Origin of the sequence: Staphylococcus sp. acrmy, assembly GCF_022690565.1 — a bacterium.
GTDB classification, from domain to species: domain Bacteria; phylum Bacillota; class Bacilli; order Staphylococcales; family Staphylococcaceae; genus Staphylococcus; species Staphylococcus caledonicus.
Map to the genome: position 1 here is coordinate 173,014 of NZ_JALCVE010000002.1, position 188,010 is coordinate 361,023.

General features: G+C 33.3%; 172 protein-coding genes, 2 tRNA genes, 2 pseudogenes and 2 riboswitches (1 of these 178 only partly in view). Of the genes and pseudogenes, 57 read left to right on the top strand and 119 right to left on the bottom strand.

Translation table 11 applies throughout. The annotated features are described in order from the left end of the window. The 4 genes from FH144_RS02595 to zapA form a co-directional block, all read right to left on the bottom strand. Positions 1–869, bottom strand: the 5' end (the start) of a protein-coding gene (locus FH144_RS02595; RefSeq protein WP_242313539.1) for an endonuclease MutS2. It extends 1,483 nt beyond the left edge of the window; 869 of the gene's 2,352 nt are visible here — the first part of the coding sequence; its start codon is at positions 867–869; the stop codon falls past the left edge of the window. Between the two features lie 9 nt (positions 870–878). Continuing rightward, a complete protein-coding gene (gene polX / locus FH144_RS02600; protein ID WP_242313540.1) occupies positions 879–2,591 on the bottom strand; it encodes a DNA polymerase/3'-5' exonuclease PolX in 1,713 nt (570 codons plus the stop codon). 75 nt (positions 2,592–2,666) lie between these two features. Then, positions 2,667–3,188 carry a CvpA family protein gene (locus FH144_RS02605; RefSeq protein WP_107506795.1) on the bottom strand — a complete coding sequence of 174 codons (522 nt, stop codon included), beginning with the start codon at positions 3,186–3,188 and terminating at the stop codon, positions 2,667–2,669. Then, the gene (zapA, locus tag FH144_RS02610; RefSeq protein ID WP_107506796.1) at positions 3,189–3,455 is read right to left on the bottom strand and encodes a cell division protein ZapA; all 267 of its coding nucleotides are present in this window, start codon (positions 3,453–3,455) and stop codon (positions 3,189–3,191) included. A gap of 351 nt (positions 3,456–3,806) precedes the next feature. Between zapA and rnhC the strand changes: the two genes are divergently transcribed. Continuing rightward, a complete protein-coding gene (gene rnhC, locus FH144_RS02615) occupies positions 3,807–4,742 on the top strand; it encodes a ribonuclease HIII (protein WP_242313541.1) in 936 nt (311 codons plus the stop codon). 104 nt (positions 4,743–4,846) lie between these two features. Here the strand turns inward: rnhC and pheT are convergent, their stop codons facing one another. The 5 genes from pheT to FH144_RS02640 all read right to left on the bottom strand — a co-directional run bounded on the left by pheT (position 4,847) and on the right by FH144_RS02640 (position 10,542). Continuing rightward, positions 4,847–7,249, bottom strand: a complete 2,403-nt coding sequence (gene pheT, locus FH144_RS02620; RefSeq protein ID WP_242313542.1) for a phenylalanine--tRNA ligase subunit beta — start codon at positions 7,247–7,249, stop codon at positions 4,847–4,849. Further along, positions 7,249–8,307 carry a phenylalanine--tRNA ligase subunit alpha gene (gene pheS, locus FH144_RS02625; RefSeq protein ID WP_103166873.1) on the bottom strand — a complete coding sequence of 353 codons (1,059 nt, stop codon included), beginning with the start codon at positions 8,305–8,307 and terminating at the stop codon, positions 7,249–7,251. The genes pheT and pheS overlap by 1 nt, the downstream gene beginning before the upstream one ends. 504 nt (positions 8,308–8,811) lie before the next feature. Continuing rightward, positions 8,812–9,552: a TrmH family RNA methyltransferase gene (locus tag FH144_RS02630; protein ID WP_242313543.1), complete on the bottom strand. Its 741-nt coding sequence runs from the start codon at positions 9,550–9,552 to the stop codon at positions 8,812–8,814. Between the two features lie 177 nt (positions 9,553–9,729). Beyond that, a complete protein-coding gene (gene rpmF, locus FH144_RS02635) occupies positions 9,730–9,903 on the bottom strand; it encodes a 50S ribosomal protein L32 (RefSeq protein WP_002435373.1) in 174 nt (57 codons plus the stop codon). 81 nt (positions 9,904–9,984) lie between these two features. After that, complete coding sequence (locus tag FH144_RS02640) at positions 9,985–10,542, bottom strand: YceD family protein (RefSeq protein WP_107506800.1); 558 nt, start codon at positions 10,540–10,542, stop codon at positions 9,985–9,987. A gap of 126 nt (positions 10,543–10,668) precedes the next feature. On the opposite strand from FH144_RS02640, the gene FH144_RS02645 reads away from it, so the two are divergent. Continuing rightward, complete coding sequence (locus FH144_RS02645) at positions 10,669–11,808, top strand: nucleotidyltransferase (RefSeq protein WP_242313544.1); 1,140 nt, start codon at positions 10,669–10,671, stop codon at positions 11,806–11,808. A gap of 171 nt (positions 11,809–11,979) precedes the next feature. Here the strand turns inward: FH144_RS02645 and coaD are convergent, their stop codons facing one another. Both coaD and rsmD read right to left on the bottom strand, forming a co-directional pair. Next, positions 11,980–12,468, bottom strand: a complete 489-nt coding sequence (gene coaD, locus FH144_RS02650; protein ID WP_242313545.1) for a pantetheine-phosphate adenylyltransferase — start codon at positions 12,466–12,468, stop codon at positions 11,980–11,982. Further along, positions 12,461–13,012 (bottom strand): 16S rRNA (guanine(966)-N(2))-methyltransferase RsmD, encoded by a 552-nt coding sequence (gene rsmD, locus FH144_RS02655; RefSeq protein WP_242313546.1) that lies wholly within the window; start codon positions 13,010–13,012, stop codon positions 12,461–12,463. The genes coaD and rsmD overlap by 8 nt, the downstream gene beginning before the upstream one ends. A gap of 70 nt (positions 13,013–13,082) precedes the next feature. On the opposite strand from rsmD, the gene FH144_RS02660 reads away from it, so the two are divergent. Further along, positions 13,083–13,472: a DUF7147 family protein gene (locus FH144_RS02660; protein WP_242313547.1), complete on the top strand. Its 390-nt coding sequence runs from the start codon at positions 13,083–13,085 to the stop codon at positions 13,470–13,472. 29 nt (positions 13,473–13,501) lie between these two features. Here FH144_RS02660 and FH144_RS02665 read toward each other — a convergent pair whose 3' ends face one another. After that, positions 13,502–13,753 (bottom strand): DUF2129 domain-containing protein, encoded by a 252-nt coding sequence (locus FH144_RS02665; RefSeq protein WP_242313548.1) that lies wholly within the window; start codon positions 13,751–13,753, stop codon positions 13,502–13,504. Positions 13,754–13,976: 223 nt separating this feature from the next. Between FH144_RS02665 and FH144_RS02670 the strand changes: the two genes are divergently transcribed. Further along, positions 13,977–14,915 carry a glycerophosphodiester phosphodiesterase family protein gene (locus tag FH144_RS02670; protein ID WP_242313549.1) on the top strand — a complete coding sequence of 313 codons (939 nt, stop codon included), beginning with the start codon at positions 13,977–13,979 and terminating at the stop codon, positions 14,913–14,915. Positions 14,916–15,029: 114 nt separating this feature from the next. Here the strand turns inward: FH144_RS02670 and FH144_RS02675 are convergent, their stop codons facing one another. The 4 genes from FH144_RS02675 to cyoE form a co-directional block, all read right to left on the bottom strand. After that, positions 15,030–15,464 (bottom strand): YlbF/YmcA family competence regulator, encoded by a 435-nt coding sequence (locus FH144_RS02675; protein ID WP_242313550.1) that lies wholly within the window; start codon positions 15,462–15,464, stop codon positions 15,030–15,032. Between the two features lie 81 nt (positions 15,465–15,545). Continuing rightward, entirely contained in the window at positions 15,546–16,607 is a 1,062-nt protein-coding gene (locus FH144_RS02680; RefSeq protein ID WP_242313551.1) for a CAP-associated domain-containing protein, read from the bottom strand. A gap of 230 nt (positions 16,608–16,837) precedes the next feature. After that, entirely contained in the window at positions 16,838–17,299 is a 462-nt protein-coding gene (locus FH144_RS02685; protein WP_107506807.1) for a DUF420 domain-containing protein, read from the bottom strand. Positions 17,300–17,329: 30 nt separating this feature from the next. Then, the gene (cyoE, locus tag FH144_RS02690; protein ID WP_242313552.1) at positions 17,330–18,241 is read right to left on the bottom strand and encodes a heme o synthase; all 912 of its coding nucleotides are present in this window, start codon (positions 18,239–18,241) and stop codon (positions 17,330–17,332) included. Positions 18,242–18,523: 282 nt separating this feature from the next. On the opposite strand from cyoE, the gene FH144_RS02695 reads away from it, so the two are divergent. Next, positions 18,524–19,435 carry a COX15/CtaA family protein gene (locus tag FH144_RS02695; protein ID WP_107506809.1) on the top strand — a complete coding sequence of 304 codons (912 nt, stop codon included), beginning with the start codon at positions 18,524–18,526 and terminating at the stop codon, positions 19,433–19,435. A 219-nt stretch (positions 19,436–19,654) separates the two neighbouring features. Here FH144_RS02695 and FH144_RS02700 read toward each other — a convergent pair whose 3' ends face one another. The 3 genes from FH144_RS02700 to FH144_RS02710 form a co-directional block, all read right to left on the bottom strand. Beyond that, a complete protein-coding gene (locus FH144_RS02700; RefSeq protein WP_242313553.1) occupies positions 19,655–23,104 on the bottom strand; it encodes a pyruvate carboxylase in 3,450 nt (1,149 codons plus the stop codon). Positions 23,105–23,430: 326 nt separating this feature from the next. Then, the gene (gene ftsW, locus FH144_RS02705; RefSeq protein WP_242313554.1) at positions 23,431–24,666 is read right to left on the bottom strand and encodes a cell division peptidoglycan polymerase FtsW; all 1,236 of its coding nucleotides are present in this window, start codon (positions 24,664–24,666) and stop codon (positions 23,431–23,433) included. Positions 24,667–25,103: 437 nt separating this feature from the next. Beyond that, complete coding sequence (locus FH144_RS02710; protein WP_107506812.1) at positions 25,104–25,379, bottom strand: Fpa/YlaN family protein; 276 nt, start codon at positions 25,377–25,379, stop codon at positions 25,104–25,106. Between the two features lie 139 nt (positions 25,380–25,518). Here FH144_RS02710 and FH144_RS02715 point away from each other — a divergent pair, with 139 nt between their 5' ends. Both FH144_RS02715 and FH144_RS02720 read left to right on the top strand, forming a co-directional pair. Next, positions 25,519–26,004 (top strand): hypothetical protein, encoded by a 486-nt coding sequence (locus tag FH144_RS02715; RefSeq protein ID WP_242313555.1) that lies wholly within the window; start codon positions 25,519–25,521, stop codon positions 26,002–26,004. A 1-nt stretch (position 26,005) separates the two neighbouring features. After that, positions 26,006–26,194: a DUF2197 domain-containing protein gene (locus FH144_RS02720; protein ID WP_242313556.1), complete on the top strand. Its 189-nt coding sequence runs from the start codon at positions 26,006–26,008 to the stop codon at positions 26,192–26,194. Between the two features lie 98 nt (positions 26,195–26,292). Here the strand turns inward: FH144_RS02720 and typA are convergent, their stop codons facing one another. Next, positions 26,293–28,137 carry a translational GTPase TypA gene (gene typA, locus FH144_RS02725; RefSeq protein WP_242313557.1) on the bottom strand — a complete coding sequence of 615 codons (1,845 nt, stop codon included), beginning with the start codon at positions 28,135–28,137 and terminating at the stop codon, positions 26,293–26,295. Positions 28,138–28,236: 99 nt separating this feature from the next. Here typA and FH144_RS02730 point away from each other — a divergent pair, with 99 nt between their 5' ends. Beyond that, positions 28,237–28,428: a DUF5325 family protein gene (locus FH144_RS02730; protein WP_242313558.1), complete on the top strand. Its 192-nt coding sequence runs from the start codon at positions 28,237–28,239 to the stop codon at positions 28,426–28,428. Between the two features lie 83 nt (positions 28,429–28,511). Here the strand turns inward: FH144_RS02730 and FH144_RS02735 are convergent, their stop codons facing one another. After that, on the bottom strand, positions 28,512–29,327 hold the full coding sequence (locus tag FH144_RS02735; RefSeq protein WP_242313559.1) for an inositol monophosphatase family protein: 816 nt from the start codon (positions 29,325–29,327) through the stop codon (positions 28,512–28,514). A gap of 178 nt (positions 29,328–29,505) precedes the next feature. On the opposite strand from FH144_RS02735, the gene FH144_RS02740 reads away from it, so the two are divergent. Next, positions 29,506–30,114: a YktB family protein gene (locus FH144_RS02740; protein WP_107506817.1), complete on the top strand. Its 609-nt coding sequence runs from the start codon at positions 29,506–29,508 to the stop codon at positions 30,112–30,114. A 216-nt stretch (positions 30,115–30,330) separates the two neighbouring features. Next, positions 30,331–31,677, top strand: a complete 1,347-nt coding sequence (locus FH144_RS02745) for an Nramp family divalent metal transporter (RefSeq protein WP_242313560.1) — start codon at positions 30,331–30,333, stop codon at positions 31,675–31,677. A gap of 96 nt (positions 31,678–31,773) precedes the next feature. Here FH144_RS02745 and FH144_RS02750 read toward each other — a convergent pair whose 3' ends face one another. From FH144_RS02750 to FH144_RS02810, 13 genes are all read right to left on the bottom strand, one after another. Continuing rightward, positions 31,774–32,256 carry a DUF4064 domain-containing protein gene (locus FH144_RS02750; RefSeq protein ID WP_242313561.1) on the bottom strand — a complete coding sequence of 161 codons (483 nt, stop codon included), beginning with the start codon at positions 32,254–32,256 and terminating at the stop codon, positions 31,774–31,776. A gap of 165 nt (positions 32,257–32,421) precedes the next feature. Next, positions 32,422–33,597 carry a lipoteichoic acid stability factor AuxB gene (auxB, locus tag FH144_RS02755; RefSeq protein WP_242313562.1) on the bottom strand — a complete coding sequence of 392 codons (1,176 nt, stop codon included), beginning with the start codon at positions 33,595–33,597 and terminating at the stop codon, positions 32,422–32,424. Between the two features lie 71 nt (positions 33,598–33,668). Next, positions 33,669–34,742: an ABC transporter substrate-binding protein gene (locus FH144_RS02760; protein WP_242313563.1), complete on the bottom strand. Its 1,074-nt coding sequence runs from the start codon at positions 34,740–34,742 to the stop codon at positions 33,669–33,671. Then, positions 34,739–35,551, bottom strand: a complete 813-nt coding sequence (locus FH144_RS02765; protein ID WP_242313564.1) for an ABC transporter permease — start codon at positions 35,549–35,551, stop codon at positions 34,739–34,741. The genes FH144_RS02760 and FH144_RS02765 overlap by 4 nt, the downstream gene beginning before the upstream one ends. 5 nt (positions 35,552–35,556) lie before the next feature. Next, positions 35,557–36,360 (bottom strand): ABC transporter permease, encoded by an 804-nt coding sequence (locus tag FH144_RS02770; RefSeq protein WP_242313565.1) that lies wholly within the window; start codon positions 36,358–36,360, stop codon positions 35,557–35,559. Continuing rightward, positions 36,353–37,447 carry an ABC transporter ATP-binding protein gene (locus FH144_RS02775; protein ID WP_242313566.1) on the bottom strand — a complete coding sequence of 365 codons (1,095 nt, stop codon included), beginning with the start codon at positions 37,445–37,447 and terminating at the stop codon, positions 36,353–36,355. The genes FH144_RS02770 and FH144_RS02775 overlap by 8 nt, the downstream gene beginning before the upstream one ends. 13 nt (positions 37,448–37,460) lie before the next feature. Beyond that, a complete protein-coding gene (locus tag FH144_RS02780) occupies positions 37,461–38,000 on the bottom strand; it encodes a helix-turn-helix domain-containing protein (RefSeq protein ID WP_198611180.1) in 540 nt (179 codons plus the stop codon). Between the two features lie 147 nt (positions 38,001–38,147). Continuing rightward, positions 38,148–38,420, bottom strand: a complete 273-nt coding sequence (locus FH144_RS02785; protein ID WP_242313567.1) for a UPF0223 family protein — start codon at positions 38,418–38,420, stop codon at positions 38,148–38,150. A gap of 187 nt (positions 38,421–38,607) precedes the next feature. Continuing rightward, complete coding sequence (gene lpdA, locus FH144_RS02790; RefSeq protein WP_107506827.1) at positions 38,608–40,014, bottom strand: dihydrolipoyl dehydrogenase; 1,407 nt, start codon at positions 40,012–40,014, stop codon at positions 38,608–38,610. A gap of 3 nt (positions 40,015–40,017) precedes the next feature. Continuing rightward, positions 40,018–41,316: a dihydrolipoamide acetyltransferase family protein gene (locus tag FH144_RS02795; protein ID WP_242313568.1), complete on the bottom strand. Its 1,299-nt coding sequence runs from the start codon at positions 41,314–41,316 to the stop codon at positions 40,018–40,020. 230 nt (positions 41,317–41,546) lie between these two features. After that, entirely contained in the window at positions 41,547–42,524 is a 978-nt protein-coding gene (locus FH144_RS02800; RefSeq protein ID WP_242313569.1) for an alpha-ketoacid dehydrogenase subunit beta, read from the bottom strand. A gap of 3 nt (positions 42,525–42,527) precedes the next feature. Then, on the bottom strand, positions 42,528–43,640 hold the full coding sequence (pdhA, locus tag FH144_RS02805) for a pyruvate dehydrogenase (acetyl-transferring) E1 component subunit alpha (RefSeq protein WP_103166734.1): 1,113 nt from the start codon (positions 43,638–43,640) through the stop codon (positions 42,528–42,530). 169 nt (positions 43,641–43,809) lie between these two features. Continuing rightward, positions 43,810–44,436: a YkyA family protein gene (locus tag FH144_RS02810; RefSeq protein ID WP_242313570.1), complete on the bottom strand. Its 627-nt coding sequence runs from the start codon at positions 44,434–44,436 to the stop codon at positions 43,810–43,812. Positions 44,437–44,566: 130 nt separating this feature from the next. On the opposite strand from FH144_RS02810, the gene def reads away from it, so the two are divergent. From def to rnjA, 3 genes are all read left to right on the top strand, one after another. Continuing rightward, a complete protein-coding gene (def, locus tag FH144_RS02815; RefSeq protein ID WP_242313571.1) occupies positions 44,567–45,118 on the top strand; it encodes a peptide deformylase in 552 nt (183 codons plus the stop codon). 474 nt (positions 45,119–45,592) lie between these two features. Next, entirely contained in the window at positions 45,593–45,811 is a 219-nt protein-coding gene (locus FH144_RS02820; RefSeq protein ID WP_107506833.1) for a DNA-dependent RNA polymerase subunit epsilon, read from the top strand. Further along, the gene (gene rnjA / locus FH144_RS02825; protein ID WP_103166738.1) at positions 45,811–47,493 is read left to right on the top strand and encodes a ribonuclease J1; all 1,683 of its coding nucleotides are present in this window, start codon (positions 45,811–45,813) and stop codon (positions 47,491–47,493) included. The genes FH144_RS02820 and rnjA overlap by 1 nt, the downstream gene beginning before the upstream one ends. A 75-nt stretch (positions 47,494–47,568) precedes the next feature. Here rnjA and FH144_RS02830 read toward each other — a convergent pair whose 3' ends face one another. The 3 genes from FH144_RS02830 to FH144_RS02840 form a co-directional block, all read right to left on the bottom strand. Next, a complete protein-coding gene (locus FH144_RS02830) occupies positions 47,569–48,228 on the bottom strand; it encodes a potassium channel family protein (protein ID WP_107505600.1) in 660 nt (219 codons plus the stop codon). Between the two features lie 126 nt (positions 48,229–48,354). Next, a complete protein-coding gene (locus FH144_RS02835; protein WP_242313572.1) occupies positions 48,355–49,371 on the bottom strand; it encodes a cytochrome d ubiquinol oxidase subunit II in 1,017 nt (338 codons plus the stop codon). Next, positions 49,371–50,723 carry a cytochrome ubiquinol oxidase subunit I gene (locus tag FH144_RS02840; RefSeq protein WP_242313573.1) on the bottom strand — a complete coding sequence of 451 codons (1,353 nt, stop codon included), beginning with the start codon at positions 50,721–50,723 and terminating at the stop codon, positions 49,371–49,373. The genes FH144_RS02835 and FH144_RS02840 overlap by 1 nt, the downstream gene beginning before the upstream one ends. A gap of 199 nt (positions 50,724–50,922) precedes the next feature. Here FH144_RS02840 and FH144_RS02845 point away from each other — a divergent pair, with 199 nt between their 5' ends. Further along, positions 50,923–51,153, top strand: a complete 231-nt coding sequence (locus FH144_RS02845; protein WP_198611173.1) for a glutaredoxin family protein — start codon at positions 50,923–50,925, stop codon at positions 51,151–51,153. Positions 51,154–51,246: 93 nt separating this feature from the next. Here the strand turns inward: FH144_RS02845 and ptsP are convergent, their stop codons facing one another. The 5 genes from ptsP to auxA form a co-directional block, all read right to left on the bottom strand. Continuing rightward, positions 51,247–52,962, bottom strand: a complete 1,716-nt coding sequence (ptsP, locus tag FH144_RS02850) for a phosphoenolpyruvate--protein phosphotransferase (RefSeq protein ID WP_198611172.1) — start codon at positions 52,960–52,962, stop codon at positions 51,247–51,249. 2 nt (positions 52,963–52,964) lie between these two features. Then, a complete protein-coding gene (locus FH144_RS02855; RefSeq protein ID WP_011276148.1) occupies positions 52,965–53,231 on the bottom strand; it encodes a phosphocarrier protein HPr in 267 nt (88 codons plus the stop codon). Positions 53,232–53,555: 324 nt separating this feature from the next. After that, positions 53,556–54,098 carry a DUF697 domain-containing protein gene (locus tag FH144_RS02860; protein WP_242313574.1) on the bottom strand — a complete coding sequence of 181 codons (543 nt, stop codon included), beginning with the start codon at positions 54,096–54,098 and terminating at the stop codon, positions 53,556–53,558. A gap of 59 nt (positions 54,099–54,157) precedes the next feature. Continuing rightward, positions 54,158–55,330 carry a class I SAM-dependent rRNA methyltransferase gene (locus FH144_RS02865; RefSeq protein ID WP_242313575.1) on the bottom strand — a complete coding sequence of 391 codons (1,173 nt, stop codon included), beginning with the start codon at positions 55,328–55,330 and terminating at the stop codon, positions 54,158–54,160. 186 nt (positions 55,331–55,516) lie between these two features. Further along, the gene (gene auxA / locus FH144_RS02870) at positions 55,517–56,812 is read right to left on the bottom strand and encodes a lipoteichoic acid stability factor AuxA (RefSeq protein WP_242313576.1); all 1,296 of its coding nucleotides are present in this window, start codon (positions 56,810–56,812) and stop codon (positions 55,517–55,519) included. A gap of 150 nt (positions 56,813–56,962) precedes the next feature. Here auxA and graF point away from each other — a divergent pair, with 150 nt between their 5' ends. From graF to FH144_RS02890, 4 genes are all read left to right on the top strand, one after another. Further along, positions 56,963–57,097 (top strand): glycopeptide resistance-associated protein GraF, encoded by a 135-nt coding sequence (graF, locus tag FH144_RS02875; RefSeq protein ID WP_107506841.1) that lies wholly within the window; start codon positions 56,963–56,965, stop codon positions 57,095–57,097. A 172-nt stretch (positions 57,098–57,269) separates the two neighbouring features. Beyond that, a riboswitch (TPP riboswitch) is annotated at positions 57,270–57,369 on the top strand. Positions 57,370–57,453: 84 nt separating this feature from the next. After that, on the top strand, positions 57,454–58,029 hold the full coding sequence (locus FH144_RS02880) for an ECF transporter S component (protein WP_242313577.1): 576 nt from the start codon (positions 57,454–57,456) through the stop codon (positions 58,027–58,029). Between the two features lie 12 nt (positions 58,030–58,041). Continuing rightward, positions 58,042–59,445 (top strand): ABC transporter ATP-binding protein, encoded by a 1,404-nt coding sequence (locus FH144_RS02885; RefSeq protein WP_242313578.1) that lies wholly within the window; start codon positions 58,042–58,044, stop codon positions 59,443–59,445. After that, a complete protein-coding gene (locus FH144_RS02890; protein ID WP_242313579.1) occupies positions 59,438–60,247 on the top strand; it encodes an energy-coupling factor transporter transmembrane component T family protein in 810 nt (269 codons plus the stop codon). Before FH144_RS02885 ends, FH144_RS02890 begins: the two co-directional genes overlap by 8 nt. A 110-nt stretch (positions 60,248–60,357) precedes the next feature. On the opposite strand, the gene purD is transcribed toward FH144_RS02890, so the two are convergent. Genes purD through purE form a run of 11 tightly spaced genes read right to left on the bottom strand, consistent with a single transcriptional unit; the run spans position 60,358 to position 71,599 of the window. Continuing rightward, positions 60,358–61,599 carry a phosphoribosylamine--glycine ligase gene (purD, locus tag FH144_RS02895; protein WP_242313580.1) on the bottom strand — a complete coding sequence of 414 codons (1,242 nt, stop codon included), beginning with the start codon at positions 61,597–61,599 and terminating at the stop codon, positions 60,358–60,360. A gap of 36 nt (positions 61,600–61,635) precedes the next feature. Further along, positions 61,636–63,114 carry a bifunctional phosphoribosylaminoimidazolecarboxamide formyltransferase/IMP cyclohydrolase gene (gene purH / locus FH144_RS02900; RefSeq protein ID WP_242313581.1) on the bottom strand — a complete coding sequence of 493 codons (1,479 nt, stop codon included), beginning with the start codon at positions 63,112–63,114 and terminating at the stop codon, positions 61,636–61,638. Positions 63,115–63,129: 15 nt separating this feature from the next. After that, on the bottom strand, positions 63,130–63,696 hold the full coding sequence (gene purN, locus FH144_RS02905) for a phosphoribosylglycinamide formyltransferase (protein ID WP_242313582.1): 567 nt from the start codon (positions 63,694–63,696) through the stop codon (positions 63,130–63,132). Continuing rightward, positions 63,696–64,727 (bottom strand): phosphoribosylformylglycinamidine cyclo-ligase, encoded by a 1,032-nt coding sequence (gene purM / locus FH144_RS02910; RefSeq protein WP_242313583.1) that lies wholly within the window; start codon positions 64,725–64,727, stop codon positions 63,696–63,698. The genes purN and purM overlap by 1 nt, the downstream gene beginning before the upstream one ends. Then, on the bottom strand, positions 64,720–66,204 hold the full coding sequence (purF, locus tag FH144_RS02915; RefSeq protein ID WP_242313584.1) for an amidophosphoribosyltransferase: 1,485 nt from the start codon (positions 66,202–66,204) through the stop codon (positions 64,720–64,722). Before purF ends, purM begins: the two co-directional genes overlap by 8 nt. After that, complete coding sequence (gene purL / locus FH144_RS02920) at positions 66,183–68,372, bottom strand: phosphoribosylformylglycinamidine synthase subunit PurL (protein ID WP_242313585.1); 2,190 nt, start codon at positions 68,370–68,372, stop codon at positions 66,183–66,185. The genes purF and purL overlap by 22 nt, the downstream gene beginning before the upstream one ends. After that, positions 68,365–69,036, bottom strand: coding sequence for a phosphoribosylformylglycinamidine synthase subunit PurQ (gene purQ / locus FH144_RS02925; protein ID WP_242313586.1), 672 nt, complete (start codon positions 69,034–69,036; stop codon positions 68,365–68,367). The genes purL and purQ overlap by 8 nt, the downstream gene beginning before the upstream one ends. 1 nt (position 69,037) lies before the next feature. Continuing rightward, on the bottom strand, positions 69,038–69,298 hold the full coding sequence (gene purS / locus FH144_RS02930) for a phosphoribosylformylglycinamidine synthase subunit PurS (RefSeq protein WP_103166758.1): 261 nt from the start codon (positions 69,296–69,298) through the stop codon (positions 69,038–69,040). Further along, a complete protein-coding gene (gene purC, locus FH144_RS02935) occupies positions 69,298–70,002 on the bottom strand; it encodes a phosphoribosylaminoimidazolesuccinocarboxamide synthase (RefSeq protein ID WP_242313587.1) in 705 nt (234 codons plus the stop codon). Before purC ends, purS begins: the two co-directional genes overlap by 1 nt. A 3-nt stretch (positions 70,003–70,005) precedes the next feature. Next, positions 70,006–71,130 carry a 5-(carboxyamino)imidazole ribonucleotide synthase gene (purK, locus tag FH144_RS02940; RefSeq protein ID WP_242313588.1) on the bottom strand — a complete coding sequence of 375 codons (1,125 nt, stop codon included), beginning with the start codon at positions 71,128–71,130 and terminating at the stop codon, positions 70,006–70,008. Then, on the bottom strand, positions 71,117–71,599 hold the full coding sequence (purE, locus tag FH144_RS02945; protein ID WP_242313589.1) for a 5-(carboxyamino)imidazole ribonucleotide mutase: 483 nt from the start codon (positions 71,597–71,599) through the stop codon (positions 71,117–71,119). The genes purK and purE overlap by 14 nt, the downstream gene beginning before the upstream one ends. A gap of 211 nt (positions 71,600–71,810) precedes the next feature. On the opposite strand from purE, the gene folD reads away from it, so the two are divergent. After that, a complete protein-coding gene (gene folD / locus FH144_RS02950; RefSeq protein WP_242313590.1) occupies positions 71,811–72,668 on the top strand; it encodes a bifunctional methylenetetrahydrofolate dehydrogenase/methenyltetrahydrofolate cyclohydrolase FolD in 858 nt (285 codons plus the stop codon). A 541-nt stretch (positions 72,669–73,209) separates the two neighbouring features. Here the strand turns inward: folD and FH144_RS02955 are convergent. Beyond that, entirely contained in the window at positions 73,210–74,355 is a 1,146-nt protein-coding gene (locus tag FH144_RS02955; protein WP_242313591.1) for a globin domain-containing protein, read from the bottom strand. A 258-nt stretch (positions 74,356–74,613) separates the two neighbouring features. Here FH144_RS02955 and FH144_RS02960 point away from each other — a divergent pair, with 258 nt between their 5' ends. The 6 genes from FH144_RS02960 to rihC all read left to right on the top strand — a co-directional run bounded on the left by FH144_RS02960 (position 74,614) and on the right by rihC (position 80,537). Then, positions 74,614–74,931: a DUF5011 domain-containing protein gene (locus FH144_RS02960; protein WP_107506857.1), complete on the top strand. Its 318-nt coding sequence runs from the start codon at positions 74,614–74,616 to the stop codon at positions 74,929–74,931. A 574-nt stretch (positions 74,932–75,505) separates the two neighbouring features. After that, positions 75,506–76,630, top strand: a complete 1,125-nt coding sequence (gene qoxA, locus FH144_RS02965; RefSeq protein ID WP_242313592.1) for a cytochrome aa3 quinol oxidase subunit II — start codon at positions 75,506–75,508, stop codon at positions 76,628–76,630. Then, positions 76,630–78,618, top strand: coding sequence for a cytochrome aa3 quinol oxidase subunit I (qoxB, locus tag FH144_RS02970; RefSeq protein WP_242313593.1), 1,989 nt, complete (start codon positions 76,630–76,632; stop codon positions 78,616–78,618). The genes qoxA and qoxB overlap by 1 nt, the downstream gene beginning before the upstream one ends. Continuing rightward, positions 78,608–79,213 carry a cytochrome aa3 quinol oxidase subunit III gene (gene qoxC / locus FH144_RS02975; protein WP_107506860.1) on the top strand — a complete coding sequence of 202 codons (606 nt, stop codon included), beginning with the start codon at positions 78,608–78,610 and terminating at the stop codon, positions 79,211–79,213. The genes qoxB and qoxC overlap by 11 nt, the downstream gene beginning before the upstream one ends. Next, a complete protein-coding gene (gene qoxD / locus FH144_RS02980; RefSeq protein ID WP_103166768.1) occupies positions 79,210–79,500 on the top strand; it encodes a cytochrome aa3 quinol oxidase subunit IV in 291 nt (96 codons plus the stop codon). Before qoxC ends, qoxD begins: the two co-directional genes overlap by 4 nt. Positions 79,501–79,631: 131 nt before the next feature. After that, positions 79,632–80,537: a ribonucleoside hydrolase RihC gene (rihC, locus tag FH144_RS02985; RefSeq protein ID WP_242313594.1), complete on the top strand. Its 906-nt coding sequence runs from the start codon at positions 79,632–79,634 to the stop codon at positions 80,535–80,537. A gap of 79 nt (positions 80,538–80,616) precedes the next feature. Here the strand turns inward: rihC and FH144_RS02990 are convergent, their stop codons facing one another. Further along, positions 80,617–81,792: a serine hydrolase domain-containing protein gene (locus FH144_RS02990; protein WP_242313595.1), complete on the bottom strand. Its 1,176-nt coding sequence runs from the start codon at positions 81,790–81,792 to the stop codon at positions 80,617–80,619. Positions 81,793–82,281: 489 nt separating this feature from the next. On the opposite strand from FH144_RS02990, the gene FH144_RS02995 reads away from it, so the two are divergent. The 4 genes from FH144_RS02995 to FH144_RS03010 all read left to right on the top strand — a co-directional run bounded on the left by FH144_RS02995 (position 82,282) and on the right by FH144_RS03010 (position 89,530). Further along, complete coding sequence (locus tag FH144_RS02995) at positions 82,282–83,556, top strand: LCP family protein (protein ID WP_242313596.1); 1,275 nt, start codon at positions 82,282–82,284, stop codon at positions 83,554–83,556. 18 nt (positions 83,557–83,574) lie between these two features. Next, entirely contained in the window at positions 83,575–84,045 is a 471-nt protein-coding gene (locus FH144_RS03000; RefSeq protein ID WP_107506864.1) for a DUF2538 family protein, read from the top strand. A gap of 445 nt (positions 84,046–84,490) precedes the next feature. Next, complete coding sequence (locus FH144_RS03005) at positions 84,491–84,913, top strand: GNAT family N-acetyltransferase (protein ID WP_242313597.1); 423 nt, start codon at positions 84,491–84,493, stop codon at positions 84,911–84,913. A 261-nt stretch (positions 84,914–85,174) separates the two neighbouring features. After that, complete coding sequence (locus tag FH144_RS03010; protein WP_242313598.1) at positions 85,175–89,530, top strand: glucosaminidase domain-containing protein; 4,356 nt, start codon at positions 85,175–85,177, stop codon at positions 89,528–89,530. 209 nt (positions 89,531–89,739) lie between these two features. Here the strand turns inward: FH144_RS03010 and FH144_RS03015 are convergent, their stop codons facing one another. Beyond that, entirely contained in the window at positions 89,740–90,159 is a 420-nt protein-coding gene (locus FH144_RS03015; protein WP_107506867.1) for a MarR family transcriptional regulator, read from the bottom strand. A 157-nt stretch (positions 90,160–90,316) separates the two neighbouring features. Then, positions 90,317–90,805: a TspO/MBR family protein gene (locus FH144_RS03020; protein WP_242313599.1), complete on the bottom strand. Its 489-nt coding sequence runs from the start codon at positions 90,803–90,805 to the stop codon at positions 90,317–90,319. Positions 90,806–91,018: 213 nt separating this feature from the next. Between FH144_RS03020 and FH144_RS03025 the strand changes: the two genes are divergently transcribed. Beyond that, positions 91,019–91,978, top strand: coding sequence for an acyltransferase family protein (locus FH144_RS03025; protein ID WP_242313681.1), 960 nt, complete (start codon positions 91,019–91,021; stop codon positions 91,976–91,978). Between the two features lie 183 nt (positions 91,979–92,161). Beyond that, positions 92,162–93,325 carry an aminotransferase class I/II-fold pyridoxal phosphate-dependent enzyme gene (locus tag FH144_RS03030; RefSeq protein ID WP_242313600.1) on the top strand — a complete coding sequence of 388 codons (1,164 nt, stop codon included), beginning with the start codon at positions 92,162–92,164 and terminating at the stop codon, positions 93,323–93,325. A 97-nt stretch (positions 93,326–93,422) separates the two neighbouring features. Here FH144_RS03030 and menB read toward each other — a convergent pair whose 3' ends face one another. From menB to FH144_RS03050, 4 genes are read right to left on the bottom strand one after another with little or no spacing between them, the layout of a single operon-like run. After that, positions 93,423–94,241 (bottom strand): 1,4-dihydroxy-2-naphthoyl-CoA synthase, encoded by an 819-nt coding sequence (gene menB / locus FH144_RS03035; protein ID WP_198611129.1) that lies wholly within the window; start codon positions 94,239–94,241, stop codon positions 93,423–93,425. Next, positions 94,234–95,037 carry a 2-succinyl-6-hydroxy-2,4-cyclohexadiene-1-carboxylate synthase gene (gene menH / locus FH144_RS03040; protein WP_242313601.1) on the bottom strand — a complete coding sequence of 268 codons (804 nt, stop codon included), beginning with the start codon at positions 95,035–95,037 and terminating at the stop codon, positions 94,234–94,236. The genes menB and menH overlap by 8 nt, the downstream gene beginning before the upstream one ends. Beyond that, positions 95,024–96,694, bottom strand: coding sequence for a 2-succinyl-5-enolpyruvyl-6-hydroxy-3-cyclohexene-1-carboxylic-acid synthase (gene menD / locus FH144_RS03045; RefSeq protein WP_242313602.1), 1,671 nt, complete (start codon positions 96,692–96,694; stop codon positions 95,024–95,026). The genes menH and menD overlap by 14 nt, the downstream gene beginning before the upstream one ends. Beyond that, positions 96,684–98,051, bottom strand: coding sequence for an isochorismate synthase (locus FH144_RS03050; RefSeq protein WP_242313603.1), 1,368 nt, complete (start codon positions 98,049–98,051; stop codon positions 96,684–96,686). The genes menD and FH144_RS03050 overlap by 11 nt, the downstream gene beginning before the upstream one ends. 178 nt (positions 98,052–98,229) lie before the next feature. Between FH144_RS03050 and FH144_RS03055 the strand changes: the two genes are divergently transcribed. Next, positions 98,230–99,168: a 1,4-dihydroxy-2-naphthoate polyprenyltransferase gene (locus tag FH144_RS03055; protein WP_242313604.1), complete on the top strand. Its 939-nt coding sequence runs from the start codon at positions 98,230–98,232 to the stop codon at positions 99,166–99,168. A 76-nt stretch (positions 99,169–99,244) separates the two neighbouring features. Here FH144_RS03055 and FH144_RS03060 read toward each other — a convergent pair whose 3' ends face one another. Beyond that, positions 99,245–99,802, bottom strand: a complete 558-nt coding sequence (locus FH144_RS03060; RefSeq protein ID WP_242313605.1) for a GNAT family N-acetyltransferase — start codon at positions 99,800–99,802, stop codon at positions 99,245–99,247. Positions 99,803–99,941: 139 nt separating this feature from the next. On the opposite strand from FH144_RS03060, the gene FH144_RS03065 reads away from it, so the two are divergent. Then, entirely contained in the window at positions 99,942–100,163 is a 222-nt protein-coding gene (locus FH144_RS03065) for a TM2 domain-containing protein (protein WP_107506877.1), read from the top strand. A 113-nt stretch (positions 100,164–100,276) separates the two neighbouring features. After that, complete coding sequence (locus tag FH144_RS12035) at positions 100,277–100,378, top strand: SAR1012 family small protein (protein ID WP_252866595.1); 102 nt, start codon at positions 100,277–100,279, stop codon at positions 100,376–100,378. Positions 100,379–100,451: 73 nt separating this feature from the next. On the opposite strand, the gene FH144_RS03070 is transcribed toward FH144_RS12035, so the two are convergent. Continuing rightward, positions 100,452–100,670: an IDEAL domain-containing protein gene (locus FH144_RS03070; protein WP_242313606.1), complete on the bottom strand. Its 219-nt coding sequence runs from the start codon at positions 100,668–100,670 to the stop codon at positions 100,452–100,454. A gap of 233 nt (positions 100,671–100,903) precedes the next feature. Between FH144_RS03070 and FH144_RS03075 the strand changes: the two genes are divergently transcribed. The 3 genes from FH144_RS03075 (at position 100,904) to FH144_RS03085 (ending at position 101,807) form a co-directional block, all read left to right on the top strand. After that, positions 100,904–101,488 carry a competence protein ComK gene (locus tag FH144_RS03075; protein ID WP_242313607.1) on the top strand — a complete coding sequence of 195 codons (585 nt, stop codon included), beginning with the start codon at positions 100,904–100,906 and terminating at the stop codon, positions 101,486–101,488. A gap of 152 nt (positions 101,489–101,640) precedes the next feature. Next, positions 101,641–101,715: transfer RNA gene (locus FH144_RS03080), tRNA-Asn, on the top strand. 3 nt (positions 101,716–101,718) lie between these two features. Next, positions 101,719–101,807, top strand: a tRNA-Ser gene (locus FH144_RS03085). A 134-nt stretch (positions 101,808–101,941) separates the two neighbouring features. Here the strand turns inward: FH144_RS03085 and lplA are convergent. Continuing rightward, the gene (lplA, locus tag FH144_RS03090; protein WP_242313608.1) at positions 101,942–102,931 is read right to left on the bottom strand and encodes a lipoate--protein ligase; all 990 of its coding nucleotides are present in this window, start codon (positions 102,929–102,931) and stop codon (positions 101,942–101,944) included. A 201-nt stretch (positions 102,932–103,132) separates the two neighbouring features. On the opposite strand from lplA, the gene FH144_RS03095 reads away from it, so the two are divergent. Together FH144_RS03095 and FH144_RS03100 are read left to right on the top strand one after the other, a co-directional pair. Next, complete coding sequence (locus FH144_RS03095) at positions 103,133–103,309, top strand: YkvS family protein (protein ID WP_103166787.1); 177 nt, start codon at positions 103,133–103,135, stop codon at positions 103,307–103,309. A gap of 15 nt (positions 103,310–103,324) precedes the next feature. Continuing rightward, positions 103,325–103,927, top strand: coding sequence for a CPBP family glutamic-type intramembrane protease (locus tag FH144_RS03100; RefSeq protein WP_198611072.1), 603 nt, complete (start codon positions 103,325–103,327; stop codon positions 103,925–103,927). A 90-nt stretch (positions 103,928–104,017) separates the two neighbouring features. Here the strand turns inward: FH144_RS03100 and FH144_RS03105 are convergent, their stop codons facing one another. From FH144_RS03105 to FH144_RS03135, 7 genes are all read right to left on the bottom strand, one after another. Then, positions 104,018–105,529 (bottom strand): bifunctional metallophosphatase/5'-nucleotidase, encoded by a 1,512-nt coding sequence (locus tag FH144_RS03105; protein ID WP_242313609.1) that lies wholly within the window; start codon positions 105,527–105,529, stop codon positions 104,018–104,020. Between the two features lie 129 nt (positions 105,530–105,658). Continuing rightward, a complete protein-coding gene (locus FH144_RS03110; RefSeq protein WP_242313610.1) occupies positions 105,659–107,017 on the bottom strand; it encodes a TrkH family potassium uptake protein in 1,359 nt (452 codons plus the stop codon). Positions 107,018–107,035: 18 nt separating this feature from the next. Next, the gene (locus tag FH144_RS03115) at positions 107,036–108,952 is read right to left on the bottom strand and encodes a trypsin-like peptidase domain-containing protein (RefSeq protein WP_242313611.1); all 1,917 of its coding nucleotides are present in this window, start codon (positions 108,950–108,952) and stop codon (positions 107,036–107,038) included. Positions 108,953–109,310: 358 nt separating this feature from the next. Then, positions 109,311–110,105 carry a TerC family protein gene (locus tag FH144_RS03120; RefSeq protein ID WP_242313612.1) on the bottom strand — a complete coding sequence of 265 codons (795 nt, stop codon included), beginning with the start codon at positions 110,103–110,105 and terminating at the stop codon, positions 109,311–109,313. 70 nt (positions 110,106–110,175) lie between these two features. Beyond that, positions 110,176–110,280: riboswitch (yybP-ykoY riboswitch) on the bottom strand. 128 nt (positions 110,281–110,408) lie between these two features. After that, positions 110,409–111,971, bottom strand: coding sequence for a peptide chain release factor 3 (locus tag FH144_RS03125; RefSeq protein WP_107506944.1), 1,563 nt, complete (start codon positions 111,969–111,971; stop codon positions 110,409–110,411). Continuing rightward, the gene (locus tag FH144_RS03130) at positions 111,968–112,222 is read right to left on the bottom strand and encodes a YueH family protein (protein ID WP_242313684.1); all 255 of its coding nucleotides are present in this window, start codon (positions 112,220–112,222) and stop codon (positions 111,968–111,970) included. The genes FH144_RS03125 and FH144_RS03130 overlap by 4 nt, the downstream gene beginning before the upstream one ends. Then, positions 112,215–113,699 carry a UDP-N-acetylmuramoyl-L-alanyl-D-glutamate--L-lysine ligase gene (locus FH144_RS03135; protein ID WP_242313613.1) on the bottom strand — a complete coding sequence of 495 codons (1,485 nt, stop codon included), beginning with the start codon at positions 113,697–113,699 and terminating at the stop codon, positions 112,215–112,217. The genes FH144_RS03130 and FH144_RS03135 overlap by 8 nt, the downstream gene beginning before the upstream one ends. A 392-nt stretch (positions 113,700–114,091) precedes the next feature. Here FH144_RS03135 and FH144_RS03140 point away from each other — a divergent pair, with 392 nt between their 5' ends. Then, positions 114,092–115,267 (top strand): diglucosyl diacylglycerol synthase, encoded by a 1,176-nt coding sequence (locus tag FH144_RS03140; protein ID WP_242313614.1) that lies wholly within the window; start codon positions 114,092–114,094, stop codon positions 115,265–115,267. Then, positions 115,245–116,444 carry a lipoteichoic acid biosynthesis MFS flippase LtaA gene (gene ltaA / locus FH144_RS03145; protein ID WP_242313615.1) on the top strand — a complete coding sequence of 400 codons (1,200 nt, stop codon included), beginning with the start codon at positions 115,245–115,247 and terminating at the stop codon, positions 116,442–116,444. The genes FH144_RS03140 and ltaA overlap by 23 nt, the downstream gene beginning before the upstream one ends. Before the next feature lie 347 nt (positions 116,445–116,791). Here the strand turns inward: ltaA and FH144_RS03150 are convergent, their stop codons facing one another. Beyond that, positions 116,792–117,301 (bottom strand): YjcG family protein, encoded by a 510-nt coding sequence (locus FH144_RS03150; RefSeq protein ID WP_107506949.1) that lies wholly within the window; start codon positions 117,299–117,301, stop codon positions 116,792–116,794. Between the two features lie 188 nt (positions 117,302–117,489). Beyond that, positions 117,490–118,251 (bottom strand): esterase family protein, encoded by a 762-nt coding sequence (locus tag FH144_RS03155; protein ID WP_242313616.1) that lies wholly within the window; start codon positions 118,249–118,251, stop codon positions 117,490–117,492. 177 nt (positions 118,252–118,428) lie between these two features. Between FH144_RS03155 and cozEa the strand changes: the two genes are divergently transcribed. Continuing rightward, positions 118,429–119,514, top strand: a complete 1,086-nt coding sequence (cozEa, locus tag FH144_RS03160) for a lipoteichoic acid biosynthesis protein CozEa (protein WP_107506951.1) — start codon at positions 118,429–118,431, stop codon at positions 119,512–119,514. A 172-nt stretch (positions 119,515–119,686) separates the two neighbouring features. Here the strand turns inward: cozEa and fabI are convergent, their stop codons facing one another. From fabI to FH144_RS03195, 7 genes are all read right to left on the bottom strand, one after another. Beyond that, a complete protein-coding gene (gene fabI, locus FH144_RS03165) occupies positions 119,687–120,457 on the bottom strand; it encodes an enoyl-ACP reductase FabI (RefSeq protein ID WP_242313617.1) in 771 nt (256 codons plus the stop codon). Positions 120,458–120,633: 176 nt separating this feature from the next. Then, positions 120,634–122,478, bottom strand: a complete 1,845-nt coding sequence (locus FH144_RS03170) for a monovalent cation:proton antiporter family protein (RefSeq protein ID WP_242313618.1) — start codon at positions 122,476–122,478, stop codon at positions 120,634–120,636. A 9-nt stretch (positions 122,479–122,487) separates the two neighbouring features. After that, complete coding sequence (mgtE, locus tag FH144_RS03175; protein ID WP_242313619.1) at positions 122,488–123,876, bottom strand: magnesium transporter; 1,389 nt, start codon at positions 123,874–123,876, stop codon at positions 122,488–122,490. 24 nt (positions 123,877–123,900) lie between these two features. Next, positions 123,901–124,764, bottom strand: a complete 864-nt coding sequence (locus FH144_RS03180; RefSeq protein ID WP_242313620.1) for an RluA family pseudouridine synthase — start codon at positions 124,762–124,764, stop codon at positions 123,901–123,903. Continuing rightward, positions 124,761–125,570 (bottom strand): NAD kinase, encoded by an 810-nt coding sequence (locus FH144_RS03185; RefSeq protein WP_103166815.1) that lies wholly within the window; start codon positions 125,568–125,570, stop codon positions 124,761–124,763. Before FH144_RS03185 ends, FH144_RS03180 begins: the two co-directional genes overlap by 4 nt. A 13-nt stretch (positions 125,571–125,583) precedes the next feature. Beyond that, on the bottom strand, positions 125,584–126,213 hold the full coding sequence (gene yjbM / locus FH144_RS03190) for a GTP diphosphokinase (protein WP_103166814.1): 630 nt from the start codon (positions 126,211–126,213) through the stop codon (positions 125,584–125,586). Positions 126,214–126,229: 16 nt separating this feature from the next. Further along, the gene (locus FH144_RS03195) at positions 126,230–126,577 is read right to left on the bottom strand and encodes a UPF0738 family protein (RefSeq protein WP_107506956.1); all 348 of its coding nucleotides are present in this window, start codon (positions 126,575–126,577) and stop codon (positions 126,230–126,232) included. A gap of 253 nt (positions 126,578–126,830) precedes the next feature. Between FH144_RS03195 and FH144_RS03200 the strand changes: the two genes are divergently transcribed. The 3 genes from FH144_RS03200 to yjbH all read left to right on the top strand — a co-directional run bounded on the left by FH144_RS03200 (position 126,831) and on the right by yjbH (position 128,687). After that, on the top strand, positions 126,831–127,412 hold the full coding sequence (locus tag FH144_RS03200; protein WP_242313621.1) for a CYTH domain-containing protein: 582 nt from the start codon (positions 126,831–126,833) through the stop codon (positions 127,410–127,412). A gap of 88 nt (positions 127,413–127,500) precedes the next feature. Beyond that, a complete protein-coding gene (locus FH144_RS03205) occupies positions 127,501–127,866 on the top strand; it encodes a truncated hemoglobin YjbI (RefSeq protein WP_119526475.1) in 366 nt (121 codons plus the stop codon). A gap of 23 nt (positions 127,867–127,889) precedes the next feature. Beyond that, complete coding sequence (gene yjbH / locus FH144_RS03210; protein ID WP_107506959.1) at positions 127,890–128,687, top strand: protease adaptor protein YjbH; 798 nt, start codon at positions 127,890–127,892, stop codon at positions 128,685–128,687. Between the two features lie 126 nt (positions 128,688–128,813). Here yjbH and FH144_RS03215 read toward each other — a convergent pair whose 3' ends face one another. From FH144_RS03215 to spxA, 6 genes are all read right to left on the bottom strand, one after another. Next, positions 128,814–129,479: a hypothetical protein gene (locus FH144_RS03215; RefSeq protein ID WP_242313622.1), complete on the bottom strand. Its 666-nt coding sequence runs from the start codon at positions 129,477–129,479 to the stop codon at positions 128,814–128,816. Between the two features lie 15 nt (positions 129,480–129,494). Beyond that, complete coding sequence (locus FH144_RS03220; protein WP_242313623.1) at positions 129,495–129,875, bottom strand: hypothetical protein; 381 nt, start codon at positions 129,873–129,875, stop codon at positions 129,495–129,497. A 399-nt stretch (positions 129,876–130,274) separates the two neighbouring features. Continuing rightward, complete coding sequence (gene pepF, locus FH144_RS03225) at positions 130,275–132,083, bottom strand: oligoendopeptidase F (RefSeq protein WP_242313624.1); 1,809 nt, start codon at positions 132,081–132,083, stop codon at positions 130,275–130,277. Positions 132,084–132,146: 63 nt separating this feature from the next. After that, on the bottom strand, positions 132,147–133,106 hold the full coding sequence (locus FH144_RS03230) for a competence protein CoiA (protein ID WP_242313625.1): 960 nt from the start codon (positions 133,104–133,106) through the stop codon (positions 132,147–132,149). 99 nt (positions 133,107–133,205) lie between these two features. Next, on the bottom strand, positions 133,206–133,925 hold the full coding sequence (mecA, locus tag FH144_RS03235; RefSeq protein ID WP_107508622.1) for an adaptor protein MecA: 720 nt from the start codon (positions 133,923–133,925) through the stop codon (positions 133,206–133,208). A gap of 196 nt (positions 133,926–134,121) precedes the next feature. After that, positions 134,122–134,517: a transcriptional regulator SpxA gene (spxA, locus tag FH144_RS03240; protein ID WP_103166349.1), complete on the bottom strand. Its 396-nt coding sequence runs from the start codon at positions 134,515–134,517 to the stop codon at positions 134,122–134,124. 290 nt (positions 134,518–134,807) lie between these two features. Here spxA and trpS point away from each other — a divergent pair, with 290 nt between their 5' ends. Further along, positions 134,808–135,797, top strand: a complete 990-nt coding sequence (gene trpS / locus FH144_RS03245) for a tryptophan--tRNA ligase (protein ID WP_107508623.1) — start codon at positions 134,808–134,810, stop codon at positions 135,795–135,797. Between the two features lie 163 nt (positions 135,798–135,960). Here the strand turns inward: trpS and opp4C are convergent, their stop codons facing one another. The 10 genes and pseudogenes from opp4C to opp3b all read right to left on the bottom strand — a co-directional run bounded on the left by opp4C (position 135,961) and on the right by opp3b (position 147,455). Beyond that, complete coding sequence (gene opp4C / locus FH144_RS03250; protein ID WP_242313626.1) at positions 135,961–136,860, bottom strand: oligopeptide ABC transporter permease; 900 nt, start codon at positions 136,858–136,860, stop codon at positions 135,961–135,963. A 23-nt stretch (positions 136,861–136,883) separates the two neighbouring features. Beyond that, positions 136,884–137,846, bottom strand: coding sequence for an oligopeptide ABC transporter permease (gene opp4B / locus FH144_RS03255; RefSeq protein ID WP_242313627.1), 963 nt, complete (start codon positions 137,844–137,846; stop codon positions 136,884–136,886). A gap of 8 nt (positions 137,847–137,854) precedes the next feature. Beyond that, positions 137,855–138,820 (bottom strand): ABC transporter ATP-binding protein, encoded by a 966-nt coding sequence (locus FH144_RS03260; RefSeq protein WP_198611051.1) that lies wholly within the window; start codon positions 138,818–138,820, stop codon positions 137,855–137,857. A gap of 16 nt (positions 138,821–138,836) precedes the next feature. Further along, positions 138,837–139,795, bottom strand: a pseudogene (locus FH144_RS12040) (ABC transporter ATP-binding protein). A gap of 45 nt (positions 139,796–139,840) precedes the next feature. After that, positions 139,841–141,553 carry an oligopeptide ABC transporter substrate-binding protein gene (gene opp4A, locus FH144_RS03275; protein WP_242313628.1) on the bottom strand — a complete coding sequence of 571 codons (1,713 nt, stop codon included), beginning with the start codon at positions 141,551–141,553 and terminating at the stop codon, positions 139,841–139,843. Between the two features lie 192 nt (positions 141,554–141,745). Beyond that, complete coding sequence (locus tag FH144_RS03280) at positions 141,746–143,404, bottom strand: peptide ABC transporter substrate-binding protein (protein ID WP_242313629.1); 1,659 nt, start codon at positions 143,402–143,404, stop codon at positions 141,746–141,748. A 26-nt stretch (positions 143,405–143,430) separates the two neighbouring features. After that, positions 143,431–144,372, bottom strand: a complete 942-nt coding sequence (locus tag FH144_RS03285; RefSeq protein ID WP_242313630.1) for an ABC transporter ATP-binding protein — start codon at positions 144,370–144,372, stop codon at positions 143,431–143,433. Further along, on the bottom strand, positions 144,362–145,444 hold the full coding sequence (locus FH144_RS03290) for an ABC transporter ATP-binding protein (RefSeq protein WP_242313631.1): 1,083 nt from the start codon (positions 145,442–145,444) through the stop codon (positions 144,362–144,364). Before FH144_RS03290 ends, FH144_RS03285 begins: the two co-directional genes overlap by 11 nt. A gap of 17 nt (positions 145,445–145,461) precedes the next feature. After that, on the bottom strand, positions 145,462–146,529 hold the full coding sequence (gene opp3C, locus FH144_RS03295; protein WP_107508632.1) for an oligopeptide ABC transporter permease: 1,068 nt from the start codon (positions 146,527–146,529) through the stop codon (positions 145,462–145,464). Next, the gene (gene opp3b, locus FH144_RS03300; protein WP_242313632.1) at positions 146,529–147,455 is read right to left on the bottom strand and encodes an oligopeptide ABC transporter permease; all 927 of its coding nucleotides are present in this window, start codon (positions 147,453–147,455) and stop codon (positions 146,529–146,531) included. Before opp3b ends, opp3C begins: the two co-directional genes overlap by 1 nt. A gap of 250 nt (positions 147,456–147,705) precedes the next feature. Here opp3b and FH144_RS03305 point away from each other — a divergent pair, with 250 nt between their 5' ends. After that, positions 147,706–148,083, top strand: coding sequence for a DUF3899 domain-containing protein (locus tag FH144_RS03305; RefSeq protein ID WP_242313633.1), 378 nt, complete (start codon positions 147,706–147,708; stop codon positions 148,081–148,083). Between the two features lie 282 nt (positions 148,084–148,365). Here the strand turns inward: FH144_RS03305 and FH144_RS03310 are convergent, their stop codons facing one another. From FH144_RS03310 to FH144_RS03320, 3 genes are all read right to left on the bottom strand, one after another. Beyond that, entirely contained in the window at positions 148,366–149,085 is a 720-nt protein-coding gene (locus FH144_RS03310; RefSeq protein ID WP_242313634.1) for a class I SAM-dependent methyltransferase, read from the bottom strand. Beyond that, complete coding sequence (locus FH144_RS03315; protein WP_242313635.1) at positions 149,063–149,767, bottom strand: methyltransferase domain-containing protein; 705 nt, start codon at positions 149,765–149,767, stop codon at positions 149,063–149,065. Before FH144_RS03315 ends, FH144_RS03310 begins: the two co-directional genes overlap by 23 nt. Positions 149,768–149,981: 214 nt before the next feature. Next, complete coding sequence (locus tag FH144_RS03320) at positions 149,982–150,905, bottom strand: DMT family transporter (RefSeq protein ID WP_242313636.1); 924 nt, start codon at positions 150,903–150,905, stop codon at positions 149,982–149,984. A 127-nt stretch (positions 150,906–151,032) separates the two neighbouring features. On the opposite strand from FH144_RS03320, the gene FH144_RS03325 reads away from it, so the two are divergent. Then, positions 151,033–151,506 (top strand): RrF2 family transcriptional regulator, encoded by a 474-nt coding sequence (locus tag FH144_RS03325; protein ID WP_242313637.1) that lies wholly within the window; start codon positions 151,033–151,035, stop codon positions 151,504–151,506. Positions 151,507–151,895: 389 nt separating this feature from the next. On the opposite strand, the gene fabF is transcribed toward FH144_RS03325, so the two are convergent. After that, a complete protein-coding gene (fabF, locus tag FH144_RS03330; protein WP_103166361.1) occupies positions 151,896–153,140 on the bottom strand; it encodes a beta-ketoacyl-ACP synthase II in 1,245 nt (414 codons plus the stop codon). Between the two features lie 13 nt (positions 153,141–153,153). Then, positions 153,154–154,095 carry a beta-ketoacyl-ACP synthase III gene (locus FH144_RS03335; protein WP_107507459.1) on the bottom strand — a complete coding sequence of 314 codons (942 nt, stop codon included), beginning with the start codon at positions 154,093–154,095 and terminating at the stop codon, positions 153,154–153,156. Between the two features lie 230 nt (positions 154,096–154,325). Between FH144_RS03335 and FH144_RS03340 the strand changes: the two genes are divergently transcribed. Then, a complete protein-coding gene (locus FH144_RS03340; RefSeq protein ID WP_107507458.1) occupies positions 154,326–154,520 on the top strand; it encodes a YjzD family protein in 195 nt (64 codons plus the stop codon). Between the two features lie 164 nt (positions 154,521–154,684). Here the strand turns inward: FH144_RS03340 and clpB are convergent, their stop codons facing one another. From clpB to FH144_RS03355, 3 genes are all read right to left on the bottom strand, one after another. Beyond that, the gene (clpB, locus tag FH144_RS03345; RefSeq protein ID WP_242313638.1) at positions 154,685–157,294 is read right to left on the bottom strand and encodes an ATP-dependent chaperone ClpB; all 2,610 of its coding nucleotides are present in this window, start codon (positions 157,292–157,294) and stop codon (positions 154,685–154,687) included. 383 nt (positions 157,295–157,677) lie between these two features. Continuing rightward, complete coding sequence (locus FH144_RS03350) at positions 157,678–159,504, bottom strand: acyltransferase family protein (protein WP_242313639.1); 1,827 nt, start codon at positions 159,502–159,504, stop codon at positions 157,678–157,680. Between the two features lie 327 nt (positions 159,505–159,831). Next, positions 159,832–160,140 (bottom strand): metal-sulfur cluster assembly factor, encoded by a 309-nt coding sequence (locus FH144_RS03355; RefSeq protein ID WP_103166366.1) that lies wholly within the window; start codon positions 160,138–160,140, stop codon positions 159,832–159,834. A gap of 128 nt (positions 160,141–160,268) precedes the next feature. Between FH144_RS03355 and FH144_RS03360 the strand changes: the two genes are divergently transcribed. Next, positions 160,269–161,093 carry a Cof-type HAD-IIB family hydrolase gene (locus FH144_RS03360; RefSeq protein ID WP_107507456.1) on the top strand — a complete coding sequence of 275 codons (825 nt, stop codon included), beginning with the start codon at positions 160,269–160,271 and terminating at the stop codon, positions 161,091–161,093. 87 nt (positions 161,094–161,180) lie between these two features. Beyond that, positions 161,181–162,503, top strand: a complete 1,323-nt coding sequence (locus FH144_RS03365) for a CoA-disulfide reductase (RefSeq protein WP_242313640.1) — start codon at positions 161,181–161,183, stop codon at positions 162,501–162,503. Between the two features lie 146 nt (positions 162,504–162,649). Here FH144_RS03365 and FH144_RS03370 read toward each other — a convergent pair whose 3' ends face one another. From FH144_RS03370 to FH144_RS03405, 8 genes are all read right to left on the bottom strand, one after another. Then, the gene (locus FH144_RS03370) at positions 162,650–163,051 is read right to left on the bottom strand and encodes a YisL family protein (RefSeq protein ID WP_242313641.1); all 402 of its coding nucleotides are present in this window, start codon (positions 163,049–163,051) and stop codon (positions 162,650–162,652) included. A gap of 272 nt (positions 163,052–163,323) precedes the next feature. Next, positions 163,324–164,235 (bottom strand): fumarylacetoacetate hydrolase family protein, encoded by a 912-nt coding sequence (locus FH144_RS03375; protein ID WP_107507454.1) that lies wholly within the window; start codon positions 164,233–164,235, stop codon positions 163,324–163,326. Between the two features lie 130 nt (positions 164,236–164,365). Continuing rightward, positions 164,366–168,031 carry a helicase-exonuclease AddAB subunit AddA gene (gene addA / locus FH144_RS03380; protein WP_242313642.1) on the bottom strand — a complete coding sequence of 1,222 codons (3,666 nt, stop codon included), beginning with the start codon at positions 168,029–168,031 and terminating at the stop codon, positions 164,366–164,368. After that, positions 168,024–171,512, bottom strand: a complete 3,489-nt coding sequence (gene addB / locus FH144_RS03385) for a helicase-exonuclease AddAB subunit AddB (RefSeq protein WP_242313643.1) — start codon at positions 171,510–171,512, stop codon at positions 168,024–168,026. Before addB ends, addA begins: the two co-directional genes overlap by 8 nt. A gap of 174 nt (positions 171,513–171,686) precedes the next feature. Beyond that, on the bottom strand, positions 171,687–172,259 hold the full coding sequence (gene lepB / locus FH144_RS03390; protein WP_107507451.1) for a signal peptidase I: 573 nt from the start codon (positions 172,257–172,259) through the stop codon (positions 171,687–171,689). 14 nt (positions 172,260–172,273) lie between these two features. Beyond that, on the bottom strand, positions 172,274–172,798 hold the full coding sequence (gene lepB / locus FH144_RS03395) for a signal peptidase I (RefSeq protein WP_242313644.1): 525 nt from the start codon (positions 172,796–172,798) through the stop codon (positions 172,274–172,276). Between the two features lie 4 nt (positions 172,799–172,802). Beyond that, positions 172,803–173,375, bottom strand: coding sequence for a TVP38/TMEM64 family protein (locus FH144_RS03400; protein WP_242313646.1), 573 nt, complete (start codon positions 173,373–173,375; stop codon positions 172,803–172,805). A gap of 221 nt (positions 173,376–173,596) precedes the next feature. Next, the gene (locus FH144_RS03405; protein ID WP_242313648.1) at positions 173,597–174,928 is read right to left on the bottom strand and encodes a glucose-6-phosphate isomerase; all 1,332 of its coding nucleotides are present in this window, start codon (positions 174,926–174,928) and stop codon (positions 173,597–173,599) included. Between the two features lie 326 nt (positions 174,929–175,254). On the opposite strand from FH144_RS03405, the gene FH144_RS03410 reads away from it, so the two are divergent. From FH144_RS03410 to FH144_RS03425, 4 genes are all read left to right on the top strand, one after another. Beyond that, the gene (locus tag FH144_RS03410; protein ID WP_107507447.1) at positions 175,255–176,457 is read left to right on the top strand and encodes an argininosuccinate synthase; all 1,203 of its coding nucleotides are present in this window, start codon (positions 175,255–175,257) and stop codon (positions 176,455–176,457) included. After that, positions 176,450–177,832 carry an argininosuccinate lyase gene (gene argH / locus FH144_RS03415; protein WP_242313650.1) on the top strand — a complete coding sequence of 461 codons (1,383 nt, stop codon included), beginning with the start codon at positions 176,450–176,452 and terminating at the stop codon, positions 177,830–177,832. The genes FH144_RS03410 and argH overlap by 8 nt, the downstream gene beginning before the upstream one ends. Before the next feature lie 95 nt (positions 177,833–177,927). Then, entirely contained in the window at positions 177,928–178,212 is a 285-nt protein-coding gene (locus tag FH144_RS03420) for an MFS transporter (RefSeq protein ID WP_242313652.1), read from the top strand. Positions 178,213–178,230: 18 nt separating this feature from the next. Further along, the gene (locus tag FH144_RS03425; protein WP_277953117.1) at positions 178,231–179,169 is read left to right on the top strand and encodes an MFS transporter; all 939 of its coding nucleotides are present in this window, start codon (positions 178,231–178,233) and stop codon (positions 179,167–179,169) included. Between the two features lie 90 nt (positions 179,170–179,259). Here the strand turns inward: FH144_RS03425 and FH144_RS03430 are convergent, their stop codons facing one another. The 6 genes and pseudogenes from FH144_RS03430 to FH144_RS03455 form a co-directional block, all read right to left on the bottom strand. After that, positions 179,260–180,474: an ATP-grasp domain-containing protein gene (locus tag FH144_RS03430; protein WP_242313656.1), complete on the bottom strand. Its 1,215-nt coding sequence runs from the start codon at positions 180,472–180,474 to the stop codon at positions 179,260–179,262. Beyond that, positions 180,471–180,656, bottom strand: a complete 186-nt coding sequence (locus FH144_RS03435; RefSeq protein WP_242313658.1) for a hypothetical protein — start codon at positions 180,654–180,656, stop codon at positions 180,471–180,473. Before FH144_RS03435 ends, FH144_RS03430 begins: the two co-directional genes overlap by 4 nt. A 5-nt stretch (positions 180,657–180,661) precedes the next feature. Then, positions 180,662–181,717: an ATP-grasp domain-containing protein gene (locus tag FH144_RS03440; RefSeq protein WP_242313660.1), complete on the bottom strand. Its 1,056-nt coding sequence runs from the start codon at positions 181,715–181,717 to the stop codon at positions 180,662–180,664. Between the two features lie 235 nt (positions 181,718–181,952). Next, entirely contained in the window at positions 181,953–183,197 is a 1,245-nt protein-coding gene (locus tag FH144_RS03445) for a Glu/Leu/Phe/Val family dehydrogenase (protein ID WP_107507462.1), read from the bottom strand. 108 nt (positions 183,198–183,305) lie between these two features. After that, positions 183,306–184,495: pseudogene (locus tag FH144_RS03450) on the bottom strand (ornithine--oxo-acid transaminase). 221 nt (positions 184,496–184,716) lie between these two features. Then, a complete protein-coding gene (locus FH144_RS03455) occupies positions 184,717–185,289 on the bottom strand; it encodes a TetR/AcrR family transcriptional regulator (RefSeq protein WP_107507441.1) in 573 nt (190 codons plus the stop codon). Positions 185,290–185,429: 140 nt separating this feature from the next. On the opposite strand from FH144_RS03455, the gene FH144_RS03460 reads away from it, so the two are divergent. Both FH144_RS03460 and FH144_RS03465 read left to right on the top strand, forming a co-directional pair. Beyond that, positions 185,430–186,155, top strand: a complete 726-nt coding sequence (locus FH144_RS03460) for an ABC transporter ATP-binding protein (protein ID WP_198611034.1) — start codon at positions 185,430–185,432, stop codon at positions 186,153–186,155. Further along, positions 186,155–187,240 (top strand): ABC transporter permease, encoded by a 1,086-nt coding sequence (locus tag FH144_RS03465; RefSeq protein WP_242313663.1) that lies wholly within the window; start codon positions 186,155–186,157, stop codon positions 187,238–187,240. Before FH144_RS03460 ends, FH144_RS03465 begins: the two co-directional genes overlap by 1 nt. A 334-nt stretch (positions 187,241–187,574) precedes the next feature. Here FH144_RS03465 and FH144_RS03470 read toward each other — a convergent pair. Continuing rightward, the coding region (locus FH144_RS03470) for a transposase (protein ID WP_242313665.1) at positions 187,575–188,010 on the bottom strand (436 nt) is incomplete at its 5' end.

Consider the following 188,010-nt stretch of genomic DNA (forward strand, 5'->3'; position numbering starts at 1 on the left):
GAACGTGCATAGCGTGCTTTCGCAGTTAGGAAATCAATTTGACCCATCACGGATTCTGCTATTAAATAACCGTCTGATTCTGCAGCTACCATTCCAGTTAATTCAGTTAGGATACGTTCACGTTCTACTGCTTCGTCATTGCGTAAACGACTAATTTGGTTATTCATTTCTACGATTGATGAAGGTTCAATATATAATGTCTGACCTGAAGCTGATTGATCGTGCACAATCCCTTTAAAGTCTTGTCGGTATTCAGCTTTAACTGGAATAACATTACGGTCATTACGCAGTGTTATAATCGCATCTGAAAGTTTCTTTTGATTAGCTTGACTTTTAACAATGCGGTCTAAATTTTGTCTGATACGTTGGTTGGTGCTCGAAATCTTACTTCGTATACCTTGTAGCTCATAACTTGCGCTATCATATAAATCATATGCGTCGCATTTTTCATTTATTTCTTGAAAAAGGTCTGTTAATACCGGCAATTGGTTCATCTTATCATTCAAGATAGGATACTTAACCACGCCCTCATCTTCTTCGACTAATTGATTATAAAACGTTTTGAATTGGTTCTGAACTTGAATTAATCGTTTGATTAGATTCAATTCGGACACATTCAATACGCCACCGATCGTTGCTCGATGAATCAATGGCGACACTTTAGCCAAACCACTTAAGCTTGGTAAACGATGCTTATTATAAATTTGTGAGATTTCATCAGTCTCATTGATTTGAAATTCTACAGTTTCAAAATCTATTGCTGGAGACATCTTAGACACTTTTTCACGTCCTAAATCACTTACAGCCTCAGAAGCTACAAATGATTTGATTTTATCAAATTCTAAGACGTCTAATGTTTTTTGTCTCATACAATCCCTCTATTTCTTCAATTTAATATTATTTTCTACTAAGTCTTTAAACGCTTGTCGAGACATCGTATTAATCACTCTATCTTTAGCTACAAATCCTTTTTGAGCTGTCGCAATTCCATATTTCATAAAGTCTAGATGATCAATATGATGCGCGTCTGTATTAATTGTTAGTTTAACGTTTGGATACTTTCTTACTGTTTCAGCATTTAAATCTAAACGTTTTGGATTAGCATTAATTTCCATTATGGTATTTGTTTCTTCTGCTAAGGCCATTAATTGTTCAATATTGGGTTTATACCCATCACGTCGTCCTATAATTCGCCCTGTTGGATGAGCGATATGTCTTACATATGGGTTACGGCATGCATTTTCTAAACGTTTCATAATTTCTTCTTCACTTTGATTAAAACTTTGGTGAATTGCAGCTATAACATAATCAAGTTGCGCTAACACGTCATCATCATAATCTAAAGAGCCATCAGGAAGAATGTCCATTTCTGTTCCTGAATAGATATCAATTTCATCATACTCTTCGTTGAGTTGTTTTATTTCTTCATTCTGTCTTAATAAACGTTCAACTTGTAATCCATTTGCTACTTTTAAGCTTTGAGAATGATCAGTAATGACCATAAATTGGTAGCCTTTTTTAATATTTGCCTCTATCATATCTCTAATTGAAAAAGCACCATCACTATATGTGGTATGCATATGAATATCACCATCGATATCATCTAACGTTACGATATTACTTAAGTCACGATCAAACTCACTACCATCTTCTCGCATGGTTGGAGCCATCCATTTCTTTCCAAAATGTTGATAAATTTCTTCTTCACTTTGAAATTGTAGAAGTGTTCCGTCTTGTTGTTCAATACCGTATTCACTTACTTTTTCTTGTTGTTCTTTTGCAAGTTGTCGTATACGAATATTGTGATCTTTAGAACCAGTAAAATGTTGAAGCGTATGATAAAAAGCTGCCGGTTCAATAAGTCTGAAATCGACACCAATTGTTTCGTCATCATAAGTTAATTCGAGAGATACTTTTGTTTGGCCTACTGCCACTTCTTTTACTTTATTTGGGATGTTGAGAAGTTGTTGTTGAACTTTTTCAGGGTTATTTGTACTAATAATGTAATCTAGGTCTTTACTCATTTCTTTGTAACGACGGAAACTGCCTGCTTCCGAATATTTTTCAACTTCTTCAAGTGTTTCTAGATACTGTATAATCGTTTTATTTAGATTACGCATTAAATCAATTGGATAGCGTTCCTTTTTAGCGCCTAACGCTTTTACTGCTTCTAAAATATTTTGTTCCGTTTTTTTAGCAAATCCACTAAGCTCACTCACTTTTCCCGCTTCACAGGCTGCTTGCAGACTTTCTTTATCTGTAACATTGAGTTCTTTATAAAGTTTAGCTATTTTTTTACTCCCTAATCCTTGAATTTTCATGAGAGTAATTAAACCAGCAGGCACTAATTGTTGTAATTCATTTAACACCGCTGATTCACCAGTAGTTCGATATTCATTAATAACATCGCCTACACCTTTACCAATACCTTTTAATTCAGTTACATCTTCAATGTCATCTAAAGGGCGTTCGTCAATTTCTAGACTTTGTGCTGCTTTTCTATAAGCAGAAACTTTAAATGTGTTTTCTCCATTTAATTCCATATATATAGCTATCTTTTCTAATAGTTGAATTATATCTTTTTTAGTCAATATGCTCACTCCATAAAAAGAAGACCAGGACATTTAATAACGTAGCCTTGTCCTGACCTCATATCAGTTTTAGTATTATAAATTTAGAACGTAAGACGAGAAAAACGGTGTATTAAATAAAATAAAGCTTCCAAGGTATGAATGTTTCAAACTTTGTTGCACCCACTCAATAGGATACAGTGCAACAACATACATCATTAATTGAATCATAAGCATTGCCATAATAACGCTAATCACACTTCCGCATACTCTACTTATTAGACTCAGATTCTGATACGTCATTATATTATCAAAACTTACAATAATAAGATATAAAAGCAACTTGCACACTACAGTAATTAAAAGAAAAGCAATAATTGAATCAAAACGTTGTTGCAATTCATTAAAATGATAAGCATAGGTAGTATCAAATGCAATTGTCTTAGGAAATGGTATAAAAACAATCAATTGTTTAGCGATAGCACGATAAAATTGATGTGCAATGACTAATGCGGCCACAGAAGATAACAAATGTAAACTGTTTAGCCATGCGCCTCTTCTAAATCCAATGATTAAATAATACGCGATGATAAGTAGTACAATTAAATCGATAATCATTTATTCATCTCGTTGTTTTAATTGCTTGATTTCTTGTAATAATTTGCGATTTTCCTCTTCTAACTTCACTTTTTCATGCATAATGTTAACCGCTGTTAAAATAGACTTTCTAGTAGTATCTAATCCAGTTGATTTACGTCCTAATTCTTTTAACTTTTCATCAACTAAATGTGCTACATAACGAATATGCTCCGGGTTTTCTTCACCGATTATTGTATAATTTTGATCATTAATAGTTACATTAATACGATTTTTAAACTCTCCCATAGCACTAACTCCTGACATTTTTTTATTATTCTTGACGGGGGCAACATGAGAATTTTATCATGAAATACGCTATGATATGCAAACTGAACATAGACTCAAATGATAATAAAATTCAAGTTTCAATCTCGCTCGTCGTTCGTTTTTGCTTAAATTCTAACCACTGTTCAACCTCTTTATATAGTAGAATATCACAATTTATTATACATTAGGATACTAATATTTGTAAGTAGCTATTCCTTATACTTTCTACAATCAAAGCACACCTTTATACTTTATCTATCGTTAAATAATATTTATGTTATGCTTATCATTGTTTTAATAGTATTTTGAAAAGTGAGGTCAAGTAAGTTAATGGCTAATGTCGTTCATAAATTATCAGAACAAGAAATTCAACAACTCATGCAACAACTCAAATTTGAAACATCGCAATTGCCCGCTGGTATGAAAGCGCGTGTTAAACATAACCAAGCAGTCATCAATATTTATAATTCTGGAAAAGTGATGTTTCAAGGAAAAAACGCCGAAACTGTAGCACAACAATTATTACCCAATCATAGTACTTCATCTTCAACACGTTCTACTGCTCCATCTAAGGAAAGTAAAAGTACTATATCATATAATCAGTATAATTGTATCGGTAGCGACGAAGCCGGTAGTGGCGATTACTTTGGGCCATTAACCGTTTGTGCAGCCTACGTTTCAAAAGAACATGTAGAGATTCTTAAAACATTAGGCGTCGATGATTCTAAAAAATTAGCAGATACTAAAATTGTAGAACTAGCAGAACAATTAGTTACTTTTATCCCCCACTCACTTCTAACATTAGATAATGTGAAATATAACGATAGACAGTCAATCGGTTGGTCTCAAGTAAAAATGAAAGCTGTTTTACATAACGAAGCTATCAAAAATGTTACTCAGAAGATTGATACAAACGAACTTGATTATATCGTTATTGATCAATTTGCCGTACGTGGCGTATATCAACGCTATGCCTTAAGTGCACTGCCTTTTTCCGAAAAAACAAAGTTTGAGACTAAAGGCGAATCAAAATCATTAGCCATCGCAGCTGCTAGTATTATTTCTAGATATGCCTTTGTAAAACATATGGACCATATAGCACAACAAATGCGCTGTGACATTCCTAAAGGTGCGAGTAATAAAGTAGATTTAGCCGCAGCCCGAATTATTGAACAACACGGCATCGCTAAACTAGATAGTATTTCAAAAAAGCATTTTAAAAACCGCGAAAAAGCTCAACATCTAGTCCAACAAAAATATAAATAACTTTGCAGTAAGTAGCATTGCTAAAAAAAGAAGCGTAGAGGTGATTCAACTATAGAATCATCTCTACGCTTATATTTTAAGGATTATTCCCTTATATCTTTATATTATCTAATGACAGCACCTTTAGCTTGTAAAGCTTCTAATACTTTATCATGCACTTTAGACACGCGTTCATCTGTTAATGTGTCTTCAGTATCTAAGTAATTTAGACGAATAGCTACTGATTTTTTACCTTCTTCTAAATGTTCACCTTCATAAACATCGAATACTAAAGTATGTTGAAGAATATCTTCGCCATTATCATGAATAGTTTGAAGTAACTCTGATGATGGTACGTCATGATTTACTTCTAATGCGATATCTCGTGTTACACCTGGGAATTTAGGAATTGGTGCATAGTTAATATATCCTACTGCCACTTCCATCATTGCGTCATAATTTAATTCAAATACATATGTGCGTTTTAAATCATTATCAGCTGCAACTTGTGGATGTAATTCCCCTATAAATCCAATCTCAGTACCGTTCAATGAAACGATAGCAGTTCGTCCAGGGTGAAGACCGCTAATTTCTCCAGCTTTGTAACTAAACTCAAGATTTAATTTTTCAGCAACACGATCAACTACACCTTTAGCAATAAAGAAATCTATTTCTTCTTTTTTACCTTGCCAAGCATTCACCATATATTCACCAGTTAAAATACCACTTAAGTATTCTACTTCGTCAGGTAATTCGCCTTCACCATTACCAAAGAACACACGACCTACTTCATATAGACGTACGTCTTTATTTTTACGTGCGACATTATAAGCAGTAGCCTCAATTAAATGAGGTAATAAGCTTTGACGTAATGTAGAATGCGCCTCACTCATAGGCATCAATAAGCTGATAGTTGGACGTTCTTGTAACGCAAAGTCTTTCGCATGGTCTTTAGATACTAATGAATACGTAATGGCTTGGTTTAATCCAGCGCCTTCAAGTGTTTCTTTAACTGTACGAGTTTTATATTGACGATCAGTTAACTCACCACTTGTCACTTCTCCGAAAATCGGTAACGAAGATGGAATATCATCATAGCCATAAATTCGTGCGACTTCTTCAATTAAATCTTCTTTGATTGTAATATCTTTACGACGTGATGGCACCTCTACTGTTAAAGTTTCGCCATCTTGTGTTGTTTTAAATCCTAATTGTTCAAAGATAGCTTTAATCTCACCACTTGATAGTTCAAAGCCGATGGTTTGGTTTACTTTATCTACTGTAATATCAATTGGAGTTACAAAGTCGCCTAAATCGCCAGCTGAAACTCTGTCTTGCAATACTTCACCAGATGCATACGTTTGTAATAAATAGCATGCTCTGTCTACCGCTTCATCGACAAATTCTGTGGCAATACCCTTTTCAAAACGACTAGAAGCTTCACTACGTAAATTTAAACGGCGTGAAGTATGACGAATTGATACTGGGTCGAATATTGCACCTTCTACTACGACGTTTGTAGTTTGTTCTGTGACTTCTGAAAAGTCTCCGCCCATAACACCAGCTAGTGCGATAGGTTCTTTACCATTTGAAATAACAATATCAGTATCGACTAATGTACATTCTGTATTATCTAATGTCGTCATTGTTTCATCTGTTTGTGCTTGACGAACCACAATTTCTTGTGAACCAATTTGGTCTTGATCAAACATGTGTAATGGTTGACCATATTCTAATAATACGTAATTTGAAATATCTACTACATTATTAATTGGTCGAATACTTGCTTTGATTAAACGTGCTTGCATCCAAATTGGAGATGACGCAATCGTTACGTTCTTCACAATACGTGCGCTATAATATGGAACTTTTTCAGGATTATTAACTGAAACAGATAATGCATTCGTCGCAGATTCTGAGCTTTCGTTGCTTTGAGTTTCAGGTTTAGTCATTTCTGTTTGATATAACGCAGCTACTTCATAAGCTGTACCTACCATACTTAATGCATCAGCACGGTTAGGTGTTAAATCAAATTCCATCACTTGATCATTTAAATAAAGTGCAGTTAAAGCGTCTGTGCCTGGTTCAACTTCAGTTGGGAAAACGAAGATACCATTTTCATATGCTTTAGGAACGACATTACCAGAAATACCAATTTCTTGTAATGAACAAATCATGCCTTCAGAACGTTCGCCACGTAATTTTGCTCGTTTAATCTTAATGCCACCAGGTAAACGTCCTCCTACTTTAGCAACAATGACATGTTGCCCTGCATCTACGTTTGGTGCACCACATACGATTTGAACAGGTTCTTCCTCCCCAATATCGACTTGGCAAATATTTAATTTATCTGCATCGGGATGTTTTTCTTTAGATTGTACATAACCAACAACTAAATTTTTAATATCTTTTGTATAGTCAATGATGTCATCTACTTCAATACCTGTACGTGTAATACGTTCGGCTAAGTCTTGTACTGTTACACCTGCATCAACGTAATCTTTTAACCATTCATTTGAAATCAACATTATAATTCACCTCTATCTTCAACTGCTTTAAATTGGTCAAGGAATCGAACATCATTTGTATAGAAATGACGAATATCTTCAATACCATATTTCAACATCGCGATACGGTCTGGTCCCATACCAAATGCGAAACCAGAATATTCATTAGAATCAAAGCCAGCCATTTCAAGTACGTTTGGATGCACCATGCCCGCACCTAGGATTTCAATCCATCCTGTATGTTTACATACATTACATCCTTGGCCTTTACATTTGAAACAAGATACGTCTACTTCAACTGATGGTTCAGTAAATGGGAAATAGCTTGGACGTAAACGAATTTCACGATCAGCACCAAATAATTTCTTAGCTACTAATTCTAATGTACCTTTTAGGTCACTCATTTTAATATTTTTATCGACAACTAAACCTTCAATTTGCGTAAATTGATGACTGTGTGTCGCATCATCTGAATCACGACGATACACTTTACCAGGACAAATAATCTTAACAGGTCCTTGCCCATTACGTTTCTCCATTGTACGTGCTTGTACTGGAGAAGTATGGGTACGCATTAAAATTTCATCGGTAATGTAGAAACTATCTTGCATATCACGTGCAGGATGTGATTTAGGTAAATTTAATGCTTCAAAATTATAATAGTCTTGTTCAACTTCATAACCATCGACTATTTCATAACCAAGTCCTAAGAATAAGTCTTCAATTTCTTCAACGGTTCTAGTTAACGGATGTTTTGAACCGATGCTAATTTGACGACTAGGTAACGTAACGTCAATTGTTTCTTCAGCTAATTGTTGATTTAATTTTTCTGTTTTTAACAAAGTTTGTTTTTCGTCTAATTCATTTTGAATCGTTTGTCTTAATTCATTTACCTTTTGGCCGTAAGCAGGCTTTTCCTCATTAGGTAAATCTTTCATATTTTTCATTAAGCCACTTACTGAACCTTTTTTACCTAAATATTTCACTTTTACATCTTGTAATTCTCGTTCATTTTGCGCTTCATTAATATCAACAAGTGCTTGTTGTTTTAATTCAGCCATTGAATCATTCTGAGTCATTGACTTACACCTCTCAATTGTATTCATAATTAATTAATTTTATTTTTTACGAAAAAAAGACTCTCCTCCCTAAAACTGGGACGAAAGCCTTCCGTGGTACCACCCAAATTTATGTTAGCGCAAAGGACTTCAGACAAAATCTTGCCATAGATACACCGTTAGATAGTGTTCCAAAGCGTGCGATTAAAGCCTTAGTTCCTTTACTTTACATACACTTGTATACGTTGTTAACGAAGTCGTACTCCGGAGAACAGGACATTAAGCTTTTAAATCATATACATGTAATTAATTAAATTACATTTTAAGCGTTTTATCCGGTCTCAACCAAAAAGATGAAAGAAACTAATTAGAATTGGAGTAAGTTTCAGTCACGCTTACTCTCCCTGCACAACCCTTTTTATTAGTTAAGGTCTTTTTATAGGTTAATCATTCAATTTTTATATTGTGTTTTATTTTTTATAGAAAATGTGTACATCTAAGTATAGCCGATTTTAAATAAAGGGGTCAACCTTTCAAATGGTAAAGTAAGATACTTCCTGCAATTGCCACATTTAAACTTTCCGCCTTACCATATATCGGAATTGTAAGGTTTTGAGAAGTATGTGCTAATAATTCTTTATTAACGCCTTCACCTTCGTTACCTAAAAGTAAGGCAAATGATTCTTGCGTAGTCACTTCTTTATATGACACTGCATTTTCAAGTGCTGTACCATACACTGGCCCTTCGAATTGTGAAATAAATTCATTTAAATCAGTTGTTATAACAGGAATGTGAAATACGCTACCTTGACTAGCTCTTAATACTTTATCTTGGTATGCATCAGCTGTTCCTTTTTCCATAACAATTAAATCGAGACCAGCAGCATCTGCAGTACGGATTAACGTTCCTAAATTACCAGGGTCTTGGATACGATCGATGAGCAACACTTGTTTAGCCTGCTTAATATCGTAAGTTGGTTTCTCAATAACAGCAAAGAATCCTTGAGGCGTAATAGTTCCTGATAAAGATTCAGCTACTTTCATATTGATTTCAAATGTTTCTTCGGCATAATTCAAGAGTGCGTCTTCTGTTCTGTCTGGTTCTATAACAAATAGTTGTTTAATTGCGATACCACTTTGATAAGCCTCTTCAATTAAATGAATACCTTCTATAAGTGCTTGGCCGGTTTTATCACGGTCACGTTTCTTTTTTAATTTATTCGCATTTTTAATTTTATTATTTTGAGCTGACGTAATTTGTTCCATATATTGTCTCCATTATTGATATATTATTTAAAATAGCACCATGCTTTAGTTTCTCAATTCATCTTGATTACTATAAAGTATAACATCTTAACTGAATAAGGTAGAGACAAACGAAAAAGGGCTAAGCCATTTTATAAATGACTTAGCCTCTTAGTTATTACCTATTCGATTAGTCGATTATTTAGAAACGACTTCTTCACCATTGTAAGAACCACAGTTTTTACATACACGGTGAGATAATTTGTATTCGCCACAACTTGGGCATTCAGTCATACCAGGTACTGAAATTTTGAAGTGCGTACGACGTTTGTTTTTTCTAGTTTTAGACGTTCTTCTTTTTGGTACTGCCATGATATATCCTCCTTAATATTTAAACACGTAATCTTAAGTGTTAGGTCATTAAATCATTATACTACAATTTAAAACAACCTGCTATTGCTCTTTATCGTATAATTGTTGTAATTTTTGAAGCCTAGGATCAACTTGTTGAGTTTGGGAATCGTCATTGTCTTTTTCTTTTTCAAGTTCGATCATCTGATCTTCGTCAATAACTTCCCAACCATGACCTTCTGTAAGCATTTGATCGCTATTCTCAGAAAAAGCTCGCATTGGCTTCTCAATGATAACCAATTCTTTAGCAATGTCTCGGATATTAATCATACCGTCAGTCGCAAGATGATAATGTTCATCATCATCTATTTCCTCATCGGCATAACTATCATAACCTTCTAAATCAAATACTTCAGACGTACGAACATCTAAAGGAACATCTACAGGTACTAATGTACGTGCGCAAGGCATTGTATACGTTCCAGTTAAATGAATATCTGCAATGACTTCATTTGATTTTACAGTTAATTCACCTTCGACATTAATCTCTGATAAATCAATCAAACCTAATGGTTCTATTAAATCTTCAAAATTAGCCGTCTGATTGAACTCAAATGGCTTACCTTGATATTTTCTTAATTGCGTTATTGACCATTTCATATGGCTTCACCTCTAACAAACACAAAATTTATTTTAACTTTACAAGTATAAGTTGTCAAGATTTTTTCTTAACATACTCCGTTCTGTTACAATACTAATAATGAATACTGAAAGGACGAAATGCAAATGAAAAGTGTTGGACTCATTACAGAGTATAATCCATTCCACAATGGACATTTGTATCATGCACAGCAAGCGAAATTAAAGTCTAATGCTCACGTTTCTATCGCATTAATGAGTGGCAACTTTGTTATGCGCGGAGAGCCCGCTATATATAATAAATTTCTACGCACTAGAATGGCATTGTCAGGCGTTGATTTAGTTGTCGAACTTCCACTAATGGCTAGCCTTTCGTCTAGTGATTATTTCGCTGAATTAGCGGTTAAAGTGGCTCAATATCTTGATATAGATGTGATTGCTTTTGGCAGTGAAATTGCTAATATTTCTCGCCTTGAAAATGTAGCAAATAACATCATCAATTTAGAACATTCACCTCATTTTCAAAAATTAATAAAAGAAGGCAAAAGTTACGCCACAATCTTGCACGAATTGATTGAAGATAAAGAGATATTACAATCACCAAATAACATTCTTAGCGTGGCCTATTTAAAAGCAATGGCGTTATACGCCCCTAATATTCAAGGTTTAACAATTGAACGTTTAGCTACACAACACCAAGATGAATCTATCAACCATCACTCATTGGCAAGTGGTTCAGCAATAAGAAAAGCACTGACAAATAATGAAAATCAGTGGAAAGCTGTTGTGCCACAAAATATTCAAAACTTGTATGAATCTCCGCATCTATTAAAGGACCAGATATTTAACTTTATTAAATTTGAAATTTTAAATCATTCTGAAGATGAATTATCAAATATTTATACTATGACTGAAGGTTTGGAAAATCGGTTGAAAGCATCTATTCAGAATGCTCATAGTTTTGAAGAATATATGTCTTTAATTAAAACGAAGCGTTTTACATATACACATTTACAACGTGTACTGATGCAAACTTTGCTACATATATCTAAAGACGACTTATCTACCGACATCGAAGGCGTGCGCATTCTAGGGATGAACAATACTGGACAACAATATTTAAAATATTTAAAAACTCAATTTCCCGAACGTCAAATTATCACTAATGTTAATAAAAAGAACGCTGAGTTATTTAAAAATGAAATTAAAGCGACAAATATTTATAATCTGTTATCGAACCAAACGGCTAATGACTTCAATACACCTGTCATCCGGTCTTCAAATTAGCGCTTTATAAATTCACATAAAAAAAGCGTTTATGATAAAAATTCTTAGCAAATAGTCTAATTTATAAGAGGTTGAAACATGAATCTTTTGCGGTCAGTGAACCACGATGAATCTGTTTCCACCTCTTTATTATTCGCTTTCTATAGACAAGAATGATTATCTAAACACGTTTTATTTTTTATTGAATTTTTCTTTTAATGCTTCTTGTACATTTAAAGGTACAAAATCTGAAATATCAGCTTTATATTGCGCAACTTCTTTCACAACGCTTGAACTGATAAAAGAATAATTGGTACTTGTCATCATATACATTGTTTCAACGTTGCTATTTAACTTTTTATTCATTGATGTTAAACGCAATTCATATTCAAAGTCACTTACGGCTCTCAACCCACGAATAATCGTTTGGGCGCCAATTTTATCACAAAAATCGACTAGCAGACCGTTGTAATTATGCACTTCTACGTTAGGGAGATGCTTCACAGATTCACGAATTAAATCAATGCGCTCTTCAATGCTAAACGTCCCTGCTTTACTACTATTTTTTAATACACATACATGAAGTTCATCAAAACGTCCAGCACTTCGTTCAATGATATCAATGTGACCATATGTAATCGGGTCGAAACTGCCTGGAATGACCGCTTTAGTTTTAACCATCTTGTTCTCCTTTTTCTAGTAACAAAATATCGGTTAATCCATAATGATACTGTTTAATCACTTGGAAACCTTTGGTGTCAATTTGTTCTTGGTTACTAAACTCACACACGATGATACCATTTTCTTTTAATAAATTAAACTCAGCGATTTGCTCTAGAGCTTTATCAATCAACCCTTTATTATAGGGAGGATCTAAGAAGATAAAGTCAAATTGAATTTCACGTTTATTTAATGCTTTTAATGCACGATCAGCATTATTCTTATAAACTTCAGCATGATCGCGTAGATCTAATTGTTTTAAATTTGCTTGAATCACTTTAACAGCTTTAAAGTTTTGGTCTACAAAGATGACCTTCTCCATGCCACGCGAAAGGGCCTCTATACCTAATGAGCCACTCCCAGCAAACAAATCTAATCCTAGGCCATGCACCTCTTGTAAACTATTAAAGATGCCTTCTTTTACTTTATCCATAGTAGGACGCGTATTTCGCCCTTCTAGACTCTCTAAAGGTTTACTTTTATGCTTTCCTGCAATAACTCTCATATTGACTTACACTTCCATTTCATCAGGTTATTTAATATAATTTGTTGTGAAAAAGGAGAATGATTATTATATGAAACAATCGTTTATCGTCTTAGGCGAAGGACTTACTGATTTATTCGAATTTACTACACTTATCGAATACAATTATCCTCGCATAGATAAGATAGTGTACTTACATTCACCACAATCTACACAACTGCTTTCTTCGGTAGTTATGATTATGCATCCTACATCCGGCAAACATTTTCAGGCAATGTATATGATGCTTAATGCGTTGAAATATCCTTATCCCGATGGAAATAAAAAATTCGAACTCATTAATCACCAGGCCGAAAAATATAACGTTCCAGTCTTTGGTCTTGATGTACAACCTTCCGAAACGTTCCATACACGCGAACAATATTTTAACTATTTAACTGGAGTATTACGACTACAGAAATGGATACCGCCAATGCAATAAACTCGGCTCGTATCTCGTCTTTTCTACAACTATAGCATTTCGTTTTTTTCTTTCTCATATGTTTTTTTGAGATATTTATATGGCGAACCATCAATATCAAGCACATATTTAAGCTTCATTAATTTTTGGATAATTGTATCTGCATCTTGTTCATTAATATATAATACAACGTATTTTCGCTGTTTATTTGTATATACAATATGACCATACTTACGAATTTGACGTTCGTGTTTTATATGTTTTAAATAAACAATCAAACTAACTCTAGGTACTAATTCCATAATATACTCACTCCATTTATTATGCATAATAACTATACCATGACTACAAATTTTATAAAATATTTAAAACTGAAGTTTAGAGCGCCAACATTTTGGCGTCAACTTTGTTATATGTATTATTTCTTTTTGAAAAACTTAAATGATTTAGGCTCTAAATACTACTTTACTTTTGAAAAGAGATAAATTTTGGTACGCTTACAATAATATTGAGGAGGTATGACCAATGATAAATAAAAAGAGATGGGCTTTTAATATAAGTATAGCAAGTGCTAGTTTACTAGGTAGCCTATTTTTCATAAATAAAAATAAAGAAACAATGAATGCTAAAACTATTCCTAAATTCTTCGATAGTCCAGCGCCTTATATTTTCGCACATAGAGGTGGAATGGTGGTACGACCAGAACAAACACAATTAGCATTTGATAACGCTGTGGCCCATGGTTTAGACGGCTTTGAAACAGACGTGCGTGTAACAAAAGACGAACAATTAGTCGTCTTTCATGATGCTACTGTTGATCGTACTACGAACGGTTCTGGAAAAGTAAGCGAGCATACTGTGTCAGAATTAAAACGTCTTGATGCAGGATACCATTTCACTGATATTAATGGCGACCACCCGTATAGAAACCATGAAAAAGCTAAAATCCTAACATTTGAAGAACTTCTTAAACTGTACCCTAACATGTACATTAATGTAGATTTAAAAGACGAACCTAATAGTTATGAAGGTACAGTGGCACCACAAAAAATGAATGAAGTGATTATGAATAATAACGCTACACACCGTGTCCTTGTAACAAGCTTTCATAAACAACAAAATGATCGCTTTAGAGAGCTTAGTAATGGCGATATCGCTATAGGTGCTAGTCAACAAGAAGTTGCAGAAGGATTTATTAAATTTAATACCGGCTTAGGAAACACGTACCACCCAGTAGCGGATACCTTCCAAATGCCAACTTCATTCAAAGGTATTCCTTTAACATCTAAACGGTTTATTCAATGGCTTAACCTGTTAAACGTTGTGCCAGGCTTCTATGGCATTAATAGTATAGATATGATGACGGATTTATATGCCAAAGGTGTTCACACATTAGTGACAGACCGCCCAGATTTAGGAAAACAATTTAAAGCAACGTTAACTGCAAACACTAACATAGATTAAGGAACTTAATATGCACCTCTAAAGTTGATTTTTAGCTCAACTTTAGAGGTGCATTTTGATTAAACTATTTAACATTTACGCTTTAAAGAAATCAAATGATATTACCTTTCAAAATTAAAGGCTACAATTACAAGAGCCTCCTGTGGCACATCCATCATGACTTGTTTTAAAAAAAGGATTTCCCGCTTCAATTTTAACATTTTCAGAAACAGAAAAAGCAATCTTAGTGACTACTTCGTCAATTAAATTCTGTAATGCTACTTCTTTAGATTTATAGTCCATCACTACTGGCAACATTTCGTAAGCGCGTTTACGACGTCGTGTTTCCATCATTACGTTTTGATAATCGGGATGATATTTACCAAAACGCATCACTTCATCATAACGTGTCTTAGACTTCATAAATGCTTGATACATAAGATGAGCTTCATCATCATTATCTAACTTTTCTTGTGCTTGTCGATAATCATAATAAAGTTCAGATTGAACTATCATATCGGATAATCCCTCGATACCATCTAAAATTGCTACTGTGTCCTCAGTATACATTTAATCTACTCCTTTCTTATTTATCAAATTAAATATGCTTAATTTACTATTTAAAGCATTTCTCATTACTTAACAACCATGCTATTTTTCTACAAAAATAAGTGAGTAATAATTTCTCATTACTTCTCCACCCATTTCATTATATTTATTATTAAGCATTCTTGAACGGTGCATGTCTGAATTCATCCAACTATGGATAAGTGTTGGCACATCGTCGAAATCATACCCCACATTTTGGCTTGTTGAAGTAAATGAAATCGATTCATTTCCTAATTGGCTTTTTAAAGCATCCTCAGTAAATTCTACATCTTCAGTACCTGTAGCTTCATATAAATTCACAGAAGCAATGTGTGATAAATCCGAATTAACAGTAAGAGGCTTAACATTTTTCAACTTACGCATTTCGTTCGTAATTTCATATAATGTCATTAGTTGATTAGGATTTTGTTCATAAGGTAATATGTCTTTTTTATCCTTAGTGAACACATCTTCATTGTTGTTGTCGCTATTTTCTTCATTGGCGAGTTGATATGGTTTTAAGAAGACTAACGCTTCTTTATCTAAATAACGTATACCCGTAATTTGATTAGATTGTTGATCTACATATACTTGAGCATAGACGTCACCATATTTAATCAATGTTTGTGTTTTAATATCTTCATCAGACAATTCAAAATTGTAACGTTTTCCATCTACTTTAATCGATGGGTCAGGATTAATGCTTGTATTTTCGAAAATATGTGACGCACTTTCATTAATCTCTAACGGTTCTATTTGGGCTTTTCGACCAGTTGCATAAACAGATTTTATCTTATCATTTCGAGTGGAAATGATATAATATTGGTCGTCTTTCTTAAATATGTAATTCATATAATGTCCTTTAAAAGGATACGTACGTGTAGCTTGTCCATATTTACTTGTTAAATAGCTTATATCTTTACCTATCCAAGTTCCTACGCCCTTTTTAGGTGCTGGATTCTCAGTATTAGTTTGTGAATGAGGTGTCTGTTCCGTTCGATTTGTCGTAGTTGATTTATTAGGATTTTCTAATACATCAAATTTCAATCTTGGTGAGTAAAATAGATATATTAGAAACATGATTAAAAATATTACACCTAATACTTTAACAATTAATTTTGCCATCTTTCACCCACCTATTAATAATTATATCTATTGTACAAAATAACTAATTTAATAATCAAGATATCCATGTTTCACTTAAATCATTTTATAGTCAAATTAACTAATACCTATTTAAGAAAAAATTAAACATACTCTAAAAAATAAAAAATGAAGGCTAAGACAATCAAATTAATGTCTTAGCCTTCAATATTACATGATTTTAATATTTATTTGTAGTTTTAAAGAACACATTATAAACCTAGCGTAGCTTTAATTACTGATGTTGTTTCCCCGCCTGGATAGAATACGTATAAAAGTAAGTAAACCGCTACACCAGTAATGGCTGTAAAGAACCAAATAATTGATGCGACTGGGCCTGCTTTTCTATGCCAGTTAAATTTATCTTTAAATGCAGTAATAATTTGAACTAATCCTAATATTCCCCCGATTGTAGCAAGATTAATGTGGAAAATTAAAAATATTTTATAATATGTTCTAATTGAATCTGGTCCCCCAAAGTCTGTATTACCTATGAAGACTGTTCTTGATGCATAGATAATAAAGAACGTTAATGCGAACACCGCTGCCCATAACATTGTTTTTTTGTGTTTATCAATATGGCGATGCCAAATTTGCCACCAGCCAATTGCCACAAATATAGCACTGATTACAATACAACTTGTACTAATAGTTGGTAGAATTGGTAAATTCATATGTTTCATCCTTATTTAATTTAAGTATTTTTAAATCATCTTAATTAACGAAACGACAACAACTAAAACGAAAAATACTACTAAGTAATTTAATGAGTAGATAAACATTTTTGTTGCCCATTTAGTTTGATCTGTATGTTTTTTAAATGACGTTAAACCAACATAAATCCAACCTAAATTTAATAATGTCGCTAATACTACGAATGTTGTGCCTAGGCTTGATAGTAAGAACGGTAATGGTAGTAAGAATACTAACCAAATAAACATGCTTACGCGAGTACGTTTAAATCCTTTTACTGAAGGCAACATAGGGATATTAGCTAATGAATATTCATCACTACGTTTAATCGCTAACGCGTAGAAATGAATGGGTTGCCAACAAAAGATAACTAAAAATAGTGCAATAGCCGCAAGACTAATGTTACCATCGATGGCTACCCAACCGATTAATGGTGGTACTGCTCCTGGAAAACTACCTACTACAGTATTCCAAGTTGTATGTCTTTTAGACCAAATAGAGTAATAAGACACGTAACCTACGATGCCGATAAGTCCTAATACTCCTGATGGTACATTTAATAAGAATAAGCAAGCCTCTCCTACTAACATCATACCAAAACTTAAAATTAATAAATTTTTATCTGAAATTCTATCATTAACTGTCGGTCTATTTTGTTTACTTGGCATAATACTATCGATGTCTTGATCGTAATAATTATTTAATGCACAAGCTCCACCCATAATTAATGTTGATCCAATCAACATTAATAGAATTTGAGGTATTGACGATAGGAAGGAATGATTTGTCATCACAACTGCTAACCAAGCCCCAGCGAACGCAGGGATTAAGTTACCTTGCACCAAGCCCATTTTTATAATTTGTTGCAACTCTTTAAAAGAAACACGGCCTGATGCTTGTGATAAAGTTTGTTCTTTGCTCATGGTCCCCCTCCTTAATTTATCCATATAATAATATGATATAGCAATTATCAATAATTGACTAGTTTTATAACAAATTAAATTGTGACACTTTAACGACATTCTGTATCACTATTTGTTGTTCATCACTTATGATGTATAATTGTTGTAATAATAAAATTTATAAAAATATAGACATTGATTAGGAGCAAAAAACGAGAATGAAACATTAATAGTTTACGCTTGGAAATCGATTAGCGATCTCCAATCTCTATGAACTCTTAGTTAATGATGGGGTGTTTAACATTGTTTAATAAACGAAACCTTAAATGGTTATCAGTATTAGCGACAATCATAATGGCATTTGTACAACTTGGTGGAGCGCTAGTAACTAAGACAGGTTCGGAAGACGGGTGTGGAGCTTCTTGGCCGCTCTGTAACGGCGCTCTATTACCTCAGAATCTACCAATTGCTACAATTATCGAACTAAGCCACCGAGCTGTTTCAGGGCTATCCTTAATTGTCGTATTGTGGTTAGCTATTACTGCTTGGAAAAATATCGGGTATATCAAAGAAGTTAAACCACTTTCAATTATCAGTGTTGCATTTCTATTAGTACAAGCATTAATAGGTGCGGCAGCTGTTATATGGCAACAAAATTCTTATGTTTTAGCACTTCATTTCGGCATCTCACTTATAAGTTTTTCTTCTGTATTTGTGTTAATGCTCATTATTTTTGAAGTAGATAAAAAATATGAAGCGGATGAATTATTTATTAAAAAGCCATTAAGAACACTTACGTGGATTATGACTGGTATTGTATATTTAACAATTTATACCGGTGCATTGGTACGACATGCGAAAGCGAGTTTAGCTTATGGTGGTTGGCCACTACCATTTGATGATATTATCCCACATACTGAACAAGATTGGGTACAGTTCGCACACCGTGGTATGGCTTGTATTGCGTTCTTTTGGATAATGATAACGTTTATTCATGCCGTTAAGAATTACTCTGAAAACCGTACAATTCGATACGGTTACACTACAGCATTTATTTTAATTATCATTCAAGTTATTACAGGCGCTTTATCAGTAATCACGCATGTTAATTTATTTATTGCTTTAATACATGCGCTATGTATTACCATTTTATTTGGTATGATTGCTTATTTTATCATGCTAATGCTTCGTTCAATTAGAAGTAAACGCGATTAATTCTAGAACACACTGATTGACCTTTCAAAGTCACTTCAGTGTGTTTTTCTATTATTTCATCATATCTTCATTCAAGTTCACGGTTTGTTTATAAACGAAGAAAGTGAATAGTACGTTAATGCAAATTAAAAGATGTTATTTCATTATCTTGATGAAAACAAAAGCGACCGAAACGTTTTATTTAAACGTGCCGATCGCTTTTATTTATAATCTATTTAATTATTCAGCTTTTTCGATTTCAATTAATAAATCCCCTGTAGCAATAGCCTCACCATTTGTTACAGTTACCTTTTTAATCGTACCATTAAATGGTGCTTGAATAGTTGTTTCCATTTTCATAGCTTCAGTAATAAGCAACGGTTGATTTACTTTAACTTCGTCTCCTACAGCTACTTTCACCTCAGTGACAGAACCAGGCATTTGCGCCCCAATATGACTTGGGTTTGTTTTATCAGCTTTTGGTTTAATATTGGCATTTGTTTTTACATTTTCATCTTTAATAGTAATACGGCGAGCCTGACCATTCATTACATAATAGATAGTTCGATTGCCGTTCTCATCAGCTTCACTAATTGTTTCTAGTTTAATAATCAAACGTTTACCAGTATCAATTTCTATTTCTACTGTTTCTCCATTACGCATACCGAAGAAGAATGTTGGAGTATCTAATAATGATAAATCACCATATTGTTGCTTAGTTTGAATATATTGATCAAACACTTTTGGATATAGTACATAACTAATGATATCTTGTTCAGTTACTTCTCCATAGTCTTTTTCAACCAACTCTTGGCGAATGGCATCAAAATCTACTGGCTCTAGATATTCACCTGGGCGTTCTGTTAAAGGACGTTGCCCTTTTAAAATAACGTCTTGCAATTGTTTATTAAATCCATTAACAGGTTGGCCTATATCTCCTTTAAAGTAAGAGACTACAGATTCCGGGAAATCGAGTTTATGACCTTGTTCGATAACCGCTTTTTCATCTAAATCATTTTGGACCATATAAAGTGCCATATCGCCTACAACTTTAGACGAAGGCGTTACTTTTACAATATCTCCAAATAAGAAGTTTACACGACGGTACATATCTTTGACTTCGTTAAAACGTGTGCCTAAGCCTAAACTTTTAGCCTGTTGTCCTAAATTAGAATATTGTCCACCAGGCATTTCGTGTTGATAAATCTCAGTATTAGGAGATTTAATATCACTTTCAAAGTCATTGTAATATGGACGTACATTACCCCAATAGTGACTAAGTTCTTCAAGGCCTTCTATATCCGTACGCATATTACGTTCAAAACCATTGAGAGCATAATATAGAGAATTCGCACTTGGTTGACTTGTTAAACCACTCATTGACGCTACTGCTGTATCAATAATATCTACGCCAGCATCAATTGCCTCTTTATAAATTAACAATCCATTTCCACTTGTATCGTGAGTATGAAGATGAATTGGTAAATCTACTGCCGCTTTCAATTCACCTACTAATTCATATGCCGCTTTCGGTTTTAAGAGTCCAGCCATATCTTTAATTGCTAAAATGTGGAATCCTTCTCTTTCAAGTTCTTTGGCTAGCTTCACATAATAATCTAATGTAAAGACGTTTGAACGTTCAGGATTTAAGATATCTCCTGTATAACAAATCGCCCCTTCAGAAATTTTTCCAGCATTTTGAACCGCTTCATTGGCTACTTTCATTTGATCTACCCAGTTTAATGAGTCGAAAATACGAAAAACATCTACTCCTGCGTCGGCGCTTTCTTTAACAAACTTCTCAATAACGTTATCTGCATAATTTTTATAACCAACTGCATTTGAAGCACGCAATAACATTTGGAATAATACATTTGGAATGGCTTTACGTAACTTTTCTAATCTTTCCCATGGATTTTCTTTCAAGAAGTTATAAGCTACATCAAACGTTGCGCCGCCCCACATTTCGAGTGAAAAGCTATCTTTAAACACTTCGGCAGTTTTTGAAGCAATATTCATCATATCTTTTGTACGTACACGTGTCGCCAATAATGATTGATGCGCATCTCGGAACGTTGTATCAGTGACTAAAACGTCTTGTTGTTCTCGAACCCATTTGGCAACTGCTTGTGGCCCTTGATTATCTAATAATTGCTTAGTACCACTTAAAGATTGAATTTTACTGCTAGATACTTGAGGGATAGAGATCGCTTCATAATCCGGTTTTTCACGTTTTTCAACATTAGGGAAACCGTTAATTGTCACGTTTCCAATATATTCAAGTGTTTTAGTACCACGGTCAAGTGTTGGAGCGATATCAAATAGTTCAGGTGTTTCTTCTATGAATTTCGTTGTATAATCGCCACTACGGAACTTATCATTACGCATAACATTAACTAAAAATGGAATATTTGTTTTTACACCACGAATTCGCATTTCACGTAGTGAGCGTTCCATTTTTTCTTCTGCTTGTTTAAACGTAACCGCATGCGTAGATAATTTTACTAAAAGAGAATCGTAATAAGGTGAGATTTCCGCACCTTGGAATCCATCACCAGCATCTAAACGCACTCCAAAGCCACCACTTGAACGGTATGCAATGATAGTACCTGAATCAGGCATAAAATCATTGGTTGGATCTTCAGTTGTAATACGACATTGAATTGCATATCCTAATGATTGAATATCTTCTTGTTTTGGCATCGCAATACGTTCATCAAATAAATTAGCTCCATCTGCCACTAAAATTTGAGTTTTGACGATATCAATTCCAGTAATCATTTCAGTAATTGTATGTTCTACTTGAACACGTGGATTTACTTCAATAAAGAAAAACTCATCCCCGGATACTAAGAATTCTACAGTACCCGCGTTGACATATTTAATGTCATGCATCAATTGTAATGCGGCATCACAAATACGTTCTCTTAAATCACTAGATAATCCAACTGAAGGTGCAACTTCTACTACTTTTTGATGACGTCGTTGTACAGAACAGTCACGTTCATATAAATGTACGATATTACCATATTCATCACCGATAATTTGAACTTCAATGTGCTTTGGATTATCAATATATCTTTCAATATAAACTTCACTATTACCAAATGATTTTTCAGCTTCTGATTTAGCTCTGTAGAAGGCATCTTCTAATTCGCTTTCTCGGCGCACAATACGCATACCTTTACCGCCGCCACCACTTGTCGCTTTAATCATTAGTGGGAATCCAGCCTCATGAGCAAATGTTTTAGCAGCTTCATAACTTTCGATAGGACCATCTGTACCAGGAATTACTGGTAAATTGGCTTTGATAGCAGTTGTTCTAGCTTTTACCTTATCTCCAAACATATCTAAATGTTCTAAGTGAGGTCCAATGAATTTGATGCCTTCTTCTTCGCATCGTTGCGCAAATTGTTCATTCTCACTTAAGAAACCATAGCCTGGATGTATCGCATCAACACCAGCACGCTTAGCTACCTCAATAATACGTTCAATATTCAAGTAACTTTCCGCAGGTCCTAAATCTTTTCCTACTAAGTACGATTCATCTGCTTTATATCGATGTAATGAATTTTTATCCTCATTAGAATAAATCGCTACTGTTTGTATATTTAATTCCGTTGCCGCTCTGAAAATTCTAATCGCAATTTCACCGCGATTGGCTACTAATAACTTTTTGATGTGTTTCAAAGAAGGACCCCCTTTTAAAGTTTGAAAATTCTAACTAATTAGATAAAAAAATTTTATCTTAAATAAATTTAGAAAGCTATAATTTTTTTATATCAATTAACTATATAATAATCATAAGTCATGAATTTTAAGTGCTTTCTTGATTAAACTACTACACTATAATCATTATTAAATGTTATTGATAACAATAACTTTATATTATCACTTATAGTAATATCACGCTACTTAAATAAAAGATTCTCTACAAATTTCACAAAAATGATAAAAAAACCTTTACAAGAATTAGGATGTGCTAACTAACTCTTATAAAGGTTTTCGTTCTATACTTAATTAAATTGTCTAGGAATATCAACTTTTTGCTTTTTAGCTTTTTTCATTTTTCGTTCGTCCATTTTAATTTGTTTACCAACTAACAGTAATAATCCCATAGCGATGCTCAAACTTAACATTGAAGAACCACCGAAACTAATAAACGGTAACGGCACCCCAGTTAGCGGAATCGTCGCAGAGATACCACCTAAATTAACAAACGTTTGGCTACCGATATAACTCGCTACGCCAATACATATTAATTTGTAAAAATATGAAGGTGTTTTAGTCGCTAGCACAAATGCGCGATAGACGATGAAAAATAATAAACAAATAACGAACAAGCCACCAATAAGACCTAGTTCTTCACATATTACTGCGAAAATAAAGTCTGTATGGGCTTCTGGTAAATAACCAAGTTTCATGATTCCATTACCTAAACCACGTCCAAACAATCCACCATTACCAATTGCAATAAGGGAGTTAGATAAATGGTAACCTGTCCCCGCTTCTGAACTAAATGGATTCATAAGCGTACTAAAACGTGCTTTTAAATAATGTGGCATCATACCACTTATAATGAAGAATCCTACAACCAGTAATAAACCTAATATTACGAAAAGGACAGGCCCTTTTACTAATTTCTGGACACCGATTCCTGCATAGATAAACATTGATACTATTATTATAGTAATAAGCAACGTCTGACCAATATCACCTTGTAAGAGTACTAAACTTAAGCAAACAGCCACTAAGATTAATGGCATAGCAATTAGTTTTAAATCTGTTCTCACTTGAGGTAATTTTTTACTTAATACATAAGATATGTATAGTATAAATGCAATCTTCAATAATTCTGAAGCCTGTAAATTCATGAAACCTAAGCTAATCCAACTCTTTGATCCGTTAATATTTTTACCAACTACCAACGTCAAACATAGAACTATAAACGTAATACCCATAATCCACATTTGTACTTTTACTTGTTTGAGTATCTTTATATTCATCATAAAAGCGATAAAGAATACTACAATAAAACTCATAATCACGTACATAAGTTGTCTATTGTAGAAATGGGTACCTGCCACTTCTAATCCACCTGTTAAAGTCCCTTTCGTGGCTGCAACCATACTCGCACTATATACCATGACTAAACCAATTAGACATAAAATCACATATGTAATTAATAATGGATAATCGATAAACTTAGACGCTCTACCTATGTATCGAAATATATTTTTTAAGTTATTCATAAAAATGATCATCCAATTCTAAAATTTTAAGAAAACTATGTTTATTGAAATTACTTTTTATATTAAAATTCTGTCTAAACTATTATATACTTTGCACTTATTGTTTCACAAATATAAATGTAACTTTATTGATTTGCAATCACTTTTTTAAGGTTAATACTTTTTTAGATCATGAAATACACCAATCACACAATCAATTCTATAAACGATTGTCATACTAGTTCATTAATGTTCAATGCGATTAGATAATGTTGGAAAATGACGCATTCCCTAACCTATATGACAAACAATCACTGCCAAATTTAAAACAGTCCAGAACATTGATCCCATGTTCCAGACTGACTTTAGCTTGTTATATTGTATGTAAATACACACAAGTTTTAATAATATATAAACGTAAATAGCAAATTGTTGCTAATATATTTAATTAAAATAAATTACACATTTGTAAATGCTTCATGCAATTTAGAAAGTTCTTTTTCTAAACGAAGCATTAAATTTTTGCCATCTTCTTTATCTACTAAACCAAGTTTCACCGCAAAATCTACTTCTTTTTGTAAACCAAACATTTGTGTGTCGAGAACTTCTTCATATAATGGGCAAGATGGTAACGTTAAATTATCCATTTGAACTTTAATTAAATGTAAGATTCTATCAGCATCTTGGTTTAATTGTTCATAAGCCACATTATTAATATTCGATTGCTTCGGCATCACATACTCCCCCTATCATTAAATATCTGCATATCAAAAGTTTATCTTACTACCTTTTAAAAAGCAAGTTTATTCAGTGAATAGCATATTTTAAATATGATAAAATAATGAATAGAACGAAATTAGGGAGTGGGACACAATGATTCAAATCAAAGGAGCCGTTAAGTTTCCTATCACTTTAGATAGTACGACTTGGATTTTCGATGACAGAAAAGTAAAAATTGAAGACATTGAGAACGGTGTCTTCGACGGCACAAAACCAGTAAATTTTGAAGATAACCGTGAGTGGAATAGAGCAATTTTAGAAGGACAAACTAGCCCGCCTACATTAAATTCAGAAATTAAATATCGTAAACGTTCAGTGTTAGAAGATTCATTTGCGATTAATATGACACCTTTCTTTAAAAATGCTGAACCTTATGAGACTGCAACTACAATTAGATTATTTAATGATAATGACTCAATTGAAATTCCAATTGAATTATTACCATACTTATTCTTCCAATTCGCCAAAGATGGTAAACGATTATATGATGATAACTCAGTAGATAGTTTTATTTATAATCCTGAGTCTCAAAGTTATAGTCACGAGTTTAAGTACGTAACCCATATAGAGGTGATTTAGTTTGCGTGAAGTGCAATGTATTATTTGCGATACAAAGGTGTTAATTGATGAAAATACTGTTGAAGCTAAACGTATTCGCAATAATCCTATTAAGACCTTTATGTGTGACGATTGTAAAAGTCGTTTAGATACTCCAAAACAACGCAACTATCAAGAGCTATCTTCTGAGAACTCATACGATAAGAATTAATAGTTATTATAAAATATGATTATATAGCCAAAGGGCCTTAAATGATTTATTAATGAAATCATTTAAGGCCCTTTGATTTTAATTTACGCTAAACGATATTATTCGTCTTGCATCATTTGTTTAACACGTTTTGCTTCTTTTTCACGTGCAGATTTGTTTAAGATTTTCTTTCTTAAACGAATACTTTGAGGTGTTACCTCTACTAATTCATCATCATTTACATACTCTAGCGCTTCTTCTAAAGTAAGAATTCTAGGACGGTTCATAGTTTGTGTTTGGTCTTTAGTTGCTGAACGCACGTTTGTTTGATGTTTCGCTTTTGTGATGTTGACTGTTAAATCATTTTCACGATTATGCTCACCAACAATCATACCTTCATAAACTTCAGTACCTGGTTCCATGAAGTTAACGCCACGGTCTTCTAAGTTAATGATAGCGTATGCTGTTGCTTGGCCTTGGTCCATAGAAATTAAGGCACCGTTACGACGACCACCAATTTGTGCTTTTACGCGAGGTCTGAACTCTTCAAATGTATGGTTAATAATACCATAACCACGTGTCATAGACATGAATTCAGTAGTATAACCGATCATACCACGTGCTGGAACCATAAAGATTAAACGAGTTAAACCATTATCAGTTGTAATCATGTCTAACATTTCACCTTTACGTGCACCTAATGATTCAATGACTGCACCAGCATTTTCAGATGGTACTTCACATTGTACACGTTCAAATGGTTCACTTAAGACGCCATCAATTTCACGTAAAATAACTTGAGGTTTAGATACTTGAAGTTCGAAACCTTCACGTCTCATATTCTCGATTAAAATAGATAAATGTAATTCACCACGGCCTGCTACGATCCATGTATCTGGAGAATCAGTTGGTGTAACTTTTAATGATACATCAGTTTCAAGTTGTTGATCTAAACGTTCTTGAATTTGACGTGCAGTTACATAGTCACCTTCACGACCAGCAAATGGTGAGTTATTTACTTTAAATGTCATTTCAAGTGTTGGTTCGTCAATACGTAACACAGGTAATGCTTCTTGATTATCTGTAGGTGTAACTGTTTCACCAACGTTGATATCTTCCATTCCTGATACTGCGATTAAGTCGCCGGCTTGTGCTTCTTCAATTTCTTCTCGTTTTAAACCAAAGTAACCGAAGATTTTAGTTACACGGAAGTTTTTAACTGTGCCGTCTAATTTAATAAGTGACACATTATCTCCTACACGCATTTTACCTCTGAATACACGGCCGATACCAATACGTCCAACATAGTCGTTATAGTCTAATAACGCTACTTGGAATTGTAATGGTTCATCATGGTTATCAATTGGTGCTGGTACGTAATCAATAATTGTTTCATATAATGATTGCATGTTCTCATCTTGTTTATCAGCATCAAGACTTGCTGTACCGTTAACGGCTGATGCATAAACTACTGGGAAGTCTAATTGTTCATCATTGGCTTCTAATTCGATGAATAAATCTAATACTTCATCTACTACATCTTCTGGTCTAGCAGCTGGTTTATCAATTTTATTTACAACTACAACAGGTTTTAAATTTTGTTCAAGTGCTTTTTTAAGAACAAAACGTGTTTGTGGCATCGTGCCTTCGTAAGCATCTACTACAAGAACAACGCCGTCTACCATTTTCATGATACGTTCTACTTCGCCACCGAAGTCAGCATGTCCTGGTGTATCCAAGATGTTAATTCTTGTACCTTTATAGTTAACCGCAGTATTTTTTGCAAGAATTGTAATACCACGTTCTCTTTCTAAATCATTAGAGTCCATTGCTCTCTCATCAACATGTTCATTTTCTCTGAAAATACCAGATTGTTTAAGCAATTCGTCAACTAGCGTAGTTTTACCATGGTCGACGTGAGCAATAATTGCAATATTACGTACATCTTCTCTTATATTAGTCATTTTATAAATATCCTTTCTCGAATAAACTCCCACTTTTAATTACAACTTTTTTATTATATCATATTATTAAGCAAAGATAATAAAAAGGTGGGGTTTGGGATGGAAAAACAAAAGGCTAAAGGCATATTTTGGGTGCTATCTATTATAGCAGTTATACTCTTAGTTTTATTTAGTTTCAGCGTTGGAGCTGGTAGTATTCCAATGATGATTTTAACATTTATACTTTTCATTGCAACATTTGGCGCTGGATTCACGCTTAAAAAGAAATATCGTGAAAACAACTGGCTTTAATAAATATAATTAATAAGAGTCTCAGTAGTCCTTTTCTTGGAAATATATCTTTCCGAAGAATTGTCGACTTACTGAGACTTTTTTTATTTTCTAAAACGTTGATGTAGCTCGGTTAATACATCGCTGTGAGGCTTAAGATAGTTTTGAAGTATTTCTTGATGGACTTGTTTATTACCGATAATGACTGAGTTGGCACTCGCAATTGTTAACTTTTCACCTAACAAATTACTACTTACGCCCCCTACTTCATCTAAAATAATTAGGCCACCAGCAAAATCCCACGGTTGTAAACGTGGCGTCATGTATGTGGCTAACTGCCCTTTGGCGACGCTAATAATTTCTAATGCAGCACTACCGTACGCTCTACAACTTCTAGATTGATTAACTATTTCTGAAAAAATGGGGCTAATTTTAGGTTTAGTTACCCAGTTAGGATTAATACCTATAAGACTTTGTTTTAATACTGTATCTTCAATAGGTTGTAGTGAATGCTTGTTTTCAAAGGCGCCTTCTCCTACCTTAGCGTGATACAGTACATCTTTCATAACATCATAAACGAGTCCTGCATAAGGTTGACCATCTCGATATATTCCAATTGAGATAGCAAAGTTTTCTTTTTGATGAACAAAGTTCAAAGTCCCATCGATAGGATCAACTACCCATACCACGCCGTCAATATTCTCGATGTGATGTCCATGGCCTTCTTCGCCAATCACTTGATGGTCCGGATAATTTCGTAATATTGCATCATAAATATAGTTCTCAGTAGCTTTATCTACATTAGTCACTAAATCATTAGGGCTAGATTTAGTTTCAATATTTAATTCATCTTTCATCATCGTTCTAACATTATTTCCCGCTTCTAATACTAAGCCTTTAGCAAAATCATATAATGACATATCATCATCTCCTGTTGCTTCCTATTATACAGAAATTTATTTATTACTATCCATACATTTTTGTATACCTTAATACGTTTTATTTAAACTCTTGTTGTATTAAATTCAGTTCTTCGCTTGAGCAATTTAATTTATGCTAAAATATACTTAACTTATTGTTCAGAAAGGAGTGCCATAGATGACGCAATATACATTTAGTCCTAAGGATTTTGAAGCATTTGACGTTGAAGGATTAGACGCTCGAATGGAAGCTTTAAATAAATATGTACGACCTCAATTAAACCAATTAGGTGACTATTTTAGTGAATATTTCACTTCTCAAACTGGCGAAACATTTTATGCTCATGTTGCGAAACATGCGCGTAGAAGCGTTAATCCACCTATTGACACTTGGGTAGCATTTGCGCCAAACAAACGTGGTTACAAGATGTTGCCTCATTTTCAAATTGGATTATTTAGAAATCAATTATTCTTAATGTACGGTGTCATGCACGAAGGTAAAGATAAAGCTGAGCGCGTTAAAACGTTTGATAAACATTTCGATGTACTTAGAAATTTACCTGAGGATTATCGCGTGAATTTAGACCATATGAAAGCTGAAAAACCATTTATTAAAGATTTCAGTGATGAAGAGTTACATCAAGCAATTGATCGTGTGAAAAATGTTAAAAAAGGAGAATTCTTTGTCGCTCGCGCCATTGAACCGACTGATGAGCGTCTTAAAACCGACAAAGCTTTTCTTGCTTTTGTTAAAGAAACATTTGATGAATTCTTGAAATTCTATTAAATTCAATAAATTCACTTCTATCTCGAGGTTAGAATAATAACGAGAAGCTAAGACATGAATAGTTTACGCTTTGGGAAACCCGTAAATCCTAGTGCGCTCGATCTAGTGTCTTGCTTCTTCTCTATCCTCGAGGTTTTTTTGCCTTCTAAAAAGTTTAGGTTGACCTAAATATTATATTTGGTTAATATAAAAATATCAGAATTTAGGAGGTCCTTCATGAATTTAAAAGAGAATCAAACACACCTTAGTTTAGATGAAATTAACAACACTATTGATTTCAGCGGGGACAACAGTGCAAGTCAAAAATTTTTATCTTTTTTGGGCCCAGGGTTACTCGTTGCAGTAGGCTATATGGATCCAGGTAACTGGATTACCTCTATGCAAGGTGGGGCTCAATTTGGCTATACATTATTATTTGTAATTTTAGTTTCAAGTTTAGCAGCTATGTTACTTCAAAGTATGACCGTTCGATTAGGTATTGCTTCAGGTAATGACTTAGTTCAAATGACACGACACTATTTAAATAAACCTGTTGCCATTGCATTTTGGATTATCGCCGAATTAGCAATTATTGCCACTGATATTGCAGAAGTTATTGGTAGTTCCATTGCATTAGACTTATTATTTAATATTCCACTTATTGTTGGAGCGTTAATTACAGTATTTGACGTTTTCTTATTACTGTTTATTATGAAATTTGGTTTTCGTAAGATTGAAGCCATCGTAGGTACATTAATCTTCACTGTACTGATTATTTTTATTTTCGAAGTTTTCATAGCTTCACCACACGTTGTTGAAGTTTTAAACGGCTTTGTACCACATAAAGAAATTGTGACAAATCAAAGTATATTATATATTGCGTTAGGGATTATTGGCGCGACTATCATGCCTCATAATTTATACTTACATTCTTCGATTGTACAATCACGTAAATATAATCGTCAGAGTAATAAAGATAAAGCACAAGCAATTAAATATGCAACTATCGATTCAAATATTCAATTGAGTGTTGCTTTTGTTGTCAATTGCTTATTATTAGTACTTGGAGCAGCATTATTCTATGGAGCAAATGCAGATACTCTAGGCGAATTCTATGATTTATACCATGCGTTGAAAACTCAGCCTATACTAGGTGTCGTATTGGGTAGTATTATGAGTACCTTATTTGCAGTAGCCTTATTAGCCTCAGGACAAAACTCAACTATTACCGGCACTTTAGCTGGTCAAATTGTGATGGAAGGCTTTTTAAAACTATCTATTCCTAATTGGATGCGTCGTCTTATTACACGTGGGTTGGCAGTGATTGCAGTATTAGTAAGTCTTGTAATTTTCCATGGTAATGAAGCTAAAATCGAACAATTACTCGTTTTTTCTCAAGTATTTTTAAGCATTGCATTACCATTTTCTTTAATTCCATTACAATTGGCTACAAGTAATAAACATATTATGGGTCCTTTTTATAATAAAACTTGGATTAATATTTGTTCTTGGAGTTTAATTGTAATACTAAGCTTATTAAATATTTATTTAATCATTGAGACTTTGGAAGAATTCTTCGCATAAATTTTTTACTAAAAAAGTACATCCAAATGTTAGATAACTATAAGCCTCTAACTTTTGGATGTACTTTAATTATTTCAAAATTCCCCTTATCTCTAACTAATAAATGTAAGGGTCATCTTTCTTACGATCATTATATTCTTTCTCAGGGCGCCATTCAGTCTGGTTACCATCTCTTTTAGAAGTTGGTTGCTTTCTACCAGGTCCTTTTTTCACAAAAAGCATGATAGCTGCAACAAACCATAGTACGCCAGCTATTAAACTCATATTAAATATGCCTACTAATGCAGCTACAATTAATAAGCAACCTGCTAAAATAGGTCTACCTTTTATAACTAATGTCCCCATAATGCCTAAAATAGTTGAAAATACTAATGTCCCAATTGAAAACATCATTGCGAAATTAATCATTTCAGGCGTTACGTTGACATCCTGATTGCCAAATTGTTTCATCAATTGGTTATACTGTTCCGTATTATTTCCATTCTTAACTATCAAGAAAGATATCAATGACATCGCTAAATAGATGAGGCTTAAACCGTTAGCAACCCATGCTAATATTAACTCTACCTTCCTATTCATTTCTGTACCCTCCAATTTCTTCTTACTTAAATCATACTAAAAAAGTGAATAAATTTCGACTTAGTATAAATCATAATACTCAACATACATTAGTTCATCATACAAAAAACAGGATATAGATGCCGAGTATGAACATACGCACATCTATATCCCGTTGCTTACTTATTATTCATTTTTGTCGTCATCATGTTCTGAGTTTACTTCTGGTTGTTCATCATCTTTATTTAAGATTTGTTTACGCTCTTCATAATTCATACGTCTTTGACTAACTGCACTAGGTTGGTTTTTACGACGTTCTTTCATTCGTTGATTATAAGCTTTACGTTTTTCTTTCTTTTTAGCTTTAATTTCAGCTTTTTCTTTTTTACGTTGTGCTTTTTCCTCTTTTTTATCAACCTTAGGCTCAGTTTCAACTACATCATCTGCAAAATCACCTGACTCATCATGATTGTCTTCATATTGAGGTTTTCTGTTAGATTTTTGCTTGTATTTAGCTTGTCTAGACAGTACTTCATTAGACTCTTCATCTGGAGTTTGAGATTGATACTCACCAGTTACTGCACGTTTTGGATACTGATTATATCTATCTTCCTCAGTTTCAGGCGCTCTCTCTTCTTCATTAAAATGACTGTGTTGATCTTCTTCGTGGTGAATATCACGTGTATCGTAATCTACCTCATCATTATAATAAGGTTGTTTACGACGAGTTCGACGTTCTGATTTTTTAGTTTTACGAGGCGGTTCGTCATAGTCTTCTTCATAATCATCATAGTCTTCATAACCATCACTATCATATCTATCGTCATCATAATAACGAGAATCACGATCATATTCATCTCTTGGATAGTAAGGTGGTTGATAGCCGTAAGCCGGCACCGTTTCAACCTTACTCTTTCTGACAAGCATCATGATTGCTATGATAAAGAAGAAAATCGGAATAATTAATGTCACAAATAATAATACTAGCGGCAATGTAATAACCGATGCAACTAAAAATAAAATTCCTGACAAGATTCTCATATTCATAGAAATAAGAGCTAAAAATGAAATCAATAGACATACTATAAAGTAAACAATAACCGCCCATACACCATTTTGTAGCCAAATAACAAATTGTGTAGTATTCAAACTATTATTCGTTAAAATTTGTTGAATGAGTTCATTGTTATTCATTGAATTTTCAAGATTTTGAATTGAAGTATCATTACTAAATGATACAAGTGCAATAAACATTGTAATAATCGTCAATAATAATAAGAAAATCCAACTAAACCAACCTAAAAGTTTTTCAGTCAGACGGCTCACAGGCCGTTTGATTTGCGTGTACCGTTCTCCTGACATTTATTACAACTCCTTAATTAACTGTCAAATTATTATATCTAATCTATTATAAAATAACTACCATTTATAGTCTATTTTAAAGACATTTTAAAGTTTAAGAAACTTTCGTTATATTCTCCTAATGTTTCCTGTCCTAAATCTTTATATACTTCTAGTCGATTTTGTTCTTTCTTAGTTGGGTAAAAACGATGATCATTTCTGACTTCTTTAGGTAATAATTGACGTGCTGCTTTATTCGGTGTAGCATAGCCCACCCATTCAGTATTTTGCTTATTATTTTTAGCATCTAGTAAGAAGTTCATAAATTTATATGCACCTTCTTTGTTTTGCGCAGTTTTAGGAATAACCATGTCATCGAACCATAAATTAGAACCTTCTTTAGGAATAACGTAATTATACTTATCACTACCTTGTACTAATGGCGCTGCAACACCACTCCATACTACTGCGATATTACCTTCATTCTGTTCAAGCATCATCGTTACTTCATCACCCACAACTCCCCTAACTTGAGGTGTAAGATGATGTAAATCTTTTTCCGCTTCTTTTATATGAGCCGGATGCTTATCATTTAAACTATACCCTAATTTATTAAGTGCTAGTCCTATGACTTCACGTGCGCCATCTACGAGTAAGACATCATTTTTAAATTTTGGTTGATATAAATCGCTCCAACTATCAAACTTTTCATTTGGATAGGCTTTTTGGTTATACAATATACCAACTGTTCCAAAAAAGTAAGGTAAAGAATATTTGTTATGAGGGTCATATGCCATATTCATATAATCTTTATCTAAATTTTTTATGTTTGGAATTTTGCTATGATCTAATGGTTCTAATAAATCTTCTCTTTTTAATTTTTGCACTGTATATTCACTTGGAAAAGCAACATCATAATGGGTGCCACCATTTTTGATTTTAGCTTCCATCGCTTCATTTGAATCGAACGTTTCATATACAACTTGGATGCCCGTTTCTAGTTCAAACTGTTTGATTAAATCAGGGTCGATGTACTCACCCCAGTTATAGACATAAATCTTTTCACCAGTTTGAGTATTGTCTTGAGATTTAAACCATTGACTAATGCCTAAACATAGTACGCCTACAACAATGGCGCCAATAATTAATTGTAAAAATTGCTTCATTGTTGTACACCTCTCTTAGAAATCTGGCGACGTTTAACCATGCGTTGTATGGCATAATATCCGATAATTCCTATTACGATGGCACCGAATAAAATCGTCGAAATAGCATTAATTTCCATGCTTATTCCTTTACGTGCCATAGCGTACACTTCTACTGACAACACACTAAAGCCATTACCGGTTACAAAAAAGCTAACTGTAAAATCATCTAATGAATATGTTAATGCCATAAAGAATCCGCCAATAATTGCGGGCATTAAATTAGGAATAAGTACACGTCCCAATAATTGAGATTCTGTTGCACCTAAGTCGCGTGCGGCATTTAAAATATTGTGATTCATTTCATATAACTGTGGTAACACTACAATCACTACAATTGGTATACAGAAAGCGATATGTGAGGCTAAAACTGTACCAAATCCTAAGCCCATGCCTGTAAGATGTCCTAGGGCAGTAAACATGATTAGGAATGATGCCCCAATAACAACATCTGAAGACACCATGAGCACATTATTTAGCGTTAACAATGTTAGTTTGAATTTTTTGTTTCTTAAATAATATAGAAATATAGCACCAAATGTGCCAATAATTGTTGAAATCGCTGCTGCTAATAACGCTAAAGCGATGGTATTAAAAATGACAGACATCAAACGATCATTTTGAAATAAACTTTGATAGTGTTCTAAAGTAAAATGTTCAAAATGAATCATATTTCCCGCTGAATTAAATGAATAAAACATAAGGAAGAATATTGGAACATATAGAATCATTAATAGTATTCCAATATAGAGCTTTCCATACCACTTCACTTAATTCACCTTCTTTCGTCTGTTGATTTAGATTTAGTAATAATTAAAATAAACGCCATAAACACGATTAAGAAAATGGCAATCGTTGAACCCATACCATAGTTTTGAATAACTAAAAATTGTTCTTCAATGGATGTACCAATATTAATAATTTTATTTCCAGCGATTAAACGAGTAATCATAAAGAGTGAGAGTGCTGGAATGAAAGTGACCTGAATCCCTGTCATTACGCCTTCTTTCGTCAAAGGCATAATTACTTTTCTAAAAGTAGTAAATGGACTAGCTCCTAAATCACTTGAAGCTTGTAGCAAGTTATTAGGAATTGCCTTCATACTGTTAAATATTGGGAGAATCATGAATGGGATGTAAATATAACTTGCCACCACTAAAAACGCTCCAGGAGTGAATAACATATTAGCAGAAGGCAGGTGTAAGAAATTAAGAATCTTATTAATCATACCTTCATGGCTTAAAATACCTATAAAAGCATATGTTTTTAACAATAAATTAATCCATGTCGGAATAATAAGAATAAGTAACCACAAATTTTGGTTTTTCGACGAACGAATAAAGTATGCCGCTGGATAACTAATCGCCAATGTTATTATTGTAATTAACGTAGCGTAAAAAATAGAATCCCACATCATCTTTAAATACTTAAGCGATAAGACTTGTTCATAATTAGTGAAACTAAAATGCCCATCTAAATCAGTAAACGAGAAATAGATAAGTAAGATAACTGGAATAATAATAAACAAAACCATCCATAAAATATATGGGATTAATAAAATTTTATTTATATTACTCATTTTCTAACTCCTCATAACTTTCAATACGTTTATCGAATTCTTCTTCTGTTTCTCCAGGAACCATAATATGAATAGCCTCAGGATCGAAAAATAATCCAACCTCACTACCTACTTCTGCTTTTTTAGTACTTTGGATGACCCACTCATAACCTTTTCTATCTATACAACAAATTTCATAATGCACGCCTCTAAATAACATTGAATCAACAGTCGCTTTGAATAGTCCTTTTTTAGCTTCAATTAATGAAATATCTTCTGGTCTAATAACGACCTCGACATTTTTGCCTGAAGGGATGCCGGCATCAACACATTCAAAATCTTGACCATAAATATTCACTACAAAGTCTTCGACCATTTTACCTTCAACAATATTAGATTCTCCTATAAAGTCTGCCACAAAACGGTTAACGGGCTCGTCATAAATATCTGTTGGTGTTCCAAATTGTTGAATTTTACCGTCTTTCATTACAAAGATATAGTCACTCAATGCTAAAGCTTCTTCTTGATCATGGGTAACAAATATAAACGTAATACCCAATCTTTTTTGTAATTCACGTAATTCATACTGCATTTCAGTACGAAGTTTTAAATCTAAGGCTGATAAGGATTCATCTAACAGAAGAATTTCAGGTTCATTAACAATAGCTCGAGCGATAGCCACACGTTGTTTTTGACCACCACTCATTTCACTAATATGACGCTGCTCATATCCTGAAAGTTTTACTAATCTTAACGCCTCTTTTACCTTTCGCTCTACTTCAGCTTTAGATTGCTTTTTCAGTTTCAAACCAAAAGCTATATTGTCATACACATTTAAATGAGGAAAAAGTGCATAATCTTGAAAGACCGTGTTCACCTTACGTTTATTAGGTGGTAAATCACCGATTGTTTTATTCAAGTAAATGATTTCCCCATCATCGGGTTGTTCAAATCCAGCAATTAACTTCAAAATTGTTGTTTTACCGCAACCTGAAGGTCCAAGTAATGTATAAAAGTGTCCTGATTCTATTTCTAAGTCCATATGATCTAAAATAGTTACATCATCGTAACCTTTAGTCACACTTTTAAATGATAACAATGGTTCCATTACATTTACTCCTTTATAAATATGATGCTGTAGCAACAATTAATATTTTCACTTCATTAGATGTTTCATTATGTAGTTGATGAATTTCGTTAGCTCTAAAATATAAAACATCTTCTTCATTTGCCTGATATTGTTCTTTGCCAAGTGTTAATGTTACACAGCCTTCTAAACAATATATGAAGGTATCTGATTCCGATGGTTCAAAATGCTTGTATGATGCCCCTGGTTTCAACGAAAGAATAAGTGGTTCCATTTCGAATTCATTTGAATTAATTACTAACCAATTTAATATGTACCCTCTATCATACTCATCATATGTAGTTCTATCTTCTTTTGTATATAACACTTTTTCTTTAGATTTTTCCTTGAAAAAATCACTTGGTGACGTGCCTAGTACTTTTAATATATTTAAAAATGTTTCCATACTAGGTGAGGCATGTTGACTTTCAATCTGTGAAATATATCCCTTTGACAAATCTGTGCGTTCGGCTAACTCTTCTTGTGTTAAGTTCTTTTGACGTCTTAAATTACGTAATTTACTACCTATTTGCATAATTAACCACCTAAAAAAGCTGTATCTTGTTTAGTAATATTAAACATTTTGTTTAATGCTTAATAAAAATAACAAAATACAGCTGTAATTTCAATAGATATCAACAAATTATTTAAAATAAATATTTTTTAGTATTTAAAATCTTACTTACTGTGCACTAAAAGTTTCTTTTTCAGGATTTTTCTTAACTTCTTGCACGACTTTATAACTATTGTAGCCACTTATATCTTCGAATTCTTTAAACAATTGTTTCTCTTCAGCTTTGCCTGGAACTATCTCTTTAAAGCGTTTGTATTTGGTCATGACTTGAGAACCTTTTACAGACTTTTCATAATAATTTTCAATTGTATTAAAAAAAGCTGTCACATCGACCATTTCTTCATTTGTCCAGTCTAAATCTAGCGGATATTGGTATTCCATTTTGACCTCCATTAAGTTGAATTTATCTCTTTAGTATTGCCCTATTTCACAAAATAAAACCAAAAAAGAGTGGAACTAAGTTCAAAATGAACATATAGTCCCACCCTTAATGGATGTTGAGTTGTACTTAGAGCTTAAGACTTTAAGTGCAACTAACAATATGATTAGTAGTCTAAATGACTAGTTATTACATAGTGTGAATTGGTAAGCCGATTGCTTTTTCAGCAGCTTCCATAGACATTTCACCTAAAGTTGGGTGAGCATGTACAGTTAATGCGATATCTTCAGCGTTCATACCTGATTCAATAGCTAAACCTAATTCAGAAATAATGTCAGATGCACCATTACCAGCTACTTGAGCACCGATAAGTGTGTTGTCTTCTTTTAATGTGATAAGTTTAACGAAACCAGTAGTATCGTCTAATGATAACGCACGGCCGTTAGCTGCATAAGGGAATTTAGAAGCTTTGAATTCTAAACCTTCTTCTTTCGCTTGTGCTTCAGTGTAACCAACTTGAGCTAATTCTGGTTCAGTGAAACATACAGCAGGCATACCAATGTAATCAACTTCAGAAGCTTGTCCTGCAATTGCTTCAGCAGCAACTTTAGCTTCGTAGCTTGCTTTGTGAGCAAGTGGTAAGCCAGGAACGATATCACCAATTGCATAGATGTTGTTAACAGAAGTACGGCTTTGTTTGTCTACTTCTAATAATCCACGATCAGCGAATTTAAGACCTAATTCTTCTAAGCCTAATTCGTCTGTATTTGGACGACGACCAACAGTTACTAATACGTAGTCAGCATCGATAGTTTGTTCTTCACCTTTTGCTTCGTAAGTAACTTTAACACCATTTTCAGTTTCTTCGGCATTTTTAGCCATAGCTTCAGTAATAATGTTAACGCCTTTATCTTTCATGCCTTTTTTAACTGGTTGAACCATTTGTTTTTCGAAACCGCCAAGAATTTCTTTAGCGCCTTCTAAAATTGTAACTTCTGAACCAAAGTTAGCAAATGCAGTACCAAGTTCAGAACCAATGTAACCGCCACCTACAACGACTAATTTACCTGGAACTTCTTGTAAGTTTAACGCGCCAGTTGAATCGATAACACGTTTACCAAATTCGAAGTTAGGAATTTCAATTGGTCTAGAACCAGTTGCGATAATAGCGTTTTTGAAGTTATAAGTTTGAGCACTTTTTTCGTCCATAACGCGTAAGCTGTTATTGTCTACGAAGTATGCTTCACCTTTAACGATTTCAACTTTATTACCTTTTAATAAGCCTTCAACACCACCAGTTAATTTGTTAACAACTGATTGTTTGAATTCTTGAACTTTGTCAAATTTAAGTGATACGCTTTCAGCGATAACACCTAAGTTTTCAGAGTGTTGAGCTTCTACAAAGCGATGTGAAGCGTGTAATAATGCTTTTGATGGAATACAACCAACGTTTAAGCATACACCGCCTAAGTTACCTTTCTCTACGATTGTAACTTTTTGTCCTAATTGTGCTGCACGAATTGCTGCAACGTATCCGCCAGGACCTGCTCCGATAACAATAGTATCTGTTTCAATTGGGAAATCTCCAACTACCATGTTTTACCCCTCCATTAATAATAATTCTGGATTATTTAATAAGCGTTTAATGTGATTCATAGCGTTTTGACCAGTAGCTCCATCGATTTGTCTGTGGTCAAAGCTTAATGATAATGCTAATACTGGAGCTGCTACAATTTCACCGTCTTTAACGATAGGTTTTTGAGCAATACGGCCAATACCTAAGATAGCTACTTCTGGGTGGTTGATAACTGGAGTGAACCATTGTCCACCAGCTGAACCGATATTACTGATTGTGCATGTAGCACCTTTCATTTCGTCAGATGTTAATTTACCGTCACGAGCTTTAACAGCTAATTCGTTAATTTCATCTGAAATTTGGAAGATAGATTTACGATCTGCATTTTTAACTACAGGTACTAATAAACCTCTATCAGTATCAGCAGCGATACCAATGTTCCAATAGTGTTTGTGTACGATTTCGCCAGCTTCTTCATTGAATGAAGTATTAAGTGCTGGGTATTTTTTAAGTGCAGAAACAAGTGCTTTAACAACATATGGTAAGAATGTTAATTTAGTACCTTGTTCAGCTGCAACTTCTTTGAATTTTTTACGGTGATCCCATAATTGTTGAACATCAATTTCGTCCATTAATGTTACGTGTGGAGCAGTGTGTTTAGAGTTAACCATTGCTTTCGCAATTGCTCTACGCATTGCTGGGATTTTTTCAGTTGTTTCAGGGTAGTCGCCTTCTGGAACTGATTGAGTTTGTGGTGCTGCTTCTTCAATTGTTGAAGCTGACGCACTTTCGTCAGAAGTTGATGCTACTTGAGCACCGCCACCATTGATATGGTTGTCGATATCTTCTTTAGTAATACGTCCGTTTTTACCTGAACCAGCAACTGCTTTAATGTTGATGCCTTTTTCACGAGCATATTTACGAACAGATGGCATAGCTTTAATTTGTCTATTTTCATCTACTTCTTCGTCTTGAGAAGTTGATGCTGCAGGAGCTTCTTCAGCTTTAGCTTCTTCTTGAGCTGGTTCTTCTTTAGAAGAAGAATCGTCGCCGTGACTACCTTTAAATTCCATTTCTTCTGCATCAGGTGCATCGATTTTAACGATTACGTCACCTACAACTGCTACAGTACCTTCATCAACTAAGACTTCTTCTACTGTACCACTAACAGGAGATGGGATTTCTACTACAGATTTATCATTTTGAACCTCTGCTAATACATCGTCTTCTTCAATTGTATCTCCGGATTTAACAAACCACTTTACAATTTCACCTTCGTGGATACCTTCACCAATGTCGGGTAATCTAAATTCAAATGCCACGTTCTTGTCCTCCTAAGATTTTCATATTAATCTATTTAAAATAAAAATTTATAACATAGAGCAAGGACAAAATAATGTGCAATGTCGATAAAACATTCAATTATTATGTCCTATGCCCTTTGTTTACACTTACTTATTCACACGTAGAGTAAAAAGTAAACATTTAGTTTAATATCTTTTAACTCTCGCATGTCAGTTTTTATCAAGCTGAGTTCTTTCTATTTCTACTATTAGAATTCTAAAGTAGTTTTAGCTTGTTCAATGATGTCGTTTTTGTTTGGTAACCAAACATTTTCAGCTTGAGTGAATGGATATACTGTGTCAGAAGCAGCTACACGTGCGATTGGAGCTTCTAATGAAAGAATAGCACGTTCAGCTAATTCAGAAGCTACGTTAGCACCAACACCAGCTTGACGTTGAGCTTCTTGAACTACTACAGCACGACCAGTTTTTTCAACTGAAGCTACTAAAGTATCGATGTCGATTGGTTGAACAGTACGTAAGTCGATAACTTCTACTGAATAACCATCTTTTTCTAATTCTTCTGCAGCTTTTTCAGATTCTTGAACCATTGCGCCATAAGCGATTAAAGTAATGTCATTACCTTCTTTAGTCACTTTAGCTTTACCAAGTTCAATTGTGTATTCTTCTTCTGGAACTTCTTCACGGAATGAACGATATAATTTCATATGTTCTAAGAATACAACTGGATCATTTGATCTAATTGAAGAAAGTAATAAACCTTTAGCGTCATAAGGACCAGAAGGAATAACTACTTTGATACCTGGTGATTGAGCTAAGATACCTTCTAAGTTATCTGCGTGTAGTTCAGGAGTATGAACCCCACCACCAAATGGTGTACGAATAGTTACAGGTGCTACTTTAGAACCACCTGAACGGAAACGTGTACGAGCGATTTGACCAGCAACTTCGTCAAATACTTCGAATACGAAACCAAGGAATTGGATTTCCATTACTGGACGGAAACCTTCAACTGTTAAACCAAGAGCTAAACCGCCGATTCCTGATTCAGCTAATGGAGTATCGAATACACGGTCTTCACCGAATTCTTTTTGTAAACCTTCAGTAACACGGAATACACCGCCGTTAACACCAACGTCTTCACCGAAAACTAATACGTTTTCGTCATTTTGCAATTCAGTTTTAAGCGCATTGTTAATCGCTTGAACCATTGTCATTTGTGCCATGGCTTATTTCGACTCCTTCTCTTTGTAAATTTCATATTGTTCAGCTAAGTTTTGAGGCATTTCTTCATACATAATTTCCATTAAGTCAGTAACTGTTTGTTTAGGAGTACTGTCAGCCTCTTTAATTGCTTTCTTGATGTCGTCTTTTGCACGTTCGATAACTTCGTTTTCTTTATCTTCGCTCCATAATCCTTTGTTTTCTAAGAATTTTCTGAAACGAACTAATGGGTCTTTTTTCTCCCAATCAGCATCTTCATCAGAAGTTCTGTAACGAGTTGGGTCATCTCCAGCCATTGTATGTGGACCATAACGATAAGTCATAGTTTCGATTAATGTTGGACCTTCACCGTTAACAGCACGATCACGAGCTTCTTTTGTAGCTTGATATACAGCTAATGCATCCATACCATCAACTTGGATACCAGGGATACCTACTGCGATAGCTTTTTGAGCTAAAGTAGTTGCTGCTGTTTGTTTACTACGTGGAGTTGAAATAGCATAGTTATTGTTTTGAATTACAAAGATTGCTGGTGCTTTATAAGCTGAAGCAAAGTTGATACCTTCATAGAAGTCACCTTGTGAAGAACCACCGTCACCAGTATAAGTAATAGCAACTGCTTTTTTACCACGTTTTTTAATACCGAATGCTACACCAGCAGTTTGGATGTATTGTGCACCGATAATGATTTGTGGACTGAATGCGTTAACGCCTTCAGGGAATTGGTTACCTTTGAAGTGACCTCTTGAGAATAAGAAAGCGTCAGTTAAAGGTAAACCGTGCCAAATAATTTGTGGTACATCACGGTAACCAGGTAAGATAAAGTCTTCTTTTTCTAAAGCGTATTGTGAAGCTAATTGTGAAGCTTCTTGTCCTGCTGTTGGAGCGTAGAAACCTAAACGTCCTTGTCTGTTTAATGAGATTGAACGTTGGTCAAGAATACGTGTCCATACCATTCTTTCCATTAATTCTACTAGTTGTTCATCAGTTAAATCAGGTACTAAGTCTTCATTTACGACATTACCATCTTCGTCCAAAATTTGAACCATTTCAAATTTCGACTGCGTCTCGTTTAAAACTTTTACTGCATCGAATTGGGCTTGTAACTTAGGAGCCATTCAATTCACCATACCTTTCCCATATAATAGAAATTCATTTTATCCTCCCATAGTGTACCACAATTTTTTTGTACTGTTAAACATTTTGATAAAGTTCTGTATTACTAAAAAAAGATACAGTTTTAGTAACTGTATCAGTCTATCGCACCCTACTGTGTTAATGGTTAGCTTAAGTAAGATTATCTACGTCTTGTTTTTCTTTATTAACTGCATTCATCGCCTTAGAATAATCTTTGAATTTACTTTGGAAATTCTTTTGCGCTTTATTTAATGCATCATTTTTTTCATCAACTTGTGATTGTGTTATACCATCTTGTTTGATTAATTCAAACAAATCTTTTTCTTTACTTAAGACGTTTCTATAAGCCTTAGCATATGCATCATGTGTTTTATATTTATCCTTGATAGCATCATTTAATTGTTTTACTTCTTTTTGCTTATCATCACTTTTAATATCATCTATATGTGAATCGCCTTTTTTAAATTGCTTTTCAGAATCATTTAACGTAGATACTTCTTTATCGAAAGTTTCTTCTCGCTGTTTAATATTATCTAAAATATCGTTAGCAGCTTTTTTACGTGTATCTTCATTATCACTGTTTGCTTTTTTATATAAGTCTTGTTTCTTTTCTTCAAGTGAATTTAATTTTTTACCAATACTGTTTATAGGTTGCTCTTTATCAAAAGCTTTTTGCACATTGTCATTATATGCGCTCACTTCTTTTTTATCTGTCGTACATCCAGCTAATAAGATGCTTGAAGCAGCTACGATAGCAATTGATTTACGTATTTTCATTAAAAATTATCCTCCTCGTAGTCTTTTGTTTGTAATATTATAGAAAGGTGTATTATAAATCAAATGAAATCAGATAATGTACTTAGCGATAGATTATCTGTTATATTTTATTATAAGGAAGGTGTATGACATGTTAACAATGAAAGACATTATCAGAGACGGTCATCCTACATTACGTGCGAAGGCTGAAGATGTAAACGTCCCTCTCTCTGATGAAGATAAAAACACTTTACGTGAAATGCGTGAATTTCTAATTAATAGCCAAGATGAAGAAACGGCTAACAAATATGGTTTAAGATCAGGTGTAGGATTAGCTGCACCACAAAACAACGTTTCAAAAAGAATGATTGCTGTATACCTACCAGACGATGGTGAAGGTAAATCATACGACTATATGCTAGTTAACCCTAAAGTAATGAGTCATAGTGTACAACATGCTTATTTACCTACTGGTGAAGGTTGTTTAAGTGTAGATGAAAATATCCCTGGCTTAGTTCATCGTCATTATAGAGTGACTATTAAAGCCTATGATATTGATGGAAAAGAAATAAAATTACGTTTAAAAGGTTATCCAGCTATCGTCTTCCAACATGAAATCGATCATTTAAACGGCATAATGTTTTATGATTATATTGATAAAGACAATCCATTAATGCCATTACCTGATTCAGTTGAGGTATAAAAATACAATTTAGAAGAGTAGGACAGAAATTGAAATGAAATATAAATTTTCTGTTCTACTCTATTTTATATATAAATCTTCTTATAGTTAATTCATCGAATAATTGTTTATTACCCTTTAATGTTCTGTTCCACTTTTCCCCCATCAACTTTAACTTCTATTTAGTGAAATTCGCTACAGATATAAACTGCTTTATTTATTCAAATACATAATGTAAAATGAATAATAACTGAAATCTTAGTACTATACTAATTTCAAATAATGAACGACATTAATGACTACCCTAAAATCAACTTGAGAATAAGAACATGAATTGTTAGATTTTCACGTTCTGGCAACAACCTTTAAACAAGGTAAAGCTTATTAACTATTAGCTATTCAGTAAGATAAAGCTAGGTTATAGCAAGTTTTTTATTAGGGACTGAGATTAATATATTCAAATTAAATGTTTAATATTAGGAGGAACTATCCACTATGGCAGTATTTAAAGTATTTTTCCAACATAATAAAGACGAAGTTATCGTACGTGAAAATACAAGTTCTATTTATGTTGAAGGTGAAACTGAAGAACAAGTAAGACGTTATTTAAAAGATCGCAATTACAATATCGAATTTATTACTAAATTAGAGGGCGCACATTTAGAATATGAAAAAGAACATTCTAATCACTTTAACGTGGAGAATGCACAATAATGAAACAACTACATTCAAACGAAGTAGGTGTATATGCTCTAGGTGGTTTAGGCGAAGTTGGTAAAAACACTTACGCTATAGAGTATAAAAATGAAATCGTAATTATCGATGCAGGAATTAAATTCCCTGATGATAATTTACTAGGAATCGACTATGTCATTCCTGATTACACTTATCTCGAACAGAACCAAGATAAAATTGTCGGTCTGTTTATAACTCATGGACACGAAGACCATATAGGTGGTGTGCCCTACCTATTAAAGCAAATTAATGTACCTATTTATGGTGGTCCATTAGCTTTAGGTTTAATTCGTAACAAACTAGATGAACATAATTTACTACGTAACGCGACTCTAAATGAAATAACAGAAGATAGCGTTATTAAATCTAAACACTTTGAAATTTCGTTCTATTTAACAACTCATAGTATTCCAGAAGCATATGGTGTAGTAGTTGATACACCTGAAGGTAAAATTGTCCATACAGGAGATTTTAAATTCGACTTCACGCCTGTTGGTGAGCCAGCGAATATCGCTAAAATGGCTGAACTAGGAAAAGAAGGCGTACTATGTTTACTTTCTGACTCTACAAATGCGTTAGTACCTGATTTTACGTTAAGTGAACGTGAAGTAGGTCAGAACGTTGATAAGATTTTCCGAAATTGTAAAGGCCGTATTATATTCGCAACATTTGCGTCAAATATTTATCGTGTTCAACAAGCAGTTGAAGCAGCAATTAAATATAACCGTAAAATTGTAACGTTTGGTCGTTCAATGGAGAATAACATTAAAATCGGAATGGAGTTAGGCTACATTAAAGCTCCACCTGAAACTTTTGTAGAACCTAACAAAATTAACAATATCCCTAAACATGAATTATTAATTTTATGTACTGGTTCTCAAGGTGAGCCAATGGCAGCTCTATCACGTATCGCTAATGGTACTCATAAACAAATCAAAATCATTCCAGATGACACTGTAGTCTTCAGCTCATCACCTATTCCAGGTAATACTAAGAGCATTAATCGTACTATTAATGCTTTATATAAAGCTGGTGCAGATGTTATTCATAGTAAAATTTCAAACATTCATACGTCTGGTCACGGTTCACAAGGTGATCAACAATTAATGTTACGTTTAATTCAACCGAAATATTTCTTACCAATCCATGGTGAATATCGTATGTTAAAAGCCCATGGACAAACTGGTGTTGATTGTGGCGTTGATGAAGATAACGTCTTTATCTTTGACATTGGTGACGTCTTAGCTTTAACTCATGATTCAGCTCGAAAAGCAGGACGTATACCATCAGGTAATGTTCTAGTTGATGGTAGCGGTATTGGTGACATAGGTAATGTAGTTATCCGTGACCGTAAGTTATTATCTGAAGAAGGTTTAGTCATAGTCGTTGTTAGCATCGACTTTAGTACAAACAAATTACTTTCTGGTCCAGATATTATCTCACGTGGATTTGTGTATATGCGTGAATCAGGTCAACTTATTTATGATGCACAACGAAGAATTAAAACGGATGTTATTTCAAAATTGAACTCTAATAAAGATATTCAATGGCATCAAATTAAATCTTCAATTATTGAGACGTTACAACCTTATCTTTTCGATAAAACTGCACGTCGTCCAATGATTTTACCAGTAATTATGAAAGTTAATGAAGATAATTAATTAAATTAAAAGCGCTATGTATGATTTTTCTCATTGAGACATACATAGCGCTTCTTTTGTTTATATTTTAAATGTTTAGCGGACGATTTTCTTTTCGAAACGATTTAAATCATTATCATGACCAATCATGATTAAGATATCACCAAATTCAATATTAATACTTGGATCTGGCGACACAATAATCTCCTTGCCACGCTTAATGGCAATAATATTGATACCAAACTGTGCACGAATATCTAAATCGATAATAGACTGTCCAGTCATCTTCTCACTTGCTTTTAACTCAACTAGGGAATGCTCATCTGCTAATTCAAGATAATCTAACACACTCGCACTAGCAACGTTATGTGCGATTCTTCGACCCATATCTCTCTCAGGATGCACTACCGTATCCGCACCAATTTTATTTAAAATCTTCGCATGATAATCATTTTGAGCTTTAGCCGTAACTTTTTTAACCCCTAATTCTTTTAAAATTAAGGTCGTTAACGTACTCGATTGGATATTTTCCCCAATCGCAACTATAACATGATCAAAGTTACGTATACCTAAGCTCTTCATAACCGCTTCATCAGTAGTATCAGCAACGACTGCATGGGTTGCTATATCACTGTATTCATTTACTCTAGCTTCATCTCTATCAATAGCCATAACATCCATGTCTAAGGCATTGAGTTCTCTTACAATACTACCGCCAAAGCGTCCTAATCCTATTACAACGTATTCTTTCTCCATTTATCAGATACCCCTATCCATATCATTAACAAATTAAAAGCCGAAATGTTCACCTCTATATTGTAAAACTGATTGCCAATTCTAACAATACAATGATGACTATCTCGGCTCCTTTCTATATGTTAATTATTTCTTTCCTTCCACGTACTCTTTATCGAAGACGAATAATCTTAATAATAATATTAACGATGGAATTAATAAAAGTAAACCTAAAACAAATACGATAACTAGAGCTAAGCCCATAGAGTCATTAACACTAGAATCAGATAATTTAATATAAGGATATAACAGATAAGGTAATTTACTTAAGCCATAACCGTAAAAGGCAAAGCCCATCTGTAAAATAACCATTATAAAAGCTAATCCATGATATTTTTTCATCAAATTCAATACGCCTGCAATTAAGAAGAAGACAAAACTAATGGCGAACATCCACCAATAATTAGTTACCGCATTATAGAAATGATCTGAGTTTTGAATTCTTAAGGATAAGAAGACAAATAATGAAATAATAATCATCGGCGGGCCCCAAAACATGAACCACTGACGCATAAAGTGATAGGCAACTTTATCTTTAGCCTTCGAAGCATAGTAAGTTAAAAAGCCCGAAGAAATATAGAGTACACTAACGATGGCTAAGAAAACTACGGCCCATGCATAGGGACTTAATAAGAGTTGAAGCCAATCTAAATCAAGATGAGAGCCATGTTCAGTAATATAGCCCCCTTCTGAAATAGTTAATACTGTAGCTAAAGATGCTGGGATTAATAGTCCGGTTAAACCATATAGAAATATCCATGGTAATTTTGTATCTTGACCGTAATGTTCAAAGGCGTAAAAACTACCTCTTACTGAAATCAGTATTAGCGCAATTGACCCAGGTACTAGTAATACTGTACCTAAATAAAGCGCCGAAGCTGGGAAGAACCCTACAAACCCTACGAAGAAGAATACAAAGAAGACATTAGTTACTTCCCAAACTGGGTTAAGATATCGTTCAACTAAGTGGTTAATTTTCTTTTCTTCACCTGTCAGCTTAGAATGCAATGTAAAGAAACCAGCCCCAAAATCAATTAAAGCGACGATAATATAGAGAAATAGGAATGTCCATAATACTGTAATACCAATACTAGTATAATCCATTATTCATGACCTCCCTTACCGATGACCTTGTCAACATCCTCTTGCGCAGGTTTATTTTTAAACATACGTAATAATACATAAGCTGAAGTGACTAGTAACACAAAGTATAATAGTCCAAATAATATTGTAACGAGTGTGATACCTCCAGCCTGTGTGGCAGCTTGACTTACACGCATGTATCCTCTGATGATCCATGGTTGACGGCCCATTTCAGTTAAGAACCAACCAAATTCAATCGCTAACATTGAAGCTGGACCAGTAAGTAGAACCGCATAAAGTAAACCTTTGTGAGTCGTATATTTACGTAATTTCTTAATTAGCATAGTTAATATAAATGCACCTGAAATAATGAAACACAATACTCCCATAGAAACCATTAAATCAAAGAAGTAATGGACAATCATTGGTGGAAGTGTGTCCTTAGGAAAGTCATTTAGACCTTCCACTTTGGTATTTACATTGTTATCAGCTAAGAAACTAAGCATACCTGGTATTTTAATAGCACCAGTAATTTCTTGAGTTTTCTCGTTTAACACACCGAAGAATACTAAATCTGCTTTTGAACCTGATTCAAAGTGCCATTCATACGCTGCTAATTTTTCAGGTTGAACTTGATGAAGAAACTTCGCTGATAAATCCCCTGCCAACATAGATAATAATGTTGATAGGAAACCAACGATCATTGTCATTTTCAATGCTTTTTTATGATACTCTGTGTCTTTACTATATTTATTTTTCAACAGCTTAAAGGCTGCAATTGACGCTAAAACAAATGCCATAGTCATCCCTGCTGTCGCAATAACATGGAATGCTCTGACTAAAAATGAAGGATTGAACATGGCTTCAAATGGTTGTACATTCACCATTTTTCCATTTTTCATTTCAAAACCAGCCGGTGTATTCATAAATGAGTTAACCGCTGTAATAAAGAATGCTGAGAATGAACCACCAATAATCACAGGTATACTGATGATAAAGTGAATCCATTTATTTTTGAAACGATCCCAAGTATATAAATAAATACTTAAGAAGATTGCTTCAAAGAAGAATGCAAATGTTTCCATAAATAATGGTAATGCAATAACGTGACCGCCCATTTTCATAAATGTAGGCCATATTAATGATAGTTGTAAACCGATAATCGTACCTGTTACTACACCTACTGCTACAGTAATTGTATAACCTCTCGACCAACGTTTTGCTAAAGCTATATATTTAGGATCCTTATTTTTAATTCCTAAAAATTCTGCGATGGCAAACATTAAAGGCATCCCGACACCGATCGTTGCAAAAATGATGTGCACTGCTAATGTCATACCAGTTAGGAAACGACTAATTTCAACAGAATCCATATCTTAATCTCCTTTTCTTTATCTTTAGATTAAAAATCAATTGACTTAAATTATATTAGTTTCTACATACTAACTAAATTCTTTTGCTTATTTTTTTCGAAAAAAATTAAATAGAATTCACATATTTATCACAGTTTGCAATTCTGTCATAATTTCTTTATAGTATTTTCAGGAAAATTAAAATAAGGAGTGAAATAAGATGTCTCATATTACTATCTATACACAGAATGACTGTCCACCATGTACATTTGTGAAAAATTATTTAAGCGAGCATAACGTAGAATACGAAGAGAAAAACATTACAAATGATACCTATCGTAATGAAATGATGGAATACGATGCGTTTGCCACACCATTTATTCTTCTAAACGATGAGCCAATGTACCAAGTGGATATGGATAAAATTAATAATGCATTTAACATTAACTAGTAACGGTTAAAATTCAAAAAAGCCCTAAGATGACTTCATATGAAATCACCTTAGGGCTATCATTTTAACTTAACATTTTAAGCATACAATGTTTTATTTAGAAATATTATTAACTAAATCTTTAACTTCGTCTTGAGTAGCACAATTAACTGCACGATGAGCTAATTCTGCCATTTCATTTTTGCTTAAACCATTAATTTGTCTTCTAGCTTTTAAGATAGATGTAGAACTCATTGAGAATTCATCTAATCCTAAACCTAATAGTAATGGGATAGCTGTTTCGTCTCCAGCCATTTCGCCACACATACCAGTCCATTTACCTTCTTTATGAGAAGCTTCAATCACTTGTTTTACTAAGCGTAAAATAGCTGGATTGTATGGTTGGTATAAATATGACACGCGTTCTGACATACGGTCGGCAGCCATAGTATATTGAATCAAATCATTTGTACCAATACTGAAGAAATCAACTTCTTTAGCGAAGATATCAGCTAAAGCTGCAGTTGATGGAATTTCAACCATGATACCTAATTCGATATCATCTGCTACATCATGACCATCATTTACAAGCTTTTCTTTTTCTTCTAAAAGAATAGCTTTCGCATCACGGAATTCATTGATTGTAGCTACCATTGGGAACATAATATTCAATTTACCGTACGCTGAAGCACGTAATAAAGCACGCAATTGAGTTCTAAAAATGTCTTGTTGATCTAAACATAAACGAATTGCTCTATATCCTAAGAAAGGATTCATTTCTTTAGGTAGATTTAGATATGGTAGCTCTTTGTCGCCACCAATATCAAGTGTACGCACTACAACGCGTTTATCTTTCATCGTTTCAAGTACTTTTTTATACGCTTCAAATTGCTCTTCTTCAGTTGGCATTTGGTCTCTGCCCATATAAAGGAATTCAGTTCTATATAAACCGATACCTTCAGCGCCATTTTCCATAACACCATATAAATCGTCTGGAGTACCAATGTTTGCTGCTAATTCAGCATGTTCTCCATCGATTGTAACTGTTTCAGCATCACGTAATTTTTGTAATTCTTTTTTATCTTCAAAGAATCTTTCACGTTTATTTTGGTAAGCAATTAATTCGTCTTCAGTAGGGTCGATAATTACGTCGCCAGTTGTACCGTCAACAATAATCATGTCACCTTGTTTAACTTCTTTAGTAATTGATTTAGTACCAACTACTGCTGCAATTTCTAATGAACGACTCATTATTGCTGAGTGACTTGTACGTCCACCAATATTAGTTACGAAACCTTGAACGAATTCTTTATTCAATTGTGCAGTATCAGAAGGTGTTAAATCATTACCTACTACAACTACACTTTCATCAATCATACTTGGGTTTGGTAAATCCACACCGATAAGATGTGCTAACACACGTTTAGAAACGTCTCTAATGTCTGCTGCACGCTCTCTCATGTATTCATTATCCATTGATTCAAAGATAGTAATGAATTGAGTAGTAACTTCATTTAAAGCTTCTGGAGCACTTACTTGTTCATTTTTAATCTTCTCTTCGATAGGTTGAATTAACTCAGGATCATCAAGAACTAATAAATGTGCATCAAAGATAGCAGCTTTATCAGGACCTAATTGTTTTTCCGCATTATTTCTAATTTTAGTTAATTCGATTTTAGAAGCTTCTAACGCATTTCTAAATTTTTGAATTTCAGCATCAGTATCTGTCACTTTTTCATTAGCGAACGATAAATCTGGTTCTACTAATAAATAAGCTTTAGCAATTGCTACACCATCTGATGCAGCAATACCATTAATTAGTTTAGACATAATTATTCAGTTAAACCTTCTTTAGATAAGACATCACTGATTGCTTGAATTGCATCTGCTTCATCGCTTCCGTCAGCATAGATAGTGATTTCAGCATCTTTACCTACACCTAAACTCATAACACCCATGATTGATTTTAAATTAACTTTTTTACCGTTATATTCTAATTGAATATCTGAATCAAATTTTGATGCAGTTTGAACTAACATAGTTGCTGGACGTGCATGAATACCTGTTTCGTCGATAATTACATAAGATTTTTGTTCCATAATCGATTTCTCCTTCGAAAAGTTAGAATATTCAAATTTGTCATAATCTAACATAATTTTATACCATAACACTACCAAATTATAATAACTAATTCAATTCTAATACTATTGAAATACTATCCTAATCATTAATTATATTAATGGAAAAGTGTTCTAAATTACTATATTATGTTTCTATTCTTCAATATCTATACTTACTTTAGTTTCTATTGAAATCGTTTAAGCAATTTAAGGTTAAATTATATCTAGAATGACAAACTTTAAAACCATCTTAATATAGCTTTAACATTAAGCTCACTTCAATTATACTACAACATTTTGCTTTTAAATAATATCATTAAGAACTTTTTCGCATTTTTCGATATGATCTCGTCCTAATTTATTCATGAAATAGTAGCTAATTGAAGCTGACACGGCTTGTCCTACTACTGGGAACCATCTAGTTTGTTTTGCAGCTGTACGTTTTGCCATATCTCTAATAATCATTTTTAGCATCGCACTTGTCACTTTTCTACCTATAAATGAACTACCTTGAATTGCTGCAGCGGCTAAAATTCGCTCTTTAGCATCATCGCCTAACGTGTTCACTTGCTTATGATCAAGTCCATAAATTTTGTTAATATCTTCAATAATATCTCTAGTCAATTTGATATCTACGCCAAAATCTAGTCCAGGAATAGGTACTACAGTCATACTTGAAGATAATAGTGATTTTTTCTTAACAATCGATTCAGCTTTAGCTCTACGTTCTGCTATTTCTTCTTTAGTAGTTGGTAAAATGCTTTTTTCTTTAATTTCTTCAATATTTAAAACTCTGTTACCTACTTTATTAGTAACGCCGCTTGTTAGTCTATTCATTATACTCATGCTTAGACACACACCTTCCTTTAATCATTTATTAAACAGTTATACCCAATTTTATTGTTTTAATGCTTAATATTTAAGAAAACGGCTTTCAAATACTTAGATGGTTTGTAGTGAGGATGCGTTTTAAAATCTTTCGGCAAGCCCATTACTTCTTTAATTTCATATTCCACGCCAGCATTTTCTAATGTACTTTTTATAACATTTTTAAATGATTTCAATGGGAATACACTAGAATTGGTACATAATAATAATGAACCATTAGGGGCTAAAACTTCTAGAGCGCCGTTAATTAAATCATCATAATTTTTTTGTACAGAGAATGTTTTTTTCTTGTTACGCGCAAAACTAGGTGGATCAATCACAATTGTGTCATATTCCTTACCGTGTCGTGCTGCATAATTATAGAAATCAAATGTATCCATTACATAGATGTATTGACTTTTAGGATCGATAGCATTTAAACCGAAATTCTCTTCTGTTAACGCGCGTGAACGATTGGCTAAGTCGACACTTGTAGTATGCTCAGCATGTTTGGCAGCAACTACTGAGAAAGCACCTGTATAACTGAATAAATTCAGTATTTTTCTTCCTTCTGAAAATTGGTCACGTAATTTTTTACGTACCTCTTTTTGATCTAAAAATATGCCAGTCATTAACCCATCATCTAAATCTACATTATAAAACGTGAAATTCTCTTCAATCACAATTGGAAATTCAGGTGTGTCACCTAGCACATGACCACCAGTGTACTCTGAATCTTTAAAGCGCATCTTCTCATAAATAGAGCTAAACTCAAATACTTGTTGAATTGCTTCAATAACATTGTAGCGGAATTTATACACGCCTCTTGAGTACCATTGAATCAGTAAATGACCGTTATAATTATCAATCGTTAAGCCACCAACGCCGTCACCTTCCGCATTAAATAATCTATAGGCATTAGTGCCTTCGATGTGACGATAATATTCTCGTTCTTCTAAGGCTTGTTTAAATAATTTTACGAAAAATGGCGTATTAATGTCTTCATTTTGATCATAACTTAATACCCAACCTAAACCTTTATGTTGACGACCTACATAAGCTGTCGCAACATATCGGTTATCCTCAGTGACTAATTGAAATAAATCGCCTTCTTTTAAATGATCGTGTTGGTAAATATCATCTTCGTTTACCAATGGATATTGATTTAAATATTTTGTTTCTTTTCCTTTATTTAACGTTGCTATTTTCATTATCGAATTCTCCTATTTAAATCATATTTATACTTACTTTTACTTTTTGAAAATGTTTCTTATTTAGGCACGTTACCATTTTAACAAATTTGAAATTTTCATTACACACATTAACGTCAAATCAGCAAAACTAAAGGCCAAGACATTTTATATAAATGTCCCAGCCTCTTAGCGAAACGTATTCAATTATGGCCGTTCTCTTAATTGTAATGTAAATGCGACGATGACTGCAATTAACATTAAAATTAAAGTTGGCGTAATAAACACAGATAAAAGCAAACCATGGATCATAATATTAATAAATTCTGTTAACAATTTAAAGAATAGAATGCTTATCATAAAGAGTTGTAAATAATAAAACTTACCTCTTAAGAAATGTGTCAATGTGGTAGCAACATAGATAATAATGATGAACATTAACAATAATAATGTTATCCATTCAATTACATATTGAGTTTGTGATAACTCCCATTCACCAGACACAAATAAAGCATTTCTGTTATTAAATTCTATAAAAGTAAATAAGAATAAAATGAAACCACAGAAGATTTCTACATAAGCAGGTTTAATCCATTTAGGACGTCTCATCCAACTTGGAATATCGTCCTCTTCGATGTTAAAGATATTTTTAAATTTGTTTTTAAACTTATCACGTTTAGATCTGATTTTATCTAAATCTACACTTCTTCTCGTCTTATGTGCATATTCGGATGTTTTATCTTGTAGTTGTTTAAAATGAACTTTAGATTGATTCGAAACATTTCCTTTACTTGCTCTTGATAATTCAGGTTCTTCTTCACCAAGTTCTTCCTTAGTTAATGGTAATGCGCGTCTTAGGAATAAGAAATTCCAGATAGAAGCTTGCGCTAATAACCACATAACTAAAAAGAATGTATTTACGCTTAAAATATCAATTGGTGCAATTTCATTTGCATCAATTTTACCGTATAACGAAATTTGGGTAATTAAATAACTTATTCCGTATGAAATAATTATCCATAGATAATGACTTTTTCTATTTTCCTGATTAAGTTCATCTTTATAAACGATATATCCAGTATGAATAATAAATGGAAAAACAAAAATCACTGCCCAAAAGCCATATACTTGAGTCATTAAGGTAATTGTAATAAGGAAGTATAAAACACCAATAATTAAAAAGAATATTGAGATGTCGTAATCATATTTAGTAGTACGGTATAATGTATAACCAATAAACATTACAATAATACCAAATAAAATAATTATGACTGCACTTATAATAGGAAAGTTGCCTATGAATCTACTCATCACTCTAATAATTTCACTGAAGAATGCATTAAGGAAGTCCCATAAATTATGAATTTTTAATTCAGCTTTATTTTTATCCTTTAATTCATTGATTAAAGGTAAATTAACTAAAATAATGAGACCCGTGAAGAGTGAAACGAGACCGATAAGATAACTATAAATTATCTCGGTGTGTTTCTTAAGAAAAGACATACTGTTCACCTCAAAATTCATTATATATGAAGTTGTTACTCTTGTCTTTATTAAAGAATAAAATACAACTTGAGACCTATAAAAGTTTATCTTTATTTCTAATGGGTAGACTATAACTGTAATAATTATTCGTATAAGGAGTGTTGCATTATGACAAACGAAGATGCTAAAAAATTATCAGCTGAAAAAGCTAAAGAAGTAGAAGAAAAATTAAAAGACCAAAACGAAGAAAAAACTAATGACACTGAACAAACTAAAAAAGATGTTCAAGACACTTTAGACTAATTTAGACATATAAGTATGGTGGCTACCAATCCCCTAACGTGGATTGGTAGTTTTTTTTATGTTCTAAAATAAATAAATATAAAATCTATAAATTCCTATCAGTTTTAACCAAAATCCCTGAATGACCTTGACATTAATTAGGAAAAGTCATACATTTAAACTAAATTAAATAACAACGCACTAGGGGTGTGTATGCTGAGATGAGGTGTAGCCTCAAACCCTTCGAACCTGAACTAGCTAAGACTAGCGTAGGAAAGTGTTGCTAACATAAATAATTTCAACTTTTATATAAAGTATTTTATTTGAGACGCACAACTTTCTACGGAGGGTTGTGCGTTTTTTTAGGAGGAAACTTTATGTCAAAAGGTTTAAAGCTTTCAGAAATATTAGTAACTGTACTGATTGCTGTAGTATTTGCAATTATTTATAACTTATGGTGGTTTGCATACAACGTAGCACAAGTTGCAGGTCTTCATATTGAGCAACTCACATACGGCGTTTGGTTTATGGCTGCTATCGTCGCATATTTAATTATTCCTAAACCAGGTATCGCCTTAATTGCAGAATTTGCTGCTGGTGCTGGTGAAACTATTGTTATGGGTAAATTTGATATTCCAACGATTATTTATGCCATTTTACAAGGTTTAGCATGTGAAATCATTTTCGCTATTTTTAAATATAAATCAAGATCTTTAATGGTAGCGGCATTAGCTGGTTTAACTACAGCGCTTATTTCATTCCCAGTAGATTATTTCTACGGTTATTTAAATGAAGTAGCAGGTTGGAACTTACTATTATTCATTGTTTTCCGTGCGATTAGCGGTATCGTAGTTGCCGGATTACTATCTTATTATATTGTCAAAGCGTTGGATCAAACTGGCGTAACCAAACTATTCCGTCCAGCTTCTCAAAAAGACTACGACAACCTATAAGGGGAAATCATTGTGTTAAAAGCAAAAAATTTACGTCTTAAATATCCAAATGGCGAAAGAAAAATTTTCGATAATTTAAATATTGAAATTAAAGATAAAGAAAAAGTGCTTTTACTAGGTCCTTCTGGATCTGGTAAAAGCACATTGCTTAATGTGCTAAGTGGTATTGTTCCTAATTTAATAGAACTACCTATGAAATATGATGAATTAGAAATTAATCAACAATCAGGGGTTATCTTTCAAGATCCAGATACTCAATTTTGTATGCCGAAAGTTTATGAAGAATTAGCTTTCGTTTTAGAAAATAAGAAAGTCCCACGTAGTGAAATGGACGAACAAATTCAACAAGCCCTTGCTTCTGTGAATTTAAATGTAACTGACACTACATATGTTAACCACTTGAGTGGCGGGATGAAACAGAAATTAGCTATTGTGGAAACTATTTTACAAGAAGCTGATACGCTCTTCCTAGACGAACCTACGGCAATGTTAGATGTAGACGCTACGGCGGATTTGTGGAAACGATTAATTCATTTATGGACGGATCAAACAGTGCTTATCGTTGAACATAAAGTTGAACATATATGGCAACACGTTGATCGCGTTATCTTAATGAACTATGAGGGAGAAATCATTGCCGATAATACACCTGATTACATCTTACAAAATTGCGAAGAGTTACTAACTGAATTCGGTGTTTGGCATCCTCATGCGTGGAATCATGCACCAGAACGTTATGCTCTTTCTCCTGATTACAATAAAACAATTTTCTCATATAAAGATGGGCGAGTTACTCGTGGTAAGAAAGACTTATTCCAAATACCAGAATTATCTATTTATCCTGGTGAATGGATTACAGTTACTGGGAAAAATGGTACTGGAAAGACTACTCTTCTCGAATCTATAATGCAGTTAATAAAATATAAAGGGCAAATGCATTACGAAGATACTTTATTGAAGAAAATTAAAGATGCAGCACAACATATGTATCTCGTTTATCAAAATCCAGAGTTACAATTCATTACAAACTCTGTATATGAGGAAATACATATTCATTACAACCATCAAGAACCAAAAAAAGCCGAAGCACAAACGCAACGTCTTTTGAGTTTATTGCATTTGGAAAATGTTAAAAACCAACACCCATTTGAATTATCAATGGGACAAAAACGTCGCTTAAGTGTAGCGACCGCGTTAAGTTCAAAAGCTGAAATTATTTTATTAGATGAACCAACTTTTGGTCTAGATAGTCATAATACATTTCAATTAATTGAACTTTTCCAAGAACGTGTTGCTAAAGGGCAAACGATTGTCATGGTTACGCATGATCCAGAAATCATACACCGTTACCCTACACGTCGCTTAAACGTGGACAATGGAAAACTCGTGAAAATGGAAGGTGAAGCACATGTTTGAGCGTTGGAAAAAACGATTCACATTCGTTGATGATGTAAATATCATAACTAAGTTATTGTTTGGCGTCGCTTTATTCTTCTTTATCATTTTCGTCCATAACTTTGATTACATGATTTACATTACTTTATTAATGTTTATATTCTTAATGTTATTTAATGGCACTGAACTTAAGATAACTGGGTCTTTTCTCCTAGTTACCGTATTCTTTGCCCTACTATCATCATTATTTATGATTCTGTATGGTGACGGTACACACATGCTATTCACTTGGGGAATTATCCAAATTAGTATAGAAAGTATCGTACGTGGTATACATTTATCCTTACGGACAATTACAGTATCAATGTTTGGTATCTTAATTGCGTTAACTTCACAAATCGTCATGATATTCTATAGTTTAATGCAACATCTAAAAATCAAACCTAAAATTGCCTATGCCTTTATGGCAGCAATCAGAATGGTACCTTTAATCTTTACATCACTGATCCAACTTAGACGTTCTTTAAAAATGCGCTATCAAATGATTGATGCTTCGAATTATCGAGGGTTAAAACGTTTCAAACACTTAATCATTCCGATTTTAAGTCAAAATATACGTCGTGCCCATCAATTATCAGTAGCCATGGAATCTAAAGGATTTAAAGATGGACCAAGAACGTATTATTATAAAGCTCCATTCTCATATAAAGATATACTATTCGTGATCTGTTTAATTGGTATTTTAGCTTTAGCTTTCTATCTATCACAAACCTTCCCAATTACCGGCATTACCGATGCTCGTGTTTCTGGAAAAGTAGGCTAAGTTAAAAGCGAATATAGAAAAACTAGCTCTGAAAAAGTCTAATCGTAGATTTTTCAGAGCTAGTTTTATAGTTAGAGAGAAAGTAAACTTTCCTTTCTTACCTATCACTTTTATTTTTTCAATGCTTTATTTCCTATGTCTTTACGGTAGAATAATTGGTCGCTTTCTACGCGTTCAACGTTTTGGTATGCGGCTTTTTGTGCGGCTTCAATCGTTTGTCCTTTTCCAATAGCGAGAAGTACTCTTCCTCCTGAGGTTACAAAGTCATCATTCTCTTTACGTAACCCGCTCACAAAGTACTCATCATTCAACTTGAAGCCTGAGACTTTGGCGCCTTTATTATATAATCCAGGATAGCCTTTAGAAGCTAACATAACGCCGACGACGAAATCATTATGCCATTGGAAACGAATAGGCTCTTTACGATCTAAAGCGACGATTTGAGCCATTAAATCACTTTCAAGACGGCTTAATAGCACTTGTGCTTCCGGATCGCCAAAACGGGCATTAAATTCAATGACTTTAGGTCCTTCTGACGTTAAAATCGCACCAATATATAATAAACCAAAATAGTTATAACCCTCTGCTTTCAACGCTTTAGCAATTGGTTGCGCAATCTCTTGATTCGTGCGATTCAATACCCCTTCACTAATATGTGGCACTGGACAATATGCACCCATTCCACCCGTATTTGTCCCTTCATCATTATCATAAGCACGCTTATGATCTTGTGCAATACAATCGAACGGCACTGCGTATTCTTCATTAACAAACGTCATTAGCGAGAATTCTTCACCTTCTAAGAATTGTTCGAAAACGACTTTCCCTTGTTCTTCAGGATACACTTCTTCGACCGCTTCGATTGCTTCTTCACGAGTATGGGCGATGATAACGCCTTTACCTGCTGCGAGGCCGTCTTTCTTCACGACGATAGGTAACTCACATGTATTAACGAAATCTAATGCTTCTGTTTTATTGTTAGTTTCTTTATAATCCGCAGTCGGAATATGATATTTAGCCATAAGCTGTTTAGCGAATAATTTAGATCCTTCTATTTGAGCAGCATCTTTATTAGGACCAAAGACTTTAACACCAGCTTCACGTAATTTATCAGGTAGTCCATCGATTAATGGTTGCTCTGGCCCTACGATAACCCACTCAATTTGCTGTTGAGCTACAAAATCCAATATCTTTTCATGATCATTTTCAGCGATGTCTGAATGCACTTCCGCTAGCGTTACCATCGCATCATTGCCAGGAATAGCATATAATTGTTTAACTAAAGGCGATTGACTCAATTTAGAAACTAATGCATGCTCTCGACCACCAGCACCAATAACTAATACTTTCATTTGAAATACCCCTTTCCATATCTATAGTTTTAATAATTAGTGTTTAAAGTGACGCATGCCTGTCGTTACCATAGCAATGCCATATTTATTTGCCATATCTATAGATTCTTGGTCTTTAATAGAACCACCAGGTTGTATAATGGCTTTAATGCCATGTTGTGCAGCTAATTCAACCGTATCGCCCATTGGGAAAAATCCATCTGAGATTAATGCGACGTTTTCATTGATTTCAATTGCTCGTTCTAACGCAATTTTTGCAGCGCCTACACGATTCATTTGTCCTGCGCCAATACCTACTGTTTGTTTATGATTACTCAAGATGACCGCATTACTTTTTACAGATGGAATAACTTTCCAACCTAATAACATAGCTTCCCATTGATCATCGGTCGGTTCAACTTCAGTCACTACCTTCATCTCTTCTTTAGCAACTTCATAATTATCTTTATCTTGAACTAAATAACCACCTGATACCGATACAAATTCTTCTTCACGTTTATCAACAGTCATATCAATTTCTAATAAACGAATATTTTTCTTTTTCGTTAAAATATCTAATGCTTCATCAGTAAATCTTGGGGCAATAACCACTTCTAAAAAGATTGAATGCAACGTCTCAGCTAGCTCACGTGTGACTGTTCTATTTAAAGCAATAATGCCTCCAAATATTGATTGATTATCAGCGTCATAAGCGTTTTTAAAGGCGATTTCAATATTTTCACCTATACCTACACCACATGGATTCATATGCTTAACAGCCACAGCGACCGCTTCATCGAACTTCTTCACTAAGGCAAGCGCAGAATCGGCATCCTTAATATTGTTATAACTTAATGCTTTACCATGTAACTGTTTTGCCCCAGCAATCGTATGTTTACTTGTAGATGTGCGGACAAAACGAGCTGATTGTTGAGGATTCTCCCCATATCTTAATTGTTCACTATCTCCTTTAAAGAAGCTCACAATCGCATGGTCATATTCGTTTGTATGATCAAAGACTTTAATCATTAATTCCTTGCGATAGTCTTCATCTAACCGATTTTCTTTAATACGTTCAATTACTTCATTATAGTCAGCCGGATGTACGACTGTAGTGACGTGTTTAAAGTTTTTAGCTGCTGCACGCAACATGGTAGGCCCACCGATATCAATATTTTCAATGGCATCTTCTTCTGTGACATCTGGATTGGCCACTGTTTTTTGAAAAGGATATAAGTTTACGACCACCATATCGATTAAATCAATGTGATGTTCTGATAATTGCTCAAGATGTTCAGGTTTACTACGATCAGCCAAGATACCACCATGTACGGCAGGATGTAACGTTTTTACGCGTCCGTCCATAATTTCAGGAAATTGAGTTAAATCAGAAACAGATTTGACTGGGACAGCCGCTTCCTCTAAAGCACGTTTCGTTCCACCAGTTGAATATAATTCATAATCTAAGTTGCTTAACGCCTTAGCAAATTCTACTATTCCACTTTTGTTTGAGACACTTAAAATTGCTTTTTTCATGATTAACTTAACTCCTTATTTAATAATCTTAGCTATCACACTAGGATAAAGTTCATATTCTAAATGTTTTACACGGTCTTCCAAATCTTCCTTGGTATCGTCCTTTTTAATTTCACATTGTCGTTGTTCAATTATTTCTCCCGTATCCATCCCACTATCAACATAATGGACTGTTGAACCAGTGATACTATCGCCACTGTTAAATGCTTGTCCAATCGCATCTTTCCCCTTATATTTTGGCAATAATGATGGGTGGATATTTAAAATTTTACCTTCGTAAGCATCAAGTAAGTCAGGTCCAATTAATCTCATGTAACCAGCTAATATAATCCATTCAACCTCATCACGCTCTAACAATTGAATTAAATGGCGTTCATATTCAGCTTTAGATGCGAAGCTCTTTGGCTCATTTACATGAACCGCAACCTTTAATTTTTTAGCACGCTCAATACAATATGCGTCATGATGGTCTGTGTATAATGCAGTAATCTCAATATTATTAAGTTCACCTTTATCGGCACGTTGTACAATATTTTCAAAATTACTACCCGAACCGGAAGCGAAGATAGCTACTTTAGCCACTATTCTACCCCCTCTAAGATAATAGGTGTGTCTTGGTTAGCTATAACGTCACCAATTTTATAAGCTGAGATGCCTTGTTGTTTCAAGATTTCAATTGCTTGTTTAACATCTTTCTGTTCTACGATAACTGTATAGCCAATACCCATATTAAAGACGTTATACATTTCATCTGTTTGTATTTGGGCTTGTTGTTGTAACCAATCGAATACTTTTGGTGTAGGGAATGATTGTGTATCAATCTTCGCTGTTAACCCTTCAGGTAAGCCACGTGGAATATTCTCGTAGAAGCCGCCTCCAGTAATATGGTTCATGCCTTTAATTTGGACAGCCTTTTTCAAAGCAAGAATAGGCTTAACATATAATTGGGTTGGAGCTAAAAATGTCTCTAAATAAGTACGGCCATCGAAAGTTTCATTTAAATTAATGCCTGATTCTTTAATCAATTTACGTACGAGGCTGTAACCGTTTGAATGGATACCGTTTGAAACGAGACCAATGATAGCTTGACCTTCTTCGATAGCCGAGCCATCAATATAGTCTGCTTTCTCAACGGCTCCTACCGCAAATCCAGCTAAGTCGTATTCGCCTTCATGATACATTTCGCCCATTTCAGCCGTTTCTCCACCAATAAGAGCAGTATTGGTTTCTTCACAACCATCGCTAATGCCTTTAACAATCTGTTCAATAACTTCTGGAACTACTTTATTAGTAGCAATATAATCTAAGAAATATAATGGTTCAGCACCCGTAGTAAGAATATCGTTAACGCACATGGCAACGGCATCGATGCCAATAGTGTCATGTTTATCATGATCGATAGCGAGTTTTAATTTAGTACCGACGCCATCTGTTCCTGAAACAAGGACTGGTGCAGTCATGTTAAGTTGTGACAAATCAAATGTCGCACCAAAGCCACCTAACCCACCTAATACTTCTTTGCGCATTGTGCGTTGTACGTGACTAGACATTCTTTCAACTGCTTCGTAACCTGCGTGAATATCAACACCTGATTGTTCATAAGCTTTAGACATGGATATTACCCTCTCTATCAAAGTAGTGTTTGTGATTCTCGATATAATCTTTTTGACGTTGACTTAAATTTTTATAATAATTTTCTTCATAATCAAACAGTCCTGCTGGATAGTCACCAGTAAAGCTTTCTACGCATAAGCCACTATAAGGCGAGTCATAATCTAACCCGATTGATTCGATAAGACCCTCTACACTTAAGTAGGCTAATGAGTCTGCTCCGATGTAGTCGCAAATTTCTTCTGGTGATTTACTTGCAGAAATGAGTTCTGCAGTCGTGGACACGTCTATACCATAAAAACTTGGGAACATGAATTCTGGTGAAGCGATACGTACGTGAACTTCTTTAGCGCCAGAATCTTTTAACATTCTGACAATACGTTTACTTGTAGTTCCACGTACAATTGAATCATCCACTAAGATAATATTTTTTCCGTCCACGATATCTTTAACAGCAGACAATTTCACGCGTACCCCTTGTTCACGTAATCCTTGTGTCGGTTGTATAAATGTTCGTGCTACATACTGATTTTTTACTAATCCCATTTCATAAGGTAGTTTAATTTCTTCCGCATAGCCACTAGCAGCAGATAAGGAAGAATTAGGAACGCCAATAACCATATCGGCTTTGGCTGGGCTTTCTTGTGCTAATTTTTTACCTGAGGCTTTACGTACGGCGTGAACATTTTTCCCAGCAATAGTAGAGTCAGGTCGTGCAAAGTAAATATATTCCATAGCTGAAATAGCTGTATTTGTATGGCTTGTATAAGATTTAACTTCTATTCCATCATTGTTAATAATGACGTATTCACCTGCATGGATATCTTGGACATACTCAGCACCTAAGACGTCGATAGCGCATGTTTCACTTGCTAAGATGTAAGTGCCGTTTTGCATCTTACCAACTACTAATGGACGAATAGCATTAGGATCTACCGCGCCATATAATGCGTCTTTTGTTAAAATCGCAAATGTGAAGCCACCTCTAATTTGTCTCAAGCTTTCTTTTAAAGCTTCTTCAAATGTTGGTGCTTTACTACGGCGAATTAAGTGCATAATAACTTCAGTATCTGAAGAAGAGTGGAAGATGGCTCCATGTTTTTCCAAATATTGACGTAATGATTTAGCATTAATTAAGTTTCCATTATGACAAATGGCAACACTCATATCATAAAAATGATAAAAGAATGGTTGAATATTCTCGATGCCTTTATTACCTGAAGTCGCGTAACGCACATGTCCAATAGCGTTATGATCACTTTTAAGACGTTCCATTTGAACTTCTTTAATTGCTTCAGTCAATAATCCAAGACCGCGTTCTCCTTTTAATGTTTCACCCTCTGACACGACAATACCCGCGCCTTCTTGGCCACGATGTTGTAAGCTATGAAGTCCCATATAAGTGAGTTGGGCTGCTTCAGCGTGATTCCATATTCCAAAAACGCCACATTCTTCGTTTAATCCACTGTAGTTAAACATTGCGCAATTGCTCCTTCCCAATGTTCTTTAATGTCTGAGACTTTTTCAGTAATAGTAGTTTGAGCATTGGTAACTTTAAACTCATCGACGTCTGTTAATTGACCGATTTCAATCGCGTTATCGATATCTAAAGTTTGTCCTTCTTTCACTGCGATAATATAACGTCCTTGAGTCTCACTGAATAGTTGGGCATTTGAAAGGTTTAATTGAGCTTCTATACCAAGGCTATAGTGCGCACTAATACGTGCTAATGTGATTAACAAACCGCCTTTACCTACTGTTTGTACATGTGAAGCTACGCCATTTCTGATAGCTGCTTTAACCGCTTCACCTTTAGCAACTTCATCACTTAAATCAATCGCTTCAAACTCATGATTTACATTGTTATACAATAATTTCTCTATTTGACTTCCTCCAAAGTCATCTTTAGTTTCGCCAACTAAATATAACTTATGGCCTGCTTTAGGGTGGAAATCATTTAAATAATTAATATCTTCAATTAGTCCTACCATGCCGACAACTGGCGTTGGGAAGATTGATGTGCCACGTGTTTCGTTATAGAGTGAAACGTTACCTGAAACTACTGGTGTTTTAAGTACTTCACATGCTTCTGACATTCCTTTAGTCGAATCAATTAACTGTTGATAAATTTCTTTTTTCTCTGGAGAACCATAGTTTAAGCAGTCAGTCATCGCAAGTGGTGTAGCACCTACTGCTATAAGATTACGATATGCTTCAGCAACGACCATTTTTCCACCTTCGTATGGTTGGTTATAAACGTAACGTGCTTCACCATCAATAGTAGAGGCAATCGCTTTGTTTGTACCTTCAACACGTACGACTGATGATTGTAAACCTGGTTTAATTATTGTATTTGCACCCACTTGTTGATCGTATTGTTCATATAGATAGTGTTTAGAAGCAATTGTTGGGTGGACTAATAACTTTTCAAATACATCTTGAACATCAATGGATGAGTAGTCATTCTTAGAAGTATTATATTCTTTATCTTCGCCTTCAAGCACATAGACTGGGGCTTCATCTGCTAAAGATTGTACTGGAATATCCGCAAAAACTTCGCCTTCATATTTAAGAACGAAGCGGTCAGTATTCGTAACTTCACCAATCACGGCACTATCTAATTCGTGTTTTTCAAATAAGTCTAGGAATTTTTGCTCAGTCCCTTTTTCAATAACGAGTAACATTCTTTCTTGTGTTTCAGAAAGCATCATTTCATATGGAGAAATGCCTGGCTCACGTGTTGGAACTTGATCTAAATGTAAGACAAGTCCACTACCACCTTTAGCGGCCATTTCTGATGAAGACGATGTTAAACCTGCAGCACCCATATCTTGAATACCAACTAATTCTTCAAAAGTAATTGCTTCTAAAGTAGCCTCCATTAATTTCTTACCAACGAATGGGTCACCAATTTGAACTGATGGACGTTTACTTTCACTTTCTTCAGTTAATTCTTCCGAAGCAAAGGTTGCACCATGGATACCGTCACGGCCTGTTTTTAATCCTACGTAGATGACTGAGTTACCTTCACCTTTCGCCGTCCCTTTTTGAATCATATCGTGATCAATAACACCCACACACATTGCATTAACTAATGGATTACCGTCATAACGATCATCAAATTCAATCTCACCTGCAGTGGTTGGAATACCGATACAGTTGCCATAGCCACCGATACCACGGACTACACCTCTAAGTAAACGTTGATTTTGTTTTTTCGATAATTCACCAAAGCGAAGACTATTTAATAAGTTGATAGGTCTTGCCCCGATTGAAACGATATCTCTAATAATGCCACCTACACCAGTTGCAGCACCTTGATAAGGTTCGATTGCAGAAGGATGATTATGTGATTCTACTTTAAATACAACGGCTTGTTCATCACCAATATCAACTACACCTGCACCTTCACCTGGGCCCATTAAGACGTGTTCGCCAGTTGTAGGAAATTGCTTTAAGAAAGGTTTAGAATGTTTATAAGAACAGTGCTCGCTCCACATTACTGAGAAGATACCGACTTCTGTAAAGTTAGGTTCTCTTCCCAAAATCGTACATACTTTCTCATATTCTGCATCGCTTAAACCCATATCTTGATATAATTTTTCAAGTTTAATTTCTTCAATACTAGGTTCGATAAACTTAGACATTTTGTTCCCTCCAACTATTAACCATTGCTTCGAATAATTTCACGCCGCTATCTGTGCCAAGAATTGTTTCAAGTGCTCTTTCAGGATGAGGCATCATGCCACACACATTACCTTCCTTGTTTACAATACCGGCAATATGTTCATGTGAGCCGTTCGGATTATCTTCATACGTTAAAATAATTTGGTTATTTTCAACTAACTCGTTATAAACTTCGTCAGTACAGTAGTAATGACCTTCGCCATGTGCCACTGGATAGATAACTATTTCATTTTCTCCATATAAATTAGTGAAAGGAGTTTGATTATTGGCAATTTTTAGACTTTCATTTCTGCTAATAAATAAATGCGTATCATTATGAAGTAAAGCGCCTGGTAACAATCCTATTTCTGTTAAAATTTGGAATCCATTACATACGCCCAATACTGGTTTACCTTCCTTAGCAAGACGTTTCATTTCATTAATAATTGGAGCTACGCTTGCCATTGCGCCTGAACGTAAGTAATCTCCAAATGAGAAACCACCTGGAATTAACACACCATCGAAACCTTCTAAAGACGTTTCTCGATAATCTACATACTCTGCGTCAGCACCTGATTTAATTGCTGCATTATACATATCCCTATCGCAATTGGAACCTGGAAATACGAGAACTGCAAATTTCATTTTATGCATTCTCCTTTTCATCAACGATTTTATAACTATATTCTTCAATAACTGTATTAGCGAATAATTTTTCACTTAGTGTAGTCACAATATTATTAACCGCTTCGTCGGTTGGCTCGTCTACTGTCATATACAACACCTTTCCAACACGAATATCATTCACTTGTTTATAGCCTAAGTCATGTACGGCACGGTTTAACGCTTGTCCTTGAGTATCTAACACCTGTGGTTGTAAAGTGATGTGTAATTCAATCGTTTTCATTATTTAAGATCCTCCAATTTATTTAAAAATGTTTGATATGTGTCTATAAGTGAACCAGTATCATTTCTGTAGACGTCTTTATCGAAGTTAGTATCTGAATATTTATCCCAAATACGACATGTATCAGGTGAAATTTCATCTGCTAATAAGATTTTGCCATCTTGTGTTTTACCAAATTCAACTTTAAAATCAACTAATCGTAATTCCATTTCATCCATTAATTGAGTCAACACTCGATTAATATCTTTAGCCATTAATTTTAATGTTTCTATCTCTTCATCATTAGCAATATGCAAAAGTTTTATATGATCATCAGTAATTAACGGGTCATTTAAATCGTCATTTTTATAGAAAAATTCTACTAGTGGTTCTTCAAATTGTTTGCCCTTTTCAAGACCTAAGCGTTTTGTAATTGAACCTGTAGCAATATTTCTAACTACCACCTCTAATGGAATAATCTTCACTTCTTCAACTAATTGTTCTGTTTCAGAAAGTTGTTTAACAAAATGACTATCTATGTCATTTTTAGCTAAGTAACCAAATATTATGGATGTAATTTGATTATTTAATCGCCCTTTACCTTCCATTTTATCTTTTTTAGCACCGTTGCCTGCAGTCACTTCATCTTTATATTCAACTCTTAATTGGTGTGGTGTATCAGTTGAAAAGATTCTTTTAGCTTTACCTTCATATAATAGAGACATTGATTATTCTCTCCCTTCAAATTGCTTAAGCATTTCATCTTCAGTTGTATTAACATCGTCAGTTAAAATCGTCATATGACCCATTTTGCGATCAGGCTTGCGCTCAGGTTTACCGTATATGTGGACATGCCATTCAGGGTGGTCACTAAACTGTTCTTCTAATAAATCTAAATCTCGTCCAAGCAGATTCATCATAACGGCTGGCTTTAATATTTCAATTGAGCTAGGCAATGTTTGACCAGTTACCGCAAGAATATGTGTATCGAATTGAGAATAATCACATGCTTCTATTGAATAATGACCAGAATTATGAGGTCTTGGTGCGATTTCATTCACATATAAGTGATTAGATTTATCAATGAAAAATTCTACTGTGAATGTGCCTACAAAGTGGACCTTCTCAATGATTTTATTCACTTCTTCTCTTGCTTCTTCTTCCTTGTCACTTCTAGCAGGAACAATCGTTTTAAATAAGATTTGATTGCGATGTTCGTTTTCTTGTAGTGGGAAATAAGTAATTTGATTATGATTACCAATCGTCACTGTTAAAGAAACTTCTTTATCAATATCAAGATAGCGTTCTGCTACGCATTCTTGATGTGCGATAAGTTCTTTAGCTTCGTCAATTAAAGTTTCATCTTTAACTAAGATTTGTCCTTTACCATCATAGCCACCAAAGCGTGTTTTAATAATAAAAGGATAACCAAGTTGATGAATAGATTGATGTAAATCGTCTTCATTTTGCACTGATAAAAATGGAACGATTTTAGAACCTGCTTGTTCTAATGTTTGTTTTTCAGTAAGACGATCTTGCAATAATTGAATCGCTTGATAACCTTGAGGAATATTATATTGTTGCGTTAAATGTTCCAGTTGAGTTGCCGAAATGTTTTCAAATTCATACGTAATTACATCTGACTTTTCGCCAAGTTCTTGAAGCGCATGTTCATCGTCATAGTTAGCAACGATAAAGTCATGTGCTACTGGTCTACATGGACTATCAGGGTTAGGATCTAAACATATTACTTTAAATCCCATTTTCTGAGCGGATTGTGCCATCATCTTACCTAATTGACCTCCGCCAATAATACCTACTGTGTCACCGAACTTTAGCTTATTGAAGTTCATTTTGCATTTCACCTACTTTATCTGAAAGTGATTGTTCATAATTTTCTAAATTTTTACGAACTGATTCATTACTTATGCTTAAAATTCTAGCCGCTAGAATGCCTGCGTTTTTAGCTCCTGCCGTACCAATCGCAGTTGTTGCAACCGGGATACCACCAGGCATTTGAACAATTGATAATAATGAATCCAGTCCTTTTAAGCTTTTAGATTCAATTGGAACACCAATCACAGGTAAAGTTGTCAATGAAGCTACCATACCAGGTAAGTGTGCTGCACCACCTGCTCCAGCAATAATGACATCATACCCATTAGCATGAGCTTCGCTTGCAAAGTCGAACATTAATTTTGGCGTACGATGTGCCGACACGACTTTCTTATCGTACGGAATTTCGAATTGTTCTAACATCTTGCAACTCTCTTGCATTATCATCCAGTCTGAGGAACTGCCCATAATGACCGCTACTTTCACTTTGTACACCCTTTCAAAAGTTTGAAATTTAGATATGATTAGTTGTATATTACAGATATAGCATAACAATCCTTAAAAACTTTTTCAATTAAAAATCGAACTTTATCGATAATTTTTAATCTAATTTACGTCTTTTGGTAAATAATTGACGTGCTGAAAGGTTTAAAGTTAAGCTATAGTTATGAGTTAAACAAACAAGGAGGAATTTTTTGTGGTTGCAAAAATTTTAGATGGGAAACAAATTTCTAAGGACTACAGACAAGGATTACAAGATCAAGTTGAGTCTTTAAAAGAAAAAGGTTATACGCCTAAATTATCTGTTATTTTAGTCGGTAACGATGGCGCTAGCCAAAGTTACGTTAACTCTAAAAAGAAAGCTGCTGAAAAAATCGGCATGATTTCTGAAATTGTACATTTAGATGGAGATACTTCAGAAGAAGATGTACTAAAAGAATTAGAACGTTTAAATAATGATGATTCAGTTAGTGGTATTCTCGTTCAAGTCCCACTTCCTAAACAAGTAAGTGAACAAAAAATCTTAGAAGCTATCAATCCTGAAAAAGATGTTGACGGTTTCCATCCTTCAAATATTGGTAAATTATATATTGATGAACAAACTTTTGTTCCATGTACGCCATTAGGTATTATGGAAATCTTAAAACATGCTGATATTGATTTAGAAGGAAAAAATGCTGTAGTTATTGGACGTAGCCATATTGTTGGTCAACCAGTATCTAAATTATTATTACAAGCCAATGCTACTGTTACTATTTTACATTCACGTACTAAAGATATGCACAGCCATTTAAAAGATGCTGATGTTATTGTCAGTGCAGTAGGACAACCTGGTCTTGTTACTAAAGACGATGTTAAAGAAGGCGCAGTTATCGTAGACGTTGGTAATACTCCAGATGAAAATGGTAAATTAAAAGGCGACGTTGAATTTGACGAAGTAAAAGAAGTTGCTGGCGCTATTACTCCAGTTCCAGGAGGCGTAGGCCCATTAACTATTACAATGGTCTTAAACAATACGTTATTAGCTGAAAAAATGCGTCGTGGAATCGAATAATTGATTAATTATCAATAACAATTCGAATTTTAGAATTTAAATTTTAAAAAAGTCTAGGACATAAATCTCAGAACAATAGCGTAGAGGTAATTCATGATTGAATCACCTCTACGCTTCTCTTTTTATCAATACTTCGTATTGTTTGGCTCCCGTTCCTGGGAGACAACTTCAGCCAGCCCATACTGACGTTTGGGCCCCAGTCTTCAGTTTGTCTTGTTTCCCTAGGAGTCTCGCCTACAATACTACGTTATATATGTGCGTAATTTTACATTAAAACACTTAAAAAATAAGACATTTTCTTATAATTTAATAAAAACTATTAAACTAAATTATCGTACTTTAAATACAAAATTATAATGTTTACCCATAAAAAAGCACCCCATAAAGTTAGATTTTTAGTCCAACTTTTGTGGTGCACATCAAACCCGAGACATAAACATCTTGGGTTCTTTTTACATAACTTTAACTTTAAACATATTAAATCGTAAGTATAGGTTCATTAAATGTCCCTATCTACTTTAACTGTTTATAATCAATTGTTTTAAACTGCTACGCTTAATTTAGGTACAAATGTTTCGTAATGAATATGACTTTGGTCAATATCCATTTCTTTAAGTACTTCAATAACTGATTGTAAGAATTTTGCACCGCCACAAACATATATTTCAGTATCATTTTTAATGAATTCTGCTAGATACTCTTTTGTTAAGTAGCCATTAGTTTCTCTGTCATATAATTTGTAGTCAGAGTTATTATTTTTTTGGTTAATTTCTTTTAAGTGTGAAGTAAATGGTGTGTCATTCACATCTCCTATAACTTGGATGAATTGTGCAGTACTTCCTGCTTCTGTTGCTTCATTAAACATTGATACAAGAGGAGTGACACCTATTCCAGCACCGATGAATAATTGAGGATGTTCTAGATTAGCCCCGCCAAATGGACCTACTGGAGCAGATAAATTAATATCGTCTCCTTCTTTCAACTCATCATGTAAAATAGTTGATACTTCACCTTCGTGATCAGTAGTTACATCTCTTTTAACAGCGAATGTAAGATGTGTTTTATCGCCACTTACGATTGAATAGTGTCGTTTAGCACGATATGGCATTTTCTCACTACTTACGTCTACAGTAATATATTCACCTGGTGTAAATTGGCTTAAATCATATTTATCTGAAGTAACCGTAAATGCTTTAATATCTGAAGATAATTTTTCAATTTTTTCAATTTTAAAAGCTTGGAAACCGTCCCATAGCATATTGCTATAAATATCTTTTTCTACTTGAATAAATACATCAGCAATTTCTTGATAAGCTTTTTTCCAAGTTTGAATAATTGGGTGATCGTCTTCTAGACCTACTACCGCTTTAATTGCTTCGATTAAATTTTCCCCCACTATGTCATAACCAGCTGGTGGTACTTGTAACGCACAGTGTTTATAAGCAATTTCTTTAACTACTGGTAAGATATTGCCAAGATTATCAATATTTACAGCTGCTGCTAACACACTTTGTGCTAAAGCAGTTGACTGAAACCCTTTTTGTTGGTTTGTTTGGTTAAACATATTTTTTAATTCTGGATGTTGTTGAAACATTCTTTTATAAAAATAAGAAGTAATTTCCGTCCCTTTTTCCTGTAATACTGGCACTGTTTCTTTGATTATGCCTTTTTCTTGTTCATTTAACACTTAAACCACTCCCGTTAGTTGTAATTTTCAAATTAACTACTATTTCATTATAATCTCTCATTAAATAACAAGATACATTTTGTTAAAAATTTCACAAAAAGTTCAATTTACATAATCTTAATATATATTTTTCTTTATATCATTTAATTTTCTGAAGTTATACGATATATTAGGACTATAGTATGATGTATAAATTTTAAGAATAAAGTATAGTTTAATTAAACGATTTAACGATTTAAATTTACGGAGGTTAACGTAATGAATAAACTAATACAGTCTCTTTCAGCGCTCGGAGTCTCCGCAACTCTTGTTACCCCTAACTTAAGTGCAGAAGCTACATCTAACCACACTCCTGAACTTAAAGGTGTAAATGACATTGTGATAGAAAAAGGTCAAAACTACAATTTATTAAATGGAATTAGTGCATTCGATAAAGAAGATGGCGATTTAACACATAAAATTACCGTGGATGGACACGTAGATACATCTAAAGTTGGTAAATATGAAGTTAAATATAACGTTATTGATTCAGATGGAGCTAAAGAAACTTCTACTCGATACATAGAAGTCAAATAAAATAACTTTTTAAAGAGGCTGAGCCATTAATATGAAAAATGGTTTAGCCTTTAGTTATGGCAGTAGTTGTCTGAAATGAAGATTCATTCGAGCCTCACTTCCTTCGTTTCTAGTCAACCTTGCCGGGGCGGGACTACGAAATCTTAGAAATTGCATTAGATTTCTGTCCCGCTCCCTAGATTTCTGTCTCACTCCCTAGATTTCTGTCTCACTCCCTAGATTTCTGTCTCACTCCCTAGATTTCTGTCCCGCTCCCTAGATTTCTGTCTCACTCCCTAGATTTTTGTCCCACTCCCTAGATTTCTGTCCTCCCTACCTTTTTTGCTTTCAAACCCCTTGAAAACAGTGAAAATGATAACGTTTCTCAACTATATGCTTATTACCTTTAATTTTGACATTTTTCACAAAATAGACACATAATCTTAACAAATCTTACACTCCCCGTCATTCCTATTGTCATTAGTTTTTTCCTATTTATTAATATAATTTTTTTTCGATAAGTACTTGTAAATATCGCGTAATAAACTAAAATTAGTGATAAGCCCTACATTTGTAGTATTAGGAGGTCAAAAAAGTGTCAAAATTCAAGTCTTTGCTTCTAATGTTCGGCACACTAATTTTACTTAGTGGTTGTTCTAACGTAGAAGTATTCAATGCAAAAGGGCCAGTAGCAAGCAGTCAGAAGTTCTTGATTATCTATTCAATCATCTTCATGCTTGTTATTGTTGCTGTTGTACTTACTATGTTCACTATTTTTATTTTCAAGTATAGCTACAATAAAAACAGTGAATCTGGTAAGATGCACCACAATTCTTTAATAGAAACTATTTGGTTTGTGGTACCAATCATCATCGTTATCGCTTTAGCTATTCCAACAGTTAAAACGTTATACGATTATGAAAAACCGCCTGAAAGTAAAGAAGATCCACTCGTTGTCTACGCAGTAAGTGCTGGGTACAAATGGTTCTTCGCTTATCCAGATGAAAAAATTGAAACAGTTAATACTTTAACTATTCCAAAAAATCGTCCAGTTGTATTTAAATTACAATCTATGGATACGATGACAAGTTTCTGGATTCCTCAATTAGGTGGTCAAAAATATGCCATGACTGGCATGACAATGAATTGGACATTACAAGCCAATGAAACTGGTACTTTCAGAGGACGTAACTCTAACTTCAATGGTGAAGGTTTTGCTCGCCAAACATTTAAAGTTAACTCTGTAAGTGACAGTGATTTCAAATCTTGGGTTAAAGATGCTAAAAGTAAAAAAACTATTAGCCAAGACGAGTTTGATAAACAACTCTTACCAAGTACACCAAATAAAGAATTAACATTTAGTGGTACACACATGGCATTCGTTGACCCTGCAGCTGATCCAGAGTATATCTTCTACGCTTACAAACGTTACAATTATGTTCAAAAAGATCCTAACTTTGTAGCTGAAAAAGATTTATACAAAAATGTTACTGATAAACCTCAGAAACCAGCTCGTAAGGTTCACATTACTAACGCTAACTACGAGCGTCACGGTATGAAGCCAATGATTTTAGGCAACAACGATCCTTACAACAATGAATTCAAGAAAGAAGAAAAACACAATTCTGAGGAAATGCAAAAAATCAGTAAAGAAGCAAAAGACGAAAATGCGTCTAAGCTTCAAAGCAAAGCAAATAATGATCATGGAGGTGGACATTAATGAATTTTCCATGGGATCAATTGCTCGTTAAGGGTAACTGGATGATAACAGCATCTCAAATTGCTGCTCCATTCTTAGTTATCGGTCTTATCGCAGCAATTTCTTATTTCAAATTATGGAAATATCTTTATAAAGAATGGTTCACATCCGTAGACCATAAAAAAATCGGTTTAATGTACTTAATTTGTGCGGTACTAATGTTCGTCCGTGGTGGTATCGATGCATTAATGCTTCGTACTCAATTATCTATTCCAGATAATACATTCTTAGAAGCAAACCACTATAACGAAGTATTTAGTACACACGGCGTTATCATGATTATCTTTATGGCTATGCCTTTCGTTTTTGGTTTATGGAACGTAGTTATTCCATTACAAATTGGGGCTCGAGATGTGGCATTCCCAGTAATGAATAACATTAGCTTCTGGTTATTCTTTGTTGGTATGGTTTTATTCAACCTATCATTTATCATAGGTGGATCACCAGCAGCTGGTTGGACAAACTACGCACCATTAGCTGGTGAATTTAGTCCTGGACCAGGAGTTAACTATTACTTAGTCGCAATTCAGATTTCCGGTATTGGTACCTTAATGACTGGTATCAACTTCTTTGTAACAATACTTAGATGTAAAACACCGACAATGAAATTTATGCAAATGTCAATGTTTACTGTAACAACATTTATTACGACTTTAATCGTAATTCTTGCATTCCCAGTATTCACAGTTGTTCTTGCTTTAATGACAGCTGATAGAGTATTCGGAACTCATTTCTTTACAGTAGCAGACGGCGGTATGCCAATGTTATGGGCAAACTTCTTCTGGGTATGGGGGCACCCTGAAGTATATATCGTTATCTTGCCTGCATTTGGTATTTATTCAGAAATTATTCCAACATTTGCTCGTAAACGTCTATTCGGACACCAAAGTATGGTATGGGCAACTGCTGGTATCGCATTCTTAAGTTTCTTAGTTTGGGTTCACCATTTCTTCACAATGGGTAATGGTGCATTAATTAACTCATTCTTCTCTATCTCAACTATGTTAATCGGTGTTCCTACCGGAGTTAAATTATTTAACTGGTTATTAACATTGTACAAAGGGCGTATTACTTTCGAGTCACCTATGCTATTCTCATTAGCCTTTATCCCTAACTTCCTATTAGGTGGGGTTACAGGTGTCATGTTAGCGATGGCATCAGCTGACTATCAATATCACAACACTTATTTCTTAGTAGCTCACTTCCACTACACATTGGTTACTGGTGTAGTATTTGCCTGTCTAGCAGGTTTAATCTTCTGGTATCCTAAGATGATGGGTTACAAGTTAAATGAAAAATTAAACGCTTGGTGTTTCTGGTTATTCATGATCGGATTTAACGTATGTTTCTTACCACAATTCGTTCTTGGATTAGACGGTATGCCACGTCGTTTATACACTTACATGCCATCAGATGGTTGGTGGTTACTAAACGTTATCTCAACTATCGGTGCATTATTAATGGGACTTGGCTTCCTATTCTTAGTAGCAAGCATTGTTTACAGTCATATCAAAGCTCCACGTGAAGCTACTGGAGATAACTGGGATGGCTTAGGACGTACTTTAGAGTGGTCAACTGCTTCAGCAATTCCACCTAAATACAACTTCGCTATTACACCAGATTGGAATGACTACGACACATTTGTTGATATGAAAGAACATGGTCGTCACTTCTTAGACAACCACAATTACAAAGACATTCATATGCCTAACAATACACACACTGGTGTGTTCATGGGTATATTCATGTTACTTGGTGGTTTCTTCTTAATCTTTGAATCAATTATTCCATTCTTAGTTTGCCTAGCCGGCATCTTTGGATCATTAATTTATCAAAGTTTCGTTCAAGATCATGGTTATCATATCCCTGCTTCTGAAGTTGCTGAAAATGAAGCTCGTTTAAGAGAAGCTCGTATTAAAGAAAGGGAGGCTGTAAGTCATGAGTCATGATACAAATACTGTTGATTCACGTACGCATGAAGGTCAATTAAATAAACTTGGCTTTTGGATTTTCCTTACAGCCGAATTTGCGTTATTCGGTACCCTGTTCGCAACGTTATTAACGTTGCAACATGGTGGCGACTACGCTGGCAAAATGACTACAGAATTATTCGAGTTACCACTTGTTTTAATTATGACATTTGCCTTATTAATTAGTTCTTACACTTGTGGTATTGCAATTTACTACATGCGTAAAGAAAAACAAAACTTAATGATGATTTGGATGATTCTTACAGTTCTTTTAGGTTTAGTGTTCGTAGGATTCGAAATTTACGAGTTCGCACACTATGCATCTGAAGGCGTAACACCTAAAATTGGATCATATTGGTCTAGTTTCTTCATCCTATTAGGTACTCACGGTGCCCACGTATCATTAGGTATTGTATGGATTATTTGTTTATTAATCCAAGTTGCAACACGTGGATTAAATAAATTTAATGCTCCAAAATTATTTATTGTTAGCTTATACTGGCACTTCTTAGATGTTGTTTGGATCTTCATCTTCACTGCCGTATATATGATAGGGATGGTGTATAGCGGATGAATACAATCGTAAAACATACAGTTGGCTTTATTGCCTCAATCGTCTTGACGCTATTAGCAGTTTTCGTAACTCTATATACAAACATGACATTCCAAGCTAAAACAACAATTATTTTTGGTTTTGCATTCATTCAAGCTGCAGTTCAATTATTAATGTTCATGCACTTAACTGAAGGTAAAGATGGTCGCTTACAATCATTCAAAGTTATTTTCGCGATTATCATCACTTTAATAACTGTTATCGGTACTTATTGGGTTATGCAAGGTGGACACTCTCACCACTTATAATTCAATAAAGACCTTAATCAAAAAAACCTGCATTGAAACTGAGTTCAGTTTCATGTAGGTTTTTTATTTTGCTATTATAGTGATATAAACTGTAAACTAATCAAGCTTTCACTCTTAAAGGAGGATATTAAATGACTTTACCTATTATAATTGATACCGATCCTGGCATTGACGATGCAGCTGCGCTTAGCGTAGCCCTCAATCATCCCTACTTTGATGTGCGTATGATATCAACTGTTAATGGTAATGTTGATATTGATAAAACCACAGCAAACGCTTTAAAGTTAAAGGCTTTCTTTAATAGCGACGTTCCTGTGCATAAAGGCGCTTCTAAGCCATTACTTTCTCCTATAAAAGGAGCTAGCCATGTGCATGGAGAAAGTGGCATGGATGGTTATGATTTCCCTGCCATTTCTAATGACCATTTATCTTCATCCCATGCTATAGAAGCCATGCGTGACACCTTGATTAATGCTGAAAAACCTATAACTATAATTGCTTTAGGCCCTTTAACTAATCTCGCTCTACTTCTAAACACTTATCCTGAAACCAAACAGTACATTAAAGACATTATTTTAATGGGTGGCAGTACAGGCCGTGGAAATGTTACACCGCTTGCAGAATTTAACTTTCATTGCGATCCAGAAGCAGCTCATATTGTATTTAACTCTGGACTATCTATCATGATGATTGGCTTAGATTTAGCTCGTCAATCCCTATTAACCCATGATTTTCTTGCAACTTTTGAAAATTTGAATGACACAAGTGCAATGTTATTTCAAATTTTCCAACATTATCGAGAAGAAGATTTTGACAAGGGTCTGAAATTATATGATGTGTTTACAATGTTATATCTTCTAGAGCCAACAAGTTATGAAGTTAAAGAAGCTAACGTTCAAATTGAATTACAAGGTAGCTTAACACGTGGTGCTTCAGTAGTTGATTTCAAATCTACTAGGCCAAATTGTAATGTGGTGATGGCTAGTTTAAATGATAACTATAAAAATGTATTTTTAGAGGCATTAAGGGAGCGATAACTAAATAAAGTCGAGGCTAGAACATGTACGTTTACGCTCTGTAAAGGTAGTTAAATATGTTCTAATCTCGACTTTGTATTTAATAATTAATATATACGTGTTGGCCAAGTAGATGATGATAAATATAGGAAATCACTTTTTCATTTGAACCTTTTGATCTATCGACTTTATTTGATGCCACTACTACTACGTATTGTTGGTTAAAATACACAGTAAATGTTTGTCCGAAAAACACTCCGTTAATACGATCATATTGTGGTGTAACGTAAAATCCGTAACGATAAGCTTCTGGATAAGCGGTACTTCCAAACACTTGAAGTAATGGTGTAGTGATACTCTGTTTAAATATTTTATTATGTTGCAAATGATTTACTAATTTAACCATATCATGCGTAGTCATGTATAAGTTTCCAGCGCCATAATATTGATCTAAAATATTAGGTTTTGTTCGCTTAATTTTATTTTTAACTACTTTATAGCCTGTAGCCATATTATGTTTATAAGCTTTTTCATTAAAGAAAGCACTATGTTCTAGCTTATAAGGCTGTCCAATTCGTTCATAATAGTTTTGCGTATAAGATTTATGTGTAACCACTTCAATAACTTGAGCAAGTACAAGATAATTCGCATCATTATAAAAATGTTTATGATAGTATTGATCATTTATACCTTTATGTTGAATATCATGAACTGCCCCATTCAGACTTTTAGTTTTAGGATTAGCTTTAAATTTGTATAACCCGCTTCTATGTAACATTAAATCTTTTAGCGTGATGGGTTCGGATGTTTTAAACCACGGCAAGTATTTAGTAACATCATCATTAATGTTGATCTTATGTTCAATTTCAAGTTTCTTCAATATGAGTCCAGTCGCAAATTTTTGTGCCGATCCAATTAAATACATAGTGTTTGGGCTATTCTTTTTACCACTCTTTATATTTTGACAGCCCCACCCTTTATCTAACATTAACTGACCATTTTTAAGAATAGTTACTGAACCGTTAAAATGAATATTATTTAAATATGTATCAACATTTTTGATATTGAGATCATTAGCTTCAACCTCTTTTAAGTTACTAGGTTTATGATTCGTTTTATTTCGTTTTTCAAGATAGATTTTATTCACATTTGTCTTCTCATATCCGTTTATTCTATTCACATAATTAGTAACTTTAATACCTACTAAAATAATTGATAATATGATTACAATTAGCACTAGTACGAGTACTAAAATTTCAGATTTACTTTTTTTCATGCGCTTCCTCTTAATTCATAATAGAAAGTTTATTGATCTCCCTATTATTCTATCTACTCATAATTTTTATTCATTTAATATTGTATAATATATGATAAATGAATTCATCTTTTAAATATCATACTCTATTTTAAAAATAATACATCATCCTTTAGTACGATAAAGGGAATAATTTTATTAATTTAAAACATTTAAATACATAGTTAGTACTATTTTATTCTCTGCCCCTTTGTATTAGAATTAAAGTTGTGTATTTCGACAAAAAGTAATACAATTTAAGGCTATGAGAGTATAGTACTTTCAAATTGTAATTAAGAGTTAACTACAACAACCATTAGATACTGCACATTACGATAAAATCGATTCTGATATTTTAAAATAGAAGTATTTGAAACGTTAAACGTTTATATTCAAATTCTAAACATTTTAATTCAAACTCTATTTAAATTTCAAAGTCTAATCAATATTTTAAATATAGGAGCACAAGCTATGAACCGTTTTTTAAAGTACTTTATGATGTTATTAACGCTAGTTCTTATAGTGATTCCTGTAATTTTTATCATCAATTTATACCATACTTCTGAAAATGCGATGCAAGCATCATATGATAAATCTGATGCAAAGCGTCAATCTAATATTAGAGAAGGCAAAGTTGACCCTTCTAAAGATGCAGTTTCAATTTTATTTTTAGGTATTGATGACAATGAAGGCCGTCGTGAGAATGGTCAAACTACAGAACATTCAAGAACTGATTCAATGATTCTTTCTACCTTTAGCCCGGAGAAACGTCAAATACGATTGCTAAGTATTCCTCGAGATACAATTAGCTATATTCCAAAGGTTGGCTATTACGACAAGATTACTCATGCTCATGCCTATGGTGGCCCTACTGCAGCTATGGACTCTGTAGAAGCTACACTTAATGTGCCAGTTGATTACTATGTGCGCGTTAATATGGAAGCATTCGTTAAAGCCGTAGATGAACTTGGTGGCATTTATTACGATGTACCTTATAACTTAAACGAACCTAATACGGATGACAGCGGAAGAATTAAAATTAAAAAAGGTTATCAAAAATTAAATGGAGATGAAGCATTAGCAGTGGCAAGAACACGTCACCATGACTCAGATCTTAAACGTGGTGAACGCCAAATGGACTTAATTAAACTACTTTTCAAAAAAGCAAAAAGCTTAGATTCATATAATAAGTTAGATAATCTAGTAGAAATTGTAGGCGACAATGCCAAACATAACTTAAGTACTGATGAAATTAAATCATTAGCATCAATGTATTTATCAGATGATATTGAGTTTAAAACTTCTCAGCTTAAAGGTAAAAATGATTATTTAGATGAAATTTATTACTATAATCCAAGTGTAAGTAGTATTATGAAATATTCAAATATATTGCGTTCTGATTTAGGACTATCTAAAATAAAAGATAAGAATGAATATCTAGATCACCGAGTGATTAAACACTATGGTTCATTAGTACCATTAACACCACTTGACCAATCACTTTTAAAACATAATCAAAACGATTCTTCAACTAGTGAAGATGAAGGTGACGAGTCTGAGGATGAAAATGCTTCAAACTCTAATGGTGCAAGTACAACATCTGAAGATCAAACTAATCAAGATGGTACTGGAAATGCTAATAGTGAGCAGTATCAAAACGACCAAAATAACCAATATAATAATAACGAAGACTTTAACAATTCAAGTATGATGAATAATCAAAATCAACCTAACCAGTTATACTAAGCGAAAGGAGCACGTTCAATGTCACGTAAAACATATGAAAAAGCTGCCAACATTAATGGAATGTTCAACGTTTTAGAGCAACAAATCATTCATAGCCAAGACATGGCGTTATTTAGAAATGAGTTCTTTTATGTTAACCATGAACATCGTGAGAATTATGAAGCATTATTAGTATATTATGGTGAAAATTCCAATAATCCAGTTGTAAGTGGCGCCTGCTATATTGTGGCACTACCAGAAATTTTTAATAAAGTTGATGTCTTTGAATCAGATTTACCTTTCTCTTGGGTTTACGATGAAAATGGTATTACTGAGACAATGCAAAATATTAGTGTTCCACTACAATATTTAATTGCTGCTGCACTAGAAGTTACAGATGTTAATTTATTCAGACCATCAGGATTTACAATGGGAATGAATAATTGGAATATAGCGCAACTTAGAATCTTTTGGCAATATTGTGCAATTGTAAGACAAGAAGCCCTATAATTTTAAAATGCAATAAACAATTAATTTCAAATTCAAGCGTTTTCGCTCTATTAGAAGAAGAGGTTGGGACAAAAGTGTTTAGGATTTGAGCAGAACCGAGCGATGAGCAAAATTGCTTTTCAAATTTTGTCGAATTGAGACGGTATCTGCCGAGAATCCTACTTTTGGGACACCGTATATTAGTTTCCCAGCGCACAAATGATTAATGTCTCAGTCTCACTAAATAAAAATGGTAATTTCTATTGAAATAAAATAGAAATTACCATTTTTTATTTTTTTCAAGTATTTTAATGTAAAATTTATACAACCAACGAAGTCTTAGAAATTACATTAGATTTCTGTCACTGATCCCTTTTTTCAGATTACACTATTAAAAATTTATAATTCCATGCTTTTATTAAAGTAATTTGCTATAATTTTAAAACTTACTAAGGAGGGATATTAAATGTTTGAAATAGTTAAAAATAAAGATATGCTATCAGAATGTTTTAAGATACGAGAAGAAGTTTTTGTGAAAGAGCAAGGTGTACCACTTGAAAATGAGCTTGATTCTTATGAGGAAGATTCGATTCATATTATCGGCTATGATAACCATCATACTCCTTTTGCATGCGCACGATTTCGCCCTTATGAAGATGGAGCAAAGGTTGAACGTGTGGCTATATTAAAAACACATAGACAAGGTGGCTATGGTCAATCTCTTATGTTAGAAATTGAAAAATTTGCTAAAGATAAAGGCTATCAAAAATTAATTTTAAACGCTCAAGTACAGGCACAAGGTTTTTATACCAAGTTAGGATATACCCCTACTGGCGAGATTTTTTTAGAAGAAAATATAGAGCACATCAAAATGTTTAAAGCAATTTAAATCATAAATATATTCTTTTTGCATAAACTTTTTGTAATTTAACGCTCTGTCTTTGAAGAAAAATCATTATTAATTTAAATATGTGACCCAACTTTATTATATATATAAACACTTTATACTTTAACAACTTTAGTATATGTGGAATTTGTTTAATTCTAGTAAGAAAAAATTAAAGTTAGTTTACAATACAGTTAAATTAAGTACTCATTTCGTATTAACCTCTATAATAAAATTGTAATAATATTAGCGAGGAGTAACAATATGACTAAAAAATTCAATTTTAAATTGCCTTCGATGATTGCATTAACATTGTTTGGAGCTGCATTTACTACTCAACAAGCACACGCAGCAGAAAATAACCAAAACTCTAGCAATTCAACGAACATTATCGACGATCAAGAAAGTATGAAAACTGCTGAACAAGCAAAAAAAGAAGTAAGTAACTCAGCTCAAAATGTTTCTGGCGTCCAAACGTATCAACACCCTTCAGAAGTTAAAGCAAATGTTGCTTCGAATACGAATTCATATGATGCTAAGTTAGATGATTTAAATAATTCAAATCACACTACCTCTTCACAAGAAACACCTGAGGTAACTGCTAATTCAAACGCTAATAATTCAAATGATAATCAAGTAGCAGTAGACAATCATCAAGCTACTGCATCTAATGAATCAACATCAAATACGAATGATAAGAGCGTCCAAGCTACTAATCAAACAGAAAATGCTTCTACTCAAGACGAAACTACAGTAAATAAAAATAATGTAGAAACTAATTCTACACAGTACAACGCTCAATCTGATAAAAAAGATAGCACAGAAGTTAGTGATAATAATGCTCAAGATAAAGCTAACTTAGACACACAAGCGTCTGAAACTAACACTAATAAAGAGCAAGCATCTGTAGCGACTCCATCAGCGCAGAATGAACAGAAAGCTCAGTCAAATATTCAATCATTCTCAGCTGAAAATCATAATACTGCTACAGACAATCAACAACAAGCAACTCAAAATAAAAATACAACAACGAACGCAACTTCAAAATCTAATGAAAAACAAGCAACTGTAGCACAAAATAATGATGAAGATCGCGCATCTAATCAAGGTAAAGAAACTACAAATACTAATACTTCAGTAGCTAAAACTAATCCTGTTGCTCCTTCATCAAAAGATAATCGCACAGAAACAGTGACTACTACTAATAACAATAACGTAAAACCTGAGTCTAAAAATAACTCAGTGACTAACGAGACAGCAAAAGTGCCAACGAATACTACAACTCATGCTAAATCTAATGTAGATTCAAACCTAATTAACCATAATGCTAAAGCTGAAAAACAAGCACCAACAACACGTGCAACATCAACTTATGCAACACGCTCAACGGCTAGCTCTGCTAAACCTACTGGTCGCACTAGCTTTAGAGCTGTAGGTGGTAAAGGTGGCGGCCCTAATACTTCAGTTCGTGCTGTAAGCCGTTACGCGAAAACAACAGCATTACCAAAATATAAACCACAGGTTAATTCATCTATTAACAATTATATTAGATCTAATAAATTCCAAGCGCCAAGAATCGAAGAAGATTATTCATCTTACTTCCCTAAATATGGTTACCGCAACGGCGTAGGTAAACCTGAAGGTATTGTAGTGCATGATACTGCTAATGATAACTCGAATATTAACGGCGAGATTAGTTATATGAAGAATAATTATAACTCTGCCTTTGTTCATGCTTTTGTAGATGGCAATCGTATTATTGAAACTGCCCCTACTGATTATCTATCTTGGGGTGCTGGTCCAAATGCAAACAATCGTTTCATTAATGTAGAAATTGTACATACTCACGATTATGCTTCATTTGCTAAATCAATGAATAACTATGCTGACTATGCAGCAACTCAATTACAATACTATAACTTAAAACCTAATAGTGCTGAAAATGACGGCCAAGGTACAGTATGGACACACTATGCTATTAGTAAATATCTAGGCGGTACGGACCATTCGGATCCACATGCTTACTTACAATCTCATAATTATAGCTATAATGAATTATATGATTTAATTAATGAAAAATATTTAATTAAAACTGGCCAAGTAGCACCATGGGGTTATACATCTACGAGTGGTTCTTCAACTAGTGGCAAAGGCTCAGGCAGTAATAGTAGTGGTCATAGTAGCGGTAGTACAACTACTAATACTAACTCTAAATTATCTGTTAAATCCAACAGTGGTTTAGCTCAAATCAAGTCAAACAATAGTGGCGTTTACACTACTGTTTACGACAGCAAAGGACATTCAACAGACCAAGTTCACAACACGTTAGCTGTTACTAAATCAGCAACACTTGGTAAAGATAAATATTACTTAGTTTCTGATTATAATAGTGGCAAATTATATGGCTGGGTTAAACAAGGCGAAACGGTTTATAACACTGTTAAATCACCTGTTAAATTGAATAAATCATATAATATTAAATCTGGTTCTACTTTATATACAGTGCCTTGGGGTAACTATAATCAAGTTGCTGGAACAGTTTCTAAATCTAATAAATCACCTTTCAAAGCAACTAAATCTCAACAAGTTGGTAAAGCAACATATCTATATGGTTCAGTAAATGGTACCAATGGTTGGGTAAGTAAAGCCTATTTATCAGATTTAACTAAAGCTGCGACTTCTACTCCTAAAGCAGAAAATATATTTAGTGTTGCTAATGTGAAAAATACTTTAGGACAAGTATCTGCGAAAAACAAAGGTACGTATACAACTGTTTATGATAAAACAGCTAAACCAAATGCTTCTATTGGTGGCAAAACATATTCGATTTCTAAAAAAGCGACTTTAAATAATCAAAACTACTATTTAATCTCAGACTTCAATGGTGGTACATTACGTGGTTGGGTCCCTGCCTCAGAAATCAAAGTACAGTCAACAACACCAACTAAGACTGATGTTACTTATTATAATGTTAAAGGTAATGCTCATGTTTATGACACACCTTGGGGCAGCAGTAAACAAGTAAAAGCGTCAGTTCCATCAGACGGTAAACAGTTAAAAGCTATCGATGAACTTAAAGTTGGTAATGAAACGTATCTTCATGGCGTTGTAAATAACGTATGGGGTTGGGTTAACTCAAGTGATATTCAACAAGCTCCTAAAATGAACTTAAGAATGGCAACTCGAGCTCAAGCGACTAATGCGCAACCAACAACACAAACAGTATCTAAAATTGCTCAAGTCAAACCAAATAATAGTGGTATTCGTGCAACTGTATACGATAAAGTTGGTAAACATGCGACTAAATACGCTAATAGAACTTACAAAGTATCTAAAGAAAGAACTATCGATGATAATACGTATGTCTTATTACAAAGCACATCTAAAAAAACACCTTTAGGTTGGTATAACGTCAAAGACTTAAACCTTCAAAATTCAAGTTCTGAACAAAAAACATCAGGTACTTATACTGTCAATCATAAAAACAATGGTCTTTATTCTGTAGCTTGGGGTACTCCTCAACAACGTTTAGATAATAAAGACTTAGCTAATAAACCATTCAAAGTTTCTAAATCTGTAGTTATCGGTAACACAACATACTTATTCGGTACTGTTAATGGTAAAGCTGGTTGGATTGCTAAAAATGATTTAGTGGCAAACTCTGATGCTAACAATGCTGAAGACTATCAATACGAATTTATTATCGATAGTAACAATGGTTTTTACTATGATAGCCCTACTTCAGCTAAAGCAACTGCATTGAAAGCGTATAATGAACAAATTTTCCAAGTGACACAACGTAAAGTAATCAATGGTAAAACTTGGTATTACGGCAAACTAAGTAATGGTAAGTATGTATGGATTAAAGATTCAGATCTTAAAAAGCAATTAGTGAAACAAGCAAAAACACATAGAACATTAGATCAAGCTACTGCTATTCAACAAAATGCATATGGCGCTCCACCACAAGTTCAACGTGATGGCCATAATTGGCATAATGCTACTTATAGCGAGATAAAAAATGCAATGGACACTCAAAAAATTGCTAAAGATGATGCGTTAAAATATCAATTTTTACGTTTAGATCGTCCGCAAAATCTGCCAGTAGCACAAATCAATACGTTACTTAAAGGTAAAGGCATACTTGAAAATCAAGGACAAGCATTTAGTGAAGCGGCTGCAACATCTGGTATAAATGAAGTATACTTAATTGCACATGCTTTAATTGAAACAGGTAACGGTCAATCTCAATTAGCTAAAGGTGCTAATATTGTTAATAATGTTGTTAATACTAAGTCTGCTACTAAATATCACAATGTATTTGGTATCGCAGCTTTCGATAGTAACCCATTAGCAAATGGAATTAGCTATGCTAAGAAAGCTGGTTGGAATTCAATTTCAAAAGCAATTATCGGCGGCGCTAAATTTATTGGACAGGATTACATTAAAGCCGGTCAAAACACGCTTTATAAAATGCGTTGGAATCCAAATAATCCTGGTACTCACCAATACGCTACAGATATTAATTGGGCTAACAGTAATGCACAATATTTAAAACAACTTTATGATCAAATTAAAACTGTTGGTAAATATTTTGAAATTCCAAGTTTTACAAAGTAATTTAATACAATGATTTTCACAAAAAAGACCAGTCTAAGCCCTATTAAGGTGGCTCAGACTGGTCTTTACTTATATAAAACATAAATTGTAATGTAACTAAACTAATAACAAAGCTATTCCTACTTTGAAACCAAATTTAGTATACGCTATCAAATGCAAAAAATGCCCTATGAAATCGTTATAATCGTTCGATTTCATAGGGCTCTCTTCTAAATATAGATATGGCGACTATTTAATTTGTCTAATAAATGATTTAAACTTTCAATTTCTTCTTGTGATAAACATTGGCATCTAGCTTCAATTAATTCACATCTTGCAGTGTTAATTTGTTTGATTAGATGACGTGCTTTATCAGTGAGACATAGCTCTTTACAGCGTAAATCCTCATGTGATTGTTGGCTTGTGATGTAGCCCTTTTGGACTAATTTTTTAATCCAACGTGAAACAATGGATTGTTCCCTACTCATCTTCATTGTTAAATCATACTGTGATAGACGATCATAGCTATAAAGTATTCTTAACAGTTCTAATTGATCATTAGTAATGTCTGTTCGTTGACCAAAGCGTCTATTGACTAAGCTTAAGTCGTTATTTGTTAGTGTAATAAGTTTTTCTAGTTGATTGTACATAGTTGTTCTACTCCACGTTTTTAATTGATATTACTATTATACTATGAAATTTTCATATGTCATGTTTTGTCAAAAAATCGTCACAATTGTAATCAAATGAGTATTAAGTGTTATTTCACGTTGAATATTAGCCACTAGACTAGCTAGCGTCTCTCTCCTACTTTTTAAAATATTCTGGGTTATCTTTATTTAATAACCAATTTCCAGTATTTAAGTAACTAGCGTAACCTGACCACAGAATATACGGAATTTGTAATAGACCCGCAAGTCGTTTCGCTTTAAACATTGTTATAGCGTTGATAATTACAGAAATTAATAATATGACACTGTCAATAAGCGCCACGCCTCTTAATTTTTCTTTAAAGTACAATAGTGACCACAAATAATTAAATGCCAATTGTAAATAATGAGTCATAGTGACAACTCTTTGTTTGCCACTATTTATAATACTCAATACAAATGAAACGCCCATTAACAAATATAAAATAGGCCATACGATTGGGAAGATATAACCTGGTGGTGATAATGGTAGTTTCTTAAATTGACGATAATCATTTTTAGTATCATTAGCAGTCAATCGTCCAATAATGCTCCCACCAATCATAGGTAAAAGTAAATGAATACTATTGATTATGTATTTTTTCATAATGTAAACCTCCTATACTATCTTTTATTCTTCCCTTAAAATTATTAATTTAATCTTATAAGAAAGTTTATAACTGTTAGTCAACAGATTACCCTAATTTGTTGCATTACTAAGTAAAGATGTACTAAGTTATATATTGTTAATATTTAACAAAGGAGACAATTGTATGACTATCGATAATAAGCGCGATTATTTTTTGATAATGCACGGGCAATACTTATATTTTTAGTCGTGTTTGGTCACATGATTCAACCCTATACGTCTGAAAGTAAGTATATGTCTGCACTTTATCTCGTTATTTATAGTTTTCATATGCCTACATTCCTGTTTATCTCGGGCTACTTTGCGAAACATTTAGATAAACCCCATTATTTGGAAAATGTTGCAAAAAAATTAATCGCACCTTATGCCATTTTTTATGCCTTTTTCTCAGTATATTATTTTATGACGGGAAAAAGTGATGCAATACAAATGGACCCATTAAATCCAGTTTTTGCGCTATGGTTCTTATTAACGCTTTTCTCATTCCATGTCATATTAGTCATTATTCGTCGTTATAAACCTTACTATGTCTTACCAATCGCTATTATCATTTCAGTTTTAGCTGGTTTTTCTGAAAATATTGATGGATACTTAAGTATTTCTCGAACTATTGTATTCTTCCCTATTTTTTATCTAGGTTATTTAACGACGAGATCGCATACGCGTATTTTGCGTAATAAGAAAATGAGTATTATTTCGGTGTTAATATTTGTGGCTTTCTTTATCGGCTATTACATTCATCCAATTAACCCCGACTGGTTACTAGGTAGTAGCCCGTATACATCGCTTAATCATAACAATGAAGATGTTTATAGCCCATTGAAACGTTTATTACTCTATGTGGTGATATTAATGGGAATGTTTGCATTTCTTGCTTTAATGAGCAATCACAAGCGCTTCTATACTTATATTGGTAATCGTACAATGTATGTCTATCTATTACATGGCTTAGTTATAGGTTTCGTAAGAGGACATGGTATTTATCCATTTAAAGATACCATTTCAGTACTGACGTATATATATTTAATTATTATCTCAGCTGTAATTGTTTATCTTCTTTCGACTAATTTTGTTTGTAAATGGACTAATCCAATTATTAATCTTAAGAAACCATCTGAGTTTAGACGTTAATTTTTAAATTTCCCACCAAAAAAGATACCCATTTATCTTAGGTAAAAGTGTGTTATTATAAGAATATTCTAAAAAATAAGTCTGAACATGAGATAAGGCACAAATTATTTATATCATGAAATACCGTTTAACAACATCCTTATCTCACTTTATTTAGGCTTGGGTATTGATTGAGGTGTAAATATGAAATTATCATTAAATTCTAATTCGAAATTTTTAAGAGCGCCGAGTATTCGGCAATTTTCAAATAAAATGAAGCATATTGAAGATTGTGTCAATTTAACTATTGGTCAGCCCGACTTTCCGATGCCTGATGTAGTTAAAAACGCTTATATTCATGCTATTCAAGAAGATAAAACAAGTTATTCTCATAATAAAGGCTTGCCTGAAACACGCCAAGCTATTAGCCAGTATTTCAAAAATAAATATGGTTTCTACTATAGCGAAGAAGAAATTATTGTGACTAATGGTGCAAGTGAAGCATTAGACACCTCTTTGCGTAGTATCATTGAGCCAGGTGATGAAATTTTAATCCCAGGGCCTATCTATGCAGGGTATATCCCTTTAATTGAAACATTAGGTGGCCAGCCTATTTATATAGATACTACAAACTCTAATTTCAAAGTGACACCAGAGTTAATAGCTCAACACATTACAACTAAGACGAAGGCTATCTTACTTAACTACCCTACCAATCCTACGGGTGTCATTCTAGAACGTGAAGAAGTAGAGGCACTAGTTAATGAGTTAAAAGACAGAGAAATTTTTATCATTAGCGATGAAATTTATGCTGAAAACACATTTAAAGGTCAACATACATCATTTGCAGAATATCAAGAAATACGTGACCAATTATTATTAATTGGTGGCTTGAGTAAATCACATTCGGCTACAGGTATCCGCATTGGTTTCCTCATTGGTCCAGAATATTTAATTGAAAAATTAACATTCATGCACGCCTACAATTGTATTTGTGCTAATGTTCCTGCCCAAATCGCTTGTATTACTGCTTTAACTGAAGGATTAAATGCGCCACAATATATGAATGAAGCTTATATTGAACGTCGCAATTATTTAAAAGATAAATTATTAGAATTAGGTTTTGAATTAGAAGCTCAACCTGAAGGTGCTTTTTATATTTTCCCAAGTATTAAAAAGTATACCGAAGAAGATTATGCCTTTTGCGTCAAACTCCTTGAAGAAGCACATGTGGCTATCGTGCCAGGCTCTTCATTTACGGATATTGGTAAAGGATATGTACGTATTTCTTACGCCTATGACATGGATGTTTTAAAAGAAGGTATGCGCCGTTTAGAACAATTTTTAAAAGAAAATTATCATTTATAAAATATAAGAAAAAAGACACTTGAAAGAAAGTATATGTCTCACTCTTTAGTGATTGATACTTCTAGTTCAAGTGTCTTTATTTATGTTAATTGATTACTTATGGGAATTTAGGAAATTGATCGAAGTCTGGATCGCGTTTTTCTTTAAATGCGTCGCGTCCTTCTTTAGCTTCATCCGTTGTATAGTAAAGTAATGTAGCGTCCCCAGCCATTTGTTGTAAACCAGCTAAACCGTCAGTATCAGCATTCATCGCAGCTTTTAAGAAACGTAAAGCTGTTGGAGAATGTTTCATGATATCTTGACACCATTTAACTGTTTCATCTTCAATTTGATCTAAAGGTACTACAGTATTAACTAAGCCCATGTCTAATGCTTCTTGTGCATTGTATTGACGACATAAGTACCAGATTTCACGTGCTTTTTTGTGTCCAACGATTCTTGCTAAGTAGCCTGAACCATAACCAGCATCAAATGAACCTACTTTAGGGCCTGTTTGACCAAAGATAGCATTATCAGCTGCAATTGTTAAGTCACATACTACATTTAACACGTTTCCGCCACCGATAGCATAGCCTCTAACCATTGCAATCACTGGTTTAGGTATAACACGGATTAAACGTTGTAAATCTAATACATTCAAACGAGGAATTTGGTCTTCGCCTACATAACCGCCATGGCCACGTTTCTTTTGGTCGCCGCCTGAACAAAATGCTTTGTCGCCTTCACCTGTTAAAATAATCACTGAAACATTTTGATCATCGCGTGCACGACCAAATGCATCAATCATTTCAGCAACTGTCTTAGGTGTAAACGCATTACGCACCTCTGGACGGTTGATTGTTACTTTTGCAATTCCTTCGAAGTATTCATATTTAATTTCATCATATTCTCTAAGTGTTTCCCACTGTCTAGTCATTTTGCTCCTCCTTTAAAAAACCTATTACTATTGTATCAAATTCCGCTTCATCTTCCACATGAATTGTATGACCAACTTCAGAGAAGATGTGCACGTGGCTATTACTTATGTCTTTAGCCATAGCCTGAGCTGTTTTAACAAATTTCTTATCTAATTCTCCCGCTAAAATGAGGCAAGGCACCTGAATGTCATGAATCTCATTCCATAAAGAAGGCATATGGCCTGTGCCATACTCACGCAATGCCTTAGCTAATTTGTGAGGTTGTTGAGACATTCGCATCTCACGAATCGCTTTTTTCTTATCTTTATCTAAATCATATTGTGTGTAAAATAACGGGAGCTTTTCCCAATCATTTACGAATATTTCAAGACCTGCGATGTCTAATACCTTACCTCTTGCAGCATCAACTTGTTGGCGTTCCATGCGGTCTTCTTCCTTCTCAATACCTGGAGACGTACTTTCCAATATAAGATGTTGTAATTTATATTTACCATGTAACGCATAATATAATGCTATACGGCCGCCCATTGAATAGCCTAATAGATTCAATTGGTAGTCTTTATAAAGCGCTAACACCTCATCTATTTCTTTAGCTAAAAATGGGAAATCCCATGTAACGTCCATTGAAGTAGTATCTTGCCCATGTCCAGGTAAATCAATCGTTAAGACATTGGTTTCTTTTAACAATGCTTCAAGGTGAGTATTATACGTACGACTATCACTAATAAAGCCATGTAATAATATTAAAAGTTGTGTTGTATCTTGATTAGATTGATGAAAATTATAATGTAACATTTAATATCCCACTCAATTTCTTATATAAAATTTGATGTTGTTCCAAATTATCATCACGGTCAGTTATTATTTCATAAATACGTGAACTCATATGTGATAATTTTTCATGCGCAAAATCTGTTACAGTATTAAAACGTTTAAATGTAAAATCATAAAGCAATGCCGTATATTCAAAATTTAAACCAGTTGGCGTACCAAATAATCTTTCAAAGTAAGCATCAGCTGATGATTTTTGAGGAAGATAAGAGAAAATCCCCCCACCATCATTATTTAGTAACACAATATTTAAATGGATATCATTTAATTTCGCCATCAATAAACCATTCATATCATGATAAAACGCTAAATCACCAATCAATAAGGTAATATTTTTATGCACTGCCATGCCAATTGCCGTAGACACTACGCCATCAATTCCATTTGCGCCACGGTTAGCATACACTTCAATTTCTTTATCCAAAAGTAAGTTATCGATATCACGAATAGGCATACTATTGCTGACAAATATAGCATCTTCACTAGATAATTTATCAATTAATAAGTTTACATAAGCCGCTTCATCTGTCGCTTGTGACATATGTTTAGAGATGATAGTGCGTGCTTGTGTTTCTAATGTTTGCCACGTTTCTAACCAATCTTTACGTTTAATTGCTGGCTCTTCAATTAAATTTCTGAAGAAGTCATTTGATGATATTTCGTAGGAAATACTTGGTGGCGTTGGAAAGACATCAATCTTATCATTATTTTGTACAAGAATTTGAAATGCATTAGTACGTTTAAGCCATTGGTTCAACTTTTTAGAAATAACCGGTTTACCAACACGGATAATAAAATCAACATCTAACTCTAAGCCGGCACGATAATATAAATCGTAAGTTGTGATTACATTTGGATGATTATATTTGCGTAGTTGACTTAAAGGATCAGCCAAGATTGGCAAATCATGAATGGTTGCATAAGTTAGAATTTGATCCACTGCTTGATGTTGCATATCACCTACGATAATTAGCCCTTTTTTCTGTTTTAAAATTGCGCTAATATCTTGGGTATTAATGTTTTTTTGATAATGTGGCAACGTTTTGTGATAAGACGTAAGCCATTCTACTTTTTCAAGATCTGGTGTTAACGGTTCTCTAAACGGTAAGTTGAAATGAATAGGCCCACGATGCGGTCCATACAAATATTGACTCGCAATTTGCATTTGATAATAAATAGCCTCTGTCATTTGGTCACTGCCATCAGCTACAGGCATATCGAATTGGAATTTAACATAATTCTCAAACATATTCACTTGATTAATTGCTTGAGGCGCACCTACACTTCTTAACTCATGAGGACGATCACTCGTTAATACAATCATTGGGATTCGACTAATTTGGCTTTCGGCAATCGCAGGTGTATAGTTCGCTGCCGCCGTACCTGATGTACATAATATCGCTACCGGTCTATTGCTTCCTTTTATTAAGCCTAAAGCAAAGAACGCGGCGCTACGTTCATCTGGATGAATCCAAGTTGTAATGTTAGGGTGTGCTTCAAAAGCAATGGCTAGCGGAGTCGAACGTGACCCTGGGCTGATTACTACTTCGCGCACTCCATATGCATAAAGTTCTGAAGCGAACGTATAGACTTGTTTAGTTAATACTTCATTATGATTCATTCTTATCCACTACTCCTAATGCGTTCATCATTGGCGAGAATTTAACTGCTGTTTCAGCAACTTCGCTCTCTGGATCAGAATCTTTAACAATACCGCATCCCGCGAAAAGGGTCGTTTGATTCTGTTTGATTAGCATAGAGCGAATCGCTACAATAAATTCACAATCATCGTTCATGTCAATATATCCTACAGGTGCACCGTAAAGACCACGTGTGCCAAACTCATTTTCTTCGATAAATTTAACCGCTTCTTCTTTTGGATAGCCACCTAAAGCAGGCGTTGGATGCATTTGATCTATTAATCCAATATACGAATTACTTTTTAGTTTGCCTTGAATTTTAGTATATAAATGGTACAAGTGGTCATTTTTAAGAATGTTAGGTGTTTGATTATAGTCTACATCTTCAATATACGGCTCAATATCATGTAATATACTGCGAACCACAAAGTCATGTTCTCCTAAATTCTTTTTATCTTGTAAGAATGCTTCGATATTTTTTTGATCTTTTTCCTCGTCGTGCGAACGTTTAATAGTTCCTGCTACAGCTTTTGTCGACAATACGCCATCTTCTACTTTTAACAATTGCTCAGGCGTTTGTGAGAAGAAGACTGACTCGTTAGACTCCAATATAAAGAGATAACTGTTTTTTTCATTTTGAAGTGCTCGATTTAATACATACGGAATGTTAATAGGCTTATCGAACTTAATCATTCGACGTCGAGCAAGTACAATTTTCTTATTTTCATCAAGTTGTTCAATCGCATTACCAACGAGTTCTTTCCATTCATCTTTATAAATATCTTCCATACGGGTAATGTTTCCTAGTGTTTCTTCATGATTAGAGCCATCTATGTCAGCATTTTCAAAATATGAAATAACATCTTTAAAATGGTCCATATCAAAACTTGCTCGTTCAACTGTATATGTTAATAATGTTTGATTATCAATTGAAGAGATTAACACTTCCGGTACAACGAAGTGGTTAATACCAAATTCACGCCATTCATCATCTGATTTATGACTTGAGAATTGGAAGCCGCCAATCACTTTTAGATGATGTTTTTTAGTTTCAAGATGGATTAACTCAACTTCGTTTTTAAACTTTTCCCACTCACGAAAGATTGATTGTTTATTCTCAAAATTATTTTTAAATTTTTGAACAGCATGATAGCCGAAAAACGAAGACGTATTATCATTTAAACGAAAATAAAAACGATCTCCAGCTTGGTCTTCTGTTAAATGAAACAACGCATCGGGCGTCAATGTTTTATCTAATACTACTTCAACAGAGACCCAACTTTTATTACTTTCATATATAGATTCAATAATTTCGCCTTCTTTTAAATTCGCAGCCATTCATTTCACTTCTTTCATTATCTATTTTTACTCATTACAATATTGTATCATTTTTACTTATTTATAGTGGCATAATTGCTTAATCAAATTATGAAATATTTCACGTAGTTTGACCTTTATAACCTATTCCTTTAAAATACATATGTTAAAACTTTATATTATAAGAGGTAGATTAATTATGGCAGATCAATATCAACAATATTCTACTGTTAGAAAATATTGGCACTTAATGCGACCTCATACACTAACTGCTGCAGTTGTACCCGTGTTAGTGGGTACAGCAACTGCTAAACTTTTTTTATTAGGAAGTCAAAATAATATTAAATTTAGCTTACTATTAGCAATGTTAATTGCATGTCTTTTAATTCAAGCTGCAACGAATATGTTCAATGAATATTATGACTTTAAAAAAGGTTTAGACGACCACACTTCCGTTGGTATCGGTGGCGCTATCGTCAGAAATGGTATGAGCCCTAAACTTGTCATGAATCTAGCAATAGCGTTTTATGTCATTGCCGCTTTACTCGGTATCTATTTAGCTGCACATAGCTCATTCTGGATTATTCCAGTAGGCCTTGTATGTATGGCTATTGGTTACTTGTACACTGGTGGACCTATGCCAATTTCATGGACACCATTTGGTGAATTATTCTCAGGTCTATTTATGGGTATGGTTATTATTTTGCTTGCTTTCTTTATTCAAACTGGCAATATAAACGCGCTTGTAGTTTGGATTAGTGTTCCTATCGTTATTACGATTGGTCTTATTAATATGGCAAATAATATTCGTGACCGCGTTAAAGATAAAGCAAGTGGACGTAAAACTTTACCTATCTTATTAGGTAAACGTGCTTCAATTATTTTTATGGCAGCGATGTACATTCTCGCTTATGCCATCGTTATCTTTATAGCTTTATTCGTCCCAGGTGGCTCACTATTTTACTTATTAGTATTATTATCATTCCCTATGCCAATAAAAGCGATTCGTCGTTTCAAAAAGAACGATACGCCTGCTAGCATGATGCCGGCTATGGCAGCTACAGGTAAAATGAATACAGTATTCGGCTTATTATACGCTTTAGGTATTTACATTAGTGCGTTACTAGGTAATGTTTAAAGCTAGAATATCGACTTATACTATCCAACATGACTGTTTTAAAACAGTTTAATGTTGGATTTTTTTATTTAACTCGTTAACCTGGCATATAAACCATATGTAAATAATTATGCCCATACAAATTGATATCTTCTGTCCATTTAAAACCTAAACGTTCATAAAGTTTTTGTGCTTTAGGATTATCATAGTCACAACTTAAACTCCATTTATAATTTGGATAACTGTGGATGAGGTATTCAAATAGTTGCGTAGCAATGCCTTGTCCCCTAAATTCGGGAAATGTAGCAACGGTTTCGATATACCATTCATCGTCATGTGCTTCTTTTAAAGGTAATGGTGTCCCCAAGCTTTTTATATCTTCTTCAAGCGCCAATTCTTGCCATGAGCTCTCTAACATCATTTCTTGTGCCCCATCATATGCGATAATACAACCTGCAACTTGCCCTTCTTGTTCATACACCCACACATTCTGATAATTTGTACGATAATTAATGTTGACGATACTTTCTTCTAAAGCGTGAAGCACTCGTTCTTTAGTAATATGATTAATAATATCGAGCTCCATATCTTGCCAAATTATATAACATAATTCCGCAATTTGTTTATTATCGCTTGGTCTCGCCTTACGTATCATATACCTTCATCCCCTTTTCAATTGTCATTTAATTACATTATATAAAACTTCCAAATATTATTAAATTAATTGTAAATTTAGATGATTTGCTTTTTATCCGAAAATGATTAAAATGTGGATTTAAGGAGGCATCGTGATTATGAAGGTAAACAAAACGTTATATGTGCTATGTGCTATTTTCTTAGGTGGCGTTGGTATTCACAAATTCTATGCTGATAAAGTATGGCAAGGCGTGCTCCATTTAGTGTTCTTCTGGACTGCTATTCCTAGCATCATTTCAATTATTCATGGAATTTTAATTATATTTACAACAAAAGCAGATCAATACGGCTACATTACGTTGTCTAAAAAAGATATATAAGACAAATTTTTGTTGAAATTAAGCGTTTCTTCTTAATATTTTTTAAAATTTATCTTTAACTGTATGTGAATCGGGTAGAATTTAATAACCATTAAGTAAAGGAGCAAGAAAATATGAATATCGTTAAACGCGTCTTAAGAACGCTTATCACTGGTTATTTAGTAAAATGGATTCGTGATAAGATAGAAGGAAGATCAAAAGGCGGTAAAAAATAATAAAATTAAAAAGGTCTATTCGCTAACTTTAAGTAGTGAATAGACCTTTTATAATGAACTACAGGATCCTGATTTACTCATTTAGAAATGCCTCCAAATTTTTATATTCATTCGTATAATTGATAAAATCTGTTTCATTTTTATTAACTAATGTTTCATCAATTAATTCAATAAGTTGTTTTTTACGTGCTTGCCGAAGGGCCTCATCAATTACTAGCTCAATTCCAAGATCATTAACCGTTGTTACAAAATCTTCTAGCGTCGTGTGTTTGACGTTGGTATTGTAATGCATTACAATCACTGCCTTTCTTATTTATTTATTGATAGTATACAAGTTTTTATTTTTTTAATCAATCGAATATCCTGACTTTTCATTAGAAATAAGTGTAATATCATTTATTAAGAAACGCTTGACAATACATAATAATTTTATATAATAATTAAATATTATTAGTTACAGACAATAAATATTTACTAATAATAAATATTTACTAATAATAAATATTTAAATAAAGAAGGGCTTTGATGGAGCAAAATTCATCACCTCATAATACAGTTTATATTATTCGTAAAGGGGATATGGTAATTAAACCTATATTTGATGATTATGGTCAAACTAATGGAACTAAAATCATGAAATATGACACATCAATCGAAACTAGCCCCTTTAAAACTCAGAAAATCATAGAACGGTCTTGTAAATTTTATGGAAACAACTATATTAGCAAGAAATCAGAAACACAACGAATTGCAGGTATCACAAGTAAACCCCCAATCCTGCTAACTCCTTTGTTCCCTACTTATTTCTTTCCTACACATTCGGATCGCTTAGAAGAAAACATGTGGATTAACATGCATTACGTTTTAGAAGTAAAGCCTCTTAAAAATCGGAAAAGTAAAATTATTTTCGCTAATGAACAAACTTTAACCCTCAACGTTTCATATCATAGTTTATGGCATCAATACTCAAATTGTATTTATTACTATTACATGGTGGATAAACATGCGCGTATGAAATCTAATAATCCAGAAATGCCTATCGACTATGAAAAATCTACACTAAATATTTTCGAAGCACTTTCACACTATTCCCTATTACAAGATAGATAGTTTTATGTTTAATTTTAAAATATACGGGATTTTTATATTAATATAGTGTAAATATTCCGTATATTTTTTGAAAATTATCCCTTGCAAATTTTAAGTTTATTGATATAATAATATTTGTGCTCATTAGAGAAATCATATGAAATTCATATTAATCCGCAGTAGCTCAGTGGTAGAGCTATCGGCTGTTAACCGATCGGTCGTAGGTTCGAATCCTACCTGCGGAGCCATATGGAAACGTACTCAAGTTGGCTGAAGAGGCGCCCCTGCTAAGGGTGTAGGTCGCGAGAGCGGCGCGAGGGTTCGAATCCCTCCGTTTCCGTACTTTATAATAACCCTTCGTGAGAATGAGGGGTTATTTTTTATGCCATTATTTAAAGCTCTGGACAAGCCTAAAAATCTTTATCCAGAGCCTTAATTAATTTTATTTAATTGCTTATCTCATTGGCCATACTATTAATAAGACATTAATTTTAAGATTTTTTCTTTGTCGATGTCTCCGAAATAGTGATAGAAATCATAATTTTCCATGCCTTCTTTAATATGTGTATAATCATGAAGTGCACCAACTAATGCATTTTCTAATTCAGTTATATCGCCTTCACCAAAGAAATCACCGAAAATTCTGGCATGTTCGATTTTACCTTTTTTAACGTCGAATTTAATTTGAACGAAACCTTTTTCAAATTTCTCGTCACGTTCAAAGTTGTAGTTAGGATTTCTTCCATAGTTCCAATCCCACGTACGATATTTTTCATTACTTAACTCTTCGATGTTCTTCCAATCTTCATCTGTTAATTTGTACTCTTCTACTTCATGTTCGCCGAAGATCGTTTTCAAGATGATTTGTTTAAATTCTTCAATAGAAATTGATTCTTCTAAAAATTCATCAATATTAGCAACACGTTTACGTACAGATTTAATACCCTTAGATTGAATTTTTTTAGGGTTAACTCTTAATGCGTTTTGTACCTCGCCTAAGTCACTATTAAGCATTAATGTACCGTGGCTAAACATTCTTTCTTTAACTTTAACCATTGCATTTCCTGAAATTTTAGCTTGCCCTACTTGGATATCATTTCGTCCAGTCATTTCGGCATTAACGCCCATAGATTGTAACGCTTGAACGATAGGTTCAGTAAATTTTTTAAAATTATGGAAACTATTGCCATCATCATCAGTAATAAAACTAAAGTTTAAATTACCCTGATCGTGATAGACAGCACCGCCTCCAGAAATACGTCGAACTACATGGATACCGTGTTCATCTACATATTGTTTGTTGACCTCTTCAATTGTATTTTGGTTTTTACCAACAATAATAGATGGGCCATTCACGTAAAATAAAAAGTAACTATCATCTGCTGGTAAGTGCTTTAATACATACTCTTCCATCGCAAGATTAATAGTAGGATCGGTAATATTATTATTACTTACAAATTTCATATTTATCTCTCCTCTTATCTCTCTGATATATGCCCTTAATCTAGTTATGCCTTATAATTAAATATATTGCCAATTATTTACTCAAATTTGACATTATTTTCAAAATTAAAATATTATTTGCCATTTTTAGCATATATTTGTTTATTATTAGGCTAAATTTTAGTACAATATAGCCTAGCTATGATTTGAGGAGGACTCGAAATGACTGTTGCAGAAGTAGGAAATATTGTAGAATTTTATGACGGTTTAAGAGGCCGTGTTGAAAAAATTAATGACAATTCAGTAATTGTTGACTTAACTATTATGGATAACTTTAATGACTTAGACTTACCAGAGAAAACAGTTATTAATCACAAACGATATACGATCGTTGAATAAGAAGGTTAATATTAAATGAAAAATATATCGAAAGCTTTAATTTGGTTTATTGCAAGCTTTATTGTCTTCCATTTGATTCTATATATTATGTGGGGGGAGCATCAAGAATACTGGTATTTATACACAGGTATTATGTTGATTGCTGGCATTAGTTATGTTTTCTACCAAAGGGATATTGAGTCGAAACGTTTATTAACTTCTATTGGGGTTGGAATTTTAACAAGTATCGTCTTGATTATTGTTCAATTCATCTTCTCGTTATTAACACCACAAATAACGTATGCTGAGCTTATTAAAGAACTATCAAGAACAGGTGTATATTTCAAATGGCAAATGCTAGTAACGTTAATTTTTGTTATACCTTGTCATGAATTATATATGAGAACAGTTTTGCAAAAAGAATTAACTCGTTTTAAGTTACCTAGCTGGTTAGTAATTATTATTACTGCCTTATGCTCAAGTTCGTTATTTATATACTTAGACAAATGGTGGATTGTAGCATTTATTTTTGTTACTCAATTAGTTTTATCATTTAGTTATCAATATACACGTCGTATAGTAACTACATCATTAGGCCAAATTGTTGCCATCATCTTGTTATTAATATTTCATGGATAAAAAACTTTTCTTAGTTTAAATAGCTAAGAAAAGTTTCTTTTTTTAGAAGTAATTTGTAACGCACATACGTTTATATTATTGAAGAGAGCATTAAATATTTACTTTAAAGTTGTCTATGACTGATAAGTTATAGCTTGGCTCTTTTAAATTTTTAGCAATAAGCATACTCATTGGTAAATTATGAGTAGCGTGATGAATCATAGCCTCATCTAAATATTGACGATAATTTCTGTAACAATAATCTGTCATCGTAATTCTATATTCCTCATTTAATTCTATGTCTTTCAAACACACACGGTTAAATGGTTCTTTCGACATGTCCACTTCATATTCAAAACCTTGCCATATGGTACATAAAGTTTCGTCTACAATTGTCATAGTTAACTGTTCATTTTCAAATTGGATGTAAGAATATGTATATTCAATCATGTCTTTGATTTGTTGACCAGTCAGAGTTAAATCGAGTGCTTTATCTGGGTGAGGATAGGCATAATAAATATCTTCATTTGTTATTACGTCATTAAATCCCTTTTCACCATTTTTAGGCACATTAGCACATGTAATAGTATTATCATAGGCCAATTTAAGACTATCATGTAGAAGTTGGGTAAATGGATGTGTCTTGGTTAGCAAATCCTCTAGTCCATTAACTTGCATATTATAATTGTTTTCGGAAATGACTTCTTTAGACCAATGCGCTACTGCTTTGCGATCATAATATGTCATATCGAGTAACTCATCATCTTCTTTGTATTCACTTAAATCAACGACTTCAGACTGAATATCTTCTTTTTCGAAGGTGCTTGTTCGTTTTTTAAATTTTATTTTAACGTGAATTAATTCTTGCGCATTTTGACCTGCTTGAACATACATTGTCTCATAATCATTACCAATTATTGTTTGATGTTGGTGGGCAGTAATCATTAAATCAATTACACCAATTTCTTTCATTAATTTTTCAGCTTCGTGCGAACTCTCTCCGTGACGATGATTCGTCTGACTAATCTTATTTAAACCTCCATGATAAATAACGATTAAGAAATCTGGATGTTCAGTTTCATGAATATATCTAATCCATCGTCTTGCTGAAAATAATGTTTTTTCAATAGAAACATCTTTTTCCATTTCAGCGTATTCATTTTTCATTAACCCATCTGCCGTCAAACCAACAATCGCTATCCTAACATTGTCATATTGTTTAATCACATAAGGTGTTGAAAAATAAGGCTCTTTCGTCAGTGAGTACTCTATATTGGCCGATAACCACTGAAAGCGTGCTAATGATACGGAACGTGTTAAGAAAGATAATCCGAATTTAAAATCATCGGGACTTACCCCACTCGCATCATATTGCATATCATTCATTAGCTTAACCATTGGGTGACGTTTATATGGTGCTACAATAGCGTAATAATAGGCTTCCAAAGAGCCAGCTAAACTCCCTCCGCTATCAAGTAAAATAACATTATCATTATTTTCTCTAACATTTTTAACATACGCACCGGCGCGGTAAATATTCGATCCATAATCACCATTCAAAAAATGACTATGCATATCAGATGTTGCCAAAATATTTATATTTATATTTTCGTTTTTTTCCACGTTTACACACCCCTTATTTAAGGTTAGTTTAACATTTATTAAACCCTGAGTGTTATTCATTTAGTACGTTTTAAAATAGATAAAAAGCCAGTCTAAGACATATTTCTATGTCTCGACTGACTTCTCAAATTAACCTATTTGTACACGTTCTTTAGGATAGTGGAATTTATCTGGTTCTTTACGGCCTGCAATCATAATAATAAATGAAATAAGGCCTACACGTCCTATAAACATCAATATCATTAGTATGACTTTTGTAAGTCCACTAATATCGTCAGTAACGCCTAATGATAAACCACATGTTCCGAACGCTGACATGACTTCAAAGAATACTTGCAAGAACGTTAAATTACTTTTTTCCGTAGCTAAGATAATTATCATACTTGTAAATGTAAGCAATGATGCCATAGTAAATACCGCAAATGAACGTTGTATATCTACGACATGGATTTCTCTATTAAATACTTTGACGGCTGATTTTTCAGTATTATTATTAAAATTAATAACAAACAAAATTAAAATCGCAAAAGTAGTGGTACGGATACCCCCACCGACTGAACTTGGAGAAGAACCTATAAACATTAAGAGACTCATGATGACATTGGTTGCATCACTAAAGTTAGTAACATCTATTGTTTGTAAACCAGCACTTCTCGTCGTTGCAGATTGAAATAGAGAATAGAATAACGATTGATGCCAGCTTAAACCTTTAAAAGCATGATTATGTTCAAGTGCTAAGATAACTATCACCCCGAAAGTGAATAAAAAGAAATATGTTGTTGTAGTTATTTTAGTAAACAAAGAAAATCTAAAATGGCTTACTCTATTTCTAACATAAGCTCTAATTTCTAATAATACTGGAAATCCTATAGAGCCTAATACGATTAAAAACATTACAATCGTTTGGACAAAATAATCTTTCGCATATGGCACTAAAGATTGACCTGTGATGTCTAATCCACCATTTGTAGTTGCAGATACTGAAACAAACAATCCTTGCATCAATGAATTTTTCAAATCTGGATTGTCTCTATAAAAGTAAAATGCTAATAATAAAGCACCAACAAATTCGATTGTCAGTATCGTTTTAATTATTTCTAAGATTAATTTTACTGTCCCGCTCATCGTATCTTTATTATTATCTAGCATGATTAATTGACGTTCACGAATACCAATATGTTTACCGAGCACGACCCATAAAACAGTACCGATTGCCATAACGCCAATTCCGCCGATATTTAATATAACTAGTATAATTATTTGCCCAAACACCGAATAAGTATCCACAATATTAATTGGTGATAAGCCAGTTACACTAATACCAGAGACAGCCACAAATAAAGTGTCTATAGGACTCACGGTCACACCCTGTTTATGTACAAACGGTAAGTTTAATAATAAAAATGCGACAACTATAGCTATTAGATAATATAAAACAATCCCTTGTTGAGGACTTGATTTTTTTAATAACTTACCGAAAATAGACATTAACTTGTCACCTCAACGTTATTTTAATTTGATTTTTATTTCTTGAGATTTTCCGTCTCTATATATTTTTCCTGTCAATGTTGCTAAATCCTGTCTATGATTGAAAATAATCTGTCTATAATCTAAATTATTTTTTATTGTTTTACTATCTAATTCTACAACTACATCGCCAGTTTTTAAACCAGATTTTTCACCTAACCCACCATCTTTTAACTTTTCCACTACTATACCGTTCGCAATATCATTTGGAACGTTTAAAATTTCACGTTCATAGCTATTAAGGTCTTGTACATTTTCAATGGCGATACCTGTATTAGGATAATCGATTTTACCTTTCTTTTCTAGTTCATTAGCTATTTCCATAGCATCGTTAATAGGAATGGCAAAACCCATGCCTTCTATGTTTGGCATATTTATTTTTAATGACACTATACCAACAAGTCTTCCACTATCGTTTACTACGGCGCCACCCGAATTTCCAGGATTAACTGACGCATCTATTTGAAATGCTTTAATACGTTCATCATTTTCACTATCTTGGTCAAAATCTACAGCTACTGCTCTATTCAGTCCCGAAACGATGCCTTTAGACACACTGTTTTTAAAGTCTTCGCCTAATGGGTTGCCTACTACAATAATAGATTCACCCAAAACTAATTTACTTGAATCTCCAATCTCAATTGGTTTAATGTTTTGATCTTTGATATTTGCCTTAATCACTGCAATATCAGACCATTTATCTTTACCAATAACGCTTGCTTGTGTTGAGGTATGATCACCATAAGTTACTTTAATCTTATCGCTACCACTTATAATGTGAGTATTAGTTAAAATAAAAAAAGCATCGCCTACTTTTTTGTAGACGACACCTGAGCCAAGTTCACTATTTGAATTTGTATTTGTTTGTTGAACTGAAGTTTTCTTAGGTGCGTCACTTTCCACTGTTACTACTGACTTAACAGTGTCGTTAGCGTTTTTCATAGTTGATGTATACTTCGTATGATTACTTTCACTTTGGTTAACACTACTACTTTGATTAATATTAGAAATAATAGCATTTAATAATAGAATAATTAAGATAATTGCTACAACAATAACTATTTTAACCCAATGTAATTTAAAGAATGCTTTCACTTGATCCATAAAATTAGTATTGTTTGATGCTAGTTTATCCTTATCATCGGCTTGTTTCTCTTTAGATGAAGTATGAGCTTGCGCCTTGTCATTATCATTTGATGTTTGATCATCTAATCGTTTTGAACTGTCATTAGTTTCTTTAGTTAAGGTTGTTTTATGTTCATCTTTACGAGCTTTACCAGACTTAGCATTGTCTGTTAACTTATCAACCTTAGCTGTGTCATTGCTTTTAGATGACTTATCGCCATGTTCTTGTTGATGAGTTGTGAGGTTAGCTTGTTTCTTTTTGTTTTTCTCTTTCTTAATAGTACTTTGTTCTTCTTTGTCTTTGTTTTTTCTTAATCTACTATATTCAGGCTGAGATAAGTTAGTGTCATTTTTATTACCATCAATACTAGTAGTTTTATTTTGATTACGCGCATTGTCTGAAATTTTATTGTCTTTATTCTCAGACTTATTTTCTTTTTTAAGATGTTGTTCTTCAGGCAAAGTTAAATTATGGGAATCCTTTGAATTGCCTTCAACTTTAGAAGTAGACTCATTTTCTGCTCTTAGCTTTGCTAGATGCTGCTGTTGTTGAATTTCTTCTTGAGTGAGTTTTTCAATTCGCGCTTTTCTCAAATTGTCTTTCACGCGTTCTTCATTAAGCTTTGCTTGTTGTTGCTCTTTTTGAGCTAAGCGCTCTCTTTGCTCTTTTTCTCGCTTAATTCTAGCCTCACGCTCTTCATTATGAAAATATTCATGACGTTTACGGCGATATTTATCACGAGGTATTACATGTTTTTTATCATTATTCAAAGATGCTCACTCCTAACGTTTAACTCATAACGTATATTATATTATGACGAAATTTAAGCGATATACTTGTATGTAACTATGTATTTTTTAATTTTAAGTCATTTATACATTAATTAAAGTTTAATATCAATAGTATAAATTAGCAATGAATTGATGATGTATTTCTAAAATTCCCTTATAAAATATGTTGAGAATGGTACATCTATCTAATTTTCCTATATATTCTATTATCTCCTAGCAAGATTCTGCAAAAAAGAATAAAGCATGTTAATTCTATGTTTATGCCTCTCCCCTACTAATAAAATTAGAGCTCAAAACATTTATAAAAATGTCTCAAGCTCTAAAGATAATGCTAATATTATTTATTTTTCTTTTTATTATTACGTACTGATGTTAACCAACCAATAACAACTAATAGAATCATTACAGTCCAGAAAATGGCTTGCCATAATGTACTATGTGGGAAGTCTTCTGGTAAAATGCCGATATCTTTATGAGCAAGTACGATGACTACTAATTTAATACCTACCCAACCTACAATGGCAAAAGCAGCGCCTTCTAAGCCAGGGTATTTATTAAGTAAGTTAACGAACCATGTAGCAGCAAAACGCATAAGAATAACGCCAATCATGCCACCGATAAACATTACACTAAATTGTCCTAAATCCATACCGCCAAAGTGGATACCCACTTCAGGTAATGTCACGGCAATAGCCATGGCAGCTAACATTGAATCAATAGCAAAAGCAATATCAGCAAATTCTACTTTAAATACAGTGCCCCAGAATTGCATAGGACTAACTTTTTTCTCTTTACCAGACTCATCAAAGTGATGGTCGTCTCCTTCGGGTTGTTCTTCGCCTTTTGAGTGGAAGAAATTCCAAAGATTTTTTATAGACATAAAGATTAAATATGCAGCGCCTAGTGCTTGAATAAACCAGAAATTAACGATAATACTGATTAGGAATAAAGCAAGGAAACGGAATACAAACGCACCTAATAGGCCGTAAAATAATGCTTTCTTACGTTGTTCGGGTGGTAAGTGCTTAACCATTACAGCCATTACGACAGCGTTATCAGCTGCTAATAAGCCTTCTAAAAAGACTAGCACTAAAATTACCCACAAATACGGTAAAATTAAACTCGGATCCAATGTGGACAGCTCCTTTTTATTTTAATACAAATAAAGAGACCTATGCTAAATAATAGCAAAGGTCTCACTTAGCAATTAATTGCCCACTTTACCGGAAGATAAGACTTCGTAATGACGATAAAGTGCTAAACCATGTGTTCTTATGGTTCTCAAGTTACTCCCCTCTGACATGTATGTTGTCATAGGTATTCATTTGTTATGTGTATTATAACCAAAGTCAGTCCAAATACACAATTATTAATTATCAACTAATTAAAATCTTAACAGTATATTGATTATTACCCACTCTATACAAAGTTATTCTTATAATAAGCTAAATAATTTAATTTCTGGGAATTTCTCTTCAAACCAACGTGTAGCGAACTCATTTTCAAATAGGAAGACAAAGTTATCATATCTGTCTTTCACTAAGATTGAACGTGATGTATTCATTTTATCTTGAATATCATCTTCATTTTCAATCCAACGTGCTATTTTTCTACCTACCTGTTCCATAACTACATCGACATTATATTCATTTTTCATACGATGCTCAAACACTTCAAATTGTAACTGACCAACAGCACCCAAGATGATTTGGTTCGTATGCAATGTTTTATAATATTGAATTGCACCTTCTTGTACAAGTTGTTCGATACCTTTATGGAAATGTTTTTGTTTCATAACATTTTTAGCAGATACTTTCATAAAAATTTCTGGTGTGAACTGTGGTAAATCTTGGAAATTGAACTTTTGTTTTCCACCAACAAGCGTATCCCCAATTTGATAATTACCTGTATCGTATAAACCAATAATATCACCGGCTACGGCATGGTTGACGGTTTCTTTATCATCCGCCATAAAGGAAGTTGAACGCGTAATCTTTTGTTTTTTGTTTGTACGTTGTAATGTGACATCCATACCACGTTCAAATGCTCCACTTACTACACGCATAAAGGCAATTCTATCACGGTGTTTAGGATCCATATTGGCTTGAATTTTAAAGATAAATCCAGAAAATTCTTCATCAAATGGGCTTACTTCTACTTCTTCATTTGTTTGACGGGCATTTGGCATAGGCGCATGATCTACATAGGCATTTAAGAAGTTTTGAACACCAAAGTTAGCTAAAGCTGAACCAAAGAATACTGGTGTCAGTTCACCATTTAATAATGCTTCATTATCAAATTGTTCTCCCGCTTCTTCAACTAACATAAATTCCTCGATAGCTTGTTCAAACGCACTGTCGTTACTAATTGAATGGTCTTCTTCTAATTCATACTCATCATTTAAATGTAAAACATTCTCTTCATCTCTAAATGGTTCGATTGATTTTGTATGACGGTCAATGATACCAAAGAAATTTTGGCCCATTCCAATTGGCCAATTCATTGGATATGTTTCAATATTTAATGTTTCTTCAATTTCATCTAATAATTCGAAAGGTTCTTTACCTACACGGTCTAATTTATTAATGAACGTGAAGATAGGAATACCACGCATTTTACATACTTTGAATAGTTTTAACGTTTGAGGCTCAATACCTTTGGCACAGTCTATAACCATTACAGCACTGTCTACGGCCATCAACGTACGGTACGTATCTTCTGAAAAGTCTTCGTGCCCTGGTGTATCTAAGATATTAATTTTATAATCATCATAATCAAATTGCATCACAGAACTTGTTACCGAGATACCACGTTCTTGTTCTACTTTCATCCAGTCACTTGTCGCAAATTTTCCTGTCTTTTTACCTTTTACGGTACCCGCTTCACGAATCGCACCACTAAAATATAATAGTTTTTCGGTTAATGTCGTTTTACCAGCATCTGGGTGGGAGATGATGGCAAACGTCTTTCTTGATTCAACTTCTTCTTTTAAACTCATTTATTTGTCTCCTTTAAATACTCTGCTATCCAGGTTATTAATATAGAAGCAATATGGGTTGCTTCCTCTTCATCTTTAAAATTAAATATATGCATGACTAGTTCTTCTTCTATTTCATTTAAACTCATATCTAATGAAACTTCTAAAGACCAAAACATGTCTGGGATAGCTAACATAAGATGATTACTTTCTTTGTTCTTATATATATAAACATTCACAACTTCATTTTGTGTTGAAAGTTGTTTAATCATCAACTTGCTCGCCACCAAATTTTTTATAAGCTGCTTCTAATCCTATTAAATCATCTCTATGTGGCACTTTAACATGGCCTGGCATGATTTGATATGGCTCTCGACCTTTAGAAGCTAATACCACTGTATCTCCAGGTTCAGCAATGTCAATCGCATGTCTAATACCTTCTGCACGATCTTCAAATTCCACATAATTATTATGTGTGGCACCTTTAGCTAATTCAGCTGTTAGCATTTTAGGATCGTCATTTGCTGGGTTATCAGGAGTGAAGATTACATAATCTGCTCTACATGCTACTGCACCCATTTCTGGCGTTTTAGTTAAATCACGTTCTCCAGCCATACCTACTAAGAAGATAAGTTTTTGTTTCACAAATGGTTTAACTGCATCTATGAGTTTATTCATACCATCTGCTGTATGCGCATAATCAATAATTAAATCAATCGGTAAGTTAGGATCTAATACTTCTAATCGTCCTTCGACAGGTTCAAGAGATTTAACTACTTCTATAATATCTTGCATTGGCGTTCCTTTACTCCATACAGCAATTATCGCAGCCATAATATTAGAAATATTGAATTTACCGACATATGGTGATTTAACGCGATATGTACCAAATGGTGTATCAAAATCAAAATCAACGCCTTGTAGAGATTCTTTAATATTTTTAGCCATAAATTGAGCGTCATTATCAATTCCATAACTGAAAATTTCATATGGCGTCACTGATGCTAAATATTCTGAGAAATCATCGTCATTATTTAATACTACGTATTTCTCTTTAGATAAATATTCACCTAGTTGACTAAATAATAGAGATTTCGCATGGCCATATGCTTCCATAGTACCGTGGAAATCTAAATGATCTTGTGTAAGATTTGAAAAAACGGCTACATCAAATTCAACGCCTCGTAAACGTCCTAATGATAAACCATGACTCGATACTTCCATTGTCATCGCTTCTGCATTTTCGTCAACGGCTTGTTTAATTTTCTTTGTTAGAGAGACTGTTTCTGGTGTTGTATTGGCACCTTTAGTCTTTTGTTCATTAATTTGAAAGCCATTTGTGCCCAAGTATGCACTGCCTTTTCCTAAACCTCTGAAAATCAAATGAATCATGGTCGCAATTGAGGTTTTACCGTTAGTCCCTGTGATTCCAAATGTAGTTAATTGTTGGCTTGGGTAATCGAATAGCGTATGTGCTAATAAGCTAGCTACTCTTAATGTATCGGGTACGATAACTTGGGTAACATCTTCACTTAATTCTTGTTTATGATTAACTACTACAATTTTAGCGCCTTGATCAACAACGTTTTGACAAAATTTGTGGCTATCTACGGTATAACCTTTTGATGCGACGAATATACTTCCTTCACTTGCTGTACGTGAATCTGTAGTGATATCAGTAACATTTATATCTAACGTTCCTATAACTTGTTTAACTCGTATTTTTTCGAACAACTCATTCGCATTCAAAATGTATCGCTCCTTTATTTACAATAAGTCTATTATACACATTTTAAAGTTGTTGATAAATTTATTCTTATCAAATTATTTTAATTTAAGTTCATATTTTAATGATGCTTTACTATTGATATTTCTCGTAACTTATATGTTCAATTTTTTATTTATTAATTGGGAGTTAAATTTTTTAAAATTTTATTTATATCTAACGATTTTCCGATACTTTTTTTATCTTTAATGCTAGGATAGATATATAAAGATGAAGTAATCGTTATTATTATGCTATAATGCACTATAAATGAAATGAATGGGTTTGATAGAAGTTATATATACTTTGTAAATATTAAACTTAAACGACGTTATTTTATATATATTAAATTTAAATTAATGGAGGGTGACTATTAATGGTTACTCAAAATAAAAAGATATTGATTATTACCGGCTCATTTGGTAATGGCCATTTACAGGTAACGCAAAGCGTTGTTAACCAACTTAATGAAATGAATTTAACTCATTTATCAGTTATTGAGCATGACTTATTTATGGAAGCACATCCAATCTTAACTTCTATATGTAAAAAATGGTATATCAATAGCTTTAAATACTTTAGAAATATGTATAAAAATTTTTACTATAGTCGCCCAGATGATTTAGACAAATGTTTTTATAAATATTATGGTTTGAATAAACTAATCAATTTACTATTAAAAGAAAAGCCGGACTTAATCTTACTAACCTTCCCTACGCCGGTTATGTCGGTTTTAACTGAACAATTCAATATTCGTATACCTATTGCTACAGTAATGACAGACTATCGTTTACAGAAGAACTGGATCACTCCTAATTCTCATAGATATTATGTAGCGACAGAAGATACTAAAGCTGATTTTGTGGAGGCGGGTGTACCTGCTTCTGACATTAAAGTGACAGGTATTCCTATTGCCGATAAGTTTGAAGAGGATATTGATAATAAAGCCTGGTTAACTCAACACCATTTAGATCCTGATAAACCTACAATTTTAATGGTAGCTGGCGCATTTGGTGTATCTAAAGGTTTCGACTATATGATTAAGACGATTCTTGAGAAAAGCCCACATTCTCAAATTGTTATGATTTGTGGACGTAGTAAATCATTAAAACAAAGTTTGGAAACGCAATTTAAGTCATATGATAATGTATTAATCCTAGGTTATACACAACATATGAATGAATGGATGGCTTCATGTCAATTAATGATTACTAAACCTGGTGGAATTACTATTTCTGAAGGTTTAACTCGTAGTATTCCAATGATTTTCTTGAATCCTGCGCCAGGACAAGAACTTGAAAATGCGCTTTATTTCCAAGATAAAGCTTATGGCAAAATTGCAGATACGCCAGAAGAAGCAATTGAAATTGTTTCTGATTTAACGAATCATGAAGATAAACTGAAAGCAATGTCTAACAAAATGTCAGAAGAAAAAGTTGATTATTCAACCTATCGATTATGTACCGATTTATTAAATATCCTGGATAGTTCTTCACAACAACAGGAAATTTACGGAAAGGTTCCATTATATGCCAAGTTCTTCGTTAAATAGTAAGGGAATTAGTAAAAACTTCAAGATAATGCTTGTTATTCTATTCTTAATGGAATTTGCGAGAGGTATGTATGTTCTAAGTTATATTAACTATTTACCTACCGTAACTTCAATAGCAGTAGCAGTCACTTCTGCAGCATTATCTATACACTTTATCTCCGATGCAGCTACAAATTTTGTCATCGGTTTCTTATTAAAAAAATTCGGTACAAAGTTAGTATTAACACTTGGATTTTTACTAGCATTTCTTAGTTTATTCCTAGTTATTTGGTTTCCTGCAAATGCTATAGTAATTATATTAAGTGCGATTATGTTAGGAATTGCGGTCAGTCCTATTTGGGTTATTATGTTATCAAGCGTCGAAGAAGACCAACGTGGTAAGCAAATGGGCTATGTCTATTTTGCATGGTTATTAGGTTTGCTCGTCGGATGGGCATTTATGAATGTGTTAGTTAAATTACACCCTACGCATTTTGCTTTTATGATGTCACTAGTCGTTGTCATTGCTTGGGTATTATATTACTTCGTCGACGTTAAATTAACGAATTATAATACTAAACCTGTGAGCGAACAACTTGGACAAATCGTCGAAGTTATGAAACGTCATATAGTGTTATTCCCTGGTATTTTATTGCAAGGGGCTTCTATCTCAGCGCTATTGCCAATACTACCTACATACGCTACTAAAGTTGTTGGTGTAAGTACGATTGAATATACAGTGGCTATTGCAATTGGCGGATTAGGTTGTGCAGTTTCAATGCTATTTTTATCTAAAATTATCGATAAAAATAGTACGGGCTTTATGTACGGTATCATCTTTGTCGGTTTCATCCTATTTACTGCTTTCATTTTTGCTCTATCTCTTGTAACTAATATTTTTGTTGTATGGGGCATCGCAGTATTTATCGGTCTAATGTATGGTATTTTATTACCTGCTTGGAATACTTTTATGGCTGGACAAATTAATCCTGTTGAACAAGAAGAAACTTGGGGCGTATTTAATAGCGTTCAAGGTTTTGGCTCTATGATAGGCCCACTATTTGGTGGACTCATTGCCCAACTAACAAATGGCTTGAATAATACTTTCTACTTTTCAGCATTTATCTTTTTAGTATTAGCCATTTTCTACGGCTTATATTTTATTAAAAATAATAAAAAAACAAAACATTCTTCATAAATTAAAGAGAGTAGCGACAGAAAGCTAATGAAATTTCTAAGATTTCGTCGTTCCCTCGATTAGAAATGAAGAAAGTACAGATTGGATGTATCTTCGTTTTTGGACAACTACTGTAAAAATTTAAAAAAATTAAACGTATATGATGTAGTATTGTTGGCGAGACTCCCGAGGGAATAGGATGAGCGTCGAGACCGTGGCTCGACCCATCTCCCTGGGAAAGCTTCGCCAAACAATACAAAGTATTGATAAAAATAGAAGCGTAGAGGTGATTCAAACATGAACCACTTCTACGCTATTGTTTTGGGATTTATGTCCCAGACGCTTCTTTTGTTTCATATAATTAAACTTTACGCTAAGTTGAAAGTATCAATGACTTTCCATTTGTCTTCGCCTTCATCATAACGTAATAATGATAATTCTTCGATTTTTTCTTTATGATCTACCCCTGCTAATTCCACTTGACCATAAATATCTTCAAATTCTTGGCTTGTTAAACCTTGAGCAATTGTGAAGTGTGGTACAAAAGGATGTTCAGCTTTACCATAGAAATCATCAGTGTTGAATTTATTGAAAAGTTGTTCTAAATCATCAGTTTTAGCCACTTTAAAATAAATAACATTGTTTATAGGTTTAAAGCTTGAAGCTTTTGTAGCGTGAACTTCTACAGGTTCAACGCCTTTTAAACGTTTTTCTATTTCTTGTTTTACTGAATCTAACTCATCATCATTAATTTCGAAGTGAGATTTAATCGTGATGTGTGGCATGATACGTGCATATTCAGTATCATAACGTTTACGATATCCATTCACTTCGTCTTGGAATGATTTTGACGGAATTAATGCTAATCCTATATTCATTGAAATTCCTCCTTTGTTTAACATACTACCATTATAGCAAAATTCTAAATTTTACGTTATTGGTTAGTTAAATTTTTTGAAAAGGTTTACAATTATTAAACGAATATTGCGAGTAGACCTATCATTAGACTACTTTTATACTCGTGTATTACTTATCTATACCCTTTTCAACAAAAAATAGTAATACATTAAACTTCGTTATTAGGAGAGGAAATTTCTTCGCTTAAAAAATATTTTAAAATATCTGCTAATAATGGTTTCCAAGATTTCCAATTATGGCCACCATCAAATTCTTGATAACTATATGTCATATCTTTTTGTTGGATTAAATCTGCAAGTGCTCTATTAGGTGTTAAGAAATCAGCAGGTTCACCAGTTGTCGGTAGTTTAAAATCTTCTTCCTCTTTACCAATGGCATGCCAAATGGTTAATTCTCTATATTGTAGGCAATGATTTACTCTTTTAAGCACAGTATCGTCAGAATGCGGACTAAGCATTGCAACTTGGCTAAAGATAGTGGGATACGTGAGTGCTGTTAGAAATGCAATACTTCCTGCTAAACTATCCCCTATTAAAATACGCGCATTGCCTACTTTGTAAGTTGGGAAAGTGTTATCAATAAATCGTAGCAATTCTTTGCCTACTGCTTGAATTGTTTTATGTGAGCGACTCCCTTGAGGATGAAACTCTTCTCTTCGTTTATCAACGTCTTCATAATGGAAACCAACAATAATAGCACGTTGAATTTCATCATTTCTTCTTAAACGTTCATATTCACGTTGAATTCTACCGAAACGTAAAAAATCTAGACCATCAAAACAAATGATTACTTGATACTTAAATAGGTCAGAATAGTCTTCTGGTAAATAAATGGATAGCGTGACATCTCTTTCTAAAATATGACTATGTAAAATATGTTTATTAATTTTAACCGCTTTAAAATTCGACATTTGGATGAGGCCCCCTAGTAATAATAATCTAATTGTATCAAGTTAAAGACGACTTTTAAATGTTCTAATAACATCAAATATCACTTTAGTAAGTAAACTTTTACTTTTTAACATATCTTATTTGATATATACTTATTAAATAATGAACAATTGATTATCTTAGGAGGACGTAAGCTTATGCTTAATAAAGTATGGTTTCGAACGGGCATTGCATTGATCATCCTGTTTGTACTTATAAAATTATTTATGGAAGTACAAAGTGTCTTTGCCCCTATTGCAACAATTATTGCCTCAGTGCTTCTTCCATTTTTAATTAGTGGATTTTTATTTTATATCTGCTTACCATTCCAAACTATTTTAGAAAAATGGGGCTTCCCACGTTGGGCTAGTATTACAACAATCTTTATTGGTTTAGCAGCAATTATTGCTATTGTGGTAGCATTTATCGCACCAATTATTATTTCAAACGTTAATAGCTTAATTAAAGCTACACCGTCATTACAACGTGAAGCAGAACGTATAGTAAACTTTTCATTAACACAAATGGATAAATTACCAAGTGATGTCACTAACCGCATCAATTCAACTGTCAAATCATTCGGTGATAGTTTGACTGGTATTTTAGCTAATTCATTTACTTATATTACATCATTAATTTCTACGATTTTCTTATTAATTATGGTACCGTTCTTTTTAATTTATATGTTAAAAGACCACGAAAGATTTATTCCAGCTATCGCTAAATTTTTCAAAGGTGAACGTAAAGTATTTGTAGTTGATTTATTAAAAGATTTAAACTTTACTTTAAAATCATATATTCAAGGGCAAGTAACAGTGAGTGTGATTCTAGGTATTATCTTATACATTGGATATACAATTATCGGTTTACCTTACACGCCTTTATTAGTACTATTTGCTGGGGTAGCAAACTTAATTCCTTTCTTAGGTCCTTGGTTATCATTCGCCCCTGCTGCAATTCTTGGTATCATTGATGGCCCGTCAACATTTATTTGGGTCTGTGTGGTCACATTAATAGCGCAACAACTTGAAGGTAACGTGATTACACCAAATGTTATGGGTAAATCTTTAAGTATTCACCCACTTACTATTATTGTTGTTATCTTAGCGGCTGGAGATTTAGGTGGCTTTACGCTTATTTTAGTCGCTGTACCGTTATATGCAGTTCTTAAAACAATTGCAAGCAATGTCTTTAAATATCGTCAACGTATAATTGATAAAGCAAATAGCGACGTTAAAGATTGATAATATTTTATTAAAACTGTGATATTAATAGTTTGTATTTTGGTAAATCGATAAACGGTGTCCCAATCGAATACTTTTATTATATTTAAAAAAGGCACAAAGATGATTTCTAGTTGAAATCACCTTTGTGCCTTTAATTTTGGGGAATAGATATAATCCCTTAAGTCTTTAATTATTTAATAGCGTGGAAACCACTGTCAACGTGGATATTTTCACCAGTTACACCACTTGAGAAGTCACTTAATAAGTATGCAGCAGTTTTACCTACTTCTTCTTGGTCTACATTACGTCTTAATGGTGCACGTTCTTCAATTTCTTTAAGAATTGTATTGAAGCCGCCTACACCTTTTGCACTTAGTGTACGAATTGGACCAGCAGAAATCGCATTTACGCGAATATTGTCTGGACCTAAATCATAAGCTAAGTACTTAACGTTAGCTTCTAGACTAGCTTTAGCTACACCCATTACATTGTAGTTTTGAACGGCGAATTCGCCACCTAAGTATGTTGTAGCAACGATGCTACCGCCATTAGGCATGATTTTTTTAGCTTCATGAGCCACAATTGTTAATGAATATGAGCTAATGTCTTGGGCTAATAAGAAGCCTTCACGTGAAGTTTCTGAGAAACGACCACGTAAATCTTCAATATTAGCAAAAGCGATAGAATGGTAAACACCATCAATATTTCCTACTTCTTCACCAATTTTAGCGAAGCCATTGATAACATCCTCATCTTTTTGAACATCAATTTGATATAATTTAGGATCATTTTGATTTAATTGTTCTAATAATTTCTCCAATTCTTTACGGCTACGATCTTTACGGTAAGTAAATACTAACTTCGCACCTAATTGGTCTAATACTTTAGCAACGCCGAAACCGATACTACGTTTATTGGCAATACCCATAATAACGAAGGTTTTGTTTTCAAGATTTAACATGCGACATATCTCCTTATAGTGATTCTTTTCTTTAATATCTTAAACTTATTGTCCCCGACAATAAAGATTAATCTAATGTATTTATTTTACCATTGTTGCGAAAGATTTATAAAGTAATATTAATATCTAGCAACATGATGATTCTTTGTTTTCTACTACTCGACTTTTACTCATGTTTAATAATAAAATTCAAGTTCTGATTTTAATTCGTCTACATACTCTTTTGATCCAGTTACAATCAAACGGTCTTTATATCTAAGTTGTGTGTCCCCGTGAGGTACGATTGATTCGTTATTTCTAATAATACGTACAAAGATAACGTCTCCACCAAATGGGAAATTACGTAATTGTATGTTTTCATATTTATAGTTCAACATTTCAATTTCGTACAACGAAGTTTCTACATTACTTAAGATATTTAACATGTTAGGTGTTTCAATTAATCCTTTTAAGAAGATTTTATTACTAATAAAGTCACTAAACACCTCTATGCCATCAAATTTCATTTTGTCGTCTTCATTACTATTTTCAAGTCGACAAATCACTCGATTAACTTCATGCTCTTTTGCTAACTTCGCTACTTTACTATTTAAACTATCATCATTAGTAGAACATACTACAATATCTTGGTTAAAGAGTCCTAATCGTTCTAGCAGACTTTCCTCGTAATCTGGAATTTCCACTACCGTAATGTTGTCTGACAAACTACGATTATCAGATAAATCTTTACGATAATAGAGCGTTACATTATACAAGTGAGAAGTAAGATTCTGCACAATAGGAATAGTAAGTTGGTTTTTACCGATTAAGGCAATATCTATTTTGTGATTAGCTTCATCTGGAATTGGAAACATCTTTTTGAAAATGATCGGTACAAACACACATGTAATAATCGCACTTAAAATAAAAATACCTGACATCTCAGCTGAAATCGCCTTTAATTGTTCTGCAATTTTAGCCGCGGCAATGACCAATGATAATGTTGACGTTAACAAGAATGCTGAAGCGATGGTAGTTTTAGTATCAAACCAGCGTCTTATTAATAGTACTGGTACTAATTTTGAAATAATAAAAGCTAAAATCAAGATTGGAATAATAATTAATAGTGATGGTTCTTTAATTAATGAAGGAATATTTAAATCTACCCCTACCATAATAAAGAAGATTGGAATAAAGAAACCATAACCGAATGAATCAAGCGTATGTATTAATTCCTCATCTGGTTTTAGAAGTGACACAACTACACCAGCTAGAAAAGCACCTAAAATATATTCAGCGCCTACGCCTTCAGCAAGTGCTACTAATAGAATGATGAGCGCAAAGATAGCTCTTATACCTATTTGAGTAGTCCCACCTATTAAACGTTGTAAAAATTTCATACGTTTAAATAATACGCCAAGGACATAGAATATTCCTGTAAAGACTAATAGAATGGCAGATAACCATACGGAATTACCACTATGACCATTAATTCCACCATAGATAGTTAATAGTACCATTGTTACCAAATCTGCTAGTACAGCAACAAGTAGGATAAACTGTCCAATGGTTGTACGCATGATATTCATTTCTTTAAGCGTTGGCACTACTACCCCTAGCGAAATCGTAGAAATAATAATTACCATAAGCAAGACGTTATCCACTAATCCTAACCATTTAAACATGAAGGCAAATATTATTGAGATAACCATAATTAAAGCAAAGACAATTAACGCTAAATTAAGATGGCTTGGTAAATCTTTCTCATGTTTATTCTGACCTTGACGTCGACGTGTATCTTTTTTAAATGTACTAAAATCGATTTCAAGACCACTTAAAAACATTAAAAAGATAAATCCAAGTGTAGAAAGTATGCTTAACATGCTATCTTTTTCTACAAGATTTAAAAAGGATTGTCCTATAAGAATCCCCATTAAAATTTCGGCCACTACAACTGGTAAAAATGTAATGTTTAATCGATTAATAATGATTGGTGTTAAAAAAGCTGCGACAACTACGATTACTAGAGAAAAGAATTCCATTTTGTCCCCCTATGTTAAATACGTCATAAATGTTGTTGCTAATCCGAAATAAATTAACATACTTACGATATCATTAATTGTCGTGATAAATGGACCACTGGCAACGGCTGGGTCGATATTTAATTTATTCATAAATAGTGGAATCATTGAACCGACTAATGTACCTACAGTCATTGCAATCGTTAAACTACCACCTACAATTAGTGCGAGGAACGGTTGTCGATAAATAACTACAATAATAATAAACAGTACTGTAGCACATACTAATCCTGATAATAAACCACTGCCCGCTTCTCTTAGTGCGACTTTAAATTTACTTTGTTCATCAATTTCACCAGTAGAAATATTACGTACTGAAACGGCTAGTGATTGTGTTCCTGAATTACCAGACATCCCACTAATAATAGGAATAAATGCAGCTAACAACGCCACTTTTGATAATGTCGCTTCAAAGCTACCTAATATCGTTGCTGTTATCATTCCTAAAAATGTTAAAATAATCAACCACGGTAAACGTTTTGTAGCTGTTTTTACTACAGAATCATTAGTTGAGTCAATGTCTGAGACTCCGGCTAAACGAGAGTAGTCCTCGCTTGCCTCTTCATCCATAACGTCTAAGATATCATCGATTGTTATGATACCTAATAGATGTTGTTGATAATCTACAACTGGCATAGCAATAAAGTCGTAATCTCTCATTTTTTGTGCTACATCTTCTTGGTCATCTGCCACATTAACGCTAATGACACGTTCGCTCATCACGTCTTCTATATAGGCATCATTTTCAGCAACAATTAAATCTCTTAGTGATAGAACACCTACAAGTTGTCCATCTGAATTTGTAGCAAAGATAACATAGATGGTTTCAGCATCTGGCGCTTGTTCTTTAACTAACATCAATGCTTCTTTAACCGGCGTCGCTACATCTAGCGAGATATATTCGGTAGTCATAATACCACCGGCAGTATCTTCTTCGTAATGTAGCAAATCTTTAATTTCGTTGGCATCTTCTCGATTCATTAATGTCAGTAAACTTGCTACTTTTGATTTTGATAATTCATTTAAAATATCTACTGCATTATCGGAAGACATGCCTTCTAAGACTTTACTTGCATAATGGGCATTCATTGTATCAAATAACGATTCGTATTCATCGTCATCAATTTCTAATTGTTCAAAGAATTCTCCTACTTCTTCGGGTGATAAAAATTCAAATATCTTTTGTCTATTCTCATCTGTAGTATCTTCGAAATACTCGCTTTGTTCATACTCGTGCATTTCTAGAAATTCTTCTCTAAATTGATCAATATCAGCTTTAGCTAAGAAGTCATCTAATAAGCTTTGATTGTATACTTCATGAGTATTTGTATCATTGTTCTCTGTTTCTAATGATGGCATATGACGCACCTCCAAATCTAAGTTTTATAATTGGTTGTATATAGCTTCGAGTTGTTTATAATCCATCGCTATCTCAATTTCTTTATTATATATGGGATGTTTAAATCTCACTTTATAACATTGTAAAGATTGCGTATGTATTTTAGGATGATATCCATGATATAAGTCATCTCCCACTAAAGCGTGGCCAATATGGCTAAAATGTACCCGTATTTGATGCGTTCTCCCAGTATATAATTTCACTTCACATAAACTAGCATTCTGATTAGCTTTCACTGTTTTATAGCCTGTTTTCGCATATTTTCCCGAGCTAGCAACTTTGCGAGTAATAATACTATGGTCCTCTCTAGCAATCGGCGCTTCAATCATACCTTCTTCTTGAGTCCGACCAAAGCATACACACATATAGCGTTTGTCTATCTCTAATGTAGACATTAAATGGTGAATATGACCATGCTTGGAGAAAATAACTATCCCTCTCGTATTGCGATCTAACCGTGTCACAATATGTGGAACTACTGTCTCATTTGAAATAAGACTTTCATTCAAATAATATAGCACGCGTTCAATTAAACTATCATGAGGATGCTCTCTTGAAGGTGTGCTATTTAATTTAATTGGCTTTGAAACCACAATTAAATAGGCATCTTCATACAGAATATCAATCTTCTTATTTGAAGGAATGAGATAAGCACTAGGCTCCTCTTGTGGTAAATCTATAGTTAATTGATCGCCAGGATGCATCAACTTTCGTACTGTAACAGGCTTCTCATTAATAATTAAAGCGCCATTACGTTTAATGGCGCTAACTGTTTTCTTAGAGTAATTATGACGTTGTAAAAACAACTTAAGTGTTTCCTCTTGATGAATGGGATATACAAATTTCATCGTTCGTCATCACTTTCGATAAATGAGTCGTGCACCCTTTTCCAAAATGGGAAAGGTCTAAATCTCGCAAAACGCACTTTCTCATTTGCCACTCTAAATTGTATAGCATTAACATTTTTATGTTTAAGACTGACGTGGTCAATCGTCGTGCGAATCGTATCATGATTAACTGGCGTAATTAAACATGTATGATGTTTAGGTAACACAAGGGGCGACCCTACCGTTCTAAACACTCTATTATTAATAGATGCTATTTCAGCTATTTGCATCGCTTCAAGCGAAGGATGAATCAATGCGCCGCCCAATGCTTTATTGTACGCCGTTGATCCTGATGGCGTAGAAATGCATAATCCATCTCCTCTAAAACGTTCAAAGTGTTTACCTCTGATACCGACATCCACAACTAATGTTGAACCGTTCTCAGTTTTCATTGTTGCTTCATTTAAAGCTAAATATCTCGTTTCATAGCCATTGTTATTATATCTGACTATGATTTCCAATAATGGATATTCAATCACCTGGAATTCAGAGTTATTGATTTCAATGATTAACTTTTCAACCTCATGAGGTAGCCAGTCTGCATAAAACCCTAAATGACCTGTATGTATCCCCACAAAAGCCACTTGCGATAACATATGACTATATTGATGGAAAGCTTGTAATAACGTTCCATCCCCACCTACAGATATTACAATTTCAGGATTTTCAGCATCCTCAACCATATGGAAGTCTTTCATGTGATTAATCATCTTATGTTTTAACGCATTCGACTTTGAATCACCTTTAGACAAGATAGTATAACGCATCGTCTACACCTCATTAGTCATGTTTTTTCGCTCGTTTTTGGGAATAATATTTTTGTGCTTCTTGAATTTCTTCTTTAATCTCAGACATTTCTTCATCTAATAAATACGCTGCTTCTGCAGCTCGTTCTAGACGATGCTGAATTTCAGCAGGATAATCCCCATCATATTTATATCTTAACGTATGTTCAATAGTTGCCCAGAAATTCATCGCTAACGTACGAATTTGAATTTCTGCTAAAATTGACTTTTGACCATTTAACGTTTCAATTGGATATTCAATAATCACATGATATGAACGATATCCACTTTGTTTCGTATTGCTAATATAATCTCGTTCTTCCACTACTTTAAAGTCTTGACGTTGACGTAACATCGTTACAACTACATCAATATCATCTACGAACTGACACATCATTCTTAAACCAGCGATGTCATACATCTCTTCTCGCAGTCGATCAAAGGGTATTCCCCTTTTATTTGCTTTATCAATAATACTTGTAATTGGTTTTACACGGCCAGTAACAAATTCAATGGGCGATGCATGTTCTCCAACTTCATATTGCTTACGCAAACCTTTTAGCTTTACCTTTAATTCATCAACAGCTTGTTTATACGGTGTTAAAAATTGATCCCACTGATTCATAGTGTTTCACTCCGCTTCACTTTAGTTCGAAAATTTCTTCAACAGTTGAAACAAACTCCTTACCATAGTTATTATTTCCTTCAACGTTATCCAAGATATAATCTAACTCTTCTTGGAAATGTTCTAATTCTAACTCATCATTAACGATAATCTTTTTACCTCTATTCTCATGTAACATCGACCATGTTTCTTGAACAAAAATCAAATAAGAATAGGATTGTCCATCATCTAGTAAGTAGGCAAATCCATAATTATCGCTGTCAACAAGCATTTGCCCTACTTCTTCTAATCCATCTGTTGGATCCTCTGAGTAGCAATAAATGCCATCGTCTTTAATTTTAATTTCATTTACATAAATACGCATGCTTGTTCCTCCTTATTATTCCCTACTAGTTTAACATAATTTATCCTTGTAACACACGTCTGAATTGCACTTCAACTCGTATTGTTTTACCTTAAAAATATTAACTTTTGCTCTCTATATAATCAACTTTTAGCTTAATTTATATCGTCTTACTCAGATTTTTAATTACTGGCTAGTTTATTACTTTTATTTTTTGAAAATGTCCGTCATAATTAATACAACACTTATGAATCTTAGGCATTGAGGTGGAACGATGGCTACAAATAATGAAATTGAATTTAAACAATTATTAGATGCACTTACTTATGAAAAAGTCAAAACTACTTATTTTGAACATGAAGAACCTTTTTCACAAATCAACTATTACATTGATACGCCTGATTTCAAATTACGCAATCATAAATCAGCGTTAAGAATACGAGTAAAAAACGAGACCTACGAAATGACATTAAAAGTACCCGCAAAAGTGGGTTTAACTGAATATAATCATATGGTGAATTTAATACCTGAAATGGGTGCAACTGTCTCAAAAGCTAGTCTACCATCAGATATTAAACATATCTTAGATAGCTATGGCATTGAGGAGAATGAATTGAACATACTCGGGGTGTTAACGACAATTCGTATGGAAACTAATTATGAAAATGAATTACTCGTACTCGATAAAAGTGAATACTTTGATAAAACTGACTATGAATTAGAATTTGAAGTTCAAGATTATGATCAAGGCTTAGAAAAGTTCGAACGCTTACTCGAGAAATTTCAACTTAAGCATGAAACTCCGAAAAATAAAGTTCAACGTTTCTTCGATTACAAATCTTTAATTTCTAAATAATTCGCTTTATATCGCTAAAAGTCATTTTACTTTTAAATGTAAAAATTCATGTTATATTAGATATATATTAATGGAAATTGGTGATATTATGTCTAAAACGCCATACGAAGTAATAGGTGAAACAGCCCTATATAACATGATTGACCACTTCTATTCACTAGTTGAAAAAGACGACCGCATCAATCATTTATTTCCTGGAGATTTTGCTGAAACGAGTAGAAAGCAGAAACAGTTTCTAACTCAATTTCTTGGGGGACCAAATCTATATACACAAGAACATGGGCATCCAATGTTAAAAAAGAGACATATGGAATTTAAAATAACACCTTACGAACGAGATGCATGGTTAGAAAATATGCATATAGCAATAACTGAAGCGCAATTCCCTGCTGGTGTTGGAGATTATTTATATGAAAGATTGCGTCTAACTGCAAACCATATGGTAAATTCCTAAATATAATTGAAGGTGAGTAAAACATGGCTGAAGAACTGAAAATCGTAGACAATAAAAGTCGTGAAGATGTTAATCTGTCACCTGTAAATAAAATTGAAATTTATTCATTTTTCGATCCCTTTAATACAGATTGTTTTAAATTATCAGCGATTATCTCGAAATTGAGAATTGAATATAATCAATATATTCGCATTAGACATATTCTAAACCCTTCTTTAAAAGTTCTAACAAAATGCCAAGCTCAAAGTACATCAGACTTTGACAATATCGCTTTAGCCTATAAAGCGGCAGAACTACAAGGAAGACTTAGAGCAGAACGCTTTATACATTTAATGCAAAATGAAATTATTCCTAAAAGAGACATAGTCACGGAAAATATGATTTGCGATTGTATTAAAAATGCTGGTTTAGACTATGATGTATTCAAAGATGATCTACAAAAAAATAAATTAACTGAGAGTTTAAAAATAGATTTGCATATTGCACGCGAAATGGAAATTGAACAATCCCCTTCTCTCGTCTTCTTTAGTGAAGATGTTCACGAAGAAGGATTAAAAGTTGAAGGGTTATACCCTTATCACATTTATACTTATATTATTAATGAGCTAATGGGCACACCAATCGAAAAGAATCTTCCACCTAAGTTAGAAAAATATATTCAAAAGAAACAATTGGTAACTATGGAAGAACTTTTAACCATCTATGAATGGCCTGAAAAGTTACTTAATAAAGAACTTAAAAAATTAGCATTACAACAAAAAATCGAAAAACTTCAATATCCAGAAGGAAATTTTTGGCAATCTAAAATGCCTAAAATATGAATTTTAAAGAGCCAACCAATGCGATTGCACTGGTTGGCTTTTTTATATCTAGGTAGCTATGAAGATTACGAGAAGCGATTTTTTCATAATCATCATTTATTAATGTCTTAGTCTCGTATTTACAAATTATGATGATTGAACGACGCCGTTCTTGATTTTTACTTTATCACCTTTTTGAATTTTGTCGTATTCTTTTTTAGGTAAAACAATTACTCGCTTACCTTGCTTCGTCTTAACCGTCACAGTATATAATTCTTCGTTATGTTTCATTTGTTGTTTCAACATATTAAGTTGGTAGTTAACACTACTACGTTTATTATTCTGTCCTTGATTCAAAATAGCATAATAAAACAACCAATTATTATAAAAGCCAGTAGATAAAAATTGTGCTGACGATGATGAACTAGAACTGTACTTTCTTCTTGGGCTCAGTAATGATTGAGTACTACTATTCATTTTACTAGCAGATTGTGCACGTTGTTTTGAAGAAAGTTTAGCCTTCGACATCATTCCATTGGCCTTAGCAGCTTGTTCAGCTGCACGTTGACTAGATTGTCTAGCTGAACGTGACGCATTGGCCGCACTTGAACGACTCATAGAAGAGCTTGATGATGTAGAACTTCTAGCCGCTGACGATGAGCTACTTGATGAGGAACTAGAACTTGAAGAAGACGAGCTACTCGACGATCCTCCACTAGAAGTCGCTGCATCTAATTGATGAACCATCACTCCAAACGATAATAACAAGCTAATTACTAAAGCTCCACTAAACTTTATTATGAATGATTTCATTAGATACTCACCACCCTATTTAGTAACCTTTTCTTTCGATACCGCTTCTCCCTCAACTTCATCCTCACCGTATGTCATATATGGTGGTCTATATATGTGTACTTTTTTTCCATCTTTAACTATGTATGGTTTTTCATTTCCGTCATCTAAAATGTGTTCATATACTTTATCTAAACTTGTACGTTCAACATGCATTTTATCTTTTTTATCTTTATATTTAATTTCGACATTAGGCGTATCAGAATCACCATCATTTAAGACTTCATAATAAACATATTCATATTTATTTGCCGACTTACTTTCTTCTGAAGGTTCTTTTTGTTTTCCAGAATTACCACATGCAACCAAAATTAATGACAGACAAATAATAGTTCCTAATAAAACTAATTTTTTCATCACTATACTCCTTTACATTAAAATAATTTATTGTCGTACTATTTTTATAATAACAAACTTTTATATTAAAAAAATTATTTTCAAGAAAGAATATAGATTTATGGTGAAAGTGACTAAATTAGTTATTAAGGTAGTAACATTCAAAAAAGGTAATCAAATATTTCTAAGTTGGGAAAATTATTAAAAGGAAAATTGAACATAAAAAAACGCCGTGTCTGCTTACACGACGCTAAACAAAGGGGATGGGAGAAATTTTTCACTTCAAACAAAGGGGTATGTTTGTTATGTGATTAATTTCATGCTCATAATATAACACGCTCAAATGGGTGTTTCAATATTAAAGCCCCCTAAATTTTAAATTGTCACAAACTTGACATATTGTAAACGGATACAGTCATATTAAGCTTTCATAAGCTTTTCAAATGCATCTAATTTTTGTTCAAAGACTTCGCAAGCTTGTTCAATTGGTTCAGGTGTAGTCATATCTACACCAGCATTTTTAAGTATTTCAATTGGATAATTTGAACTACCTTTTTTCAAGAATTCATTAATATATCTTTCGACAGCTGGTTTACCTTCAGTTAAGATTTGATGACTTAAACTTTGTGCCGCACTATAACCTGTCGCATATTGGTAAACATAATAATTCATATAGAAATGAGGAATACGTGACCACTCTTTACTAATATTTTCATCAGTTTCCACTACATCGCCAAAGTATTGTTTATTTAATTTCGCATACTCTTCATTCATACGTGTAGCAGTAAGTGGCTCGCCAGATTCTTCAATATGGTGGATTGTATGTTCAAATTCAGCGAACATAGTTTGACGGAATAATGTTGCTCTAAAGCGTTCTAATTCTTGGTTTAATAATAATAAGCGACGTTCGTCATCTAAATGTTTATCCATATAATCACTTAATAAAGCTTCATTACATGTTGATGCAACTTCTGCTACAAAGATTGAATAATCACTTGAATTTGACGGTTGGTGTTTACGGCTAAAGTAACTATGCGCTGAATGACCAAACTCATGTACTAACGTATATAAATCAGATACTGTATCTGACCAGTTTAATAAAATGAATGGGTTAGTTAAATGGGCACCTGATGAATAAGCACCTGAACGTTTGCCTTTATTTTCATAAACATCGACCCAACGATTGTTCAAGCCTACTTTAATAACCTCTAGATATTCTTCACCCATTGGCTCTAACGCTTTTAACATCCAATCTTTAGCCTCTTCATATGGCATTTCAAATTTAACGTCTTTAACTAGTGGCGTATAAAGATCATACATTTTTAAATCTTGGATACCTAAAAGTTCTTTACGTAGTTCTGTATATCTGTGTAATAATGGTAAATATTTATGAACTGTTTTAACAAGATTATCGTAAACTGCTTCTGGAATATGATTATTACTTAATGCACGTTCACGCGCTGTTTTATAATTATGTGTTCTCGCATTAAAGACATTCTTTTTAACTTCACCTGCTAAAGTTGCACCTAAAGTATTATTGTATGCCCCATAGCCTTTATATACGTTGTTATAAGCAGATTGACGTAACTCGCGATCATCAGATTCAAGATATTTAATAAATGTGCCTTGTGTTAATGGATGTTTTTCACCATCTTTATCAATGGCATCATCAAATTCTAAGTCTGCATTACTAAACATACCGTATACATTTTCTGGTGTAGTTAAGGCTCCTTGAGCTTCAGTTAATAATTTTTCTTGTTCGGAATTTAGAATGTGAGGACGTTTTTCATTGATTAGTTTTAAATCAAATTCGTAACGTTTTAAGTCATCATTTTCTTTAATGAATGATTGTAATTTGTCTTCATCAATTTGTAAGATTTCTGGTACTAAGAAACTCCATGCTGAACTAATTTTAATGATGAGTTGATGAGCACGAGATTCAAAGCCTGTATATTTATCATTTGATGTATCTTGGTCTTGTTTTAAATGAGCGTATACATACACTTGTTCTAATTTAGTACCAATTTCATCTTCTAACGCTAAAGCTTTATATAGCGTTTCAGAACTATCCCCTAGATGACCTTTGAATTTTTCTTCTTCGCCGATATAATTTTCAACTTCTTTTAAGGCTGTTTCAAAAGCCTCATCGCTTTCGAAGATAGTTGTTAAATCCCATGTGTTATTTGGATATTTACGTTCCTGTTCTTCTCTTGTTAATTGTTGTGTCATTTGTAAACCTCCTATGTTACCTAATGCTATAATTTTCTCATTAATCACTCTATATTGCACGTTTTAACTATTATATATTTTATTTATAAATTTATTGATTAGTCGGATTGTAATTTCTTCTTGAGAGAGATAATCTATGTAAAATTTGCGAAGTCTTATTAGATTTTTAAATTGATATTGGAGATCAGCCTTTTGTTGGATTAGTAAAGCGAGTTGCAATTGCCATTGCATTGGATGTGTCTCGATATATAGCTGTTCCGGGAAGATATAACCAAAGTTAGCACACGTCTCTTCATCAGATAAACGTAATTGATACATCGCACTTAAAGTAGGTTCTAATACAGAATCTTTACGTCTGCATTGATGAATATAGTGCGATACTTGTCGATTAGTTAGTTTATAAATATGAGGGTAAACGGAGGCTTTATTATCGAATAGATGATTAATATCGCATATAGTTCTTTTTGCATAGAACCGCTTCCCTCCTATATGTTGAATTTCATAATATTTGATTATGGATTGCTTTTGGTCACTCCATGTATAGAGGATCCGTGTCATAGGATTGATAAAGTATGCTTGGAAGGTATTTAGAAATAATGTGCCTTTAATATAGCGACAATCTTCAATAATCCATATAACTGACATATGCAATTGCTTAAAACCTTCAGACCGTGCTTTAATTTCTCTATAATTTATTCTTGAAAATTGAACTTCAATCACATGTTTAGAATTTACTAATACATCAGGATATTGCTTTATTTCCGGACAAAAAGGTTCAATTTCTACTTTATAGCCAGATTGTTTAAGATGGTTAGCAATACAGTATTTAACATAATAATGTTGATCTGTTTCACCTTTTGCACATAGACGATGGATATTATATTTATGCGCAAAATGAGGTACTACTTTCACACCTTTTCTCAAAATAACTTCAGTCTTGCAATAAGGACAAATATAATTCTCATTTTTTAATGCACGATGAGCTTCAATGCGCTCTCCAGATTGATTAATTGCTGCAAGCATATCCTCACCTCATATATATAAACGTGAGCACTGAGGATTTTACTTTTAAAATATAAAAAACCAAAGTAGCATACAACTACTTTGGTAGAGAGTCTATTATTATTCAATTGAATCTGAGAAATAACGACGTACTTGAGAAGTAACATTATGACTCATGATAATCTTCGCATAATCATTAAGATATACTTCAGTTTTATCAGTAGGATAAGCAAATTCAAGCATTTGACTATAGCTATCATTTATCGCTTCTTGACTAACTGAATCATCAAAATGTACTGCATAGTAATAATTAGAATCGTTCATATATAATAAGTCTTCAAATTCATCTGTAACTTGATTATTGTGATAAGCATAATTAATAACTTGTTCTAAATCATCAAATTTAACAATGACATTTCTTAAACTTGCACGTTGTTTAGGTTGTTGTTGTTCAGATTTTTGTTGTTGCTTTTGTTGAGCGCGTTGCTCGAATAAGTCTTCAATGCTTTCGTCATTTTCAAGTGTGTTAGCTAATAATTCATTTACTTGTTCTTCAAATTGTTCATTAGCATCTTCATCTGACATATTCATTGCTTCTTCATTTTTAGATTTAGAAATTGTGACTTCCACGCCTTTTTCGAAAGCGTGTACTTGTATCCATAGAGGCCCTTCAACAACGAAATCTTCTTCTTCGTTAATTTCATCCATCATGGACCAGAAGAATTCTTCTCCTCGTTTACGGTTAGTCCATAAATCTTCACGGCTAAATCCTCTAGCTTCAATATCACTATAAGTTATAAATAATTTGACAGTAGTATCATCAACGCGTTCTATTCTCATATCATCTCACTCCTTACAGTCGATGAATAGTAATCATATTGTATTAGAACGTAGAGTAAATTACAATTTATTTGTTTGATTAAATTTAACTATTTCATATTCGTCTCTAATACTAACATATTCCCTTTTTTAGTTACAAAAAACAGCACTATCACTAGTGCTGTTTCATATTATTATCGTTAATTAAATTTTAAAATTAGTCAACTAAACGTTGAGCTTCTTGTAATTGGAATGTACGAACTTTTCTTGGTAAGAAACGTCTAATTTCATCTTCGTTATAACCAACTTGTAAACGTTTTTCATCTAAGATAATTGGACGACGTAATAAGCCTGGGTTATCTTGAATGATAGAATATAAATCTTGTAATGGTAAAGAATCGATATCTACGTTTAATTTTTGGTATGTTTTAGAACGAGTTGAAATAATTTCGTCTGTTCCGTCTTCAGTCATTTTTAAAATTTGTTTAATTTCATCAATTGTTAAATGTTCAGAAAAAATGTTACGCTCCGTATATGGAATGTCATGTTCTTGTAACCATGCTTTCGCTTTACGGCAAGATGTGCAACTTGGTGAAGTAAATAATGTTACCATACATCTCACTCTCCTATTGAAAGAATATTGTTCATTATTTATAAGTTTATTGATTAAGAAATGATAATTTATTCAGTCCTCTTAACCTTACAATGAAAGTATACTTGTTAAACATTAAAATTAAATGAGAAAATCCTAATTTTTCTGAGAAATTTAAAAATTTCTAATTTCCTCTATGTTACTCTCTCAAATCTTAACGTATACTTATATACTAACATAACTTACAATTTAAAGAAATACTGTTATAATCAAGTTAATATGAATTAAATTATAGAAAGTAGGCATCTAATATGGAGACATTATTTTCAGGAATTCAACCAAGTGGCATACCTACAATTGGTAACTATATTGGTGCGTTGAAACAATTTGCAGAAGTACAAAACGATTATGACTGTTTTTTCTGTATAGTTGATCAACATGCAATTACAGTGCCACAAGATAAAATCAAATTACGTAAGCAGATACGTCAACTTGCAGCTATTTATTTAGCTTCTGGTATTGACCCAGAAAAATCAACATTATTTATTCAATCTGAAGTCCCTGCTCACGTTCAAGCTGGTTGGATGCTCACAACGATTTCAAGTGTTGGTGAACTTGAACGTATGACTCAATATAAAGATAAAGCACAAAAACGTACGGACGGTATTCCAGCAGGATTATTAACATATCCCCCACTAATGGCCGCAGATATTGTCATTTATAATACAAATATCGTGCCAGTTGGTGAGGATCAAAAACAACATATAGAACTTACGCGCAACTTAGTTGAACGATTTAATAGTCGTTACAATGATATTTTAGTTAAACCAGAAATTCGCATGCCAAAAGTAGGTGGTCGTGTAATGAGCTTACAAGACCCTACTAAAAAAATGAGTAAAAGTGATGATAACCAAAAAAACTTTATTTCATTATTAGATGAACCTAATGTAGCAGCTAAAAAAATAAAAAGTGCCGTTACAGATTCTGATGGCATCATCAAATTTGACCGCGATAATAAACCAGGAATTTCAAATTTATTAACTATTTACTCAAGTTTAACTAATGAATCTATCAAAGACTTAGAGTCAAAATATGCCAATGAAGGCTACGGTAAATTTAAAACTGATTTATCCGAAATCGTTAAAGAATTCTTAATAAACTTCCAAGAGAAATATAACGAATTCTATAATTCAGATAAATTAGATGATATTTTAGACCATGGTCGTGACAAAGCTCAAAAAGCTTCGTTCAAAGTATTGAAAAAAATGGAACGTGCAATGGGCTTAGGTCGCAAACGATAATCTAAAAACAGAGCGATGACAGAAATCTGACTTAACACACAGATTTCTGTTGTCGCTCTTTTCATGTTTGTTGATGCTTGACGGCACCTACTGAAAAATCTACTTTAAGACATCGTTTACCGGTTCCCCCAAAGTGTTATATTTTAATGTCCAAATCTCTCTATTATTTTCTTCCTTTAGGATTAAAAGCATCTTTTAGCCCTTCACCCACAAAATTGATACTTAAAATAGTGAACGTAATCATTAATGCAGGTGGCATCCAAATCCAAGGTTTTGAACTAATGATATCTCCTTCTTGTGCATCACTTAACATATTCCCCCAAGAAGGAATCGATTTACTTATCCCAAAACCTAAAAAGCTTAATCCTGATTCAACAACAATCATACCCGCAAAAGTTAACGTTGCTTGAACGATAACGACGCTAAGAATATTAGGTAATAAATGTTTAAGGATGATTTTATACGTTGGAGTGCTGATTGATTTTGCCGCCAAGAAGTATTCATTTTCTTTTTCCTGTAAAACTTTACCTCTTACCAATCTTGCTACGCCGCCCCAACTTAAAATAATAATCACGAAGATTAAGATAATAGCTGAGCCATATGGGTTTTTAATTTTATCACCTAGTGCCGCATTAAGTACGATAGCAAAGATAAGGAATGGGAAGAGCATTACAAATTCAGTAACCCTCATTAATATCGTATCAACCATTACTCCAAAATAACCTGAAATTACCCCTATAGTTACACCGATAATAATCATACCAACTGTTGACGTAAAGCCTATAGCTAATGAGACCCTACCAGCGAATAATAATCTACTAAAATTATCTCTACCACCAGAATCTGTACCAAGTAGATTATGAGCGCTGATATCTCCTTTTATATTCAATAAATCTTGTTGATTTATAGGAAGAGGCGCAATTAAAGGTGCTATAACTGAGATAATAATAACTATAATTAAAAATAGTAATGATGCCATTGCAATTTTATTTTTAAAGAACTTTTTAAAAGCTGTTCTTGTTGGAGAATATAGCTTTTGTTTATTTACTTTATGTTCATTCATGATGTTCAACCTCATTTACCTTATTAATTACTACGGATTCTAGGGTCAACAAAATTATAAGTTATATCTGATATTAGATTGCCAAATAGCCCTAAGAATGAAAAGAATAATGTAAGTGCCATCATTAATGGATAATCTTGTCCAGTCACCGATTCTAAAAATAGCTTACCTATTCCATTGTAAGAAAAAATGGTTTCTGTAATAACAGCGCCCCCTAAAATACTAACGATATCTGTCCCTAAAAAAGTTACTATAGGTATTAATGAGTTACGAAGGATATGTTTGTTATATATTGTATTAAGTGATAACCCTTTAGCTTTAGCTGTTAAGACATAATCTTTACTAGAATTATCAATAATATCGTTTCTTAAATATTGTATATATCCTGCAGTAGATAATAACCCTAATGTAAATGCTGGTAATAATGTATGATGCAACTTACTTACATAATAAGCCAATGTCCCTTCATCCAAACTGATGTCTACAGAACCTTGGAATGGGAATATTGGAAACTGAAAAGCAAATATATAAATTGCGAATACACCAGCTATAAATGACGGAACTGCTAACATAATATAGTTAAAAATTTGGATCGTATAATCTCCAAGTGTATACGGGTATCTTCCTGATAGAATTCCTAAAATAAAAGCAATAATATATGTAATAACTAGCGAAACAGCCCCTAATAATATAGTATTCGGTAAGCGTTCACTAATTAATTCACCTACTGGTCTTTTATATTTAATAGATTCTCCTAAATTTCCATGCGCAACATTATCTATCCAACGTATATATTGTTTAGGTATTGAATCATTTAACCCCAGTTTTTCTTTTTGAGCTTCAATAGCTTCCTGTTTTACACGTGGATCATACTTTCCCGTGAATGGATCTCCCGGTTGGATGATGGCTAAAGAAAACACAACTATTGATATCAAAAAAAGCAACGGTATCATTAACAAAAATCTTTTTATAATTAATTTAATCATTTTAATCTTCACTCTTCCTTGCTATAAAAACATGCTACTTTATGATTGGGTTTCACTTCTCTTAATTGTGGTTGCTCTTGACTGCATCTATCCTGTGCAATAGGACATCTCGTATGGAATGGACAACCTTTTGGCGGATTGCTAGGTGAAGGTAATTCTCCCTCTAAAATAATTCTTTCTGATTTAGTTTTATTAAGCTGTGGCACAGATGAAATAAGTGCTTTTGTGTACGGATGAAGTGGTTGTTGATATAACTCATTGCTATCTGCTATTTCAACCATGTGTCCTAAATACATAACACCAATAACATCACTAATGTGCTTTACTACGCTTAAATCATGCGCTATAAACAAATAACTTAAATCAAATTCTTTTTGAAGATTTTTTAATAAATTTAAAACTTGCGATTGCACCGACACATCTAGTGCACTAACTGGCTCATCTGCAACAATTAATTTAGGTCTAACTGCTAACGCACGAGCAATGCCAATACGTTGTCTCTGACCACCTGAGAACTGGTGTGCATATTTGTAATAAGCATCCTCACTCAAGCCCACACACTTTAGCAAATATAAAACTTCTTCTTTTAATGTCTGTTTATCGATTTTTTTGAAATTGCGTATAGGCTCTCCAATTATATCTCCAACCATTTGCATAGGATTCAACGAACCATAAGGATCTTGAAATATCATTTGAAAGTCTTTGCGTGCTTCTCTCAACTTTTTACCTTTTAAATTAGTAGTATTGACCCCATCAATTTTAATTTCTCCAGAAGTGACTTTCTCTAAATGCACAATAGATCGTCCGAGCGTTGATTTACCGCATCCTGATTCCCCAACTAAACCAAATGTTTGTCCTTTTTTAATTGAAAATGAAACATCATCGACGGCTTTTACATATTGTGTTTCTTTAAATAATTTCTTCTTAATAAAATAGTATGTTTTTAAATGTTGTAGTTCTAAGATGTTATCCATATCGTCTACCTCTCTGTTAATTAAACAAATGACAACGTATTTGACTCTTTCCTTTGTTTAAAAGTCTCGGCTCACATTGTTCACATATTGCTATCTTTTCAGTACATCTATTAGCAAATCTGCAACTATTTTCATTAAATTCAGTTATATTAGGCACCATTCCTTCTATAACTTCTAAATATTCAACATCTTCGTCTAATTTTGGAATAGTACTTAACAATTTTTTCATATAAGGATGTTGAGGGTGATTTAAAATTTGATCGATATCACCATATTCTACGATTTGTCCTGCATACATCACCATGACCTTGTCACAAAACTCTGACACTACGCTTAAATCGTGAGTAACTAATATAATTGCCATCTCATTTTCTTGTTGCAATTTTTTTAATAAATCTAAAATCTGAGCTTGTATCGTTACATCTATAGCGGTAGTAGGTTCATCAGCAATTAATAATTTAAGATTACATGAAATGGCCATAGCAATCATGACTCTTTGTCGCATACCCCCAGAGGATAGCTATTTAATATTTCATTCACCCTAGATATTCCTACATATTCAAGAAGTTTTGTTGCTAATTGTTTAGCCTCTGTCTTACTTTTATTCAAATGCAACATTATTGGTTCTATTAATTGATTTTGTATTTTAAATACAGGGTTTAATGCCGTCATTGGTTCTTGGAAAATCATACCTATATCTTTACCACGTATTTTTTGATACTCTTTTTCTTTCATATCTATAATATGCTTCCCATCAAACAGAATATCGCCGTTTGTAACTTTAGCGATTTTATCTGGTAATAGCTTGATCACCGATTTATTTAATATCGACTTACCGCACCCTGATTCTCCAACAATCCCTAATATTTCATTTGATTTAAGCTTTAAAGATATTTGATTTATTGTAGGAAACCATGAATCACCAATTTTAATAGATGTTTCTAAATCTTTAATTTCTAATAAATACTTATCCATAATCTACTCCAATCAATAAACCTCGACCTTAGTCGAGGTTGTTTTTTATTCTTTGGTTAATTTGTATAAGTCTAAATCTGCTCCCATTTGAATGTCGTAATTTCTAACTTTATCATTTACAATTGAGATTGAATCTAATTGAACAATAGGGAATGCTGGAAGTGTTTCGTTGACGTGTTTTTGCCATTTTACATAAATATCTTTACGTTTTTTATCATTAGTTCCAACTTTGTTGAAATCTAAGGCGTCATCTAAACATTTATCAGATGTTTTATCAACAGTTCTCATTTCATTTTGTGGTCTATCAGAGTGATATAAATCTGAAGGGTCAGGGTCAGTTCCGCCACCCCAAGTTCTAAAGTATACTTCCATATTTTTAGATGCTTTGGCTAAATCGTCATTATATTTACCAAATTCAACTATTTTCATATTTGTTTTTAAGCCAACTTTTTCCCAGAAATCTTTAATCGCTGCTGTTCTAGGTTCAAATGTTGGGTTTGATCCTGAATATTGTTTTAAATTAATTTCAAAAGGTTTACCATTTAGATCTTCTCTAAAACCATCGCCATTTCTGTCTTTATAACCAAGTTCATCTAACAATTTTTTCGCCTTTTCTGGGCTATATTCATAACTATTTAAATCTTTTTGATCTGCTACAATCCAATGTATTGATGGAACTAAAGAATTTAATTCTTTACCATAACCTTGATAGAAAGCTTTAATCCATTTCTTTCTATCGATTGCATATAACATCGCTTGTCTTAATTTTTTCTCTTTATATTTAGGACGTTCTGCACCAGTTTTGTTTTTATCTTTATCATAGTCATGAGATACGAAACCTAAAATAGAGTAGTCAAGACCAGGAGCTGATAAAACTTTAAGCTTACCGTCACCTGATTTTTTAGCTTCTTGATCAATCGTACCTGTAGCTTGATCGGCCATGTCGATTTCGCCATTTTTCATTGCTTTTACGATTTGAGTTTGATCAATTACTTTTAAATTAATTTTGTCTAAAGCTGGTTCGCCTTGCCAGTAGTCTTTAAATTTCTCTAATTGAATTGCTTCGCCTTGTGCGACTTTAGTTACTTTATAAGGTCCTATACCAATTGGATGTTTTCTAATTTTGTCTGATTTCGCTAAGTCTTTAATTGGAACATCACTCAAATATTTTTTACTAAGTAATGGACCTGCGAAAAATCCTTCTAAGTAGTTTACTTTTTTCTCTTTAAAAGTTACATCCATAGTATAATTATCGATTTTTTTAAGACCACTAATTGTGTCAGCTTGTCCCGCATGTTTTTCCGGAGCCCCTTCAATATTTTCTACGGATGGATAATAACTACCCTCATAATCTTTATCAGCTAATACATTTAAAGAATAAGTCCAGTCATCAACTGTTAACTCATTACCGTCTTGCCACTTAATCCCTTTTTTAATTGTGAAACGTACCTTTTTAGCAGGGTCAATATCTTTCCAAGAAGCAATGTAAGGCTTAAGTTTCATATTTTTATCAATTTTTATTAATGCTTCATTGAAATAACCTTCTACATTTGAGTCAGGGCCTTCTGTACTTAAAAGCGTTGAAAATGTTCCAGAAGGTGGAGCACTTAAGGCAATATTCATTTCTCCGCCTTTATGATTCGATGTTTCAGTTTTCGATGTAGCTTTGTCTTGTGAATCTCCATCTTTCTTACCACATGCACTTAATACTAATGTTGCTACTAACACCAGTATTAAATACTTCATTAAAATCTTCATTCCTATCAATCCTCCAGTTGATTCTATGGTGTTTTTTATTTTACTTCTAAAAGAAAAAATAACAAGTTATATTTTAGAATTTTCTGATAATTATACTTTTAAAATTTTCAAATTAGTTAACCTCTATATTCTTGTAAAAAATACTTAAAAAACAGCCTCGATATAAATCAAGACTGTTTCATAGAAATCTAATTATTTATCTTTCTTTTTCTCACCAGTTTCACGATCGATTGATTTATCGATATACACATGTTTTAACGTAGTATCAGGTCCTACTTTATGGTATTGTAGACCTTTTACTTGAGGGTTAGTTAAATGTGCTTCCCCTTTTTGATAAATTGGGGCTACTGGTGCATCATGAAGTAATATACTCTCAGCTTGTTTTAAAGCTTCATTTCTTTTTTCTGGTTCGCGTAATAAAGAACCATTTGTTTCTTTAATGATTTCATTATATTCTTTATTATCCCAATCTGTATTATTTTGAGCATTATCTTTAGTCATCGTTTCTAAAAATGCAGTTGGATCAGGATAATCAGGGCTCCATCCTGAATATGAAGCTTCAAAATCGCCTGCTAATTCTAATGTTGTTTTTTGTTTAAATGGCATTTGTTTTATTTTTAACGTTACCCCTGGTAAATTAGTTTCAATTTGTGATTTGATATATTCAGCAGCAACTTTAGCAATAGGTGTGTCTTGAGTATTCATTGTAAATGTTACTTCTTTTTTACCTAGTTCTTTTTGAGCTAACTCCCAGTTTTCTTTAGCCTCTTTAGGGTTATAAACTAATGGAGATTTAACTGTACTTGCAAAATCTTTACCATCCGGAGTCTTAGATGTACCAACACCAGTGAAGTTATTTGAAGCTAATGAACCATCATTAAGTACTGATTTAACATATCCCTTTTTATTGATAGCTTGAGCAACGGCTAATCTAAGATGTTTATTTTTAAATTCTGGGACTGTTTTTTCATTCATTTTAATAAAGAAAGTTGCAGCAGTTAATCTATAATTTAATTCTTTATTTCCTTTATATTTATCTACCTGTTCTGATGTAATAATTGTATCATCTACTGAACCCGTATCGTATAATGATGCCCCTGCTTGGTTATCTTTTAATACTTTATAATTCACTTTATCTAATTTTACATTTTCTTTATCCCAGTACTGGTTGTTTTTAGCTAATTGAATTTTATCTTCAACTTGCCAATTCGTTACTTTAAACGGCCCATTGTATACTGCTCTATCAGCATTAGTTCCATATCTTTCGCCATACTTTTTAGCAACTTTAGCATCTTGAGGATCGAATGTATTTAAAGCAAGTAACTCATTAATATATGGGACAGGTCTTTCTAAATCAATTTGTAATTTATACTTATTTAAAGCTTTAATACCCAATTGGTTTACCGGTTTTTTACCTGTATTAACTAAATCCGCATTTTTAATATCACTCATTATGTATGCAAATTCAGATGCAGTTTTCGGGTCTACTACTTTTCTCCATGCGAATACAAAGTCTTCTGCAGTTACCGGGTCTCCATTTGACCATTTAGCGTCTTTTCTTAAATCTACTGTTAAAGTTTTACCGCCATTGCTTTTTTTAGGCATATCTTTAGCTACACCTAAGACAACTTTATCGTCTTTATCGATAGAATATAAACCTTCAAACGCTTGGCCTGCTATATCACCAGAAACTGCATCAGTGATTAATGCTGTGTCTAAAGTAGTCATATCTTGTGTAATTACTTTTCTAAATACTTGACCTTCATCTGAATACAAACTTTTTTTATTACTACACGCAGAAAGTACTAAAATCATAGTTAATAATAACGCGATATACTTATAATATCTCATAATCTCCTCATCCTCCTTCCCCAGTTTTAAACGCTTGGCGTTTGAAGTTCTTCTTTTAATTGTGCCGCTTCTTCATCAGTTACAAACACATAATGTTGTGGTCTGATTTCTTGAAGTCTACGCTCTGAATTCTTAGACTCATCTTCTTTATAAACGACACGTTTACGCGTTCTTTCACTATCCGGGTCAGGTTGTGGAATAGCTGATAATAGTGATTTCGTATAATCATGTAATGGATGATAGTAAATCTCGTCTGCCGAACCAAGTTCAACAATTTTACCAAAATGCATGACTGCAATACGGTCTGAAATATATTTCACCATTGATAAATCATGCGCAATAAATAAGAAAGTAATGCCTCTTTCTTTTTGAAGTTTCAACATTAAGTTTACAACTTGTGCTTGGATAGAAACGTCCAACGCTGAGATTGGTTCATCTGCAATAATAAACTCTGGTTCTACTGCTAACGCTCGTGCAATGCCTATTCGTTGTCGTTGACCTCCAGAGAATTCATGCGGGTAACGATTGGCGTGTTCTTTACTTAATCCTACTGTTTCAAGTAAGTCATAGACACGTCGTTTACGATCTTTCTTATCGCTAGCTAATTTATGAATATCGATGCCCTCTGCGACAATATCCATTACCTTTAATCTAGGATTAAGAGATGCATATGGGTCTTGGAAAATCATTTGGATTTTTTTATTAAATTTCAATAAATCTTTACGTTTAGATATCTTTTGAATATCTTGACCTTCGTATAAAATCTCTCCACTCGTAATATCATTTAGCTTGATAATAGCTTTACCAGTAGTTGATTTGCCACACCCAGATTCTCCTACTAATCCTAACGTTTCTCCTTTATATATATTAAAAGAGATACCTTCAATGGCTCTTACTTCGTTACGTTTACCTTCATTAAAATATTGTTTTAAGTTTTTTATCTCTAATAATACTGAATTATCCTTCATTGAACGACACCCTTTCTACTTGATGTGGCTTGTCGTAATTATTAGGCATTGGTCGTTGTCTCTTTTTAACCATTTCTGGTGGGTTTACTTGAGGTGCACGTTCATCTAATAGCCAAGATTTCACGAAATGTGTTGGTGACACTTTGAACCATGGAGGCGCTTGTTTAAAATCAATATCTAAAGCGTACTGACTTCTTCTTGCAAATGCATCGCCTTTAGGTGGGTGTAATAAATCTGGTGGTGTACCTGGAATTGCAAGTAATTCTGTATCGTTACTAGTTGTTAAATCTGGCATAGATGATAGTAAACCCCATGTATAAGGGTGTCTCGGATCGTAGAAAATTTCATCTACATCGCCTGTTTCTACCATTTGTCCTCCATACATTACCGCTACTCTATCAGCGATATTAGCGACTACGCCTAAATCATGTGTGATAAAAATAATTGATGTATCAATTTTTTGTTGTAATTCTTTCATTAAATCTAATATTTGAGCTTGCATCGTTACATCCAACGCTGTAGTTGGTTCGTCTGCGATTAATACTTTAGGTTCACACGCTAATGCTGTTGCAATAACAATTCTTTGTCTTTGTCCACCTGAGAATTGATGTGGATAAGCTTTAAATCGTTTTTCAGCATTCGGTAACCCTACTAAATTCAAGATTTCTAAAGCTCGTTTTTTAGCTTCAGATTTACTATAATTACGATGTTTCATCAATGGCTCCATAACTTGCTTCCCTATTTGCATCGTTGGGTTAAGTGAAGTCATAGGGTCTTGGAAAATCATTGAAATATCTTTACCACGTAATTTGATTAGTTCATTTTCAGATTTAACAGCCAAGTCTTCACCAAGAAAGTTAATCGTGCCTTGTTTAATTCTTCCTTCATCCCCTTGGAATAGCTTTGTTATCGCTTTTGTAGTTACAGATTTACCTGAACCTGATTCACCTACAATTGCTAACGTTTCTCCCTTATTCAAATAAAAATCGACGCCTCTAACTGCTTGCACTTCCCCAGCCGTAATATCAAAGGAAACATGCAAGTCATTAACTTCTAAAATTCTTTCTGACATAACGTTTGCCTCCTTTATTATTTACGCATTTTAGGGTCAAATGCATCGCGTAATCCATCACTAAACAGATAGAAGAATAAAATCAATAAACTTAATATAGTAGCTGGAATAAATAATTCGTGTGGATGAATCAGTAACATCGCGCGTCCGTCGTTGACTAATGAACCTAATGAAGTTTGAGGGGCTGGCACGCCAATACCGATGAAGCTTAAGAACGCTTCGAAAAAGATTGCACTTGGTACAGTAAACATTGATGTTACTACGATTGCGCCTAATGTATTAGGTAGAATATGTTTGAATATTAAATTGAATTTAGAAGCACCTAGTGTTCGTGATGCCATTACAAATTCTTGATTTTTTAATTTTAAAAATTCCCCACGTACAACCCTACTCATTCCTAACCAACCTGTGATAGACATCGCTAAAATAATTGTCCAAATTGATGGTTCAAAAATAAGTACAAATAAAATTACAACGATAAGGTTTGGAATTGATGCAATAATTTCAAGAATTCTTTGCATAATATTATCTATACGCCCGCCAAAGAAGCCAGATACTGCACCGTAAACAACACCGATAAAAATATCTAAGATAGCTGCTACGACACCGATAAAGAGTGAGATTTGAGCACCTTTCCAAGTACGTGTCCATAGGTCACGTCCTAATTGGTCTGTACCAAACCAGAAGTTTTCTTTAACGCCAGCGTCTTTATAAGCATTCGTACCGTCTGCACCGGTACCATCAAATGGTAGGAATGAAACTTTATCTAGAACAGGTATTTTAGCTGGTAAATTTCGTCGAACGACATCTTGTTCTGCATAATCATGATCGCTCAATAGTGGCCCTACAAAAGCTAAGATAACAATTAGAATTAACCCTACTAAACCTACCACTGCAAGTTTATTTCCTTTTAATTGTGTCCAAGCATCTTGCCAGAAGTTTTTACTCTCACGTTGCATTTCTGGTTCTCTATTTAAATCTAAATCTCTTATTACGAAATCAGATGCGGCAATGCCTTCAGAGGTATGTGTCATAGCTGCATTTGAATGATCATCAAATGGTTTACTAAATTTGTCATTTGCCATTATTTCTTACCTCCTTGAACACGAATTCTAGGGTCAATCACGCCATATAGAATATCTACGATAAAAATTGAAACGATAAATAGTGTACTAAATAAAATAGTAGTTGCCATTATCACTGAGAAATCATTTGTTGTAATAGAGCGTACGAATTGGTCCCCTAAACCTGGTACGCCAAAGATATTCTCAATGGTTAATGTACCTGTTAAAATTCCTGCTAGCATAGGTACAATAATTGTGACAATTGGAATTAATGCGTTTCTTAAAGCATGCCCAAATAAGACACGCATTGAAGAGTTCCCCTTTGCTCTTGCTAATAATATGTAATCCGAACTTAAAACTTCTATCATTTCAGCTCTGATATACCGTGCAACCGTCGCCATGACACTGGCTGATAATGCTAGCGAAGGTAATACTGCTGTTGAAAATCCTTCCCATCCTGCAACTGGAAACCATCTTAAACGCACCGCAAATACATATTGTAAAAGTACGGCTAATACGAAAGAAGGAACAGATACAACAATTACTGAAATAACAGTAGTTGTATAATCGACCCATGTGTTTTGTTTAGTAGCTGCTGCAACACCAAGGATCAAACCTAAAATTACACCGATAATCATCGCTGTTATACCCATTTCCATTGATGGAATCAATCTCGGTCTTATAAGCTCCCATACCGGTTGATTGTGATATTGAAATGAATAACCAAAGTCTCCAGTAATTACATTTTTCAAATAATGTAGATACTGCACTGCTACAGGATCATTTAGTCCATATTTCTCATTAAGAATCGCCTTTTGTTCAACACTTAACTTAGCATCGTTAAAAGGTGAACCCGGCATCATCTTCATTAGGAAAAATGTAATCGTAATAATAATGAATAGCGATAAGAACATATATCCCAAACGTTTTAAAACATATCGCGTCATTCCATAACCCCCTTATTAAATTTTCAAAATTAACATTCCCTTCAAAATTTTCAGAAATATTTAGTAATATTATATATATAATTTTCATATAATTGCAATATAATTTTCACAAAATTAAAAAAGCAGTTGCTTATATAAATTTCTAAGGAAGTAATTTTCTAATATATAATTTTAATTATTTAAAGTTTAAGGTGTTTAATTGGGAAATTTAAGTTAAAATAAGTTTAATCTTCAGTCGGGGGTTACATTTATGAAGAATTTAAAAAACTGGATAGTATGGCTTAGTATTACACCACTTCTAACGCTTATTATATGGTTGTTTTTCACAGCTCATACACTCATTTCGTTTTTAAATGTTTTATTCTATATATCACTTATTATTTTTATAATTATTTTTCTTATCCTTTTAGTTCAAGAAGGAATTTTTGATGCGACGAGTTATGGTTTTAGAAGAATTCGCCATCAAATGTCTTCTCGTGCAAAGAAAAAAACAATGGAACATGATTCATTCTTTAATCCACAACAAGCTAAGAGAGAGTATTATATTGTTGAATCATGGATAGCGCCAGCTTTATTGTGTAATGCATTATTTTTTCTTTTAACCATCGTAATTTCACTTATTTTATAGTATAGCCTTGCTATTATGTTTATCTAAAACTTGTTTCACAGTATATTAACTCTTTAAATCATTAGAAAATGTTCAACAAAAGCTTTCCTAATTAACTAAATTAACTTAAAATACTGGCAATTATTTTAATAAGATAGAAATCAGACAATAGTAACATCTATATATTTAAAAAGGCCTGAATTTTGTTCTATACAGAATTCAGACCTTTTTAATACCAAATTTTTAATTTTAAAGTCATTATACGATTATTACATTTTTTAATAATTTTTTAAAATCCACTTTTTACGAAGAGTGTTTTTTAAATTGTCCAAACCAGAAACCATTTTCACGTATAAAATTTTCACAACCAAATGCTCTAGTATGTTCCGATGCTACTTCTAAAATTTCTTTATGTAGTGGATATAATAAATTTATCAATTCCTCAGAAGTATACACTTTCTCTATCATATCATCGATTTTTCTTTTTATATATCCTTTTTCAAGTAGATTAGAATCATTATATGCATCAATAAACTTACCTTCTTTACGTGCTGCTAAGAAGAAAAATGATCCTTCATCTTTTAGTATCCGATAAATTTCTGTAAAATATTTAATTCGTTCTTTTTCATCCGTAATAAATGTAATAGGAGACATAATGTCGAAAATACAATTAAAATATTTATCGGGAAATTGAATTCCCTTTCCAACATTACATTTCTTTAATTCAAGTAAACCACTATTAACTGAATCTATTAATGTTTCTGAACATTTGTCAACAGCTGTTTGAGTTAAATCAATTCCAAAATACTGTTCTGAAAATTTATTTTCAATAAGATATTTAAGATTACGGCCAAAACCACACCCAATTTCAAGTGTTCTTGTTGTTAAATCGTTCTGAAAAATTTCACTCTGAAAAGAAAGTATTCTTTTTATTGCATAATTAGGCTCTATTCTTGTCTTTTTATTTTTCGAATTTTTATGTAGTAATTCCCATTTATTATTATTTGAAACAAAAGTATCCATTAAATTCACCATATTTCATTATTGTAGTTATGTGTGTAAATCCTACATTCGATAGAAGATGCCGATTTTCATAATGTGTATTCGTAATCATCGTACCTTCTAAACTAAATTGCTTTGATAAAACTTCTTCAGGAGAAAACCCATGATCTATCTTAAATTTCATATATGATGAAGCCATAATTTTATAAATTTTAGGGTCCAAAGGAAGCTCTTTTTCAAATAGAATAAACCCACCTCCAGGTACCAGTGATTCATAAATTTTTTTAATAACTTCTTCACGCTTTGAAATTGGAATAAACTGTAAAAAATAGTATCCAACAATAAGATTAGCTGGCAACATATTTACATTTTCAATTGAATCATTGATGTATTCAATTTCTGCATTATTATTTTTTTGTGCTACTTCTATCATTTCTTTTACAGGTTCTATTCCGTAAAATGTTATATTGTTCTTTTCATGATGACGCTGGTATAACTTATTTATTAATGTTCCTGTTGAACTTCCAATTTCATAACATATAGAATCATCTCTTAGAAAAAAGTCACTTAAGTAACAAATGAGTTCATGACCTTCTTCATACAACGGAACGGATAGTTTTACGTGATCATCAAAATGTTTAGCCACTCCATTATAAAATGACCATTGTCCATTAACCAAGTTTATGTCATTACCTACTTCCATTAAACTCCTCCCATTCAATCAATTGAATTATCCTTTTCAATTCCTTGGTGATATTTAGCAAAATCACTTAGAGTACAGACTAAATGTTTTGTATAACTCAATTCTATGTGTTAAGTCGCTTTCTCGACAAGGTAGTGTTAACGTCTGTCATAATCTCTCTTTGACTTTCAACAAAATAGCACTATATGCCTCTCTCATAAGTTTCTAGCAATAATTAGCTCATCATTTTTTCACTCATACTTTTATTGACTAAAGTTAATGAAAGTATTATCAATATTCCCCCTATCAACAAGCCTACAGTGAAATGGTCATGCAAACCAATCATTGAAAAAATCGTTGAGAATAGTGGAACTAAGAATAAAAAACTACTTGCATTGTTAGCTCCTCCTTGTTTTAAGCTATAAAACCATAGTCCAAAGGAGCCAATAGATGCTGGCAAAATTAACCAAATAAAACAAAACCATCCGATTGTATCAATTTGTGACAAATTATAATTCTCATGAAGAAACATTGAAATTATAAACATTCCCATACCGCCTATAAAGAGTTGCCATCCTGTAAATACCCATGAACTTTGATCAAAAGGAACTCTTTTAGTAATGACCGTATTAATAGACCAACAAAACGAACCAATTAGTGCAAATAAAGCACCTACACTAAATGCTGTTTTGTCTAGTCCTAGACATAGTATTACTCCTATAATTCCTAGAAGCAATGATAGAAATTTCCATCTATTAAACTTATCATTTAAAAGAAAATGCGCTAAAATTGCTAACCACAAAGGGTTAGTAAATAAAATAATTGATGACATTGAGGAAGACAAACCTTTAGCCATCGCAAGGTTTAAAAAAACCATAGTACCAGTAGTTTGTAAAAGCCCTATAATAGCTACTAGATGAAAACCGCTAGTTAGTCTTCCATTACTCCTAGGTGTAACTTCAGAAATTCCTTTAGTCAGAAGAGTAAATAGCAACATTAAAATTCCAGCAATTATAAATCTCCAACTTCCAATCAAAAAAGGCGGAGCGTGATTTAATGAAATTAAATACTTTCCTGTTGGAAATGATGAGCCCATAAAAACAGTTGTTAGAATAATACTAATTAAAAATGAAAGTTTTGGCGATTTTTTAAAATTCATTTTATCCTCCTTTCCCTCTTTACAAGGTAATTATAAAGAGTTATATTCTTTGAGGATATCCGGGTTTTAACGGAGATATCCGATATATCTATTAGAGATTATAGAATTCTTGTAGGAGGGTGTCAATATGAAATTATCATCTGGTTGGGAACAATCAGTATACGTTCTATTAATACTATCTCAGTTACCAGATAGTAAAACAATTAACTCTCAATCATTGAGCTTGCGATTAGGAACTTCGCATTCATATTTAAAGAAAATAATAAAGCTTTTAGTAAATGAAGGATTAATTACTTCTGTTCCAGGAAAATATGGTGGTTTCTCATTAGCAAAATCATTAGAGAATATAACTTTTTATGATGTTTTCATCGCGATAGAAGGAAGAGGAAAGATTTTTGCCAGCCAACAACTCTTAAAAAACTTTTTAGGTGAAAATGAAGGTAAAAAAGCACACAAATGTGCAGTTACTAATTCACTAGATGTTATCGAGAACACTCTAGTCACAACACTTTCTTCAATTTCTTTAGACCAAGTTTTCAACCAAATAAGTTCAAATTATGATTTAAAAGAATTAAAAGAATGGATAAAAAGTAACGTATAATATAAATATGTAGATTTCTGTCCTTGCTTTAGAAACTTTAGTTCTTTTAATCAAGATTTGTTAACTATAAATAAGCAAGAATCAGAATTGAAAATGTACAATATAATTCAAGTGATAATCTTTTATCTCGTACAATTCTAGACCATTATGCATTAACTTTTGATATAACTAAGCAAATATTATATTTTCTCTAAATTAATTAAACATTTAGAATGTAGCTTTATATACATTATGACAAACGTGTATTCTAAGCTGTTTTTAAAATAATCAAAAGAAATTGTTAACGTTTTTGTTAATATTTAATAAAAAATGCCTCAAAACAATCTTCACTCTACATGAGATTATTTTGAGGCATGTTCTATTTGTTCTTCATTTTAAAAAAATTAAATTTAAGCTTCGAATTTCTTAAATACTAATACTGCATTATGTCCACCAAAGCCAAGACTATTACTCATAGCGTACGTAATATCTAAATCTTGTGCTTCATTAGGGATAATGTCTAAATCACATTCAGGGTCTGGCGTATGCGCATGAATCGTTGGAGCAACTTTAGAATCACGAATTGATAATGCTGAGAAGATGGCTTCTAGTCCACCTGTTGCACCTAATAAGTGACCAGTCATTGATTTAGTTGAACTAATCTTCAAGTTCTTCGCAGCGTCGCCGAATGTATTTTTTATGGCTTTAATTTCGTACATGTCGCCTACAGGTGTGCTTGTACCATGTGCGTTTAAATATTGAACATCTTTAGCTTCAATACCAGCATCATCTAAAGCTGCTTGCATAGCACGTGAACCGCCTTCACCTTCTGGAGCTGGAGCAGTGATATGATATGCATCACCTGTTGTACCATAGCCCACAATTTCAGCATAAATTTGTGCACCACGAGCTTGGGCAGATTCTAATGATTCAATCACTAAAATACCGGCACCTTCACCCATCACAAATCCATCACGGCCTTCTTGGAAAGGACGGCAAGCTGTTTCTTTATCATCATTCGTTGATAATGCACGACTTGCGCTAAATCCAGCAAGTGCCATATGTGTAATAGGCGCTTCAGTACCGCCTGTAATCATCGCGTCTGCGTCTCCGCGTTGGATGATTTTAAATGCTTCACCGATAGAATTTGTACCAGTAGCACATGCAGTTACCGTTGATCCGTTTGGCCCTTTTGCGCCTAGATCAATAGAAACTTGGCCAGTAGCCATATCTGGAATTAACATTGGTACGAAGAATGGACTTACTCTTCTTGGGCCTTTCTTCTGTAACGTACTATGGGCAATTTCAAATGTTTCCATACCACCGATACCTGAACCAATCCATACACCAATACGGTTTGCAGTATCTTCGTTAATAGCTAATTTCGCATCTTCTACCGCTTGTCTTGCAGCTACAACTGCATATTGAGTAAAGCGGTCCATACGGCGTGCTTCTTTCTTCTCAATATGGTCTTCAATATTAAAGTCTTTTAATTCACCAGCTAGATGAACGTTATAGCCTTCAGTATCTACACGCGTAATTGTATCAATACCATTAACGCCTTTTAACGCGTTGTCCCAACTTGTCTGGACATCATTTCCGATAGGTGATAATGCACCCATACCTGTAATTACAACTCTTTTATTTTCAGTCATACATTATATCCTCCTATTTACCCCATTTGATAACCATAGCGCCCCAAGTTAGGCCACCACCGAAACCTACTAATACTAAAGTATCATCGTCTTTAATTTTTCCATTTTCTAATTCTTGTTGAATACTTAAAGGTATTGAAGCTGCAGAAGTGTTACCAAAGCGATTCACAGAAACACTCATTTTTTCTTTTTCTATACCTAATCTTTCACGTGCGGATTCCATAATTCTGATGTTTGCTTGGTGAGGAATAAACATATCAATATCCTCAGATTGTAAACCTGCTTTTTCTACGACGCGTGTAGAAGCATTACCCATAATTCTTACAGCAAATTTAAACACTTCACGTCCATTCATTACTAGTTTACCAGTATCTCTGTTCAAGTATAAGTATTTTCCACCTGAACCGTCAGATCCCATTTCATAACTAATAATGCCTCGGCCTTCAGAAACTTCACCAATCACTACGGCCCCAGCGCCATCACCAAATAAAACGGCTGTTGAACGGTCAGTTAAATCAGTAATCTTAGATAATTTATCTGCACCTACAACTAAAATATTTTTATAATCGCCTGATTGTATGTATTGTTTTGCAGTAATCATTGAATACATAAATCCTGAACATGCTGCTAATTGGTCCATTGTTGGCACTTTGTCAGTACCTAATTTATCTTGTAAAATATTCGCAACTGATGGGAATGGTGTGTCCCCAGTAGCTGTTGCAACAATAATCATATCTATATCTTTAGGCTCAATACCTGCATCTGCAATGGCTTTTTTACTTGCTTCATAAGCTAAATCAGATGTATCTTGATCTTCTCTAGCCCAACGTCTTTCTTTAATACCAGTCATTTTAGAAATCCATTCGTCAGAAGTTTCTAAAAAGCTTTCAAAATAGGCGTTATCTACAACTTTTTCTGGCGCATAAGCACCAAATCCTTTTATACCTACGTTCATGAACGCACACCTTCTTACTTCATTTTTTAATACCAGGTATTAATTTAACACACTTTTTTATATCAACTCAAGTAGTTACCCTTTCAATATTGCGCTTTCTTGTTGAAAATTAAAGAAATATACATGAATGTGAAAATTTAAGACGTTTTTGAAACACTTAACTGGTATCCCTATACAAAGAAGATAGTTTACATTAAAATGGAACTATATAAACTATGGAGGTCATTGGTATGAAATACCTCGTAACATTTATTTGGGCATTAATTTTATTACAAATGGTGAACTTCGTGCTAAATAGTTTAAACGGTGGCGGTTCATTAAACTTTATTACACCTATTATTCTAGCAGTAATTTTCACAATATTTATTGCGATTTTTGGCGCGTTAATTAAACCTAATGATTTTGCCCGCAAAGGTAACAGATAATTATATTTTAATTACGTCTCATAATATACACGTTTCAACTTTGAATTAATACTCAAAGTTGGGCGTGTATTTTTTAGTACAAAAATAGCTCTCTTCAAAGTATTTTATATCGACTTTGAAGAGAGCTTTTATTTATTTAGTCACTTTATTATTTAACTATTAGATTATTCAGTTGCTGGTTGTTGTACATCAAATGTTAAATCATGTTCCTCGTTTAAATCTACGTTAATTAATGTACCTTCAGGCATATTTTCTTTAATCATCATACGTGCTAATGGTGTTTCAATTTGTCGTTGAACGAAACGTTTTAATGGTCTTGCACCAAATTGTGGTTCGTAAGCTTCTTCACCTAACCATTTTTTAGCTTCATCTGAAACTTTAATTGAAATACGTTGATCCATTAAACGTATATTTAGTTGAGTTAAGATTTTATCGACAATCATGCTCATATCATTTACTGATAATGGTCTAAATAAGACGATATCATCCATACGGTTTAAGATTTCAGGTTTGAAGAATGCGTGTAAGCTATCCATGACTGCTTTTTCAGTATCATCCGTAATTTCACCAGTATCTTTAACATTTTCAAGAAGTACTTGTGAACCGATATTACTTGTCATAATAATAATCGTATTTTTGAAGTCTACACTACGACCTTTAGAATCTGTCAAACGTCCTTCGTCTAGAATTTGTAGTAACACGTTGAAGACGTCGCTATGCGCTTTTTCAACTTCGTCTAATAAGATTACTGAATAAGGATTACGTCTAACCGCTTCAGTTAATTGACCACCTTCATCGTGGCCTACATAACCTGGAGGTGCTCCAATCAATCTAGAAACAGAATGTTTTTCCATATATTCACTCATATCGATTCGGATCATGTGTTTTTCAGAGTCGAATAATGACGCTGCGAGTGATTTAGCTAATTCAGTTTTACCTACACCAGTCGGTCCAAGGAATAAGAAACTACCGATTGGTCTGTTAGGGTCTTTAATACCAGCACGTGCTCTTACAACGGCATCAGATACTAAATCTACTGCTTTATCTTGGCCTACTACACGTTCATGTAAGATGTCGCCTAAGTTGAGTAGTTTTTCTTTTTCTGTTTCAACTAATTTAGATACTGGAATACCTGTCCATTGACTAACGATATCGCCAATTTCTTCATCAGATACGACTTCGCGAATCATGCGTTCACTGTCGCCTTGTTCATCTTGATATGCCTCTTCAAATTCTTTTAATTCTTTCTCTAATTGAGGAATCGTACCGTATTGTAATTCGGCTGCTTTTTCAAGATTACCTTCTGTTTGAGCATCTTCTAAAGCTTGACGACTACGGTCTAACTCGGCACGTTTTTCTTGTACTTTAGCAATTTTTTCTTTTTCTTGTTCTACACGAGATTGTAATGCACTTTGTTTTTCTTTTTCATTTGAAAGCTCTTCTTGTAATTCTTCAAGACGTAGTTTACTAGCATTGTCAGACTCATTTTTCAATGCACTTTCTTCAATTTCTAATTGCATAACGCGTCGATTGACTTGGTCTAATTCAGTTGGGTTTGATCCCATTTCTGTACGAATAGTTGCACAAGCTTGGTCTACTAAGTCAATCGCTTTATCAGGTAAAAATCTGTCTGTAATATAGCGATCTGATAATTCAGCAGCTGCTACCAATGCACGGTCTTGAATACGCACACCATGATATACTTCATAGCGTTCTTTTAATCCACGTAAGATAGAAATTGTATCTTCTACATCAGGTTCACTTACGCCTACTTTTTGGAAACGACGTTCTAATGCTGAATCTTTTTCAATATATTCACGATATTCATTGAGTGTTGTTGCACCGATACAGTGTAATTCACCACGTGCTAACATTGGTTTTAACATATTACCTGCATCCATAGCGCCATCTGTTTTACCAGCGCCTACTAGCATGTGAATTTCATCGATGAATAAGATAATACGTCCTTCAGCTTCTTTAACTTCTTTAAGCACTGCTTTTAAACGTTCTTCAAACTCACCTCTGAATTTAGCACCAGCAACTAAAGCACTTAAATCTAATTCAAAAATAGTTTTGTCTAATAGAGATTCAGGTACGTCTTTACGTACAATACGTTGAGCTAAGCCTTCGACAATAGCTGTTTTACCTACACCAGGTTCCCCAATTAATACTGGGTTATTTTTTGTTTTACGACTTAAAATTCTAATCGTATTTCGAATTTCTTCATCTCTACCGATGACAGGGTCCATTTTACCTTGGCGAACTTCTTCTACTAAGTCACGGCCATATTTTTCTAATGCTTCATAGTTTACTTCTGGATTTTGTGAAGTCACATGATTTCCCCCTCTAACTTTAGTAATAATTTCTTTAACAACTTCTGCTTTATTTCCGACATATTGTTGAGTTGTTTCATCAATGTCCATTGCAGCACGCAAGATATGTTCCATTGAAATATATTGATCTTCGTAATCATTCATGTACGATTCTGCTTTATTTAATAACTCATTTGCTTTTTGACTAATATATTGTCCATATTGAACATTGTCACCTTGGACTGAAGGATAATTTTTTAATTTATTATTGTAAGCTTGATTTAATTCTTCAGTATCGATATTTGCACGTTCTAGTATGCTTTTAAATAAACTGTCACTTTCATCTAACGTTCCTTTTAATATAGCTTCAACTTCAATGTTTTGTAATTCATATTCTTTACTAAGTTCAACTGCTTTTTGTAATGCACTTTGAACGGTATATGTCATTTGATTAATATCCAAATTTGTCACCCCTACTTATTTGATAAGAGCCAGGTCAAATACTCCTTTTTTGACTTTGACTTTCTTTGACCTTAAATACATTATAATCCCTATTTGACTATTAAGCAACAATTATACTTAACTTTTTAAGTTAATTTATGCAAAGCCCAAAGCCTACTATGACAACATTTTAATTACTATTACTTAAAATATTTATCACGATTGCGCTTATTTTAAACATCAAACCTATCGGCATTTTCAGATATTATGGTCAAACTTTTTTAATATGAAAAAGGAGCAAGACTGAAATCAAATGAAAGTTCACAGATTTCGTTGTCTCGCTCCTACAAAGTGGACTAGAAATGAAAGTACTTAAAAGTAGTACAATTTTCAACTAGTCAATCTTATTTATTTTTCGTATTACTTTTGATTGTCTTAATAATTTCATCTGACAATGCTTTAACGCCACTATTTTCTAAATGGATACCGTCTGATGCGAAATATTCAGAATGCCCTTCTGAACGTTTATACCAGTCAACTAATGTCACGTTTTTATGCTTTTTAGCAGCATTAGCAAGGTGTTTATTAACATCATCTTGCCAATCACGTGGTACACGCGTATTCACTAAATAAATTTGGGCATCTCCAAATTTACTGATAAGTTGATTCAATTCATTTTCAGAGAAGCCACCATTCGTTCCAAGTTCCAATACTACTTGATCTGATGGTTTATTATAATTTGAATAATTGCCAGCAATAGTTAACGCTTCTTGTAAATGACGTCCAACTTTACCATCGATAGTTGCTTTAGGTGCTCGTGATTTAAATGTTTCCCCAATATCTACCATTACCGAATCACCAATTAATAATGGACTAATATTCGTATCGACTTGATCTTTTTCCTTACTTTCACTTGTTGAGCCATCAAGATGAATATTTTCACCAGGCATCATTCTTACCAAGTATTTATCTACTTCATTCGTATTAAATGAATTTGCCTTGTTATCAATTTCATATTTTCCAAAACGATCAAATGCGCCAACAAAGATCAATAGTAATGGAAGAGCTGCGACAATAGCTACAATGGTTATAATGAATTTAGGGCGTTGTAGTCGATTAAATGAAAATGCTTTAAGCCCTTCTTTTCTAAATGGTGTTTCAACATAGCGATAAGATAACTCGGCAAATAAGCCAGTTAATATAATATCTACTATATATACATAGGCTGGTATTTGACCATCTATAAAATGGATATGTATGAAACTAATAACTGCAAAGTGCCATAAGTATAAACTATATGAACGTTGTCCAATATAGACAAAGACTGGGTTTCCAATTAGTTTAGCTAATATACTTGTCGGATGGACAACACTTGCGATGACGAAGAGCGTCATACCTGAAATTAAGTAAAAGCCTCCATTATAAATCCAAGCACTGCTATCACTGACTGTAAAGAATAGGAGAATTAATGTAATTAAGCCTATAATCCCTATGCCATCGATAGCACGCTGTAAGACAACTGGAGGGTTTGCTTTTAGCTTAAATGGTGGCCATACAAACGCCAAAATCACACCGAGTAATAATGTTTGTAAGCGTGTGTCTGTTCCGAAATAAACGCGTGAGTAACCGACGTCAGGTTGTGAAATGATGACCATCGCTAATAATGAAATAAGCGAAACAATCCAAAAAATAAGGGTAACATTACGATATTTTTTAATTGTTAATAACAAAATGACTAACACAAATGGAAAAAATAAATAAAACTGTTCTTCAATTGCAAGTGACCATAAGTGTTTTAAAGGCATAAATGAAAATTGTTCAAAGTAATTTACATCTTTAGCAATATACCACCAGTTTGATACGTAAAATAGTGCTGCTAGAATATCATGCTTTACTCGTACAATTTGTTGTGGCTCAAAGATTAATGTAGCAATGCCGACTACCATTAAGAGCGTGACAACCGCTGGAAGTAATCGTTTAATTCGTCGTATCCAGAATTGTCTAAGGTTAATAATTCCTTTTTCTTCGTATTCTTTTAATAGTAAACTTGTGATTAAGTATCCCGAAATGACAAAAAATGTATCTACGCCTATAAAGCCGCCCGTTAGCCATCTTCTATTGAGATGATAGATGATGATACCTAACACAGCAATAGCCCTCAAGCCATCTAAGCCAGGCATATAACGCATTTTCGTTTTGCGATGTTTCCCTCTTTTTAATTCCTGTGTCATTGTTCACATTCTTTCCCTATAATAATAAATTTCAAATAAATTCATTAAATATAAAAGTGTTGAAAATCATGATAAAACGAGAGTCGATGATTAACAATATGAATGAAAATAATTCACCCTAAAATCTATGTTAAATTTAATCTGTATAAGTCTTATGTATTTTAGTATAACGCATAATCAAATTCAAATTGTATTACAATTGTGTCATGTTGATAAGTCACTTTGTCACGTGCTATGTTTATTTTGGATGAAGTGATTTTAGTTTTTTTCTAAAAATAAAAACAATAGCACAACGAAAGTGTGTACTATTGTTTATATAGTGATAGCTTAACCTACGCCTAAAGCGATCTTAGCGTATCTTGACATCATATCTTTATTCCAAGGTGGGTTCCAAACAATATTAACTTCTGTGTCCTGGATTTCAGGAATTTCTGCTAATACAGTTTTGATTTGGTCGATGATTTGGGGTCCAAGTGGGCAACCCATTGATGTTAATGTCATTTCAACTGTACATATACCATCATCATCTACATTCACTTTATATACTAAACCTAAATTAACAATATCAATTCCTAATTCAGGGTCAATTACCATTTCAAGCGCACCTAGGATACTGTCTTTTAAAGCCTCTTCCATTAGTATCACCTCTCAATATTTATCTTACACTAATATATCAAATATCCGACAAAACGCCAATAAAATGCTATGATACAACTAAATGAGAAATAAAGAGAAATACGATGAAAAGTAACAAGGAGAAACTTATGGAACCTTATTTAATTTGTCTAGATTTAGACGGAACATTATTAAATGATGATAAAGAAATTAGTGTTTATACAAAACAAGTTTTAACAACATTGAAAAAACAAGGCCACCAAATTATGATTGCGACTGGTCGTCCATACCGTGCTAGTCAAATTTACTATCACGAATTGGACATGAATACACCGATTGTCAATTTTAATGGCGCCTATGTTCATCATCCAAAATCAGATGATTTTGAAACAACACATGAAGTATTAGATGTCGATTTAGCTAAAAATATGATAGAAATGCTTCAAAAAGCCAATGTGACCAATATTATTGCTGAAGTTCGTGATCATGTCTTTATTAATAGCCATGACCCACGCCTCTTTGAAGGCTTTTCAATGGGAAATCCTAAAATAGAAACAGGTAATCTATTGGAAGGTTTAAATGAAGCGCCAACTTCTATCTTAGTAGAAGCCGAAGAGGTAAATATTCCTCGTCTCAAACAAATGTTGACGCGTTTCTATGCGGAAAATATCGAACATCGTCGTTGGGGCGCGCCGTTTCCGGTTATAGAAATCGTTAAACGTGGTATAAGTAAAGCACGTGGAATCGACCATGTAAAAGATTATTTGAATATTGATTCATCTCGTATTATTGCATTTGGCGATGAAGATAATGACACTGAAATGATTAAATATGCCAAATATGGTATCGCAATGGACAACGGTCTTGATGAATTGAAACATGTCGCTAACCATATTACATTTTCTAACAATGAAGATGGTATTGGCCGTTATCTCAACGATTTCTTTAAACTTAATATACCTTATAAAGGATAAACCGAGTTCTAGAGGTGAGAATAGCACTTTAACTAGTATGCACGCTCACCTCTTTTTTCAATGATAAATAATGATGGAGGATTGTATATGAATAAGATTATAGTCGTCGGAGCAGTCGCAGGTGGCGCTACGTGCGCTAGCCAAATACGTCGTCTTGATAAAGAAAGCGAAATTATTATTTTTGAAAAGGACCGCGACATGAGTTTTGCCAATTGTGGCTTACCTTACTATATCGGTCAAGTTATTACTGAACGTGGTAAACTCTTGCCAATTACCCCAGAGACGTTCAAAAACAAAAAAGATATTACAGTAAAAACATATCATGAAGTAGTCGAAATTAATGATAGCAAACAGACTGTAACAGTATTAAATCGTCAAACTAACGAGAAATTTGAAGAATCTTACGATAAATTAATATTAAGTCCTGGTGCTGGCGCTAATACATTAGGTTTCGAAAGCGACATGATATTCACTTTACGAAATATGGAAGATACTGATGCTATTGACCAATATATTAATAAACATCATGCCAAAAAAGCATTAGTCGTAGGTGCAGGCTATATTTCATTAGAAGTGTTAGAGAATCTACATCATCGTGGTTTAGATGTGACGTTGATTCACCGTTCTGAGAGTGTGAATAAACTAATGGATCAAGATATGAATCAAGCTATCTTTGATGAATTAAATAATCGGAATATTACTTATCGTTTAAATGAAGAAATAACAGAAGTCGAAGCACACACAGTGACATTTAAATCTGGCGTTCAAGAAGACTATGATTTAATTGTCGAAGGTGTGGGAACACATCCTAATTCAAACTTTATTCAATCATCAAATATTAAGTTAGATGAAAAAGGATTCATACCTGTTAATGACAAATTCGAAACAAATATACCTAACATTTATGCATTAGGCGATGTGATTAGTTCATTTTATCGTCATGTAGATTTAAAAGCACAAGTACCTTTAGCCTGGGGCGCTCATCGTGGCGCTAGCGTGATAGCAGAACAATTTGCAGGCAATCAAAACATTACGTTTAAAGGATATCTTGGAGCAAATATTGTAAAATTCTTTGATTATACATTTTCAAGTGTTGGGGTGAAACCTTCTGAATTAAATCAGTTTGATTATCAAATGATCGAAGTAACTTCAGGGGCTCATGCCGGTTATTACCCTGGAAATAGTGACATACATTTACGTGTTCACTTCAATAAAGACAATCGTCAACTTTTACGTGCTGCAGCTGTAGGTAAAGAAGGCGTAGATAAACGTATTGATGTATTAACAATGGCTATGATGAATGGCATGACAGTTGATGAACTTACAGAATTTGAAGTCGCTTATGCCCCACCATATAGCCATCCGAAAGATTTAATCAATATGATTGGTTATAAATCACGCGATTTGTAAAAAAGGTTCTATACTAAATCAACCTGACTTTTTCATCAGTCCGATTTGACAGAGAGCCAAAAAAATAAACTCGAGCGTGTGAGAAGAAAATCCTTATATGGAGGTTTCTCACACGTTCGAGTTTTTATTTGTTCATTTTAATGCGTCTAACCTAGGCCAAACATTTTTGTTAATGGTCCCCAAGGTAGAATAACGCCTAATAACATTGTAATAATAATTAAGACGATAGTTGTCCAGAATAAACCATGACTTGCTTCGTGTTTCTTTCTTTTCGCAATCGATACTTCCATAAGTGCGACTACGACAAGACCGCATAACATTTTCAATGTTAATAGCATGTGGTTGCCTCCACCACCATGACTAGCGGCGATAAATTCTTGAATTAAAATCCAAAAACCTGAGAATAATGTTAATAACATAAAGACTCTTAACGCCATTTGTAAAGGTTTGAACATAGGCGTTGGGCCTTGAGATTTTGAAATGTGTAAGAACGCAATGACGTATAACACAATTGTTAATACCCAACTTAATATATGCATATGTAACAAGACCGAATTCCCCCAATACTTATAATTTCATTTCACCTATTTATCATAACATATACGACTTTTATAAAGATTAAAAAATTGCAAAATAAGAAAATACCACCAGTAATCTCATGAATTTTTAAAGATTTTGTTCTCCCAATTGAGCAAAAGCAACTAGAAATGAATCAAGTAAGATTTTAACTCAGATTCATTTCCGTTTATCGCTACACAAACTAAAAGACTGAGACATTTATGGAAATGCCCCAGTCTTTCATGAAAATTAATATTTCGAATTATTCACTATCTTCTGCAATGTACGTAGTTAAAGTACCGATATTGTCGATTGTAACTTTAACTTCATCACCAGGTTGTAAGAAGCGAGGTGGTTCTAAACCTGCACCTACACCAGCTGGCGTACCTGTAGCAATAATATCACCAGGATGTAATGCTACATATTTAGAAATTTCTTCGATTAAACCGTCAATTTTGTTAATCATTTGACTCGTATTACCGTCTTGGCGAATTTCATTATTCACTTTAGTTACGATGTTAACATTTTCCGGCATTGGTAATTCGTCTTTAGTTACAATGTATGGACCCATTGGGCAACCACCAGTTAAACTTTTAGATAAGAATGCTTGATCTTGTGAATTTTGAGCAGTACGGTCTGTGATATCATTAATAATTGTGTAACCGTAAATATAGTCTAATGCTAAAGCTTTAGGAATTTTTTCTCCAGATTTACCAATTACAATACCTAGTTCACCTTCGTAATCTAATTGGTCTGTGATATCTTTATGATTTGGAATTGTTGATTCACTACCAGTTAAAGATGAAGCAGCTTTAGTAAATACATATAAGCGTTGCACTTCATGGTTTAACTCGCTCGCATGATCTTGATAGTTACGACCAAACGCAATTACGTTATTTGTAGGCGTTACTGGTGGTAAAAATTCAATATCATTGAATGCGATTTTATAATTATCAGCTTTGCCACTATCTTCTGCAGCTACAACAGCTTTACGAACTTGTTCTTGGAAATCAATCGTTTGGTTTTGTTGTAAACCTTCTAATAACGTTTTAGGATGAAAATCTCCTTCACCAAATTCAGCAAAAACTTGTTTCAAATCCCATACTGCGTCTTCACGCTTAACTTTAACGCCGTAAGATTCAGCGTCTTTATATTTGAATGATAAAAATTTCATTCAGTATCAACTCCTCATCTATATCTTATTTCATATTATAACTTTAAATATAATTAAATCACAAATATATCTGTCTGAAATTTTAGAAATTTGGTATATTCTCTGTTTGATACCTCATGATATTGCTATCTTACTCATCTTCTTCAATGCTTAATTGCCCAAATTGGAAGAAATAAAGATAGCCATATACTTTAGAATTTAAAATAGTCTCTAAGGTATTTTTATAGTACTTCATTTGAATTTTATATTTATCGCGTAGTTGGACGCCAATCTCTTCGTCTGTTAAACCTCGTCGTCTGTTAAAAGCATCCGTTTTATAATCTACAAAGTAATATTGATTATCTTCTAAGAAAATTAAGTCAATCATCCCTTGAATAATAGACACATCCTCATCTTCCTCTGGCATCTCATCTACCCTTGCCTGATTAACCACAAATGGTAACTCTCGAAAGACTTTATCTGCTTGAGTTATTCTCATATACAAGTCACTTCGAATAAATCTCATCACTTCTTCGTACTGAATATCTTTTTTAGCATCTTCTTCTATAATATGATTGTCAATCAACTTATCTATATAATCATTTAACTCCGTTTCAGTTAAACGTTCTTCTTTAAATGGTAAGTGCTGCATAACCGTATGCATTAACGTACCTCTTTCATTTGCCTTACGTTTCTTATCTCCTCGAAGGAACTTAGGTCGCTCATATGTTGAAACGCCTATTCTATATTGACGTACCCTCTCGTAACTAGTACCACTTTCTTCAGTTTCTAATTGACGTTTTAACTCAGATACTGACTGTTTCGAAGGCTTTTCTGTATCTTTTATAAAAGGATACTTAAACGATAATTGTTCATTAATTTGTTGTTTTAACCCATCATCGTTAGAACCACCTGTTTCAATATCTTCAACCGTACGATGTTCGCTTTCTTCATTATCTATCGTAATGTCAAGGTCATCAAAGTGTTGGACCTTAACGTCAACAGTTGGATAAAGACTATCTTCTAAATCTTCAATTGAGCGTTCAAATTGATATTCTGGAACGAGCGATGTCGATTTATGTTTTGTTAGTATACTGAAAATTAATTCGAATGATGATTTGGCTTCAAGTCGTTCATGTGAAGCTAATAGATTATCTGAAATAGTTTTCTTTTCATAACTGATTAATTTATCTTCTTTATCAACCGTTCCAATAAGGATGAGTTGCTCTTTAGCACGAGTTAAAGCAACATAAATCAAACGCATCTCTTCGGAAATCATTTCTCTTTTCGCATTTTCTTTAATAATTAACGAGAGAAGAGATGGGAACGAAATATTTTGTTCCAAATCATAGTACTGCAAGCCGAGTCCATATTTTTGATTAAGCAGAAGTGGCGCACCTAATTCTTTTACTTTATATTCTTTAGTTAACCCGACATAGATGACGAATGGAAATTCAAGTCCCTTACTACTGTGAACTGTCATCATGCGTACAACATCATCATTAGGGCCTATCACATTTTCCTCACCAAAATCTTGGTTCCGTTCAATTAGTTCATCGATATATCTAATAAATTGATATAATCCTCTAAACGTTGAATTTTCAAATTCAATAGCTTTATTAAATAACCCATACAGGTTAGCGCGTCTGCCTTTTCCGCCTATTAACCCACTAAAATATTGAATAACAAAATGGTCATTGTAAAATTTATCTATTAATTGATACACGGCATGGTCTTGACTATAGTCTTGATACATTTCTAAATCATTAATAAAGTAGTGTAATTTCGCCACCAATTCTTTTGGTGATGCCTCATCTTGTATGTAATGCATAATAGATTGATAAAAATAATCATCATTAGAACTTGTGACACGGATTTGTGCCAATTCATCATCAGTAAATTGATAGATAACTGAACGCATGAGACCAACAAGATAGATATCTTGAAGCGGGTTATCCACTGTTCTTAAAAACGACAAGACTAAACGAACTTCAGTTTGATCAAAATATCCTTCTTTACTATTAACGTGAAACGGAATACGACTATTTTTAAAGGCTTTCTGTATGTTACGTGAGTTCTTCACATCTCTACTTAAAATCACAATATCTTTATAAGATGGCTTGCGATGTCTACCCGTCTTCATATCATAGACTTCTTGTTCTTCTAAAATATGTTTGACTTGTTCAACAATGTAATATGCTTCTTGTTCTTTTTTATCTTTATCAAGCGAAGCATCTTCCGATTTCACTAAAGCATGTAATTCAAGTGGCATTCTCTTTTCCGAGTATTTTGTAGCGCCATAATATAATCGAGCGTCAGCGTCATAGTCAATTTCTCCTACCTCTTTATCCATCATATGATTAAAAAGATAATTAGTAGTATAGAGAACTTCTTGTCTTGAACGGAAGTTCTTAGACAAATCAATACGTAAACCAGTACCATCATTGTCTTTTTCAAAACGATTATATTTACCCATAAATAATGTAGGATCGGCTTGTCTAAATTTATAGATTGATTGCTTAACGTCTCCTACCATAAATAAGTTACCGTTGGACTCATCTCCACGCTTTATCTTTGAGATAATAGCTTCTTGGACTTGGTTAGTATCTTGATATTCATCAATTAGTATTTCTTCGAATTGACGACGGTAATCTTTTGCTATTGAAGATGGGTTGCCTTGTTCATCTGTTAAAATCTGCAATGCAAATTGTTCATAATCAGAGAAATCCAATACGTTTCTATTACGTTTTTTTTGGCCAAAAGTTTCAATAATATCTTTAACTACACGTATGAGATACTGCACTCTTGGGACTAACTTGCGCATATCTTGTTTTAAATCTTCAGTCGAACGCATGAAATATTCATTTTTTACATCAATGACTTTATTTCTATAACTTTTATAGAATTCTTTAATATTTTCCAATAACTCTTCATTATCATTTTCTTTTTTTATCTTAGCTGACATCATTGGAAATTTAATTGGCTCATGTTCAATTAATACTTCTTTATTAAGCACGCCGCCTTCTATTGCTTTTTCACAAAAAGCTCTTTCAGCCTTAACCACATCAAGATGTTTTTCAACGGCATTACAGTTTAATAAGAGGCTTTCCGCTTCTCTTAGTGCATCATAAGCTGCCGTAATTCGGACATTGGCTATATTAGATAATTCCTTAAGCAATACTTGATACATTTCTTCATCTTCATAAGGCTTAACCAAACGATCTAGCCATTCATATGGTGAAGGATTAGCGATACTAAATTTATAAAAGTTTTTTAATATCCTACGAAAGTTTTCATCATTACGGTCATTAGAAAGTTGTTCTACTAACGTTACGAATTCCACGGCCGGATCTTCATAATGCGTTTCTAACACTTCATCAATTGATTGGTCTAACAATAGCTCATTTTCCATATCAGTTATAGTACGAAAATTAGGATCAAGGTCGATTACATCATAATGTTGTTGAATAATTTTCAAGCAAAAACTGTGTAATGTTGAAATTTGAGCTTGATGAATTTTAATACGTTGATTTTTGAGATGTTCATTACTTGGATCATCAATTGATGCTTGTTGGATACGTTGATCAACACGATGTTTCATCTCTCGAGCACTTAAATTAGTAAAGGTTACTACTAATAATTTATCAACATCTATTTCATCTCTAATAATTTTTTGAATAATGCGTTCTACTAAAACAGCAGTTTTACCTGAACCAGCTGCGGCAGCCACAAGTGTATCTTGCCCACTCGCATAGATACTTTGCCATTGGGCATCCGTCCATTGTGCTTCCGGTGGTTTAACTGGTATATTATTCATCATTTTCACCACTTTCTAACTCTACGTCTTGAACTGCTTGTATTGGGTCTATCGATTCGTCTACATAGCGATAGTTTTTATTATCAATAAGGTTATCTACATGACAGACTGATTTAAAACTACAAAATTCACATGGTAATCTATTATCAAATTTAAGCGGTGCCACTTCTGTATGACCATCTAAAATATTTGATGCAGTTTCTATAAAGTTATCTTTATTATGTTTTATAAATTTATGAATCGTAGTTTCATCTGCCACACTACTATCCCTTGCCGAAAAATTACCATCTTTTTTCAGTGTAACAGGCACAATATCTGATCGAGGCGTGTCGTCTAATCGAATATCCAACGCGTCCACGACATCCATATCGCTATTAACTAGTCCACGCAATTTATATTTTTTAAGAAAAGCTTTATTTAAGTTGTCTTCTTCTAAAGCATCATCTTTCATTTTTCCCCATGAATCAAACTTGAGTCGTTCATCATGGACATGGAAATAAAGTAATCCACCTGGTTTTATTTCTTCAGTAAGGCCTAGACGGTGTGCATTTTGTAAGGCTACATCCATATACGTCATCATCTGCATTTGCTTACCATAATATACTTTTTTCAAATCTAATTTAGCACTAGTATCTGAGGATTTATAATCGACTATATTAACATAACTTATATTGTCTTTAGTATAAGCATCAATGCGGTCAATTTGGCCACGTATATTAATCGGAATGCCCTGTTTAGTAATGAGCGGTTGCGCTATTAATTCTTCCTCATTACGTGGTGTCTTTCTAAATCCTGTTTCAAATCGTTGTGGTCTAAATTTAGTATTTTCATTTTGGTAACGAAGCGCTTTAAGCGTACTTTCAACAATTACACCGATACGTTTAGAGACGTAACGATAGTATGCGTTCGAGTCCATTAAATTAAATTGAACTTGTGGCAAGACATTCTCTAACGCTTCGACAGTTAAAGCATGAATTTTTTTATTATCTAGATGTCTAAAATCGCCTTCTATTTTGTCAGATATATATTTTAATGCTGTATGGAAGATATTTCCTAAATCGAAATTTTCAAGTTTATACTTCGTACGTTCATTTAAGCGTAAACCGTAATTTGCATAATGCTTAAACGGACAATCATTATACCCTTCAAAACGCGATACACTGGCATTAATAGTTGTACCGTATAGTGAAGTAGCTAATTGTTCACCTAGTTGGATAGTTTCGTTATCATAGGTAAGAGATGTTAATAAGTAATTTAACCCGTCATTTAATTCGTCATTATCGCGCATAACCTGATATGCATCTAGCCATGTTTCTGCTACTGCTTCATCTTCAAGCCAGGCTTTTAAAGCTTCAAATAATGCAACTTTTGTTTGATGTGGGTGTTCCATTAATGTCAATGGTTGTGAGTTATGAATATAGTGTATATTTGTCACTTCAAGTCCATTAAATAATTCTTCAATTTGATTAAGGAAAGGACTTTTCTCTTTATCATCACCTTGCACGCCCATCAAACTATAAGAAAATGTTACACGGTCACACCCGCGTGTCATAGCGATATAACATACAAATGCTTCATCCATTTGTAAAATATCGGCAGTCGGGCTTAATTCTACTTGTGCTTGTTGCTCAAATACTTTCTTTTCTTCATCAGTAATCAAGCTGGATGAGAAGACGGGTTGTGGCATAGCACCATCATTCATTCCTACCATATAAATATGCTTTTTATTATCAACTTTCGCTAAATCCATTGTACCGATACTTACTTGATCAAGCGTTTGTGGAATCATCACAAATTCAAGTTGCTCTAGTCCAATATCAAATACTTCTAAAAAGCGTTTAAGCGTCATTTCTTCTTCATCAAATACAGTAACTAAGTCATCTAATATTTGAATTAATCCATTCCAAATTTGGTCGATTTCTTCCGCTTCTTCATGATAGCCATCCACATCAAGTTGGTCTCGCTTAGCCATCAAATATTTCGGTAAATCAAAGGACTCCATAGTCTCATAGAAAGCCGTCGCAAAGCCTTTTACATTCGAAGCATCGTTCATAGCTTTTTCGAAACTTAATATTTTATCTATAACATCAACTTTCAAATTAACCACTTGTTCAAATGTTTCACGCTCTTCGTCTGAAAGTTTATGTTCTTTTCGTCCCATTTTAGTGAAATTATCTACGCTAAATAATTGTTCGTCTAACCAACGCTTACCATATATGCCCCGTTCAACAACAAAATTCTCCAGTAAATCAATTAAATAGTCGCTATCTTTAAATTGATGTGACAAAATATTCGTTTTAAATAAACGCATCATTGGACTAATATTCCAATTTGTTTGGATAACCTCTAAAAGTGAACGCACCATCTCCATAATTGGATGATGTGTCATGGATTTTTTAGTATCAATATTAAATGGGATATTATATTGCGGTAACACGGAATCAAATAGATATGCGTATGTTTCGTCACGATACAAAATTGCAATGTCCTGATATCTGTAATGGTCATCCCGTGTGTCTTTAATAATTTGTCGTGCTATTTCATTTACTTCTTCTCGCATATTTGAAGATTCTAGAATCTTGATATTACCTTTATGTGCTTTAGGTGTTACTTGTAACGCATCGAATTGTTGTTCTAATTGGAGTAGGTCTTTATTGTTAAAACGATGTTGTTCTCTAAAGTATTGACGGTTTAAAGTGATACCTAAGTCATTAGCTATTTCTTGTAAATGCGTAAGCACTTCTGAAGGCTTTCTAAATAGGCTAAATGGATCTTCATTACCATCTGTTGTTAAAAGTACGGTAACTTGTTTAGCATTTTGAACAAGTGCTTTAATGATTTGATATTCTAGAGTCGAAAAGTTATGGAAACCATCTATGTAAATTTCAGCACGTTTAATCCACTCTGATTGATGCATGATTTCAATAAAATGATTTAAACTATCTTCCGCAGTAATAAATTTATCGTTGATACGTTCTTCAAAGTAATGATAGATAAGAGAGATGTCTTCTAACTTATGACGCGTTCTTGTTTGAATTTCATTCTCTTGTAAAAATGTCTGTAAATGGTCTGGTGTTACTGAATATTTTTTAAAATCTTGTATCTGCTCGGTTAACTTCTCACTAAATCCATAATAATTCACTTGGGATTTGTACAGTTTTAATTCAGACTTATGTTGTTGAACAAGATTGTATATCATCATCTCTGTAGCTGCTTGCGTCAATCGTTCTTCAGTCAATCCCCCAATTTCCTGAAAAATTCTATGACTTAAACGTTCGAAGTGGAGTACTTCCGTTCTCAAGCTACCATTTAACTCTTTGTCATTTACAAATGATTGCTCTAATTGAAACGTACTTTGTGTAGGTGCAATTAAAATGATTGGATCTCCTAAAGGATCCACTTTCATTTGTTGTTTAATATTTTCAATCATGTAGTAGGATTTGCCTGTCCCTGCTCTGCCAAGATATGTATTTAATTCCATTGTTTCCCCACACTCCTTTGAGACTATTTTACCATAGAACATATGTTCTTAAAAAGCTTTATCCTTATAATTTGATAAAGTTATAAAAAGGGATTGGAATAGAATTCAAACTTGAATTTCTATATCCAATCCCCACTATTTACAATTACTTTAAAACCACATGACTAGATTATTCTATTTATCATTATCTGGGTTGAAATTAAATTTAAAATCACTTAATGGCCAGAATCTAAATGAAACTTTACCTACTATTTGATTCTTATCAATCAAACCAAATGCACGACTATCTTTACTCACTTCACGATTATCTCCAAGCACTAAATATTTACCTTTAGGAATAACATTTGAGTTTGGATTAGCATTTGGCAAATCTTTAGTTTCAAATGAACCAGTGATATATTCACCTTGTTTACGTTTCTCATTATAGTCTAAGTATGGTTCTTTAATTTTCTTGCCGTTAATATAAAGTTTATCGTCTTTATATGTTACATTGTCTCCAGGTACGCCAATCACACGTTTTACATAATCATCACTTTTATTTGCATGGAAGACAATGACATTGCCCTTTTTAACATCGCCAACTTTATAACCTAAAATATTAACCATCACATGTTGGCCATCTTTTAAAGTCGGGTCCATTGAATCGCCTTTAATTGTATATGATTTAGCGACAAAGTTTATCATTACCCATACAAGTAATAAACCTACTGCTATAGCGACAATCCATTCGATTATTTCTTTCTTCAAACTTAACACCTCATCTACTTATTAAACTGATAGGTAAATTCCTTAAATGGATAATATTTTAAACTCACATCTCCTACGACGTCTTTTTCGTCAATTAGTCCATATGTACGAGAATCGCTTTTTTTATTACCATTATCATTTAACACAAAATATGAATTTGGCGGAATAATATCTCCGTCAGCCTCGTCTATATCACGTAATGCAAAATTATTAATATCTCTATTTTTAGCATAATTTTTATCAACTTGTCTATCGTCTCTATATAATTTGCCGTCTCTTACTTCAATCGACTCGCCAGGCTTCCCTATAATTCTACTAAAATGAAGGTCATTATTTTGACGATACATAATAATATCTCCATCATTTAATAAATTAAAAGTCACCTTAATCTTATTGACTATGACGCGATCGCCTTTATTCAAAGTAGAAGCCATCTCATTATTAGGCACAACGCCACCTCTAATAATGAAAGTTTGGATAAACAACACAAATAATATAGCTAAGATAATAGTTACAAGTAGTTTGATTATTCGACGCACTATGTCACTCCTTGTTAACACCCATAAAATGGTGTTCAACTTTTTTCCCAATAAACCATAATGCAATAGTAATTAAAACTAACGCAATGGCTCTTATAGGATGTGTAAAAATAGTAGTTACACTTCTTCCCATCACAGCTATAAAAGTAATAGAAATTAATTTTGAAACAAGTAAAATCACAAAGTAATACTTCGCTTTAATATGTGATAAACTAGCGACAAAATTAACTAGAGTATTTGGGGTAAAAGGAAAGCACATCAATATAAATATTGGCACTAATCCTTGTCTATCTATAAAATGTATCAATCTTTCAACAGATTTCCGTGTTCTAATTCGTTGCAAAAAGTTGGCGTTTACAAATTTTCGGCAAAAGAAAAATACTGTAAACGTACCGGCTACAATCCCTAGCCAACTGATGATAGTCCCTACCAAAAAACCATATGCATGAACATTCAGAATAACGTATAACGTTAAGGGAAGTACGGGCACAATGGCTCTAAAATAAAGCAATATAAAGCCGGCGAAGTATCCTAAATCTTGTAGCAAGTTAAACCATTGTTCAATTTGATGAAACACTGTAACATCAAATCCTTCCTAAATTAATAGCAGTTATCGTTTCATAGAAATATTTTACACTGTTTACCATATAAATCTACCTTAAACTCAATAAATCAGTCACAGGTAGTAGTTCAAATTCATGCCTTAGATTTAATATAAACCTATAGAACCTAAAAAGTCGATATGGAAGTTCATCCATACCGACTTTAAAATTCTAAGTTATATTCATTTATTCAGACTTATAAACGGTCTTCTAATTCTTTTTTCTTATCTTCATATCCAGGCTTACCTAATAAAGCAAACATATTTTGTTTATATGCTTCAACACCTGGTTGGTTAAATGGATTAACACCTAATTGATAGCCGCTCATCGCACAAGCTAATTCAAAGAAGTAAACCACATAACCGAATGTTTCTTCGTCTAAACGAGGGATATTGACTACTACATTAGGAACGCCACCATCCGTGTGGGCTAATAATGTACCTTCGAAGGCTTTTGTATTAACTTCATCAATCGTTTTACCTGCTAGATAATTTAATCCATCTAAATCATCACTATCTTCTTCAATAGTAATGTCGTGTTTAGGATTATTTACTTTCACAACTGTTTCAAATAAGAAACGACGTCCTTCTTGAACATATTGACCTAATGAATGTAAATCAGTTGTATAGTTAGCACTTGATGGATAGATACCTTTGAAATCTTTACCTTCAGATTCACCGTATAATTGTTTCCACCATTCGTTGAAATATTGCATTGAAGGCTCGTAGTTAATTAACATTTCAATAGTATAGCCTTTGCTATATAAAATGTTACGGATAGTAGCATATTGATATGCAATATTTTCATCTAAATTATCAGATGCAAGTTCTTTACGTGCTTTGTTGGCACCAATCATAATTGATTCAATATTAATACCTGCTGTTGCAATTGGTAATAAACCTACTGCTGTTAAGACAGAGTAACGTCCGCCAACATCATCAGGTACTACAAACGTTTCATAGCCTTCATTATCAGCTAATTGTTTTAAAGCACCTTTCGCTTTATCAGTAGTCGCAAAAATACGTTCTTTTGCTTCTTTTTTACCATATTTGTCTTCTACTAATTGTTTAAACAATCTAAATGCAACTGCTGGTTCAGTAGTAGTACCTGATTTAGAAATTACGTTCACTGAAAAGTCTTTATCTGCTAAATATTCAACTAATTCTTGTGTATAGCTTGAAGATAAATGATTACCCACAAAGACAATTTCAGGGTATTCAGTGCTATTACGGAATGAAGAAGTCAACATTTCAATCGCTGCACGTGCGCCTAAGTAAGAACCGCCAATTCCAATAACCACTAATACATCTGAATTAGTTTTAATACGTTTAGATGCTTCTACAATTCTTGAAAATTCTTCTTTATCGTAATCTTCAGGTAAATCAACCCATCCTAAGAAGTCACTACCTGCGCCAGTTCCTTCGTGGATTGTTTTATGGATAGTTTTAACAATACCTTTTTGTTGATCAAGTTCATGTTGCCCAAAAAATTCTAAAGTCTTGCCATAATCTAATTGAATGTGAGTCATTTAAAAGCCTCCTGTATATCCTTATTAACTTAATTCTACTAACTTTGTGTTCTCTATTCAATTGACATGATTATAATTTCACATATTTCTATCTTATATAGACAATTTTTAGCCACTTTTACTTTTTTGAAAATGAATATTTTATTAATACTTAAAAAAGCTACAATAACCTAATTTTCGCCAAATCGAGCTATTTATAACATTTAAAAATAATTGGTATTTGAATAAATTTTTGTATATTTATGTAAAATAATGGTTTTATTTTCATTATATATCTGTTAGTATGAATTTATAATAATTTTCAGAAAAAACAATGAGGTGACAATATGAAGGAGAAAATCGTATTAGCATATTCAGGTGGATTAGACACAAGTGTAGCCGTTAAATGGCTTATTGATAAAGGTTACGATGTCGTAGCTGTTTGTTTAGACGTAGGTGAAGGTAAAGACTTAGACGTCGTTCATTCAAAAGCATTAGATATGGGCGCAGTTGAATGTCATATCATCGATGCTACAAAAGAATTTAGTGATGATTATGTAAGTTACGCTATTAAAGGTAATTTAATGTATGAAAATAGCTACCCACTCGTTTCAGCATTATCACGTCCTCTTATCGCTAAAAAATTAGTCGAAATTGCTGAAAAAACGAATTCTATTGGTATTGCACACGGTTGTACTGGTAAAGGTAACGACCAAGTACGTTTCGAAGTGGCAATCAAAGCATTAAATCCTACACTTAAAGCATTTGCACCAGTAAGAGAATGGGGTTGGAGTCGTGAAGAAGAAATTGATTACGCACTTAAACACAATATTCCTGTAGGTATTAACCACGACTCTCCATATTCAATCGACCAAAACTTATGGGGCCGTGCTAACGAATGTGGTATCTTAGAAGATCCATATGCAGCGCCTCCTAAAGATGCATATGATTTAACTGCTGAATTAGAAGATACACCAGATACGCCAGATGAAATTATCCTTTCATTTAAAGAAGGTATACCAGTACAACTTAACAATAAAGATTATGACTTAGATCAATTAATCTTAACGTTAAACGAATTAGCTGGTAAACATGGTATTGGACGTATTGACCATGTTGAAAATCGTCTCGTAGGTATTAAATCTCGTGAAATCTATGAAACACCTGGTGCCGAAGTTATTCTAAAAGCGCATAAAGCTTTAGAAACATTAACACTAACTAAAGATATTGCGCACTTTAAACCAGTTATTGAAAAACAATTTGCCGAACAAACATATAATGGTTTATGGTTCTCACCCCTAACAGATAGCTTAAAACTATTTATTGATAGTACGCAAAAACACGTCGAAGGTGACGTAAGAGTTAAATTATTCAAAGGTAACGCTATTGTAAATGGTAGAAAATCTCCATATACGTTATATGATGAAAAATTAGCAACGTATACAAAAGAAGATGCATTTAATCAATCAGCTGCAGTAGGATTTATTGATATTTATGGTTTACCTACTCAAGTAAATGCACAATTACACGGAGGTTATAGTAATGAGTGATAAAGCATGGGGAGGTCGTTTTCAACAGCAACCTGAAGACTGGGTGGACGAATTCAACGCGTCCATCGAATTCGACCAAACGTTGTTAGATGAAGATATTCAAGGCAGTATTGCCCATGCCACAATGTTAGCGCACCAAGATATCATTACTAACGACGATAAAGATGCTATCATTGATGGCTTAAAAGCAATACAACAAGATTTTCATAATAATAAGTTAGAATTCAAAAAATCCCTTGAAGATATTCATTTAAATATTGAACATGAACTGATTCAACGTATCGGTGATGCAGGTGGTAAATTGCATACAGGTCGTAGTAGAAATGACCAAGTAGCGACTGATTTGCATTTATACGTAAAAAAAGAAGTTCAAGAAATTCAAACTTTAATACGTTCATTCCAAGCATCAATTTTGGAACTTGCGCAATCTCACGTTGATACAATTATGCCAGGTTATACACACCTTCAGCGTGCGCAACCTATTTCCTTTGCGCATCACATTATGACGTATTTCTGGATGCTTGAACGTGACTATTCTCGTTTTGAAGATAGTATGAAACGAATCAATATTTCACCTTTAGGTGCAGCAGCTCTTAGCGGTACAACGCACCCTATCGATCGTCATGAGACACAACAACTTCTAGAATTTGATTATATTTATGAAAATAGTTTAGATGCTGTGAGTGACCGTGATTATATTATCGAAACATTGCATAATATTTCACTTACAATGATACATTTATCACGTTTTGCAGAAGAAATTATCTTTTGGTCTACTGATGAAGCTAAATTCATCACTTTATCTGATGCGTTCTCTACAGGCTCATCGATTATGCCACAGAAAAAGAATCCAGATATGGCTGAATTGATTCGTGGTAAGGTCGGACGCACAACTGGTCATTTGATGAGCATGCTTATGACATTGAAGGGCTTACCACTCGCATATAATAAAGATTTACAAGAAGACAAAGAAGGTTTATTCGATTCTGTACGTACGGTTAAAGGTTCATTACGCATATTTGAAGGTATGTTAGATACATTGACTGTTAATACAAATCGTTTAAATGAAACGGTACATCAAGACTTTTCAAATGCGACTGAGTTGGCAGATTATTTAGTTGCTAAAAATGTCCCATTCAGAAAAGCACATGAAATCGTTGGTAAAATTGTCTTCGAATGTATTCAACAAGGTATTTATTTATTAGATGTACCACTTGAGCGTTATCAAGAATTAAACGAGCAAATTGATACAGATGTCTATGATTATTTAAAACCTGAAAATTGCCTGAATCGTAGAAAGAGCTACGGTTCCACTGGTCAGGATGCAGTACGACACCAACTAGAAGTAGCAGAACATATCTTACAAGATAAGTAACCTAAACCCCTATCATACTCTAGTAGTGTGCATAGGGTTTTTGTGTATTTATACATGATCATATATTAGTAAGGTTATGAATGGAGAGACAGCTTATGAAATTACAACCAAATGTTAAATTACGATTACTGATAATGTTTATGCAGAACACCTCAACTAATTCTGTACTTCCATTTATGGCTTTATTATTAACACATTATTTAGGTGGCAGAAAAGCAGGAGTTATACTTATAGTTGGTATAGCGATTAAATTAATTTCTTCCATACTAGGCGGTTATATTAGTGACACATTAAAAGTAAAAAAATATTCCCTGGCATTCATCACGTTTATAAGCGCACTAATGTATTTAGGTATGGGAATAACGTTACTATATATATAAAATAATAATACAATTATATTGTTAATTTTTATTATTTTATATCTCATTAATGAATTTATGTCAGCTATTTCAAAACCAATGTATAACGCGTTGGCCTTGGATAGTATAAGTGAAGAAACTAGAAAAAAGTATTCTAAAGTTAAATATTGGGTATCTAATAATTCGATGGCACTAGGCATGTTGATTGGCGGATTATTTTATAATTCTTATAAAACGGAGTTATTTATTCTAATATTTGTTAGTTTATTTATAAATGTAATTATTCTTTTGATTTTTATACAAGAAACTGAAAAACCAAAAGCAATATCTAATAAAAATTTTATTTCACAGATTTTCAACAGTTATAAAAGTGTGTATAAAAATAAACCTTTTATAATATTTTTGATATGTGGCATGATGATTTTGAGTGCAGAAGTTTCACTTCCCTCATATGTAGCTGTAAGGCTAAAAAGTGACTTTCGAATTATCCAATTAAATTCTTTTGAAATTGATGGTATTAGGATGTTTTCTTTATTATTGATATTGAACACTCTAACAATTGTCTTCTTAAGCTTTTTTATTTTGAATAGATTTAAAAATTTGTCTTCATCCGTCATTTTAAAAATTGGATTTATATTATTTGCAGTGGGATACACGGTGGTAATTAGTAATAATAACTTTTATATTTTGGTAGCTTTCATATTAATAGCTACTATAGGAGAAATACTCTTTACACCTACTTATGAAGCCGAAAAAATCAAATTAATACCTGTCGGAGAGCGTGGTTCATATTCTGGCCTTGATAGTCTATTAATAATTGGGGCAGAATTGTTGTCGAGACTATTTTTAATAATCGGCACATTAATTCCGCCCATTCTAATGTCACTATTAATTTGTATTATTGTATGTAGTGGTTTTTCTCTATTATTATTCACCTTATCTAGACATAAAACAAATAAAGGTATAACAGAAATCTAGCATTAAAGATTGCTATTGTCGTTTTATTTAACTATATCTAAAAATTAAAGGTTGAGACACTTATATTCAATGTCCCAACCTCTTTTACGCCTATTTATCCATGATTCTCTCCCATTTAACATTGGTTTCATACCATGCCACTACTTTATTTATTCTTGCAATTAATTCTTCTTCATTATTACCCTCGATTACCACTGATATAATATGATCTACACTTAATCTCGCATCGTCATACTTTTTTCCTATTTCGCCCATATTTTTTATAGAGACTACCCATTCTTCTTCTAATTGTTGTTTAATTCCTTGATAAATAGCTTTTCGGGGAGGTAATAATATAAAACCTGAATAACGAGTTATGTTAGATTTGACAATACTCTCAACATTATAATTTGCTTTTAAATATAAACTTGCTTTATTTAAATTTATACCTGTTGAATGTTCAATTGCTTTACCTATTTCTCCTCCACCGGTTCTACTTCCTATTTCACAAAGATAAATTTCATTAGTTTCTGTAACAAAAAATTCTGCATGAAATGATCCATTGAAAAAATTCGGCAATTGAGCGATAACATTTTTTACATTAATTTTTAATAAATCGTATAATGGGTTATCTTTATTAATCATATAAGTGGATGACGGACGGTTACTTTGAAATTCTAAACATCCCATATAATAATGTGAAACAAACGTAGCTATTACATTCCCGTTATGAATCAAGCCATCTACATGGTACATTTCACCATCGATAAATTCTTCTATTTCTAAATTTTGATAATCAGTTGTGTTTTTTAAAATACTTGCAATATCTTCTTGATTATAAGCTACTTGTACACCTATAGAACCAGAGCCATAGATTGGTTTTATAACTATTGGAAAACCATTATTATCAATGAACTTTTTTATATTTAGAGGGCTAATAGCTTTATCAAATTTTGGAATATTAACAGCAGTATTTTTAAGTAATTGCTTCATTAACACTTTATTTCTATAAGCTTCAGCACTAATTAATGACTGTCCATCTAATTTCAATATTTCTCTTAATTTAGCACTTCTAATAACGTCAAATTCTGATATGGAAAGAATATTTGTAATATTATATTTTTTACTTAACTCTATTGCTTTAGATTCTATGTCACAATTCTCTATATAGTTCTCGAATGATTCAATCAATAAATAATCGCTTTGTTTGTACGATTTTCTTTTTTCAGATGGGCAAAAAAGAATAATATTATTTTTCGAATTACTAAACCATTCATGGTAAGGTGTCTTCTTACTATCAGTACTAGATAAAATAAGAATAGTCATTCAATAACCACCTCTACTAAGTGGTTTATTTTCTCAATTTTTTCATTAATATCTTCATCAGATTTACCTTCAATTAAGATATTTATTAAGAAACAATTTGAGAAATGCTTAGGAGGCATAGTTATTTTATCACCATATTTCTTTAATGGAATAACATACCTTACACCTGGTATTTCTATCAAACTATCTAGCCCATCGACATTTTGAATATCCCATCTCTTTTAGCCATCAAACTGTAAAAACAAGCTTTCTTTTCGCCTTGTTCGAAATTTGGCCAGTCCTCAGAAATATCTTCTCCTGTAGACATTTTTAATATTCTTTTTATAAATGAATGTCCAGAAGACATCTTTATAAGATGTGAAGTTATAAAACCACCTCCTGGTCTAGCTGCACATTCAATTACTTTAAATCCTTTTTTCGTAACTCTGCCCTCTAAATGAAAAGCACAATTATTAATACCTAAGCTTTTTATAGCAAGTTTTGCTTTTTCCTTAATCTCTTCTTTTATTTCTTCATTTTTACTAGATGGAAAAATAGCTATGTATTCTAAAGAAAAAGTATTAGTTACATCTTTATCTGTAATTCCCACTATAAAAACTTTATTATTTTGAACTAGTCCTTCAACTGAAACTTCATTTCCTTCTAAATATTCCTCATATATATATTCATTAGGATAATAGCTATATACTTTATCTTTTGTTGGCGAAGTTGCATTTAGAAGTGTATTATAAGTTTCATTTATATTCTCACTATTTTCTATTTTAAATATTCCTTTACTTCCAGAAGCGCCTACTGGTTTTAATATCCCTGGCATCCCAATTTCTTTTACTAACTCATTTAAATTTTTCTCGTTATTAACTTTACCAAATTTTGGAGAGATTCCCTTTACTTTACTAAAAGCTAATCTCATATCGTATTTATTTCTAGCATTTTTAACAATTTGAGGATTTATACCTGGTAATTTAAGTTTTTCGGCAATAATAGATACTAATTCAACATCTTTATCTGACCAAGTACAAACACCATCAATTTTATTTTCTTTAGCATATGTTAAAACTTTCTCAAGCGTTTGATCAGTATTGTAAGTATCTGTATAAATAATCTCGTCTAAATAATTAGAAACTAAGTTTGGATTCTTATCAGTTACAAGTACTACTTTATATCCTAGTTCTTTCGCTTCTATCAAGGGTTGAATTCTTTCAACTTTGTGACTTCTTAAATTAATAAATAATATGGTTTTCATCTTAATCACCTCCAAAGTTACCGCTTATTATAATAGTTAGATTATACAAAATATTCAGTATTCAATCAAAGCAAATTAGCATTTCCTTACTATACGCCTAAATAGTTTACTTTTTCAAAATCAAAAAAGGATTGAGACACTATATAAAATGTCTCAATCCTTTTTACTGTGCGAGGTCGACAAAATCTTTTTAATTACATTAGATTTTTGTCGCTCTCCTACTACTAACTATATCTTATGCCCAACCACGGTAACGTGCTGCTTCAGCAGTACGTTTAATACCAACAATGTAGGCTGCTAATCTCATATCAATTTTTCTATTTTGTGCTAATTCGTAAATCGTATCAAACGCATCTACTAATTTTTCACGTAATTTTTCGTTTACTTCTTCTTCTGACCAATAATAACCTTGGTTATTTTGTACCCATTCGAAGTAAGAAACAGTTACGCCACCCGCACTTGCTAATACGTCTGGTACTAATAAAATGCCACGTTCAGTTAAAATACGTGTTGCAGCAGGTGTTGTTGGTCCATTAGCGGCTTCAACTACGATATCTGCTTTAATTTCATGTGCATTATCTTCAGTGATTTGGTTAGAAATCGCTGCTGGTACTAAGATATCACAATCTAATTCGAATAATTCTTTATTAGAAATTGTTTCATCAAATAAGTTTGTTACCGTACCGAAGCTATCACGACGATCTAATAAGTAATCGATATCTAAACCTTCTGGATCATGTAATGCGCCATATGCATCAGAAATACCAACTACTTTTGCACCCATATCGTATAAGAATTTAGCAAGGAAACTACCTGCGTTACCAAAGCCTTGGATAACTACACGAGAACCTTTAATTTCTTTACCTCTACGTTTAGCGGCTTGTTCAATTGCGATAACTACACCTAGCGCAGTTGAACGGTCACGTCCTTGTGAACCACCTAATACGATTGGCTTACCTGTAATAAAGCCTGGTGAGTTAAATTTATCTAATGCACTATATTCGTCCATCATCCAAGCCATAATTTGAGAGTTTGTAAATACATCTGGTGCTGGAATATCTTTAGTTGGCCCTACGAATTGAGAAATTGCACGCACGTAGCCACGTGATAAACGTTCTACTTCATGAATACTCATTTGACGTGGGTCACATACGATACCACCTTTACCACCACCGTATGGTAAGTTAACGATACCGCATTTTAAAGTCATCCACATAGATAATGCTTTAACTTCTTCTTCATCTACTTCTGGATGGAAACGAACCCCACCCTTAGTAGGACCTACTGCATCGTTATGTTGTGCACGATAGCCAGTAAATGTTTTAACTGTTCCGTCATCCATACGCACTGGGATGCGAACTTGTAAGAATCTTAATGGTTCTTTGATTAAATCATACATACCATCGTCAAATCCCAATTTGTGTAATGCTTCTTTAATAATACTTTGTGTAGAAGTCACTAAATTATTATTCTCAGTCATGATCACTTTCGCCTCTTTTTTAACAAATGATTTCGCTTTCATACATATTGTAACACATGTCTTTGCTTTTTAAAGGGTTTTCAAAATGAATGTTACAACTTTTTGAACTTATTCAAATACGCTTCTAATTCTGTCTAATGCATCGTCTAATTCTTCTTTAGAAATAACTAAAGGAGGTGCAAAACGAATCACTGTATCGTGTGTTTCTTTACATAATAAGCCTTTTTCTTTTAAAGCTTCACAGAATGGTCTTGCACTTTCATGTAATTCCACACCAATAAAGAGACCGCGACCACGAACTTCTTTAATTGCTGGGTGATTAATTTTTTGTAATTCAGATTTAAAGTATTCACCTAGTTCTTGTGAACGTCCTGGTAAATCTTCATCGATAATAACATCTAATGCAGCGATTGATACTGCGCATGCTAATGGGTTACCACCAAATGTTGAACCATGTGAGCCTGGTGTGAAGACATCTAACACTTCATTATCGGCTAAGACTACTGAAATTGGTAAAACGCCTCCGCCGAGTGCTTTTCCTAAAATATAAACATCTGGTTTAACATTATCCCAATCAGTTGCAAATAATTTACCTGAACGGCCTAAACCAGCTTGAATTTCATCGGCAATAAATAGTACATTATGTTCGTCACATAGCTCTCTAATAGTTTTTAAATAACCTTCTGGTGGAATATTGATGCCTGCTTCACCTTGAATAGGCTCTACTAAGATAGCTGCTGTGTTTTCATTAATAGCTTCTTTTAATTGATCTACATCTCCGAAGTCAACTTTACGGAAACCATCAAGTAATGGGCCATAGCCACGTTGATACTCCGCTTCAGATGATAATGACACGGGCGCCATTGTACGTCCATGGAAGTTACCATTTAAAGCAATAATTTCAGCTTTATTTGGTTCAAGACCTTTGACATCATATGCCCAACGACGTGCAGCTTTTAATGCAGTTTCTACCGCTTCAGCTCCCGTATTCATTGGTAATGCTTTGTCTTTACCTGCTAATTTACAGATTTTTTCATACCATTCACCTAAGTTATCACTGTGGAATGCCGTGATACTAATGTAACTTTATCCGCTTGATCTTTTAACGCTTGGATAATTTTAGGATGACGGTGACCTTGGTTTACTGCTGAATATGCTGATAACATATCCATATATTTATTACCTTCTGGATCAGTTACCCAAATACCTTCTGCTTCTGCTACCACGATTGGTAGAGGTACATAGTTACGTGCTCCATAATGGTTTGTTAATTCAATGATTTGTTCTGACTTAGTCATAATATCTCCCCTTTGCTTAAAATTATATTAAAACTAGTGGCCATACGTTATCGGCTTTCGATGACTTATATATCTAAATGAAAGCCCTTACAGATATAATGACACATTACGCTAATATTTTACAAGTGAAAATAATAAAAATTTTCCGATAATTAAAAGAGCTGAAAGTTCTCCGTTTGAAAGCTATTTAATTTTTTAATTAAAAAACCCGCCACTCTAACTTATTCCTTAATGAACACCGTCTTAATTATCTTATCGATAATTGTAGCTATTTCTTGAGAAGATTCTATTCTTCCCCGTTGTACCCAATCTTGAATTACGCTAAATATCGCATTACTGAGGAATATAAGCATAAAATATTTTTCTTTATTCGTAAGTAAATTCGTATCAAGAATTGGGATTAATTGTACTTCAATATTAGCTTGTAAGTTCTTTTTAATTGCATTATGGGTTATAAATGCACCTACATCTCCAAGTAATAATAGTAAAAGTTCTGCTTCTTCTTGCCAAAAATTTAATATTTTCTCAAAAAATTGTAGTCGTTTCTCTATATTTCCTTTAAGCATTACTTTTTTGCCGAGTCGCATTTTTTCTTTTTGATATTGATATAAGAAATCGTCTTTATCTTTATAATGTTTATAGAACGTCCCCCTACTAACCCCACTTGCAGCACAAATTTCTTTTACATTTATATCTGCATATGACTTTTCTTTTAAGAGATTAATCATCCCATTTTCAATTTTCTTATATGTATTATATATACGTTTATCTATCACAAATTCATACTCGTTCATCTTTACACCCCTTTATAATTTTATTAAACATTCATACGGTTTGTGTCAATTTTTATTAAGTTCGTTTAAATTCTTTTCGAAAAATGATTTATATTGAATATACAGTAATTGAACACACTGTCAAATAAGGAGGTTAAAACATGGTTAATGTTGTAGCTAATTTAACAGATGCTATAAAAACTTATGATAAACATACAGTACTAAACAAAATTAATCTTGAAATTTATGAAGGAGAACTTTTAGGGCTAATTGGTCCAAGTGGCTCTGGTAAAACAACTACGATTAAATGTCTATTAGGAATGGAAAAATTAAATTCTGGTAACACTCAAGTATTTGATCAAAACATGCCTAATCGTAAAGTTCTAAACCGCATTGGTTATATGGGACAAACAGATGCATTATATGAATCACTGACTGCTAAAGAGAACCTTTTATTTTTTGGAAAATTAGCTGGACTAAAAAAAGACCACTTAACACGTAGTATTGAATCATGTATTAAGGTGGTTAATTTAGAAAATGCACTAGATAAAAAAGTTGCTTCATTTTCAGGAGGGATGAAACGACGATTATCTTTAGCAATCACCTTGATTTCAAATCCTGATTTAATCATCTTAGATGAACCTACAGTTGGTATTGATCCAAAACTGCGTAAACAAGTCTGGGGACAATTGAAGTCACTTACAAATGAAGGCAAAAGCGTGATAGTAACGACACATGTTATGGACGAAGCGGAACGTTGCGACAGAGTCGGCCTTATTGTAAATGGTCAATTATTCACAATCGGTACTCCAAAGGAACTTAAACAAAAATTTAATGTAGACACAATAGAAGAAGTATTTATAAAAGTTGAGGAGGTTAAACATTAATGAAAGTCCTTGCTATTGTAAAACGTGTAATTACTGAATTATTACGTGATAAAAGAACGCTAGCACTTATGTTTCTCGCACCGCTCTTAGTCTTAACGCTCATGCATTTTATATTTAACGGAAATGAAGATAATGATTTAAAAATTGGTATCTCAGATTCAATTTCTTCAGATATTATCGAAAATATTAATCAAGATCATATTGTATTGTCACATTACAAGTCACACAATCATATTAAATCTAAAATAGAGCATAATGATTTGGATGCTTTTGTATACCAACAAGATCAAAAACTTTATGTTACTTATACAAATGAAGACCCTAGTAAATCTAGTGCGATAAAACAAATGCTTGCCCAAAGTATTCAAAAAAATAAAATGACTGATATTAAAAAAGTAATTGAAAAAATGCCTCAAGCAGCACAAAACAATAAGAATGAGACGCTCACTTTAGATAATCATTATTTATATGGAGATGCTGATAGTACTTACTTTGATAAAATGTTCCCTATATTAATGGGCTTTTTCGTATTCTTATTTGTATTCTTAGTATCAGGAATCGCTTTACTTAGAGAGCGGACAAGTGGCACACTAGAACGTTTGTTATCTACATCAATTAGACGTAGTGAAATTGTGTTTGGCTATTTAATTGGATATGTCTTATTCGCAATTATCCAAACACTTATTATCGTTCTATTTTCAATTTATTTATTAAACGTTAACTTAGCAGGTAGTCTATGGTATGTATTATTGATTAATATACTATTAGCAATTATTGCACTTGTGATGGGAATATTTATTTCTACATTTGCTAATTCAGAATTTCAAATGGTTCAATTTATACCTATTGTGGCCATCCCACAAGTCTTTTTCTCAGGTATATTCCCATTAGATAATATGGCTTCTTGGTTAAGTAATATTGGTTACCTCTTCCCAGTTCGTTATGCCGGAAATGCATTGACCAATATAACGATAAAAGGTCAAGGTTGGACTCATATATTCATCGATATACTCATCCTTTTAGTCTTTATTGTAGTATTTATAATATTAAATATTATTGGCTTAAAACGATATCGCAAAGTTTAAGTTAGTATCATAAAATCTATTAAGATGAGTTAAAGATTATGGGATTAATATAAAAGTTTTTATTGGTAGGGAAATTGAGTTGTTATTTATTAATTTTCGTTCTTAAGCAACCACGTTAATTTAGTTTAGTGATATTTATTAAATTATATGTATATAACGTAGTATTGTTGGCGAGACTCCTGAGGGAGTAGGATGAGCGTCGAGACCGCGGTTCGACCCATCCCCCTCCTACGATTAGTCAAGGCTTTATATTTATAATAAGCATTACTTAACTAAACCGTTCAATTTTAATTTTTTGAATAAGGTGTTACACTGTATTTGATTATACGGTTGGCTAATGTGGCGACATTTGATAATCGTATAATTTTTGATTCATTACTAAATAATGAATCGTTTTTAATAGTCGATTGATGCATGCGACTACGGCAGTCTTATGAGGCTTCTCATTGGGTTGCTTTCTTAATTTATAATAATAATCCACCACATAATTCTCATAATAGTGTTGTCCCCGAATAATGTTCATGACTACCCAGTAGAACAGTCGCCGTGCTTTTTTATTACCTCGCTTATTAATAGTATCCCTGTAATACGTTGCACCAGATTGGTAACGTTTAACGTCAATACCTACATAAGCGTTCATTTGTTTATGTGATTTGAACTTTGTCATATCACCTAATTCTCCAATTATCATATCTGCAGTTAACTCACCAATGCCTGGAATGGATTTAATCGCTTTGAAACAATCAAGTTGTTTAGCTAATTGAACCATG

Bases quoted from the DNA above. Each gene is read 5' to 3' on its own strand.
- FH144_RS03320 (WP_242313636.1), bottom strand. From the start codon at position 150,905: ATGAATTTTAAAAAATCGCCAAAACTTTCATTTTTAATTAGTATTATT.
- FH144_RS02890 (WP_242313579.1), top strand. From the start codon at position 59,438: ATGTTTGAGCGTTGGAAAAAACGATTCACATTCGTTGATGATGTAAAT.
- FH144_RS02880 (WP_242313577.1), top strand. From the start codon at position 57,454: ATGTCAAAAGGTTTAAAGCTTTCAGAAATATTAGTAACTGTACTGATT.
- FH144_RS03375 (WP_107507454.1), bottom strand. From the start codon at position 164,235: ATGAAATTTTTATCATTCAAATATAAAGACGCTGAATCTTACGGCGTT.
- FH144_RS03125 (WP_107506944.1), bottom strand. From the start codon at position 111,971: ATGAGTTTAAAAGAAGAAGTTGAATCAAGAAAGACGTTTGCCATCATC.
- coaD (WP_242313545.1), bottom strand. From the start codon at position 12,468: ATGGTTAAAACTAAAGCGGTCATTCCAGGCAGTTTCGACCCGATTACA.
- rnjA (WP_103166738.1), top strand. From the start codon at position 45,811: ATGAAACAACTACATTCAAACGAAGTAGGTGTATATGCTCTAGGTGGT.
- menH (WP_242313601.1), bottom strand. From the start codon at position 95,037: ATGTTACATTATAATTTTCATCAATCTAATCAAGATACAACACAACTT.
- pheS (WP_103166873.1), bottom strand. From the start codon at position 8,307: ATGACTCAGAATGATTCAATGGCTGAATTAAAACAACAAGCACTTGTT.
- FH144_RS03365 (WP_242313640.1), top strand. From the start codon at position 161,181: ATGAATAAGATTATAGTCGTCGGAGCAGTCGCAGGTGGCGCTACGTGC.
- FH144_RS03065 (WP_107506877.1), top strand. From the start codon at position 99,942: ATGAAGGTAAACAAAACGTTATATGTGCTATGTGCTATTTTCTTAGGT.
- FH144_RS03215 (WP_242313622.1), bottom strand. From the start codon at position 129,479: ATGAAATCATTCATAATAAAGTTTAGTGGAGCTTTAGTAATTAGCTTG.
- FH144_RS03325 (WP_242313637.1), top strand. From the start codon at position 151,033: ATGAAATTATCATCTGGTTGGGAACAATCAGTATACGTTCTATTAATA.
- FH144_RS03005 (WP_242313597.1), top strand. From the start codon at position 84,491: ATGTTTGAAATAGTTAAAAATAAAGATATGCTATCAGAATGTTTTAAG.
- addA (WP_242313642.1), bottom strand. From the start codon at position 168,031: ATGAATAATATACCAGTTAAACCACCGGAAGCACAATGGACGGATGCC.
- rpmF (WP_002435373.1), bottom strand. From the start codon at position 9,903: ATGGCAGTACCAAAAAGAAGAACGTCTAAAACTAGAAAAAACAAACGT.
- FH144_RS02675 (WP_242313550.1), bottom strand. From the start codon at position 15,464: ATGTATACTGAGGACACAGTAGCAATTTTAGATGGTATCGAGGGATTA.
- FH144_RS03050 (WP_242313603.1), bottom strand. From the start codon at position 98,051: ATGGCTGCGAATTTAAAAGAAGGCGAAATTATTGAATCTATATATGAA.
- typA (WP_242313557.1), bottom strand. From the start codon at position 28,137: ATGACTAATATAAGAGAAGATGTACGTAATATTGCAATTATTGCTCAC.
- lplA (WP_242313608.1), bottom strand. From the start codon at position 102,931: ATGAAATTTGTAAGTAATAATAATATTACCGATCCTACTATTAATCTT.
- opp4A (WP_242313628.1), bottom strand. From the start codon at position 141,553: ATGAAGATTTTAATGAAGTATTTAATACTGGTGTTAGTAGCAACATTA.
- FH144_RS02745 (WP_242313560.1), top strand. From the start codon at position 30,331: ATGAATTTAAAAGAGAATCAAACACACCTTAGTTTAGATGAAATTAAC.
- FH144_RS02715 (WP_242313555.1), top strand. From the start codon at position 25,519: ATGATTCAAATCAAAGGAGCCGTTAAGTTTCCTATCACTTTAGATAGT.
- purL (WP_242313585.1), bottom strand. From the start codon at position 68,372: ATGTCTAAGTTTATCGAACCTAGTATTGAAGAAATTAAACTTGAAAAA.
- FH144_RS02680 (WP_242313551.1), bottom strand. From the start codon at position 16,607: ATGGCAAAATTAATTGTTAAAGTATTAGGTGTAATATTTTTAATCATG.
- FH144_RS03405 (WP_242313648.1), bottom strand. From the start codon at position 174,928: ATGACTCACATTCAATTAGATTATGGCAAGACTTTAGAATTTTTTGGG.
- FH144_RS03420 (WP_242313652.1), top strand. From the start codon at position 177,928: ATGAAATTACAACCAAATGTTAAATTACGATTACTGATAATGTTTATG.
- FH144_RS03260 (WP_198611051.1), bottom strand. From the start codon at position 138,820: ATGGATAACATCTTAGAACTACAACATTTAAAAACATACTATTTTATT.
- FH144_RS03350 (WP_242313639.1), bottom strand. From the start codon at position 159,504: ATGACACAGGAATTAAAAAGAGGGAAACATCGCAAAACGAAAATGCGT.
- FH144_RS03310 (WP_242313634.1), bottom strand. From the start codon at position 149,085: ATGGATACTTTTGTTTCAAATAATAATAAATGGGAATTACTACATAAA.
- FH144_RS02830 (WP_107505600.1), bottom strand. From the start codon at position 48,228: ATGGAGAAAGAATACGTTGTAATAGGATTAGGACGCTTTGGCGGTAGT.
- lpdA (WP_107506827.1), bottom strand. From the start codon at position 40,014: ATGGTAGTTGGAGATTTCCCAATTGAAACAGATACTATTGTTATCGGA.
- FH144_RS03230 (WP_242313625.1), bottom strand. From the start codon at position 133,106: ATGCTTGCAGCAATTAATCAATCTGGAGAGCGCATTGAAGCTCATCGT.
- FH144_RS03220 (WP_242313623.1), bottom strand. From the start codon at position 129,875: ATGAAAAAATTAGTTTTATTAGGAACTATTATTTGTCTGTCATTAATT.
- rsmD (WP_242313546.1), bottom strand. From the start codon at position 13,012: ATGAGAGTTATTGCAGGAAAGCATAAAAGTAAACCTTTAGAGAGTCTA.
- mgtE (WP_242313619.1), bottom strand. From the start codon at position 123,876: ATGCCATCATTAGAAACAGAGAACAATGATACAAATACTCATGAAGTA.
- purH (WP_242313581.1), bottom strand. From the start codon at position 63,114: ATGAAAAAAGCAATTTTAAGTGTCTCAAACAAAAGTGGAATAGTAGAA.
- FH144_RS02990 (WP_242313595.1), bottom strand. From the start codon at position 81,792: ATGAAAAAAAGTAAATCTGAAATTTTAGTACTCGTACTAGTGCTAATT.
- FH144_RS03305 (WP_242313633.1), top strand. From the start codon at position 147,706: ATGAAGAATTTAAAAAACTGGATAGTATGGCTTAGTATTACACCACTT.
- purK (WP_242313588.1), bottom strand. From the start codon at position 71,130: ATGAACTTCAATAAGCTAAAGTTCGGTGACACAGTAGGTATTATTGGC.
- purF (WP_242313584.1), bottom strand. From the start codon at position 66,204: ATGTTTAACTACAGTGGATTAAACGAAGAATGTGGCGTTTTTGGAATA.
- FH144_RS02665 (WP_242313548.1), bottom strand. From the start codon at position 13,753: ATGGAATTAGTACCTAGAGTTAGTTTGATTGTTTATTTAAAACATATA.
- FH144_RS03285 (WP_242313630.1), bottom strand. From the start codon at position 144,372: ATGAAGGATAATTCAGTATTATTAGAGATAAAAAACTTAAAACAATAT.
- argH (WP_242313650.1), top strand. From the start codon at position 176,450: ATGAGTGATAAAGCATGGGGAGGTCGTTTTCAACAGCAACCTGAAGAC.
- rnhC (WP_242313541.1), top strand. From the start codon at position 3,807: ATGGCTAATGTCGTTCATAAATTATCAGAACAAGAAATTCAACAACTC.
- yjbM (WP_103166814.1), bottom strand. From the start codon at position 126,213: ATGAATCAGTGGGATCAATTTTTAACACCGTATAAACAAGCTGTTGAT.
- FH144_RS03180 (WP_242313620.1), bottom strand. From the start codon at position 124,764: ATGAAATTTGTATATCCCATTCATCAAGAGGAAACACTTAAGTTGTTT.
- FH144_RS02960 (WP_107506857.1), top strand. From the start codon at position 74,614: ATGAATAAACTAATACAGTCTCTTTCAGCGCTCGGAGTCTCCGCAACT.
- purM (WP_242313583.1), bottom strand. From the start codon at position 64,727: ATGTCTAAAGCTTATGAACAATCAGGTGTTGATATTCACGCAGGTTAC.
- FH144_RS02645 (WP_242313544.1), top strand. From the start codon at position 10,669: ATGAAAAGTGTTGGACTCATTACAGAGTATAATCCATTCCACAATGGA.
- FH144_RS03465 (WP_242313663.1), top strand. From the start codon at position 186,155: ATGAAAGTCCTTGCTATTGTAAAACGTGTAATTACTGAATTATTACGT.
- FH144_RS03460 (WP_198611034.1), top strand. From the start codon at position 185,430: ATGGTTAATGTTGTAGCTAATTTAACAGATGCTATAAAAACTTATGAT.
- opp3C (WP_107508632.1), bottom strand. From the start codon at position 146,529: ATGGCAAATGACAAATTTAGTAAACCATTTGATGATCATTCAAATGCA.
- FH144_RS02835 (WP_242313572.1), bottom strand. From the start codon at position 49,371: ATGGATTATACTAGTATTGGTATTACAGTATTATGGACATTCCTATTT.
- FH144_RS03110 (WP_242313610.1), bottom strand. From the start codon at position 107,017: ATGTCTATTTTCGGTAAGTTATTAAAAAAATCAAGTCCTCAACAAGGG.
- pheT (WP_242313542.1), bottom strand. From the start codon at position 7,249: ATGTTGATTTCAAATGAATGGTTAAAAGATTACGTTGATGCAGGTGTA.
- FH144_RS03335 (WP_107507459.1), bottom strand. From the start codon at position 154,095: ATGAACGTAGGTATAAAAGGATTTGGTGCTTATGCGCCAGAAAAAGTT.
- FH144_RS03185 (WP_103166815.1), bottom strand. From the start codon at position 125,570: ATGCGTTATACTATCTTGTCTAAAGGTGATTCAAAGTCGAATGCGTTA.
- FH144_RS02800 (WP_242313569.1), bottom strand. From the start codon at position 42,524: ATGGCACAAATGACAATGGTTCAAGCGATTAACAATGCGCTTAAAACT.
- FH144_RS02785 (WP_242313567.1), bottom strand. From the start codon at position 38,420: ATGGAATACCAATATCCGCTAGATTTAGACTGGACAAATGAAGAAATG.
- FH144_RS12035 (WP_252866595.1), top strand. From the start codon at position 100,277: ATGAATATCGTTAAACGCGTCTTAAGAACGCTTATCACTGGTTATTTA.
- FH144_RS02865 (WP_242313575.1), bottom strand. From the start codon at position 55,330: ATGAAAATAGCAACGTTAAATAAAGGAAAAGAAACAAAATATTTAAAT.
- FH144_RS03355 (WP_103166366.1), bottom strand. From the start codon at position 160,140: ATGGAAGAGGCTTTAAAAGACAGTATCCTAGGTGCGCTTGAAATGGTA.
- auxB (WP_242313562.1), bottom strand. From the start codon at position 33,597: ATGTCAGGAGAACGGTACACGCAAATCAAACGGCCTGTGAGCCGTCTG.
- FH144_RS03430 (WP_242313656.1), bottom strand. From the start codon at position 180,474: ATGACTATTCTTATTTTATCTAGTACTGATAGTAAGAAGACACCTTAC.
- FH144_RS02660 (WP_242313547.1), top strand. From the start codon at position 13,083: ATGAAACAATCGTTTATCGTCTTAGGCGAAGGACTTACTGATTTATTC.
- FH144_RS03440 (WP_242313660.1), bottom strand. From the start codon at position 181,717: ATGAAAACCATATTATTTATTAATTTAAGAAGTCACAAAGTTGAAAGA.
- FH144_RS02760 (WP_242313563.1), bottom strand. From the start codon at position 34,742: ATGAAGCAATTTTTACAATTAATTATTGGCGCCATTGTTGTAGGCGTA.
- FH144_RS02750 (WP_242313561.1), bottom strand. From the start codon at position 32,256: ATGAATAGGAAGGTAGAGTTAATATTAGCATGGGTTGCTAACGGTTTA.
- menB (WP_198611129.1), bottom strand. From the start codon at position 94,241: ATGACTAGACAGTGGGAAACACTTAGAGAATATGATGAAATTAAATAT.
- FH144_RS03205 (WP_119526475.1), top strand. From the start codon at position 127,501: ATGTCTAAAACGCCATACGAAGTAATAGGTGAAACAGCCCTATATAAC.
- FH144_RS02670 (WP_242313549.1), top strand. From the start codon at position 13,977: ATGATAAATAAAAAGAGATGGGCTTTTAATATAAGTATAGCAAGTGCT.
- purD (WP_242313580.1), bottom strand. From the start codon at position 61,599: ATGAAAGTATTAGTTATTGGTGCTGGTGGTCGAGAGCATGCATTAGTT.
- qoxC (WP_107506860.1), top strand. From the start codon at position 78,608: ATGAGTCATGATACAAATACTGTTGATTCACGTACGCATGAAGGTCAA.
- FH144_RS02740 (WP_107506817.1), top strand. From the start codon at position 29,506: ATGACGCAATATACATTTAGTCCTAAGGATTTTGAAGCATTTGACGTT.
- FH144_RS02735 (WP_242313559.1), bottom strand. From the start codon at position 29,327: ATGTCATTATATGATTTTGCTAAAGGCTTAGTATTAGAAGCGGGAAAT.
- FH144_RS03130 (WP_242313684.1), bottom strand. From the start codon at position 112,222: ATGATTAAACAACTTTCAACACAAAATGAAGTTGTGAATGTTTATATA.
- FH144_RS03200 (WP_242313621.1), top strand. From the start codon at position 126,831: ATGGCTACAAATAATGAAATTGAATTTAAACAATTATTAGATGCACTT.
- FH144_RS03030 (WP_242313600.1), top strand. From the start codon at position 92,162: ATGAAATTATCATTAAATTCTAATTCGAAATTTTTAAGAGCGCCGAGT.
- cyoE (WP_242313552.1), bottom strand. From the start codon at position 18,241: ATGAGCAAAGAACAAACTTTATCACAAGCATCAGGCCGTGTTTCTTTT.
- def (WP_242313571.1), top strand. From the start codon at position 44,567: ATGTTAACAATGAAAGACATTATCAGAGACGGTCATCCTACATTACGT.
- FH144_RS03055 (WP_242313604.1), top strand. From the start codon at position 98,230: ATGGCAGATCAATATCAACAATATTCTACTGTTAGAAAATATTGGCAC.
- FH144_RS03100 (WP_198611072.1), top strand. From the start codon at position 103,325: ATGAAAAATATATCGAAAGCTTTAATTTGGTTTATTGCAAGCTTTATT.
- FH144_RS03150 (WP_107506949.1), bottom strand. From the start codon at position 117,301: ATGAATATAGGATTAGCATTAATTCCGTCAAAATCATTCCAAGACGAA.
- opp4C (WP_242313626.1), bottom strand. From the start codon at position 136,860: ATGAATGAACATAAAGTAAATAAACAAAAGCTATATTCTCCAACAAGA.
- FH144_RS03060 (WP_242313605.1), bottom strand. From the start codon at position 99,802: ATGATACGTAAGGCGAGACCAAGCGATAATAAACAAATTGCGGAATTA.
- ftsW (WP_242313554.1), bottom strand. From the start codon at position 24,666: ATGAATAACTTAAAAAATATATTTCGATACATAGGTAGAGCGTCTAAG.
- auxA (WP_242313576.1), bottom strand. From the start codon at position 56,812: ATGTCTTTTCTTAAGAAACACACCGAGATAATTTATAGTTATCTTATC.
- purC (WP_242313587.1), bottom strand. From the start codon at position 70,002: ATGTCTCTATTATATGAAGGTAAAGCTAAAAGAATCTTTTCAACTGAT.
- qoxD (WP_103166768.1), top strand. From the start codon at position 79,210: ATGAATACAATCGTAAAACATACAGTTGGCTTTATTGCCTCAATCGTC.
- trpS (WP_107508623.1), top strand. From the start codon at position 134,808: ATGGAGACATTATTTTCAGGAATTCAACCAAGTGGCATACCTACAATT.
- FH144_RS03010 (WP_242313598.1), top strand. From the start codon at position 85,175: ATGACTAAAAAATTCAATTTTAAATTGCCTTCGATGATTGCATTAACA.
- fabI (WP_242313617.1), bottom strand. From the start codon at position 120,457: ATGTTAAATCTTGAAAACAAAACCTTCGTTATTATGGGTATTGCCAAT.
- FH144_RS03280 (WP_242313629.1), bottom strand. From the start codon at position 143,404: ATGAGATATTATAAGTATATCGCGTTATTATTAACTATGATTTTAGTA.
- FH144_RS02810 (WP_242313570.1), bottom strand. From the start codon at position 44,436: ATGAAAATACGTAAATCAATTGCTATCGTAGCTGCTTCAAGCATCTTA.
- opp4B (WP_242313627.1), bottom strand. From the start codon at position 137,846: ATGATTAAATTAATTATAAAAAGATTTTTGTTAATGATACCGTTGCTT.
- FH144_RS03075 (WP_242313607.1), top strand. From the start codon at position 100,904: ATGGAGCAAAATTCATCACCTCATAATACAGTTTATATTATTCGTAAA.
- FH144_RS02770 (WP_242313565.1), bottom strand. From the start codon at position 36,360: ATGAGTAATATAAATAAAATTTTATTAATCCCATATATTTTATGGATG.
- FH144_RS02730 (WP_242313558.1), top strand. From the start codon at position 28,237: ATGGAAAAACAAAAGGCTAAAGGCATATTTTGGGTGCTATCTATTATA.
- FH144_RS02855 (WP_011276148.1), bottom strand. From the start codon at position 53,231: ATGGAACAAAAATCTTATGTAATTATCGACGAAACAGGTATTCATGCA.
- FH144_RS03020 (WP_242313599.1), bottom strand. From the start codon at position 90,805: ATGAAAAAATACATAATCAATAGTATTCATTTACTTTTACCTATGATT.
- FH144_RS02640 (WP_107506800.1), bottom strand. From the start codon at position 10,542: ATGAAATGGTCAATAACGCAATTAAGAAAATATCAAGGTAAGCCATTT.
- mecA (WP_107508622.1), bottom strand. From the start codon at position 133,925: ATGAGAATAGAACGCGTTGATGATACTACTGTCAAATTATTTATAACT.
- FH144_RS03290 (WP_242313631.1), bottom strand. From the start codon at position 145,444: ATGTCAGAAAGAATTTTAGAAGTTAATGACTTGCATGTTTCCTTTGAT.
- FH144_RS02710 (WP_107506812.1), bottom strand. From the start codon at position 25,379: ATGCCGAAGCAATCGAATATTAATAATGTGGCTTATGAACAATTAAAC.
- FH144_RS03455 (WP_107507441.1), bottom strand. From the start codon at position 185,289: ATGAACGAGTATGAATTTGTGATAGATAAACGTATATATAATACATAT.
- pepF (WP_242313624.1), bottom strand. From the start codon at position 132,083: ATGACACAACAATTAACAAGAGAAGAACAGGAACGTAAATATCCAAAT.
- FH144_RS03315 (WP_242313635.1), bottom strand. From the start codon at position 149,767: ATGGAAGTAGGTAATGACATAAACTTGGTTAATGGACAATGGTCATTT.
- FH144_RS02630 (WP_242313543.1), bottom strand. From the start codon at position 9,552: ATGGAACAAATTACGTCAGCTCAAAATAATAAAATTAAAAATGCGAAT.
- spxA (WP_103166349.1), bottom strand. From the start codon at position 134,517: ATGGTAACATTATTTACTTCACCAAGTTGCACATCTTGCCGTAAAGCG.
- fabF (WP_103166361.1), bottom strand. From the start codon at position 153,140: ATGACTGAAAATAAAAGAGTTGTAATTACAGGTATGGGTGCATTATCA.
- cozEa (WP_107506951.1), top strand. From the start codon at position 118,429: ATGCTTAATAAAGTATGGTTTCGAACGGGCATTGCATTGATCATCCTG.
- FH144_RS02685 (WP_107506807.1), bottom strand. From the start codon at position 17,299: ATGAATTTACCAATTCTACCAACTATTAGTACAAGTTGTATTGTAATC.
- graF (WP_107506841.1), top strand. From the start codon at position 56,963: ATGACAAACGAAGATGCTAAAAAATTATCAGCTGAAAAAGCTAAAGAA.
- FH144_RS03360 (WP_107507456.1), top strand. From the start codon at position 160,269: ATGGAACCTTATTTAATTTGTCTAGATTTAGACGGAACATTATTAAAT.
- FH144_RS02775 (WP_242313566.1), bottom strand. From the start codon at position 37,447: ATGGAACCATTGTTATCATTTAAAAGTGTGACTAAAGGTTACGATGAT.
- FH144_RS02845 (WP_198611173.1), top strand. From the start codon at position 50,923: ATGTCTCATATTACTATCTATACACAGAATGACTGTCCACCATGTACA.
- qoxB (WP_242313593.1), top strand. From the start codon at position 76,630: ATGAATTTTCCATGGGATCAATTGCTCGTTAAGGGTAACTGGATGATA.
- FH144_RS03195 (WP_107506956.1), bottom strand. From the start codon at position 126,577: ATGCGTATTTATGTAAATGAAATTAAAATTAAAGACGATGGCATTTAT.
- menD (WP_242313602.1), bottom strand. From the start codon at position 96,694: ATGAATCATAATGAAGTATTAACTAAACAAGTCTATACGTTCGCTTCA.
- FH144_RS02820 (WP_107506833.1), top strand. From the start codon at position 45,593: ATGGCAGTATTTAAAGTATTTTTCCAACATAATAAAGACGAAGTTATC.
- yjbH (WP_107506959.1), top strand. From the start codon at position 127,890: ATGGCTGAAGAACTGAAAATCGTAGACAATAAAAGTCGTGAAGATGTT.
- purS (WP_103166758.1), bottom strand. From the start codon at position 69,298: ATGAAAACGATTGAATTACACATCACTTTACAACCACAGGTGTTAGAT.
- FH144_RS03015 (WP_107506867.1), bottom strand. From the start codon at position 90,159: ATGTACAATCAACTAGAAAAACTTATTACACTAACAAATAACGACTTA.
- opp3b (WP_242313632.1), bottom strand. From the start codon at position 147,455: ATGACGCGATATGTTTTAAAACGTTTGGGATATATGTTCTTATCGCTA.
- pdhA (WP_103166734.1), bottom strand. From the start codon at position 43,640: ATGGCTCCTAAGTTACAAGCCCAATTCGATGCAGTAAAAGTTTTAAAC.
- FH144_RS03000 (WP_107506864.1), top strand. From the start codon at position 83,575: ATGTCACGTAAAACATATGAAAAAGCTGCCAACATTAATGGAATGTTC.
- zapA (WP_107506796.1), bottom strand. From the start codon at position 3,455: ATGGGAGAGTTTAAAAATCGTATTAATGTAACTATTAATGATCAAAAT.
- FH144_RS03140 (WP_242313614.1), top strand. From the start codon at position 114,092: ATGGTTACTCAAAATAAAAAGATATTGATTATTACCGGCTCATTTGGT.
- FH144_RS03155 (WP_242313616.1), bottom strand. From the start codon at position 118,251: ATGTCGAATTTTAAAGCGGTTAAAATTAATAAACATATTTTACATAGT.
- FH144_RS02780 (WP_198611180.1), bottom strand. From the start codon at position 38,000: ATGCAAATAGGTAGTAAATTACGTAATTTAAGACGTCAAAAGAACTTA.
- FH144_RS02840 (WP_242313573.1), bottom strand. From the start codon at position 50,723: ATGGATTCTGTTGAAATTAGTCGTTTCCTAACTGGTATGACATTAGCA.
- FH144_RS03095 (WP_103166787.1), top strand. From the start codon at position 103,133: ATGACTGTTGCAGAAGTAGGAAATATTGTAGAATTTTATGACGGTTTA.
- FH144_RS03410 (WP_107507447.1), top strand. From the start codon at position 175,255: ATGAAGGAGAAAATCGTATTAGCATATTCAGGTGGATTAGACACAAGT.
- addB (WP_242313643.1), bottom strand. From the start codon at position 171,512: ATGGAATTAAATACATATCTTGGCAGAGCAGGGACAGGCAAATCCTAC.
- FH144_RS03445 (WP_107507462.1), bottom strand. From the start codon at position 183,197: ATGACTGAGAATAATAATTTAGTGACTTCTACACAAAGTATTATTAAA.
- FH144_RS03340 (WP_107507458.1), top strand. From the start codon at position 154,326: ATGAAATACCTCGTAACATTTATTTGGGCATTAATTTTATTACAAATG.
- FH144_RS03070 (WP_242313606.1), bottom strand. From the start codon at position 100,670: ATGCATTACAATACCAACGTCAAACACACGACGCTAGAAGATTTTGTA.
- ltaA (WP_242313615.1), top strand. From the start codon at position 115,245: ATGCCAAGTTCTTCGTTAAATAGTAAGGGAATTAGTAAAAACTTCAAG.
- ptsP (WP_198611172.1), bottom strand. From the start codon at position 52,962: ATGTCTAAACTAATTAATGGTATTGCTGCATCAGATGGTGTAGCAATT.
- purQ (WP_242313586.1), bottom strand. From the start codon at position 69,036: ATGAAATTTGCAGTTCTCGTATTTCCAGGTTCCAATTGCGATAGGGAT.
- FH144_RS02605 (WP_107506795.1), bottom strand. From the start codon at position 3,188: ATGATTATCGATTTAATTGTACTACTTATCATCGCGTATTATTTAATC.
- FH144_RS03170 (WP_242313618.1), bottom strand. From the start codon at position 122,478: ATGGAATTCTTTTCTCTAGTAATCGTAGTTGTCGCAGCTTTTTTAACA.
- rihC (WP_242313594.1), top strand. From the start codon at position 79,632: ATGACTTTACCTATTATAATTGATACCGATCCTGGCATTGACGATGCA.
- FH144_RS02995 (WP_242313596.1), top strand. From the start codon at position 82,282: ATGAACCGTTTTTTAAAGTACTTTATGATGTTATTAACGCTAGTTCTT.
- FH144_RS02860 (WP_242313574.1), bottom strand. From the start codon at position 54,098: ATGAGTATAATGAATAGACTAACAAGCGGCGTTACTAATAAAGTAGGT.